Raw genomic sequence first — 215146 nt, forward strand, 5'->3', positions numbered from 1 at the left:
TTAAAAAGCTGTTCAAATTCCTGCTCACTGTCGGCCGACAGCGGTTTCATGGTGATGGTTGTATTCGGAATTGCCACTTTAATGCGTTGATAATCCGCTTCAAATATAAATGCTTCCAATAAAGTTTTAATAAAAGAGACAACTGAAAGTTATTGTACCCCTATGAATCTTTAAAGTTTTGTTATACCTGAAGGTAAAAATATATGTGTTAAAGATGGTATATGTCAATGGCGACCGTATTTTTTCATGCGTATTTGTGGAAAAAACAAGCGCCCAATGCTTGTTTTAACCTTTTTTTGGTATTATTATTGAACCCTGATTCGGTTGCTGTTTACGTTATTGCAGCAAATTAGATAATGAGCCTGATTTTTCATTTTCTATAATGCACTAAGCGATTGTACTAAATAACGCCATACCCCCACATACCGTAGTATACTTTATTAATCCAACCGTCCCTCTGAAACATCACATCGTTTCTGTTAGCTAAACGTGTACCTAAATTATTTTTTTATGTTGGGATTCTTGCTCGTTTCCATGTACGAGTTTAAACAATTTCTGCAAATAGTGCTGTGGATCGCTATTCCCGGAACTATCATTGCATTTATGGTAACCACCTTTTTTCATTACAAACGTAAAAAGCGGATTGCCGAAGGGGGCGAACCTGCTTATATGGAGAATGGTGGATTTCATACGGTTGTAGCCACCGAACCTAATGGTAATAATCAGGTGCAGGTGCCCGACTGGTTGGCAAGTGGCACCAACCCCGATAACCAGCCATTGATAAAGAAATATGAACAGGAAGTGCGCCGTTACCGTGAGAACTACGCTACGCTTGAGCAGGACTTTCGTGAGCTGGAAGGCAAATACTCCGATCTTCTTAATAAAGCATATAGTACCGAAAAACAAAACGATGACTCCAATAATCGCATACAATTGGAGATCAACGGTTATAAGCTGAAGATTTCTCAATTGCAACAGGCGTTGGATACGGCGCAGGCCAATGCCCGCGTAAGCCAGGGCGACCAGCAGGTGCCCGAAGCGCTGGCGCAGGCCCAGCTGCAGGTGCAAACCTTACAGGATTCAGTTTTGCAGTTGCAGGAAAAGCTTCGCACCCAACAGGAGCTAAAAGATAAAAATGCTGCAGAAATAACCCGCCTCGAGAATTTGCTGAAGAACATGGAATATTCGGCAAAATCGAACCAATCAGAATCAGAGGAATTGCAACGTGTTTTTGCCAAACAGGTTAATGAGCTGGGTTTGCAATACAAGAATGAAAAGAATGACCTTTCAACCCAATTGCAGCAGTTGCAGGGAACCTTGCAGCAGTTGAAAGAGGAGAATGCTGCATTGCAACAAAGGTTACAGGCCAATAGCGAACACAAACAGGGTAATTACGAACAACAAATAAAAGAAATGCAGTTATTGCTTAATAAAGCAGAAGAAGAAAAAACTGCATTGAAAAATAAGATCACAGACCAAACCTATCTGCAGGATGTATTGCAGGAAAAGAAACTGCAAATTGAGTTTCTGCAAAACCAGCTGGAACATCGTATTAAAACTTTCCGTGAAGTAGAGAAAGAAGCGGCCGACAAAACCATGCAGGTACAGCAAAGCCAAACGGAAAAAGAGAAGTTTGAGCGTGAAATACATGCGATGCGCGAAGAGTTACAGCAACAACGTGAAGAGGTGAGTGCCTGGCAGCAGGCCGTTGAGCGCAGCCGTGAAGAAATAAGACAGAGCCAGGACAACCTGCGTTCAAAAACCGGTCATATTGAGAATCTGGAGCGCAACCTGCATGAGGTACAGCAACAGCAGGCGGTATTGCAGCTGGTGCTTGATGACAAGCAAAATATGATCACCTCGCTGCAGGAATCATTGAACCGCGAACAACAAAAAACAAAAGACCTCGAAGGCAAACTGATCACCAATAATCAGTTACTGTCTAAAATATATGGCGATCTGTCAAAATCGCTGAGCAATCCGCCGGCGAACCCGCAACAGAATGGCACCAAATTGAATGGTTCAAACGGCCATACCGTTAATGGGAATGGGTTTAATTTGGCAGGGCAGCATTAAAAAGTTCCCAGTTCCCGGTTTCCAGGAAATGCAGGCGCCGGTGCTTTTTATTAGATTGTTTCAGGTTTCAAGATGCAGGTTACAGGGCTTTACATCGTGCCGCCTCATTAAAGGCATCAGGTAACCTGGCGTTATAGTTTTATGAATTTAATCTATCAGTACCAAAACTAACTGCTTTTACCCCCCAACTCCCCGAAGGGGGCGGTTCAGGCAGCACGGAGCTGTATTTTTGCCTTCCATTATCACATTATCTCATTAGCTAATTATCACATTAGCCATACTTATCCCCAATTTTTATTGTAATTAGCACATTATCACATTCGCAAATTAGCAAATTGACGGTTTTCGTACCTTGCGCCCATGGAGCAATATCTGTCACTTCTAAAGCATATAAAGGAAACCGGCGTTTATAAATCAGACCGTACCGGAACGGGCACTACCAGTTGTTTTGGCTATCAAATGCGTTTTGATCTGCAGCAGGGCTTTCCGCTGGTGACTACCAAGAAATTGCATCTTAAAAGCATCATTCACGAATTATTGTGGTTCCTGAAAGGGGAAACCAATATCAAATACCTGAAAGATAACAACGTTAGTATTTGGGACGAGTGGGCCAATGCGCAAGGCGAGTTGGGACCCGTTTATGGTAAACAATGGCGCAGCTGGACGGCAGGGGAGGGTAAAACCATTGATCAGATCACAGATGTGATCCGTCAAATAAAGACCAATCCCGATAGCCGCCGCATGATCGTAAGCGCCTGGAACGTGGCCGATTTGCCGGAAATGGCGCTAATGCCGTGCCATGTATTATTTCAATTCTATGTAACTCCCGCTGAGGAAGGCCGGAAACCAAGGTTGTCGTGCCAGCTATACCAGCGCTCGGCCGATGTGTTTTTGGGTGTTCCTTTTAACATTGCTTCATACGCTTTACTTACTATGATGATTGCCCAGGTGTGCGATATGGAACCAGGCGATTTCATTCATACGTTTGGCGACGTTCATATATACAGCAATCATATGGAACAGGTGAACCTGCAGCTCACCCGCACTCCGTTTCCGTTGCCTACCATGCAACTGAACCCGGCGGTAAAAAGCATCTTTGACTTTAAGTTCGAAGATTTCACTTTGTTGAATTATCAGTGTCATGCGGCTATAAAAGCTCCTGTAGCGGTGTAACCGCCAGATCAAATAATGTCGTTAGAAAATGAACTTCGACATTCATTATTCAACATTCAATATTCAATATTTTTTATGCTTTTATCTCAGGTGGTTGCCGCGGCCGATAACAATGCAATAGGAAAGAACAACCAGTTATTGTGGAGCCTGCCGAATGATATGAAGTTCTTCAAAAATACCACCTGGGGTATGCCTGTTATCATGGGCCGTAAAACCTATGAGTCGCTGGGCAAACCACTTGCAGGCAGAACAAATATTGTTATAACCCGTAAGAACGACTGGCAACCCGAAGGCATTCGGGTGGTGCACGATATAAAAGAAGCTATGGCAGTTGCAGCCGAAACCGATGCCAAAGAAGCCTTTATCATTGGTGGTGGTGAAATATACAGTCAAACCCTGCCTATTACCAATCGTGTTTACCTTACCCGTGTACACACAACAATAGATGCCGATACTTTCTTTCCCGAAATAAATGAAACCGATTGGCAGTTACTTTCACAACTCGATTTCAAAGCCGACGCAAAACATGCCTACGATTATAGCTTTCAGGTGTGGCAAAGAAGAATGTAGAATAATAAATGTAGAATGTTGAATGTCGAAGTTTTATTTCAAAATTCGATATTCGTCATTCGATATTCAATATTTTTGGCCCCATGTTCTCTCCCTGGCAACTTATAAAAAAATATTCCACTTATTACATCACTGCGCTGAATGGCAGAGGCCATGGCATTCATTCGCCATTCGTATATGAATTTGTGCGAAAAGTACTCATTGATAAGCGGCATTTTTATGCGTACAGTCAGGTAGAAGCATTACGTCACAAACTGCTGCGTGAAAGTGGCGTTATAGAAGTAGAAGATTTTGGCGCCGGTTCTGCCATAAGCAAAACCAATCAACGTTCCATTGCTTCTATTGCGCGCCATGCGGCCAAATCGAAGAAATGGGCGCAGTTATTATTTCGTATTGTAAATTATTATCAACCCGGCCACATTCTGGAATTGGGTACTTCACTGGGAATTTCTACTGCCTATATGGCAATGGCCAATCCAAAGGCGCAGGTGATTACCGCCGAAGGCAGTGCTGCCATAGCTGCCCAGGCAAAACGGAACTTTCAATCACTTCAACTTTCTTCTGTAAAACAGGTAACAGGCAATTTCGATGATACCTTGCCGGGTATTTTGGCAACCATGCCCCGGCTCGATCTGGCGTTTATCGATGGCAATCACCGCTACGAGCCTACGGTGCGGTACTTTAAGCAATTGTTACCTTATTTGAACGATGCCAGTGTGGTGATCTTTGACGACATTCACTGGAGCGCCGAAATGGAAAAGGCCTGGGAGGCCGTTAAGGCAGATCCGGCAGTAACGCTTTCTATCGATCTATTCTTTATCGGACTGGTATTCTTCAGCGATCAGTTTAAGGTAAAACAGCATTTTACCGTACGCTTCTAAAAAAGCTGCCCCTTCGTCATTAATTTTCGTTAAGAATGCAATAAAAAATACAATTCCAGCGTGCGGCATTCATAACTTAAATTTTTCTTACCTTGAATTACATAACTACTACCTGATTATGACGATTGGAGTTTTAAAAGAACCATCCGAAGAAACCCGCGTATCATTCTTGCCCGAAGTTGTAACTGCCCTCACCAAAAAAGGCATTACTGTACAAATTGAATCGGGCGCCGGTGAAAGAGCATTTCATAACGATGAGGATTATGTTAAAGCCGGCGCTACTATAAAAAGCAGGCAGGAAGTTGTTAATTCATCCGACATATTGGTAGCTATTCACCCATTTGCAGAAGTGGCGAACCTGAATTCAAAGATCGTGATAGGCGTGTACCAGCCATTGTTCAATGTGACGGTGATGCAACAATGGGCTAAACTGGGTATTACTACGTTTAGTTTAGATATGTTGCCGCGTACCACGCGTGCGCAAAGTATGGATGTGTTAAGCTCGCAGGCAAATATTGCAGGCTATAAAGCCGTATTGCTGGCTGCCAATACATACAGCAGATATTTCCCCATGTTTATGACGGCGGCCGGTAGTATAGCGCCGGCAAAAATATTAATACTGGGCGCCGGTGTGGCCGGTTTGCAGGCTATTGCAACCGCCCGTAGGTTAGGTGCAGTTGTTGAAGTATTTGATACAAGACCAGCGGTAAAAGAAGAGGTAATGAGTTTGGGCGCCAAATTTATTGAGGTGGAAGGCGCTGCCGATGCATCTAAAGCCGGTGGTTATGCAGTTGAACAATCGGCCGATTACCAACAGCGCCAGCAACAGCGTATTGCAGAAAGTATTGCCAAAGCCGATATTGTTATTACCACCGCGCAGATCCCGGGTAAAAAAGCACCCATACTTATTTCGGAAGAAATGTTGCAGGCAATGCGCAAAGGATCGGTGGTGATCGATCTGGCAGCAGCAACCGGCGGTAATACACCTGTTACAAAGAATAATCAAACCGTGTTATATAAAGGTGTGCATATAATTGGTAACAGCAATCTCGCTGCCACCATGCCGTCTGACGCCAGCAAATTATACGGCAAAAACCTGTTGAACTTTTTACAACTGATCATTGATAAAGAAGGCAACCTCAACCTTAACTGGAACGATGACCTGGTGAAAGGTTGTTGTATTACTTTCAATGGGGAGGTGGTGCATGATAGAGTGAAGAGCTAACTGTATTTGCTTGTAGCTTACGGCTTAAAGCTTACAGCTGTTTTTAATTTACAAACTTATTATATGGAAGCAATTCTTACCTGGATAGCTGATAATCAGCAAATGATCTACATCGTTATATTGATGATCTTCGTTGGTATTGAGGTCATAGGTCATGTACCCAGTGTGCTGCATACGCCGTTAATGAGTGGCGCCAATGCCATTCATGGTGTGGTTATCATTGGAGCCATTATTGTTATGGGCAAGGCCGAGCAACACAATTATGTGGCGCTTATACTTGGCTTTTTAGCCGTAGTGTTAGGTACACTCAATGTTGTTGGCGGGTTTGTAGTCACTGATAGAATGTTGGAAATGTTTAAAGGAAAGGCAAAAAATTCCAAATCACAAGACCCAAGAACCAAATAAAAATACCAAGAACCAAAAAACAAGAACCAAATAAAAAATACAAAAAAGCAAAATCCAAAAAATAAAGTACAAAATCCCAAACCCAAATAAAGACTAATACAAAGGCTCTGGTCCGGTAAATTCAAGTAATAAAAATTCGAATTTAAAGGGAACAGGGAAATGATAAAAAGCCATATGATTTAGAAGAAAGAACTGCTTTATATGCGGAGAGAATTAGGGATTTCTGTTTGAAACTTCCTAGAAATTTGGTTAATAGTGAATATATATCGCAATTATTATGATCTGGCAGTTCTCCTGGAGCAAATTATATAGAAGCGAATGAATGTATAGGTGATAAAGATTTCCCGCTTGTCGGCGGGAAATTCCAAAAACCAAGAACCAAGATCCAAATAAAAATCGATTCACAATCCTGACTTTTGTATTGTTTGGTTCTTGTTATTTTGTATTTCTTCTTGGTTCTTGCGATTTGGAGTTTGTGATTTCCTTTTTTGGGTTCTTGCAATTTGTATTTTGTGATTTTATTCTTTGGTTCTTGGAACTTGAGATTTGGAATTTAATAATAAATTATGGAATTAAGTATACTAACCCTGTGCTACCTCGTAGGTTCGGTTACGTTTATTATAGGATTGAAAATGTTATCGAACCCAAAAACTGCCCGTAATGGTAATCTGCTGGCGGCGGCAGGTATGGCCATCGCTATTGTGGGAACGATATTCCTGTATGAAGAAGATGGAAAAAAACTGGGCAACTATCCCTGGATCTTTGGCGGCATTCTCATCGGTGGCATTATTGGCACCCTGGCCGCAAAGAAAGTAAAAATGACGGCCATGCCCGAAATGGTGAGCATGTTCAACGGAATGGGCGGCGCCTGTGCAGCCCTTATCTCTGCCGTTGAATTCGATCACTTATATAAAAACTATAAAGGCGATGAATTGTTTGGACTGGCCGAATACGTAGCGGCTGGTCATTACCTTACCATTATTGCAGGGGCAATTATAGGTAGCGTATCTTTTGCCGGTAGCATGATAGCCTGGGGCAAGTTGAGCGGTAAAATTAAAGATATGTCGTTCCGCGGTCAGCATATAGTAAACTTGCTCATGCTGGCGCTTGTGTTAGTAGCGGCAGTAATGACCTACACATATCAAACGAATACGGCACTTATTCTTTTTTATGCAACTGTTGCTTTGTCGCTTGTATACGGGGTAATGTTTGTAATGCCCATTGGCGGGGCCGATATGCCCGTGGTTATTTCCCTGCTGAACTCTTTTACCGGTGTGGCGGCTGCCTGCGGTGGTTTCTTATACAACAACAAGGTGATGTTAACAGGTGGTATACTGGTAGGCGCTGCCGGTACCTTACTCACCATCCTGATGTGTAAGGCCATGAACCGTTCACTGAAAAACGTATTGATCGGTTCGTTTGGCGGCGGCGCTGCTGCCAGTGGCGCTAAAAAAGACCAGGGTGCTTACAAGGAAATTACCCTGAGCGATACGGCGGTGGTAATGAGCTATGCGCATAAAGTAATGATAGTGCCCGGTTATGGTTTGGCGGTTGCCCAGGCGCAACATGCCTGTCATGAACTGGAAAAATTACTCGAGAGCAAAGGCGTGGAAGTAAAATATGCCATACATCCTGTAGCCGGTCGTATGCCCGGGCATATGAACGTGCTGCTGGCCGAAGCCGATGTGAGCTACGACAAGCTGCTTGAAATGGAACAGGCCAACGATGAGTTTTCGACTACTGATGTGGTTTTGATCTTAGGCGCCAACGACGTGGTGAACCCCGCTGCAAAAACCGATCCTTCTTCGCCCATTTATGGTATGCCTATTCTTGATGTGGAGCTGTCGAAAAATGTGATCGTAAACAAACGCAGTATGAAACCCGGTTATGCCGGCATCGAGAACGATCTGTTCTTTCAACCCAAAACCTCCATGCTTTTTGGCGATGCCAAAAAGGTATTGCAGGACCTGATAGGGGAGATCAAGAATTTATAATGCTACAGCCTAAATAGAATAATATTACTTTGTCCCGATATATATCGGGACATTTTTTTGCATGTATGTTTTAGAGTATGATTTTTTGTTAGATTTGAGATAGTCAAAACCCTTTGACCCACTGGTGAATAGATTGCCCCATTTTTAACTTCTGGTAAATTTTAAAAATCAGTACATGAGAAAAATCATTTTTTCTTTAGCAATCCTATTGTCATTATTCACTACTGCAAATGCCCAAAAGTTAATGGGCTTTGCCGATTCAACCGCCACTCAACAGCTTTCATGGGAAAAACAATTTGATGTGCAGCTTTCTGCTGCCAATATGGATACCTGGATGAAGTTCCTTACATCGCACCCGCATCATGTTGGCTCACCACACGATAAAGCAAATGCCGAATACATTGCCGCCCTGTTTAAACAATGGGGGTATAAAACGGAGATCGTAACCTACTATCCATTATTTCCTACGCCAAAGACCAGGGTGCTTGAGTTGTTAGGCAGTAAACCCTATAAGGCAAAATTGCAAGAGCCGTTTTTAAAAGAAGACCGCACATCGGGGCAGCGGGCTGAACAATTACCTACCTACAATGCTTATTCGGCCGATGGAAATGTTACGGCAGAGCTTGTATTTGTAAACCGGGGCATACCGGCCGATTATGAAGAACTGGAGCGTATGGGCGTTGATGTGAAAGGTAAAATAGTGATAGCCAAATATGGCGGTTCATGGCGGGGTATTAAACCAAAAGTTGCTGCAGAACATGGTGCTATAGGTTGTATCATTTACAGCGACCCCGAAGATGATGGTTATGCCCGGGGCGATGTATACCCGCAAGGCGCCTTCCGGCGCAGCGATGGCGTGCAGCGTGGATCGGTAATGGATATGCCTGTATATCCCGGCGACCCGCTTACCCCTGGTATAGGTGCCACCAAAGATGCAAAAAGACTTGAGCAGAAAGATGCCACTACCATAATGAAAATACCGGTGCTGCCCATTTCTTATGAAGATGCATTGCCGCTGTTGCAATCATTGGGCGGGCCCGTTGCGCCGGCCGGTTGGCGGGGTGCATTACCCATTACATATCATGCCGGTCCCAGTAAAGAAAAAGTGCATTTGCAGCTGTCGTTTAGTTGGGACCTAAAGCCTTTGTATAATGTAATTGCCACGCTGCCTGGTTCTCAATTCCCCGATGAATGGGTTATAAGAGGCAATCATCACGATGGCTGGGTAAATGGCGCTGCCGATCCTATTAGCGGCCTCGTTGCTGAAATGGAAGAAGCCCGCGCTATTGGTGAACTGGTAAAAAAAGGATACCGTAACAAACGTACACTGGTGTATTGTGCATGGGATGGCGAAGAGCCCGCCTTACTGGGCTCTACCGAATGGGTTGAAGACCATGCCAGCGAATTGCAACAAAAAGCAGTGGCATACATCAATTCAGATGGGAATAGCCGTGGTTTTATTAATGCAGGTGGTTCACATGCATTGGAGCCGTTCTTCAATGAAGTGGTACGCGATGTTATTGATCCGCAAACCGGCGTGGCCATAAATGAACGCCTGTATGCAAGAACCATTACCGAAACGCCGGAAGCGAACCGCGCAAAAATAATCGGCAACAAAAATGTAAAGCTGAGTGCCCTGGGGTCGGGGTCAGATTACACGCCCTTTTTACAACATCTTGGTATTTCTTCACTCAACCTTGGTTTTGGCGGTGAAGGCAGTGGTGGTGAGTATCACTCTGTTTACGATTCCTATGATCTGTTCTCCCGCTTTAAAGATCCCGGTTTTCATTATGGCGTTGCGCTGTCAAAAACAGCCGGCCGGGTAACTTTGCGGCTGGCCAATGCCGAGGTATTGCCAGTAGATTTCAATAGTTTTTATAAAACCGTGGCCGATTATGCCGCCGACATCAAAACGCTGGCCGATAATATGCGTTCACAAACTGAGATCCAGAATCGCCTGATAAAAGAAAAATTATATGACCTTGCCAGGGATCAAACTAAAACATACCGTGCACCGGAAGTTAAAGAGGCAGTGCCCTTTTTGAATTTCAGTGAACTCGACAATACGCTGGCACAATTAAAAACAAGTGTAGAGGAGTTTCAAAGATTATATATTTCCGCCACCCGGTTACCGGTGGAGAAACAACAACAACTGAATACTATTTTGTATCAGTCGGAAAGGTCATTGTTGCATGAAAAAGGGTTGCCCCGCCGTTCGTGGTACCGGCACCAGGTATATGCACCCGGTTATTATACCGGCTATGGCGTAAAAACGCTGCCGGGCATAAGGGAAGGGGTAGAAGAGCGTAACTGGCAGGAAGCAAGGGAAAGTATTGAAACGGCCACGCGAACCCTGCAGTTGTATAATAAACAGGTGAACGCAGCTATCGCATTATTGAAATAACGTATTCGTTGGGTATTACACTAAATAAGCCCCCTGTGCCGTTATTAGAACTGCACAGGGGGCGTTTGATTGGCGGGAAGGTGTGCAATTAGTTCAGTTGCCTGTAAAAGAACGTGTTACAGCATTGCAGGCGCAAAAAATCTCCATTATCTTAGCAGAAAATCTAGTTAATCGTACTATATGATCACAAAAAGTGCTTCACTCGTAGCTATTGTCCTTTTAATTTCCGGCCAGTTTGCCAAAGCGCAGGACGATGGAAATACATTTTCGAAGGTTGACGACTCTGCTGTAGCTAAACCAAAAAGTAACCTCACTTATGAGTACCAATACCTGAACGACGATCATACCGAGGGTATTGAAAAATCATTCATCTTCGGCAAACTGAAAACTGAGATCCATTTTAAAGAAAAAGGCAAGTTCCAGGCTGCCAAATCATACGATACTAAAACCGGCCGGTTGATAAAAACCGATACTATTGTTGATTTTAAAAAGCTGGTAGGCACCACCACTACCTATTATGCCAATGGGAAACCCAAGGAAATGGAACATCGCGATACCAGTGGGGCCGTTGACCGCTACATGGCAAATTTTGAAAGTGGTAACAGAAGGATCATCATTAGCTACAAAGACGGTAAACGTAATGGTGTAACAACCGAGTATAACCCGAATGGTACTGTGAAAGAGACCGGAAACTACGTAAACGACAAACGCGAGGGTACCTTCAAGTTCTACGATATTCGCGGCCAGTTGATCACTTCAAGAAAATTCAAGGCCGATAAAGTTGTAAAATAGTCACTGTAACGAAAATGCTCTATAGCGAAAGGTCCCCTTCCCAATTAATCGGGAGGGGGATTTCGCATTAATGACATTCTAATACACCTCCCGGGCCCATTAAAACTTCATTAACGCATTATTTCATAGTTTTGCAGGGTGCAGCTTCCTCATCAATTACTTGATTCTTTAACCGGTATCGCGGGCTTCAATAAAGAAGCGTTCGTACAGATACATGAAAGCGGTGAACAGATTACTTCCATTCGGCTGAATCCGGCCAAGGTGCCAATAGGCAATAGGTCCCGCCTTGAAGCGGGAGCAATTGGCAATGGCATCCCTCCGCAATTGCAGGAAAACCTTCTGTCGGCAGCCTCACCAATTCCCTGGTCAACATACGGATACTATTTACCCCAGCGACCGGCGTTTATTTTTGATCCTCTCATACATGCGGGTGCGTATTATGTACAGGAGGCATCGAGTATGTTCCTGGAGCAGGCGCTTACCCAAACAACAGATACCAGCCAGCCATTGCGGGTGCTTGACCTTTGTGCGGCGCCGGGGGGTAAATCGACCCTATTGCAATCGCTCATTGGGCCTGAAAGCCTGCTGGTAAGCAACGAGGTCATTAAATCAAGGGCAGCCATACTGGAAGAAAATAGTATAAAATGGGGCGGCGCCAATGTGATCGTTACCAATGCCGACCCTGCTGCGTTTGCCAAACTGGAGAATTTCTTTGATGTTATCGTTATCGATGCACCCTGCTCGGGTTCGGGCCTGTTCCGGCGTGAACCGGAAGCCATAGGCGAGTGGAGCGAACACAATGTACAGCTGTGTTATCAACGCCAGCAACGCATTCTGGCCGACGTTTTTCCTGCTTTAAAAGAAGGCGGTGTGCTTATTTATTCAACCTGCTCCTATTCGAAGGAAGAGGATGAAAATATGGGCGACTGGCTTATGGATACGTTTTCAGTTAATAGTCTGCCTTTGACCATCGATACCGCATGGGGTATTGTTGAAACACAATCAGACAAACATAAAACGTTTGGTTATCGTTTCTTTCCCAATAAAGTAAAAGGTGAAGGCTTTTTTATTAGCTGTTTTCGCAAAACGGAAGGGGAGGGCAATACTGTACGGCCGCCAAAACGGTCATTACTGCAAAAAGCGTCGAAAAACGAACAGGCCATTATACAACCCTGGTTACAGCAAGGCAATTCAATACAGCTGTGGAAGCAAAAGGAAGACCTGTTTGCATTTCCGCAGCAGCTGGAAAAAGAATTGCTTACTGTTGTAGATAATGTGTATGTGCGCCGGGCGGGTACTGCTATTGGAAAAATAGCTGGTAATGACCTGGTGCCCGATCATGCACTGGCAGTGAGTACCCTGGTGAACGATTCAATTGTTGCAGTATCGTTAAAAAAGGAAGAGGCCATCCAATACCTGCGAAAAGACGAGCTTTCTGTTACTGCTGCGCATAAAGGCTGGACTTTGGTACGGTTTGAGCAGTATAATCTTGGCTGGATAAAGGTTTTACCCAATAGAATAAACAATTATTATCCCCAGGGATGGCGGATATTGAAAAGGATCTCCGATAATACCTATGAACAACCGTAACTGGCGGTGGATAGTTATCCCCGTTGGCGCTAATTAAATAATATTTTACATCTTTGCACGAATACGAAATGCATAACCTATGCTGAAGTTCAAAGGAGTTTTAATCATCGCGTTTCTGTTGTTTACCCAGTTTGTGTGGTCACAATCTGACCTGTCGGTACAGGGTACCTCTCCTGACCTTTATCTGTTGCATACGGTTCAACCTAAGGAAACCTGGTATTCAATTGGCCGTATATACAATGCTTCTGCAAAAGAAATATCCACTCTTAGTGGTGTTACCATGGATAAGTTGAACATTGGCCAGCAATTGAAAGTGCCCCTTTCGGGCCATAATTTTTCACAGGATGGAAAAAAGGGCGCCGATGAGGTTTTTGTTCCCGTTTACCATATTGTAGGTGAGAAAGAATGGATGTACCGCATTAGTCAGAACCATAATAAGATCCCCGTTGAAACGCTTGAAAAATGGAATGGGGTTACCAATGATCATTTGCAGGCCGGAATGAAGCTTATAGTGGGATACCTGAAGGTGAAAACTACACAATCGTCGCTGGCGGCCAGTGGCGTAAAGAAAATAATTACGCCGGTTGCTACTACTGGTGGCACTGCTACCAAACCTGCTACCGAGCAGCCTGTTGTTAAAACAGAAAAGCCGGCCGAAACCAAACCTGCTGAAACAAAGCCAGCAGAAACCAAACCTGCCGAAACAAAAGCACCGGATGTTAAAAAGGAAGAACTGAAGAAAGAAGAGCCTAAAAAAGAAGACAACAAAATAGGTACACCGCCACCGGTTGTAGATGAAAAACCAGAGGGTAGCTATACCGGTTATAAAGGTGGTTACTTTCGTTCGGGCTATAACGGCAGTGGTAAATCAACTGCAGGTAATGCCGGTATTTTCAGAAGCACCAGTGGCTGGAAAGATGGTAAATACTATGCCCTTATGAATAATGTAGCTGTAGGTACTATTGTTAAGATCACCTATACTTCTACCAATAAATCGGTTTTTGCCAAAGTATTGGGTCAATTGCCCGATATGCGTGAAAGCGTTGGATTAACCGTTCGCCTGAGTGATGCAGCGGCTGCTGAGCTGGGTGCAGAAATGGGTAAGTTCTATGTTGATGTAGCTTATTGAGTTTAACGTTCTTAGTACTGTGGGTGGCATTTTGGGGTTAAGTTGCAAATGTGATAATGTGATAATTTGCTAATGTGATAATGAATACAACTTTTTTATAGGCGCTGCGCGCCAACGACAAAGGGGTGTATCGCGTAACGATGCACCCCTTTGTTTTACCCGGAAACTGGTAACCGGTACCCGGCACCTGAAACCTGAAACCTGTTACGGTATCTAAGATCAAGTTGTTCCAATTACAAACGATAGCCTCTAAGGAACTCTTCCACCGTCATCTTCTTCTTTCCTTCCAACTGCAATTCCAAAACATGAATATACCCGTCGGCGGCGGCGAATTTTAAATAGGTTTTGTTATCGGTTTCTATGCTGCCCGGGCTTTTGGGCGAGGCATGCGGCTCTTTCTTTGCCTTATATATTTTCAGGCTTTTGTCGTTTAAAGAGGTGAATGCAGCAGGGTAGGGCGATAATCCCCTGATGAGGTTATGGATAGCTGCAACAGGTTGGTGCCAGTTTATCTTACAAGTTTCGGTAAATAGCTTGGGTGCGTGTTTAAGTTCTGATGTTGGGTTTTCATTGCCGATTGCGGATTGCCGATTGCCGATTGATTGCGGTCTTTCTTCCAGTATACCTTTGGTTAAACCATCAACGGTTTTTACCAGCAGTTGTGCACCTATTTCTTTCATTCTATCGTGCACTTCACCGGCGGTTTCATCATCGCCAATAGGAAAGCTGTCCTGCAACAAAATATCACCGGTATCAATTTCATGTTGCAGCCTAAAGGTGGTAACACCTGTTTCTTTTTCACCATTGATAACGGCCCAGTTAATAGGCGCTGCGCCGCGATATTGTGGCAGCAGGGAACCATGCAGGTTAATTGTGCCCATTGGCGGCATGTTCCAAACCAGTTCGGGCAACATCCGAAAAGCCACTACTATTTGCAGGTCGGCCCGTAAAGCCTTTAATGCTTCCAGAAATTCCGGGTCCTTTAGTTTTACGGGTTGCAGTACCGGCAATTGCTTTTCAACAGCATATTTCTTAACCGCGCTTTCTGTAAGCTTCATGCCCCTGCCGGCGGGTTTATCGGGCGCTGTAATAACTGCTATGATATTGCACCCCGCCTGTACCAGCGCATCGAGCGATGCCACGGCAAATTCAGGCGTTCCCATGAATATGATACGAGGTTTATTATTGATGGTGTTTGTCATGTATGTGGTTGTCCTTTAATGAATTTTGAGACAAATTTCACTAAAAAACTTTTATTGGCTGCCCCAAATTATTCCTGTTACTTTGCTGGCAGGGAATTGGGCTTTTATTTCTTCTCACTTCTGTCAATTTTTTTGACTACTTGAATAGGGTATGTGGGACGGGAGCGTTGATTTTCCTGAAATTATAAAAACACTAAAAAGATAGTAGTATGCAACAAGCAAAAAGCGGCGATACCGTAAAGGTTCATTATCATGGCCGTTTAACAGATGGAACAACTTTCGACTCATCTGCCGGCCGTGAACCCCTGGAGTTTCAGGTTGGAAGCGGAATGGTAATTCCCGGTTTCGATAATGGCGTTGAGGGTATGAAAGTTGGTGAAAAAAAGACCATCCAAATCCCCGTTGCAGAGGCTTATGGCCCCAAAAATCCTGACATGATCGTTGCATTTCCTGTCAGCGAATTTCCTGAAGATATGGAGCTGGAAGTTGGTATGCGTTTAAACATGACCAATTCAGAAGGCGCTGTGATCCCTGTTGTTGTTACTGAAATTGGCGAAGAAAACATAATGCTCGATGCCAACCATCCTTTGGCTGGTGAAGACCTCGTTTTCGATATTGAATTGGTTGAAATTGGTGCTGCACCCAGCCGCATCATTATGCCGTAAATACATGACGTAGGAAGTAAGAAGTATGACGTAAGAAGAGCTTGAATTTTTTTGCCTCATACTTTTTATTTCCTCACTCTAACTCCTACCACTATCTCTTTTCTTTTTCCTTCGTACTTCCTACCTCATACTTCTTACTTCACATACCTATAATCTCACAATTTACCTGGTAACAAGGGGTTCCTTACAGCCCTTCATTTCGTAGTTTTCCCATCTTGACCTACCCAGCTTTTTTTTCTATTTTGGCTGCTTAATTTATACCCTATGATACAAACCACGAAACGCATAGTTACGTGTGCACTATTTGTCTGTTTATCTGGTATGGTTTACGCCCAGGACCAAATCGCCTCTACCACAACTGATCAATCGTTACCTGAATCTGACACAGCCATTGCTACCCGCCATGCACTACGCTTTGCCGATAGTTTGGTGAAAGCTGACTTTTATGTTGACTGGAACACCTACATTAATTTGAGTTGTCCCAGCGCTTATAAGTTCTATGGCGGAAAAGATGGCTTTAAAGAGAACGCTGTTACCATTCACTTTCGCGACGAACCCAAGACCGAAGAAAAGGTGCCTAAGGTGCAAATGCTGCGCATAATGAACGACGGTGTTGAAAAATGGCAATGTGTTATTGAGAAAGTAAGGGAAAAATGGGACGAAAGCCGGGGAAAGGTAAAAATTTATACCTACCTGGTTGGTGAATCAAACGACAATGGCCTTAATTGGGCGTTTGTTGATGTAAGTCATAATTCGATCCAGAACCTTATTTACATTCTGCCTACCATCTTTACCAGCATGGAGATCCCCGAAGGCAAAACTGTATATGTAGACGAAGTTGCTACGCAACAAGCTGCTTTGGAAGCCCAGGCTGCTCAGGCTAAACAACAGGCGGCAAAAAAGAAACCGGTGGTAAAAAAGGCTACGAAATAAGTTAACGAGTTGACGAGTTATAAGTGAATAAGGCGGGTTCCCCTTTAAGGGGAGCTCGCCTTAATAATTATGCGGATTTCTTCTTCCCATACAACCAGCCCAGCCAAATGCCTATCAATCCCCAGCCAACAATGCAATCGGCAAAATAGCCCATCAGGTCAAAGTCCTGGTACCAAATGTGATGCGTATAAGGTACATTGAAGAAAACGATCATGCCAACGAAGAGTGCAGAAATAAGTATGGCAATAAAATTAAGTGAATTCATACGGCTGATGATGGCGCAGAAAAACGCAACGATCAACATATCTACTATCAATCCTCGAACCATATTGGAGCCCATATTCATTTTAAACGACTGGTGATATTGAATGATCGCCCAGGGTTTACCATCCATGGATTTCAGCAGCGCCTCGTGTTGTTCGCTGCTTGCGCCGGCAGGTAGTGCGGGTAAATGTAACTGTTGGTCTTTATTAAGTTGGGAATTTAAAAAGTTCATGATGGTATCCTGTTTGTCGGTATACTGGTAGGCGCTGCCGTGCCAGTCAAGTACCGTCCAGGAAAGGAACTGACACATAAAGAGTATAATGCCGCCAACGATGGCGCCAATGAGGAGTTTTTTCATAATAGCAAGCTTTAGTTTATAAAAAGATAGAAAGATTTGTTCGATTTTACAAATATGTTATTAGCTGGCTTTTATCGTTTTGTCGGCATTCTTTTCGTAGATGAAATAAAGAAAGAGCAAGGTAAGTGCCAGCAGACAGGTAATGATAAACGAACCTTCCAACCCAAACGAACCGCCAGTGACCCACCAGGGGCCTTTAAGGTCGGGCTGTAAGATGCCCTGAAGTGGAAGCCCGCTTACGGTATAGCCCAAAACCGGCCCCTGTATAAAGTTCCAGCTGAAATGAAAGAAAACGGCAAACCAAATATTGCGGGTATAGATGTAGTTGATGCCAAGCAACGCGCCTGCTAACAATAAATTGGCAACGGCCACAGTTGAAATGCCCGGGTTACTGGCATGAGCCAGGGTAAACATGGCCGCCGATACGCCCAGGGCTACCCATTTTTGCAGTGATTGTAACAGGTTGTTCAGAATGTATGCCCTGAAAACTATCTCTTCTATTAAGGCTATCAGGGCCATTAGGATAAACCCTTTTAAAAGATCGCTTGCATTTAGATGTGCTGCTGACCATACAAGATTACCGGTTGCGTGTAACAGCAGGGTGGCCGTTCCCAGCAAGGTAATGCCCAAATTGAACCCGGTAAATGCATCGGCCTGAAAGGGCGACCAGTGAAACCCCATACTTTTCACAGACCGGCGATCGATAAAGCGGCGAAATATGACCGTTAGGGCAATGACCATGATGGCGACAATGCCAACTGTCAGGATGATTGAGCCCAGTTTTTGTTCGGCCAAACCCTTGCCTTCCACAATTGTCAATGAGCCTGTAATTATCAGGTTGCTTACCATTCCTGCCAGTATAGCGCACGAAAAAAAGGCGAACAGGAAAAGTAGCGCGCGCATCCAGCCATGTTTTAGTACTGGCAGTGGGTTGTTAGGGTGCATGAAGGATTTAAGTTGATCGATATTTAGTTATATTGCCAAAAATACAGCTTACATGTTTACTAATTATAGTTTTACGGTGATGGAAAGGTTTTTGCGTTATGTGCAAATTGATACTCAAAGCGATCCGCAGTCAACTTCCTGCCCCTCTACTGAAAAGCAAAAAGACCTGAGCCGGGTGCTGGTACAGGAACTACAGCAAATGGGTTATTCAGATGCGCATCTCGACGATCATGGTTATGTGTATGCTACTATTCCCGGTAATACTAAAAAACAGGTGCCGGTAATTTGTTATTGTTCGCATGTTGATACCGCACCCGATTGCACCGGGGCCGGCGTAAAACCAATAGTGCATATGAACTATGATGGTGGCAATATTGTATTGCCCGATGATCCTTCACAGGTTATTTCGCCTGTTGACCATCCATATTTGTTAAAAAAGAAAGGGGAGAATATTATTACGGCCTCAGGCACTACATTGCTGGGGGCAGATGATAAGGCCGGGGTTGCCGTGATAATGGATATGGCGCATTTTTTTATACAGAACCCCAACGTTCCGCATGGCGATATAAAAATACTGTTTACGCCCGATGAAGAAATTGGCCGTGGGGTTGATAAAGTAGATTTGAAAAAGCTGGGTGCCCAGTTTGGTTATACGCTCGATGCCGGTGAGCGTGGAGCTTATGAAGATGAAACGTTTTCTGCCGATGGCGTTACCATTACCTTTCATGGAGTAAGCGCCCACCCGGGTTATGCAAAAGATAAACTGGTAAACGCCATGAAAGTGGCAGGTGCTTTTTTAGAGTCGCTGCCACAAGATACGTTGTCGCCCGAGACTACCGAAAAACGGGCTGGCTTTGTGCACCCGGTGCGCATCAATGGCATTGCAGAAAAAGTGACACTTGAGTTTATCATCCGCGATTTTATTACCGCAAAGCTGGCTGAATATGAAAACCTGTTAAAAGAAAAACTGGCGGCCACCTTACAACGTTATCCCGGGGCAAAAGCCGATTTTGAAGTGAAAGAGCAATATCGCAATATGAAAGAGGTGCTTGATAAATATCCGCATGTATCCGCATATGCCAAAGAAGCGATTGCGAGGGCAGGGGTACCGTTGATTGAAATGAGCGCCCGTGGCGGTACCGACGGGTCGCGTTTGTCGTTTATGGGTTTGCCATGTCCTAATTTGTTTACCGGCGAAATGGCCTTTCATGGCAAACATGAATATGTAAGTGTGCAGGATATGGAGAAGAGTGTGCAGACGATCGTTCATTTGGCAACTATCTGGGAAGAAAAAAGTTAATTCAATAAGAGACCAGAAGGCAGTAGGAAAGAAGCTTCAGGTTACAGGTTCAAGTTTCAAGGAACGCCCTGTAACCTGCAACTTGTAACCTGTAACCATCTTATATGAAAGTTCCCCTTGTTTTCTGTTTTATCTTTCTTGGCATTCAGGCTTGGTGCCAAAACCTTATTCCCAACGGTGGCTTTGAAGATGAGAATATTTGCACAGAGTATGTCAGGAACTGTGCGCCTGAGGCCTGGATAGCCACTTCGTTACATGCCAATTATTATTTCGATGCTGCCATTATGGAGCACACCGTTGCTGCCCATGGCGGCACCCATTATTTGGGCATCACTGCCGGCAGCCTGGGAATGGTAGGTATTCGTAATTTTGTTCGCTCCCGCCTGTTGTGTGGTTTGCAGGAAGGCCACCAGTATAAACTGGTAATGTTTGTGTATGCCCAAACGCCTGTACTCGATAGTATCGGTGTTTATTTTTCGGAACAGGATTACTTATGCGAGAAAAGATACTTCAGGCATATTGTACCGCAGTTATGGTCAATAGATGGCATGAAGAGGTCGGCAGAGGATACGCGTAACTGGAAAAAGGTAGAGTGGTTGTATACGGCCAATGGTACCGAAGGGTTCATCACTATTGGCAATTACAAACGGATCGATTATAAAGGCATTAATAAAACCGATACGCGTTCTGAATATTACTTCTATGTAGATGATGTGTCGTTGACCCCGGTTGATAGTACCGAACAATTATGCCCACAGGCTGATAGTATAAAGAGCGCCATTTACCTGGAAAACGAACGCCACAGTATTCTTGACCGCAAAATATATGCATTACGGCGCCAGCCGCCACCCATAATACCATTGCCTAAGACCGCTGAGAAGAAATTCAAAATTCAGAAGATCGATACCCTGGTCATTCCCGATATCTTTTTTGCTACAGCCAGTTATGAACTAAGCCCCGTTAGCTTTCATTTACTCGACAGTTTCGCTAATAAAATAACCACTTACCAGGTAGATTCAATGATCGTTGAAGGGCATACCGATAGTATTGGTAAGCTGGCGTATAATGAAAACTTATCGAAGAACCGGGCCATGTCGGTTAAGAATTACCTGGTTAATAAAGTAGCTGATCTAAATGAAAAGAGTGTTACCCGCGGCTTTGCTTATCTGCGGCCGGTAGCAAGTAATAGTACGCCGAAGGGCAGGCAGATGAACAGGCGGGTGGAGATTATTTTGTATAGGGAGGAGTGAGTAGAAAAGTTGACAGGTTAACAAGTTGACGAGTTGACGCGGGAGTTGAAAAGTTGATAGAGGTGATGGAGTTGATACAGGAAATACAGTTCTTAGTTTTCAGATCTTAGTTCAATTATTCGGGGCTACCATTAAAAGCAGACCTCAAATTTCATGAAATCTGTATTCGCTTTAGGCTTTAGGCCTTCAGCTGTATTCCGTATTTGCTTATCGCTTACAGCTTGCAGCTTATAGCTGTATTTTGTATTTGCCTTACGCTTTAGGCTTTCAGCTTTCAGCTGTATCTATAAAGCAAAAAGCCATCCCGGTAACCGGAATGGCTTTTTTATAATCACACTATTGACGGACTATTGCTTCAATACTGTTTTGCTAAATATATCTGAACCATTCTTGTAAACCACATGATAAAGACCGTTTGTAAGACCACTCATATCTACATTTGATATTACTGCATTCGCCGACAAACGAATATCTCTTATAAGTTGACCGGCAGCGCCGAGGATCTGTATGTGAGTGTTAGTGCCTGCTTTAGGATGCTGAATCATCACTGAAGTTTTAACCGGGTTGGGCGACAACGAAATGCTGGAGATCAGTTTGGCCTTTACACTAACAATATAGCTGTATTTATAAGTACCGTTTATATCAACCATTTTCAGTCTGTAATAACTGTTGTCTGAAGATTGCGCATCAATAAAGCTGTAGGCTTTCAGGTTAGCAGCTTTTACTGTGCCTATAGCAGTGAAGTTTTTGCCATCGGTGCTTTTCTCGATCACATAACTTGCAACGCCATTTTCGTCGGCTGTATTCCAAGCCAGTTTGGTGCTAAGGCCTTCTTCGCTGGCGTTAAAGCTGGTGAGTTGAACGGGCAGTGGAGCACCCTGAGGAGCAAGCGCTACCCAGGCAGCGGCTGAATTATCGCCGGAGCTTACACGAAAACCATCAAAAGCAGCGGCTGCGGACCCGGTACCACTTTGCCAGATGCGCAAAGCATTCAATTCGTCGCCATAGGCAACTTCGCCTACGTTCAATTGTCGTGCGCCTGTTGTACCATCAGCTGCAATAGCTGGTGATGGCTCTGCAGCCGGAGAAGGGTTTACAAATAAATAAGCATCGTCGTTTCCTGCTCCGGCCTGAACATCATAACGTATAACTATGAAGTAGGTAGTATTGTACTGAAAGTCGAAGTTGGTGTACTCAGGTGCGGTGCTTCCGGTAGCTATGCCAAACGCAATACTAGCTCCGTTACCTTGTTGTTCTTCTATATAAAACTTTAATGGATAGTTTGTGTTTGCGGTATTTTCAAGCGATATTGCCTGAACGGGGTTTTGGTTGCCTTCGGGTGCACTGCTTACCCGTACTAAAAAGCTAACATAAATAACTTTATTCGTAGTTGCAGTTGTAGCAATAGATAAAGAAAATGCTTTGCGTGGGTCGGTACCATCAACTCTGGCAATGGTTGCATATTGAGTGCCGGCGGTATAAACAGGATACATTAATGGAGTTGCATTAGCTACTTGAACGTCCTGGCCGGTGCCGAGTTGTACCCATCCTCCCTGACTCGGGTTGCTAAGGTTACCGTTTGTATAACCGGTAAAGTTTTCATTAATAACCAACTGCGCATGTACAGTAAGGGCAAGAATTGACAGGGTAACAAAAGAGTAGATCTTCTTCATTTAATTTTGATTTAGGCATGAATAATTTGGGTTGTGGCCCCAGAGGAATTGGAGGAAATGCTTTTCTGTTACACGTAGCAGTAAAAGCTATAATCAGAGGTCTTCAAAAGGAAGGATGGAATGAAAAAGTTTGACTACGGAAGTTGTGATTTCTACTGTGGAGTTTCGAAGGATTGACTTAGATGTAAGCTGGGGTAAAAGTATAACCAATTTTTTCTATATGCAAGTAAATGGTTGTTTTCTTGATATAAATCAAATTTGAACTAATAAGTAGGTGAAAAGCTGACGGCGGTCATAAAAATCGGTGACGGCGGTAATGGAAATGAAGATGGCGACCATGAAAACAAAGCTGCCCGTCATTAATTTCAGGGTTCCCAAAAATGAGATCATGGTGGCGATAATGAAAACCTTTGTAGCCACAATGGTTTCAAAATTTCAAATAATAAATTCATTATGGCGACAATTGAAAGCATTATAGCTATAATGAAAACAAAGATGGCTATCATGAAAACACTTGTAGCTATAATGAATTCAAAATTTCAAAAAATGAATTCATTATGGCTATAATTGAAACAAAAATGGCAATAATGAAAACAAAGATGGTTATCATGAAAACACTTGCAGCTATAATGAATTCAAAATTTCAAAAAATGAATTCATTATGGCTATAATTGAAACAAAAATGGCAATAATGAAAACAAAGATGTTTATCATGAAGACACTTGTAGCTATAATGAATTCAAAATTTCAAATAATGAATTCATTATGACCATCATTGAAACAATTACAGCTATAATGAATTCAAAAAAAGGTGTTATTGAAACACTTTAGGCGGCCCTGAAAAGGAAGGTCTGAGGAATGTTTTTACTTCTAACTCCATTAAAATCAATGTAAAAGAAAACCAGCGTTCCCGCACCGGTTTTTTAACTAATTTAGAAGTATCCCATTGTCAACCTATCTATGAAGCTAATTAGTCAATTCGTTCCCTCCTTTTCCATGGCGTTATTTACCATGTATGCCAGCTATTCCCAAAACCTGGTAGCCAATGGAAGTTTTGAAGATGCCAACCTTTGTACCGAGTTCCATAAATACTGTGCACCCGAAGCCTGGGTGGCTACCTCGGGCCAGGCCAATTATTATTTTGGCGATATGTCCATTGCCTACGATGGTTTTCACTATGTTGGTTTAGCAGCTGGCTGCGTAAACAAACGGGGTGTTCGCAATTTTGTACGCACACAATTGTTATGTGGTTTGCGCAAGGGCAAACAATACATGCTTGAGTTTTATGTAAGCGCCACCAATAAAGTGCTGGATAGTATTGGCGTGTATTTTTCGCCCGAAGATTATTTGTACGAAAAAAGAAGCTTTCGCGATATACAACCTGCATTCTGGTATGTGCGCAGCGGCGCCGCTTTAACCCAGTCACCTGCTAAATGGCAAAAAGTGGTTACTGTTTATACGGCCACCGGTAATGAAGCTTATATGACCATCGGTATGTTTAAAAGGGCTGATTATACCGGCTCCATAAAACCCGATTTTCAGGATGAATATCTGTTTCTGCTCGATAAAGTTTCGTTAACGCCGGTTGATGTCAATGAAAGAATTTGTACCAATGCCGATCTTGAAAAACTACGTATCTATAAAGACGACGACCGGCACGACCGGCTTGAAAAAAGGATCGACAATTATTTAAAGAACCCGCCGGTTCCGCGGCCAAAATTGAACCTCACCCGTATACCCACAGTACAGCATGTTGACACACTTATTATACCGGATATTTATTTTGTAAGTGCCAGCTATGAGCTTTCAAAAAAAAGCAATGAATTGCTCGATAGCTTTGCCCGCAAACTAACCGGCTTGCTCGATTCGGTTGTGGTAACCGGCCATACAGATAGCGTTGGCAATTTGGAATACAACAAGGAATTATCGCAAAACCGTGCTGTTGCAGTAAAGCAATACCTGATGACCAAAGTGCCATCGCTGGGTGTAAGCTTTGTTGCAAGAGGATATGCTTATCTAATGCCTGTTGCCAGTAACAGATCCCAGTCGGGAAGAAAGAGGAACAGGCGGGTAGAGATCTTTGTTTATAGAAGGGATTAAGGAAATAGTTTTTTCTTTATCGATTGCATTATAAGAATGGCATGTTCCCTGCTATTCTCAATAAACCAAACATGGGTGTTCATACCACCGCATACAACGCCGGCCAGGTAAATATTGGGTAAATTGGTTTCCATGGTCTCGGGGTTATAGGTAGGTTGCAGCACTTCATCCTGCGACAACTGTACGCCCACCTGTTGTAAGAAATCACAATGCGGCTGGTAGCCCGTCATGGCAATTACATAATCATTTTCTATTGTTATTAATCCATTGGGCGTTTGAATATCCACTTCTTTTTCGCGAATAGCCACCAGCGAAGAATTTGTATACGCTGTAATGCTTCCTTCTTTAATGCGGTTCTCAATATCGGGCTTTACCCAATACTTTACCCGTTTGCCAATACCTTCATGGCGAATGACCATAGTTACCTCAGCTCCTTTACGCCAGGTTTCCAATGCTGCATCAACTGCCGAGTTATTGGCCCCCACTACCAGTACTTTTTGCATGGCATAAAAATGCGGGTCTTTATAGTAATGCACTACTTTGGACAGGTCTTCGCCGGGTATGTTCATCATTACCGGAATATCGTAAAAACCGGTAGCTATTACCACAAAGGTGGCGGTGTAGGTTTGTTTATTGCTAACCACCTGGTACTTGCTGTTGTGGGCTGCAATGGCGGTTACTTCTTCCTGTAAATGTATATTGAGTTTATGGCTGGTGGCCACCCGGCGGTAATATTCCAGGGCCTCGGGCCGGGTAGGTTTTATATTATTGCTTACAAAGGGAATGCCGCCAATCTCCAGTTTTTCTGAAGTAGAAAAAAAGGTCATGTTGATCGGATAATTATATAAGGAATTTGTAAGACAGCCTTTTTCGAGAATGCAATACTGTAAACCTGCTTTTTGAGCTTCCAGGGCACAGGCAAGGCCAATAGGTCCACCGCCAACGATTATGATGTCGAATTGATTGGTTGAGTTCATTTTTTCAAAGATAACCCTTAGTTATTTTAGTTCATTTGTTATTAGTTTTAACACCGTGTTTCATAGGTTTGAGTTACAGGTTTCAGGGTACAGGTTACATGGAATAAAAAATATATGCCGCAATCTCTACTCTGGAGAGGCCGTACCTCGCAAAGCGAGGCAAGCCCTGCAACTTTGTAACATGCAACCTGCAACAGGCCTCTTTTAATGTTACAAACATTCCCATTTGCATATTTGCTTATTTTCCCGTTACTTTCATTAAAATTTAATTCTTATGGAATTTTTAGCGTCCTATTGGTGGGTCATTGTTATAGTACTCATCTTGTTTGCCGGTTTAAAAACTATTAACCAGGGTTTCATAGGAGTTGTTACCCGGTTTGGGAAATACCAACGCGTTTTGAACCCTGGCCTGAATTTAATAGTACCTTTTCTGGACCAGATCAGCCGTAAGGTAAGTGTTCAGAACCGTTCGGTAGAAATGGAGTTCCAGGCGGTAACAGCCGATCAGGCCAATGTGTATTTTAAAAGCATGTTGTTGTATGCGGTTCAGAATGCAAATGAAGAAACTATTAAGAAGGTAGCGTTTAAGTTCCTGAGCGAGCGCGATCTTATGCAGGCGCTTACGCGAACCATTGAAGGCACCATTCGTTCATTTGTGGCCACCAAACGCCAGGCCGAGATCCTGGGGTTACGTAAAGAAATAGTAGAATATGTGAAAGAACAAATAGACCACCTGCTGGAAGAATGGGGGTATCACCTGCTCGATCTGCAGATAAATGATATTACGTTCGATAAACAAATTATGGACAGTATGAGCAAGGTGGTTGCCAGTAATAACCTGAAGGCCGCCGCGGAGAACGAAGGCCAGGCCCTGCTGATCACTAAAACAAAAGCAGCAGAAGCAGAAGGTAATTCTATTAAAATTGCGGCTGAGGCTGAACGTGTTGCTGCCCAATTGCGCGGTCAGGGTGTGGCGTTGTTCCGTGAAGAAGTTGCCCGTGGTATGAGTCAGGCTGCTGAGCAAATGAAACAGGCCAACCTCGATACAAACGTGATCCTGTTCAGTATGTGGACGGAAGCCATTAAGAACTTTGCCGAAGTAGGTAAGGGGAACGTCATTTTCCTTGATGGCAGCAGTGAAAGCATGCAGCGCAATATGCAGCAAATTATGGCCATGATGCAAATGAAAGGGGAGAACAACCAGAGCAGGAATTAACGTTTAGTTGGCTATACGATTTTGACTATCAGGTAATTCAATTAGCAAACTTTTAAGAAATATTAAATCGTTCGATTCGTTTTAGGCACACTATTGCCTACATTTACACCACTAAAACACTTGATGGATGAATTGGTTTTTTTTACAAGTTACCAATCCTGCTACCCCCGCCGCCGACTCAGTACATGCAGCCGCCACAACGGCTGCACAGGGCGAACAAACAATGAATGTGATGGACCTGCTTTCACATGGCGGTCCGCTCATGATACCCCTGGGATTGCTGTTCGTGCTGGCAGTATTCTTCTTTTTTGAAAGGCTTATTGCCATTAAAAAGGCAAGCCGTATTGACCCTAACTTCATGTATATAATACGTGATAACGTGATCAGCGGTAATTTAACTGCTGCCCGGTCAATGGCCAAGAATACACAAAACCCGGTAGCCCGTATTATTGATAAAGGCCTGCAACGGGTTGGTAAAAGAATAGAGGAAATAGAAAAGAGCATGGAGAATGTAGGTAAGATAGAGGTGTATAAAATGGAACGAAACCTGTCGGTATTGTCGCTGGTATATGGAATAGCGCCCATGTTTGGGTTTTTGGGTACCATCTTTGGTATGTTGCAGTTGTTCTATAATATCAATGCATCGGGCGAATTTACCCCGGCGCAAATTGCAGGTGGTATTTATACCAAAATGATCACTTCTGCCGCAGGTTTGATCATTGGCTTGCTGGCCTATGTAGGTTATAACTTCCTGAATGCGCAGATCGACAAGACTGTGAACCGTATGGAAGTGGCCACGGCCGAGTTCCTCGATATTTTACAGGAACCTACGAGATAATTAACCTGATATTTAAACATTCTACAAATGAATCTAAGAAGAAGAGGAAAAGGTCACCAGGAACTGCATGCAGGAGCGTTGAACGACATCCTGTTCATCCTGTTGTTCTTCTTTCTTATAGTTTCTACGCTGGCCAATCCGAATGTGATCAAATTATCGCAGCCAAAAGCCAAAAGCGACACCAAGGCCAAACAAACGGTGATTGTTAATATTAAACCCAGCGGTGAATATATCATCAATGGTAAACAGATCACTATTGAAGAAATGAAGGCGTTTATGGAGCCCTATGTGCAGAAAGATTCAACCCAGGCAACGATAGCCATCAATGCCGATAAAACGGTGCCGCTGGAGAATGTAGTGGCTGTTATGCGGGTTGCAAGAGATTTAGGCGCACGATCAACCTTGTTAGTAGATACGAAACTGAAGTAACAGCCCCACTCCCAATTGTTGGAGAACGTTATTATAGCCCACAGTAACTTACTGGTTGCTGTGGGTTTTTTATTTATCTTCCTTCCCTTAAAGCCCTTTCCAAATAATCCTGTATTTCATTAGCACATTAGCTAATTATCACATCAGCTAATTCTGCTTTCACCATCCTGTCCTTCCCCTGCAAATCCTTCTTTACTACTGCAACAAAACCATTCGATTCAAATAACGCCTTTGTTTGCTCGCCCAGATCTTCATGAATTTCAACAAAGATGCTGCCACCGGGGCGTAGCTTTTCTTTTGCAAACCGGGCAATGGCGTCATAAAATACCAGTGGATCTTCATTAGGTACAAACAAGGCCAGGTGCGGTTCATAAGCCAGCACGTTCTGCAACATGGTGCTTGAGTTATGGTGTGGTATATAGGGTGGGTTGCTTACTATTATATCAACTGTTGGCAGTGTAGGCCAGCTGGCTGTATGTAAAAAATCGGCCTGTAGAAATTGAACCGGCGTTTGCTGGGTGGCCGCGTTTTTCGCAGCTACTGCCAGCGCCTGTTCGCTCACATCGCAGGCGTATACTTCTGCCTGTGGGAGCTTCTTTTTAAGAGAGATTGGAATACAGCCGCTGCCTGTGCCTATGTCGAGAATGCTGAAGTAGGAGGTAGGAGGTAAGATGTAAGAAGAGTCCTCTTTTTTCTGACTTCCGACTTGTTCCAAAACCCATTCAACCAACTCTTCGGTCTCGGGCCTTGGAATAAGCACATTCTCATCGACATAAAGCGCCATTCCGTAAAACCAGGCTTCGTGCAAAACGTACTGTACGGGTTTGTGGTTCAGCAGTTCCTGCGTATATTGTTGTATTTGGGTTAACTGATGGGGCGGCAACGGCGACTGTTTATGCACAATACGGTCGATCTTTCGCATACCGGTAACATGTTCAATAACCCAGTCGGCAATATTGGCTGCCTCGCGGTTATCGTACAGGTTGTACAAAGATATGGTCAGTTGCTGTTGCGCCTCATGTAGGGTCATAGCGGCAAAGATGGCGGATTTTGGACTATATTTGCGGCTTTATTTCAGTTTCCGGTATTAGTTGCCAGGTTTTGATTTGAAGCTTTATGATTCTAATAATGTGTTGCAGGTTCCAGGTTCCAAGGTGCAGGGAAATACAGGATGCTGAAAATACTTTTGAACTCAGCAATAAAAGCCCTGTAACATGCACCCTGAAACATGTAACAGTTAAATAAATGGAAGGTTTTTATACATTCATCAAAGACTGTTGGCAATTGACCATTCACCATTGACTACTCACCAAACATACATGCAACGGTGTATTCAGCTGGCCGAATCGGCTGCGGGGTACGTAGCGCCCAATCCCATGGTGGGGGCGGTGCTGGTGCATGAAAACCGTATCATAGGCGAGGGGTATCATCAACAGTATGGCGGTCCGCATGCCGAAGTGCATTGTATAAATTCGGTAAAAGAGGCCGACCGGCACCTGATACCGCAATCAACCATTTATGTGTCACTGGAGCCCTGCGCTCATTTTGGCAAAACACCGCCCTGTGCCGATCTCATCATTGAAAAAAAGATCCCGCACGTGGTAATCGGTTGCCGCGACCCCTTTAAACAGGTTGATGGTAAAGGAGTTGAGAAATTGCAGGCGGCCGGTATTCAGGTAACCATGAATGTGCTGGAGCAGGAATGTAAAACCCTTAATAAGCGGTTTATTACTTTTCATACAGAACACCGTCCGTACATTGTTTTAAAATGGGCGCAAACGGCCAATGCCAAAATAGCCGGTGAGGCCGGTGGCGAACGGTTGCTTATCAGCAATGAGTTCACCAACCGGCTGGTACATAAATGGCGTGGCGAAGAAGCGGCCATTCTGGTGGGTACTAATACGGCATTATTCGATGATCCGTCATTGACGACCCGATTATGGAAAGGCGCCAACCCAATGAGGTTGGTGGTTGATATGAACCTGCGTTTGCCATCGTCCCTGCAGTTATTTAATAAACAGGTAAAAACCATTGTGTTCAACGGCCTGAAGCATGATGAGCAGGAAAATCTTTTGCATTACCAGGTTACGCAGGATGTAAAACTGGTGCACCAGATAGCAAATGCTTTATACCAGTTAAAGGTGCAAAGCGTGCTGGTTGAAGGCGGCGCGCAATTGCTGCAATCGTTCATTGATGAAGGCCTGTGGGATGAAACAAGAGTGATCACCAATAACGAACAGATTGTTGCAAACGGATTGCCCGCCCCACGTATGCAAAGCGGCCGTTTGTTAAAACAGGAATCGTTGTTTTCAGATACCCTCCAATATTTTGTGAACCCGCAAACCCTGGTACAGTGAGTAGTTTATTCTTTCTCATTGCCAGTATTATACTTACTGCCTGGCTTACTATTGCTTTTAAGATCGTTGGCCGGTTAGGTATCAATAACCTGCAGGCTATTGTATTTAACTATACGGTTTGTGTTATCACCGGCACCTTTGTAAACGGAAGTTTTCCGGTAAACAGTTCGCTGGTAAAAGAGCCCTGGTTGCCATGGGCGTTGGTAATGGGTTGTGGGTTTATTTCCCTCTTCAACCTGGCTGCCTATACCGTTCAAAAAATAGGTGTGGCGGCAGCAACGGTGGCGTATAAACTATCAATGGTTATTCCATTTGTATTTTCAATATACCTGTATAACGAAGATGCTACCATTTTGAAAATAGCCGGTGTGGCTGTTGCATTACTGGCGGTATGGCTAACAACAAGGCCTGCTGAAAAAAATAAGAATGAACATAAGGTGTCGTGGATGGTATGGGCTATGCCCTTGTTGCTGTTTGTAGGCAGCGGTTTGCTCGATGCTATGATAAAATATGTTGAACAGGCTTTTATAAACCCTGGTAACCAGGATGCGTACCTGATCACCGCTTTTTGTGTGGCTGCTACAGTAGGTTGGCTTATTCTGTTCTACCTGTTTAGTACGGGCAAACAAAAGCTTTCTGCAAAGGCGTTGGTGGCTGGCATATGCATAGGTGTACCAAACTATTTTTCTATCTGGTGCCTGCTGGGTGCTTTAAAAGGATATTCAGGCAACAGCTCGGCCATTATACCCATCAATAACATGGGTATTGTATTGTTTACCGCTTTAGTGGCCTGGTTAATTTTTAAAGAAAAGCTATCGGCTGTCAATTGGCTGGGTATTGCATTATCATTAGGTGCAATTGCATTGATAGCTTATGGTTGAAATACCCAACCCTTAATTAATTTGAATTATGAGCGACCCCGAATTTTTTTATACGATCGATAAAACCGTAACCGCAGAATATAAAGACCGTGGCAGTAAGTTTATTGCCTATACGTATCCCATTCAATCGGTTGATGATTTTAAGAAGAGCATGGAGGCTATCAAAAAAGAACACCCTAAAGCCACCCATCATTGTTTTGCCTATCGTATAGGGCTTGATAATAATACGTACCGGGTAAGCGACGATGGCGAACCATCGGGCACGGCCGGCAAACCTATACTGGGGCAAATAGATAGTAAAAAACTAACCAACGTTCTGGTGGTGGTAGTGCGTTATTTCGGTGGTACGCTGTTAGGCGTGCCGGGGCTTATCGAAGCATATAAATCAGCCGCCTCGATGGCACTGCAGGTAACGCCTATTATACAAAAACCAATACAGGTTAACTATAGAGTGCAGTTCGACTATACCCAAATGAATGAGATCATGATGCTGGTAAAGGCGCTCAATTGCACGGTGCTGGAAAAAGATATGAACCTCTTTTGTCACATAGTGATCGGAATTCCAAAGGGTAGGCTCGAAGAAGCGATCTATAAGTTTAAAGAGATCAGAAATGTAGAGATAACGAAAAGTAATTTGTAGTATCTTTCGCTATATAGGTCTGATAGCGTATGATACGGTTTATTACAATGATCCTGTCCCTCGTATTACTCGCGGCCTGTAAATCGGGTAATAGTCCGTGGGGTAAGAATAAGTCGAAAGATACATTATCGGTGCATTCCGTTCCTTATGAAAGGTTATTAGATAAGGCAATGGACAGCGCCGAGCAAATGTCGTTTTTCAAAGATTACTGCATCAGGCATCTCGATAGTCATAAACGTGAGAACCGCTTTAATACCACAGCCGTTTTTGACGGCGATACCACCAGGATACAATTTTACAAGGGAAACATTTGCACCGATAAAAAGCAACATGCTGTTGTTGGTTTCGAGAACAAGAACCTTTTCTTCTTTTTCATGAAAGAGAATAGCTGGAAGCTGCGCCAGGTTATGAATGGCTTTGGCGTTATTAAAGACAGCGCCGTTCAGTTCTGCGATATAAATTTTGATGGGTTTAAAGACCTCTCCATCATTTGGAATTATACAGCAGGCACCTGCAGCTGCACAATGCCCGGTTGCCGCGACATTTATCTTTACAATTACGAATCTGATAACTTCGACCATTTACCCCAAATAAGGTCATTCTTCGATTTCGGCATTTCCACTGAGGAAAAATCAGTTTACCTGGGCGAACATTGCACTGGCTTTTATGGAAAGTATATGTGGCAGAATGGCCAGTTGCAAATACAGGAAGAATATGCTTCTAACCAATGGAATGAAAAGGATTCAACGCGCTGGCGCCTTGAGCATTTTATTTATAACAATGGGGAACGCATGCCTGCTTATACCGTGCCAAATTTACCGCTGCCGGAGAAGTGGCAGAAGCAATTTGGGTGGAGTCAATAGTTATTGAGTTCATCAGGTAACTAATGAACTCAATAACTGAACAACTAATTGAACCTATCACTCACAACCAGTTCCTTACTTCCCGCAGTATATTTATAAAACCCTTCACCGGCTTTCACACCAAGGTATCCCGCAGTAACCATATTAGTCAACAACGGGCAGGGTGCATACTTGGGATTTCCGAATCCTTCGTGCAATACGTTCAGAATGGAGTGGCAGGTATCGAGCCCAATAAAATCGGCTAATTGTAATGGACCCATAGGATGGGCCATACCCAACTTCATGATGGTATCAATTTCATTTACACCGGCAATGCCTTCGTACAAACTGTAAATGGCTTCATTGATCATTGGCATAAGAATGCGGTTGGCAATAAAACCAGGATAATCGTTCACTACGCAAGGCACTTTACCCAGTTGTTTGCTTAATGCAACAATGGTATCGGTAACTGTTTGCGAAGTTGCATAACCGTTAATGATCTCAACCAGTTTCATTACTGGTACCGGGTTCATAAAGTGCATGCCTATTACCTGGCTGGCGCGTTTGGTAACTGCAGCAATACGGGTTATTGAAATGGAAGAGGTATTTGTAGCCAGCAATGCATTGGCGGGGGCCAGGCTATCAAGCTGTTTAAAGATATTTAATTTAAGTTCGATGTTTTCGGTGGCGGCTTCAACAACAAGTTCGGTACCATCAACACCTTTGGCCATATCGGTAAAAGTAGTGAGGTTGGCCAGGGCACTGCTCTTTTGTTCTTCTGTTGCGGTGCCTTTGGCTATCTGCCGGTCGAAGTTCTTTTGAATGGTTTGAATGGCTTTTTCAAGCTGGGCGGCATTTACATCAATGAGGTTAACTTTAAAACCGTTCTGAGCAAAAACATGTGCAATTCCATTACCCATGGTTCCCGCACCAATTACAGCAACGTTAAGCATAATGTGATAATTTGATAATGTGCTAATATGCTAATGATGAAAGCGGTTGCTAAGATAATGTACTTACTTGATAACTAACAAGTGTTTGTGTTGGCGAATGTAAAAAACGCCATAGAAGTTTTGCTGCAAATTCATGAGGTGTCGGAAGCAAGGTATGCTCGAATATAGGATACCTTGTCAACATGTTAACTTGTTAACCCGTCAACTAATTCTGGTTTTTAAAGTCGCCTCTTTTCCAGGCTTTAATAAATTCAGCCCATGCAGCGGGATTGAAGATGTTTTGAGGAGGGGCCTGTCCATTGGAATAATACCGCTGTGCATTATTACGCAGAAACATACCTGAGCTTTCGCTACCATCGCGGGGGAGGGTGCGGGCCAGTACTCTGCGTTTTGATTCGTCGGTATTCTTGCGGGCAATTTCTAAATCATCATCGGGGATAGCTACATTCACAAAATCACGCTCAAACTGTTCTTTGGTTGGTCGGGGCCGAATGATGGTTGCAGGCAGGTAAACCGTGTCGGTAACCATCAGTTGCAATAAACTATATTGATTTCCTTCGAGTTCGCGGGGAATATTGGCCAGTTTTGGTTTATAACCAACCGAGGTAAATTCAACGATATCACCTTTCATCACAACAATACTAAAAACGCCCTGTTCGTTGGTTATGGTACCACGGTTCTGACCCTTTATCATTACAGTCACTGAGGGGATGGCCTTCAGGCTGTCGGCAGTCATTACAACACCGTATAACTGCACTACGGAGTCTTTCAGTTTCTCAAACTGAGCATTAGAAGCAAAGGGGATGGCAATCGCCAGTATGATCAGAAAAAGTAAACGTCTTTTCATGCCCGTCAAATATATACATAATGCCCAAAATACTTAAACAAAATACACCCCCCAATAGTTAATTTTGTGGCAAATAAATCTTTTTAACAAAACTATTAGATGAATGACCCCTGAGAAAGTTTTAGATGCATTGAGGAACGTTCAGGAACCTGACTTGGGAAAGGATATTGTTACATTGAATATGGTAAAAGACATTGAGATCAATGGAAATGCGGTGTCTTTCACATTGGTGCTTACCACACCGGCCTGCCCCATGAAAGATATGATGGGAAGGGCCAGCGAAAATGCGATCAAATCACTGGTTAATAAAGAGGCAGTTGTAAAGGTGAATTTTACTTCCAACACCAGTACCAACCGTACTGATCCCGGATCTGTGCTGCCAAAAGTGAAAAATATTATTGCTGTAATTAGCGGTAAGGGTGGCGTGGGAAAAAGCACCGTATCGGCCAATCTGGCACTGGCTTTGGCCCAAAGTGGTGCAAAAGTGGGCCTTATGGATGCAGATATTTATGGTCCCAGCGTACCTATCATGTTTGGGGTGCGGGGCGAAAGACCCATGATGAAAAGCATGGGGGAGGGCCAAAAAGGAATGATTGTGCCACTGGAGCGGTTTGGAATAAAACTGATGAGCATCGGGCTGTTGGTTGATGAAAAAAGTGCGGTTATCTGGCGTGGGCCAATGGCCAGCAGCGCCATTCGCCAGTTTGTGACCGATGTGTTGTGGGAAGAGCTTGATTACCTGGTAATAGATATGCCGCCCGGTACCGGCGATATTCATTTAACCCTGGTGCAAACCGTACCCGTTACCGGAGCGGTAATTGTTACCACACCGCAGGATGTGGCCCTGGCCGATGCTAAAAAAGCCATCGGTATGTTTAGCCAGGCCCAGATCAAAGTTCCGGTGATAGGGCTTGTTGAGAATATGAGTTATTTTGTTCCCGCCGAACTACCTGATAATAAGTATTATATCTTTGGCAAAGAAGGAGGCAAACGCCTGGCCGAAGAGTATGATCTTCCCTTCCTGGGTCAAATACCCCTGGTACAAAGCATCCGCGAGGGTGGCGATATAGGGATACCAATTATGATGAGTGACGATATGATCACCCGTCAGGCTTTTGAAGAATTTGCAGCCAATGCCACACGTAGTATTGCCATGCGCAATGCCAATATGAATGCGGCAAAGGTTGCTGAAGTAATAGATTAGTTTCCGGTTACCAGTTGCCGGTTACCAGGGCCCGGAAACGGGTAAACTGGTAACCGGTAACCAAAATATACACACCAGCCATTAGTCAACATTAATAAGATTGCTCCTCCAATATCCCTGAAATCATAACTGTAAAAAACTAATATGATCAAATTTAGGGAAGTAACAGAGCTACTATTACTTGTGGCGTTAATTTTCGCATGTCATGCATCAAAAAAAGTCTCCAACCAGGTGTTACCTGCATTTGATATAGAAGGCCATCGCGGCTGCAGGGGGTTAATGCCCGAAAATACCATTCCGGCCATGATGAAGGCGCTGGAGCTGGGTGTTACCACACTTGAAATGGATGCAGTGATCACCAAAGACAAACAGGTGATACTTTCACACGAACCATTTTTCAACCACGATATTACTACCGGCCCCGATGGTAAATATGTAACTGAACAGGATGAACGCAACCTGAACATTTACAAAATGACCTATGCGCAAACGCAAACCTATGATGTGGGCTTAAAACCGCATCCGCGTTTTCCTAACCAAAAGCGGTTGAAAGCAACCAAACCATTACTGAAGGAAGTAATTGAGAATGTAGAAGCATATCATAAACTGAACGGCGGACGAACTGTGTTCTATAATATTGAAACAAAAACACAGCCAATAACGGATGGTATCTATCACCCTTCACCCAGCGAATTTATAAATACGCTTATGAATGTTATCAACGGCGCCAATATCAGTGACCGGGTAATTATTCAGTCGTTCGATTTTCGTACGCTGCAGATCCTGCATAAGCGATACCCGGCTGTTAAAACGGCTGCACTGATTGAAGATTTTGATAAACGTTCGTTCGAAGAGCAGATGAAAGCGTTAAGCTTTAAGCCAACCATCTATAGCCCTCATTACAGCCTGGTAAATAAAGAACTTATCAATAAATGCCATGATCAGCAGATAAAAGTAATTCCCTGGACGGTGAATGATAAAGCGAAGATCGATGAGTTAAAAGCTTTGGGAGTTGATGGAATAATTACCGATTATCCGGATCTGTTGAAATGAGAAAATGAAAAAGGGAAATACAAAATATCGAATTACGAATTTTGGATTTTGAATGTCGAAGTGAAGAAACTTAGAACTTAAAACCAAGAACATGCATTTATCTCTGGAAGGAAAGAACGCCGTCATTTGCGGAAGCTCGCAGGGAATTGGGTTGGCCATTGCAGAAGAGCTGGCATTGTTAGGCGCCAACTGTACATTGCTCGCCCGCAATGAAGAGTCGTTACATACGGCGGTAAAGACCCTGGATGTTTCTCTGCGGCAACAGCACAGTTACCTGGTGGCTAATTTTAGTAAGCCCGAACAGGTAAAGTATGTTATTGAGCAGCATGTACAGCAACATCCGGTGCATATTCTTGTAAACAATACCGGCGGGCCGCCGCCGGGGTCGGTACTCGATGCCACTGAAGAGGCATTTTTACAGGCATTCAACCAGCACCTGATCGTAAACCAGCTGCTGGCGCAAGCTGTTATTCCTTCCATGAAACAGGCGGGGTATGGCCGCATTATCAATGTGATCTCTACCTCAATACGAATTCCCATAACCAATTTGGCGGTATCGGGTACAGTACGCGGTGCCGTAGCCATATGGTCTAAGATCCTGGCCAATGAAGTAGGGCAGTTCAATATAACCGTTAATAATATTTTGCCGGGGTTAACTAAAACACAACGGCTCGATAGCCTTATACAGAATAACGCACAAAAACGAAGTGTTTCAACCGACGTAATAGAACAGGAAATGAAGCAGGAAATACCCATGAAGCGGTTTGGTGAAGCGGCCGAACTGGCTGCCGTAGCCGCCTTTCTGGCCTCACCCGCAGCTTCATATGTGAATGGTGTAAGTATACCTGTTGATGGTGGAAAGACGGGAAGTTTGTAAGTTTACCGCCGATTAACAAAAACTACATGCAATTTCAAAACACGCAGGCATTTGCTCAAATGCTTGATCAACAGGATGAACTACGCTCATTCCGCAATGAGTTCATTATGCCCGTTATCGATGGAAAACAACAGATCTATTTCCTGGGCAACTCATGCGGTTTACAACCTAAACGAACCTCCGCTTACCTGCAACAGGTATTGAACAAATGGGCCAACTATGGCGTGGAAGGTTTTTTTATGGGCGAACAACCCTGGTTACAATACCACGATCAGCTGATAACACCGCTTTCAACCATTGTAGGGGCATTGCCACACGAAGTGGTGGCTATGAACCAGCTTACAGTGAATTTGCATTTGCTGCTGGTGAGCTTTTACCAGCCAACTCAAAAACGCAATAAGATCATTTGCGAGGCCAAAGCCTTCCCCAGCGATCAGTATATGCTTGAAACACATGTACGCTATTGCGGTTTCAATCCAAATGAGGTGATCATTGAAGTGGCGCCGCGGGCTGGTGAGCCTACTATACGTGAGGAAGATATTTTACAGGCAATAGAACAACATAATAACGAGCTGGCGCTGGTGTTGTGGGGTGGTTTGAATTACTATACCGGTCAGGTGTTTGATATGGCTGCCATTACAAAAGCTGCACAGGCTGTAGGGGCAAAAGTAGGTTTCGATCTGGCGCATGCTGCCGGTAACATTCCCTTGCAATTACACAACTGGAATGTAGATTTTGCTGCCTGGTGCAGTTATAAATACATGAACTCGGGGCCCGGCGGTATTGGCGGCGCTTATATACATGAGCGTTATCACAATGATGAAAGCTTACCCCGTTTTGCCGGTTGGTGGGGATATGATAAAGCCACCCGTTTTTTAATGCAGAAAGGGTTTAACCCAACGCGCTCGGCAGAAGGCTGGCAGTTAAGCACGCCATCACCGCTATTATATGCCGCGCACCGGGCCGCGCTCGAAATATTTATGGAAGCCGGTTTCGACAGGCTGCAAAAGAAAAGAAAACTATTGAATAACTGGCTATGGTTCCTCCTCGATGAATTGAACGGCCGGCAAACTGAACCTGTTATTGAATTTATAACACCCCGCGGGGAAGAGGAAAAAGGCAGCCAGGTTTCTATGTTAATGTTACAACAGGGTAGGCAGGTGTTTGACGAACTGGCCCGGGCCGGTGTTATTGTCGACTGGCGCGAACCCAATGTAATTAGGCTGGCACCGGTACCATTATACAATACTTTTGAGGAAGTATGGCAATTCACTAATATCTTGCGACAAATTTTACAACTCCAACACGCATGACACGGCAGCAACTGGTTGAACAAATACGCAGCAAACAAAACTACCTCATTGTAGGGCTCGATACCGATATTACAAAGATCCCCAGGCATTTGTTATCAACGGCCGACCCGGTCTTTGAATTCAATAAACAGATCATCGATGCCACAAAGGACCATTGCGTGGGATATAAGATCAATACGGCGTTTTATGAAGCGCTGGGCATACCCGGCTGGGAGGCTATGGAGAAAACGGCTGCTTACATTCCCTCAACCCACTTTAAAATTGCCGATGCAAAACGTGGCGATATAGGTAATACCTCATCGCAATATGCAAAAGCATTTTTTGAGACCCTGCAGTTTGATGCTATAACCGTGGCGCCCTATATGGGGGCCGACAGCGTGTTGCCGTTCCTAGAGTACAAAGACAAATGGACCATTGTATTAGGATTGACCTCTAATTCGGGCGCCCGTGATTTTGAACTGCAAAAAGCAGGGGATGAGCTGTTGTATGAAAAAGTACTACGTACCGCTGCCCAATGGGGAACCGCCGATCAGTTGATGTTTGTTGTAGGCGCCACACAGGCATCGGAGTTTACAAATATTCGTGCTATAACGCCCAACCATTTTTACCTGGTACCGGGGGTAGGGGCGCAGGGCGGTAGTTTAAAAGATATTTCCGAAAAGGCAATGAATAAAGAAGTGGGGTTACTGGTTAACGCCAGCCGCGCCGTTATTTATGCTTCGGGTGGTGAAGACTTTGCTGTTAAAGCAAAGCAGGTTGCACTGGAATACCAACAGGAAATGGCTGGCTATTTATAACCTTCATCCTTACAATTTTTCCGCTAAATAAAAACTTCATAAGAGATTTAATTTCACACACTTCGACTTGCGAAATGTGAATTATTTTTTCATCATCAGATAGGGGTGCACACAATTGCAGGCCCTAAAAAGCGTTCTTAAGTACTTAAAGACGTAAAGATACCAAAAGCCTTTTTCGTAACTGATATAGGTGAAATGAGTTGAAGTGCGAAGAAGTACTAAGTGCTCTTTCGTATTACTACCAGGTTCCAGCGAAAATGCAATAAGTATTTAAACGTCGAAACCCTAAAGTATTCACGTAACCGTAGACCCTTGTTAGAATGTATCATTCTTACATGGGATATGTTGTTGCATTATGGGTACCATTAACCAACGAACGTTACCTTACTGGTAATTGGTTTTAAGTTTTGCAACGTATTAATATTTTAAGAGGTCCGATATCCTATTGAAATTTAAAATCCAATCATCGGCTATGCGAAAAATTTTACGCGGGCACTTATTTAATAAGAATATCCTGTTTACCCTTTGCCTGGGATTATGTTTCCTGGGCGAGGCTCATGCACAGGTGTCCGGTACATTTACAATTAATTCTACCTTACCTGCTTCCGGATCTAATTTCCAAACTTTTTCAGCTGCAGTTGCCTTTGTGTCTTCAGGAGGCATAAACGGACCTGTAACCTTTAATGTTACAGGAGGCAGTACCTATAACGAACAGGTGATAATTAATGCCATTTCAGGTACTTCAGCTACCAATACCATAACTTTCAATTGTAATGGTGTAACGCTGAGTTTTCTGTCAACTGATTATAACCAGCGGGCAGGCGTTAAATTGAACGGCGCCGATTATATAACATTCGATAATCTTAATATTACTCCAGAGGCTGATGACTTCGGAGAATATGGGTATGGCTTTCATTTAATAAATGATGCTGACCATAATACCATCAAAAATTGCCACATCACCAATGTTGTAGACTGGAGCAATACCGATAATCATGAAGGTATTGTGATCAATGGTAACGATGGCGCTTCCTGGGATTTTGGTGAAAGCTTTTGCGACGATAACCTGATCCAAAACAATACCATCACCGGAGGAACAGTTGGCATTACCCTTAATTCATTACCCTCATCCTGGCTATCTGCTCCTGGAAATTTTATGTCGGGTAATAAAATTGTAGGCAATACCTTTTCAAATTTTATTTATTATGCCATCCAAATGTATTACACATCCGGTACAGTGATCGATGGCAATGATATTACCGGCGGGCCCGATGCTACAAGTACTTTGTACGGTATGTGGTTTGATACCTATAATTATGGTTTTTCCATTGTGAAAAATAAAATTCACGGGTTTCATCTCACTGCCGGCAGCGACGTATACGGTATATGGGTAGGTTCAATGAGTGCTCCGGGGCAAACATGCCTGATTGCCAATAATCTTATGTACGATTTTAGGACCAATGGTAAAATATTTGGCATCTATGCCGGCAAAAACTCTTCACTCCCATATGCCACTTCTTACCTTAATGTTTACAATAACACCATATCGATAGACGATCAGGTTACTTTGGGTTCTGAGGCTTATGGAATGAATTTTGAACAAACTACCTATGTGCAGGTGATGAATAATGTTATAACTGTTACCAGAAGAAGCTTTGACTTTAACTATGGTCTCAGATTCGCATTTACACCTAACAACTTTGCCAGTCAGCGAAATGTGATATATGTGCCTGATGGTCCGGCAGGTATTGATGCCGTAGGGAGAGTGATCAGTAATGATTATGTTACCATGGCTTCATGGAAGGCGGGAACCGGATATGATTATTACTCAACCGATGTTAATCCCGGCTACACCAGCCTTGCAACTTTCAATTTCAGGCCAACAACACAGTCCATCGATAATATGGCGGCTAACCTGAACGTGCTAACTGATATAGACGGTGTAGCCCGTAATACTGCAAACCCCGATGCAGGTTGTTATGAATTTATTTCAACAGCCTGTGCGTCATCCATTACAGGCGGTACAATTAATGTGCTACCCGATTCAGTTTTATGTTCCGGGCCTCAAATATCCCTGGGCCTCATAGGTAATTCGGCCGGGGGTGGGCAAACGTATACCTGGCAATCGAGCACTTCGCCAACAAGTGGCTTTACTGATATGGCCAGCCCGTTGGGTTTTCCATATTTAGAAACAACACCAACCAGTACCCGCTATTACCGTGTTGCGCTTACCTGTGGTGGAAACACTGCTTATTCAAAGATCCAACGCATAGTGGTTAACACTACGCTTAACGCAGGAACGTATACGATCAATTCCACACAACCCACAGGTGGGGTTAATTTCCAATCTTTTTCCGATGTTGCGAAGGCATTACAGTGCGGTTTCAATGGTTCGCTTGTGTTTAATGTTGCCAGCGGCAGCGGCCCTTATAATGAGCAGTTTTTACTCACAGATATACCATCTTCAGCTACAAACACCGTCACGTTTAATTGTAATGGTGCCACTATTACTTATGCGCCAACAGCTATAGAAAACAGTGCCGTGGTAAAATTGAAAAATTCTGACTATATCACAATTGATAGCCTGAACGTTGAGGTACAGGGAAGTTCTACGTATGGAGTTGGTATCCAGTTATTGGAAGATGCCGACAATAATACTATAAAACGCTGTAAAATAAATCTGAGTACAACTACTACCGAACCCTTCTATGCTGGTATTTCAATAACGTCGAAAGACGACGACCCAAAAGATGCCTCTTATCCGACTTATTGCGATAACAATCTTTTTGCCAATAACACGATCACTGGTGGTACATACGGCATTGCACTTGCTTCCGTGTCAGTTACAGTGAACTCATCATTCTGTGTAGGCAATATTGTAAGAAATAATAAAATATTGGATAACTACCTGTGCGGTATCTATATGCAGGGCCTTGGTAACACGCTCATCGATAGCAATGAGATCAGTCAGCCTACCCGTACTGTGCTCCCCCTGGAATATAGGGGTATGTATTTGTTTGAATATAATTATGGTGTTACAATAACAAGGAACAGGATCCATCACCTGGGCGATAAAGTACCATCAACTATTACCGAATATCTGGGTATAAAATGCGAAAATGTCAATTTAGCCCATATAGCTAATGAGCCTGTTGTTATCTCCAATAACCTGGTGTATACTTTCAGGGGAAGAGGACAACAATATGGATTCAATAACGTATCCTCCAGATACATCCTGTATTACCATAATACCATTTCACTCGATGACAGTACTTCTGTTAATCCGGGTGTTGTAAGATGCTTTGGTTCATTTGGCGCCATTGCCGATAAGGTGGAAGTAAAAGACAATATTTTCTTTATTCGCCGTGCTGGAACAAACGATAAGTTTGGCATATATATCGATCTTGCTGATAATAGCCTGGTAGCTAATAATAATAACTATTTTATTTCATCTACCGGAAGTAACGTATACATGGGTTTTTTAAATAAGGTCAACTACGCTACACTGGCCAATTGGCAGGCAGCTACCGGTAAAGATGCTGCTTCCGTTTCCATACATCCGGTATTTGAGGATATGGCTAAAGGTGATTACACGCCTACAAAGATCCTGTTGGAAAACAGGGGCGCAAATGTGGGTATTGCCAACGACTTCCTGAATAATAGCAGAAATTCCACAACCCCCGATATAGGCGCCATCGAATATACTATTTGCCGCCAGCTTGCCAATCCTGCACTTACCCTGGCAGAAGCAAGCGTAAATACGATCAAGTACAGCTGGACATCCGTTAAAGGTACCAGCGGATACCGTGTATCACGTGATGGTATCAACTGGTCGATCCCTTCCTCCGGCGATTTTGGTACCACCCATACCATTGTTGGTTTGAACCCAACAGATTCTGTTAAACTGATAGTAAAGGCATTGGGGTCACGAGCCGATTGCCCTGAGTATGTATCGCAATGGGTAGGAGCCCAGGCGCAATCTGACAAGGTGTTTATCCCCAATATGTTTTCGCCCAATAACAACCAGGTAGATGACTATTTCAAAGTATACAGCACTGTAATGAAAACAATGCACCTGATGGTGTTCAACCAATGGGGTGTAAAAGTTTTTGAAACAAACGATCCGCAAGGTCAGTGGGATGGAACCTATAAAGGCAAACCCCAACCCATTGGAGTGTATGTATACGTGGTAACAGGCGCATTGTTCGATGGTACCAAAGTAAATCAAAAAGGAACGTTCAATTTAATCCGGTAATCAATAACCCTTTAAAAACAGATTGTGATGCGATATCTTATAAAAACCGGCTTGTTGTTGTTGATGCTGGCATCGGCAATTGCAGGTAAATCACAAACAGATCCTCACTTTTCGCAATACTATGCTTACCCGGTATGGCTTAACCCGGCATTAACGGGAGCCATTGATGGAAACTACCGTGTTACAGCTATGTATCGTAGCCAGTGGGGCGGCATTAGTAATGCTTTTGCCACACCCGGTGTATCGGCAGATTTTGTAACAAATAAGAATGTAAGTTTTGGTGTGAATGTAATGAACCAGCGGGCCGGCACCATTGGTTACAGCTCTTTAACGGGCTATGGTACCATGTCATATAACGGTGTACGGTTTGGTTATCACCAAATTTCAATGGGTATGGCGTTGGGTGTGCTCAATCGCCGGTTCGACCCCTCTAAATTTACTGCGGGTAGCCAGTGGAGCTCAACTATGGGACCACCACTTCCAGGAGTTACAACCGGTGAAAATTTCACCAAAACATCGGCCATGACTTTTGATGCCGGTATTGGCGCTGTATATTTTGATGGCACGCCAGGTAAAAAAGCTAACTTCTTTGGTGGTATTTCGGCATACCATTTAACACAACCGCAGGATCCCTTTTTTGCCGGTGAAGAAAATGAAAAAATGCCCATGCGGTTAACAGCCCATGCCGGTATAAAATATAGCCTGAACGAAGATGTAAGCATAACCCCCAACGTATTGTATATGCGCCAGGGTAATGTTGATGAAAAAATGCTGGGCGCTTATGCCCAAATGAAGGTGAACGAAACAACCGACTTCTTACTGGGTGCTAACTACCGCCTGAACGACGCTGTTTCACCTTATGCAGGTGTTTATTATAAGAACTATATGATCAGTGTGAGCTACGATGTGAACATGAGCGACCTGGGTAAAGTTGCAGGCAATGCCAATAACTTCGAGATCTCCCTCACGCTCATAGGACGCAAATCGGTTAAGCAGGATGCGGTGCCATTTGTTTGTCCGAGGTTGTAAGATTCACAATTAAAGTTGATGGATTTCATTAGCACATTATCTCATTAGCAAATTAGCACATTATGTTTAAGCATATATTAATGATCGCCGGTTTAGGAATGGCTGCTGCCGCTGCAAATGCGCAGGCAACCAATTTTAAACGGGTGGCTGAGCAGTTCTATGCCAAAGGCGATTATTATTCAGCAGCGCACTATTACGAAAAGTACTTAAGTGGTAAAACACCGTCCCATGCAGGCTATAACGCCTATGTAGTACAAAAACAGGGCGCAGCTCTCATCAATACCAACGACCTGGGGGGCCTTAACAGTACCATGTTATATCAAATGGGCGACTGTTATTTCAACCTCAACGATTATATACATGCCGAACAGTGGTATAAAATATTGCTGAAAAAAGATTCGAGCACGTTCCCGCTTGCCCGCTACTACTATGGCATTTGTTTGCGCGCCAATGGTAACTATCCCATTGCGCAACAGGAGCTCAGTAAATTTATGCAGGAAAACAATGTTGGCGACCAGTACTCCAAAACGGCCCAGCAGGAGATCGATAACTGTGTATTTATTCAGCAACAACTGGCGAACGGTCCCACTGGCATAAAGATCGAAAGGCTTAATAGCAATATCAATAAGGAAGGCGCCAATTATGCCGCCAGCTGGATCAACAGCAATACCCTGGCATTTACCTCAACCCGGGCCGAAGGGTTTAATAATGCCCTGTACAGCGCTTCTTATAACGAGGGTGGGTTTGGCAAAGTAGAAAAGATAAACGTGGCTGCGCCCCGCAATACCCACCTGGGTACCCCGGCCTTTACACCCGATGGCTCAAAAATGTTCTTCACCAGCTGGATGGTGAAAAATGGCCGCAAACTGTCGGCTATTTACATGAGCGAACGCAATGGCGACAAATGGAGCGAGCCGGTGGTCATTGACGGCAAACTAAGCGAACAATCATTCAATTCACGCCAGCCCCAGGTAACGCCCGATGGAAAATACCTGCTATTTTCCAGTGACCGTTCAGACGGGATAGGCGGTTTTGATATCTGGTATGCTCCGCTCGACGGCAGCGGAAAGCCTGGTCAAATAACCAATATGGGTCCGGCTGTAAATACCACAGGCGATGAAGAAGCCCCATTTTATCATGGCGGCAGCCAATCACTTGTTTTTGCCTCTAATGGCCGAACAGGTATGGGCGGTTTCGACCTGTATTCTTCTGCCGGCAATTTTAGCGGTTCATGGACGGTAGCGCTTAACCTGGGTTACCCGGTAAACTCTGAAAAAGACGATATCTACTTCGTAGGGCGGGGGAAAGGCCTGCTCGAAGATGCCCTTATAAGCAGCGACCGTTTCTCTTTGTGTTGCCTTGAACTGTTTTCGGTTACCAAAAACTATCACCAGGTATTTACCGGGGTGGTGCTCGATTGTGAAAGCAAACAACCAATTGAGGGTGCTATTGTAACCGCCAAAGACCCACGTGGTAATGAGGTGGCCACCATTAAAACCCAGGCCGGCGGTAGATATACCATTCAAACCGATGCCGGCATAGCCCTGCAGATCAGCGGCCGCCAGGACGATTATCAGAATGGCCTGCTAACGGCTTACCCGTCGAAAGGTGATACCGTGTATGCCCAGGAGTTATGTTTGACAAAAAAGCCCGATCCGTTTAAAAATAAGACTGAAGTTACCTACCAGATCGTGTTTGAGTTAAAGACCGAGATCGCGAAGGAGTCTTATCCTTATCTTGATCTGATATCTGCCTATCTGAAAGCGAACCCCACCGTGGTGCTGGAAATAGATGTGCATACAGACGGTTTGGGCTCGGTTAAATCGAATGAGTTCCTGTCAAAAGGCCGGGCCAATGCCTGTGCTGAGTACCTGATAAATGCCGGCGTATCGCCCAGACAGCTCTCGCCAAAAGGATTTGGTGAGTGTTGCCCAATTGAGAAAGAGACCACACCAGATGGCAAGGATATTCCTGAAGCCCGTGAGAAGAACAGACGTGTGGTGTTCAAGATGATCAATGATGGAAGCCCTGTTAACAATGGTAACCCGATCATAAACGGTACCCAAACCACCAACTAAAATAGACAAACGTAAATCGGTGATCGGCTACACACACAGTTTCACCGATGAACAGGCAGAAGAACAGGTGGGTATACCCCCAGATATTACTGCCCTATTTTGAATTTTGACTGGCAGAAAAGTACTAAAATTAAAAGCCCCCGGATTTCGGCATAGCCGAATCATCCGGGGGCCTTATTTTTACGCCTGAAATCCCGGTTTTTCCCGTTAAATTTATTACGGCCATTTTGTGTAAGAACGGGTTGGTTGCCCAAAAGCAGCCGGCCGGGAAGGAAACCGTTGTTATCGGATAACCATGCATCGAGGTTATTCATTAAATCCGTACAGATTAAAAATCCTTAAATTGCATTAAGACCCAGCCTTTAAGAGAATTTTAACGTATAGGTTTAGTGATCATCTACATAATCAAAATTTACAATTTATGAAACAAATCTTCTCGGTCCTTTCTGTTACGTGTGTAGCGTTTTTCACTCTTTTTCTTTCTACGACCAATGTAAGCTGTAAAAAAGGTGACGATGGTGCAAAAGGCGATACCGGAACTGCTAATGTTATGTTCTCCGGTTGGCAGGATGTTCTATTTAACCCTGTGAAAAACACTGCTGGTGATACAATTGCATTTACGGCAGAAGTTGCAGCTTCGAAAATAAATAAGGCTATCTTGGATTCAGGTACTGTCAAAGTATACCTCAATGTAGGCTCTCCAACTACGCCTTCTGTTTTCGCTTTACCAATTACAGACTATTATGCGCTTGCAGGTGTTGAAAACATAAACCTTTATTTTTCTATAGGAAAAATTAACCTGTATGCAACTGGTGATGCCAGCTCTTTCACCGACGCTGGCGTTAAATATTGGCAATACCGTTATGTAATTATTCCTGGCGGAGTAAGAGTACCAAATGGTAGATCCGCTTTAAACTGGAATGATTATAATGCTGTTAAGCAATTCTACAATATTCCAGACTAAGCGTAACATGCGTAACAGAAAGAGTGATCAGTAAACTGGTCCCTAAGAAACCATTCTTTACCGGGAAAACCGGTTGAAAAGATTTACCGTATTTATTTCCTATAAGAGGACTTATTAATAACCCGTCGGGTCTATGCATACCAATGCATCGGCCCGGCTGGTTATAGTTACATGAGCATTTGTAACAGGAACCGCAGAACACGTTAACCTATTACTTCAGTAATCAAAATCTAATTGCTATGCGTTTTAAACAAAACGCTTCTGAGGCAAAAGCTGTTCAATCAACCTGCAAAAGACTGTTGTTGTTGTTATTTGTAGCAGGTTGTTTGCCCATCACTACCTACGCTTTTAATTCTCCATTTCATATAAAGGATACCAGATTTTTCCAGGACACCTCACTTGTGAGAGGTAAGGTAAGTGGTTCAGAAGAAGGCAGCATATTGCCCCAGGTGTCGGTACAGAACCTGGTGAGTGGCAGAGGTACCTTTACCAATACTTCGGGTGAATTTGCTATTTCAGCCAAAAGAGGCGATAGTCTCCGCTTTTCCTACACGGGCAAAGCACCCCAAACCATCATTTACCGGGGCGAAAGGTTTTTAGATGTACATCTGTCTGAAGGTGGCAAAGCCCTGTCGGAGGTGATCGTTACCGGTTTCCAAACCATCGAAAAAAAGAAATTTGCCGGTGCGGCAGCCACTGTTAAAATGGATGACGCCAAGCTGAACGGCCAAACTGATGTTAGCCGCATGCTTGAAGGCCGCGCTGCCGGGGTATCGGTACAAAACGTATCGGGCACCTTTGGTACAGCCCCTAAAGTGCGGGTGCGCGGCGCTACTTCTATTAACGGTGATAACAAACCTTTATGGGTGGTAGACGGTGTGGTGCTTGAAGATATCGTAAACATTTCGAATGATCAGCTATCGAGCGGCGACCCCACAACTTTGTTGGGTTCTGCTGTGGCCGGTTTAAATGCCAACGATATTGAAAGCTTCGATATCCTGAAAGATGCATCTGCCGCCGCGCTGTATGGCGCCAGGGCTATGAACGGCGTAGTAGTTATCACTACCAAAAAAGGCCGGGCCGGAAAACCCAATGTGAATTATATCGGCAACTTCAGTACCTATCTGAAGCCAAATTATAGAGACTTTAATATCATGAACTCGGCCCAGCAAATGTCGGTGCTGGCTGAACTGGAGCGAAAAGGAAGCCTCAACCCAAACATCCTCGACCGTGCTGATAACGGCGTGTATGGCAAAATGTATGAGTTGCTTAACCAACAAAACCCCGACGGTTCCTTTGTACTGAGAAATCTTACCGAGGACAAAAAGAACTGGCTGATCAGGTATGGCAAGGCCAATACCGATTGGTTCGACCTGCTTTTCCGTAATAACTTCCTGCAGGAACATTCATTAAGTATTTCAGCTGGTACCGATCGTTCCCAATCGTATTTCTCTACCAGCTACTTTGGCGATAACGGCTGGACCGTTGCCGATAAAGTAAGCCGTTATACCCTCAACTTCCGAAATAACTATAAGTTCAACGATAAGCTGAGTGCCGACTTTACTACTGTAGGTTCAGTACGTCAGCAAAAAGCGCCCGGCGCCCTGTCGCGCAACAGCAACCCGGTTGATGGAAGCTATGATCGCGATTTCGACATCAACCCATTCAGCTATGCCCTTAATTCAAGCCGCACTTTAACGGCTTTTGATGAAAAAGGCAACCGCGAATATTTCCGTCGCAACTTTGCTCCGTTCAACATTCTTACCGAACTGGAGAACAATTACATGGATCTGAAAGTGATTGACCTTCGTTTACAGGGTAGCCTTAACTACAAGATCACGCCCGACCTGCGGTATGAATTTGTAGGCGCCCTGCGTTTTGTGAAATCGAGCCGCGAGCATCAGATCACCGAACAATCGAACATGGCCAACGCTTACCGTTCTGCAGCAACGTCGACCATTAGAAAGAATAACAAGTTCCTGTATACCGATCCTGAAAATCCCGATGCAGAACCTGTTGTAGTGTTGCCGTATGGTGGTTTTTATAACCGCACAGAAGATGAACTGATGAGCTACGATTTCAGAAATACCCTTAACTATACTAAAACAATCAACGATCTTCACACCATCAGTGTGTTGGGTGGTATGCAGGTAAAATATGCCGATCGCCAGAATTTCTCCAATACCGGTTACGGATACCAGTATGAAAATGGTGGTACGCCTTTTATCGATTACCGCATTTTAAAGCAAACCATCGAGCTTAATTTCCCGTACTATGGCATGGCAAAAGATTATGATCGTTTTGTTGCCTTTTACGGGTCAGGTACATACACCTATAATTCAAGATATAACTTAACGGCTACTGCCCGCTACGATGGTTCAAACAGACTGGGTAAGTCAAACAACGCCCGCTGGTTGCCCACCTGGAGTGTGGCCGGTTCATGGAACGTAGAGCAGGAAGGATTTATGACCGATGTAACCTGGGTTGATGCCCTTACCTTACGCGGCAGCTATGGTTTAACGGCCAGTATGGGACCTGCAACCAACTCAAGCATTGTGTTGAAGAACATTACCACAAACAGAACTTACCTTACCGAAAGAGAGTCGGTGATCCAACTCGCTAACCTCGAAAACTCAGAGCTTACCTGGGAAAAACTGTATACAGCCAACGTAGGTATAGATGCTACGCTGTTGAACAAACGGCTTAATTTCAGCATCGATGCTTATCATCGGAACAGCTTCGACCTCATAAGCACTATTAAAACTTCAGGTGTTGGTGGTGAGCCCTACAAAGCAGCCAACTATGCCGATATGGAATCGCAGGGTTTGGAATTGCTGGTAGGGTATGTACTGGTAAATAACAAAACCTTTAAATGGCGTACCAATGTAACCGCAGGTTATAACACCAATAAGATCACCAACGCCCGCAACGAGCCCCTCATTTGGGACCTGGTAGCTGCAGAAGGTGGTAACAAACAGGGTTATCCCGTACGAAGCCTGTTCTCTATTAACTATAAAGGACTGGAGGATTTTACCGGCACACCGCAGTTTGTTGATGAAACCGGTAAGTTAGCCAATAACGTATACCTGCAAGACCAAAACACCAGCTACCTGGTATATGAGGGTCCTGTTGATCCCAAACTTACTGGTGGCTTATTGAACAGCTTTAGCTACAAAGACTTTACTCTGAGCGTTTTCCTTACTTATCAGGCCGGAAATAAGATCAGGTTATACCCTGCATTCAAGAACAGTTACTCTGATCTTGACGCTATGCCCAAAGAGTTCTACGATCGCTGGACAATGCCTGGCGATGAAAAGTACACCAACGTACCTTCTATTCTGGGTGCATTCGAACAGTCGAAGCTGAGCGGTTCAACACCTTATAACAATTATAACTATAGCACTGCACGTGTAGCCAGTGGTGATATGATACGTTTAAAAAACGTTTCGTTTACCTGGCAGGTACCAGCCAGAATAATTAAAAAAATAGGCATGAACAACCTCGCGTTGCAGGCCGTTTCGAACAATACCTGGCTTCTTTATTCAGATAAAAAGTTAAAAGGACAGGACCCTGAGTTCTTCAATACCGGTGGTGTTGCTTCACCCGTTCAAAAACAGTTTACGTTCTCACTGAAAGTAGGACTGTAAACAAAGGGAACAGGCAATTGCCGAACACATTGAAAACCGAAAAGTGTAACTCGAAACAAAAGCGAACATGCAAAAAATATTATTATATACCACCTGCGCACTGCTGTTTACCACGGTAGGATGTAAAAAGTTCCTGGAAAAGAATCCTGATAACCGGGCATCGGTTACCACGCCCGAGCAGGTGTCGCAGTTGCTGGGTACGGCTTACCCACAGGGTAATTATATGGCCTTTACCGAATCTATTTCAGATAACGTAACCGATAAGGGAACGGGCACGCAGGAAAAAACAAATATCGACCCTTACTTCTTTCGTGATGTAACAGATAACCAGCAGGATTCACCTGAGAATTACTGGAATGCCTGTTATACAGCCATCGCTGCTGCCAACCAGGCGCTGGAAGCCATCAGGAACGCACCTGATAGCACTTTGTACGCTGCACAAAGAGGAGAGGCATTGGTATGCCGCGCTTATGCTCACTTTATGCTTGTAACTTTCTTTTCAAAAGTGTATGATCCCAGTACTGCCGGTAGCGACCTGGGCATACCTTATGTAACTACTCCCGAAAAGGTGGTGTTTCAAAAATACGATCGCAAAACGGTAGAGTATGTTTATAATATGATCGAGAAGGATCTTACAACAGGTTTGCCTCTTATTGACGATACCAAATACACTATACCACGTTATCATTTTACAAAAGCAGCAGCCAACGCATTCGCCAGCCGCTTTTATTTGTTCAAGGGTGATTATAAAAGTGTGCTTGCCTATTCCAATGCGGTTTTAGGAACAGGTGATGTTACGCCTATGCTGCGTCCCTGGAATACCACTTACCGCACCATGACACCACAGGAATTATTTGCTGTTTACCAGAAAGCCACCGAACCGGCTAACCTGCTGTTAGTTGAAACAGTTTCTAATTGGGGCCGCGATTACTACCGGGTTCGCTACGGCCTGAGTGCAGATTTACGGGATGAAATACTGGCGGTAGAAGGACTAATGACTATAGGAACAAATGATGACTCTGCCGAGCTGGCTTTCAGGTATCAAACATATACAGCTGGTACCAATAATATCGTATTACCAAAGATCAATGAGTATTTCGTTCGTTCTTCGGTAAATGCCAACATTGGGCTGCCCTATGTTATGGTGCCTTTGTTCACTGCTGAAGAAGTACTGTTCAATCGCATAGAGGCGAATATCTATTTGAATGCTTCGAATGCAAATGCGGCCATTGCTGACCTCAACGCCTATGCAAGTACCCGTTTTGTTGATTATAATATTGCCGATTATACGATAACCCCTGCCAAGTTACAGGACTATTATGCAACAGGGAATGTTCGGTTAAACACCTTGTATGCATTGCTCGATTTTAAACGTGCTGAATATATGCAGGAGGGAATGCGTTGGTTCGATATCATTCGATATGGCATTGGTATAACGCACACCACCACCACAGGCGAAACCATGTCGCTGCCAGATGGTGATTTAAAGCGGGTGTTCCAGTTGCCCGAATCGGTAAAACAATCGGGTATGCCATTAAACCCCCGATAAACAACCGATCGATGCAAAACAACAAACGATAATCGATAAATATAAATGAGCATGTTCAAACATAAAATATACCTTCTCATATTGGCGCTGGCTGTATTTGCGTCGTGTAAAAAAGAAGACGACCTGGGCGATGTGAGTTCGATACCCGGATTGGGTGGTGATACCTGGGCGGCTACTGATATTGATACGTATATCAAAGACACCTTTACCATCCCGTTCAATGTAACTGCCAAATATAAATACGATCAGGGTGAACTGGATTTTGATAAAACCCTTACGCCACCCCGTGAAGAAAAGATCAAACCAGTACTGAGTACTATTAAAAAAGTGTGGATTGATAACTACGTGGCTGAAGCGGGAAAAGCCTTTATGCAGAAGTATATACCGAAATTCTTTGTATTGGTAGGCAGCGCCAACTGGAATACCGACGGTACCATTACGCTGGGAACTGCTGAAGGTGGCCGCCGTATTGTGTTATACGTGCTTAATGATTTCAGGGTTAAAGGTATGCAGGGGTATGTGCCTTCCGATTCGGTGAATATAAAAATGATGTTCCATACCATTGAACACGAGTTCGCACACATCATGCACCAGACAATATTGTATCCCCAGGATTTTAAACGCATTTCAGTAGGCGACTATACCTCAAACTGGAACAATATTGAAGATTCAACAGCCAATGAAAAAGGCTTTATTTCGGCATATGCTCAAAGTGCGCCGGATGAAGACTTTGTTGAAATGGTATCTATAATGCTTACTGAAGGCAAAGCCCGCTATGAAGCATTTATAAACAGTATTAAAAGTGCAGAAGCCAGATCCAAATTGCGTCAGAAAGAAACCATAGTGGTTAACTATTTCAAGGATGTATGGGGTATTAACTTCGCCAGTTTGCAAACCCGTACCCGTAACTCTATCAACGCATTGATCAATTAAGTACCAGTAATACGCTTAAGTATGAACAAGAACATATTATATCTTTTACTCGCTATAACCCTGGTTGCTTCGTGCCGCAAAGACGATGACAATGCGTTTGACAAATCGCCCGATGAGCGGTTGAATGAAACGCTGGCACAATACCAGGCTGTATTAACTTCTTCAACCACTGGCTGGAACGCCAACCTGGTTACCGGCGACGGCGGCAATTACCGGTTTTATTTTAGCTTTAACGATAAGAACCGGGTGCAAATGTACAGCGACTTCGACACCGCTACCGCTGGCAACTTAAGGGAAAGCAGCTACCGGTTAAAAGCATTACAACAACCTAGTCTTATTTTTGATACCTACAGCTATATTCATATTCTAAGTGATCCCGATGGATCGGTGAATGGTGGGAACTATGGCCAGGGATTGAAATCTGATTTTGAATTTGCTATTGATACCGCAACGGCCGACAGCGTTCTTTTAACCGGCCGTTATAATGGCACTAAGCTTAAGCTAAGTAAAGCTTCCGCGGGTGACCAGGCTGTTTGGGCAAATAAACAGGTAACCAACGGTGTGCTGAATTTTCGCAATTTCTGGAAGATCGATCTTTACTGGAAAAGACTTACCTATGGCGGTACCCAATATGAACTGCAGGTTGATACAACAATTAAAAGTGTAACGGTTTCATGGGGCACCGGCAGTACAAGACAATCGGTAACCAGGAAGTATTACTTCTGGGCCAATGGCGTAAATTTCGTTGACCCTGTGGTGAATGGGTCCGTTTCCATTCCTGGCTTTAGCATCACTGGTTTCAATGCAGGCACACAGGTAATGAGCGTAACAGTAAACGGCACTGCTGCCACTATCGCCGGCGTGCCCCCCGCTACAACACCACTCACCCTTAATCCCGATGTAACTACTGCCGCAGAACGTTGGTGGCAGCAAAGCGCCACCAGCGGCAACTACTACCTATCTATTGATGGGTGGCATTCAAATGGTGTAGACGATGCTTATAATATCAAAGCACTCAAGAATGATACGGCTAAATTTTACGCCCTTTTGTATGCAGCTTATCCCGATGGTCAGGACGTACTCGTAAATTTTTACCTCGATTCGGCCGATAATGAACTTGTAAATATGAACGGTTCAGTGGTAAAAAAGAATAAGGTGGGAAACTCCGGCCTGAATAACTTCACGGAGCTCAGGCTTCATCCTAAATCTAAGGAACCCTGGCCCGCCACCGGAGCCGCGGCACTTACACGTAGCCAGATGTTCAATACTTCAGGCTATTACTTTGTGCAAAGCAGTTCATATACCTACGATCAGGTTAGTATCGCCGATCCCAAAACATGGATAACGTGGTATTGGTTGTTCTGATGAGAATATTTTAACCGTGGCACGGTTTCCAATAACGAAAGTAGGCCTTCCGATTCAACCGGAAGGCCCACTTTCGTTATGTTCAAAAACGGGGTCCTGATGTTGATCAGGAGGTCCCGTTTGTAGAGAGTCTCGACTCTGCTGACTGCAAGTTTGAATAGGAGGTAAGAAGTAAGAGGTAAGAAATAAGAAGTTCTCGAAATTCAGGAGGTCTGAGCAAATTCGTGAATTTAGAAATTGCATTTCCTACTTCTTAATTCCTACTTCCTACTTCTTACATCGGTATCTTACAGCCTGTATTTATACTTCATGGCTTACTTACTTTTTTTCTAAAACAAAACATCAGATCCGCACCGTTCCTTTCTTCTCTTTGTTTTTATCTTTATCCCTGTCTCTGTCTCTATCTCTATCCCTGTCACGATCTCTGTCCCTGTTATCGTCTTTATTGATGTTAATGTTTAAGTTATGGCCAAGGGTTACATCGCCATAATTGGCCTTTATTTTCATTTCGGTACTTCCATTGCCCGATTTACCTGAATACTTTCGGGAGAACCGTGGGCCATGCCTGTTATCATCATCAGATATGTTCTCTTTGATGTCTATATTGGTTTTATTACGCAGGCTGCCGTAATTGGTATTGATATCGAAATTGGCCGAGATGTTGGTGTTAAGATCGAGATACAGGTTCGAATAGTTGTTGTTTACCGTAAGCGTTTTGGTATTGTTGTCTATCCGCATTCTGGCTACATCGCAATATTCAAACACCGCCTTTACTGCACCATCGAGGTTGTCGAAAGTTGCTTTGGAATATTGAATTGTCAGGTCGCCATTGTTGATACTACCAATGGTTGCTTTGGAATATTGAATCACCAGGTTGCCATTGTTGATACTGCCAATATCTCCTTTACCATATTGTATCAAAACTTTTTTCACATTGCTTAGTTTACCGGTGGTAAGGCTGCCGTACTGGCTGGTTAGTGTTGTCTCGCCCTGATAATCTCCAATGATCATGGGACCGAAGCTGTTTTGAGCAACTAAAGGATTACGGGCCGGAACGTATACTTCGTAGTCAATATGGAATCCTTGTTTTTCACCACGGCTCCAGTTGTCTTTTTCTTTGGCAAATTTTGTTTTGAAATAAACTCCATCATTTGATTTGCCATCTTCAATACTAATGCGGTCAAGAATGGCCTGGGCCTTTTCATCGGTGCTGGCCTCTGCGGTAATGGTTATGGTAGCTTTCACTTCATTTTTATCCCAGGTATTTATTTTTAATTCGCCAAACTGGTTAGTGAAAGATATTTTGTCGTTGCTGCTTACGTTATAGGATTTGGTGTAAGTTTTTTTCTTCTCCACCTTCGGGTCTTCGGCTACAACCTGCGCCGATATTAGCAGGCAGGCAATAAATAAGGGTAACCTATATTTTTTTAAAGTTAGTGTCATGTTGAGCGCTTTTTGATGCTTTTATTTGATTGATAATGCTTAATTGTTGATTGAGGATCTCAGTCTGCAGCCGAAGGTTCTCAATCATGGCTTCAAGCAGTTGTTCGCGGTTAGGATTCTCCGGTAGTTCTTTTTTCAACGCGTTGTAGGAGCTGTCCAGTTTATTGATATCCGCAACAAACATTTTATACAGGTTTGGATTTTCCTTTTCTATTTCTTTTAATTCGTTCTGTTTGTCTTCAATAAGTTGAGTGAACTGCACCACTTCCTGTGCATAATTGGGGTTTATTTCTTTCAACAACCGCTCGTTTACTGTAGGTGTTTCCTTTTCGGGTTGGTTGTTGGCATAATCGGGACTATTAAAGCCTCGTTTGTTCAGCAATGAGAATATGCCTATGCCTGCCAATATTAAAATGGCGGCCGCAGCACTCCACCGCAATACTTTCAATACGCTAAGAATTTTGCCATTTCCGGCTTGTTTTGATTCTTTGTTGTCTTTGGCAGCAAGTTGGTGTTCCAGGTTTTTCCATACATGTTCACCAGGTACATCTGTGTCAAACTCCTCGCGGTGGTCACGCATAAATTGTTCTAAACCTTTACTCATATTCAAACTCCTTGTTTTATTAAAGTCAGCAGTTTTTGTTTGGCGCGTACATACTGGGTACGTACGGTGTTATGAGAAATATTCAATATCTGTGATATTTCCTCATGGTCGTAGCCTTCTAACAGGTACAGGCTCAAAACGGTGCGGTAGCCATCGGGCAGCCGGGTGATCATTTTTTTAACCTCTTCTACCCGGTAGTGCACCTCTTCTTCATTCACAGTATCCTCTTCAGTAACCGCCTGCAGCTCGGTGCTTTCCATATCAACCAGGTCATTTCGCCGTTTACGCAAAATGTTGATCGATTTATTGATTACGATCTTCTTCAGCCAGGCCCCGAAAGTGCTGCGGTAATGGAAATCGTGAAGGGAGCGAAAAGCGTCCAGGAACGATTCCTGCAACACATCCTCAGCGTCGGCTGTATTGTTTACGATACGTAAACTGGTGTTATACATAGCTTTGGAATATTTCTGGTATAAAAGCTGAAAACAATGGGCATCGCCCCGTTTACAGCCCTCTACCAGTTCATCCCGGATGATGTTTGCAGTCAGCTCCAAAATGATCTGTTTAGATTGTTTTATAAAGAGACATAGGTTTTACCAGCATGTTGCATGGAATGGTTTTTTAGTAAGTGTACTGTGTTAAATGGTTAATTATGCTGATAAAAGGACTTCTGGCACAGACATTTTGAACCCCGCCGTGATTTTTAATTAGCACATTTGCAAATCAGCACATTAGCAAATTAGTTTTCCTTACTTTAGCTTAATATAGAAAATCAGTTTAGTCATGGGTACCAGAACCGATTTATATACCAGCCCGGATTACTTCTTACTGGATGAATTATTGACCGATGAACAGAAACTAGTCAGGGAATCTGTTCGTAATTACGTTAAAAAAGAGATATCCCCCATCATTGAAGAATACGCACAAAAAGCCGAGTTCCCCGAACAAATAGTTCAACAAATGGGGGAGTTGGGATGTTTTGGTCCTACTATACCGGTTGAATACGGTGGTGGCGGGCTCGATTACATCAGCTACGGTTTAATGATGCAGGAACTTGAGCGTGGCGATAGTGGCGTTCGGTCAACCGCTTCTGTACAGGGGTCGTTGGTAATGTTCCCCATTTACGAGTATGGCAGTGAAGACCAGCGTCGTAAATACCTGCCCAAGCTGGCCAATGGCGAATGGCTGGGTTGTTTTGGGTTAACCGAACCCGATCATGGTTCAGACCCCGGCAGCATGACCACCCATTTTACCGATGCGGGCGATCATGTGGTCCTGAACGGCGCCAAAATGTGGATCAGTAATGCACCTTACGCTAAAGTGGCCATTGTTTGGGCCAAGGATGAGGAAGGCGAAGTGCGCGGTCTTATTTTGGAACGGGGCATGAGAGGCTTCACGGCGCCGCTTACCCATAACAAATGGAGTTTGCGCGCTTCTGCAACCGGCGAACTGGTTTTTGATAATGTAAAAGTGCCAAAAGAGAATATTCTACCTAATGTAAAAGGCCTGAAGGGACCGCTCAGTTGTCTTACCAAGGCCCGCTATGGTATTGCATGGGGAGTAACCGGGGCGGCCATGGATTGTTATGATACCGCTTTGCGTTATTCGAAAGAACGCTTACAGTTCGACAGGCCTATTGGCGGTTTTCAACTACAGCAAAAAAAGCTGGCCGAAATGATCACCGAGATCACCAAGGCCCAATTGCTGAATTGGCGCCTGGGTGTACTGATGAACGAAGAAAAAGCCACACCGCAACAGGTAAGCATGGCTAAACGCAATGGCTGTGAAATTGCTGCCAACATTGCCCGCGATGCAAGACAAATAATGGGTGGGGCTGGTATTACCGGTGAATATTCCATTATGCGGCATATGATGAATATTGAAAGCGTTATTACCTACGAAGGCACACATGACATACATTTGCTGATTACTGGTATGGATGTTACCGGTTTCAATGCTTTTAAATAACTTGCGAATTAATGAGGATCTTCTTGATCGGTTTTATGGGTTCCGGAAAAACCCATTGGGGCAAACAGGTAGCACAAAAGCTGAGTTTACCGTTCTACGACCTGGATGAAGTAATTGTACAGGAAGAAAAACGAAGCATTACCGAGATCTTTGGCGAATCGGGCGAAGAATACTTTCGCATCAGGGAAAAAGAGGTGCTGGAGAAAATTGTTGATGAAAATACCAATATGGTTTTAAGCTGCGGTGGCGGCACCCCTTGCTTTTTCAACAATATCGAATTCATGAAGAAATATGGTACGGTGGTATGGCTCAATACCCAGGTCGATGTATTACTGCATCGACTGATGAAAGAGCGTATGCAACGGCCATTATTGAAAGATCTGGACGACGAAGACCTTAAACATTACATCATTCGTAAATTGAACGAGCGCCGTATGTACTATGAGCAGGCCGATGTAATTATCAATAAGGAAGATGCCATATCTATGAACGACTTTATACAAACCGTTTTACATGCATAAAGGTTTTTTGCAAACGGCCGCCCTGCTGGGTGCACTGGCCGTAGCGCTTGGCGCTTTTGGCGCACATGGATTAAAGAAAATTGTTCCCCCCGAAACCGTTACTACCTTTGAAACCGGGGTGCGCTATCAGTTCTACCACGTATTTGCATTATTAGCTGTAGCTATATTGTTTGGAAGTTTCCCCGGCAGGAATTTGCAATACGCAGGTATCTGCTTTATTGTTGGTATAATACTCTTCTCTGGTTCATTATACATATTGACCGCATTACAGGCTACCAAAACAGTTGGCTTACGCGGCATTGGAGCTATTACTCCTATTGGTGGAGTATTCTTTATTGTAGGTTGGATCTTTCTCTTTTTGAGTATTTTGAAAAGGGCATAAGCTGTTAGAGTTTCAAGTTTAAGTATTGGCAACCTGAAAAAACTGTATTGGTTTTCCCTGCAACCTGAAACATGCAACCTGTAACAGATAGTAGCGAGGTATGAACTGGTAACCGGTAACCGGCGTCTGGTAACTAAATAGGCGCTTCAAAAGTAAGAACACAGTTCTTACCAGAATCTATCTTAAAAGAACCATCTATACTTTCCATTCTTCGGCGCATATTGCTGAGTCCGTTGCCAAAGCGGCGCAGTTTATCGGCATCGATGCCTACTCCGTTATCGCATATTTTGATCATTAACCATTTGTCGCTGGTTGAAATAATGATCTGTATTTGCGAAGCCTGAGAATGTTTCATGGCATTGTTCAGCGCTTCTTTTATACTCAGAAAGATATTTCTTCTTTTTTCGCCACTAACTTCAGCCTGTGGTATCAGCACCGGCAGCTGTACCTGGCATTCAATGGGGGTGCTGTCGAAGTATTCTATTGCATGCGCTCTAATGTAAGCAATCAAACTTTCAAGGGTGTCGTTACTGCTTTTCATGGTCCAAATGATGGTGTTCATTTTGCCAAGCAGTTCATTTGCCGAGTTGGAGATCTTTTCAAGCTCAGGCACCACATCGCCTTTCAGGCGGCTCTTCATAATTTCACTCATAAGCCTTATAGCGGTTACACCCGAACCTAATTCGTCGTGCATGTCGGCCGAAATACGATTGCGCTCTTCCTGTTTGGCTGCCATCACCGCCATTTGTTTATCAAATTCCTTACGTTCGTTTTCCAGCTTCAGGCGTTCCCGTTCTTTTACCCTTTCAATAATATCGCGCCGGTTTTTATAAGCCAAACCCGATAGAAAAAATCCTAACTCAAGCACCAGCCCAATTTCATAGTAGAATAAGGCGCGGTTAAAGATGGAACCGATATTATTTTCAACGATCTTCCAGCCGGTAATGATGATGATGTAGGAGATAACAGCCAAAACCACCAGGGCTGCATTGCCTGCTGCCAGGTAGTTGAGCAGTGGATTCTTCTTCTTTACACTATATACAATAAAGAATGCCCCTGTTAAGAAGAAAAACTGTTTAATAATGTTTTCCATGATGTTCAGCATAATGTACTTGTCGGTAAGAAAGTACACAAGCGAGAACACGATGCTGGCGCCAACCAGCAGCAGGTTGAAGAAACGTAGTAATTTATCGAGCAGCGGGTATTGTTCTTTACTGTTAATGAACTTACGCATGAAGATCTGGTACAGTACAACGCTGCCCGTCATGATCATAAAATCGAGGTACTCTTCATAAAAATAGTTGAAGGCGGTGGCGCTTATGTTGAGGTACGATTTTAAGAACAAAAGCGAACAGGTAAGAAAGGTGTAACCTGCATAATAAAGGAATTCCTTATTACGGCTTTGAATATATACTGCCAGTGAGTAAAAGATCATGAATAACAATACGCCCGATACGGTATAAGTGAACACATCGAGCATACTATCCCTGTCGCGTTGTATCATGGCCCATTGATCGAGGTAATCGTACCTGATTATGCGGGGTATAAGGGAGTTTACATTCGTGCGTACAAAGTTGAATTTGCAGAAATAAGTAGCTACCTCATGCGGTTGCAGGGTGATCTGTTTTACGCCGGCATACCGTTCATCGGTAGTAAGGCTGTCGGGCATGCGGGTAAGGGTTCCGGCAATATTATTGAGGTCGGCTTTAAAAAGAGTCACCGTTCGACAAAACGAACCGGGTATATAGCACACAGTGATGGCCGTGTCATGGCTGTTCTTCAACACAAATTGCAGAAAGCAATCCTGTTCAATTAACCGGCCCGGCAGGGTATGGGGCAAAAAGTTACCCGGATTCTGTTTAAATGGCAAGGTGTAAATATCGGCATCGGGTATTTGATGTTTGGGTTGCGAAGTAAACAGAGATTGTTTACCAATGTTTTTTTGGTAACGGATGGCGGCAATGTCCACTATATTCGAATCGGGCCATTGTGCAAAACTATTGCTGCTCAAACCTAAAAGCAGGATACAAAAAAATGTATGTTTGATGACCTTGTAAAAAGGATGGCGACAAGTAGCGTTAGCGGATACAAATCGAGGATGGCTTATGCTGGTCATATATTACCCCCGGTCTTGTACCGGGGAGAGTTAGTTTCTAAAGCTGGAAATTACGACAAATAAGGCAAACCGTTTCAAGTTGCAGGTTGCAAGTTTCAGGGAAAGCCAGGTACCGGTTACCAGATACCGGTTAACAGGAAATACAAGTTACAAAAATACATGTTCGAACAGGGTGCTGCCTGGACCGATTGCTGATAAAATGGTTCTGAGGCTCGACGTTCGGCCTTTCACGTTTCATCCGCCAGCTGGCGGACCGTTTCACGACCATAAAAGTTAACATTTTGCAATCGATGACGCGGCAGTTAAACCTTCTCCCTTATACCCTAAACTACTTATCTTTGCGCTCATGGCCAACCGCTTAAAAGCAGACAAAGCAGAAAAGAAAAAGCCAGCAAATCCGGAAAAGTTCAAACCTGAAAAGGAAGCTCAGGTTACGGTAAAACAATTGGTTAAGGACGAACGTACCCATAAAATTGCTGGTGCCTTCGCCTTATTGTTCAGTCTTTTTTTATTTATCGCCTTCGCCTCTTACCTGTTCACCTGGAAAGAAGACCAGGATAAAGTGTTTAGAGGTGCCGCTATTTTATTACCTGGGGAGGATGTGAAAACCACCAACCTGTTGGGCAACCTTGGCGCATATATTTCACATTTATTTTTTTATAAAGGGTTTGGGTTAGCCTCCTTTATGTTTTGCAGCCTGTTCTTTGTAATAGGTGTAAATGCATTACTAGCTGCCAAAGTATTTAAGATCTGGCGTAACGTGCGTTACGTAATAGTGAGCCTCGTTTTCTTTAGTATAGTATGCTCCTATCTTGGCCGTGGCAGCACATTTGCCTGGGGTGGTGCAGTAGGGGACATGTGCAGCGAATGGTTTGTGCGAATGATAGGCAGCGTTGGTACTGCATTTTTATTGCTGGTAGCCGGTTTGGCGTATATCATTTGGCGGTTCAACCCCAAGTTTAAAATGCCTGCTGCCAAACCCAAAACAGCTGAACCTGCATTGAAGGACGTGGCCACTTTAACAATTGCCAAAGATGCAGAAAAGCCCGAAGTGGTTAAAGACACCCGTAATAAATTAAAAGATGGCATGGGTGTTTTGAAGAAAGATCCTAAGCTGCCAGTTGAGGAAGAAGATCCGGAGTTGCAACTGGTTGAAAAAGGTGAACCGGTAGAAGAAGAGCTGGAGGAAGAAGAAGTAGAGGAAGAGGAAGAGGTAGAAGAAGAACCTGAAGTGCCATTAACTCCGGTAACCGGGAAGAATAACAAGAACAACAAAACATCGCCCAACCTGGAGCTGGAAATAAAATCGTATCCCGAAGTTGACCAGCCTGAAATACCGTTTGAAGAAAAAGAGGCAGAAGAGAAAACGGTACAAACCGTTTTATCACAGGAGCCTTACGATCCCTCAGCTGAGTTACGTGGGTATAAATTCCCGGGGCTCGAGCTGCTTGAGTTGCATGGCAGCGAGCGCATTGTTCAGGACCCTGCTGAACTGGAGACCAACAAGAACCAGATCATCAACACCCTGAAGAACTACGATATCGATATTCAAAAGATAAGCGCTACCGTTGGGCCAACCGTAACACTATACGAAATAGTACCGGCTGCCGGGGTACGTATTTCACGTATCAAAAACCTCGAAGACGACATTGCCCTTAGTTTGGCGGCTTTGGGTATACGTATCATTGCCCCTATACCTGGTAAGGGTACGGTGGGTATTGAAGTGCCCAACGTGAAAAAGACCGTTGTGAGTATGCGTAGCATGTTGTCGTCGGAGAAATTCCAGAACAACAATTTCAGCCTTCCCGTAGCAATTGGTAAAAAGATAGATAACGAAAACTTTATCGTAGACCTTACCACCATGCCGCACCTGCTGATGGCCGGTGCTACCGGTCAGGGTAAATCAGTAGGTTTGAACGCCATCCTGGTATCGCTGTTGTATAAAAAGCATCCATCCCAACTAAAACTTGTTCTGGTTGACCCCAAGAAAGTGGAGTTGAGCCTGTACCGCCATATTGAAAACCACTTCCTGGCCAAATTACCAGGTGAAGACGAGGCCATTATTACCGATACCAAAAAGGTGATACATACACTAAACGCCCTGTGTATTGAAATGGACAACCGGTACGACCTGCTGAAGGAAGCCGGCGCCCGTAATATTCGCGAATACAACGAGAAGTTTATAAAACGAAAACTGAACCCGCAAAAGGGGCACCAGTTTTTACCGTTTATTGTACTGGTAGTGGATGAGTTTGCCGACCTTATTATGACGGCTGGTAAAGAAGTGGAAATGCCAATTGCACGGTTGGCGCAGCTGGCCCGTGCGGTAGGTATACACCTCATCATTGCCACCCAGCGTCCTTCGGTGAATATCATCACCGGTACCATTAAAGCCAACTTCCCGGTACGTATTGCTTTTAAAGTATCTTCAAAGATCGACTCCCGTACCATTCTCGATGCCGGCGGCGCCGAGCAGCTGATTGGTAAAGGGGATATGTTGATAAGCTATAATGGGGAAATTACCCGTTTGCAATGTGCCTTTGTTGATACGCCCGAGGTAGACAGCATTTGTGAATGCATTGGCACCCAGGAAGGATATCCACAGGCATTCTTTTTGCCGGAATATGTGGACGAAAAGCAATTCGAGGGCAAAGAACTCGATCTCGACGACCGCGATACGCTGTTTGAAAGCGCCGCCCGCATGATCGTTAACAGCCAAATGGGCTCAACCTCGTTGTTGCAGCGGAGAATGAAACTGGGTTATAACCGTGCCGGCCGCCTTATGGACCAGCTGGAAGCCGCCGGAATCGTAGGCCCCAGCCAGGGCAGTAAGGCCCGCGATGTACTTATCAAAACGGAAGCTGACCTGGATAGCCTCCTGTCAGACATTATATAACAGATAGTTAGAGTTTTGTTAATGTGATTTTAATGCACAACCTCCATTAACATTTCGCGTCTTATTATTGCCGCTAAAGGTTTAACCAATATCTTTGCGGCCTTTACACAAAGCAGTCATATAATGAAAAGCCTAATTGCATTAATTTCTACACTCTTTATAAGTACTCTTGGTTTTTGTCAGCAAAGCGACCCCAATGCCAAAAAAGTATTGGATGCGGTAAGCGCTAAGTTTAAAACCTTCAAATCTGTACAGGCCAGCTTTACCCTCCGTAATGAAGACAGCAAAGGCGGCGTGCTTGGAACTAAAAAAGGTACCGCTTCAATGAAAGGTGCACGTTATCGCGTAAGTATTGCTGGAACTGGTCAGGAAGTTTTTTGTGATGGCGCCAACATTTGGACCTACGATAAATCGGCCAACGAAGTTACCATCACCAAACCCGATAACTCGGCCAACACCATCACTATGCAAAAGTTGTTTACCAACTTTTATGATAAAGATTTCCTGTATAAACTGAATGGCGATAAAAAAGTAGCTGGTAAAACCGTGCAGGAAATTGAAATGACGCCTGTTGATAAAACCAAGCCATTTCACAAAGTGTACCTGCTGGTTGATAAAAACGCAAAAACATTATACAGCACCCGCATTCTCGATAAATCGGGCAACGTAATGGTGTATACCGTTAACACTATGAACGGTACAGCCAACCTGGCCGATAACCTGTTTGTGTTTGATAAAGCCAAATATCCAGGAGTGGAAGTGATAGACTTAAGATAATTTCCTGTATACCTGATACTATATTACGTTTAAGATACAAGTTACAGGTTACAGGTTTCATGTTACAAGGTATAAAAACCCTGCAACCTGGAACTTGTAACCTGTAACTCTTTAATATAAGTTCTTATTCGCCTTTTTCATTACCCCATCTGTACGTAGTAATATCAAGCCCCGCCAGGTCAAGCACACGGTCGGTAACCGTGGCAACAGCTTCTTCAATGGTGGCCGGCCTGCTGTAAAAAGAAGGCGTGGCCGGACAAATAATACCGCCAGCCAGGGTTACCGTTTCCATATTACGAATATGCACCAGGTTGTAAGGGGTATCGCGTACCACACAAATAAGCTTACGGCGTTCCTTCAATACAACATCAGCAGCACGGGAAATAAGGTCGCTTGAGACTCCGCTGGCAATACGACCGAGGGTGCCCATTGAGCAGGGGGCAATTATCATACTATTGTAGCGGCCCGAGCCACTGGCAAAAGGGGCTGTAAAATCTTTAGTAGAATAGAATTTTACGGGGTATTGGGTGTAGTCGTTATTGCCCAGTTCGGTTTCCCACACCTGTTTGGCGTTGTCGGTCATTACCACGCCAACATCCTGCCACTGTTGTTTAATGGTCAGCAATTTTTCAATCAATAACTTGGCATAAATACTGCCACTGGCGCCCGTAACGGCCAACACAATTTTGTGCATGGAAATCACTTAATTTTAGGTTATCAAACAAAATTACAGATGCAAACATTGAAATTGTCGCTTTTGTTTTGCTGGATTGTTGTTTTTTCATGTGCTGAAAAGCCAGCTGTAAAAGCTGGTAACCTTATTCAGCAGGAGGGAAGCGCAACCGCAGAAAAAATGAAGTGGCTGAGCGTTGATGAGGCAGCAGCCGGATTGCAAAAGGAAAAGCGCCCGGTGCTGATTGATCTGTATACCGATTGGTGTGGCTGGTGTAAAGTGATGGATAAGAAAACCTATGGTAATAAAGACGTAGCCGGTTATGTGCAACAGAAGTTTTATCCGGTTAAGTTTGATGCCGAAGGCCGTAAAACCATTACCTGGGGTGGTAAAACCTATGATTTCAATGCCAGCCAAAAGACCCACGATTTTGCTATTTATCTTACCAATGGTCAATTGAGTTATCCTACTACCGTCTTTATTCCGGTAAATGGCGAGCCACAGGCCATTCCCGGTTATCTTTCTCCCAGTGAGTTTGAATTACTGGTCAAATACTTTGGCGAAGGCAAATTTGGCAAAGTACCATTCGATGACTATCAGAAAAGTTTTAAATCGAGTTGGTAGGGAATAATAAACACTTTACAGGTATTCTATATAGTTATATTTCACAATGAATAAGGCGAAATAAATAATCTTCGCTTGAAAAAAGTAAAAAATATAACTAAATTATATGTTAGTAATAACAGCTGCAGAGATTATTCAGATAATAAAAAGCACATTATATTTGACTTATATTCGCATTGACTTTAGTCAATTAAATGATGTTATAACAAAAAACGCAAATCATACGCCCTATACTTTGAGATATTCACACTATATTTGAATTTTCATAGGATAAGGTTTAATGGTTAATGGTATTTGATTAGTGCAGCCTCCCCTCCGGGAGGCTATTTTTTTGCATTTATCTGCAAATTCTTTTCCTTCAAATCCTACCTGAATGATTTGATATTGGTAATAGCAAGATTAGTGAAGTCAATTTCAATAGCTGGTAAAAAGGTGTTTGGCACAAACTCATCTGATGGACCTAGTTTATACCTGAGATCGTTGCTGTGCCTTTTGCTGATGAACATTTGGTCATTAAATACATCGCTGTAAAAACCCATGCAGTAGATGCTGATGTAGTAGCGACCTTCAGGCACACCTGAAATGGTGAATTGATTATCCTTGGGGTAATAAATACTTTTTATAACACCGGCACCGGTATGATCATAGCGGTCGAAGATCACCAATACAGAATCAACCCGCGGATTACTGGCTTTCCGTGGATGCAAACGTATTTGAACGTTTACGCTGTCGGGGAGTCTTTTTCTTTGTGCGTTTGCCCTGTTAGCTGTAAACAGCAAAACAAGGAAGGTCAGCACACAGACCGCTTTCATAGATATTGATATTAGAGTACCGGAATAAAATTCAGTTCATGCTATAGTGTTTTTTCTACGTCAAATTCCTATGCGAAACTATTGAGCTCTAATAGGTAATAACGCTTATCGACAAAATTTGTTATTTCAGGGATCGCCTGTTTGGGCATTTTTTATCAAAAAAAAATCCCGTCCGAGGGTTTAACCCCGGACGGGATGTTGTGAGTCAATATCTTGATTGATATTATTTTATAATTAAGCCTGTACCTCAGCCATATCAGGAATTGCAGATACTTTGTAAGCGCCTGCATCCAGTTTTTGCTTGGTCTCAGAAAAGGCAGTGAGGGTTGCCTGAATATCCTCGTCAGTATGAACAGCTGTAGGTATTAAACGGTAAATAATGTGTCCTTTTGGAATTACCGGGTAAACTACTATTGAGCAGAAGATGCCGTAGTTCTCACGCAGGTCCATCACCATGGCTGTGGCTTCTTCAACGCCACCTTTCATATAAATTGGGGTAACTACTGAATCGGTTTTACCAATGTCGAAACCTCTTTCCTTAAGGCCTTTTTGCAATTTGGTAGCCACATCCCATAATTTAGCTTTTAATTCAGGACGGCTCATCAGCAGTTCAAGACGCTTCAGGTTACCAATAACCAATGGCATAGGTAAGCTTTTAGCGAAGATCTGGCTGCGGATGTTGTAACGAATATAATCGATGATGGCTTTGGGGCCTGCTATAAACGCGCCAATAGAAGCCATTGATTTAGCGAAAGTAGAGAAATACACATCAATCTCGTCCTGAACACCTTGTTCTTCGCCGGCGCCGGCACCTGTTTTACCTAATGTGCCAAAACCATGTGCATCATCAACCAGCAAACGGAATTCGTATTTCTTTTTAAGCGCAGCTATTTCTTTCAGTTTACCCTGATCGCCAGCCATGCCAAACACCCCTTCGGTAATAACCAAAATACCACCGGCTTTTTGTTTTTCGATCAGTGCAGTTGCTCTTTGTAACTGCTTTTCAAGGTCTTCGAGGTCGTTGTGTTTGAAAACATACCGGTGACCGGGATGTAAACGAACGCCATCTATAATACAAGCGTGACTTTCAGCATCATATACGATAATGTCGTGGCGGCTGCACAACACATCAATAAGGCTAACCATACCCTGGTAGCCAAAATTCAATAATATAGAATCTTCTTTTGATACAAAAGCAGCCAGCTTTTTTTCCAGCAACTCATGGTTATTTGAGTTTCCACTCATCATACGAGCGCCCATGGGCAATGCCAAACCGTATTGTGCGGCTCCGTCTGTGTCGGCTTTACGTACTTCAGGATGGTTGGCTAACCCTAGATAATTGTTCAAACTCCAAACGATCATGTCCTTTCCTCTGAACTTCATTCTGCTTCCTATTTCGCCTTCCAATTTAGGAAATGCAAAATAACCATGCGCTCTTTCACGATGTTGACCAATTGGACCTTGATTCTTTAGTAATCTTTCAAAAATATCTGCCATAATATGGATTTTATTAATAGGGTTATTACTGTTTTGGGCGAATGGCGCAAAGGTAGCGTTTTTAACGGTTTCATAACCTTGCGTTGGATGGTTAAATGCCCGCCCCACTGAACAAAAGTGTTCGGGCGGGGTTGCCACGTTTAACGGAAAATGGCTGCTAATATTGAAACGGAGGCTCTAAATGTTTGCAAAAACCGGCACTTCAAACAAATTAACAATCAAACTATTAAGCAAACGTTTGTGTACGTTATTTTATGAAATTTTAATGTAGCGGGTTCGGTAGCCGGTTATCTTTGCCAAAACTTTTTTTAATGCGCCTTCTATTAGCAACGATTTGTTTTCTGGTGTTTTGTTTTACAGCACCCGCTCAAACCAAAACCAAGGCCAGCACACCGCCTGCTCCCACAACCGTTAGCCGCCCCAAATTAGTGGTTGGTATTGTAATAGATCAAATGCGTTGGGATTACCTGTATCGCTTTTATGATCGTTATGCTGCCGATGGTGGATTTAAACGTTTCCTGAATCAGGGCTTTAGTTGCGAAAACACCCTCATTCCATACGTGCCCACCATCACTGCCTGTGGCCATACCTGTATTTATACAGGTAGCGTTCCTGCTATTCATGGCATTGTAGGTAATGGCTGGTACGATCCTATAAAACAAAAAAATGTTTACTGTACCGAAGATTCAACTGTAGCAACTGTTGGCGCCGCTGCCGGTGCCCCCGGTTCTATGAGCCCTTTTAATATGAAAGTAACCACCATTGGTGATGAACTGAACCTGGCTACCAACTTCAGAAGTAAAGTAATTGGTATTGCCGTTAAAGACAGAGGTGGTATTTTGCCTGCCGGTCACTCAGCCAATGCCGCATACTGGTACGATTCACGCAATGGTAACTGGATCACTTCTACCTACTACATGAAGGAATTGCCCAAATGGGTACAGGACTTCAACAATCAAAAGTTAGTTGACAAATATTATGGCCTGGGTTGGAATACTTTATATCCCATTAACACCTATGTGCAAAGTACAGAAGACGATAAGCCTTATGAAGGTAAACCCCTGGGAGCCGAGCAAAAGGCTTTCCCTTATGATCTTAAAAAATTTGCCGGTACCAATTACGGTGCAATTTGCAGTACACCATATGGTAATACCATGACGGTTGAAATGGCAAAGGCTGCCGTAACCAATGAGCAACTGGGGGCAGATAATATCACTGATATGCTCACCATCAGTTTTTCTTCGCCCGATTATATCGGTCATGCATGGGGACCTAACTCTATTGAGCAGGAAGACGATTACCTGCGTCTCGATAAAGAGATCGGTGGATTCTTCGCCTTCCTCGATGCCAAAGTTGGTAAAGGACAATGGATGGTATTCTTATCGGCCGACCATGCCGTAGCACATGTACCCGGCTTTAGTAAAGAGCACAAATTGCCCGGTGGAATAGCGCCTGCCGGCCGCTGGCTGCAAGACCTGTCTAAGATCCTGGGCGAAAAGTATGGCAATGGCAAATTGATCACAGGAAACTATAATCATCAATTGTACCTCAACCATCCGTTGATCGATTCACTGAAGCTCGATGAAGAAGCAGTTACAAAAACTATTGTACAGTACCTGCGCCGTCAACCGGAGGTAGGACAGGTATTCCCTTTAAATGAATTGATGGAAGTACCCCTAACCGCCAAACAGCGCGATATGGTAGCCAATGGATATAATCAACAACTGAGTGGCGATATTGAAGTAATGCTGAAATCGGGTTATATGGAAGGTAGCGCTACAGGTACTACCCACAGCGCCTGGAACCCCTACGATTCGCATATCCCATTATTGTTTTATGGCTGGAAGGTGCCTGTTGGTAAAACAAATCGTGAAACTTACATGACCGATATTGCCGCCACCCTGGCCGCCATGCTGCATGTTCAAATGCCTAGCGGTTGTGTAGGGAAGGTGATTGAAGAGGTTGCTAAATAGTAGGTAATAAGTTTCAAGTATATAGGGCGGGTCTCCTTCCAAAGGGGCTCGCCCTTTTTGTTACCTGTTGCCGGCTACCAGTTTCCGGGAATACAGGATTTGCAGAGTGCTGAACATACACAGCGTTTTGTAATGGCAGGCCCGGCAACCGGGACCCTGTAACTGGTAACTGCAACTTTTTTACTAACGGCCGTTCTACATAAGCCCTTCCCCAATACATTTGTAAACCAAAAAATACCTAACATGATGTACTCTTTGCATGCTCATACCCGGTGGCTATTGCTGCTGATGGGCATATTTGTTTTACAGCATGCTGCTGCACAGTTAAATACCGAAGGCAAATTACCCGTCGATGCCAAAGTGAAGATCGGGAAATTGCCAAACGGGCTTACCTATTACATTCGCCAGAATAAAAAGCCAGAGCAAAAAGTGGAATTGCGGCTGGTGCTGAACGCAGGTTCTATTCAGGAAGATGACGACCAGCAGGGGCTGGCCCATATGGCCGAACATATGGCCTTCAACGGTACAACGCATTATAAAAAGAATGAGATCGTTAGCTTTTTACAGAACATTGGCGTTGGGTTTGGGAACGACCTGAATGCCTATACCAGTTTTGATGAAACGGTATATATTCTACCCATACCAACCGATAAACCTGGTAACCTGGAGAAAGGCTTTCAGATACTGGAAGACTGGGCACATAATGTAACCTATCTCGATGATGACATCAATGGCGAACGCGCCATCATTTTGGAAGAAAGCCGTATGGGCAAAGGCGCCAATGATCGCATCTTTAGAAAGATCTATCCCCACTTATTCGAGGGTTCAAAATATGCCAAACGGTTACCTATAGGCATTGACAGTATTATTAAGAATTTTCCGATTGATAACATCCGTCGTTTTTATAAAGAATGGTACCGGCCTGATCTGATGGCTGTGATCGTTGTAGGCGATATTGATCCGTTAAAGGCCGAAGCCATGGTAAAGAAACATTTTACCGGGCTTACCAACCCTGGAACCGGGCGTAAGAGAGAATATGCCGATGTGCCACCTTACACTTCTTCACAGGCTATGGTTGTTACCGATAAAGAAGCAACCAATTATCGCGTGGCAATAAATTACCCTGCCACTAAAAAAGAGGCTGCTGTAACGGTTGGCGATTACCGCAAAGACCTGATTGAGCAAATGTTTGTATCGATGCTGAATGAACGCCTGCAGGAGCTTTCGCAAAAAGAGAACCCACCATTTTTGTATGCAGGGGCCGATTTTGATTCATATGCCCGCGGCTATCAATCGTTTAATGCCATGGCAGCGGCTGGCACCGGCGATGTGCAGCGGGCCACAAATGTGCTGGCCGAAGAAATTGAACGGGTGAAACGGTTTGGGTTTACTGCTGCCGAGCTGGAACGTGCCAAAAAGAGCACCCTGGCGCAATATGAACGAACCTATAATAACCGCACTAAAACAGAGTCGGCCGATCTGGTAGAAGAATATATGAACCACTTTTTGGTAAACGAACCAATACCAGGTATAGAGAAGGAGTTTGAATACGTAAAGCTCATGCTGCCCGCTATAAAGCTCGATGAGGTGAATGCGGTCTCAAAACAGATACAGGGACAACAGAACCTGTTTGTGTACATGAGTGGGCCCGAACAAAAAGAAACTGATAAGCTGCCTGCTGAAAGCGAGTTACTGGCGATCATCGATGCAAAAGCAAAGGCCGATATTAAACCTTATGAAGAAAAGGCCGTTGCGTCAACGCTGCTTAGCAAAGAACCAACAGCGGGAAAAGTAGTTAAGATCACAAAGAATGTTTTACTGGGTACAACTGATTATGAATTAAGCAATGGGGTTACTGTAACGTTGAAACCCACCGATTTTAAAAGCGACCAGATACTGATGGGCGCTACCCGCCCCGGTGGTAAAAACAATTATGCGTTGGCCGATAAGTTCAACGCCGAGTACATGGTGCCGGCCACGGTATCTATGGGGGTTGGACAGTTTTCGCCTACCGATCTTGGTAAGGCGCTGGCTGGTAAAACGGTAAGTGTTGATCCTGTGTTTACAGCTATCTCTGAAGGCTTCAGGGGCAGCAGCAGTGTGAAAGACCTTAAAAGCCTGTTTCAGTTAACTTACCTGCAATGTACAGCGCCACGGGGCGACACTGCTTTGTTTAACGGGTTTGTACAAAAGAATATTTCGCAGTTTGCTAAAATAAGCGCCAATCCCCGGGCTTCGTTTGTTGATACGTTATATAAGGTAATGTTTAACAACAACCCACTGGCGCCGGTAGCTGTGCCTAACAGCACTTATTTTGAAAAGATCAATTACAAACGGGTGTTGGAAATTCGCAACGAACGGTTCGGCGATGTTAGCGGCATGCACTTTGTGTTTGCCGGTAGTTTTAAAGAGGCAGAAATAAAACCGCTGATTGAAAAATACATTGCCAGTTTACCTGCTACCGGTAAAAAGTTCAGTTTTACCGATAATAAAGTGCGTCCTGTAGATGGTAAAAGAACGCTTAACGTAAATAAGGGGAAAGAGGAGCAAAGCCTTATTTTGGCCTTTTATACCGGCGAAACGCCCTATAATGAAGATATAGAACTGAAAACGCATGCATTGAGTGAAGTGCTGAATATTCGTATCATTGAAGAGCTGCGCGAAAAGATACAGGGTATTTATGGTGGCGGCACGTATGCCGAATTGGAAAAGTACCCTTACAACAATTACAGCTTTGTAGTACAATTGCCTTGCGGTCCGCAAAAAGTTGATACCCTGTTAAAAGCAATAAAGAACGAGATGAGTGGTATGGTGGCAAAAGGGCCCGATACATCGTATATAAATAAAGTAAAGAAACAATGGCTTGAACAACACAAGCTAAACATGAAAGAGAACGGCGTTTGGGTTGAGAAGTTATTGCAATACAAGCTACAGGGCGGCGATCCCGACCGGTTTGTTCATTATGAAAAGTATGTAAACAAACTAACGCCAAAGGATGTACAGGATGCTGCCAAACTGGTGCTCGATGGAAATGAGTTTTGGGCTATACAAATGCCAGAGAACAGTAAAAGCGGAACAGCTGAAGAGCCAAAGAAAGGTTTTTAGCAGCTAAACGACTATAATACAATAAGCCAAAGCCCTCCGATGCATCGGGGGGCTTTGCTATAAAGACTATTAATGTTAGATAACACATTCTGCCTGCTATATTTAGCGTTGAGCGTTCTGCGTTTTATGTGTATTTTATTGAAATGCAATGCCCTTGAGCGAGCCCGTAATAGTGCTTAAAAATGCACCTGGTGAATTCGCGCAAATGCTGATGCTGCAAGCAGTTCACGTGAATTTTTGCTCACACGTTTTATTATTATTTTCCCCTAAAAAAATTTGTTTATTATATCCTAAACACTAACTTGCAGGAACAAACGGATATAGCAGAACTCCTCCCTATTATTGTGATTGCACTCTGGATTTGAAAGCTTGGATATTATGCAAGCTAGGCCCTTCATGAATACTATTGTAAAGGAAAAATACATTGTTAGAACTGTACGACTTGCAAGCGTAATGCATTGCATGTGATATAAATAATTGAAAATTATTGTAAAGATATCCCGGAGGTGAGAGGTGTCTTTAGTACCGGCTTTAATTAGTAGCGGGTGAAGCTTTGTTCATACATAGCATCGTTAAGTTGCTCTGAAAAATCATCCGTTTAATGATTTCGCTGGTTTAGGGGTTGCTAGATCACGACAGTCGGCCGCATGGCTGGCTGTCTTTTTTTTACCCCCGGCCCCCTAAAGGGGTATGAAAGTGTATTAGTTACGTAGTTGAACAACCGAATAAAAATAGTGTTGCGTTTGTTCTGCAGGGTTATAATGTTCAACATAAAACAATTGCTAAGGGTAGATGCACTTTGGGCTTTGCGTTACGCCGCGCCCTTGTAACCTGAAACCTGAACTATTGCGATGTAAACCATTTATTGCGAGCTCCGAAATGAAATAACTAAGAACTATAAACTGAAAACTAAGAACTTACAAAGGCATACATTTTGATTAAATACCATTGAACTCTTAAAACATATGGTATGAAACGGTTTAAAGGTATTTGGTTAATAGCTTCATTTCTTCTTTTATCAATAGTTGGTGCCAGGGCGCAGGTGAATGTAAGCGTCAATATAGGATCACAACCTTTATGGGGACCTTCCGGTTACGATGTAGTGGAATATTATTATCTGCCCGATCTGCAGATGTATTATTATGTGCCATCGCATCAGTTTGTTTACCTTAATGGCAATAACTGGGTCTTTGTAAGAAATTTGCCGGCGCGGTATCGGGGATACGATCTCTATTCCGGTTATAAGGTAGTGATCAATGAACCCAAACCCTACCTTCATTTTAATGAACATAAAGTAAAATACGCCACCTACAAAGGTGCCAAAGGAAAACAGGTTGTCATCCGCGACAGTAAAGACCCTAAATACTTTGTTGTGAAAGGGCATCCGGGAAATGCAAAGGGGCACTACAAAGCTGAGAAAGGTAATAAAGGTGGTAAAGGTAATAGTGGCAATAAGGGGAAGGGAAATAAGAAGGGTTAGTAAGTTATTCAGTTGTTCAGTTCGTGAGTCGGCAAACGTGAAACGTGAAACGGCAAACACCCAAATTCGAGATTAGCGTTCGATCGGCGATTGGCAATAAATTTGGAGAGGCGCAGGATCAACTATTAACTTCAAAGCGCGGCAGCCTGTATTTCCTTTATCAACTCTATTACCTCTATCAACCTTTCAACTATTATTCCGTCTGCCGCACAGAAGCCCTTGTCAACTCGTCAACTTGTTAACCCGTCAACTTCCTAACAAACTCTTAAATCAATAACCCCCCACTCATTTTTATCTTGCTATTAACAGATAACCAGCTGAAACACAGTTCTTATGCAAAAGTTTGTTAATTGATCAGTTGTCCACATTTACTATTAAACCGGGTATGTAATTTGGTTTCTCAACAGTAACTAAAATCGATGATTTATGAAACGGGTTCTACAGATTCTGCCAATTCTTGCCATCTTAACAACAGCTTCAGCTTACTCCTCAAAAGCACAGGTAAGTGTTAGTGTAAATATCGGTGCACAACCCAACTGGGGACCGGCCGGTTATGCGTCAGTAGATTACTATTACCTGCCTGATATTGAATGTTACTATTATGTGCCTCGCCAACAATTCGTTTACCTGAGTGGTCCGGAATGGGTGTTCTCAGCCTCGCTTCCAGCACGCTACCGTGGGTACGATCTGTATGGTGGTTATAAAGTGGTTTGCGAAGGCCCAAGGCCTTATATGCACTACAGAGAGCATCGGGTAACTTATGCCCGTTACAGGGACTACAGAGGCCACCAAACCTGCATACGTGATTACAATGGCGGCGGCCATGGCGGATATTACGAGCGTGGCCCACGGGGTGGTGGTTATTACGGACGGGGTGAAGGACATGGGCATCATGGGCATGGCCGTGGTCATGGACGTGGACATGATCGTTGGTAATCTGAAATGAAGTAGGAGGTAAGAAGTAGGAAGTAAGAAGAGTAATATACCTCAGACTCATAACTAAATTCAACCTCATAAAATAATGCGAGCACACCATTTGTAGTGAGCTCGCATTTTTATTAGCTTCTTACTTCTTATTTCCTACTTCTTACTTCGTATTCCTAAGCAACAGTAATATCCTTATCCAGATAAACATCCTGTGTAGCCTGCAACAACTCCACACCCTCTTTGAACGGACGTTGGAATGCCTTACGGCCAAGGATCAATCCCATACCACCGGCTCTTTTATTGATAACAGCAGTGTATACTGAATCGGCCAAATCGCTGGCGCCTTTACTTTCGCCACCACTGTTTATTAAACCAACACGGCCACTATAGCAATTCAGTACCTGGTAACGGCACAGGTCAATAGGGTGATCAGTTGTGAGTTTGTCATATACCAGGTTACTTGTTTTACCATGTTTGGTTGCCAGGTAACCGCCATTATTGGTAGGCAATTTTTGTTTAATGATGTCGGCCTGCAGCGTAACGCCCAGGTGGTTGGCCTGCCCTGTAAAGTCTGCCGCAGTATGATAGTCTACACCATCTACTTTAAAACCATTGTTACGGGTATAACACCATAAAATAGTTGCCATGCCCAGCTCATGCGCCAGTTCAAACGCTTCGGCCACTTCTTTCAATTGGCGGGCACTTTCGTTACTACCCCAATAAATAGTAGCACCAACAGCTACAGCTCCCATGTTCCAGGCACTTTTAACAGTACCGAACATGGTTTGATCGTATTTGTTGGGCAGGCTTAAAAATTCGTTATGGTTGATCTTTACAACAAATGGAATGCGATGTGCATATTTACGGCTCATAATACCCAGCACGCCATATGTACTGGCTACGGCATTACAACCACCTTCAATAGCCAGCTTAATAATGTTCTCAGGATCGAAGTAAATAGGGTTGGGTGAGAATGCCGAACCGCCGCTGTGCTCAATACCCTGGTCAACCGGGAAGATGCTACAGAAACCGGTATTGGCCAAACGCCCATTACCCAGTAATGCCTGCAGGCTCCGTAATACCTGGTTGTTCCTGTTGCTGTTCAACCATATTTCTTCAATGTGGTTGGGAGAGGGAAGCGTGATTGTTGATTTGTCGATAGCGGTACTCTTGTGATCTAAAAGATAAGAGGCTTTGTCACCTAGAAGATCGATAATTTTTTTTGACGGCATACTTATGTTTTAATTTAACATGAATAGTCAATCGTGAATGCAATTCATATTCCAGGAAAAATCACAAATCTCAAATCACAAGTTCCAAAGAAAGAAATCACAAATGCCAAAACTCAATGCAAAGCCCCGATTGTGTATTGGGATCATTTGGTTCTTGGTGCTTGGATTTTGGAATTTCCGCCGGCAGGCGGTTTTATTTGGTTCTTGGATTTTGGAATTTGAAATTTCCGCGCCAGCCGCAGGTTGGCGCGGGCAAAGATATGCTGTACAAATATCCTATACAACGAAGCCCCGACGGTAACGTCGGGGCTGATATCATAATAATTTAACCCAATAAAGGTTTATGAAACTAAATTCTAATTATTAAGCGTTTCTGTTGATGCAATTCAAATCATTGAACGCAATTTCTAAACGTTTAATAAATGTTTCTTCGCCTTTGCGTAACCATACGCGCGGATCGTAATATTTTTTGTTTGGTTTATCTGGTCCTTCAGGGTTACCCAGCTGATCTTGCAAATAACCTTCGCTCTTTTTGTAATAGCCCAGAACACCTTCCCAAAATGCCCATTGCAGATCGGTATCGATATTCATTTTGATAGCGCCATAGCTAATGGCTTCGCGAATTTGGTGTTGAGGCGAACCGCTGCCACCATGGAATACAAAGTATACGGGCTTCTCGCCGGTTTTGAATTCTTTTTTAATATGGTCCTGGCTGTTTTTCAGGATCTCAGGACGCAGTTCAACATTACCCGGGCTATAAACACCATGCACATTACCAAAAGCAGCCGCTACTGTGAACAGGCGACCAACTTTACCTAACTGCTCGTATGCATAAGCCACGTGTTGAGGCTGTGTATATAATTTATCGTTCTCTACGCCGCTGTTGTCAACGCCATCTTCTTCACCGCCGGTTACGCCCAGCTCAATTTCAATACCCATGCCCAGGGGCTGCATACGTTTGAAGAACTCAACAGATGTATGTATGTTCTCTTCTAATGGCTCCTCGCTCAGGTCGAGCATGTGAGAGCTGAACAAAGGTTGTTTTTTCTCTTTGAAATATTGTTCGCCGGCATCAATTAAACCACTGATCCATGGTAGCCATTTTTTAGCGGCATGGTCAGTGTGCAGCACCACCGGAACACCGTAATATTTAGCTACGTTATGTATATGCAGCGCACCTGAAATAGCGCCTGAAATATTGCCCTGTAACTGATCGTTAGGCATTCCTTTACCTGCAATGAACTGTGCACCACCGTTAGAGAATTGAATGATAACGGGAGAGTTTACTTTTGCGGCTGTCTCAAGGGTAGCGTTGATCGTATTAGTGCCAATTGTGTTAACAGCTGGCAAAGCGAACTGGTTTTCTTTAGCATCCTTATACAAGGCTTCCAATTCTTCACCAAAGAGTACTCCTGGTTTGTATTTTTTCATCATTTTCAGTGTTAAAGCGTGTTGTTAGTTAAAATGATTTCAAAAGCGTTGGAAAATATTTAATGAATTATCTCTTTTTTTAATAAGCGGCGAAGATAGTCAATTTAGCAATGATAGTTGGCGTATTTGTTACATGACACGCGTCAGGTAATCGTAACCCATTGATTTAATGGGTGAAAGGCGAGGCCCTTTCTCAGGGATGCTCGCCTTATGATTAAATATAATTTAATGATTAACGGGCCGGGCTTTCAAAATATCATTGGTCGCCTCGCCCGGCAAAACCCTGTACACGGGAATATTAACGGCGTACCGGTTACAGAGCTCGCGAATACGGCGGTCGATCTGGTCGGCAGAATACCGTGCCGAAAAATGCCCCAGGATCAGTTGCTCCACCTTCGACCGGCTTACCATTTCCAGCACTTCTTCGAGGTAGCTGTGTTTATTGCCATGGGCAAATATCTGGTTATCGTCCTCATGCATAAAAGTAGCTTCATGTATCAGCACTTTTGTATTTTCCCAGCGGGTAAGGTCCTCTACGGGCGTGTCGCCCGAGTAGCCCAATAAAGTATTTTGGATCTCTATATGTGTATTGGCCTTGCCCTGTTCTTCAATTATACGTTTGATCTCTTCGCCGGGCAGGGTCGTTAATTCGGGTTTTAATTTCAGTTTCGATTGAATGACCTTATAACTAAGACTTTTAACGCCTGGTTTGTTTATTACATGGCCATTGGCGATGGCCTTTATAATGAGGTCTTCCTTTATGCGCAAATTGCTTTCTGGTGTAATGGCATTCCACACTGCACTTGCTACATGTGGGTCGAATTTTTCGGTAAAGTCTTTTATTGCTGGAAAAGAACCGGCGTCTTTTGGATAGTAAATAACAGGATAACCCGGCCGGGCATTCAGTTGATTGAATTGAAACAGGCCGCCAAGGTGATCGCGGTCGGCATGAGAGATGAACACATGTTCTATCCGTCGGCTTTTTTGTAGCAGATGGGCGCTTACGCCATCGCCGGCATCGAATAATATTCTAAACTCATCAATAAAATACCAGGTTGAAAACAGGGCGGTTGAGTAACCGGTAATTGTAAGTTGCATGATCGGGAATCTCTTGGTTGTCTAATCTTCAAACTTGCCCAGGTTCTTCTGGATCAGTTTTAAATTCTTTTGCAGGGTTTGCTTCAACTGGCGTTTAACCAGCTGACCCATTGAATTGCATTTATAAAATTGTTGGTTGTGAAAATAATCGCCCAGCTCGGCACGCAACTGATGTAACTTGGCGGGAACCGATATCTGGTCCTTTGCCATTATGTTTAACAGTTCCATCAGCCTGAAACGCGATGAGGCTACACGAAAGGCCATCATAGTGCGTTCTTCGGTTTGATACTGATGTATACTTTCTTTATTCAGCAGTTTCGAGCACAGGTCTACATACGCATAATTCTCTTTAAAGAATTGCGGGAAGTACAAATTCTTTCGCCCTTCATATGATTGCTGATCGAAGTCGATGGCGCGAATGCGATATTGATAATCCTCAATATCAGGGGTAATATCTACCACAAAATTGTACGAACGCATATCGCCCAGTAACCGCACAAAACAACGCTCATTGAATTTCACAAACTCCTTGGCCAGCCTGATCTTATTAGTATGCGGGTCGTTAAGGTGATTGGTAATGAACAGGTCGCCGGGGATACCAGGTATATGTTCTTCTACCAGTGTGTTCTGATTGGTAAGGTAGGTAATACGGTTGGGCGACAGAATGTGTTCCAGTTCCAAACCATAAATACGCGAGGCATCGGCGATCTTTATATAATAGTGATCGTAGTTGTCGTTGTACTTGTTTACAATGCGAATACGAAATGGGTTCGAATTACCAAAACTGCAATAATCTATTCGCGCTACATCGAGGTGACTGGTAAAAGTAAGGTCGCCTTCTGTTTTTAAGATGGCGTACATCTGAACCAGTCCGTCCCTGATAAATTCCCAATCGCGCATATCATACATCACGGTTTCCCAGTAGGTATCGTTCCCGTTTTTATCTTTTAGGGGGAATGAATAAGTAATTCGCAGCAGATCGTTATACGATACGGGCAATTTTACTTCGCGGCCATGATTTTTCAGGTACCCACGCAGGCGGTCATGCACCGGGAACATGGGCTTTTTGCGCGATGGTTTAATTGGCTCGTTGTGGTCTATGCTAGAATTCATATTGTTGAAGGGTAGTAAATGGTAAATAGCAAATTTGCTGAAATATTACACTGTTACAGGTTGCAGGTTACAAGTTTCAGGGCATTTCCTTGCAACCTGTACCCGGTAACCTGCAACGGCTCCTAAGAAACGTTTGGTCGCAATTTTAATGCTTACGCTTCTTAAAATTAATAGCTTACAAATTTAAGCTATGCTTTGCAATAAAGTATTGAAGTAAGCAGGGGCATTTAGCAGCCGGCTGCCATACCAGCTGAACATTTCACCGTCAACCAGCACTATTTTAGTGTTCGGCAAATGTGGTTGCAGTTCATTAATGTGTTTTTGTTGAAAGGGAAATGGCTCCGATGAAAGTAAAAGCAGGTCGCATTGTTTTAGTTGCCAGGTATCGATGGTGGGGTAGCGGGTGCTATTGGCAAAACTGTTTGTTAACCCGCAGCGTAAAAGCATATCATGAATAAAAGTATCGTTGCCGATGGTCATATAAGGATTGCGCCAAATTAAATAACCGGCCTTTTGTTTTGTGGCCATGGGTTTTAGTGAGGCAAATGCAGTGTTTATTTGGCTAAGCAGGTGCAGGGCGTTGTTAAGCCTGTTGGTAATCCTTCCAATTTGTTCAATCATCTCTAATGCATCTTCCAGGCCATTTACATCAGTCATCCATACCGGGTAATGTTTGGCCAACTCTTCAACCTGTTCCTTTACATTTTCTTCTTTATTGGCAATTATAAGATCGGGTTGAAGTGCGTGAATAGCTTCTATCTTAATGTTCTTAGTGCCACCCACTCTTGTTTTTTGCCTGAACCAGCTTTCAGGATGAACACAGAATTTGGTAATGCCGGTTACCTCATTATCGAGTTGTAGTGTATACAGCAGTTCAGTTATTGAAGGTACCAGCGAAACAATGCTGCGTGGTGAGGCTGGCACAGTAACCCATCGGCCCAACTGATCGGTGTAAACTGGCATGGCTAATGTGATAATTCGATGATGTGATAATGTGATAATGGAATATTGGGCGAAGGTAGGGGAAACTAATAAGCTAATTTGTTAATGAGATTATGTGCTGCTTAAAATGCAGGCTTAAAGCCGAAAGCTGAAAGCCTAAAGCAAATACAACAGAGGTCAAAAGCTGCCATGGGCTTTAAGCTTTAGCCTTTTCGCTTTTGGCGTTTTCTTGTAAAAAAAGGTGTAAATGAAAAGTGGCGAAAGTAGAAAGAAGAAAGGCGTGTTTATTGTGGAGGACCGCTGCTCCTCCTGCTAAAAGATTTTTACGGTTTTAGCAGGAGGGGTTATTGGAGTTAAGCAGACGGTTTTTAACACACAGGAATTGGAACTACCTCGGTCTTGGTCGGACGTTGGATTTTAATAATTGGTTTTATCAAAGGATATACTTGGTCTTTCAAGGATATTCGTTTGTCACGGATATTGGATCTGGATAGTGGATTTTATGAATGATATTGGACTTTCCTTGATTTTCTATTGGATATTGAACGCTGTTGGTTTTCCCGGAAGAGTGATCAGTAAACCGATCAACTTCTTTAACAAAGGTAATACAGAATAAAATGTTAACAAGAGCAGAAACTCTCGATTTAAATCGTTCAGTATTTACTGCAATAATAGTAGCTATCACCTACTTATATGCGTAGTATTGCTTTTTTGGTAGAGTAGTATTACGAAAATGTAAAATATACAATTTTATTTGCATTGATCCTGATCAAATATTTTATAAAAGTATATGCTTGAAACCCACATCCAGTAAGGGTTTCAGCCATTATGTATGGCTTAATCCGGAAATTATACACATTAAACGGGCAAGGATAGCCATTGGTCGAATAAAGTTCAACCGCGGCAAAAACCGATGCATCTTTGCTGTATCAAAACGCTGTTGACGTACCCTTTAACAAGTACAATACCGAACAATTACGAACAACCTTAAGTCCTGAAACAGTAGAAGAGCCCCTAAACCCTAATTACCGTAGAAATAAAAGTTTTTTTGATCCGTACCCCGCATCCAATATCGTGATAAACCGGAAATCTCAGTCAGCAAACCAGTCCTTAGTAAAACCGTCCAAAGTACCTGAACAAGATTTCACAAAAGCGCTCTGTTAATCCAGGGCGCTTTGTTTGTTAATTAGCTAATGTGATAATGTGCTAATAAGCTAATGTAAAATCCACGGCTTTGCCGTGGATTTTTATTGCATTTCAATTATCACATTAGCAAATTATCGCATTAGCACATTAGTTCCCTAGTGCCTGTATCACATCATACTTGGTAACAATATGGTAATTACCTAACTCATCCTTACTAAGCACCGCTCCATTGTCTTTATTTATAAGCGTACGCAGTTTTTCAATAGGCGTGTTTATATCAACTATAGGGAAGGCGGGTTCCATTACCGATTCTATTGCCGCGTTCTTGATATCGGGGTTGCTGAATATTTTTTGAAACAAACCGCTTTCACTTATAGCGCCAACAGGTCCGCTTCCATTGATCACGGGAATGTGCTCGATGTCGTATTTGCGCATAAGCTCAACCGCGTCACTTACAGTGCGGGTAGGCTCAATAGTAACCAGCTTTTGCTTACCGGTGCGGCCGTTGATGATATCTTTGCAGGTTTTGGCATCCATAAACCCACGTTCCATCATCCATTGATCATTGTATATTTTGGCTACGTAGCGGCTTCCATGGTCGTGGAAAATGCAAACTACCAGGTCGTCTTTTTTCAACGGTTGCGTGGCCGCAACCTGCATAAGACCCTGTATACAACTGCCGGCGCTGTAACCACAAAAAATGCCTTCATCTTTTGCCAGGCGGCGGGCCATAATGGCGCCATCTTTATCGGTAACCTGTTCAAAATGGTCAATGACGCTCATGTCGTAATTTTCGGGTACAAAGTCTTCCCCAAAACCTTCAGAAATATAGGGGTGTACTTCATTCATATCTACTTCGCCCGTACGAAAATATTTGGTGAGCAGCGAACCATATACGTCAATGGCCCATATTTTAATATTGGGGTTCTTTTCTTTCAGGTACATGGCAGTACCGGTTACTGTTCCGCCCGTACCTGCTGTACAAACCAGGTGGGTTATTTTGCCATCGGTTTGTTTCCATATTTCGGGGCCGGTGGTTTCATAATGCGCCAACCGGTTGGCCAGGTTATCGTATTGATTGCAATGGAATGAATTAGGGATCTCTTTTGCCAGGCGGCGGGCTACCGAATAATAGCTGCGCGGGTCTTCGGGTTCAACATTTGTAGGGCAAACAATAACTTCGGCACCAACTGCTTTTAAGATATCAACCTTTTCTTTTGATTGTTTGTCGGTGGTAGTAAAGATGCATTTGTACCCTTTAACGCAGGCTGCCAGGGCAAGGCCCATACCGGTATTACCACTGGTGCATTCAATGATGGTGCCGCCGGGTTTTAGTTTTCCTTCTTTTTCAGCAACCTCTATCATTTTAATGGCCATGCGGTCTTTAATAGAGTTGCCCGGATTAAAATAATCTACTTTGGCAACAACGGTTGCCGCAAGGTGTTTGGTGATTTTGTTGAGCTTGATAAGTGGCGTATTTCCAATCGTTTCGAGAATATTATTTTTAATATCCATTTCATGTAGTTTGTTGGCCCCAAAGGTACGTTTTTTGAGCAGGCCGATACTTTGATGATTTTTTAACTTCAAACCCATAATATGGGAAGTAAATTTGCATAGGGGACCCTATTATGAAAGTGTATTTTATTAGTGGGCTGGCAGCCGACAAACGGGTATTTAAATATATATCGTTGCCACCTGGTTGCGAAGCCGTACATCTCGACTGGATAACACCGCAAAAAGATGACACCCTTGCTTCATATGCATTACGTCTGGCCGATGCAATAAACCGCGATGAACCATTTGCCCTGGTTGGCTTATCGTTCGGCGGTATGCTGGCTACGGAAATTGCCAAACAATACAAACCTGTTGTAACTATTCTTATCTCAAGTGTGCCGGTGGCCAAACAATTACCCGGTTATTTTAGAATGGCTGGCAAAATGGGCTTACATAAATTTGTGCCGGTATCATTATTAAAATCTTCCGCTGCTACCAAACGGTTCTTCACAAGGGAAAGCAATGCCGATAAAAAATTATTGTGGGAAATAATCAATGAAAGCGATGCCGGTTTAATTCGCTGGAGCATTGACGCCATTTTGAACTGGGAAAATGATACCATTCCGCAACACATATGGCATATTCATGGCACCAGGGATGAAATATTACCTATAAAATTTACAAAACCTACACTTACGATTCCCAAACACGGGCACATGCTGGTAATGACAAATCCGCAAGCTGTTAATGAATTTCTGGCAAAAGCGCTTACCGAAGGAGCGCTTGCTCAGATATAATACATGCTGTAACTATTATTGAAGGTTCTCTTTGCAACCTCATTGGCACCTCTTTGGTACCTATATTGAACCTCTACGGCCGAGGTGGCAATGAGGACGTATTGAGGAGGCATCGAGGAGGTAATGAGGAGGCATCGGGGAGGTATATCGCTATAAGGTCGCTATAACATCGCTATAATGTCGCTGTAATGTCGCTATAAAGTGGTGGAAAGAGGTGGCGTTTAAAATACGCCATTTAAGGGAGAAAGAAGATGATGAAAATTACGAATTTTTTTACTTATAAACAAAGCCGGGTTCAAACCATATAAGTTTTAATTTTGACTTCGCCTGCTAAAAATTTGGTACGTTTTTTAGAAAAAAATGTTGTTGGTAAAAACAAGTTTTTTGTTTGTTTCGATGCATTACATTTGCGACCCCTTTAAAGGGGAGCAGGTTTGAACCGATATTAAAAAAACTGCAAATTCTAATAGATGGAAGTAAAGTACATTCAGAAGATCGCTGAAAAATTATCATTCAGCATTAAGCAGGTCACGAATATTCATGACTTGCAAAGCGAAGGAGCAACCATTCCATTTATGGCCCGCTACCGTAAGGAAGCGACCGGCAATATGGATGAGGTGGGTATAACCAACGTGGTTGAGCAGATCGCTTATTTTTCTGAACTGGATAAACGCAAAGAAACGGTTGTTAAAACAATTGAAGGTTTGGGCAAATTAACGCCCGAATTAAAAGATCGTATTGAGAACTGTTACGATGCTACCGAACTGGAAGATATTTATCTTCCCTACAAACCCAAACGCAAAACCAGAGCCACCCAGGCCATTGAAAAAGGACTGGAGCCATTGGCGAAACTTATTTTTGAACAGGGTGATGTAAATCTCGACGAAGTAGTTGCCCAATTCATAAACGAACAGGTAAAAGATGTAAAGGAAGCCATGCAGGGCGCCCGCGATATCATTGCCGAGTGGGTGAGTGAAAACGAGCAGGCGCGTAATAAGGTGCGCCAGGAGTTTACCGAAACAGCCAAGCTGAGCTCAAAAGTTCTCTCCAGCAAAAAAGAAGAAGAAGAAGCACAGAAGTACCGCGACTATTTTGAATTCAATGAAAATCTGGCCGATAGCCCTTCTCACCGCATTTTGGCAATACGCCGTGCCGAAAAAGAAGGCTACCTGGTTATGGATATCAATATCGACAAACAAACTGCTGTTGATGACCTCAACAGAACGTTTGTAAAAAGCAATACGCCATTAGCCAATGAAGTGAAAAAGGCGATTGACGATTCGTTCGACCGCCTGCTGAAACCTTCTATTGAAAATGAGTTTCGCCTGGCGAGCAAGAATAAAGCCGATGAAGAAGCTATTAACGTATTCGCAGAGAACCTGCGTCAGTTATTACTGGCTTCGCCATTAGGTTCAAAAAAAGTACTGGCGCTTGACCCCGGTTTTCGTACCGGTTGTAAACTGGTTTGTTTAGATGCACAGGGCAACCTGGTATTCAATACTGCCATTTACCCACACCCGCCACAAAACGAATGGCAGAAGAGTGTGGCTGAATTGAAATTCCTGGTTGATAAATATGATATCGATGCTATTGGTATTGGTAATGGTACTGCCGGTCGCGAAACCGAGCAACTGGTACGCAGCATCGACTTTGGCAAACAGGTAAGCGTATTTCAGGTAAATGAAAGCGGCGCTTCTATTTATTCAGCTTCAGAAGTTGCCCGTGAAGAATTCCCCGATCAGGATGTTACCGTACGTGGCGCTGTGAGCATTGGTCGCCGTTTGCTCGATCCGCTAAGCGAACTGGTTAAGATCGATCCTAAATCAATTGGCGTTGGCCAGTATCAGCACGATGTAAACCAAACCCGTCTAAAAGAAGCATTGGACAGGGTAGTAGAGAGTGCGGTGAACTTCGTAGGGGTTGATGTGAACACGGCTTCAAAACACCTGTTGGTATACGTATCAGGTTTAAGTAATACACTCGCTAAAAATATTGTTGAATACCGCGCTAAGAACGGTCCTTTCAAAACCCGCGAAGAGTTGAAGAAGGTGCCAATGATGGGGCCCAAATCATTTGAACAGTGTGCTGGTTTCTTACGCATTCCTGGTGCTGAAAACCCATTAGATAACTCATCGGTTCACCCTGAAAGTTATCACGTGGTTGAAGCCATGGCAAAAGACCTGCAGGCTTCACTGGAAGACCTGATCAAAAAAGGCGAGCTGCGCAAGAAGATCAACAAAAAACAATACATCACTGAAAACATTGGTGAATACACTATCGATGATATCTTAAAAGAGTTGGAAAAACCTGGTCGTGACCCTCGTGCACAGATCGAGGAGTTCCGCTTCGATGATACCATTAAAGCTATTGAAGATGTAAAACCAGGTATGACGGTACCGGGCATCGTTACCAACATTACCAACTTTGGGGTGTTTGTTGATATTGGCGTTAAACAGGATGGACTTGTGCATATTTCTCAATTGAGCAATACGTATGTGAGTGATCCCAACGAGGTAGTGAAACTGCAGCAGAAGGTAATGGTTACTGTTTCTGAGGTTGATGTGCCCCGTAAAAGGATCTCGCTTACCATGAAAGACCAGGCCAAAGGTGGTGGTGGTGGTGAAAAACGCAGCAGCGGTGGTGGCGATCGCAAACAAGGTTCTGGCGGTGGCGCTAAAGGCCAGCCGAAAAAGCAGGAGCCGCTGAATCCGTTCCAGGCTAAGTTGGCTGAGTTGAAGAAGAAGTTTAATGATTAGTTGACTGGTTAATCCCGATGCAATCGGGAACGAGTTAACAAGGAGTTGAAAAGTTGATAGAGTTTATAGAGTTGATAGAGGTAATACAGAAAACAACAATGTTTTTGAATAGAAGATCCCACGCCGGTTCTCGGGGTGGGATCTTTTTTTAGGCTAGTGGTAAATGGTTAGTGACTAGTGGGCTTTTATTCGGAATTCGCTATTAAATGCATTTGCTTTCTATTTGTGACTTCTGGCTTCGCTACGCCCTGTATTTCCTTGTCAACATGTTAACTTGTGAACTTTTAATCGTACATTAAAGCAACCCTTTAAACCGGTTCTTTTATGAAGAAATTCAAACAATTCGTTCTAAAACACAGAAAAGGATGGGGCCTTGGTATTGCCATTTACCAACTGATAGGCTCCCTGGTTATTTTCCTGCTTATGTACCTTAACATTCCGGAGTTAAATGCAGGCATAGTGTTGGTGCTGATACCGCTGATAGGTATTACACTTACAGGTTTTATTGCATCTATAATCTATTTCATAAAAGGATATACGCTGCGGTTCTTTACCTTGTCGAAGCTGAATTTTTGCTTTCAAATGTTGCAGATATCGGTAAAAGGCTTTGCCTTTGCGTTTTATTATGGCCCTTACCTTGCCGTTGGGTTCGATAGCGAGATGTTCTTCAGAATAAAGTTTGAAATGCTGACTGCGAATTTCGGTTTACGGTTTGGCGAAACACAAGAACAATTTGTATTCATTAATTTAATTCCACTCATACCCATACTGGCCTTAAGATGGATAGAAAGAAACCCGGTAGAAGTTTCTGAATTTGAGAATTCATTTCTGGAAGAGCAACAAAGTTAGTTGACAAGTCAACTCTTCAACTAGTTAACTCTTCAACTAGTTAACTCATCAACTTGCCTCTTTATTCCTATATGCCTGTTTTTTACGATTAAGATACATATCGAGTACAACCAATCCCAACACTACATTTATCATCATAAATATAGTAGTATAGGTAGTATTGAAGAACCCGCTGAAGTTTACATTATTGAGTTTACTGAGATCAATTTGTGTGGAGCTTGTTGTTGCTGCCGACCAATTCACTTGTGCCATACCCGCAATAAGTAAACCGATAATACTGCATATAAAGAAACCGGCAATACCCCAAACGATCCTTTTATTGATGTACGATTTGGCGGCGGGTGCAATGTGATGTTTGCTAATGGCTTCCATTATGTTTTGGGTAAAGCGCATGGAAGGTTCATCGAGTTGCAGCTCGTGGCTCAACAGGTTCTGCAGTTCAAGCAGTTCCTGATATTTTGTTTTCCATTCCTGGTTGGTAGCAATCAGTTCATTAATAAACAAGCGATCTTCTGCACTGCATCTGCCATCGATATACTCCCACAAACGTTCTTCTATATTCTGTTGCTTGCTCATTGTTTTGTGTTTTAGTTTAATTTTTGACCAGGGCCTTTGGCCCTTATTGTTTAGGCCTCGGGCCTCCCCGGCCCCCTCCCCAACCCCTCCCCCGGTGGGGGAGGGGCTACCATGCTAAGGAATTAACTCGTCAACTTGTTAACTTGTCAACTCGTTAACTTGTTAACTCGTCAACTATTTCCGAATAATACCTCTCCATCTTCTCCTTTAACCTAACCCTTGCTCTATGCAATTTTACCTTTGCGGTATTGGGGTCTATGCCAATTATCCTGCCTATTTCTTCGAGGCTTTGTTCGGCCTGATAAAATAATGTAATAATACGGGCATCGTCAACACTCAATAATTTAATGGCTTCATTAATGGCCTTTGCTTTTGATTTCTGCTCTACCTGGTTTGCCTTGAACGCTGAGTTCTGATTATCTGCCGCTTCAAAGATATGTTCATTGTCGAGCGAGTGAATGGTCACTTTCTTTTTGCGTAAAAAGGTTATACAGGTAGTGGTAACAATGGTATACAGCCAGGTGCTGAACTTCGATTCGCCCCGGAAGTCGGCCAGGCTACGGTATGCTTTTACAAATACGTCCTGGGAAATTTCTTCGGCGTCTTCGCGGTTGGGCGTATAGCGCAGGGCAATGGTAAAAACGAAATTCTGGTATCGTTTTACCAAATGGGCGTACAGCGCCTGTTCGCCGCGCAGCACTCTGTCTATTATTTCATTATCACCCGGTCCGGTTTGCATTATTGAGAAGTATGACGATGTAAAAATTATTTAGGTTACAGCCAAAGGGCAGTAGTTGTGCCGGAAAATTGGGCCTTTGATTATCAGTAGTTTATTTAGGGTAAATAATTCAGAACTGTACGGTTTCGATACTTTCCCTGTTCATTTATGAAAAAAATGTTTCGGGAACTGTAACCACGGAAAAACTGCAGTAGTCATAGATGTATAGAATTTAAAAATTAAAAACTATGGATAAAGGAGTATTAGCAATCGTTTGGTTAATGGTTTCCTCTTTAGCATTGTTCATCCTCATCTTCGGTATCAGGTATTTAATGAGCCGCGAAAATCTTGCCATGCTAGAAAAAGGCCTGAACCCTAAAGAAAAGGTAAATCGCCCTGCACCATATACCAATTTAAAATGGGGTTTGCTTTTAATGGGCGCCGGTATTGGTTTGGCCCTGGCATATATTATTACACAGTACGTGCTGCATGATCGTGATAACCCGGCTTTGTGGTTTGCGTTTATTGCTATTGGTGGTGGTGCTGGTTTAATTGCTTCGTATAAGGTGGAGAAGAAAGAGTTGCTTGATAAGGAGGTGAGTTAACAAGTTGACGAGTTAACAAGTTAACAAGAAGTTGAAAAGGTGATAAAGCTGATGTAGTTGATAAAGGAAGAATACAAGTTGATGAGTTAACTGCCTCACTAGCCTTTAACCACTTACTATTAGCCCCAACTTACAAACTGAATAACCGAACAACTCAATAACTGAATACCAACCAACAAAAAAAGATCCCACTCATTTAACCGAGTGGGATCTTCTATGTAAAAACAATCTTGTATCAGCTTTTCAACTCCTCGTCAACTCGTCAACTTGTTAACTCGTCAACTCACTTCTTCATTTCAACAAGCGCCTTCGAAATAGCCGCATCATCTGCATTGCTCACTTCATAATAACCTTCCATTCGCCAAATCTGGCGGGCCAGCCAGGTTTTAATACGTTTCTCTATCTCCAGCTTATCGCGTTCGGGAACGGTTTGCACATTGATGCTGCTCTTGCCGGCATAAGTTACCAGGCTGTTCCAGGCGGTGCGGGTATCGTTATAACGACGGGCAAAATCGGCCGGGGTTTTAAACTGGTCAAAGTATGCTTTGTTTTGTTGGTAGTATGTATAAATGAATTTGCTGAACAGCTGGTTGTCGAACAGCACATATACATTGCTTGAGAAAGTAGCCGTATCAAATGGAATAAACACATCGGGGGTAATACCACCGCCGCCATATACAATATGACCGCTCCTGGTTTTGAATGCGGGGCCGGTATGTTTTGTTACCGTATCGCCATTTACCAGTTCGCCATTCTCAAAACGTTCGGCCAGCTCATCATTATAAGCATCTCGGCCTTTGTTGTATGGCTTTTGAATATTACGGCCAATAGGTGTATAGTAACGGGCAACGGTTAGGCGTAGGGCCGAACCATCGCTGAGGTCGTATTGTTCCTGTACAAGTCCTTTACCAAAAGTACGGCGGCCAATGATGGTAGCGCGGTCCCAGTCTTGCAGGGCGCCGGCCACTACTTCACTGGCTGAGGCTGAGCTTTCGTCAACCAGCAATACCAGTTTACCGGTTTCAAAAAGGCCGGGGCGTTTGCAACGGTATTCAATTTTGTCCTGTTTATTGCCTTGCGTATATACGATCAGTCGTTCGTCGTCGAGGAATTCATCGGCAATATCGGTGGCTTCGGTAAGTATACCGCCGCCATTGCCGCGCAGGTCGAAGATGAGTTTCTTCATGCCTTTCTTTTGAAGTTCTTCCATAGCCCTCATAAACTCCTCGTAGGTAGTGCCGGCGAACTTATTCAGGTGAATGTAACCGGTAGTGGTGTCAATCATGTAGGCCGCATCAACTGAATATAAGGGAATGGTGCCACGGGTAATGGCTGCACTTATTTGTTTGCCATTGCGCAGTACGGTTACGTTCACTTTGCTGCCGCCCACACCCCGTAAAAGGTTCTTTATTTTATCGCCGTTGATGTTTTTACCAGCTACGGCCGAGTCGCCTACTTTCAGGAATTTATCGCCCACCTGCAGGCCGGCCTTATCGCTGGGGCCGTCGCTCAGCACATTGGTAACATGTACGGTGTCGTCGATGATGAAAAATTCTACGCCAATACCTTCAAAGTTTCCTTGCAGATCTTCGTTTATTTCTTCCACGTTTGAAGCGGGTATAAACACCGAGTGGGGATCAAGGTGCGCCAGCATGGCCTGTATGGCTTCATCGGCCAGGGTATCGGTATTTACTTTATCAACATATTTCAAATTTACCAGGTCAACTACTTCCTGCAGAACCGAGCGTTTGCCTCTGTTAAAAATGCCGCGTGAGTTGGGAATATTATTCCTTAAAGCCGAACCAATCATCATACCCAGGACCAAAACCAAGGAGAATAACAGTGGCATCCATACTTGAAGTCTTTTCATCTGAAATTGTATAGTTTGTTTTAATAAGGCCGGTGGGGTAGACTGCCCCCCACGATATGTACCACAAATACCGCCTTTTTTATTTACAAATGCGTTAGTTTTTAAATAAAATACGTTTAAGCAACAATTTCACCTGCCTGGCGTACTTACAAGCGCGTATAAATATGTGTTAAAGCGACAATACGCCCGGCTGAAATTGATTTCCATCAACCTGGTACTGTCAGTGATTTTGCCGGAGTTGCAAAGAAACAGCATCGCAAGGGATAGAAATCTTTAAAATTTCGGCGAAGTTCATAATTAATTTGCAAGTAACGTTTTTTTGTTTTGAATGGTTACAGGCCGCATGATAGCGGCACTTCAAACAAATAAGAGGTAAGGGTAGCAGGCTGTAATTCAGGCTGTTTGCGTTTTTATGCAAGGTATATGCCTGGCTTTCAGCATGGTTGTTTCAGCTATGCGTCTTACCTTCGCACGATGGCTATGTGTATAAATGAGCCTGCAACAAGGGTTTGGAATTATACGATTAAACGGTTATAAATATGGCAATACTGCTGGCTGATAGTGGGGCAACCAAATGTGAATGGTTTCTGGCAGAATCAAAGGAACGTACTCAATCGGTTTTTACTCAGGGAATAAGTCCGTATTTTTTTAATACGGAAAAAACGGTGGCTTTATTACAGCAGGAATTATTGCCACAACTGCCGGCTTCAACAGTAATTGACGAGATCCATTATTACGGAACCGGAATGCGTAACCCGGTCAATGTTGATATGGTGCGAACATCACTGGCAAGTGTTTTTAGCAAGGCCGAAATTGAAGTGAGTGATGATATGTTAGCTGCCGCCAGGGCCCTCAATGGCCGTAAAGCAGGGCTGGCATGCAACCTGGGAACAGGTTCTTTTGCGGTTTACTACGATGGCAACACTATAACCAAACAGGCGCCGGGCATTGGGTACATTTTGGGTGATGAAGGAAGTGGGGCCTACCTTGGTAAAAAAGTACTTCAATACTATTTGTACAATACGTTCGACGAAGAGCTGCGTTATAAATTCGAATCAAGATATAGTGCATCACCCGTTGATATATTGGAGAATGTTTACCGGAAGCCGCTGGCAAACAGGTACATGGCCTCTTTTTGCCTGTTTTTGTCGGAGAACAGAGGGCACTATATGATTGAAAATATCATAGAAGACGGTTTGAATGATTTCTTTTTTAACCATTTATGTAAGTTTTCCGAAAGCTGGAGCAGCCCCATACATTTTGTAGGCGGCGTGGCTTTTGCGTTTCATGACCTTATCAATGAGCTTTGTCATTCTTACGAGTTTGAACAGGGAAAGATCATGAAAGGTGCCATGGAAGGTTTGATCCAATACCATGTACATTAAAAAACCTTATTGTGAGTAATACGAATAAAACATTGAACAACAGAAATATGGCAGCAGATTTTAACAGGGTAACAGAGCAGTCGAGCGATTACAGGCATCTTGAGGATATGAGTATTCATGAATTGCTTACTAACATGAATAATGAAGATAAGAAGGTGCCGGTTGCTGTAGAGAAGGCTATACCCCAAATAGAAAAACTGGTGGCTGCCATTTCAGATAAAATGCTGGCTGGCGGTCGTTTGTTTTACATTGGCGCCGGTACCAGTGGCCGCCTGGGTATTCTCGATGCCAGCGAAATTCCCCCCACTTATGGGTTGCCCCAGGGCCTTGTAATTGGTATAATTGCCGGTGGCGATGTAGCTATTCAACGTCCCGTTGAACAAGCTGAAGACAGTTGGGAGCAAGGCTGGGCCGATCTTATGAAACATGCCATCGACGAAAAAGATGTAGTTATAGGCATTGCCGCCAGCGGCACCACGCCTTATGTTATAGGCGCCCTTACCGAGGCCCGCAAAAAAGGAATTATCACAGGATGCATAACCTGCAATGCCGGCTCCCCGCTGGCCAATGCAGCCGAATTTCCGGTTGAGGTAGTGGTAGGCCCCGAGTTTGTTACTGGCAGCACCCGTATGAAAAGCGGTACCGCCCAAAAACTGGTGCTGAACATGATCTCTACTGCCGTAATGATCCAAATAGGCAGGGTAGAAGATAACAAAATGGTAAACATGCAGCTTACCAATAGCAAACTGGTTGACCGCGGTACCAAAATGGTAATGGAAAAAACCGGTATCAGCAGCTACGATAAAGCCCGCGAATTGTTGCTACAATATGGTAGCGTTAAAAAAGCGGTTGATTCTTTAAAATAAATCTTCATACATATATCTTTGCCCGCTCAAAAAAATAACAAGATATCCGTACCCATTAGTTGCTGGATAAATTGCTGAGCAGGATCAGGTTTTTACCTGGAAATTGCATATGCTTATCATGTAATGTGTAATGTGAAAATCGTCAAACGTGAAACGTGAAACGGCAAACGCCCAATTTCGAGGTTTGCGTTTGATCGGCGATCAGCAATAAATTTGGGCGCCGCAAGGTCGTATACAATACTGAATAATCGCGAGCCCTTTCACGTTTCATCCGCCAGCTGGCGGACCGTTTCACGATTCACGATTTCCGTCAACTTCGATTGCAACCTGCGCAAAAAGCTGTAACTTTTAGGTACATATCATTAAACATTTACTATATGAGATACAGCTTTACACTCGCTTCTTGCCTGTTGTTGATCACGGCGCAGCTTTCTGCCCAGCAAAGACAACAAACCACTGCCTACGCTATTACAAGTTCTGAAAAAGGTAATTTTAACTGGACCGATGTTAAACAAATTGACTTTGCCACCGGTAATGTTACCCGTTCGGTATTTGAAGCCAAACAAACCAATTTAACGGTATTCAGTGCTCGAACCGGTAAAGAAATAAAATCGCTTGTTCAAAACGGCGTAACTACCAATGTAAATACACCTGTAGCTTCACTGGCTGCCGCCTGTGCATACGATCAACGGCATAACCGTTTGTATTATGCCCCTTTGTTCATGAACCAGCTGCGGTATATAGATCTTGATGATAAGGAGCCAAAGATGTATTATTTCGACAACGAAACATTTACGCCGGCTACTGATCTTAATAATGAAGCCAATCATATTACGCGTATGGTAATTGCCGCCGATGGCGATGGTTATGCGTTAAGCAACGATGCCAATCATCTTATGCGTTTTACAACAGGTCGCAAGGCCACTATTTCCGACCTGGGCGCATTAAAAGATGATGAAAGCAATGGCGATAAATCAATTCACACAAAGGCAACAAGCTGGGGTGGCGATATGATCGCCGATGCAGCCGGCAACCTGTATGTTATTACAGCATTTCGTCAGGTATTTAAAGTGAACATTCAAACTAAAGTGGCTACCTGGATCACCGAAATAAAAGGACTGCCTACTACTTTTACCACCAATGGCGCCGTTGTTGATAGCGAAGGCTTTTTGATCGTAAGCAGCGCCAATACTGCTGAAGGTTATTACAAAGTTGATATGCATACCTGGCAGGGTAACCGTATAGATATTCAGGGTACGGTATTCAATGCATCGGACCTTGCCAATGGCAACCTGGCCTTTTCAAATGATGTACCAACAGTACCATTGATAAACAGGGCTGTTATCCGTAACGAAAAATTTGCATTATATCCTAACCCGGTTGTAAGCAACCAGGTATATGTATCATTTAACATTAGGGAAACAGGCCGGTACACTATTCAGCTGCTCGACCTTACCGGTAAAGTTATTTCAGAAAAAATAGCGGTAATTGCCAATGGCGCCCAGGTGGTTCCGGTAAATGTGAAGTCCAATTTGGCCAAAGGACCTTATATGGTGAAAGTGTTAAGCAATAGTAAAAAAGCGGTATTCACCGATAAGCTGATAGTAGAATAATACAATAAAAAATATTTGGAAACCGCATTGCGAAGGCTGTAAATTGCTACAGCCTTTTTTTATTACTTATTGCCTTCGTGGCATAGTTTTTAAAGCCAATTGATTTAAGTTATGCATGAAATAGAACCATTTTATAATTGGCGTCACATTTATACAAGTGAGCAGGATGAGAAGTCACCATTCTTTGGAAGGGTGTATTCTGAGTTTACGTTTTCACAAACCGTTTACAATTACTACATCCATCCGCAGTGGGACGATTTCGGTTCCAAAACCATGTACCTGAAAACATTGATGGCCGATTATGAAGAGAAGTATGCCATCATTGAACTGATAGGGGAGTGGAACGATGCCATCGAAAACGACATCATGGAACTGAAGCGTGAAGTAATTGATGTGTTCTTCTATGAAGGCATTACCAAGTTCATCTTCATTGCTGAAAATGTACTTAACTTTCATAGCGGCGATAAAGATTACTACCAGGAGTGGTTTGAAGAAGTTACCGATGAAGAAGGTTGGATAGTGGTCCTGAACATGCCCGAACAAACGCAATACGATTTTAAACATGCCCGCCTCAACCGCTACATAGAACTGATGGAATTACCCAACTGGCGAACCTATAAGCCTTTCCACTTATTTAAGATGATTGATGAGCAAATGCGGAAAAGATTGGAATAGTCTAGTTGGATACCGGGTTTTTAAATCGCTGAAATGCAGTTCCCGTCTGTGTTTTGTGACTAAACAGGCAGGTTGGATACAGTAAATTAATTTGAAAAAAGTTTGCTCAATAGTAATTAGTTATTATTTTTGACCTAATGAACATCGCAAAAGCATACGGTTTCTTTTACTTTTATTTTTACTTCTACTTTAGTAGCAGGCCGGGAATGCTTTTGTTGACAACTAAATAGATAATAAAAAGATCAACATAAGAAGTCCCGGCCAAAAGCCGGGACTTTTTTTATGCCTTAACTAAATTCCCTCCCGATCGTAATCGGGAAACGGGAAGCATAAAGAAAGAAATTATGGTCGACCGAAAACAACAACAGGAGAGCGCCGACGCAACGCAAGGCACTGGTATTAAGGTTTCTATACAGGGTTATGAAGGAAGTTTTCACCAGGTGGCAGCCCGCCAGTTCTTCGGCAAAAATGTAGAAGTGATACCTTGCGCCACGTTTCGCGAAGTAATAAAAATAGCCACCAATAAAAAGGAAAGCAACGGTGGCGTTATGGCTATCGAAAACTCCATCGCCGGCAGCATATTACCCAACTACAACCTGTTGCAAAAAAGTACCCTTAAGATCGTTGGCGAAATTTACCTCCCTATAAAACAACAACTGTTAGTTAACCCAGGGGTACAACTTGAAGATATACGCGAAGTTCACTCTCACTACATGGCCATTCAACAGTGCCTCGAATACCTCGACAAATACAACTGGAAGCTTGTTGAAACAGAAGATACGGCCCTAAGCGCTAAACATATTCACCAGCATCGCAGCAAACACATCGCAGCTATTGCAAGTAAACTGGCGGCCGACCTGTTCGATCTTGAAGTTATAGCGCCCAACATTCACACCATGAAAAGCAACTATACCCGGTTCCTGGTGCTGCAACCCGAAGAAGTAGCGCAACCGGTAAATGATGCCGATAAAGCATCGGTAAGTTTTATTACCGATCACTCACGCGGCAGCCTGGCCAGGGTATTAACACGCATAGCTGATGGCGGTATCAACTTAAGCAAATTGCAAAGCTTCCCCATTCCAGGCAGCGACTGGAAATACAGTTTTCATGCTGATATGGAATTTGAAACTATGGACCAGTTTGATGATGTTGTTAAAAACATTAAACCCATAACCGAAGAGGTGAAAGTATATGGGGTTTATAAGAAAGGAAAGAATGCAGAGTAGTTGCCGGTTACCAGGTACAGGTTACCGGGAAATACAAATGCCAGAATACCCGGCAACTGGAAACCGGTAACTGGTAACAGCAAAATAAGTCAGTAACGATTCAATTATACAATTCAGGAAACATTATACAATGCAAACATCAAAACGGCTTGAAGGTATTGGCGAATATTATTTCTCGCAAAAACTGCGTGAGATAGATGAGTTGAACAAGCAGGGCAAGAACGTTATCAACCTGGGTATAGGCAGTCCCGATCTGCCGCCACATGCCGATGTGGTAAAGACATTACAGGAAGAAAGCGCCAAACCTAATGTACACGCTTATCAAAACTATAAAGGTTCGCCGGTGTTGCGTAAAGCCATCAGCGAGTGGTACAAAACATGGTATAATGTTGAACTGAATGCCGATACCGAAATAATGCCTTTGCTGGGAAGTAAGGAAGGCATCATGCACATATGCATGACCTACCTGAACGCTGGTGATAAAGTGCTGGTGCCAAACCCCGGTTACCCAACTTACAGAAGCGCGGTAAAACTGGCCGGTGGCGAGTGTGTAGATTACGATCTTACTGAAGAAAATAATTGGGAGCCCGACTTCGATGCTTTGGATAAATTAGTAGCAGCCGGTGGCACATACAAATTAATGTGGATCAACTATCCTCAAATGCCTACAGGCCAGTTGCCTTCGGCCACCCTGTTCGAAAAGATAGTGGCCTTTGGTAAAAAGCATAACATTCTTATTTGTCACGATAACCCTTACAGCTTTATTCTTAACGATACACCGGTAAGTATTTTTAAAGTACCGGGCGCTAAAGAAGTGGCTATTGAATTGAACTCGCTCAGCAAATCGCATAACATGGCCGGCTGGCGGGTAGGGGTTATGAGTGGGGCCAAGGAACGTATTGATGAAGTGTTGCGTTTCAAAAGCAATATGGACAGTGGTATGTTCCTGCCTGCACAATTAGCTGCTGCAAAAGCATTACAATTGCCCAAAAGCTGGTACGATGAAGTAAATGCTATTTACAGAAAGCGTCGCGAAAAAGTTTTTGAATTGCTCGATCTGTTGCAATGCGTATACGATAAAAAACAGGCCGGCATGTTTGTGTGGGCTAAGATCCCAGCAAGTTATAACACCGGTTACGAACTAAGCGATGAAGTGCTGTATGGTACGGGCGTGTTCATTACACCCGGCGGCATCTTTGGTAAAGCAGGCGATGGTTATATACGGGTAAGCCTTTGCAGTCCCGAAGAAAAGTTTGCCGAAAGCATTAAACGGATAAAAGAATTTAAACCAGCATTAAAAGTTAATTAAGCAATGTTCAATACTGTTACCATAGTAGGTGTAGGATTAATCAGCGGTTCTTTTAGCCTGGCTTTAAAGGAACGGGCGCTGGTTAAAAAAGTGATCGGTGTAAGCCGCACGGCGGCAAGTGCACAAAAGGCCATTGAACTGGGGTTGATAGATGAAGCGCTGCCCCTGGAAGAAGCCGTAAAACAAGCCGACCTCATTTATGTGGCCATTCCCGTTGACGCCACCATAGGTGTTATGCAACAGGTTATGGATATGGTAACCGATAAACAAATAGTGGCCGATGCGGGCAGTACCAAACATGCCTTGTGCGCAGCTATGAACAACCATCCCATGCGCAAGCGGTTTGTGGCCACCCATCCCATGTGGGGTACCGAGTACAGCGGTCCCGAGGCAGCCGTGCGTAATGCATTCGTTGGCCGTTCGTGCGTGATCTGTGAAAAAGAAAAAAGTGATGCGGCTGCGGTTGCAACCATTGAAGAAATTTATCGTCAATTGGGTATGCACCTGGCCTATATGGATGCCGACAGCCATGATATGCACACGGCCTACATAAGCCATATATCACACATTACCTCCTTTGCCCTGGCCAATACGGTACTGGAAAAGGAAAAAGAAGACGATACCATTTTTGAGCTGGCGGGTGGCGGTTTCGAAAGTACGGTACGGTTGGCAAAGAGTAATCCTGCCATGTGGGTGCCTATTTTCAAACAGAACCGCGAGCATGTGCTGGATGTATTGAATGAGCACATAAGCCAGCTGCGCAAGTTCAAAGCCTGCCTGGAGAAGGAAAATTATACCTATCTGCAGGAGCTTATTGAGAATGCGAACACGATAAGGAGGATTCTTAAGTAGGTTAGGTGGTTACTGAAAGTTCTTTGTTTTAAGAAACTATTGCCGGTTAACGGGTGCCAGTTGCCAGGGAATACAGGTTGCAGGTATCAGATTTCAGGTTGCAGGTTACAGGTTACAGGTTGCAGGCTACAGAGGCTGGCGAAGCGCGAAGTTGTATTCGCGTTCCGCGTTAAGCGTTCAGCTGTATTTGGCTTTTGGCCTTAGGCTTTAAGCCTTCAGCCTCCGGCTGTATTTAAAAAATCGTAAATCCCCCATATTCTGTTCAGCTAATATGCTAGAAGGAATAGCTAAACCCGCAAACCCTTGCTCCGGCTGGGTTTCGTAAAAAGAAGGGTAAAATAGACAAATTATACGAGGCGGTCGATAAGGCCCTAAGTATTCAGGATAACATTGAATTGCTCTTTGAACAGGATTTTGATTAGGTCAGCGGCCATAATAACAGTACCTTTGCGCCAAATTTTCTGACTATGATAACATTTGATGCATTGGGTTTGGATGAAAGGCTGATACAGGCTACCAATGCTTTAGGATATGTTAATCCCACGCCGATTCAGGAAAAGGCTATTCCTGTGTTACTGAGCGGAACCAAGGATTTGGTGGGATTGGCTCAAACGGGTACCGGTAAAACGGCTGCATTTGGGTTACCCTTATTGCATTTGGTGAATGAACAGGCGAAACATCCCCAGGCATTGGTGGTTTGTCCGACGAGAGAATTGTGCATGCAGATCGTGAATGAAGTGGAAGGCTTCAAGAAATTTATACCGGGTATGTTTGTGGCGCCAGTATATGGCGGCGCCCCGATAGGGCAACAGATCCGTGATTTGAGAAGAGGCGTGCAGATCGTTGTAGCCACACCGGGCCGTTTGATAGACCTGATAGAACGCAAGGCCATTGACCTGGAACAGATCCAGTACGTGATACTGGACGAAGCCGATGAAATGCTGAACATGGGCTTCCAGGAAGATATTGAGTTCATTTTGCAGAACACTCCTAAGCGTGAAGCCACCTGGTTGTTCAGTGCTACCATGCCCCCCGAAATTCGTCGTGTAAGCAAACGCTACATGAAAGACCCGGTTGAGGTAACTGTAGGTAAAGTGAATTCGGCCAACAAGAACATCGATCACCAGTACTACATCACCAGTGCCCAGCACAGGTATGAAGCGCTGAAACGCCTGATCGATTTCAACCCTGGCATTTACGGCATCATTTTTACCCGTACGAAGGCTGATGCCCAGGATATTGCCGAAAAATTAACACGCGAAGGATACGATATCGATGCATTGCATGGCGACCTTACCCAGCAACAGCGCGATAAAGTGATGGGTGACTTTAGGGACAAAACCCTGCAGCTCTTAATAGCAACGGATGTGGCCGCCCGCGGTATCGACGTTTCGGGCATCACCCACGTAATAAACTACGAACTGCCCGATGATGTGGAAGTATACACCCACAGAAGCGGTAGAACCGGCCGCGCCGGTAAAACCGGGGTTTGTATGTCGATAGTGCACGTGCGCGAGCTTGGAAAAATGAGGCAGATACAAACCATTGTACAGGCGCCTTTCCACAAGCTGGAGATCCCCACCGGCAAAGATGTTTGCCGCAAACAGTTCTACCATTTCATGGATAAACTGTTGTCGCTGGAGGTGAACCACGGTGATTACGAAACCTACGTGCCAATGCTCGAGGAAAAGTTTGCCGACATGAGCAAGGAAGATATCCTGAAGCGTGTAGCAGCACTGGAATTTGACCGCTTTTTGAAATATTATGAGAACGCCGAAGATCTGAACGTACGTGAACAACGCCGTGGTGAAAGAACAGCAGGTGAAAGATTAACGGTAGGAAAGCCTGGCGAAAGAAGACAATTTACCGATACCAGAGGTAAAAGGTTTGGCGCCGGCGGTGGTGATTATACCAAGTTATTTGTAAACCTGGGTACCAAAGACGGCTTTTATAAAGCCAGCTTCCTGCAGTTCATTTTAGATATGAGCGAGCTGCAAAAAGAGGTACTGGGTAGAATAGATATGAAGGAAATGAATAGCTGGATCGAGATTGACAAAAAAGCTGCCAGTCAGATGATCCGGGCTATTGACGGAAGAAATTACAAAGGAAGAAGAATAAGAATGAACGAGGCGGACAGCCGTAGATAAATTGGCTAATGAGCTAATTTGCTAATGTGCTGGTCTGCGAAATGAAAAGTTTATTATTTAACATTAGCATATTAGCACATTATCAAATTAGCAAATTAACATTCATATGCAACAGACATCAACAACCATGAAGGAGATCGTGCAACAGGTGTGGAAGAAGCGTCCTATGATCATTAGCGGACCTTGTAGCGCCGAAACTGAAGAGCAGGTGCTGGAAACAGCTACCCGTTTGGCTAAAACAGGAAAGGTAGACATACTTCGCGCCGGTATCTGGAAGCCACGTACACGTCCCGGAAGCTTTGAAGGAATTGGAACCAAGGGATTGCCCTGGATGCAACAGGCCAAGAAGATCACCGGTTTACCCGTAACTGTAGAAGTAGCAACCGCTAAACAGGTAGAAGATGCGCTTACATTCGATGTAGACGTTCTTTGGATTGGTGCACGTACAACAGTTAACCCTTTCAGCGTACAGGACGTAGCCGATGCGTTACGTGGTGTTGATGTACCCGTATTGATCAAAAACCCAATCAATCCCGATCTGGAACTGTGGACCGGCGCCGTTGAGCGTGTGGCCAAAGCAGGCATCAAACAAATTGGTTTGATCCATCGCGGATTCAGTTCTTACGGTAATACCGAATACCGGAATGCGCCTATGTGGCACCTGGCCATTGAAATGAAACGCCGCAATCCGGAATTATTGATGATCAACGATCCTTCACATATCAGCGGCCGCCGCGATATCCTGCTCGATGTTGCTCAAAAAGCCATTGACCTCGATATGGACGGTTTGATCATTGAAAGCCATATTGACCCCGACAAAGCATGGAGCGATGCCAAACAACAGATCACTCCTGAAAGACTGGGCGAAATGATTGGCCAAATCGTATGGCGTAAAGAAGATATTAACTCCGAAGAATATCATGCCGCGCTCGAAAAACTGCGCCAGCAGATCAACCACCTCGATGATGAACTGATGCAGATCTTAAGTCAGCGTATGAGCATTGCAGAAAAAATAGGTGAATACAAAAAGAACAACAGTATCACCATTCTGCAAACAAACCGCTGGAATGAGATCCTGGAAAGAGCATTTCAAAAAGGTGAAAAGTTGAACCTGAGCAAAGAGTTCATCACCAAATATTTTGATGCTGTTCACATGGAGAGCATTAACCATCAGAACAAGATCATGAATTCGTAAAACGGCAATCGGCAATCGTCAATCGGCAATGGTTTCCGACGGCGCAAGATTACTTATTGATCTCAAAGTTCGTGAGCCATTCACGATTCACGATTGACGATTCACGAAGGACGATTCACGAACGCGAGTTCGCAATAAAAGACTTCCGATATGACAAGCCAACCCAGCAGAGTGTATTTGTTCATTCATGTAATTGTCTGTGTAAAGAACAAAGAGCCCTTGTTGACGAAGCCTGTTCGTGCTGTGTTATTTGCATCCATCAAAAAGCAGGCAGCTGAAAATGGTATCAACGTGTTGTCGGTAAACGGCACCGATGACCATATGCATGCCGTGGTGCAAATGATGCCTACCCAAAACTTAGCCCAGATCATGAAAAGCATCCGTACACAATCGGCTGCCTGGATCAATGAAGGCAACTTCATTAAAAGCAATTTTGAGTGGGAAGAAGGCTTTGCTGCCTTAAGCATAAGCCCCAGCAGTGTAAAACAGGTGCTTGATTATATCGATAAGCAGGAAGAACATCATAAAACGAAGACGCTGGAAAGTGAGCTGGAAGTGTTTCAGAAAATTCAGATTTGATTAGTGGTATGCAAACAAAAAGTTACCGGTTTTCATCTGCCTCCGTGAATTATTATTTCGATGCCGATTTTTCCAAACTGGAAAAACTGATCGGAAAAGAACATGCAGTACTCATCACGGACGAACATATTTTCCAGGCCCATAAAAAAAAGCTGAAAGGGTGGAACTGCATCTCCCTGAAGCCGGGCGAAGAATACAAAGTACAGGCTACCGTTGATTCTATAATTGAACAACTGATAGAGTTTAAAGCCGACCGCAGCACCTGGCTTATTGGTATAGGTGGCGGGGTAGTAACCGATATTACCGGTTACGTGGCTGCTGTATATATGCGGGGAATAAGATGTGGTTTTGTTCCCACCAGTATACTGGCCATGGTAGATGCTTCTATTGGTGGAAAAAACGGGATCGATGTAGGTATTTACAAAAACCTGGTAGGTACCATAAGGCAACCTCAGTTTCTGTTATACGACTACAGCTTCCTGAAATCACTGCCTAAGCAGGAGTGGATAAATGGTTTCGCAGAGATCATTAAACACAGTTGCATAAAAGATCTTTCCCTGTTCAAAGAACTGGAGAAAAACAAACTCACTCACTATCAAAAGAACAAACCGGCATTAGCCAAACTCATTCGCCGCAATTCGGATATTAAATCAACCGTAGTGGTGGCCGATGAATTTGAAAAAGGCGAACGGCGTTTACTGAACTTTGGCCATACCCTGGGGCATGCTATTGAAAATATGTATGAGCTCAGCCACGGACAGGCCATTAGTATTGGCATGACGGCCGCCTGCCAGATCTCAGCTAAGCTGGTTGGCTTTAAGGATAGTGAGCGCGTGATAAATGTGCTTGACCAATATGGATTGCCCACGCTGGCCAACTTCGATAAGCAAAAAGCCTTTGAAGTGCTGAAAATGGATAAAAAGCGTGAGCAAAAAGAAATGAATTATGTGTTGCTTGAGAAGCTGGGGAAGGGGATAGTTAAACCTATACCAATGACGCAGCTTGAGAAGATCGTAAACGAACTTAGTTAACGTGTTAATGGGTTGATGAGTTAACTGGTTAACTCGTCAACTCGTTAACTAATCAACTTTACATGAAAGTTACTATACAGCCATCTGAAATAAAAGGTACTATACAGGCGCCTGCATCAAAAAGCTCTATGCAAAGAGGTTGCGCTGCTTCGTTATTGTACCTGGGAACTACCATCATTCGCAATCCCGGCCATTCAAACGACGATAAAGCAGCCCTGGGTGTAATAAAAGACCTGGGTGCTAAAGTAGAAACACTGGCCGACGGTTCTTTAAAAATTGCCGGTATAGGCGGTGTAAATCCCGAAAGCGGTGCCGTGAGTTGTGGTGAAAGTGGTTTGGGTATTCGCATGTTTACGCCCATTGTATCTATGAGCAACAAACAAATTACCATCAATGGCGAAGGCAGCCTGGTAACCCGCCCCATGGATTTCTTTGATACTGTATTACCCCAACTTGGTGTACAGATCGTTTCACGCGAAGGTAAACTGCCCCTGCAGGTGAAAGGTCCCCTGCAGCCCAAAAATATAACCATCGACGGATCGTTGAGCTCACAATTTCTCACCGGTTTGTTAATGGCCTACGCTGCTTCTAATGCAAAAGATGTAACCATAACGGTAGATAATCTCAAGAGCAAGCCCTACATCGATCTTACTTTAAATGTAATGAAACAGTTTGGCTGGCAGGTAGAGAACAGGAATTATGAAGCGTTCCATTGGAAAGCTGCTGATCCCAATGCACCGGCAGTATCAGCTGCGCCACCGCCCACCATCACCTATACGGTTGAAGGCGATTGGAGCGGTGCTGCCTTTTTACTGGTTACCGGCGCCATTGCCGGCAACATTACTGTTAAAGGTTTAGATGTACAATCAACCCAGGCCGACCGTGCCGTATTACAGGCATTGCAAAGTTGCGGTGCTAAGTTGAGCATACAGGCAGAACAAATAGAAGTAGGTCCGGCAGCATTGAAAGCGTTTCAGTTCGATGCTACTGAGTGCCCCGATCTGTTTCCGCCATTGGTTGCTTTGGCTTCTTATTGCAAAGGCACAACGGTAATACAAGGTGTAGGGCGCCTTGCACATAAGGAAAGTGATCGCGGTGTTACGTTGCAGGAAGAGTTTGGTAAAATGGGTGTTGAAATTGAACTGCAGGATGATCTGATGCTGATAAAGGGTGGTAATGGATTAAAAGGTGCAGCCGTGCATTCGCATCACGATCACCGTATAGCTATGGCCTGTGCCGTGGCTGCATTAAAAGCAACCGGTGAAACCGAAATAAGCGAAGCGCAAGCCATCAATAAATCGTATCCTGATTTTTATGAGCATATTCAGCAACTAGGAGCTGTAGTGAATAAGGCTTAGTTAACAAGTTAACAAGTAAGTTGAAAAGTTGAGAGGGGTGATAGAGTTGATAAAGGGTTTATGTGATGGGCCGCTAAAGAGAAAGTACATTTTTAGTAACGAGATCATTCAATAAAGAACAATGAACAGTTTCGGTCGCATATTCAAAGTAGCCATCTTTGGTGAATCGCATGGGGAAAGTGTGGGTGTGAATATTGATGGTATTCCTGCCGGTTTACCATTAACAGTAGAAGATTTCCTGACAGATATTGAACGCCGAAAAGGTGGCAACCAAAGAGGTACCACTCCACGTAAAGAAGATGATCTGCCAATTTTTAAAAGCGGATTATTCAACAACAAAACCACCGGAGCTCCGCTCACTATAATCTTTGAGAACAAGAATACCCGTTCGGGCGACTATGAAAAGTTGCGCGACTTTCCACGTCCCAGCCATGCCGATTTTGTAGCCCATCAAAAGTTTGGTGGCTTTGAAGACTTTCGCGGTGGTGGCCATTTCAGCGGCCGGTTAACCGTATGCCTGGTTGCTGTTGGTGTAATAGCCAAAAAGTTATTACAGCATGCACATGGTACCAAGGTTGCCGCCAGCATCCTTGAAATTGGTGGCGAAAAAGACCTGGAGAAAGGTTTACAAAAAGCCATCGATGCAAAAGATTCTATTGGTGGTATTGTTGAATGCCGCGTTGCAGGTTTACCAGCTGGCTTAGGCGAGCCCTTCTTTGATTCGGCTGAATCATTGATCAGTCATGCCGCGTTTTCAATACCTGCTGTTCGTGGTATTGAGTTTGGAACTGGTTTTGCCGCCGCCCGTATGTTTGGTGTTGAACACAACGACGCTATCATAGATACAAACGGTACAACGCGTACCAACCATGCCGGTGGTATTGTAGGTGGTATTACCAATGGGAATGAACTGGTATATCGCATTGCGATTAAACCAACGGCTAGTACTCCCAAAGATCAGGACACATTGAACTGGAATACCGGTGATGTGGAAACATTCTCTGTAAAAGGCCGCCATGATCTTTGCATTGCACTGCGTGTACCCGTGGTACTGGAAGCTGTTACTGCCATGGTACTGGCCGACCTGATGATGCTGGAGCAACGTGTTAAGCGATTGATATAACATGCCCGTCATTTATCATATAACTACCAAACCCGAATGGGATACGGCTTTAAAGGCAGGTTCATATACTGCGCCTTCGTTACAGGCTGAAGGTTTTATTCATTGCTGTACAAAGGAGCAGATAGCCGGGGTAATTGATCGTTATTTTAAAGGAAAAACCAGCCTGGTATATTTGACAATCGATACCGAAAAGCTACAAAGCAAGTTGGTTAATGAGTGGTCGCCGGCAGGGCAGGATACCTTCCCGCATATTTATGGCCCCATAAACACCGATGCCGTAATTAAGGTAGAATTTTAAAATCATGCATTCCTACATAATAAACGCCTCCATTCAAATTGTACCCATTGTACTTGACAAACATTCCTACGAGTGGGTTGATGATGCCATTGCCGTTATACAAAGATCGGGCATTAAACACGAGGTAACTCCCTTTGCCACCATACTCGAAGGCACTTACGATGAGGTAATGAAAGTGATCCATGAAGTAAATGAGTTCCTGTATGCAAAAGGATGTGCCGAATGGATCAGTAATTTACAGATACAGGTGCGTAGCGCAGGAAATATTACCGGGGAGGAGAAGACGGAGAAGTTTAGGTAGAAGTTGACGAGTTCACTAGTTAACTTGTTAACCAGTCAACTCGTTAACCTCTTAGTTAGTACGTCAATTTTTCAAATGGCAGATCAAGCACCTCATAACCTCTGTCATTCGTCCAAAAGAAATGCCACCACTCCGTTTCCAGCTTCTTAAAACCATGCTTTTCCATGGATGTTTTCAACAAATTCCTGTTGGCCAACACGCCAGATGATAACGCAGTAAAACTATGATGGGCTGTATCGGTGAAATTATCAAACCCGGTGCCCATGTCCAGCTCACGGCGGCTCTTCAGATCAATAATGGTTAAGTCAACCGCCAATCCACGATTATGCCCTGAACCATTTTTAGGGTTGGCTACATAGCGTTCATCTTTAACCAGTTCCCAAAAACTGATGGTAACGCCATAGGGGCGGTAGGCATCAAAGATCTTCAGCCCATATCCCTTGTTATTCAACTCCTTTTGCACCGCAGCCAGCGCCCGGGCGGCAGGCAGGCGTAAATAGGTATGGCGGGTGGCGGGAATATACATTTGCCTGTGCATAAAGTTGTTAATGGTAGCATACCGCAGGTCGTATACAATACCAGGCACAAGGGTTTGCAGCTCAACCATGGTTTTAACAGAATCTTTATGTACAGAAAGCTGATATTCAGTAAGTTTATTGATAACTGGCACCCCGTATTTACTAACGCTTGTTTCCTGTGCACGTAACTGGGTAACGTTGAAAAAAATAAGGACAGGCATTATGCAAATACAGCGGGTTAGCACTATTTTGTATATCATTGTAACCGGTTTAAAGGCAAAGGTTAATGAGTGAAAAGATACAACCTTTTATTCCGGATAACCAGGATCAATAGAAATGAAAAAATGTATTAATTCAGGCCTTCTTTGGTGTTTGTTTATAGTAGCGCTTCCTTTTGTGGCCTGTAACGGCCGTGCGAAAACAGCCGGCATACCCGAAAAACCCAAAGAAAAGGACATTGTAGAAAAACCCGAAGCGCTTAGCGTACGTGTTGTTCGCAATATTCAAACCTCACTTGAATTCATTCTTGCCAGCAACGGAACGCTCAACGATTCTATGGTGCTTGCAAAAGACAGCCTTGTAAACGAGATCTACCAAAAAAGGAACTTTGAACCGGTATGGAGCAACCAGGAAAAATGGTTGCCGCTCAGCGATTCGCTGTTTGAGTTTTTGGGCCATGCAAAAGAATATGGCCTGTTCCCCGCCGATTATCACTACCGTGTACTTGAAAATATTCGCACAAAGACCAGCACAGATACTTTAGCACAAAAAGATGCTGCTTTATGGACACGCGGCGAAATACTGCTCACCGATGCTTTTTTCAGAATGGTGTTCGACCTGCGCAAAGGCCGCCTGCCGGTTGACAGCGTTACGCTGCGCAAAGACAGCATGACCACGCAGCAATACCTGAGTTTATTCGATACGTTGTGGCAGAACAAAGATGTGGCGGGTTTAATGCATGCCCTTGAGCCCAAACATGGTGGCTACGACTCCTTAAAAGCCGGGTTGCAAACTTTTCTAAAATCAGCAGAACCACTTAAGAAATATACATATGTCCCTTATCCTGCCCTAAATTCGGCTGAATACTATAACATCCTGAAGCAAAGGCTGTTTGAAGAGGGGTTACTGAACTCTCCCTTTGATTATCTCGATACAACATCGATGAAACTGGTCATTGGGAAATACCAACGGGAAAAGGGACTTACCGAAACCGGCAAGCTCAATTCCAATACGGTGAACAGCCTGAACAATACGAGCTGGGAGAAATTTAAAAGAATTGCCATTACGCTCGACCGGTTTAAGTTGTTACCCGATTCAATGCCAACAACTTACATCTGGGTAAATATTCCGGCTTACCGCATGCGGGTGATAGATTCGGGTAATGTGGCCATGGAATCGAACGTTATAGTAGGGCAGCCAAGAACAAGAACGCCATTACTGACGTCGAATGTGTCGAATTTTATCACATATCCGCAATGGACGGTGCCATATAGTATCGTTTTCGGGGAAATGCTGTCGCGAATTAAGGCCAACCCCGATTATTTGAGAAAGCAGAACCTGATGGTGGTTGATAAGAACGACAGTGTAATGAACGTTGATAGCCTGAACTGGAAGAAATTTAACAAAAACTATTTTCCTTACCAGATCAAACAACGGCAGGGTGACGATAATTCGCTGGGGGTATTGAAATTCAATTTCGCCAACAAATATTCGGTGTATTTGCACGATACAAATGCCCGCTGGTTATTTTCAAAAGAGAACCGGGCCCTGAGCCATGGCTGCGTTAGGGTGAAGGAATTTATGAAATTGGCCGACTTTTTGGTAAGGTACGATTCCATTCGGTTTCCGCCCGATACGTTGCGAAGCTGGATAACCCGGCAGGAAAAGCATGTGGTATCAGGATTTCCGAGAGTGCCCATTTTTATCAGGTATTTCACCTGTGAGGGAAAGAATGGTGATATAAAATTTTATAATGATGTGTATGGGGAAGACCGGGTATTAAGTCAACGGTACTTTGATAACAAAACCCTGTGATCTTAAACTCTAAACTATGAAAAGTGTATTGGTTATATTAGCCCTGATGTGTTCTTTTATTGCGTCAAAAGCGCAGGAAAAAGACAGTGTAGCATTGAACAGAAAGCGTAATGTTCCTGTAACTCAATACGGTGTGGCCAGTTTTTATGCCGATAAGTTTGAAGGTCAACGTACCTGCACCGATGAGGTGTTCACGCAAAAGAAATTGACTGCGGCCTGTAATACCCTCCCGCTCAATGTTTGGATAAGAGTTACCAACCTCCGCAATAAGAAAAGTGTGCTGGTTCGCATCAACGACCGCATGCATCCTGCCAATCCCCGCCTCATTGATATGAGCAAGGCCGCTGCTGTAGCATTGGGTTACACCGGTCATGGGTTAACGAAAGTGAAGATCACCTACCTGGGTAAAAACAAACCCGAAGAAGAGGACATGGCTACCCGGTAATATTTATTTCGATAGTTTATGGCTTGCGGCTATTTTTGTTTAGACGGGTTTATGCAAACCATAACTACCGGATATGAAAAAAAACGTAGGATTACTGCTGGCCATACTGCCATTTCTGGCGCCTGCTTTTTGCCAGAACGGGTATATACAGCGTCCTACGTTGGGTATTTATTTCTTCTTTAATGATTTTAAAGCCGATAACATTCAGTTCAATAAGCTGAGCGATATGGTGCCCGGACTGGCATTGAACTATATGAACGGATTTACCCCGCACTTCGATTGGAGCACCACATTAACCGGTAGTTTTATTGATTATTATAAACGCGATGGCGCTTCGCTGGGGCAGGATAATCTTTTGCTCGAAGGCGATGTGTCGGTAAAAGGCAAGCTGTTTACAAACAGGTATTGGGTGAGCCCGTATGTACAGGTAGGTGCCGGTATTTCAAAATACAGGGCTTACTGGGGTGCCTTTGTTCCTGCCGGATTGGGCATGCAGGTAAATCTCTTTGATGAAGCTTTTTTTATTTTCAATGCACAGTATCGCGTGGGGGTTACCAATACCGTTAGCAATCATTTGTTTTATAGCGTTGGTATTGCGGGGAATATTGGGGGGAAAAGGAAAGAAGAGAAATCTGTGTTGCCGGAGAATTAGGTTTATTTAGTTGAAAAGTTGATATAGTTGATGAAGTTGATAGAGGTAATACAGGAATACAAGTTGACGGGTTAACTGGTTGACTGGTTAACGAGTTGGGACAATAATAAGTAACTTTAAATAACAAAGCCTCCCGTTTATCGGAAGGCTTTGTTATTTAAAACCTTTATCAACTATATCAACTTTATCACCTTTTCAACTTATAGTACTCCTTTGGTAGAAGGCAGATAGTTTGAAAGAGGGTCTCTCTTCACCGCCATTCTGATCGCCTTCGCAAATGCCTTAAATATCGCTTCTATTTTATGATGCTCATTATCGCCATGGCATTCAATATTCAAATTACAACGGGCGGCATCGGAAAACGATTTAAAGAAATGGAAGAACATTTCTGTTGGCATTTCACCAATGCGTTCTCTTTTGAATTCTGTATTCCAAACGATCCAGTTACGACCGCCGAAATCTATCAATACCTTGGCATCGGCTTCATCCATAGGTAAGGCAAAACCATAACGCTCCATACCGCGTTTATCGGCCAACGCCTGGGCAAATGCTTCACCTAATGCAATACCTGTATCTTCAATAGTGTGGTGTTCGTCAATGTGCAGATCACCGTTAGCCCTGATGGTAAGGTCCATTTTACCGTGGCGGGCAATTTGATCGAGCATATGATCAAAAAAGCCAAGTCCGGTATAGATAGCGCCCTTGCCGCTGCCATCAACGTTCAGGTCTATCTTTATTTGTGTTTCATTGGTATTACGTTCATGTACAACTCTGCGTAATCCCAGTTTCAGGAATTCATAAATAACACTCCAGTGGGTTGTTTCCAACGCAATCACCGGACGCAATTCATCAACCTTGTCTTTTATTTCCCCTGCGCCGAGGCTCGAGTCGAGGTTCAGCCAAATGGCTTTACAACCCAGGTTCTTGGCCAATTGCACATCGGTAATGCGATCGCCGATCACAAACGAGTTGGCAATATCATAAGCCGGGTTGTTCAGGTATTGCTTTAACATGCCCGTGGCCGGTTTACGGGTGGGGGCATTGTCGTGGGAAAATGTTCTGTCAATATGCACCGCGCTGAACTTGATGCCTTCGCCTTCCAGGCTTTTCATTACCAGGTTGTGCAGCGGCCAAAAGGTATCTTCGGGAAAGCTGGCAGTGCCCAGTCCATCCTGGTTGGTAACCATTACCAGTTCATAATCAAACTCGCGGGCTATGCGGCCCATGTATTCGAACATGTGCGGATAGAAGGTGAGTTTGTCAAATGAATCTAACTGGTAAGTTGGCGGCGCTTCATTGATGAGTGTACCGTCGCGGTCGATGAATAGAATGCGTTTCAAAATATAAGTTTATAGTTTCAATTTATTTCAGCTTTGCACGCAGTGCTTTTACCTCTGCTACTGTTACCAGGCTGGCTTTATTGCCAAAGCTGTTGCGAACATACGTCAATACATCGGCAATTTCCTGATCGCTCAAAACCGATTCAAGTGGTGGCATGGGGTTGTGGAACTTATCGCCATCGATATCAATTTCACCACCCTGTAATCCTTTCAATACGATCTTGGCCAGGGCCTTTTTATCGCCCAGTACCCATTTGGTTTTTACCAATGGTGGGTTCATGTTCGGAACGCCGCTGCCATCGGGTTGGTGACAGGCCAGGCAGGTATTTTCATAAACTGTTTTACCCCGGGCAATAGCAGCTTTTAAACCTGTTGCCGGTTGTTGAATAGCAAATGCAGTGGCGAAAATAAACACTATTACTGCGAGAAATAGTTTTTTCATATGATTTACTGTGTTGTGTGATGTGGTATCTAGATGCTGGTTACCGGTTACCAGTTGCCTGTTACCAGTCCAAAAATTTATGCAGCCTGATTATTATCGGGCTATCCAAAATGCAAGCCCTGGCAACCGGAAACCGGAACCTGGTAACCGGCTTAATTGGCAGTATAAGTTACTTTCCAGATCATGCCCTTGTTGTCATCAGAAATGTACAGGGCGCCATCGGGGCCCTGGGCCAGCCCGCAAGGGCGGTATTGGGCTTTACCGGTTGAAGCACCAGCTTTGAAGCCAGAAAAGCCATCGGCAAACACTTCCCATTTGCCGGCAGGCATGCCATCTTTAAACGGTACAAACACTACAAAGAAACCGGCTTGTGGTTCGGGTGCGCGGTTCCATGAACCATGAAAGGCGATAAAAGCGCCATTCCTGTATTTAGGAGGAAAGTTATTTCCGGTATAAAATAACAGCGCATTGGGCGCCAGGTGACCAGGGAACTGCATTATTGACTTTGTCTTATCTGCACAACGATCATCCTTTTTGCGATCGCCGCCATACTCGGGACAGTTCAACTTTTGTTGCTTGTCATTATCGTAGTAGCAATAGGGCCAGCCGCAATCTGCCCCCTTGGTTATCTTAAACAATTCTTCGGCCGGGTTTTCTGCACCTTCTTTTTGCGTGAACATTTCGGGCCAGAACTGGAATAACATATCGCGGCCATGTTGCATGGCGTACAATTCGTTTACCTGGTTGTTCCAGTCGAGCCCCATTACATTACGGATACCGGTTGCATAACGAACGCCTTCTGCGTACGACTGGTTGGTTTTGTCGGCTTTGAATTGCCAAATGCCGCCGGCTTTTTCCAAAATGGGGCAGGGGTCCTGACCGGGCGAACCTTTTAAGCGGTCCTGAACCTGGCAGCAGTTACTGGGGGCGCCAATGTTAACATAGATATTGCCATCGTTATCAAGTGCCAGTGATTTGGTTTGGTGTTGGTTGGCGGCAACCAAACCGGTAACTATCTTTTGTTCAGAGGCGGTATCAACCTTTCCATCTTTTTCATTGATCTTATACCTGAAAACTTCTTTATCAGAAGATGCATACAGGTATCCGTTCTTAATGATAATGCCGGTGCCGGTATAATTGCCAAAGCCGCTGATCTCATCGGCCTTGCCATCGTTATTGGTGTCGTGCAGCCTGATGATGCCTTTGCCATCTTTCAGCCTTTCGAGTTTTACAAATACATCGCCGTTGGCAGCCACCGTTAAATGGCGGGCTTTGCCCAGGCCGGTGGTTACAACAGTTGAGTTAAAACCCGAAGGGAGTGTAATGGCTGGCGCTTCTTCTTTTAAAGCCTGTCTTTTTGAAGAAGGATTAAGCCTGGTGGTGTCATTGCCAAATGCAGTAACAGCAATTACTGTACATGCAAGCAGAAGAATATTTTTCATTGTGCAATATTTAAAACGCTTTTTCAAAAGCGGGGCTTAAAAATACTGAATTAGCAAAGCAGTTGGCAAACACAAAATGGCAAACGTGTAAGCCCTATATGCTGCCCTTCCAGTTTTTAATGGCATTAACTACGGCAACGTTTTCCGATGGCGTACCTACGGTTATTCGTAAACAACCGGCGCACAGTTCTACACTGCTGCGGTCGCGCACTACAATGCCTTTTTCGAGCAAATACTTATACAGTGGCTTGGGCTCCGTTACCTGCACCAGTAAAAAGTTAGCGTCGGAAGGATAGATCTTCAGCACAATGGGAATGGTTAACAGGTCTTTTGCCAGCAGATCGCGTTGTGATACTATTTCCTTGATCATATCATTTACCTGCCCAACTTCTTCCAATGCCTGCAAGGTTAGCTCCTGCGAAGCCTGGTTTATATTGTATGGAGGTTTGATCTTATTCATTACATGAATGATCTCCTGCGAAGCAAATGCCATACCCACACGTAATGCTGCCAGTCCCCAGGCTTTTGACAGGGTTTGCAGTATCACCAGGTTGGGATAATCGGCCAGTTCCTGGGTAAATGAACGGAAGCGTGAGAAGTTGATATACGCCTCATCGATCACCACAATGCCGTGGTAATTATTCAGAATCACTTCTATATCGTCGCGCTCCAGTGAGTTACCCGTAGGGTTATTGGGTGAACATAAAAAGATGATCTTGGTATTGTCATCTATCGCTTCTTCTATAGCCGGCATGTTAAGTTGAAAGGCGGGTGTAAGCGATACTTTCTTTATGTTAACATCATTGATGTGTGCGCTTACTTCATACATGCCGTAGGTGGGCGGACAAATCAATATATTATCTTTCCCGGGCTCGCAAAAAGCGCGCATCAGTACATCTATACATTCGTCGCTGCCATTGCCTAAAAAGATATTCTCTACGGGAACGCCTTTTATGGATGATAACTTCTCCTTTACTTTTATTTGTAAGGGATCGGGGTACCGGTTATACCATTTGGTAAGCGGTGAACCGAAACTGTTTTCATTGGCATCGAGAAAGGTGTTGGCTTCCCCTTTAAATTCATCCCGTGCAGAAGAATAGGGTACTAGTTTTTTTATATTTTCTCTTAATAGATTATTTAGATCGAAAGTCATGTTTATTATCTTAAATCGTGAACGTGAATCGGCAATCGGCAATCGTGAATCGGCAATAAAACCCGAAACTTTTGGCCTCCCTAATCGTAAAACGGAAAACGTGAAACGTGAAAGGGCTCGCTCAGGCCTAACCCTCCGCGATTCCGCAACCTTAACACAAAATGCGGCTGTTGTCAATAAATTTTAGACGAACCGCAACCATAAACTACAAACAACACCTGAACAGTAGCGAGGCTCGCAAAAGCCGTTGAGTCTTGAATAAAAGAACTATGAACTATGAACTATGAACTGTGAACTCAGAACTAAGAACTGAACAACTGAATAACTCAATAACTGAGTTAGCAAGTTAAGTTCACAATCTTACTTTCACCGCATTAGCATGAGCTTGTAACCCTTCCGCTTCAGCCATGGCAATAACAGTTTTGCTAATGTTCTTCAATCCTTCCTGCGTTAATTGTTGAAAGGTGATTTTTTTTACAAAGCTGTCGACACTAACACCACTGTATGCTTTGGCATAGCCGTTGGTTGGCAGGGTATGGTTGGTGCCGCTGGCATAATCGCCTACACTTTCGGGCGAATAGTGGCCCAGGAATACAGAACCGGCATTGATGATTTGCTCAGCTATTTGCTCAGGGTTATTGCAGCTTAAGATCAGGTGCTCAGGGGCGTACTCATTCAACAGATCAATTGCTTCTGCTTCATTGTTCACCAGAATGAGTTTGCTGTTTGTCAATGCTTTTAATGCAATGTCTTTTCTTGGCAGTTCGGCTACCTGTTTATTGATCTCCTGTTCTATGCTGTTCACTACAGCCTGTGTGCAGCTTACAAGCACAACCTGACTATCGCTTCCATGTTCTGCCTGGCTTAACAGGTCGGCAGCTACAAACGCGGCGTTGGCGCTTTCATCGGCATATACAGCCACTTCGCTTGGGCCGGCAGGCATATCGATAGCGAGGCCATCCTGCTGTACCAGCTGCTTGGCGCAGGTTACATATTGGTTACCGGGGCCGAATATTTTTGAAACGGCCGGAATGGTTTCTGTACCATATGCCATGGCGCCAATAGCCTGTACACCTCCCACTTTAAACACCTGGGTAATGCCTACTGCTTTCGCGGCAAACAAAATGGCCGGATTTAATTGTCCGTTTGCATCAGGCGGTGAACAAAGAATGATCTCTTTACAGCCTGCAAGCTTTGCAGGAATGCCCAACATAAGTATGGTAGAAAAGAGGGGCGCAGTGCCGCCCGGAATATACAAACCTACTTTTTCAATGCCTACACTCTTACGCCAGCATTGAACACCGGGCATGGTTTCAATAACCTCCGGGGTGGTAAGCTGCGTTTTATGAAAGGTTTCAATATTTACTTTGGCCGAAAGGATCGCTGCTTTTAATGGGGCATCGAGCAACTGCTGGGCGGCAATGAATTCTTCTTCTGCTACAACCAGGTTGCTGATAGTAGCTTTATCAAACTGCTGTGTGAACTTTTTCACAGCAGCATCGCCCTGTTGTTTTACTTCCTGCAGAATGTTCTTTACCGAACTTTCCAGCGCTTCGTTATTCATTACAGGCCGTTGCAGCAATGCCTTCCATTCGCTTCTGTTGGGATACTGATATACTTGCATTATAAATCTCTTAAAGTTGATACTTAACTTTTCGTATTTATGCTTGAACAATTTGCAATTGGCAATAGACGATTGGCAAGGGAGGCTGAGCTGTAAGCTTTGCCTATTGCTCATTGTCAATTGCCTATTGATTAAATGATCATTTTTTCGATAGGCACTACCAGTATACCCTGTGCGCCGGCGGCTTTCAATTGCTCTATGATGTCCCAGAAGGTATCTTCGCTCAGTACGCTGTGTACGCTGCTCCAGCCGGCTTCGGCCAATGGCAGCACGGTAGGGCTTTTCATACCAGGTAACAGCGAAATGATCTCCTGCACTTTGTCATTGGGGGCGTTTAATAAAATGTATTTGTTGTTGTTGGCTTTCTTTACCGAGCGAATGCGGAATACCAGTTTATCGAGTAGCTTTTGTTGTTCAGCATCGAGGTTGTTATTGCGAACAAGCACGGCTTGTGATTGCAGCAACACTTCAACTTCTTTTAGTCCGTTCATTAACAGGGTAGAACCGCTGCTTACCAGGTCGGCCACTACATCGGCAAGGCCAATGCCGGGTGCAATTTCAACCGATCCGCTGATCTCGTGGATCTCGGCCTGTACATTATTTTTAGCGAGGAATTCATTAACGAGGAAGGGATAGCTGGTGGCAATGCGTTTGCCTTCTAAAGATCGAATGCCTTCGTATTGCTGGCTGCGGGGAATGGCTACAGAGAGGCGGCATTTACCAAAGCCCAGTTTTTCAACAATGGCGGCCTTTTTGTTTTTTTCGTACAACACGTTCTCGCCAACAATGCCAATATCGGCCACACCATCTTCAACGTATTGCGGAATATCATCATCGCGCAGAAAGAAGACTTCCAGGGGAAAATTATCAGCTTCTGTTTTCAACCGGTCTTTTACATTGCGTAAGGCGATACCGCATTCTTTCAGAAGTTGAACGGAATCTTCATACAGGCGGCCCGATTTCTGAATAGCAATCCGAAGTTTCATTGGAATCTCTTTTGTTTTTTTTAGTCCATTAATAAAATAATAAGGGCTTACCGTTTGGTAAGCCCTTATGAATATCTGGCACTACATAAAGCACCATCGGCCTACCTGCTGAGGTAAGTATGATGATGGTGTGTATGAGTGATTATTGTCATATTGAGCCGCAAAAATACTACTTACCGGGTTACTGCAAAATTTTTTTTATGTTATGGGTGTTTTTGCACACCCCTGCAAATAAATTTGGTCACATCCATTTAATAATGTGTAACTTAGGGATACGCGAACCTTTCTTAATCCTTATAACATGCCAAACCGATCTCGCGCCCAACGATTCGTTATTGTGCTATTGCTGCTATTTATGGCCTGGTTTACCAGGTGTGCCCCATCAGCTTCAGTGAAAAAGACAGTTACACCACCAGCCCAATTTCATTTGCAATAGTCGTAACTTGCTTTAATGAAAGCGCACCATTACAAAGTCAATATTACCTGGACGGGCAACCGGGGAAATGGCACCTCATCCTACACTGCATACGACCGCAATCATACCATACAGGCAGGTAGTAAACCTTTGCTCCCAGGTTCTTCAGATCCTTCCTTTCGCGGCGATCCTACACGCTATAATCCCGAAGAATTATTAGTGGCCTCTTTATCTTCCTGTCATATGTTATGGTATTTACATTTGTGCGCTGCCGCCGGCGTAATAGTTGTAGAATATACCGATGTCGCTGCCGGGGTTATGGAAGAAACAGCCAATGGTGGCGGACGTTTTACCGAAGTGACTTTATTTCCCGTTATTACCCTAACCAGCCAGGAAATGGTTGAAACAGCCGACGCCCTTCATGAAAAGGCCAATGAATTATGCTTTATTGCCAACTCATGTAATTTTCCTGTGCATCATAAGCCTATTTATAAGATTGTTGAACAGGTTTAATTTGATTTGTAGCTCGTTAACAAATCTGAATATTCGCGAGGCCACTCACCACTCACCACTCACCACTCACTATTAAGGTAGCGGCCCTTTGTTAACATTATAGGAAATATACCGCAGTATTTGTTTCTTGAAAACATACTTGAAAATAAGATATAACAGGTGTGCGATGAAGATGGTCCATACCAGGAAGTCAAAGATGCGGCCTAACATTTTTTCAGTACCGGTAGGTAATACGGTATCTCTGTCGAGGCCTTTTGTTACAAACAACTCATCGAGGTAAACATACGTACAGCTCAGCAGTAACAATAAAAATATCTCCTGCATTATGAAAGTGTATAATGCAAATGGTTTCTTCAATTGTTTTTTGATGCTGTAATAAAAGAATACTGTTACTATATTGTAAGGCACCAAACAAAGAAAGGCGTTGGTATTGTTGAAGTAAATAAAATTCAAAGTAATACAGCTTAGCAAAATACTTACTTCCATTCCGGGGCTGTTAGCCAGGCTGGCATTGATAAATACAAGATAAACACCGCTGAAAAGAAGGATCAAAAAGGATGTACCAATGATGGTATTTTTCGTCGTTTCGGGGCAGTCGTTTGTCATGCATACTGCTTCAGCTATATTATAGTGATACAGAATGTATTGCCCTAACCAGGCCATTATAAATGAAATAACCACAATCAGGGTAATGGACCTTATCACATTACGGAGGGGCATGAGGATCTCTTATTACCTTATAAAAATAATAAAATTATTCAGTGTCCCTAGTGCCGGCAGGCGTTCTTGTCGTTTTTGTGTGGCAGCCTTCATGCTTTCGGTTGAGAACCAGTATTGTTTATACTACGTTACATGCTAATATGTGGCTTATTTATTGCGGATTAGCTGTAATTTTCACATTACTTGTTAACTTTCGATATGTTACAAACAATTTCAATAACTGTAAGCGGTCTTGTGCAGGGTGTATATTTCCGGCAAAGCACAAAAGAAAAGGCATTGGAGCTGGGGATCTCGGGCATAGTGAAAAACCTGCCCGATGGCAGTGTGCATATACTGGCTACTGGTTCAGATGATCGGCTTGATCAATTGGTAGCGTGGTGTAAGGTGGGGCCGGCCAGGGCAAAAGTAACTTCTGTAAATGTAGCGCCCGTTAGCAAGCAGGAGTTCTTAGGGTTTGTTATTCAGCGGGGTGAATAGTTAACGAGTTAACAAGGAGTTGATAGACTTGAAACAGTCAAAAAAGATCGAGCTAGAATGAATCCCCTCCCCCCACCGGGGGAGGGGTTAGGGGAGGGGGCCAGTTTGCTTTATTCACAAATGTTCTCTTTTCACTAACTTTCCACTTTACAACACAAAACAATCAACCAATGCAGCAACGATTTCTGTTAGCCTTCCTCCTTCTAACATGTGTATACGCGGTACAGGCACAAAAGACATTAAGACAAGGTGATCCTAAGTTGACCGAAGTATGGGAACCAGAACCAAAAGTGATAACACCCGGTAAAACCAGTGTTGATCCACCATCAGATGCTATTGTTCTTTTTGGTGGTAATGATGCCAACGCCTGGGCGGCAAAAGATAACGGTGCTGTAAAATGGAAAGTAGAAGGCGGCGTTTTAACAGTTGCTGCGGGCACCGGTGAAATTCATACCAAAGAAGGTTTTGGCGATTGCCAGCTGCATGTTGAATGGAGAACGCCTGCCGAAGTAAAAGGTGATGGGCAGGGACGCGGCAACAGCGGCATTTTCTTAATGGGCCGCTATGAATTGCAGGTGCTCGACTCTTACAAAAACAGGACCTATAGCAACGGCCAGGCCGGAAGCATCTATAAACAATTGCCGCCATTGGTAAATGCCAGTCGTGGCCCCGGTGAATGGCAAACCTATGATGTTATATTTATTGCCCCCCGTTTTAATGAAGATGGTTCGGTAAAATCACAGGCACGTATAACTGTATTGCATAACGGTGTGCTGGTGCAAAACAACTCCAGCATCATGGGCGGCACCCAATACATTGGTATTGCTACCTACGAAAAGCATGGCGATAAAGAACCATTGGTATTACAGGACCATGGCAATCCTACAAGTTTTAGAAATATTTGGATAAGACCATTGTAATCGAAAACAGTTATTCAGTTATTGAGTTATTCAGTTAGTAAGTTAAACTCAATAACTGAACAACCCAATAACCAGCGGGTGTAACTTAAGAACTACTTAAGCAACTCAGCAACGATATTGTTGAATTCTTTCTTAAAAGCTTCATAGTGAATTCCCGTAGCCGGCCCATTAAAGCCGGTATGTGTTTTTTTCAGTTTCCCATCACGGCCAACAAACAGTGTGGTGGGAAACATTTTTATCCTTGTTATCTCTGGTAATGTTTTCTCTGTACGTAAGGTATCGCCAACCCGCACACCTGTTATAAGCATGGGATAGGTAATATTGAAATGCTGCTGAAACTTGCGCAGGCTTTTTTGCGAGCGGCTAAAATCGGTACTATACTCATAAGCAAGGGCCACCATTTCAATACCACGTTGTTTATTATCCTCATAATACTTGCTCAAAAAAGCTGTTTCATCCATACAGTTCGGGCACCAGGAGCCCATTATTTGAATGATCACTACTTTATTGCGAAAGCGGGCATCGCTTATTGAGACCATATTGCTATCGATATCGGGGAAGCGAAAATGTAAACTGTCTTCACCCCGTTTCAGGTAAACTGCCGCCAGGGTATCGGGAAGGGCCGCTGTAGCATTTTTTTGGGCCGTCCAGTTTTCGAAATTAGTGGCGCCTGAATAAAAGAATCCATCGGCTATAGACGAGTCGTTGTGAATGGTGCCCCTGAAATAATAGGCATGGCTGCCATCGAACGTGCTGAGTTTAACCGTGTCGTTGTGCACAGCGCCTTCGAGGTAACGGTAATCGCCGGTAGGTGTTAATACGGTGCCTGTTAATGCAGTGCCGGTTTGTTTAAATTCTATTACGGCCTGCATGGGTTTGGTATTATCTACAAAGGTGGCGCCCCAGCGGCCACTTACTTTGCGTTTGGTTTGTTTTGCCAGCGGGTACCGTTGCTGTTCACCGGGTGTAAATACTACAGGCATTACCTGGGTACTGGTGGATGTGTTTTTAATCCATACTCCTTGTAGGGTATTATTGGTGAACTGTAGCCTGAATTCCGATTCAAACAGCGGCATCTGTACCAGAATAGAATCCTGCTTTTGTTCAATGGCCGTAACGGCAATTTTTTCCGATGCATTGCGAATGTACCAAATGGGTTTTCCATTTTTATATTGCATAGATACGTTGAAGTCAATGGTATTGCCGTCTTTGCGGAGTAAAGAAGCACGCCACCAGCCGGTAGGCATTGGCAGGTTGGCAAAACTGGTTGTAGCAAAAGCTGTTATTAAACAAATGAGCCAGGGAATCTTTTTCATACTTCTAATAAACAAATTTAACCGGTGCAAGTTTACAGTATTAATGTCTGAAAAAAAGTTAGGGCTGCTTCATTTTTTTTGAAACAGCCCCGGTGACAACACATAGCACTAATGCTAAAGAGATCTGTGAACTATTGTAAGATATTTTAACAAAAGGTTATAAATAGCCAGTGATTACAACGTATGGTTGTAATGTATGATCAGATCTATTGCTATAGAGAGTTTTTACGACAGTGTACCCGGAATACCAGGTTTGCGGAGTGATTACACACGAAATATAGTATACAATTCCAGTAATTCCAAATTATATGGTACAAACGGTATCTATACACTCATGTATAAACGCCCATTATTTACGTAAGTTCTCCAGCATATCTTTTGTCATTCTTTCCAGATCGTATTCATGCTTCCAACCCCAGTCGTTACGGGCTACAGAATCATCGATGCTTTGCGGCCAGCTATCAGCGATGGATTGGCGATAGTCAGGTTCATAAGCCATGGTAAATTCAGGAATGTAATTTTTAATAGCGGCCCCAATTTCTTTTGGTGAGAAACTCATGGAAGATAAGTTATATGAAGTGCGGATAGATATGTTTGCCGCCGGCGCTTCCATTAGTTCGATGGTTGCTCTAATGGCATCGGGCATATACATCATGGGCAAGTAAGTATCTTCTTTCAAAAAACAGGTGTATTGCTTTTCTTCCAGTGCTTCGTGATATATTTCCACGGCATAATCGGTAGTGCCGCCACCGGGTGCCGATTTATAGGAGATCAACCCAGGATAGCGAAGGCTGCGTACATCAACCTGGTAACGCTGATAATAATAATTGCACCAGAACTCACCGGCGTATTTACTAATACCATACACGGTGGTAGGTTCAATAATGGTTTGTTGCGGGCAGTTTTGTTTAGGTGAGGTAGGACCAAATACCGCAATGCTGCTTGGCCAGTACACTTTGTAGATCTTTTCTTCGCGGGCAATATCCAATACGTTCAATAAACTCTGCATATTCAAATGCCAGGCGAGGTTGGGATTTTTTTCACCCGTGGCAGAAAGGATAGCTGCCAGCAGGTAGATTTGCGTAATGTTTTGCCTTATCACCTGTACGTGCAGCATTTCTTTGTTCATTACATCGAGGCTTACGTAGGGGCCGGTGCCTTTCAGCAGCTCGTTCTCTTCACGCAGGTCAGATGCAACCACATTATTGTTGCCATACATTTTGCGCAGGGCCAATGTTAATTCTACTCCAATTTGGCCCGAAGCGCCGATAACAAGTATTCTTTCTCTGATCATGTATTAACGAAGGTTAGTTTTTGTATTAGCCGCAAAAGAAACAACAAAACGCGAAATAGGCAAATTTGAGTAAGGGTGTTGATATCGATTGCGTTAACCGGGTACACTGTACGCAATAGGAGTAATGGAACCGGTTTCTTTAAGGTTTGCTTCGTGCCTTCTTATTAGCTTTATCGGATAAAATACAGACAAAACCCACACCAAACGCAGACCAAACCCAGACCAAGCCCAGGCAAATGCTGTGTTTTATGTGTATTTTATATGCATTAAGTATGTGATTTATATGTAATTGAGTACAGCAAGGGTATAAGAAATCCCAACGCAGGCAGCATTGGGAGTACAAGCACCCGGGCCTGCTGCCAATTTTCGCGAGGCCTTTCTATTAGCACATTAGCACATTGTCTAATTAGCACATTAGTTTTATACCTTTGCGCCATGAAAAAAATGCTTACTGATCTTTTTGCCGGACAGCAATACGACGCCTCGAACTTTTTTTTGATTGCTGGTCCCTGTGTAGTGGAAAGTGAAGAATTGTTGCTGGAAGTGGGAGACAAGGTATCCACTATTTGCCGCAACCTGGGCATTCCTTATATTTTTAAAGCCAGTTACCGTAAGGCAAACCGCACCAGCGCTTCTTCCTTTACCGGCCTTGGTGATGATACCGGGTTGCAGTTGTTACAAAAAACGGGCGCTAAATACAAAGTACCGGTTACTACCGATATTCATGCACACGACGAAGCTGCAATGGCTGCCCAATATGCCGATATTTTGCAAATACCCGCCTTCCTTTGCCGCCAAACCGATCTGCTTATTGCAGCAGCCGAAACCGGTAAGATAGTGAACGTAAAAAAAGGACAATTCGTAAGCGGACCTTCCATGAAGTTCGCAGTAGAAAAAATATTAAAGGCCGGTAATGAGAATATCATGCTCACCGAGCGTGGTAATACCTTCGGTTACCAGGACCTGGTGGTTGACTATCGCAATATTACCTGGATGAAAGAGCATGGTGTTCCCGTGGTTATGGATTGCACACATAGTTTGCAACAGCCAAACCAAACAACAGGCGTTACCGGCGGTAACCCACAATTGATTGGTACCATTGCCAGCGCTGCCATAGCTACCGGTGCCGATGGATTGTTTATAGAAACACACCCCAACCCTGCAGTGGCTAAAAGCGACGGCGCCAATATGCTAAGATTAGATTTACTCGAAGGGTTATTACAGAAGTTAGTGAAGATTCGTAAGGCAGTAGTTTAATGGCGAGTGGTAAATAGTAAATAGCTAGTGGGGTTCCTCTTTTGAGTTTCATTATTAATTAGAACCTCGCGTTAATGCAATAGAAAAAGCCCTTATAGCGAATTTCGCTATAAGGGCTTTTGTATTTGGAATTAGTGAAGCTAGAAAACAGTAGCGAGACTTAAAATTAGGTCCCACTAGCCACTTCCCACTTGCTACTAGCTATTTCTGCAACGTCACAGTTTCAACAGTTGTAACATTACCGGTAGTAACGTTAATGCCTGTTTTCTCCTGCGATTTGTAAGTTAGATCTTTAGGCCAGAATTGTACTTTATAAGTAGCTGGCGGAACACCTTTGATCAGGTAAGCGCCGGTTGCATCAGTAAAGGTGGTCATGGTATCGGTACCATTGATTGCATATACAGCAGTAAGTACTGAGCTGGGTGCAACCACACCTTTAATACTTCCACCAACTGCATTCAATACAGTGCGGATAACGGGTTTCAAAATGAACTTGCCACTGCCGCTGGTTACAACTGATCTGCCTGCATCGAAATCAAGCAAAATAGTGTACAGAATGCCACCGGTAACGTTTTGCTGAACATTCAGCTTTAAACCACTTTGCTCTGCGCTGGGCGTTTCAAGCTGATAAGTAACACCATTTGAAACAATAGAGTTGTTGGTACCCAATACCAGGCGGATCTGGTGCAGTTTGCCAGAAGGAATGTCGGCTTTGCACAACAGGGTGTCTTTGTCATTCACCAGGTCGAGCAGGTTGATAATGCCTTTTTGAACATTGGCTACTGACTGCCAGCCTTTGTCGTCATCGCCGGTTACATTGATCTGAACATCCTTAATGTCGATATAAACAGCTTCGTAAGCCGCCGGATCGTCTGTTAAACGGATTTCCAGTTTAGCCTTTTCGTCGGAATCTTTGTTTGAGCAGGAACTCAAAGAAACGGTAAACAGTGAACACACGAATAGGAACAGTAGAAATTTGGATTTCATAGAGTGAATAAAATTTATGTGTGCGCTAAACAACATAAATTATACCATACAAAAAAGTCTTATATGAAAAAAGCTCCCGAAGGGAGCCATAAAAGATTGTTTATCAAAGGAATTAAGATGTAAAAAAATATTTATTAACATTTTTCAACATCTAAAATTGGATTTAAAAACGGGGAGGTGAAATATTTTGTGTATCTGTAGTTATACGGAAAACTGTACCGGAGTTTTACTATCTGGTAACTAATATAGGCATAACCGTAGCCGCAAAAAGTAAACTTCGTGTTGTTACATCGAATTTAACATTTTGTTAGGAAGTAGGAGTAGGATGTAAGAAGTAGGAGGTAGGATGTAAGAAGTAGGAGAACTAATAAGAAGGTAAGCACCCTATAAAGTGCGAAGCAATGAGTTGCGAAGCTATGAGTCCTGAAGTATAGTTCTCTTCATACTTCATACTTCATACTTCGTACTTCTTATTTCGGCAACCTAATATCAGATTGTTTTCTTCTGAGCAAGCAACTGACTCGGTAGTATCCCAAACTCTTTTTTAAACGCAATAGTGAAGTTGCTAAGGTTACTATATCCCAGCTCCATTGCCACTTCTTTTACAGAGAATTTACCGGTAAGTAATTTGTCCTGCGCGGCATGCATGCGCGCTTTTTGAAAGTATTCATAAATAGGAAAGCTGTACATGGTTTTAAAATCCTTTTTCAGCTTCGATTCGCTAACGGCGGCAATTTTAGCGAGCTGCTGAATGGAGGGCGGAGTTTGCAGTACATTTCTGGTAAGCAAACGTTCAATATGCATTACCCGGGCAATGTCCTCATGTGTAAGCGGCAGCCGGTAGGCAGGGTTGCTCATTTTTTCGAACAGGCTGCTGAAGAACCGTTCTATCAACAGCATCATGCGGTTTTGCAATATGGTAAGCCGTAATGGATTGGTATCCTCAACATGGCCGATGGTCTTCATCCACCGGCGATAGCGCGCATCTAACGGTACTATATTTATGCTTTCGGCCTTTAATGAAATATAAGACGACAACACTTCCTCTACCCGTTCAATTTCAAAGTACTGGGCCAGCCATCGTTTACTGAAAACAATATGTAAGCCTTTGTAGGCGCAATCGGCTGTGCCTTCGTACGACCAGTTGTAAAGCGAACTGGTAAGGTAAGCCAGTGCCTTATTGGTATTCTTTCCCCTTATTTTTTCATCGGCAACCGAAATGGTAAGTGATTGCGGAATGGTGAGTTCATCGAAGCGTAAGGTATAGTACTCTTCATTCGATTTGTTGGTATGAATATGCCAGTCCTTATGGAAAGTGCAATCCATAATATAGGCATGCAGGCCATTGGGCACGTGAAGGTGCCGCAGACTGCCGGTAGCAATGGCTTCGGGAAAGAACAATTGATCGTTATGGACCGTTACCCTTAAGGTTGCGGCCATCTCGTGCACCAATTGCTCGAAATTGGTATCGGTATAATCAAATTCAAACACAGAGCCTATATTTAACATGCTCACAAAAAAAATTCATACCCGCCCTGTTCAATAGTGGCAGGTTATCTATCAGGAGGCAAAGGTTCTATTGATATTTCAGGGGGTTACGGCGTAATGACAGGATGTACCGTTTAATATTCATCCAAAACGCCAGAATGAAATAAATAATAAGCGGAGAACCCATAGTTAGAAAGGATACATATATAAACCAGGTACGAATGCGGGACGTGGCAATGCCAAGTCGTTCACCAATAGCGGAACATACGCCAAAAGCTTGCCATTCTATAAAATATCTGAACCGGTTCATGGCTCTAAATTAAAACATTAAACAAAAATCTGCAAGCATACAATTTCCTCCAATCCAATTTTAGGTAACTTTGGAACACTTTTTTTATACGTTTGATCACTTCTTAAACGAAAAATCATGGTTTTTGATCTGGACTTAATCAAAAAGGTTTACGCTGCAATGCCCGAGAAGGTCGCTGAGGCACGTAAACTGGTAGGACGGCCTCTCACATTAGCAGAAAAAATATTATATGCCCACCTGTTCGTTCCGGCAGAAAGAGCCTATGATCGTGGGGTTGATTATGTAGATTTTACCCCAGACCGTGTAGCAATGCAGGACGCAACAGCGCAAATGGCACTTTTGCAGTTCATGACCTGTGGCCGGGCTAAAGTGGCTGTACCTTCAACTGTGCATTGTGATCACCTTATTCAGGCTAAAACCGGAGCTAAGGAAGACCTTAAAACGGCAAACGAAGTAAATAAAGAAGTATACGAGTTCCTCGCCTCTATTTCCAATAAATATGGCATCGGTTTCTGGAAACCCGGCGCTGGTATCATTCACCAGGTTGTGCTGGAAAACTACGCATTCCCCGGCGGTATGATGATCGGTACCGATTCTCACACCCCCAATGCCGGCGGTTTGGGTATGATTGCCATTGGTGTAGGTGGCGCCGACGCGGTTGACGTGATGGCCGGTTTACCCTGGGAGCTTAAAATGCCCAAACTCATTGGGGTTAAATTAACCGGTAAAATGAGTGGTTGGACGGCAGCTAAAGACGTGATCCTTAAAGTGGCTGGTATTTTAACCGTAAAAGGTGGCACCGGTGCTATTGTTGAATATTTTGGCGAAGGCGCCGACAGCCTGAGCGCTACCGGTAAAGCTACCATTTGTAATATGGGTGCCGAAATTGGTGCAACCTGCTCACTGTTTGCATACGACGAAAAAATGGCCTCTTATCTCACTGCTACCGGTCGCGAAGATGTAGCTTACCTGGCTACACAGATCAAAGAACACCTGCGCCCCGACGAAGATGTGTACGCAGATCCGGCTAAATACTACGATCAGTTAATTGAGATCAACCTCAATGAACTGGAACCATATGTGAACGGTCCGTTCACTCCCGACCTGGCATGGCCTATTTCTAAATTTGCAGAAGCGGTTAAAGCTAACAACTGGCCCCAAAGACTGGAAGTTGCGCTTATAGGTTCTTGTACCAACTCTTCATACGAAGATATCAGCCGTTCTGCCTCGCTGGCAAAACAGGCTGTTGATAAAAATCTGAAAGCACGGTCTGAATTCACTATTACCCCCGGATCTGAAGTTGTACGTTACACCATTGAAAAAGATGGTTTCCTTGATACATTCGCCAGTATAGGTGGTGTGGTGCTGGCAAATGCCTGCGGACCCTGTATTGGTCAATGGGCCCGTCATATCGATGATCCTAACCGTAAGAACTCGATCATTACTTCGTTTAACCGCAACTTTGCAAAACGTAACGATGGTTTGGCGTCTACCCACGCATTTGTGGCCTCTCCTGAGATCGTAACAGCATTCGCTATTGCGGGTGACCTTACCTTCAACCCGTTAAAAGATAAATTAAAGAACGAAGACGGTAAAGAAGTAATGCTCGATGAGCCTACAGGTTATGAATTACCACCTAAAGGTTTTTCTGTAGAAGATGCCGGTTATGATGCACCTGCAGCCGATGGCAGCGGTGTGGTGGTAAAAGTATCGCCCGAATCGCAACGTTTGCAATTGTTAGAACCGTTTGCTGCCTGGGAAGGAACCGACCTGAAAGGTTTGAAACTTCTTATTAAAGCAAAAGGTAAATGTACTACTGACCATATCTCAATGGCGGGCCCATGGTTGAAATTCCGTGGCCACCTCGATAATATCAGTAACAACATGCTTATTGGTGCTGTAAACTTCTTTAACGAAGAAACCGATAAAGTTAAAAACCAGCTTACCAGCGAATATGGCCCGGTACCTGCTACACAACGTGCTTATAAAGCAGCAGGCATTGGCTCAATAGTAGTAGGTGATGAGAACTATGGTGAAGGGTCAAGCCGCGAGCACGCAGCTATGGAACCACGTCACCTGGGCGTTCGTGCAATTGTGGTAAGAAGCTTTGCCCGTATTCACGAAACCAACCTGAAAAAACAAGGTATGCTGGCATTGACGTTTGCTAATAAAGAAGATTACGATAAAATTCAGGAAGACGATAGCTTCGATATCGTTGGACTGGGATCTTTTGAGCCTGGCAAACCATTGAGTATGGTATTGAACCATAAAGATGGCAGCAAGGATACCATAACATTGAACCACACCTATAATAAACAACAAATTGAGTGGTTTAAAGCAGGTGGTGCATTGAATGTTATTCGTTCACAGTTTGCGAAAGGATAATCCTTAGAGGTTATCACTTATATATTATTAAGGGAGGTTCTTCTCAAAGAAGAGCTTCCCTTTTTTAGTTATAGGTTACAGGTTTCATGTTACAGGGATCCGGTTCGTAACTTATCACAACCCGCGGCCTCGCGAACGACTGTATTCCCTGCACCCTGCACCCTGCAACATGTAACCTGTAACAGTCCCTCTTTACATACTTCGTGTATAAACATACTAAATAGCCCAACTTCCACGCATAAGGGTTAGTGTTTAATCTTCCAAATACAAGCCTCCTTCCAATATTAGGATCTGTTAGGAACCACGACTTTTACATGAGTTATCCATTAGCCATTTATCATCAATCCAATGAAGAACCAGTTAATAATATTTGTGCTTGCCCTCGCCGGTGTGACCGTATTTGCAACTCGGTCGAATGCCCAAGTGAAAGCTTCTTTTTCAGCCAATAATGTATCAGGCTGTTCTCCCCTGGTAGTGCAGTTTAAAGATGAGTCAACCGGTAACCCCACCAGTTGGCGATGGGACCTTGGTAACGGTACCATCTCATTATTTCAAAACCCTTCTTCTGTTTATTTTGCCCCAGGTACCTATACTGTTAAGCAAGTGGTGAAAACTGCCAATGGCGCCGATTCTGTTATAAAGCAACAGTACATAACCGTATTTGATAACCCGGTGGCCGGTTTTGAAACATCTGATTCAGTGGGTTGCTTTCCCTTTCATGTAACTTTTACCGATAAAAGCTTTGTCAGCGATGGCGCTATCACAAGCTGGAGTTGGGATTTTGGTGATGGTAATACTTCTACAGAGAAAAGCCCTTCACATACGTATACTGGTACCGGTAACTATACCGTAACGTTAAAAGTTACCAGTGCCAACGGCTGCACCAAAAGCTTTAGTAAACCACAACATATTAAAATAGCATCGGGTGTACTGGCCGGCTTTGATTTTACACCCGTACAAAACAGTTGTAATGCACCGCTCGATATTGATTTTAATAATAAGTCGGTAGAATCGGGTGCTGTGAGTTATACATGGGATTTTGGCGACGGACAAACATCTACCGATAAAAATCCGCGTCATAAATATATGTCGAATGGCGCTTATACCGTAACGCTTATTGCTATTACCAATAGCGGTTGTGCCGATACCGTTATAAAAAAGAATTTAATTGTATTGGGCAATACGCAAACCCAGTTCACTATGCCGGGCAGCATATGTGCCAATGAACCGTTTTATCCTGTTAACACTTCTTCACCTGTGCCGGGCGGTGTACGTTGGGATTTTGGCGATGGTAATAATTCAACCGAAGCCAGTCCGCAAAAGAGTTATCCCAGTGCCGGAACCTATACTGTAAAGTTGGTCAATTACTTTGCAGCCTGTCCCGATTCCATAAGCAAAACAATCACTGTATTGCCACGGCTGGCTACTTCATTCACCAGTGATAAAACGTATGCATGTAGCATTCCTGCAACTTTTCAATTTAACAATACAACAAGTGGCAGTGTAAGCCAGCGTTGGGATTTTGGCGATGGCGCTACCAGCACCGATGCCAATCCAAAACATATATACAAAGCGTTTGGTAACTATACTGTACAGCTGATACTAACAGGTAGCAATGGTTGTTCGGATACGCTCATTAAACAAAATGTAATTCAGGTGGCCCGTCCGCAGGTACAGATCAATAACCTGCCGGTAAAAGGTTGTTTGCCCTTTACCGTGCCTTTTAGCCCTTTGGTAAATGTTGCTGATAATATAGTTTCTTATCATTGGGATTTTGGTGATGGTACAACTTCCACGCAACAGTCGCCTGTAAAGACCTATACAACTGAAGGAAGTTATACGGTGAAGCTGGTTATTACTACTGCCAGTGGTTGTACCGATAGCGCCGTAGTGCCTAATGGGGTAGAAACAGCGCCGCGTCCAAAGGCCGAATTTTATGCAACACAACGCGATGTATGCCGCAGCCAGGGAATTCAGTTTGTAAATCAAAGTACCCCGGCTGGTGATCAGTGGTTATGGCAATTTGGCGATGGCGGTTATTCAACACTCGTTGATCCCATTTATCAATACAGCGATACCGGTTACTATCATGTAAAGCTTATTGTATCGAATAAAGGCTGTTCTGATACAGCTTACAAACCTGGTTATATTCATATTAACCCACCAGTGGCCCGTTTTATAACCAATATGGATTGTGCCGATAAATATCAGCGCTCCTTTACTGATAACTCAATTGCTGCACAAACCTGGCAATGGGACCTGGGCGATGGTACTACAAGCACCGGCAAAAATGTTGTTCATCGTTATACCAATAAGGGCACTTACAAGGTGCGGCTCATTGTCACCAACAGCGGTTGTATAGATAGCATGTGGCAACAGGTTATTGTTGCCGATGAGCATCCTGATTTTACTGCCGATAAAAAAGAATTATGTGCAAGAGATGAAGTTGTTTTCACTGCCAGTAACTATAACCCCGCCAACATCATTAATATGGTATGGCAGTTTGGTGATGGTACAACCGAAACCGGCAGCAAGGCTACCCATAGTTACAGCCGCTCGGGCAATTATAAAGTAGTGCTGGTGTTTACCGATATCAATAGTTGCGTTGACTCTGTGGTAAAACAACAATATATTCGCGTGAATGGACCAGCTGCTGCCTTTGAAGCAGTAAACCAAAAGATCTGTATAGATAATACAGCCTCGTTCCGCGACCTGAGTACCACTGATGGTACACACCCCATTGTACAATATACATGGGTGTATGGCGATGGAAAAGAAGAAACGGTTCAGGGGGCGCCTTTTATTCATAAATACGATAACGGCGGTTCTTATAATGTTTCTTTAAGAATAACCGATAGCAAGGGCTGTACCGATAACTTTACGGGCAACGGCGCTATCAGTATTTCAAACCCCAAAGCTTCTTTTTCTACTGCCGATACCAGCTCATGCCCCGGCAAACCAATAAATTTCAACAATACCTCAACGGGCGAAAACCTGCAATACAGCTGGAGCTTTGGTGATGGCAGTACAGGTGATCAACAAAATCCTGTGCATCATTACACGCACGATGGTGCCTATACAATTAACCTGTTGATCGCAGATCCTATTGGCTGCCGTGATAGCCTTAAACGCACTGACTATATAAAGATCGTAACGCCAATAGCAGGTTTCAAAATGTCAGATTCAATTGGAAACTGTCCGCCGCTAGAAGTGAAGTTTACCAGCGAAGCAAAGAACTATGTATCACTTAGCTGGGACTTTGGCGATGGTTCTACTTCAACCCTCGAAAACCCTGTTCACTTTTATAACATCCCGGGTGAATATATGGCAACTCAAACCGTAGTGGCCCCCGGTGGTTGTATTGCTACCATGTGGAAAAAAGTGATTGTAAAAGGCCCTACAGGTACGTTTACTTATACGCCAACAACAGGTTGTATGCCGCTGAAAGTTGAGTTCGCCGGTTCTGGTAATAACATTCAATCATACATCTGGGATTATAACGATGGTAACACCAGTGCCTCAACCGTTGCTACCTCATCATACACATATGAGCTGGCCGGCAAGTTTGTGCCCCGCATGATATTGATAGACAGTGATGGTTGCCAGGTACCCGTTGTAGGAAAAGATACCATCAATGTAATTGGCGTTACCGCAAATGAAAATATGGATACTTATCGCCTTTGTAACGGCGGTTTTATTCAGTTCACTGATAGATCGGTAGCTAATGATTATATAACCGGTCACCAGTGGGATTTTGGCGATGGAACTTTTAGCACCCTTGCCAATCCAAAACATCAATACGGTACCGCTGCGGCTATTTATACCATTAAGCATAGTGTAACAACCGCCAATGGTTGTAAAGATGTTGCCACCCTTACAGATACCATTAAAGTATACCAAACGCCCAAAATTTCTATTACCGGCGATAAAGAAGCTTGTATGCCCGGCGGATTGCATTTCAATGCTGTTGTTACCGGTGATGCCGCCCAGCTTAAAAAACACTGGAGCTTTGGTAACGGGCAATCGGCTAACGATGTAAATACTGTTACCCATACATACAATGCGGCTGGTAACTACCAGGTGCAACTGCAAACCGTTTATCAGGATTATTGCTACGATACGGCCCGTCAAACTGTAAACATCTGGCCTTTACCAAACACCAATGCCGGCAGCGATGCGGTGGTATGTCTTGGCTCGCCAATGATGTTAAAACCTTCTGGTGCTGTGCAGTATACCTGGCAAAGTGCACCCGATATTTCATGTACACAATGCGCTACGCCAATGATAAACCCGGCTGATAATACAATTTATGTAGTAACGGGTGTGTCGGAAAAAGGATGTGTAAAGAACGATACCATCAATGTACGGGTACGTAAATCCTTTAACGTACAGGTTCAGCCTGGCGATACGCTTTGCGCAGGCGGGCAAATGAAACTGAATGTTGCCGGCGCCGATCAATATCAATGGACGCCATCGATCGGTTTGGACAATGCATACAGTGCTTCACCCAAAGCCTCACCCAATACTACAACCGTATATACTGTAATAGGAAAGGATAATGATAATTGTTTTACCGATACCGGCCATGTAACCGTAAAGGTTTACCCTATACCCACCATCTTTGCCGGTAACGATACTACAGTAAATACCGGTAACACGGTACAGTTATCGCCCACCTGGTCAAAGGATGTTACATCATTCAACTGGGCGCCATCGGGCGGACTGAGCTGTACAAACTGCTCATCGCCAATGGCCGATGTAAAGGGAAGCGCAACCTATAAGGTTACTGCAACCAACCCCGGCGGCTGTGTGGCCTCAGATGAAATTACTATTAACTCGGTTTGTAATGGCGATAACTGGTTTATTCCGAATACTTTTTCACCCAATGGCGATGGTATGAACGATGTATTTTATGTGCGGGGTAAGGGTTTGCACACCATTCATTCATTACGGGTATTTAACCGTTGGGGGCAGCTGGTGTTTGAAAAAAGGAATTTTATGGCCAATGATCAAACCGCAGGCTGGGATGGAAAGATAAATGGCAAGGTAGCCGATATGGATGTTTATGTATATATCGTAGATATAATCTGTGATAATTCGAATATAGTTCCCTATAAAGGCAATGTGGCCCTGGTACGTTAGTTAAATTTGGGTACCATTAATCAATCCAATATCATGAAGAACCTATTAAGAAAAGCCGTAACCGCCTTTGCATTGGCGGCCTCAATGTCAACACAGGCCCAGGACCTGCACTTCTCGCAGTTTTTTGAAGCGCCTTTATTACGCAACCCGTCACTGGCAGGTATTTTTACCGGCGACATTCGTGTACAGGGTGTTTACCGCGATCAGTGGAACAGTGTTACTAAAGCTTATCGTACCGGTTCATTGAATGCTGAATATAAAATGCCTGTTGGCAACACCAATGATTTTATAACAGCAGGTATACAAACATTATTTGATAAAGCGGGCACAGTTGGGTTAACAACTACGCAGGTGTTACCGGCGTTGAATTATCATAAATCATTAAGCAATGATAAAGTAGAATTTTTATCGCTTGGCTTTATGGGCGGGTTAATACATAAAAGCATCGATGTAACCAAAATGACCACCAATAACCAATACCAGGGCGGTTATTCATCAACTGCTTCAACCGGTGAAACATTTGCTATGCCGAATTTTAATGACTGGGATGCTTCGGTGGGCATGAGCTATAATACAACGTTTGGCATGGATGGAATGAACAGCCTGTTTATTGGCGCTGCATTACACCACCTTACTAAACCAAAGAATTCATTTTACCGCGATGCTACTACCGAGTTAAATAAGAAGATGGTTTTTTCAGCAGGTGTAAAATGGCGGGTGAACGATTATTCTTATTTCACCTTGCAGGCCGATCACTCAAAACAGGGTAATGTAAAAGAGACCATAGCAGGTGGATTGTATTCACTGAATACGGGCAGCTTTGTTGATGATGCACCTTACGTGTTGCACTTTGGTGGATTTTATCGTTTGAACGATGCATTCATTCCGGTAGTAAAAATTGATATGCGATCTATATCACTGGCGCTAAGTTACGATGTAAACGTTTCACAGCTAAAAACTGCCAGCCAGGGTAGGGGTGGCTTTGAATTGTCATTGTCATATATCGGATTTTTTGATCGTAACGATGCCTCGCGCGACCAGGTGATGTGCCCGAGATTTTAGCAATCGTAAAACGTGAAACGTGAAACGGCAAACGAACGCTCAATTTCGAGGCTCGCGTTTTGTCGATGATCAGCTTGAATTTCGGGTGGTACAAGATTGTGAGCGAAGCTGGGAAATTAGCGAACCCTTTCACGTTTCACGTCTGCCGTTTCACGATTTCAAGAGGCCATTCACCATTGACGATTGACCATTCACCATTGTGGTAATCATCGATTGTGTTAAGTGCTGTACATTACATTTTTCGAATGTAAGGCACTATTAAATAACAAACACACATCGAATGACCCGAATTGCTTTAAACACGTTGTTCCTGCTTGCTTTTGCTTTAAACGTATTTTCACAAAACCAGGCAAAGAAGCCTGCCAATAAACAATCACTGGCCGTTATAGCCTATTATGCCGGACAAGCGGCACAGGTTGATAGCTTTGCTGCTGAAAAACTAACCCATATTATTTTCAGCTTTTGCCATTTAAAAGGAAATAAACTGGCTATCGACAATGCCCGCGATACCGCTACCATTCAACAGCTGGTAGGTTTAAAGAAAAGAAATCCCGATCTAAAAGTGCAGTTATCGCTTGGTGGCTGGACGGGCTGCGAAACCTGCTCCGATGTATTTTCTACTGAGGCTGGCCGCTCGGAGTTTGCCCAATCGGTTAAAGAACTTCTCGATTATACCAATACCGATGGGCTCGATCTTGATTGGGAATATCCTGCCATTCAGGGCCCGCCCGATCATAAATTCACTCCCGAAGACAAGCCTAATTTTACGAAGTTATTAGTGCAGCTGCGCAAAGCTATAGGCCCAAAGAAGGAGATCAGTTTTGCGGCCGGCGGTTTTACCACTTTCCTTGAACAATCTATAGAATGGAAAAAAGTAATGCCCCTGATCGATCGCGTAAATTTAATGACCTACGATCTGGTGCATGGTTATAGTAAAGTTACCGGTCATCATACCCCCATATATTCTACTCCGCAACAAAGAGAATCGGCCGACAATGCTATCCGCTTCTTTGATTCAATAGGCATTCACCATAACAAACTGGTGATAGGTGCCGCTTTTTATGCACGCATTTTTGAGAACGTCGATAGCGTAAATAACGGCTTGTACCGCCCGGGCAATTTCAAACGGGGAGTGCCATTCAAAGGATATCCCAATGTACTTTCAAAAGACAGTGGTTTTGTATATCATTGGGACCCGGTTGCCAAAGCGCCCTGGATGTATAATGCCCAGCAAAAGCTGTTTGTGACTTATGATGATACTACCTCTATGCGGCTTAAAACTGCCTATGCTAAAGAGAAAAAGCTCAATGGTATTATGTTTTGGCAGCTTGGCGAGGATACTTTTTCTGGAGGGTTACTGGATGTTATATACGATGAAAAAGTAAAGAAGACAAAGTAATGAGAAATGAAAAATGAAATACGGGTCGGGTTTATGTGCCCGGAACCTGGCAATTGGTAACCGGTAACCTGTAACCTGCAACGGCTACTTAAGATCCGGGGGATTCAACCAGCTGTACGTCCTCCTAACTCTATCACCTCACAATCCTTCATATTACTTCCATCAATAACAAAGCGGATCAGGGTGCGCACTTTGTGCCACCCCTGATTGCCTGCTGCGCCGGGGTTCATATGCAGGCATTGCAGCTTATCATCGAACATTACTTTTAAAATGTGTGAGTGCCCGCAGATAAACAGCTGGGGTGGGTTGGCTGTAAGTTCTTTCTTTACTACCGCATTGTATTTGGGCGGATAACCGCCAATGTGTGTCATATAAACCTGAACACCCTCACAGTTCCAGCGAAGGTTTTCGGGGTACACACTTCGGATATCCTGCCCGTCGATATTGCCATAAACGCCCTTTAATGGTTTAAAGGCGGCCAGTTTATTGGCAAGGGCTATATTTCCGAAATCACCGGCATGCCATATTTCATCACAGTTTTCAAAATGTTTGAATACTGCGTCATCGAGGAAACCGTGTGTGTCGGAAATTAGCCCGATACGTGTCATACGAAGAGTATTGTTATTATGGTCGATTCATGAGTAACCATGAAGTTTCACCTTCAGCCAGTTTCTTTATGGTATCAAGCGTTTCGTTCCAGTTTCTTTCTGCATGCGCATACAACATTTGTGAAGCAAAATTGCTTTGTGTCAATTGCAGCAAAAGGCCATTATCCTGTGGTACTATATTGAATGTGATATCTGAATAGTTCTCAGGAACATCTTCTGTGGCCGAAAATACACTCCAGTAATTATAGGAGAGCTTTTGGTTTGGCTCAAAATGCAACAGGGTACCCTTGTCTTTCACTTCTTTATCCTTATACACAAATGTAAATGCGATCTCACTGTCTACCTGCCAGTTGGTGATCATTTCCACACCCAACCATTGAACAATGTATTGGTTGTCGGTCAATACGGCCCATACTTTATCCGGGGTAGTGTCAATATGTCTTTCTTTGGTAAGGATTAAGTTCTTTTTCATCTGTAGTTTTTTATTATTTATTGCCTGGAGGTTCTAAAAACGGGCTGCAAGATAAGACGCATGTACAAATGGCGATTGGTAAAACGCCATAAAATTTCAACATTTAGGTTCTCTTTGCCGATTTCTGCCTATTTGTTAACTTTATCTGTCATTTGCTTTTATGTTTTGCCTAGTAGCGAGAACGCCATTTGTCGGGCGCTTTAAAGTTCAAGCATTATCACATTAGCAAATTAGCACATTATCACATTAGCTGTTGCCATGCCATTCTTTCGCAATTTCACATATTGGATAGATAAGCGGAGCTGGAAATATGTATTTCTGCTCAAGACCCTTGAATTGTCTCTGTAATTCCTTCCGTTATTTCTACATTTTAACTGCTTTTGTGTTTTGCATAGTAGGGAGAACGCCATTTGTCGGGCGCTTCAAAGCTTAAGCATTATCACATTAGCAAATTATCTCATTATCAAATTAACCTTGCTATGCCTTACTATTATAGATTAGGTAACATACCACATAAACGGCACACCCAGTTTCGCAAACCCGATGGGTCGTTGTATGCAGAACAATTGTTCTCAACCGAAGGGTTTTCGAACGATTACTCATTATTATATCATGCGCATCCGCCAACTGATATTATAAAAACAGAACCTTCGTACGATGTATCGCCCAAAGTGGCCGAAGAGAAGATGCTCAAACATCGTAGTTTGGAAGGGTTTAAAATAAAACCGGCTATTGATTATTTGCAAAGCCGTACACCAGTGCTGGTGAATAACGATTGCCATATCGTACTGGCTGCACCACAGGCAGGAATGCACGATTATTATTTCAAAAATGCCGATGCCGACGAAATGATCTTTGTACATGAGGGTGAGGGCGTGTTACGCACCATGTATGGTGAGCTGCCATTTGCCTATGGCGATTACCTGGTTATACCGCGCGGTACCATTTACCAAATAGAATTTAGAAATAAGGATAACCGGTTGTTCATTGTTGAATCGTTCAGTCCCATTCGCTTTCCCAAAAAGTATTTAAGCAAATACGGGCAACTGCTCGAGCATTCGCCTTATTGTGAGCGCGACATCAGGCCGCCGCAAAACCTGCCTACATTCGATTCAAAAGGCGATTTCCTCATTCGCACAAAAAAGCGTGGCATGATGTACAATTTGCACTACGGTCATCATCCTTTTGATGTGATAGGGTGGGATGGTTATTGTTATCCATTCGCTTTTAGTATTCATGATTTTGAACCTATCACCGGCCGGGTGCATCAGCCACCGCCAGTGCATCAAACATTTGAAGCTAATAATTTTGTGGTGTGTTCATTCTGCCCCCGCTTGTTCGATTATCATCCGCAATCGGTACCGGCGCCCTATAATCATAGTAATATAGATAGTGATGAAGTGTTGTATTATGTAGATGGTGATTTTATGAGCCGTAAAGCAGTAACCCGCGGAATGATCACCCTGCATCCTGCAGGTATTCCGCATGGGCCGCACCCCGGTGCAGTAGAAAAAAGTATTGGCGCAAAGGAAACTAAGGAGCTGGCCGTAATGGTAGATACCTTTCATCCATTACAGTTAACAAAAGAAGCGTTGGAAATTGAGAATGCTGGTTATACAATGAGTTGGGCGGAATAGCTGGAATGTTTTAAAACAATAAGATCCCGCACCATGTGCGGGATCTTGTTGTTTTATGTGGTTTCGTTAATTGCGTCTTAACTTCAGGAATGGTGGTAGAACGTAACCCATTCCTATGCCTTTTACCTGAATGGCCAGTGTTATCTTCTTATCAGGAATTGAACTTGCCAGGTTGTTTGTATGAACTTCCTTTGATTCAGTCCTATTGTTCGTAGATGCTGAAAGCGTTGAATTGGCGATCTCTACATTATCGGTTACATTGAAAAGCCGAACATACACAGTGTCAGTAAGCGCATCAGTCAGCAAAGACGCGTTTAGCGTTATAGAATCCATTTTAGGATAATCCTTTTTATCGAAATCGATAAAATGAGTAGCGGAAGGCAGCGTTACAAAATTGGGGTTATCGGTCCATCTGGCTCCCGAATACTGAAATTGTAATCTAACTTCATAGATCGGCTCTACGATCGTTTTAGTACAAGAACAAAAAAGAATGGTAGCCAGAGATGCGAAATAAAATTTCTTCATAAAAATTAATGTGATAAAGATTGTTTTGGTTAAACAGGCGTAAATATAGCATCGATAAGAGCAATTTGCAATACACTGTCGCTCAATTTATTTCACAATAGGTTACTTTTTATTTGTACTCCCGTCTATTATTTTTCAGGAAAAACTTGCAGGTATCAATTTTTCAATATTACCTTTGTGTTTAACCAAATGGTTAAACTACATGGCTAAAGAGGTAAAAGACGACAAAAGCGCAGAGCAAAAGATACTGGATGCTGCCAAGCAGATCTTTATGGAAAATGGGCTCGATGGCGCCCGCATGCAGGATATTGCCGATAAAGCAGGTATCAATAAAGCCTTGTTACACTATTATTTCCGCAGCAAAGACAAGCTGTTTGAACGCATATTTATAGAGGAGGCGCAAAAGTTCATGCCCAAGGTAACGCACATTATGTTGTCGGATCTTACGCTGTTTGAAAAGATAGAAAAGTTTGTAGGTGAATACATCGATACACTTATACAGAATCCAATGCTGGCCAATTTCATTTTAAATGAAGTACACCGCAACCCTAAAGAATTGATGACAAAGATCTGGGGCAATCAGCGGCCGCCGGTTGACAAAGTAGAGGAACATGTAGCAAAACTGGTAAAGAAAGGTGAAATAAGGCCTATTAAAGGCTATGAATTAATGGTGAATATGGTTTCCCTGTGCATATTTCCTTTCCTGGCAAAACCAATGGTGCAATGGGTTACAAAGACCAATGATGCAGAGTTTATGAAGATGATGCAACAGCGTAAAAAGACCGTGGTACAATTTGTAATAGACTCAATAAAGAAATAAAAATTTTTATCATGCTATTAACTAAATGGTTAAACCTTATGATTAAATTTTGCTTGCCTATAGCGGTGTTGCTATTTGCTGTTGGCGCACACGCGCAGAACGACAAGCTTACCCTGCAACAGGCGTATGACCTGGCCCGGCAGCATTACCCGGTTATAAGGCAAAAAGACCTGGTACGCCAAACAGCCAACTTAACCATTGAGAACCTGGGTAAGGGGTATCTTCCTCAATTGAATATCAGCGGTCAGGCTACCTATCAGTCAGATGTAACCAGTGTGCCGGTTAGTATTCCGGGCATCAAGATAGATCCACCCGGTAAAGATCAATACAAGATCCAGGCCGAGCTAACGCAGCTGGTATATGACGGCGGTAGTACAAGCGCGCAAAAGAATGTGCAGAATGCCAATGCACAGGTGGAAGAACAGAAAGCCGAAGTGGAACTGTATAAAGTGAAAGAGCGTATTAACCAGGTATATTTAGGTATTTTACTGGTTGATGCACAATTGGAGCAGGTAAGCTATGTGAAAAAAGATATAGAAATAGGTATTAAACGTGTAGAAGCGATGGTGAAGAACGGAACGGCTTTTCGTTCGAACCAGTTAACGCTGGAAGCTGAATTAATGAAGAACGACCAGCGGGTAATTGAACTCAATGCCAATCGCAAAGGTTTGGTTGATGTGTTAGGCCTGTTCATTAACCGCGATTTACCTGCCGATGTAAAACTGGAACAACCCACCATTCCCATGACGCTTGTAAAGGAATCGGTTGCCCGACCCGAGTTGAAGTATTACAGCTACCAGAACGAGTTATTCAAAGTACAGAATCAAATGATCAGCGTAAAGAACCGGCCTAAAGTGAACTTGTTTGTGCAGGGTGGTTATGGACGTCCGGGCTTGAATATGTTGAACAATGAATTCGATCTGTTTTATATAGCCGGTGCAAGGCTGAACTGGGGACTTGGAAATTTATATACTACCAAAAAGGAACGTGAGATCCTGCAGGTTAATCAACGCATGGTTGATGTGCAGAAAGACCTGTTCATACTCAATACAAATACCTCGCTTAAACAACAGGAAGCGGAAGTGAGTAAGCTATCACAATTGATACAAAGTGACGAACAGATCATTGGTGTACGCGGCCAGGTAAAAGAAGCGGCGCTGGCGCAACTTACCAATGGGGTTATTACCACCAACGACTACCTGAAAGAAGTAAATGCCGAAGACCAGGCCAAACAGTCACTGCTTACCCATCAGGTACAGCTGTTACAGGCACAGATCAATTACCGCACTATCTCCGGTAATCAATAATTACAGTTATTCTTCTATTAAATAAAAGCTCATGAACAAACTTATTGTAACCCTTATAGCTTCAGCTGCAGTGTTCACTGCGTGCAACCGCAACGGTCAGAAATTTGATGCATCGGGAACTTTTGAGGTGGATGAAGTGATCGTTTCTGCCGAACAAACCGGAAAATTATTATCGTTTAATATACAGGAAGGCCAGGCCATTCCCCGCGAACAGGTGGTAGGAATTATCGATGCAGAAAACCTGTCGTTACAAAAAGAACAAATACAGGCAAGCATCGCTGCTTTGCAGGACAGGACCTCCGATGTAAAACCTCAGATAAAATTATTGCAGGAGCAACTGGCTGTTCAGGAATCACAGCTGAAGAATATGCAACAGGAGCGTACCCGTATTGAGAACCTGTTAAAACAGGATGCCGCTACCCACAAACAGCTCGATGATATGAACTCGAATATTGAAGTATTGCAACGCCAAATGGATGTTACACGCCAGCAGATCAATGTACAAAAAAGCAATACCAGCACACAGAACCGGTCGGTGCTGAGTGAACAAAAACCACTCGAAAAAAGAGTGGCGCAGCTTAGCGAGCAAATAGGCAAGGCGCAGATCATAAACCCTGTTGGTGGAACTGTTATTACCAAATATGCGGAAGCCGGTGAGGTAACTGCTGCCGGAAAAGCACTGTATAAGATCGCCAACCTCGATACGCTTACTTTACGCGCATACATTACCGGTAACCAGTTGCCGCAAATAAAACTTAACCAACAGGTAAAGGTATTGATAGATAGCGGCGCTAAAGCCTACCGGGAATATCCGGGTACCATTACCTGGGTGGCCGATAAAGCGGAGTTTACGCCAAAGACCATTCAAACAAGAGATGAGCGGGCCAATTTGGTGTATGCGATTAAGGTTCGGGTAAAGAATGATGGTTATTTGAAGATAGGGATGTATGGTGAGGTTTTGTTTAAGTAATTGATGGGTCAGCAAGTTAGCATAGTAGCCCCTCCCCCTTCCGGGGGAGGGGTTGGGGAGGGGGCCTTTTACAAGTTATCAAATAGCAACTATGAACGCAGTAATAGTAAACAACATCAGCAAGCAATACGGCAAAAAGAAGGATCTGATTCAGGCCCTGAAAGGCATTTTCTTCGAAGTGAAGCAGGGCGAGCTCTTCGGTATCATTGGTCCCGACGGGGCCGGTAAAACATCTTTGTTTCGCATTCTTACTACCCTGTTGTTACCCGACGGCGGCTCTGCTTCTGTTGACGGACTGGATGTGGTAAAAGATTTTAAAGCCATTCGCCACCGTGTGGGATATATGCCGGGCCGCTTTTCGTTGTACCAGGACCTTACTATTGAAGAGAACCTTGAATTCTTTGCCACCATCTTCAATACTACCGTAAAAGAGAATTACGATCTAATTAAAGATATCTATTCACAAATAGAACCTTTTAAAAACAGAAGGGCAGGCAAGTTATCGGGTGGTATGAAACAGAAGCTGGCGTTGAGTTGTGCACTCATACACAAACCATCGGTCTTGTTCCTCGATGAGCCTACAACGGGGGTTGATGCAGTTTCGAGAAAAGAGTTCTGGGAAATGTTGCGCAGTTTGAAAGAACAAGGGATCACCATATTGGTTTCAACACCATATATGGATGAAGCCAGCCTGTGCGACAGGGTAGCGCTGATACAGAGCGGAGAAATATTATCTGTTGATAGTCCCGAAGGTGTGATCAATGCATTTAAACATCCGCTGGTAGCGGTGAAGGATAACAACATGCTGCAATTGCTAAACGATCTGCAGCGGTTTGAAGGGGTACAGGATGCCTATCCGTTTGGGGAGTATCATCATGTGGTGTTGAAGGATGGGTTTACGGCCAATGCCGTGTCAACTTATTTGCAGCAGCATAATTATCATCAGCCAGATGTGCAAACGATAAGAGCGGATATAGAAGACTGTTTTATTGCGTTGATGAAGACAGGGGAGTAACCGTAAAAAATAAACTAATGACCAATACAGCCATACACGCAGAAGGGCTTACCAAACGGTTTGGTGATTTTACGGCCGTTGATGCCATTTCCTTTGAAGTAAAGAAAGGCGAAATATTTGGTTTTCTCGGCGCCAATGGAGCAGGCAAAACAACGGCCATGCGTATGTTATGCGGTTTGTCGATTCCTACTGCTGGAAAAGCATCTGTGGCCGGTTTCGATGTATATAAGCAAACCGAACAAATAAAACGAAGCATTGGCTATATGAGCCAGAAGTTCTCGCTGTATGAAGACCTTACAGTAAGAGAGAACATTCGGTTTTATGCTGGTATATATGGCAAAAGCGATGCATTCATAAAAGAGAAAACGGCCTTTTTGTTAAAGGAACTGCACCTGGAGGCAGAGGCCAACAAACTGGTGAGGTCGTTACCGCTGGGGTGGAAACAAAAGCTGGCTTTCTCTGTAGCTATATTTCATGAACCGGAGATCGTTTTCCTCGATGAACCAACCGGTGGTGTAGACCCGGTAACGCGCCGTGAATTCTGGAATATGATCTATAAGGCTGCTGAGCGCGGCATTACCATTTTTGTTACTACACACTATATGGATGAGGCGGAATATTGTAACCGGGTATCCATCATGGTTGACGGCCGTATTGATGCCCTCGATACGCCTACGCAGTTGAAGAAAACGTTTGAGGTGAGGTCGATGGATGAAGTGTTTTTGAAGCTGGCGCGGAGGGCGAAGCGTTCCGGTGATTAAGAGTTTGTAAGTTGTTCAGTTATTGAGTTAGTCAGTTAAAAAACTAATAAACTCAATAACTAACGAACTGAACAACTGAATAACTGAATAACTCAGAAAAATATTCATATGAAGCAATTCATTTCCTTCGTAAAAAAAGAGTTCCACCATATAGCAAGAGACAAACGCACACTCTTTATTTTATTAGGTATGCCTATTATGCAGATCCTCATTTTTGGGTTTGCGCTAACCAATGAAGTAAAGAACTCGAAGATAGCTATCCTCGATCAGTCGAACGACCCTTCTACCCAGGCATTGCGCAGCGAGTTGGATGCCAGCCGTTATTTTGATATTACGCAGGACCTGCATTCTTACCAGGAAATAGAAGCTGCTTTTAAAAAAGGAAAGATCAAAATGGCGGTCATCTTCCCGGCCCGCTTAGCCAACGATCTCGATCATTTCAATACGGCTCAGGTACAACTGGTAGCCGATGCCTCGGACCCCAACGTGGCCAATACGCTCACAAATTATGCAACGGCCATCATTCTCGATTACCAGGACCGTATTACCAATAACCGCCGATTGCCTTATACCATCAAAACAGAGATGCGCATGTTGTACAACCCGCAGCTGAAAGGCGCCTATAGTTTTGTACCGGGTGTAATGGCCATGGTGCTGATGCTGGTATGTACGCTAATGACTGCCATTACCATTGTGCGGGAAAAAGAGCTGGGTACTATGGAAATTATGCTGGTATCGCCCATGCAGCCCTTTAAGATCGTAGTGGCCAAAGCTGTACCATATTTGTTGCTGAGTATTGTAAATATTTCAAGTATCCTGTTGCTAAGTGTGTTTGTGCTCGATGTGCCTGTTAATGGTAGTTTGTTGCTGCTCATCTTTGAGAGCATTCTGTTCACGCTAACCTGTTTGGCTTTTGGGCTGCTCATTTCTACCAAAACCGATTCGCAGCAAACAGCCATGTTCATTGCATTAACAGGTATGTTTCTGCCAACTATTATGCTTAGTGGTTTTATGTTCCCTATTGAAAATATGCCGCTACCGTTACGCATTCTTTCAAATATAGTTCCGGCCAAATGGTTTTATTATATAGTAAAAGAGGTGATGATAAAAGGGCTGGGCATAACAGCCGTTTGGAAAGAAACATTGATACTTACCGGCATGTTGTTGTTCCTGCTGGTATTGAGCATCAGGAATTTCAAAATACGACTCGCTTAAACTAATTATATGAGAACATTACGTTTTCTGTTACAAAAGGAGTTCAGGCAAATATTCCGTGATCCGTCTATCATTCGCATCATTTTTATGATGCCATCGATACAATTGCTGATACTGCCCTGGGCAGCCGATTATGAAGTTAAGAATATTCAGCTAAGTGTGGTTGATCATGATCATTCGCAGTATTCACAACAAATGGTGAATAAGATCACTTCATCTGGTTATTTTATATTACAGGATTACTCTGGCTCATATGGTAATGCCATGGAGCAAATAGAGCACGATAAAGCTGATCTGTTGCTTGAGATACCGGCTGGTTTTGAAAAGAAACTGATCAAAGAAAATGAATCCACACTGTTTATGGCCATCAATGCCATCAATGGCGTAAAGGCCAATTTAGGTGGCGCCTATTTGCGCAGCATAATACAGGATTACAATCACGAGGTGCGGTTAAAATGGGTGCAGTTGCCAAGGTTCAGTCCGGAGATGCAGATAGAAGTAACATCTTCCAACTGGTTTAACCCATTAATGAATTACAAAATATTTATGGTGCCGGGTATTCTGGTAGTACTGGTAACCATGGTAGGGGCCTTTTTGGCGTCGTTGAATATAGTAAGGGAAAAAGAGATCGGTACTATAGAACAGATCAATGTAACGCCTGTAAAGAAGTATCACTTTATATTGGGTAAGCTTATTCCATTTTGGGTACTGGGGCTATTGATCCTTACTATTGGGTTAACCATTGCGCGGGTAGCGTATGGTATTATACCGGTGGGTAGTTTGTTTACCATCTATGTGTTTGCTGCAGTATACCTGCTGGCAGTGCTGGGCCTGGGTTTATTACTTTCAACGTACACCAGTAACCAGCAGCAGGCAATGTTGTTATCGTTCTTTATGATGATGGTGTTTATTTTGTTAAGTGGTTTATACACTTCTGTTGACAGTATGCCGGGCTGGGCCCAGGCCATTACCAAAGTGAACCCGGTAACTTATTTTATTGAAGTAATGCGCATGGTAGTGCTAAAGGGGAGTGGGTTGAACGACATTAGCAGCCATTTGTTCACGGTGCTTGGGTTTGCCGTGGTGCTGAATATCTGGGCGGTGATCAATTATAAGAAACGTTCTTAAGAGAAGGCATAAAAAAATCCCGACACCAAGGTGTCGGGATTAATATTTTATTAAAGCTAGTGTTTTAGCTAATCGTATGCGAACGGATGACCTGCATATATCAGGGATACCGCATTGTTTTGCTTGCTAAAGTTCACGCCAATATACAGATCGGCTTTTTGTGTAAAGCTTTCTGTTTTCACCACAGTATTGTTCACGATAACTTTTATGGTATGGTTACCTTCAGTATTAGCCGTTGAAATACTGGTGGCCAGCGATAGGGTATGATTAGTGGTCACCTCGGTGTTCAGCAGTGGTTGGTTATCGATAAAGACCTGCACTTTATCATTCTCGAAACTTGACTGTATGTCTACCCCCAGGTCGAACACCGTAGGGTTGTTTGATTTGCGGCATCCTGCCATCAGCAGCAGTACCAGCGGGATAGACAAAATTGTTTTTTTCATAATATTTTTGCGTTCATGGCTTGATCTGCAATACGACAACCGGAAAATGGGTTTCGTTGCATGGTATTGATCTCTTAATAAATTAGACGTGCAAAGTTACAGTAACTTGCATTATTCTGAATGATCGTAAGTAAATAAATAGTCACAATCAACTAATTAGGTATGGAATACAGACAACTGGGCAGTTCTCCGGTAAAAGCATCGGTAATTACGTTTGGCGCATGGGCCATTGGGGGGTGGATGTGGGGTGGATCGGACCGTAAGGAAGCCGTTGATGCCATCAAAGCTTCTTATGATGCAGGCGTTACATCTATCGATACAGCGCCGGCATATGGACAGGGATTAAGCGAAGAAATTGTAGCTGAGGCCATACAGTATATTCCACGCGATAAGGTTCAAATACTTACCAAGTTCGGTTTGCGCTGGGATGTACAGCAGGGTGAGTTTTTCTTCAAAAGCAAAGACAACGATGGCCGCGATATAGACATGCATAAATACGCATCCAGGGAAAGTGTAATAAAAGAGTGTGAAGATTGTTTGCGCCGTTTGCAAACCGATTATATCGATCTGTTTCAGATACACTGGCCCGATAGTACTACTCCTGTTGCTGAGACCATGGAGGCATTGTTGCGCTTACAGGAACAAGGGAAGATACTCGCAGCCGGCGTATGTAACTATTCGGCCACATTGATGAAGGAAGCTGAAAGAACGATCAGCCTGGCCTCGAACCAGGTGCCCTACAGCATGGTGTTGCGCGATATTGAAAAGGAACTGGTGCCATACTGTATTGATAACAACAAATCCATTATTGCATACAGTCCGTTACAACGGGGGTTGCTTACCGGTAAAATAAAGCCCGGGCATACTTTTGGGGAAGGCGATACCCGCGAAGGCAATCGTTTTTATACAACCGAAAACATAACCAGCATCAATAGCATGCTCGATAGCCTGCGTACGCTTGCAGCTGAAAAGAATGCCACCCTGGCCCAACTGGTCCTCCGCTGGACGGTTGACCAGCCCGGTATTACCATTGCGCTTGCCGGCGCCCGTAATGCACAGCAGGCCGTACAAAATGCAAAAGCGGCTGATGTGAAGTTGACAAAAGAGGATGTTGATTTTATAAATGATAAACTGGGAAAACTGGAGCTTGTGATGCCGTGAAAAGTTGACGAGTTAACAAGTTAACAAGGCTTATGCGCGGCTTCAATATTTCTACGCGCAGCGTGTTACGGTTACGCAACCGTGCATGCCTATTTTTATGTCCGCTATGCATCTTATAGTATAGAATTATTTCTAAATTGAAATAGAACTCCCACCATTGGCCGAAAAATGGATTTTTGATGCAAAATTCTTCGAAACTGCTTAGTGAATGCTATGGGTCTTGTTCGCAAATTTGCAAACAACTTGCAAAGCATTTGCGAAGAAGGGTAAGCTATGCCTGCACCCAGTCCCGAAGAAGGTTGGCGGAAGTTTAAGGATCTTTTGGGTCGGCCTTCACATTAAACTAAAAAATATTGTTATCGACCTATTGTAAGTGAATGAACGTTCACTTATCTTTGTCTTACAATGCGTACAAGGGATGTAAATAAAGAAAGTGCAATTCAGGAAAAAGCGATCGAAATGATCGTGAAACAGGGCCTGGATGGCTTTAGCATGCAAAAGCTGGCCAAGGCCGCCAATGTTTCGCCTGCCACCCTGTACATATATTATAAAGATCGCGATGATCTCATTTCCCAGATCGCAAGCCAAATAAGCGTTCGGCTAATGGAAACAAGCCTCAAAGGCCTGCACCCCAAGATGTCGTTTGCCGATGGGCTTGAGTTGCAGTGGAAGAACCGGATGGAATTTTATTTGACACATCCTCTTGATGTGGAGTTCATAGAACAGATCCGTTATACACCCACCTATGCTTCAATAAAGGATATCGTACGGCAGAAATTTGGCGATGTACTGGGCAAATTCGTGCACAATGCCATTAACAGGGGCGAGTTGCAACCCCTGCCATTTGAGGTGTACTGGTCCATAGCTTTTGCCCCTTTGTACCAGCTGATAAAATTCCATACACAGGGCTACAGTCCAACCAATGACTGTTTTCGCATTTCAGACGAAATGCTTAATCAAACCCTGAATCTGGTGCTTAAAGCCCTGAAGCCATAGATCATATATTTTTTTGCTTTCATAACTAAATGAATGTTCATTTTTATGAATAACATTAAACCGCCTACATTTTCTAAACAAAGCATACAGGTACTGGTTTTTAAGACCAACCTGTTGTCGGCAAAAGACATTTGGCATATTTCACCCATTATGGGCGATACACCAGGCATTATAAAGTGGAACGTTGATGAGCACGACATAGACAATGTTCTACGAATTGAAACTGCCTGGTTATTGCCGCAGGATATCATTCGCCTGGTGAACGCTGCCGGCTACATTTGTGAAGAACTGCCCGATTAACAACTATTCAAACCCAAAGGAACGTTCATACCGGGTTGACCGCCGGAATGGACCCTTATTTCCGCCCTATCGACCACCGGGCGGGCATCTGTGAAAAAACAAATAACATTTTAAATGAACCAAACCAATCCAACGAAATCAACTAAACCTGCATTCACGGGCTACGAGGTGTTTGTGATCGCTATCCTGGCTTTTTTGCAGTTTACCGTTATCCTCGACTTTATGGTTATGTCGCCCCTGGGCGCTATTATACGACCACAATTGAATATTTCCCCAGCCGAGTTCGGCATGGCGGTATCGGCTTATGCCTTTAGCGCCGGTGCATCGGGACTACTGGCTGCAGGTTTTGCCGATAAGTTCGACCGTAAAAAATTGCTTCTGTTCTTTTATACCGGTTTTTTAATTGGCACTGCGTTATGCGCCATGGCTACCAGTTATGAGTTTTTGCTGGGCGCACGTATTGTTACAGGTATTTTCGGGGGTGTAATTGGTTCTGTGGGTATGGCCATAATTACCGATCTGTTCAGCCTGCAGGTACGTGGCCGGGTAATGGGCTTTGTTCAAATGGCCTTTGCCGCCAGCCAGGTGCTTGGTTTACCCATTGGGCTTTACCTGGCCAACAAATTCGCCTGGCATGCCCCGTTCTGGATGATCGTGATCGTAGGTATTCTGCCTGGTATCATCATCGCCCTGAAAATGAAACCGGTGAATGCGCATTTAGCCATGCAGCACGATCGTAACGCTTTTGAACATATGGGCAAAACGGTTTCAAACAAAGGCTATCTGTTGGCTTTTTTAACCACCACTTTACTGGCTACCGGCGGCTTTATGCTTATGCCTTTTGGCAGCGATTTTAGCATCAGGAACCTGGGTATAAAACAAGACGACCTGCCAATATTATATGGCATTTCAGGGATATTCTCCTTTGTTTTTGGTCCGCTCACCGGTTACCTGGGCGATAAACTGGGCAAATACAATGTATTTATAGGCGGAAGCATACTGACCATGATCATGGTGGCTATTTATACCAACCTGGGCGTTACGCCGCTGGCAACTGTTATTACCATCAATGTGCTCATGTTTGCCGGGGTGCTGGCCCGTATGGCCACTTCCACAGCGCTTATAAGCGCTATTCCGCAGCCGCAGGATAGGGGCGCGTTTATGAGCATCAACTCATCGGTTCAGCAGTTTGCCGGCGGTTTGGCGGCTTTTGCGGCCGGGCATGTGATAAGCCAGGGGGCAGATGGTAAATTACAGCATTACAGCACGTTGGGTATCATTGTAATGAGCTCCATGCTGGTGGTTATCGTAATGATGTATTTCATAAACAAACAAAGTGTACGTAAAGCGGCGGCGGCAAATACGCCTAAACCCGCCAGGGAAGTGGAGGAGGAAGTGTTTATGATTGAATAGGTTACATGTTACAGGTTACAAGTTGCAGGGAAAACAGTAATACAGGCCCTGTAACCTGTATCCTGTAACCAGAAACTGTTTCTTTTAATCGGTAACCACATAATAACAACTAAATTATTGCCATATGGCCAGCCTTTTGTAAATTAGGAAATAACAAAAAATGCTGTCATATGATCAAAATTTCAAATCTTAAATTCGGAGATATTGTTCTGGCAGAATTTGAAGGCCAGCAACGGGAAGGAATGGTTAAAGACGTTGATAGGGCAGAAGGGAAGGCGTGTGTTGATGACAACGTACAGGAGTTTTGGTATGGGCCAAACGAACTGTACCCGATACCCCTTGATGACGTGCAAATGCGCAGGCTTGGTTTTACAAAAGTGGAGAACGGGAACGGGTCGGCTAAGTACATGCGTGACTCTTTTCGGGTACTTTTGCCGCAAAATGGCAATTTTTCGAACATGGAAATCTGGTGGCGTGAAGATCACCGGTATTTGAACCAGCCGATCAATGTACATGAGCTGCAAAACCATTATTACCAAATGACCAAGGTAGAGTTACTGCCGGTAAGCGTGCATTAGTTAGCTTATTATCAGACATTTATAAATGAACAAGGGGTGTTGGACCGAGGTGGTTGAAAGGGCTTCGGATAACAGCATTCCTTGTTTCTTTTTTGTATGTTTGCAACGAATTATAGGTATTATTTCTGCGTTTTTCCAGTTTATTTATAATTCTTTCTTATTTTTTTCCTTTTTCATTTCAATAATCATATCTTTGCGCTCCTTAAAATTATATGGGTAAACAACCGCTGATTAAACAGGATGGAGTTATTTTAGAAGCTTTATCGAACGCCATGTTTAGGGTAAAACTTGAGAACGGGCACGAAATATTAGCTACAATTTCGGGTAAAATGCGGATGAACTACATCAGGATTTTACCAGGGGATAAAGTGGGGGTGGAGATGAGTCCGTATGATTTGACCAGGGGAAGAATCATCTTCCGTTACAAATAAGTAAGCACTAGTAAATAAATAAATGTTATGAAAGTTCGTGCATCTATTAAAAAGCGTAGCGCAGATTGTAAAATTGTGCGTAGAAAGGGCCGGTTATATGTAATTAACAAAAAGAACCCTCGCTTCAAGCAAAGACAAGGTTAATTAGTAATGGTTGTGTTCGTTTGGTACGGATTGCAATCTCTATCGTAAATCAATAAATTTAAATCGAAATATGGCTCGTATTGCCGGTGTAGACTTACCCAAGAATAAAAGAGGTGAAATTGGTCTTACCTACATTTTTGGGATCGGCCGTTCAACTGCCCAGTATATACTTGAAAAAGCAGGTATTTCCCTGGACAAGAAAGTACATCAATGGAATGATGACGAACTGAACGCAATCCGTAACATTATTACCAACGAATTCAAGGTAGAAGGTCAATTACGTTCTGAAGTGCAAATGAGTATCAAGCGCTTACTCGATATCGCTTGTTACCGTGGTTTACGTCATCGTAAAGGCTTACCTGTTCGTGGTCAACGTACAAAAACCAACAGCCGTACCCGTAAAGGAAAACGGAAAACTGTTGCCGGTAAAAAGAAAGCACCTAAGAAATAATATTAGCTCCAAGCTAGAGGCCTTAAGCTACAAGCCGTTTTTAATAATGACTTGTAGCTTCAAGCTTATAGCTTGAAGCTTTTTGTATATGCACCAATTATGTAACAGATCAGCTACAGATACCGGGTGCAGGCGGAGTGCTGATTTGGCTCCCACACAAATGGGATTATTTTAAAACTTTAAGATTACCTAACAACAATTATGGCAAAAGCACAACAGCCCAGCGCAAAAGCCGCTGCGAAGAAAAGGATTGTGAAGGTTGACGCTTATGGCGACGTTCACATTTCAGCCAGCTTCAACAACATTATCATCAGCATTACCAACAAGAACGGCCAGGTTATTTCCTGGAGCAGTGCCGGTAAAATGGGTTTCAAAGGTTCTAAAAAGAACACTCCATATGCAGCCCAAATGGCTTCTGCAGATGCTGCTAAAACTGCATTCGATGCAGGTGTGAAGAAAGTTGATGTATATGTAAAAGGCCCTGGTGCTGGTCGCGAAAGTTCAATCCGCGGTCTGGCTCAGAACGGCATCGAAGTAGTAATGATCAAGGACGTAACTCCACTGCCACACAACGGCTGTCGTCCTCCCAAAAAACGTAGAGTATAGTAATTATCTGATTAAGTGATTTGGGTGATCCAAATCACTTAATCTCTTATATATCAAAAGGATACGCGATTGATTTTTAAGATTTTTAGGATCGTGTATCGTCACCAAAAAATCTAATTATAATAACAACATGGCACGTTACACTGGTCCAAAAACAAGAATCTGCCGTATTTTCGGCGAGCCTATCTTAGGCAATGGTAAATATCTGTCAAAGAACAGCAACCCTCCTGGTCAGCATGGTCCTTCTAAAAAGCGTAAAGCTCCGGGTGAGTATGCATTGCAGTTAAAAGAAAAGCAAAAAGCTAAATATACTTACGGCGTTCTTGAAAAACAATTCCGCAAAACCTTTGAAGAAGCTGCACGTATTAAAGGTGTTACTGGTGAAAACCTGATCAAATTGCTGGAAGCCCGTTTAGATAACGCTGTTTACCGCCTGGGTCTTTCTCCTTCACGTCCTGGTGCCCGTCAGTTGGTTTCTCACAAACACATTACCGTTAACGGTTTTGTTGTGAACATTCCTTCTTACCAACTGCAACCTGGTGATATCATCGGTATCAAAGAAAAGGACAAAGGAAATACCGCTATTACCAGCGTATTCCGTGGTAAAAATGCTAAGTTCAGCTGGCTCGACTGGAACGAAACTGAGATGAGCGGTACTTTCGTTGCTTATCCAGAGCGTGAAAGCGTTCCTGAGAACATTAAGGAGCAATTGATTGTTGAGTTGTATAGCAAGTAATCCTAAGTGAGCCTTGCTCACAACCCAAGTCACAGCTACCTTTTTTAAAGACGTAAAAAATCGAAATTTTAAAATATGGCCATTTTAAATTTCCAGAAACCTGACAAAATCGTATTACAAAAAGCAACGGAATTTGAAGCTCAGTTTGAGTTTCGCCCGTTAGAACCTGGTTACGGCGTAACCATTGGTAATGCTTTGCGCAGAGTATTGTTGAGTTCATTGGAAGGGTTTGCAATAGTAGGTATTCGCATTGAAGGCGTAGACCATGAGTTTGCTACCATCAAAGGAATCACCGAAGATGTGCTGGAGATCATTCTGAACCTGAAACAGGTTCGGTTCAAAAAGAAGGTAGATCATGAAGTGAGCCAGGAAAAGATCACGTTGAGCATTAAAAATAAATCAGAGTTCACAGCCGGTATGATCGGAGAAGCTACTCAAAACTTCGACATCATGAACCCCGATCTGTTGATCTGTATTTTGGATTCATCAGCCAAGCTTGACATCGAGCTGACCGTTTCAAAAGGTCGCGGTTATGTTCCTGCTGAAGATAACAAAGTGAAAGATGCGCCATTCGGCTACATCCCAACTGATGCTATCTTCACACCCATCAAGAACGTAAAGTACGCTATTGAAAACACCCGTGTTGAACAGCGCACTGACTACGAAAAACTGATCATGGATGTTTCTACAGATGGTACCATTCACCCTGAAGAAGCGGTGAAACAAGCCAGCCGCATCCTGATTCAGCACCTGATGATCATCACCGACGAAAACATCACTTTCGATAACAAAGAAGATAAGAAAGAAGATGTGGTTGATGAGCAAATGCTGCAACTGCGCAAAATACTGAAAACCCCGCTCGAAGACCTCGATCTGTCTGTGCGCGCTTTCAACTGTTTGAAAGCTGCCAAGATCAACAGCTTGAGCGAACTGGTTCAGTACGAGCAGGAAGACCTTATGAAGTTCAGAAACTTCGGACAAAAATCACTTGCTGAAATTGAGCAGGTGCTGGCTGAAAGAGGTTTGCACTTCGGTATGGACCTTTCTAAATTAGGTTTAGATAAAGAAGAACTTTAGTCAATTAGCTAATACGATAATATGCTAATGTGCCAGCATATTAGCATATTATCAAATTAGCACATTAATAAAAGGGTTACAATTCCTGACACGGTGTAACCTATAAAACAAATCGTCATGCGTCACGGAGACAAAATCAACAATCTGGGCAGAACGGCTTCACACCGGAAGGCGTTACTGAAGAACCTGGCCAGCCAGTTAATTACCCACAAACGTATCACTACTACTTTAGCTAAAGCAAAAGCGCTGCGCAAGTTCATTGAGCCGCTGATCACTAAAGCTAAAGACAACACCACTCACCAACGTCGTATAGTGTTCAGCTACCTGCAAGATAAGGAAGCTGTAACCGAACTGTTCGGACCTATTGCTGAGAAAGTAGGTGGTCGTCCTGGTGGTTATACCCGCATCATTAAGCTGGGTATCCGCGTGGGTGATAACGCTGAAACTGCAATGATCGAGCTGGTTGATTACAACGAGATTTACGGTAAAGGAAAAGGCGAAGTTAAAGAAGCTGCGAAAAGAACACGTCGTAGCGGAAGCAGCAAGAAAAAAGCTGATGATACTTCTGCCGCCGCTCCTGCTGAAGAAAAAGCATCGGAAGAAAAGCCAGCTAAAAAAGCAGCAAAGTAAGAATGATCAAATTGATTTCTATAAAGGAGCAAGACTTTTAAAGGTCTTGCTTTTTTTTGCCCCTTAATATTCCTGTGAAAAATAAATTGAACTGATTCGCTAATTATTGTGTTATTTTTGCAAAATTTTTTATTAGAACAATGTCGAATACGCTTCAAAAACCCGCTATATTACTATTGGCCGATGGTACCGTACATTACGGAAAAGCTTTTGGCAAAATAGGTACTACAGCCGGTGAAATTTGTTTTAACACCGGTATGACCGGCTACCAGGAAGTTTTTACCGATCCCAGCTATTATGGGCAGATCGTTATTATGAACACTGTGCACGTTGGTAATTATGGCACCAGAGATACTGATGTTGAGAGTGACGGCGTGAAGATCAAAGGAATGATCGGTCGCAACCTGGAAGAACAATACAGCCGTAAACTGGCTAATGAATCGCTCGATCAGTATCTGATCAAAAATAATATCGTTTGTATTGAGGGAGTTGATACCCGTGCACTGGTTGCACATGTTCGTACCCAGGGCGCTATGAACTGTATCATTTCTTCTGAAATACTCGATGTTGACCAACTGAAGAAAGAACTGGCAAAAGTGCCCAGCATGGATGGGCTTGAACTGGCCAGTATAGTGAGCACCGACAAACCTTACACCCTGGGTGATCCTAATTCACCTGTTAGGGTAGCTGTACTCGATTTCGGTACCAAACAGCACATTCTGCACTGCATGGTTGAGCGTGGCGCGTATGTAAAAGTATTCCCCGCTAAAACACCTGTAAGCGAGCTGAAGGAATTTGCACCTAATGGTTACTTTATCTCGAACGGTCCTGGCGACCCTGCAGCTATGGATTATGCCATCGTTACCGTAAAAGAAGTGCTGAAAGAGAAAAAGCCAACCTTTGGTATTTGCCTGGGTCACCAGCTGATAGCACTGGCCAACGATATTTCTACTTTCAAAATGCACCACGGCCACCGCGGTTTGAACCACCCCGTAAAGAACCTGATAACAGGTAAATGCGAGGTAACTACCCAAAACCACGGCTTTGGTGTTGACCCTGAAAGTGTGAAAAAGGCCAAACACGTAGAAATTACCCACGTGAACCTGAATGATAATTCCATTGAAGGTATCAGGTTGAAAGAGCAGCCTGCTTTCTCGGTTCAATACCACCCCGAAAGCACACCCGGCCCGCACGATAGCCGCTACCTGTTCGATGACTTTATCAAAATGATCAAAGATTATATGAACTAATAATAGGGTGGGTCATTCTAAAAGGGTGACCCATTCTTTCTTATACGCACTATGAAAATAGCTATCATCAACGGTCCCAACCTCAACCTGCTTGGTAAACGCGAGCCTGGTATTTATGGCAGCATGTCATTCGATGATTACCTGGTAACATTGAAAGATAAATACCCAAAGGTTGACATTCATTATTATCAGAGCAACGTAGAAGGTGAACTGATAAATGAACTACAACGGGTTGGTTTCGAGTATGATGGTATTATTATGAACCCCGGCGGTTACACCCACACTTCAGTAGCCATTGGCGACGCCATTGCCAGCATACAAACCCCGGTGGTAGAAGTACATATCTCCAATGTACATGCCCGTGAAGAGTTTCGCAAACTAAGCCATGTATCGGCAAAAGCGGCCGGCAGCATTATTGGGCTGGGGCTAAAGGGGTACGAACTGGCGCTTAAGTACCTACTTGAGACTAAGTGGTTTTAAGGAAGGTAATTACGTATACTACATTCATTATCAAACTAAAAGGCTGAAATTCGAAGTAAGATGTAAGAAGTAGGAGGCTCGCGATTTTTCGGGCGTCTGTAAAATTTATGCTCTTCTTACTTCATACGTCCTACTTCTTACTACCCACTAATCGGGGAACAATGATTAAATTTAACAGAATGCCTCTTTGTATACTTACAATGCAGCTGGCGAGACTGGCGTTATTATTGTGAGGGTCAGGCTGTTTTATTACCATTACAACAAACCTGTATAAGATGCGATCGATACTATTTGTGTTCCTGTTGTTTTCCGTAAGCGGTTTTGCGCAATGGAAAGAATATAAACTCACTTCAAACGGTGATACCCTGAACCGCGTTGATAAAATTGGCCGTAAATGGGGGCCCTGGAAACTACATTACGATAGTAACCGTGGCGAACCCGGCTATGAAGAAGAAGGCTGGTTCGAAAAGAACCGAAAAGAAGGGGAGTGGCGTTTATTTAGCCTTATGGGCGACCTGGTAGGTATAGAGTACTATAAATGGGGTTTAAAGGATAGCATTTGCCGTTATTTTACCAGGGATGGTGCATTAAGGCTTGAACAAAGCTGGCGGGCTATTAACCCCGATAAAGAATATGACACCCTTGAAATAGAAGACCCCGATAAATTCGATACTTACCGGACCGTGATCGTAAAGAACGAGGGCGCGGCCATCAAACACGGTGTTTGGAAGTATTATGATCCTGAAACAGGCCGGGTAGTTCGCTCAGAACTTTACACGTTAGGTAAACTTGAACAAGAAGCAAAAGTGCCGGTAACAACTGAAAAAAAGGCGGTAGCTAAACCAAAAGAAGTGGTAGAGTTTGAAAAGAAGAATTCGGGTAAGAAGAAAGTGAGGTATAGGGATGGGAGCACCGGTGGTTAATGGGCTAATATGCTAATGTGATAATGTGCTAATTGAAATACAATTACTGAAAAAGGCCCCTTTGGGGCCTTTTTCAGTAGCATATTAGCACATTAGCTAATTATCACATTAGTTTACTGTTTTGTGAACCGGCTAACAGAAGTAGTCTTATTAGCACCAGTTGCTTTAATAACATATACACCTTTAACCAGATTACTTACGTCGAGCGTTGTGTTCAACGCACTGCCATCGCTGGCAAGATTGCTCCTTCTTATTATCCGGCCATTCATATCTATGATCTGTAAGCCAATATTACCTTTCATGCCATCGGGTAACTGAACCTGTAAAATGTCTTTTACAACGCTTGGGTTCACCTTCATCTCTGTAGTTAACTGACCATCGAATTTGACGATAAGCATTTTGCTGTATTTGAAATTACCATCAGCATCCTGCATCAACAGGCGATAGTAGTTGTTGAGGCCCATGTAAGGCGAAGCATCGGCAAAGGAATACTTTTGTGTTAATGTACTATTGCCGGTAGCAGCTACAGAGCCAATGGCCTTATATGTTTTGCCATCGCTGCTGCGCTCAATAACAAATTGTTTTACTCCTTCTTCGCTGCTGGTAGTCCATTGCAATACTACTTTGTTGGTTTGCTTTTGTGCATAGAACTGCGATAATACCAATGGAAGCGGTGAGCCATCGTTCTCCACCGCCGCCAATAATGTTTCTCTATTAGCGCTAACCGTTGAACCTGTAATGTAAATGCGGTTGTTATATAACGTAATGGCATTGCCCAGTTCGTTTCCGCTGGTAATTTCATAAGCGATTATGCCATTTCCGTTACTGCAGCCATCAAAAGTATTATCGAGCGTACCATCGGAATTGTAACGCACCAGTAAAAAGGCATAAGATGGGGTAGAACCTTCTGAGTCGCCGCCAACTATGATCTTTCCATTGCTTTGCAAAGCTACTGAGCGGGCGGCGTCGTTGGTATTTGTAGTAGCATGATTATTGACGAGAGCGATACCGGCTGCGGTAAAACTGCTGGCGCGGCCAACAATGGCCCCCGTTGGGTTGAAGTTGGCATCGAGCGCGCCGCTGGTGGTTAATCGTATAGTAGCCACATCATTGTTTGCAGCAGACACGGCTTTGCTGCTGCCGGTCATAACTATTTTGCCGTCTGCCTGCAGGGCTAAGGAATAACCTTCGTCTGTAGAGCCGGCGCCGCCATTGGCTAAATCAAGATCTACTATGCCGCCGGCGCCAAAACTACCGGGGCTGGCATCGAGCGTTCCATCGGTATTATAGCGAACTATTACAAAGTTTGAGCCGGTGACATCATAATTGCTGGTACCGCCAACAACTATTTTTCCATCGGGTTGTATGGCTACGCTTAAACCCCTGTCATCGGCATTAATATGCGTGGTAACTTTACCGGTACCACCGCCAAATGCGCCAATACCGGTTTCAAGTATGCCATTTGATGAATAACGCGCTACCGCAATGTCATTGCTATTGGCGCCCATATTACCATAGCCTGCCAATACAATTTTTCCATCGGCTTGTACAGCAAGGCTTTGGGCCTGATCATATGAGGAACCAACAGGTGTAAGTACCCAGCCGTTTCCGTTAGGGCCAAAGGTAGTTATGGGATCACCGCTTTCATCCAGTTTCAGCAATGCCATGTCGTAGCTCGATGTGGCCCGGCTCCAACTGTTGCCGGCTACCAGTATAGTATTATCGCTCAGGATCTTTATTGCGTATGGAGAGGCATTATCACGTGAGTCATATCTTAATTGGGCTATGCCATTGTTACCAAAGTTAAGGTCGAGTGTACCATCAGTTAAATAGCGTACTAATGTAAACCATTCGTCGTTTTTTTTATAAGCTGCAACTAATACCCGTCCATCGCTATGAACAGCTGTTGCTGTGCCCCAATCATCTTCACCGGAGTTTAGTGAGTTTATAATGTATCCGGTGGGGTTATTGAACCCATCGTCCAGCGTTCCCACCTGTGCCGATAGATACAGGCATAGGAGTAATAAGGTAAACGTAGAGGTAACCTTCTTCATAAATATATGTGCTTTAAAGTTTTCCTGAAATTCAGCGCATAGAAATTGGAGGTACTATTTCAAAGGAAGTTGGGGTGGTACAAAATAAAAAAGGAAGGAGCATCAGAGCCTGCCAAAAAACGCCTACATCTTATTCCAAGGGTTAATGATATGGTATGGGAATTCAAAGGATGGTGGAGCTATATATAGCTGTCTAAACTTTAATAAGCCAAAAATAATGTATAAATGTTCAATATGCGAAATGCAAGTTGTTAACATAAGGGTTTACACGGACGGTTGTTTTAATATGAAAACAAAAGGCTTTCTGTTGTTGAACAGAAAGCCTTTTATTATAAGATGTATACTGTTATATACTAAGCCGGTTATTTTTTGATGAACCTGCTGGTGAGGCTGGTGCTGCCACTTTGTGCTTTTAAGATATAAAGACCGTTTGGCAGGCCGTTTACATCAATTGAGGTTGACAAAGCATTGCCATCTGATGAAAGGTTTTGTGTTTTCACTATGCGGCCATTGAGGTCAAACACCTGTAAGTTGATAATACCTTTTAACCCATCGGGCAGTTGAACCTGTAAGTTGCCGCTGGTTGGGTTGGGCGATACCTGCATATTGGCGCTTAGTTCGCTGCTGAATTTAACCGTGAGTATTTTGCTGTATTTAGAACCGCCATCGGCATCCTGCATCAACAAACGATAGAAGTTGGTTGATGGCATAAACGGACTGTTATCAACAAAGTTGTATGATTGCTTTGTACTGCTGTTACCAACAGCTGCTACCTGGCCAATAGCCTTGTATGTTTTGCCATCGGTGCTGCGCTCTATCACAAAGCGTTTTACATTCTCTTCTGAAGATGTTTGCCATTTCAGATTTACTGCAGTGGTCAATTTTTGGGCAACAAAATCAGACAATACTATTGGTAATGTAGTGAAGTCGTTTACAAAAGCGGCCACGAAAAAGTCCATTGTGCTGGTACCGCTGTAATCTGTTGAACCGGTTATGTAAATGCGCTGGCCCGATAAAGCAGAAGCCACCGTAAAATCGCTGGTTAAGCTTGTACTAATACCAGTAGTCGCTTTTCCATCTGTATCGAAATTTGTATCGGGGCTGCCATCGGTATTTAAACGTACCAACAGCAGATCGTAATGCGATGGACTGCTTGTAGCATCGGTATAACCGGTAATTATTATTTTACCATTAGCTTGCACCATAACAGTGCGACCTTCTTCATTACTGATGCCGCTGGCATAATTTATTGAAAGTTCAGCACCGCCATTGAAATCTGGGTCAAAAGATCCGTCCTGTAAAATTCTTGCTACATAAATATTTTTACTTGATGAGGGCGCAGGCATTAAACCGGTTATAACTATTTTATTATCGCTTTGCACTGCAACGCCGTGCGCTTCGTAATTCCCTGCACTGCCTGTACCGAGTCTACGAATATTGCCGCCGTTAAATCCTGGATCAAGAGTACCGGCAGAAGTATACTGCGCAAGGGTTATATCCTTATCTGTACCATTATCGTTTGTATTACCAACCACTACAATTTTGCCGGTGCTGGTAACGGCCAGGCCGGTAACAACATCATCATTATTGACATCGAGCACAATTTTGCCATTGACACCGAAGCCTGTTACCAGTGCGCCATCGGCATCATATTTTGCAATGGCCATATCTTTATCCTGGGTATTGTGGGCAAAACCGGCTGCTATAATACTGTTGTCGGGAAGCACTACGAGTTTGCGGATCTGATCATTGCCATCAGCTGTTGTAACGCCTTTCATATTGGTATACACCCAGCCATTTGTTCCAAATGATCCGTCTACAGAACCATCTGTATTCAGCCGAACAAGAGCGAAGTCATTATTAACGGCAGACCAGGTATAACCACCTACGATGATCTTGCCATTGCTTTGCAGGGCTACTGCATATGACTGTGCGGTGCTGGTTGCGCCCTGGCGAATAGTTACAACGCCACCGGTGCCAAAGCCGCCATCCAGTGAACCATCTAACTTATATCGGAGTACTTTAAAATATTGTTCGGGAACAACAACGGCTACCAGAATTTTACCGTCGTTTTGAACGATCATCGAGTTGCCGTAATCGTCACCAGCTGACTGGGGGTTAATAACAAACCCATCGGGGTTTTTAAATGAAGGGTCCAGGCCGCCAACCTGGGCATTTGTATACATAAACAGTAATAGTGAGGCCAACATTGCGGTAAGCTGCTTCATAGCTTGTGGTATTTATTTCAATTATTAAATAACAGAACAGGGGGTAGTCATAGAAGCTGGAAGCCAGGGTATTCAAAGGAATGTTGGCGCAATTATCAGATTGCGAAAAATAACAAGTGGATAATTCAAATTAGTGGAAAATTGGAGGCGTAACCAGTATGGGTTTCAAAGGTATGGGGGAGGTGATACTTTCCTTGGGTTGTAATCGGGCGTAAATGTATAGAATATATGTTCAACTTGCAATAGTAATTTCACGCCTGATCATATATGTTGTTATGTTATATGTTGTATTATATGCACAAAAAAAATCGTCCCGGCATAGCCAGGGACGATTCAAAACCAAGTTATTATTTATTATAATTAAAATCCTTTCTTCTTCTCCTGTGCCTTTTGCATAGGCGTTATACCACTTGATTGGCCGCGGGCCTGTTGTTTTTGTTTGAAGATGGCAAACTTTGAAGGCGCCGGCATGGTGCCCCAGGTATTATTGGTTTCATCGATGTCGGCGGTTTCACGAAGTGGATCAAGTTTTAATGAAGCCACTTCTTTGTCTTTCATAAATACCTTGGATACACTCTTTTCATTGTGACGCCATATTTGCACCGGAACACGATCTATCTGTTTGCTGCCATCTTTAAATGTCCATTCTACAATGATAGGCATAACCAGTCCGCCCTTGTTGCTAAAGCTAACTTCATAGAAGTATTTGCCATTTACTTTTTCTTTCGTGGCTTCATCTACCCTTTCGGTAGTGGCTGGCACAGGAACGCTATAGGTTGTGGTATCAACAGGTTCAAGACCACGGGCATATCTGTAGTAAAAATCCTGCAGGGCAGTATCTGCATCGGCCAGGAACTTTATCTTTTCTTCACGGTTGCGTTGTTTTGAGATATCGTCAAATGCAGGGACCATGGGCTTGTCTACTTTTTTGAAAACAACGGTGTCGCCCTGTAATGGTGCATTGGCATCGGCTTTGAAGTATTTTACACTGTCAATGGCCATATCGCAGGCATCGGTGCCAAAGAACCAGCCGCGCCAGAACCAGTCGAGATCTTCGCCACTTGCATCTTCCATAGTTCGGAAGAAGTCGGCCGGTTCGGGATGTTTGAAAGCCCAGCGGCGTGCATATTCTTTAAAGGCATAATCGAACAGCTCGCGGCCGATAATGGTTTCGCGCAACATATTGAGGCCCGTTGCCGGTTTGGCATATGCGTTGGGACCGAACTGAATAATGTTCTCTGAGTTTGACATAATTGGTTCCAGCTGATCTTTTGGCAACTTCATATATTCGGTAATTGCAAAAGCCGGCCCTCTTCGAACAGGGAATTTATTATCGTACAGTTCTTCTGAAAGATATTCCACAAAGGTGTTCAGGCCTTCATCCATCCAGCTCCATTGACGCTCATCGCTGTTGATGATCATGGGAAAGAAGTTATGGCCTACTTCGTGAATGATAACCCCCAGCATACCGTATTTGGTAGCCTCGCTATAGGTACCATCTTTTTCGGTACGGCCATAGTTGAAGCAGATCATTGGGTATTCCATACCATTTGATGCTTCAATACTTTGCGCTACCGGGTAAGGGTAGGGGATAGTGAATTTAGAATAGCTTTTAATTGTATGCGCTACAGCTTTTGTTGAGTATTTGCTGTACAGGCCATACGCCTCTTTGCCATAAAAGCTCATACACATTACCTTCTTGCTTTCAACATAAGCCGGCATGGCATCCCAAATAAATTTGCGGCTGCTCGTCCAGGCAAAGTCACGCACATTATCGGCCTTGAAGATCCAGGTCTTCTTTGTTTTGCTTTTATTGCCTTCTGCTTTTTTAGCTTCGTCGAGGGTTACTATTTGAACCGGTTCTTTAGCGGTTTGCGCTTTTGCCCAGCGGCTTTGTTGTGCTGGTGTTAATACCTGGGCATAATTCAAACATTCGCCGGTGCTGCCCACCATGTGATCGGCCGGCACGGTCATTTGCACTTTGAAGTTGCCAAAGGTTAAAGCAAATTCGCCACGACCGGTAAACTGGTGGTTCTGCCAGCCCTGGAAATCGCTGTATACGCAAAGGCGTGGGTACCACTGGGCCATAGTGAACAGGTAATTACCTTCCTCGGGAAAATATTCATAACCACCGCGGCCGCCATATTTAAAGCGGTCGGAGATCTTATAGTTCCAGTTGATGTTGAATGCGAATTTTTGTCCGGGTTTCAACGGTGTGGGCAATTCAACCCGCATCATGGTTTTGTTGATGGTATATTTCAACGCCTTACCCAATGCATCGGTGAGTTTTTCAATTTTGAACCCGTACCCGTTGTCGGAACCGGATTCCTCCAGTTTGTCAACGTTGCTCGCATTCATCGTTTTTGGCATTGAGTTGCTGCTTTGATAGTTGGCGTTATTTACGGTGCTGTGCTGGTTTTCGTCCATCTGCAACCATAAATAGGTAAGTGTATTGGGCGAGTTGTTGAAATAGCTGATGGTTTCACTGCCGGTTAATTTTAAATTGGCTTCATCGAGCTCGCATTTAATATCGTAATCGCAACGTTGCTGCCAGTACTTAGGGCCCGGGGCACCGCTGGCGGTACGATATTCGTTGGGGGTTGGCAGTATGGTTCCCAACTGCTCGAATTTATTTCCGTGGTTGGAGCCTGGATTGTTCTGTATATTCTGGGCCTGCGCACCAGTAAACACAGCTGCTACAGCCATCACCAGAAACAAGAACTGTTTTTTCTGATTCATCATTGTAGTTTTATAAAAAATATGGGAATCTTTGATACGCCCAAAAGAGTGAAACGATCAAAATTAAGGCAGAAGCGCCCCGCAACCATACCATTCGTGATAATTTTAATTGTTGTATTGCTAAATATGATATTAGCAATATAACCAGCACTATTAGTAGTTGCGCTACTTCAATACCCAGGTTAAAAGCCAGTAAATGTGCTACCAGCCCTTCCTTACCTTCCATACTCAGGAGCGTGCCGGCAAAGGCCAGTCCGTGTATAAGGCCAAAGAAAAGGGCTAAAATATAAATGAGCGATACCTGCTTTTTTTGTTCGGTATTCTTTTGAAAAATATTGGTAATACAAGTGGCGGCAATGGTGAGCGGAATTAGAAATTCAATAAAACCCGCATTTACCTTTATTAAGCCAAGTGCGCTCAATGCCAGCGTTAATGAATGGCCAATGGTAAAGGCGGTAATCAGTACTACTACTTTTCGCCAATCCTGCCACAAATAGCGAAGGCATAAAGCCGCAACGAACAGGATGTGGTCAATTGCATCCCATGTAAGAATGTGGTCTGTTCCCAGTTTAAAATAAAATGTAAAATCCTGCATATTGCCGTAATGGTGTTAAAATAAATAAGAGATTTGTAACCTTAAAATTTTCATGTTTAATGGTAATACTTCTGTATAAATGGTTGTTGCTGGCATCAATGGTGTTTGGCGCCGGTGAACCTGCTGTTGTTAAGACTGTGAACGCCCGCCATCCGTTGTATATAAGTGTTACTGAAATGAATTACAACGCTACCGATAAAAACCTAGAAATAAGCTGTAAGATCTTTACCGACGATTTTGAGAAAACACTTGCGAATAACTATAAAACAAAAGTTGATCTTACTACACCTGCCGATAAAAATGAGGCCAACAGGGTGGTAAGGGAATACATAAGAAGCCATTTGCTGTTGAAGGTTGACAATAAACCGGTGGCGCTTGAGTTTGTAGGGTTTGAAAAAGAGAATGAAGCGGTATGGAGTTATTTTGAGGTAAAGAATATTACTGTAGCGCCGAAAAAGATAGATGTTGTTAATTCTATTTTATACGAGGCTTATGATAATGAGATTAATTTAATGCATGTGTCTGTTGGGGGAAACAGAAAAAGTACTCGTTTGAATTATCCTGATAAAGAGGCGAGTTTTTCTTTCTAATTTGTAAGTTCACGGTTCATAGTTCACTGTTTCGAATAAAAGCTTTTGGCCCCCTCCCCAAACCCCTCCCCCGGTGGGGGGAGGGGCTTTTATTATAGGTCAGTTTTCGTTATCAACTTTATCAACTTCTCGTTAACTTGTTAACTCGTGAACCTGCCTTTTCATTATCACATTAGCAAATTATCACATTATCACATTAGCTTTCATCTTCTTCATTATCCTCCATATCTTCCTTAATATCGTCGGAGGCAGTTACAAGAACTTTATCTATCCGTTGCGCATCCATATCAATGATCTCGAACTGGAAGCCTTTCCATTCCATGGTATCGCCAATATGTGGTATGCGTTCGAGCTGGTGCAGAATAAAGCCGGCCAGGGTATCGAACTCCTGTTCCACTTCATTCATCCATTCTGCTTTATAGAAATAGCTTAAGAAATTGTAAAAAGGTATTTGTGCATCTACGAGGAAGGTGCCGTCTTTGCGTTTAACAATTTCGTAGTAATCGTCGTCGGGTTGTGGCATTTCACCAACAATGGCCTGTAGAATGTCGTTCAGGGTGATCATACCTTGCAGGCTACCGTATTCATCAACGATAAAACAGCTTGTTACCCGTTGCTGTTTAAAGCGTTCGAGCAGGCGATAGGCGGTAATGTTCTCGGGAACGAACACCGCTGGTTTCATGATCGATTTAAAAGCGGTAAAGTCGTTGGTTACGTACAGGTCTTTCAATGTTACGTTACCCTTGATATTATCGAGGTCTTTATCGCAAATGGGGTATACCGAATGTGGTTCTTTAATGATCTTATCGCGAATAGAATCTTCGGTATCGTTGAGATCGAACCAAATGATATCGCTGCGGTGTGTCATCAGTGAAGTAATATTACGATCGCTGAGGTGAAATACCCGCTCAATGATCTCCTGCTCCACTTCTTCAATGGCGCCCTGTTCGGTGCCTTCACTGATGATGGCCTTTATCTCTTCTTCCGTAACATTATTATCAGCTGTTGATTTTACGTTCAGGAGCTTCAGTATAATGTTGCTGGTTTTGTTCAGCAGCCATACGAAGGGGTGGGTGGCCCTGGAAAAATACAATACCGGTAATGCTACTACGCGGGCTATTTTTTCGGCTTTTATTAACCCAATACGTTTGGGAATGAGTTCGCCAAATACAATAGACAGAAATGTAACGATTATGATAATGATGGTAGTAGAAATGGTTTGTGCATACTTGGCAACGGGCTCAATTTGCTCAATATAAGGTTGCAGGTATTTACCAAAACGTTCGCCAGAGTACACACCCGTAAGGATGGCAATTAGGGTAATACCTATTTGCGCAGCCGATAAAAAAAGTTCCGGGTTGTTGGCCAGGTCAAGCGCCTTGCGCGATTTATCATCACCTTTGTTGGCCAGGTTCTCTAACCTGGATTTGCGGGCCGATACCAAGGCTATTTCAGACATTACAAATAAACCATTCAAAAAGATCAACGCCAATAATATAAAAACTTCCATTAGCCGATTGGTTTGGTTAAACTAAGATACTGTAAGCATTCCTATTCGCTTATGAAATAGTTTGCTTAACAAAAGCCCTATTCCGATTCCCAGGAGCGCTCCGCAAAATACATCAAAAGGATAATGCACGCCTACATAAACCTGGGTATAGGCGATAATAAACGCCCAAACCAGAAAAAGATTGGCCCAACGCCCCATAACTGGCCGTAAAGTGCTGAAAAAGAAGGTGGCCTGGGCAAAATGGCTGAACGTATGCGACGAAGTAAAACTGGAGCTGCCGGGGCAATAATTTATAAAGAACCGTAATTGCGGCCCCATTATTTCATCGCGGCAGGGCCGGGTACGCCAAATGGTCTTTTTGATCACCTGGCTGCTTATAAGGTCGCTGAGGGCGGCGCACAGCACAACACCCATTACCCACCACCAGCCTTTGATGCCAAAGTTACTGGTAACAAAAAGTAACAGGAACAGGTACAGGGGCACCCAAAAAAGGGTTTCCCGCATGTATGGTAAAACCGTATCTAAAAAACTATTGCTCCAGTCCTGGTTTATATGGGTAATAAGCCAGGAGTCGAAGGGTTGAATACGGTCCCAAAACGTTATTAAGCAAAAGGGTAGGTCAACAATCATAAAAGCAAAAATAAATACTATAATTTTAGGTCTTATTTCTTTATTTAAGTATGGCGAAAATTCCTAAACTGATCCGGTGGATAATTTGGACGGGCTTGATTTTCCTGGTTTTATTTACGATCATGCGGCTGGCGTTATTTATTATGAGCGACCAGCAAAGTTATGGACTTAGCAAGTTGGGTGGTGCTTTTTTCCTTGGCCTACGATATGATCTTCGTATGATCTCCTGGTTGTTGATCCTTGTGCTTATTTTGGGCAGTATACCCGCCCTGCATCCCTTTTTAAGTAAACGCGGCAAAAAGTTATGGATGATGGTGCTGGGTGTTGCCGTGGTGTTTGTGATCTTCTTCTTTTCAATTGATTTTGCCCATTATGCCTACCTGGCACAGCGGCTGAACGCCAGCGTGCTGAATTACCTTGAAGATGCAGGCATTTCAATGAGCATGGTTTGGCAAAGCTATCCCGTTATTCGTATAGTGCTGGGGGTGTTATTGCTATCAGCTTTATTAATTTATATCATTTATCGCAATCACCGCTGGGTGAGCAAGCAAACTTATACGGGCACAAAACGAAGCCGCATTATTTCTTTTATTGTTTGCTTTTTAGCGTGTGGGTTTTTCATATTTGGCCAGTTTAGCCAATATCCGTTGCGCTGGAGCGATGCTTTTGCACTGGGCAGCGATTACAAAGCCGGCCTGGCCCTGAACCCGTTCGAGAGCTTTTTCAGCACCCTGAAGTTCAGGCACAGCAGCTATGATGCAAAGAAAGTGAAAGAGCTGAGCCCAATAATTGGCAGTCATTTTAATTTTCAACCATCTGTTAATCCTTTGAGTTTTGTAAGGGTAGAAGAGCCTAAGCCGGGTGCGCTTACATCGAACCCCAATGTGGTGCTGGTGATTTGCGAAAGTTTCAGCGCATACAAAAGCTCAATGTTTGGCAACCCGTTGAATACCACGCCTTTCTTTGATAGTATGTGCCGCCAGGGCATTTTCTTCGATCGTTGTTTTACCCCAACGTATGGTACGGCGCGGGGCGTATGGGCAACCATTACCGGTACACCCGATGTGGAACCAACAAAAACTGCCAGCCGTAACCCTGCAGCTGTTGATCAGCATAGCATCATCAATAATTTTACCGGCTACGAGAAATTTTATTTCCTGGGTGGCAGCACCAGCTGGGCAAACATCAGAGGGGTGCTTACCAATAACATCGATAACCTGCATTTATACGAACAGGAAGATTACAAAGCACCCAAAATTGATGTGTGGGGTATAAGTGATAAGAACCTGTTTTTAGAAGCCAATAAAGTGCTTGCACAACAGCAAAAGCCTTTTTTCGCTATTATTCAAACCGCAGATAATCATCGGCCATATACTATTCCCGACGAAGACCTGAAAGAATTTAACCGGGTAAGCGCGCCTTTAGATTCATTGCGTAAATATGGGTTTGAATCAGATGCCGAAATGAACGCTTTCAGATATACCGATTTTGGCTACAAGAAATTTATGGAGGCGGCGCGCCAGGAAAAATATTTCAACAACACGGTATTTGTGTTTATTGGCGACCATGGTATTCCCGGCGAAGCCAGTGCCTTATTCCCTCATAGCTGGACGGCCCAACGCCTTACCACCATGCACGTTCCCCTGTTGATATATTCACCAGGTTTACTAGCGCCCAAAAGGGTACATACCATCAGTTCGCAAACCGATGTGTTGCCAACCATAGCCGGTTTATGTGATATCAAATACACCAACAGCACGTTGGGTAAAGACCTGCTGGATAGCGCCACCAAAGGCTTTGCCTTTGTTTATGACCCCGACAATAGCATGGTGGGCGTTGTAAAAGGTGATTATTTATTCCGCAAACAATTGCGTGCGAAGAAGGAAGAACTGGTGAGCATTGTAAATAACGACCCCGTGCCTAATGATGCCGAACACGCCGCTATACAGCATGAGATGTCAGTTTTGACAGATGCGTTGTTTGAGACGGCGAAGTATATGCTGCTGAATAATAAAAAAGCTGGAAAATAGAGTCTGTCAGTGGTGAGTTGTGAGTGGATTCACGAATTTTTTAGGTTGCTGAGCAATAGCGAGGTTCGCGAACTGCAAATGGTGAGTTGTGAGTGGGTTATCGAATTTTATAGGTTGCTGAGCAATAGCGAGGTTCGCGAACTGTAAAAACTCCTGAACTTTAGCGAGCCTCCACTCACCACTGACCACTCACCACTCACTAGTTCTTCTTAGCGATCAGTATCATCCTCGGCGATTGCTTAACATCATAAGCACTTAAATTATAATCCCCATACACTTCTTTCAACTGCAGGTGATAATAAGCGAACATATCGTTGAAATCGCCCACAGAGAATTTAGCTACTTTCTCAATGAACTCCAGTGGCGCATCAAGCGCTTCATCCTCAATTTCAATCTTTTTGTAAAAATGGGTTTCATCGAACCATTTCGTTAAGTAGTAGGTAACATCGTCAATTACTTTTTCCTGTTTGTGTACCAGGTGATCTTCGGCATAATGCACATTCAGGTAGTCGATCACCAGCGTACCGCCGGGTTTTAATGCATTGGCAACCGTGCGAATAACGTTATAGTGTTCACGTTCTGTTCTAAAATACCCAAAGCTGGTAAAAAAGTTAAAGGCATAATCGAAGTAATTGATCCAGAAGGGGAGCCGCATATCGTGTTCAAAAAAATGCAAATGACCATTTTCCTGTGCTTTGGCAATATGGATGCTTGCGGGGGCAAGATCTATGCCTGTAACATCGAATCCTTTTGAGGCCAGCAGTTTGGAATGACGGCCACGGCCGCAGGCAACATCAAGCAGTTTGGAGTGTTCGGCTGGGTGCAGTTTGTTAAGCAAACGATTGATAAAGGCAGATGCTTCCTGTTCATCGTGCTCAAAGTACAATTTATGATAGTAGGGCGAGTTGAACCAATCCCTGAACCAGTTGCTGCTGTTGAACATGCTGCCTCAAATTTGAAGCAAAAGTAGGGCAGTATTTGCAAACGTTTGCGATAAGACTATGCAGATATGTGCATAAGAGATTTTTCTATAACAATAATTATTTAACCCATAATTAATTGATTCGCTTTTTTTTATTCATTGTTTTCCACATGTTGGCCCCCACATTTAAAAACTCATAATTTTTCACTTAACTTCACTTTTCTGATTCCCCATCCTGTAAAATACCCTAATCTGGTAGCCCCTGCTAACGACCAAACCATTATTTTTGTAATTATTACTGTTAAACCCTGTTATTGTGGCATTGATAAAAAGTATATCAGGTATTCGTGGAACGATCGGAGGTAAAACCGGAGAAAATCTCACCCCCCTTGATGTGGTTAAATTTTCTGCCGCCTTTGGTAGTTGGTTGCTTGAAAAAAAATCGGGCAATAAAATAGTTATCGGTCGCGATGGTCGTATCAGCGGCGCTATGGTTCAGCAATTGGTGGTGAATACACTTATTGCACTGGGCCTCGATGTGGTTGATATTGGGCTTAGTACCACACCTACCGTTGAAATGGCGGTAGTATGGGAAAATGCTGCCGGTGGTATTATCATTACCGCCAGCCATAACCCCAAGGAGTGGAATGCGTTGAAACTGCTTAATGAAAAAGGCGAATTCATCAGCGGCGCCGATGGAGCTGCCGTACTGGAAAAAGCCCGTACTGAAGATTTCAATTTCGTTTCGGTAGATAAATTGGGAACTTATGAAGTGAACGACACTTACCTGCAGAAACATATAGATACAATTGCCAGCTACCCAATGGTTGATGTAGAAGGCATTCGCCAAAAGAATTATACCGTGGTAGTTGATGTGGTGAACTCAACCGGTGCATTGGCTATTCCACCATTGCTTAAAGCATTGGGTGTTGAGAACGTGATCGTGTTGAATGAAGAGATCACCGGCAAATTTGCACACAATCCCGAGCCGTTGCCCGAAAATCTTACCGGTTTAAGTGCAGCAGTTCGTAAACACAAAGCCGACCTGGGTATAGCTGTTGACCCCGATGTTGACCGCCTTTGCTTTGTTTGTGAAGATGGCAGCATGTTTGGTGAAGAATATACACTGGTGGCCGTTGCTGATTATGTGCTTAGCAAAAAAGTTGGGAACACCGTAAGTAATATGAGCAGCACCAAAGCGCTGAAGGAGATCACCATTAAACATGGCGGCGAATATTATCCTTCTGCCGTAGGTGAGGTGAATGTGGTTGATAAAATGAAAGCCATGAATGCGGTAATTGGTGGTGAAGGTAATGGCGGTATCATAGTACCCGACCTGCATTATGGTCGCGATGCACTTATTGGTATTGGCCTGTTCCTTAGCTCACTGGCTACACATAAGAATGGCATTCGTTCATTTAGAACACGCTACCCCGATTATTTTATTTCGAAGAATAAAATTGAGCTGCAGAACGGCATCGATGTAAAAGAGATCTTCGAGAAAATAAAAGTAAAATACAAGAACCAGCCAATAAATACAGAAGATGGTTTAAAGATAGAATTCGATAGCGATTGGGTACACCTGCGTACGTCGAATACTGAGCCCATTATTCGTATTTATGCCGAAAGCAGTTTTGAAACCACCGCCAATAATATTGCATTGCGTTTGATGCACGATATTAAGGAGTTTATATAAATACAAAATCACAAGCTCCAAGACCCAAGCTCCAAAAAATAGCTGCAAAAATTCAAAACCCAAAGTTCCAATAGCCTGGCAGTTGAGATTTAGGATTTGGAATTTACTTGGATCTTGAGATTTGGAATTTGGTTTTTCTTTATTTGGATCTTAGGGATTTGAGATTTGGATTTTTATTATAAACTGCTTTATTTCTTAAAAAATATTTGGCGTACCGGTCAAATTCTTAAACAATTAGCTGCCGGTTGGTGTTTTTGATGGTGAGCTTGTAATTCACTGGTATTAAAATTTCTTTTCAAATATTTTATTGAATTTTGCTCCGCTGAAAAGCGGAGCATTTTTATTTAAAGAATATGTCAAAGCAGGTAACCCGTATTTATTTTGATAATGCAGCTACAACGCCCCTGGACCCCCTGGTGCTGGAGGCCATGATGCCTTATTTTACAGATAAGTTTGGTAATCCTTCTTCTATTTACTCCTATGGCCGTGAAAGCCGCCTGGCCATTGAAAATGCCCGTAAATCGGTTGCCAAAATACTGAATGCGCATCCGGCAGAGATCTTCTTTACTTCGGGCGGAACGGAAAGCTCCAATACCGCCATCAATGCAAGTATTCACGACCTGGGCTGCCGCCATATTATTACCTCGCCCATTGAGCATCATGCTACCTCGCATACGGTAGAATATATAGCCGGCCTGCCGGGGATTACATTAAGCATGGTGAAACTGTTAGATAATGGCCATGTTGATTTGAACGACCTGGAACAATTGCTGGCCAACAGCGATGATAAATGCCTGGTTACCCTTATGCATGCCAATAATGAAATAGGCAATATGATCGATTTGCATGCAGTAGGTAATGTGTGTAAGAAGTATGGCGCTATTTTTCATAGTGATACGGTGCAAACCGTTGGGCATTTCCCGTTCGATTTGCGTAGTACGCCGGTGCATTTCATTACCGGCAGCGGTCATAAATTTCATGGTCCCAAGGGTGTGGGCATTTTATACATTAACGAGAATGTTAGAATAAAGCCTTATATCCATGGCGGTGCACAGGAGCGCAATATGCGCGCCGGTACCGAGAACCTGTATGGGATTGTAGGTTTTGCCAAAGCGCTGGAGCTGGCAACGGAAGAATATGAAGCGCAAAGCAACTATATAAATGGGCTGAAATTATATATGATGGAAAAGGTAAAGAATGTAGTGCCGGGCATCACCTTCAATGGCGATCCGCTGGGCCGCAGCCTGTACACCGTGCTGAGTGTTTCTTTCCCTAAGACCGAGAAATCGGAGATGATACTGTTTGCCCTTGATATGAATAATATTTGCGTAAGCGGCGGTAGTGCCTGCACCAGCGGGGCCGACCAGGGTTCGCATGTTATTCGCGCCATCAATAACGATCCAAACCAGGTAACGGTACGTTTTTCGTTCAGTAAACATAATACCAAAGAAGAAATTGATTTTGTAGTAGAAAAATTGAAGGAGATGATATAAGCGTCTTCTGCACTTTGTTTTTGCTAAATAAGAATTGGTCCCGATCCTGGTCGGGATCTTTTTTTGTAAATTACTGCTCCTTAAAAGCTCGGATCATTCCATGGAACAGCAGGTAATCATCGGCGTAGATATTGGCACCTCAGGCACCAAGGCCATTGCTTTAACTCACCAGGGCGAGGTGGTTGGTAATACATATGTAGCGTACAACCCGTTGCCGGGCAAACCCGGCTATCATGAGCTTGACCCCGAAGTGTTGTACCAGGCTGTTATTACCTGTATTGAAGGAACAGGGGAGCAGGTGCGTAAATTGGGCGCTACGCTAACCGCTGTTTCATTTAGTACGGCCATGCATAGCTTAATAGCGGTTGATGAAAACGGCAAGCCGCTTACCCATGTAATTACCTGGGCCGATGGGCGGAGTGTTGCGTTTGCCGAAGCATTAAAAGGCACGCCTGCGGGGCATGAGATCTACCTGCAAACGGGTACGCCCATTCATCCTATGTCGCCCCTGTGCAAGCTGATGTGGCTGCGCGATCACCAACCCGACTTGTTTGCCGCAACGCATAAGTTCATTGGTATTAAAGAGTTTATTTTTTACCGGTTCTTTGGCGAATACCTCATCGATTTTTCCATAGCATCGGCAACCGGTTTGTTTGATATTCATAACAAAACCTGGTACCAACCGGCATTGAAAGCAGCGGGTATTACCAGCGAACGCCTGGCGAGCCCGGTGCCCACTACCTACACTATACGAAAATTTATAAAGCCTTTCCCGCAGCAGTTGGCGGGGGTTGCAGAAGTGCCGTTTGTTATTGGCGCCAGCGATGGTTGTTTGGCCAACCTGGGCAGCTTTGCAACAGAACCAGGCGATTTAAGTGTAACCATTGGCACCAGTGGTGCTGTTCGTATGATAACCACCAGGCCCGCGGCCGATGCGCGCGAACGCATCTTCAACTATATACTAACCGATAACATATATGTATCGGGTGGGGCCATTAATAATGGCGTGGTGTTGTTGAAATGGTATACCGAACATTTTTTACAAAAGCAATTAACAGGTGCTAACGATCTTAACTGGTTTGTGCAACAGGCGGCACAGGCACCTGCCGGTGCAGATGGGTTGATCTTTCTTCCCTATATCTTAGGCGAAAGGGCGCCGGTATGGGATGCCGATGCAAAGGGCGTTTTTATTGGTGTACATGCCGGTCATACCCAGGCGCATTTTATGCGGGCCATTATTGAAGGAATAAATTATGCGCTGTACCAGGTGGCTGCATCGGTACAGGAAACAATTGGTACTATTCAGAATATATATGGCAGCGGTGGTTTTATAAATGCGCCGTTGTGGTTGCAGTGGCTAACCGATCTGTTTGGGCAGGAAATAAAAGTGATAAGTAGTGATGATGCATCGGCAGTAGGGGCGGCCATGCTGGGTTTACGGGCTACCAATATGTTGCCAATAAACGAATCGGCGCCTGTTTTCCTCAATAAGCAGCAATATATGCCCGATATGGAAATGCATAAACGTTATAAGCGCTATTACACTGTATATGCAGGATTGTACGATAAATTAAAAGCTGATTTTCAAACGCTAAGTGATATACGCGCCACCCTTTAACATTTTCTTTTATTTATACGGGAACAACTGGCATATTTTTTAAGTTATATATAGTGAAAGGTTGCACAACTCTGCCTTTCAATCGCTGTGGTTAAGTTAAAACAAGTCGTTCCCCGCTGGGGGATGATGCAGTCCTCCCGATACATCGGGAGGGCTTTTTTTATGTGCTTACCACATATCCCAAATCATAGGCTGTTAAAGGGATTATTTGTAAATTGTAATAAGTGAATCTCTTAATAAAGCCAGCATGAACCAACTAACTGAACTTACCGCTGTAAAAAAGCGGGTACAATCTATTGACATATTGCGCGGCGTTGTAATGATCATTATGGCCCTCGATCATGTGCGCGATTTCTTTCATGTTGATGCTTTTCAGGGCGATCCGCTGAACCCTGCTACAACAACCCCCATCTTATACTTTACCCGCTGGATCACGCACTTCTGTGCACCCACCTTTGTGTTCCTGGCCGGAACATCGGCCTACCTGGTTGGTTTGCGAAAATCAAAAGCCGACCTAAGCAGCTTTCTTATAAAGCGCGGACTGTGGTTGATAATGATAGAAGTACTTGTTATTACCCTGGCTTTAACTTTTAACCCATTGTACAATGCCATTATACTACAGGTAATATGGGCCATTGGCATTAGTATGGTGTTTCTTGGACTGGCAGTGCGGTTGCCCTATAAAGTTATTTTTGCTATTGGTGCATTAGTAGTGCTGGGACATAATTTACTCGATTACCCCGAGGCGGCCCGTAACCAGGACGTGCCTTTTATTTGGGACCTGTTACACAATGGCCGGTTTGATACATATACTTATGCGCCTAACCGGGTGCTTATAATTGCCTATTCCTTTATTCCCTGGATGGGTATTATGTTTATGGGTTATTGCGCCGGTAAATTGTTTGAAGCCACCGTTGACAGTCACAAAAGGAAGATGACATTGTTATTCCTTGGCGCCGGCCTTTTTACTTTGTTTGTGGCGCTGCGATTGTTAAATGAGTATGGTAATCCTTTTCCCTGGACGCCGCAACATACTACGCTGGCCAGTTTCTTTTCATTCATGAACGTGCAAAAATATCCGCCTTCACTTATGTATGCTTGCGCTACACTGGGGCCGGCGCTTATGGTATTGGCTTTAATTGAACATGTACGCAACCGCTTCACCGACTTTGCCAAAGTGTTTGGACGCGTGCCGTTCTTCTATTATGTAATTCATTTTTACGTCATTCACCTGCTTACCGTTATTGCATTTTATATAGAAGGCTATGGTACAAAGGACATAGTAGGACAAACGCCTTTCTTATTCAGACCGCTGCAGTTTGGTTACCCCCTGTGGGTGGTGTATATAATTTGGGCGGCGCTCATTATTGGTTTGTATCCTTTGTGTAAGTGGTATAATAAGTACAAAGCCACGCACTCACAGTGGTGGCTTAGTTACTTGTAACAGAATTTATAGAATGTTTATTGTTTACGGCTTCCGTAGAAAACGGCTTAAAGCTGTAAGCCAAAAGCTAAAAGCAAATACAAAAACAGTTAAAGCAATAGTAGAAAGCGAAAAGCCTAAAGCAACGGCAGAAATAGATCTGTATTTGCTTTCGGCTTTAGGCTGTATTATTGAACCACGATCTTCTGATTTAGTAATATACCCGCCATATTCTTCAACGAAATCATATAAACACCTTTAACAAGGTTGTTCTTTAATTCAACGGTTGTTTGGTTATTCAATTCCGGCATGTGTTGTTGCATAATGGAGCGGCCTATAATATCAGTTATGGTAAGGGTTACGTTCTCCAGCTGTTTATTCGTTTCAAGCACCAATTTATTGCTGCCCTGTAATATGGTTGGGTATAACCGTACACCATCGGTTGTATTGTTCTTAATGGTGATCACTTCAGAGTACGTAATAACCCCGTTTTTATCGGTCATTTTTAACCGGTAAAACTGGTTGCCCGTAAACGAAACAGGGTCGGTAAAGGCATACTGAACGCCTGTAGCAGTGCTTATACCAGCAGTTGCCTTCAACTGGCCTGCTGTGGTATAGGTGCGGCCATTGGTGCTTTTCTCTATAGTAAAGTTTTCGGTATTACTATTAAGCGTGGTGGCCCAGTATAAATGTGTTTGATTGTTTTGTTGGTTGCCCTTAAAGTGTAACAACTCAATGGGCAGTACAATAGCGTTCATGTCGAATGTAACACGGTTAGCGCCATTGGCTTCGTAATACTCCAGCACCATATCGTAAGTGCCGTTGAGGGTGGCGGTATAGCTGTCGTTTATCCAGTTATGTTCTCCCCAGTTCTGTATTACCCAGCTGGCGCCGCCATTAAGACTAAAGCGGTAACCATCGTCGCCACCTACAAGAAAGGTAACCGTTTCGTTGTTGAATGGGCGCCTTAACCGGTACCGTACACTGAAGCCTTGAGAATACACGGGGCAGCTATTGGTATAAAAGGTAACATCGTCGCCACCAAAGTTTTGATCTATGCGGGAATTATTACCGGCAGTACCTTCAAACATGGTGCCTTTGAATACCGTAAAATCCTGCTCATCGTACACATAACCCCGCCATACGCCATTGGTGCCATATACAGTAGGATCATCGGTGGTACCGCAAATGCTAAAGCTAATTCTGTTGCCCTGGGTAAAATCGTTGTATTCTATAACCAGGTTGTAGGTGCCGTTCAAATGAAAGGTGCCGGTTCTGGTTGTATAACCATGGCCGCCCCAGTCTTGCAGTATCCAGTTATTACCGCCATCGATGCTTATGCGATAGCCATCATCGCCGCCAATGGTGATGGTATAATCGGTTTCAGTAAAGGTTTTCCTGAGTTTGTACCGGATACTGAAATTCTCAGTTCTTATGTTACAGCCATTAACAGCATAGGTAACATCGTCGCCGCCAAAGCTTTGATCGAAGTTCATATTGCCAGGCGATCCCTGGTTCACATAGCCAAAATAATTGGTGAAATTGTCGTTGTCGTATACATAGCCAATCCAAGTATCGTTGGTGCCATAAGTGACCTGGTCACCGGGGGCAGAAGCGCAAGTTTGCGCGTGTAGCCTGTTACAAATAAGCAACAGGCTGATAATAACTAATTTACCAGTTTTCAAGGGAGGGGTACTATTAAATAATTAAATCTATCTACGGGTTTACGCTTATTCAAACGTATTAGCAATATGCTTATTGCCGCTGCAAGATCATATTAATGTTAGCACTCTGGTATTAATTTCGACGACTAATCGAAAAAGCACGACCGAAAACAGGCGTGCCACGGTTTCAAACCGTGGCACGCTTATTAGCACATTAGCAAATTATCACATTAGCTAATTACTTAACCAGTCCTTTTATCTCATTCAGCTTCATCAATGCTTCAACAGGTGTTAACCGGTTAATGTCGATATCGTTCAGCATTTTTCTGATGTCGTCGAAGGTTTCGCTGTGCGCATCGAAAATAGAGAGCTGTACTTTTTGAGTAGAAATTTGTTTTACCTGTTCGGTGAGTTTATGTTCGGTGGTTCCCTCTGGCTGGTCTTCGTGTTTTTTCTCCAGCAGCTTCAATATTTCATTGGCCCGCTCAATGAGGGCAGGGGGCATACCGGCCATTTTGGCCACATGTATACCAAAGCTATGGGTGCTGCCACCGGGCGCCAGTTTGCGCAGGAAGATGATCTTATTGCCAACTTCTTTATTGGTGATGTGGTAGTTCTTTATACGGCTTAGTTTGTTCTCCAGCTCATTCAGTTCATGATAGTGGGTAGCGAACAACGTTTTGGGTGCGTGGGGGCTTTGGTGCAGGTATTCGGCAATGCTCCAGGCAATGGAAATACCATCGTAGGTGGAGGTACCGCGCCCAATTTCATCGAGCAGTATAAGGCTGCGCGATGAAATATTGTTGATGATGCTGGCCGTTTCATTCATCTCAACCATGAAGGTACTTTCGCCACCGCTTAAGTTATCATTGGCGCCTACACGGGTAAAGATCTTATCGGTTAGCGGAACACGGGCTACTGTGGCCGGCACAAAACTACCCATATGCGCCATAAGCGTAATAAGGGCGGTTTGTCGCAAGATGGCGCTTTTACCGCTCATGTTGGGGCCGGTAAGAATGATCACCTGTTGCGAAGTTGGTTCCAGTAATACATCGTTTGAAATATAGGGTTCGCCTATTGGTAAATTGCGTTCAATAACCGGGTGGCGGCTTTCTTTCAGATCGAGTACTCCATCCTCGTGCAGCTCTGGCTTTTTGTAATTAAAGTGCAGGGCGTTGTGCGCAAAACACAACAGGCAATCGAGAATGGCCAGCACATTACCGTTCACCTGCATGGGGGCAATGTAGTCCTGCAGTTCCAGTAACAGCTTTTCGTAAATGTCCAGCTCAATGGCCATTATCTTTTCTTCGGCGCCGGTGATCTTTTCTTCGTATTCCTTTAGCTCGGCGGTAATATATCGTTCGGCATTGGCAAGGGTTTGCTTACGCATCCATTCAGCCGGCACTTTGCTTTTATGCGAATTGGTTACTTCGAGGTAGTAACCGAATACGTTGTTGAAACCAATTTTTAAAGAAGAGATACCTGTTTTCTCCGATTCCTTTTGTTGCAACTGCACCAGGTATTCTTTACCATTGGTAGCAATATTGCGCAGGTCGTCGAGTTCGGCATGAATGCCGCTGGCAATGGAACCGCCTTTCGCTACTGCCACCGGTGGATTATCGATGATCTCTTTGGTTATTTTTTCTTCTATGTAGCGGCAACCATTCAACGAATCGCCCAGGCGTTTTAAATATCCGCTTTCACTGTGGCTGCATAGTTGTTTTACTTCTTCAATATGCCGCAGGCCGCGCGCTATTTGCAATACCTCGCGTGGGTTGATCTTCTTTAAGGGGATCTTACTCACCAGCCGCTCAATATCGCCGCATTGTTTTATATGCTGAATAAGCTTATTGCGCAGGTCAACTTCTTTTATAAAGAACTCAACCAGCTCAAGCCGTTCGTTAATACGATTAATATCCTTTAGTGGTAACAGTATCCAGCGTTTCAACAAACGTGCGCCCATAGGCGATACGGTATTGTCGAGCACTTTGTGCAGGTTGTTACCTTCGCCATTACCAGTGCTTATAAGTTCGAGGTTGCGAATGGTAAAGCGGTCCATCCACAGGTAATCATCGCGGTCGATGCGTTGGATAGAGGTAATATGTTGCAGGTTGGGGTGTTCGGTATCTTTCAGGTAATGCAGTACCGCGCCGGCGGCCACAGTACTCAGGCGCATTTCTTCTACCCCAAAACCTTTTAATGAATGGGTGTTGAAATGCTTGAGCAGGCTTTCGGTAGCATAGGCTTCATCGAAGATCCAGCTTTCCATAGTGTAGGTATAGAAGCGGGAGCCAAACACTTCTTTAAAGTGTTTTTGAAAACTGCGCTGAAAGATCACCTCAGCCGGTTTCAGCGTTTGCAGAAGTTTATCAATGTATTCTGCATTGCCTTCGGCAACAAAGAACTCACCAGTTGAAATATCGAGAAAAGCAATACCGGCATGGTCTTCGGTAAAATGAATACCTGCCAGAAAGTTATTGCTGTTATGCTCCAGCATTTTATCGTTGGTAGCCACACCGGGCGTAACCAGTTCGGTTACTCCGCGTTTTACAATGCCTTTCGCCTGTTTGGGATCTTCGAGCTGATCGCAAATGGCTACACGATAACCGGCCCGCACCAGTTTGTGCAGGTAAGTATCGAGGGAATGGTGCGGAAAACCAGCCAGTTCGCTACTGAAAGCCGCACCGTTGTTTCTTTTGGTAAGGGTAATGCCGAGCACCTGCGAAGCAATAACGGCATCCTGGCCAAAAGTTTCGTAAAAATCACCTACTCTGAATAATAATACAGCATCAGGATACCGTTGTTTAATGGCATTATGCTGTTGCATTAAAGGAGTTTCTGTAGTAGCTTTTGACATGGGGGGCAAATATAAAATGTTTACAAGGGGATAAAAAAAGCTTAAATGCGTATGTGGAGAAAATGGGGAATAGTTGATGATGAGTTGAAAAGTTGACAGAGGTGATAATGTTGATAAAGTAAGGTTATAAGTTATGGAACAAGTTAACGAGAGTTGGCCAGAAAGAAATTTCCCCTCCCCCTTCCGGGGGAGGGGCCAGGGGGAGGGGGCCGTTTCTCCAAATTTCGGCTGTTTTTCCTACTTCATACATCGTACTTCCTACTTCGGCCCCCTGAGGTCTGAAAAGCGCCCCCTCAGGAACGATAATCATTTTAAGCTACCTTTGCGCCATGCGTAAGCTGAGTATGGACGAACTGAACCGGAAATCGGTTCATGAATTTAAGGAAGCCGAAAAAATGCCCGTTGTAGTGGTGCTCGATAATATTCGCAGTATGCACAATGTTGGAAGTGTTTTCCGCACGGCCGATGCGTTTTTGTTACGCGGTATTTATTTGTGCGGCTATACCCCGCAACCGCCTCACCGCGATATTCATAAAACCGCCCTGGGCGCCACCGAAACCGTGGAATGGAAGTATGCCGAAACTACTGTAGAAGCGGTACAACGGTTAAAAGATGATGGTTATAAGGTATTTGCGGTTGAACAGGTAGAGAGCAGTATTGCCCTAAATAAGTTCGATATGAACCAACATCAACCGGTGGCTGTTGTATTTGGCAATGAAGTTAGCGGGGTTGAGCAGGAGGTGATAAAATTGTGCGATGGCTGCATTGAAATTCCCCAACTGGGTATGAAGCACTCGCTGAATATATCGGTAGCTGCCGGTATAGTACTTTGGGAATTGGTAAGAAGTAAAGTGTAATGGTATAAGGAAACAGGGCGAGTGAGAAGTAGCGAGTGGCGAGTAGGGAATACAGAAAATAATAGTGAGTTTCGAAATAAATCCTCACTTGCCATTTACCACTAGCTACTAGCCGGCCTTCCTACGAAACATAATTTTCAATAAAGCAATATTCAATATTCGAAATAACAATGAGCACCGTTAAGAAATACCTGAGCCTGATAAAATTTTCGCATACCATTTTCGCCATGCCGTTTGCATTGATCGGGTTTATGCTGGCTGCTGCGGAACCCTTTAAAATATGGATCACCGGTTTTTACCGCGATTATTTACCTTCTTCGTGGAGCACATATGGTGAAACCCGAAATCCACTTTGGTTAACATTCGTTCTGGTGATCCTCTGTATGATCTTCGCCCGTAGTGCCGCCATGGCATTCAACCGCTATCTCGATCGCAGCTTCGATGCACAAAACCCCCGCACCGCCATTCGTGAAATACCAGCCGGTATCTTAAAAGCAAATAGTGTACTGTGGTTCACCATCATTTGCAGTGTGCTGTTTGTGGTTTGTACCTGGTTCATCAATCGCATTTGTTTCTTCCTTTCGCCGGTAGCTTTGTTTGTAATATTATTTTATAGCTATACAAAACGGTTCACGCCCTTATGCCACCTGGTGCTGGGTTTAGGTTTATCACTGGCGCCCATTGGCGCTTACCTGGCCGTAACCGGCCAGTTTGCTTTATTACCCATTTTATTTTCATTCGCCGTGATCTTTTGGGTGAGCGGGTTCGACATCATTTATGCCCTGCAGGATGAAGAGTTCGACAAATCGAAACAATTAAATTCTATTCCTGCCTGGTTGGGAAAAGCCAAAGGCTTACGCGTGTCTGAATTATTGCACGTACTAAGCGCCGCCTGTGTTATAACTGCAGGTGTAATGGGGCATTTTCATTGGTTATACTGGATTGGAGTAGCTGTATTTGCAGGCATGTTAATATACCAGCATTCTATTGTAAAACCCACCGATCTGCGCCGCGTTAACCTGGCGTTTATGACCGCTAATGGTGTGGCAAGTGTAGTGTTTGCGGTGTTTGTTATTACTGATTTGTTGGTTGGGTGATTTTAACTGTTACAGGTTCCAGGTTACATGTTACAGGGATAACAAGGAAGTTTGAACTGTGGGTGGATTTGAAATTTGAAGGGCGGCAACACAGAGGCCCTGCAACCTGCAACTTGAAACCTGAAACCGCTAACCAGAAGTACTAAACTACAATTAACCGAATGGCTCGTATTTTATCTATCGACTACGGTAAAAAACGTACCGGTATTGCCGTTACCGATCCTTTGCAGATCATAGCAACAGGGTTAACCACCGTTGAAACGCCCCAATTGTTTAAGTACCTGAAAGAGTATTTTGCAAAGGAAACGGTGGAGCTGATCATTATGGGCGAACCAAAAAATATGGACGACTCCGATACCCATGCCACGCCACTGGTAAAACAGGCGGTAGCCAGGTTGAAAAAGGAGTTTCCCACCATACCCATAAAGATGGTTGATGAACGCTTTACCTCAAAAATGGCCTCCCAGGCTATGATTGACATGGGGTTAAAGAAAAAACAACGCCAGAACAAAGCCCTGGTTGATGAAATAGCCGCTACTATTATGTTACAGGAATATTTACGCAGTATTAGTTGATTATCAATAGATAGGATGAGCGGCTAGTAGCTAGTGGTAAATGGCTAGTGAGGTTCATTCTCGTAGCTCGCTAAATTCCGGGACACCCTGTATTTTGTATTTCCTACTAGCCACTCACTACTTACCACTTGCCTTTTTTCAAGTACCTTTGCCAATTGAAAAAAATAACTATCAAAGAATGATATTACCGATCGTTGCATATGGCGCCGAAATATTGAGGAGCAAGGGCAAAGAAATAACTCCCGACTATCCTAACCTGGCCAAATTGATTGAAGATATGTGGGAAACCATGTACGCCAGCAGTGGTGTAGGGTTGGCCGCGCCACAGATCAATAAAGATATTCGCTTGTTTATCGTAGACAGCTCGCAGATTTTTGAGAACCAGGAAGAGGATGAAAAAGGCAAATACCCCGATGAGCCTGGTATTAAACAGGTGTTCATCAATGCACAAATAAAAAGCCTCGATGGTGAAGAATGGCCTTATAACGAAGGTTGTTTAAGCATTCCCAAAATAAGAGAAGATGTAATGCGCAGCGAATCGGTGACGCTTACATATGTTGACGAAAATTTTAAACCGCACGAAAAAACTTTCAACGGTATTACCGCCCGTGTTATTCTGCATGAATATGACCATATAGAAGGAAAATTGTTTATCGATTACCTGAAGCCTTTAAAAAAGAAATTGCTGCAGGGCAAGCTTTCTGATATCTCAAAAGGCAAGGTACGGGCCGATTACAAAATGATCTTCCCTAAATAATGCCGGTTATGTTTTTGCGCTGCTGGTGCTTGGTTGCTTTTCTTATTGTTTCAACTATTTTGCATGCCCAGGATTCGCTGGTGAAAATGCAAAACAAAACCATTACGTTAAAAGAAGTGGTTGTACGCAACAATCTGAACGTGGCCGCTTTTATTGAACGTATAAAGAACGACACTACTTTTTACAAAGCATTTCGTAATCTGAAGGTGTTGGGGTATACTTCGCTCAACGACATCAGGATGCTGAGTAAAGATGAAAAAGTAACCGCTTCGCTATACAGCCGCACCAAACAGCATGTAAACAATGGCTGCCGTTATACCCAGGTAATGGAAGAACAAACCAACGGCGACATTTACGACAAAAAACATCATTTCAATTATTATACACCCGGCATGTATGCCGGGTTGTTTTTTGCTGCCGATACCATTTGCGGCGAAACCAATATTGTAGGCAGCGAAGCTTTTAGCACCTCAGGCAAAAGCGGATTGGAAAAACACAAAGAGCAATTGAAAATGTTGTTCTTTAACCCCGGTAAAAAAATACCCGGTATTCCATTTATTGGTAATAAGGTGGCCATTTTTGATGATGAGGTGGCTACCCGGTACGATTTCACCATTGATATTGAAGCCTTCAAAGGCGAAATGTGTTATGTGTTCACCTGCAAACCACGTACTGATCTTACTGGTGGTGAAAAAGACAAGATCGTAGTAAACGACATGACCACCTGGTTTAAAATAGATACCTGGGAAATTGTTGCCCGTAATTATGACCTTAGCTACAATGCCGGTGTATACGATTTTGATGTACGTATGGAAGTGGAGTTAACCAAAATTGGCAACTACCTGGTGCCAAAAGTACTTCGTTACAATGGCGATTGGGATGTTGTAATGAAAAAACGGGAACGCTGTATTTTTACTGCTACATTGTTCGATTTTACCTTGTAAGAATAAGAAAGCCCTGTTTGCTGTCCTGCTGCCCTTCTTTATCGGTTAATGAAATGATCCACGCATACCCACCGTTAGGTTGATCAATACCCTTCCATTTTCCATCCCACCCTTTATACGGGTCGTGGCTTTCAAAAACCTTTTGGCCCCATCTGTTAAAAATAGCCATATGAAACTCCTTAATGAACCAGGGGTGTTTGATCCTGAAAATATCATTCAGTCCATCGTTATTGGGCGAAAATGCATTCGGCATTATCAGCAGGCACAAACCCTGTTTAATGTTTATTTTATCACTTCTTGTTCCGCATTCATTGGCTATTGTAACCTCATAAGTGCCCGGTTCGGTAACGTTGAAATAAGGAGCTGTGCTTCCGTTTTGCCACAGAAAGGTTGCCTGGCCATCAACCCTGGGTTGCAGGGTGAATGTTTGCCCTTTACATACCATTGTATCGTGCCCCAGGTCAAACACCGGTTTAAGTATATAAGAAACATTTACCGTATCGGCATTGGCGCATCCGTTCAATAATACCCGCACCCAATATTTGCCTGCGGAGCTTACTACAAAAGAAGGGTCTGTGTTATTGTTTTGCCAGGTATAAGTTGCATTGCTGATAGTACTGGTGTTTAATGTATAGCCGATGCCTTCGCATAAGGTGGTGTCGTTACCCAGGTTTACAGTCGGGGTGGGGTTGTACAATACAGAAACACTGTCGCGTTTAATACAACCCCGCTGGCTTACCTCAAGCCAGTAAATACCAGGTTGACTGATGACTTCCTGCGCCTGTGTATTTCCCGTGCTCCATGTATAGGCAGCTGCCGGCAAATTAAAGTTATAAGCCAGTTGTTGGCGGTCGCACAATGTGGTGTCGTTGCCAAGCGTGAAACCCGGTAACGGCTTATTATAAACGTTTATGGTATCTGCATTGCTGCAACCGTTTAAGCCGGTAGCCTTAACCCAATAGGTGCCCTGGGTATGTACAGGATAGGTGTCGGCGGTTGAATTGTCGTGCCATGTATAGCTGCTGATAAAACTGTTGCCTGCCTGTAATACCAGTGACGCATTAATGCAAATGGTGGTATCGTTCCCAATGAAAAGGGGCGGAATTGGTTTTGTGGTAATATTGAGGGTGTCGCGAAAACTGCAACCCTGTTGGGTTACCTGCGCCCAATACAGGCCGGCAGTGGTTGCTGTAAGCTGGTTGGCCTTACTTCCATTCTGCCATAAATAGGTGGCGTTTGAAATACCGGTTGTTAATGGCAGTTTGTCGTTGGCGCAAATGGTGGTGTCGTTACCCAGGGAGAAAAATGGGAGCGGGTTAAATGCCACATTGATAGTATCTGAAACGGTACAGTTGCTGTTATCAACCTTTACCCAGTATTGTCCGCCGTTTTTCACCATAAGCGTGGGGTCTGTAATTCCCGTACTCCATTCGTAAGTGGCATTTGCAATGTTTGCCCCCAGCTTTACCGAATCACCTGCACATAATGTAGTGTCGGCGCCTAAATAAACGGCCTGTGCATTTACGTAATTCACATAAATGGTATCTGAACGCATACAGCCGTTGTTTGCATATGCATACACCCAGTATTTACCGGCTGTTGTTACATTGAAACTGGTGTTGTTCGAACCATCCTGCCAGCGGATATAGCTGGCACCGGTAATACCGGGGTTCAGCAACAGGTTTTGATTGTTACAAAGTGTTGTGTCGTTGGGCAATTTGAATATAAGACCCTGCTGTTGCGTAATGTTTATGGTGTCTGAAACCGGGCAGCCATTATTATTATACTCGGCCCGCACCCAAAACTGGCCGCCGGTTTTTGTATAAATAACATCTGTAGTAGCGCCGGTGTTCCAAAGAAAATCGGCCCCCGGGGCATAAGCGGTTAAACGTAAGGAGTCGCCGGTGCAAACGTAGGTATCTGCCCCCAGTGTAAATTGGGGCGAAGGAAGTATCGTTACATTAATTGAATCCTGCATAATGCAGCCGTTACAATCGTTCTGCCTCATTTCAACCATATACTTGCCCGACGAGGTAATAGTAAAGCTGTCTGATAAAGCGCTGAATGTATAAGTGCCGTTTGCCGCTTTTTTATACCAGATAAATATGCCATTTATAACATCGAGCTTAAGCTTTAGTGATTTCCCCTGGCAAAAAATGGTGTCTTTAGGGTAATCAGAGAGTAATCTTTTGGTAGGGTCTTTTATTTCAACAAGTGTGTATACTTTTTCAATGAACCGGCCATCCGATGCATACAGATCGGCGGTAACGGTGTAATAACCGGGCGCAGAAAAAACATGATCTTCTTCTTTGTTTGCAGAGGTGTTGTTGCTGCCACTGGCCGGGTCGCCAAAGTTCCATTCCACATGGTTAATGGTGTCGTTGGTTATTTTAAAATGCCAGGGGGTAGGGTAACACCCGCCTGTATAAACGATATTATTGATCACTGCTTTTTGCGTATAGTGATGGTAAAAATCAGGCAGGCCCGGGCCGTTATCGGCTGCCGTTTGAGCGTTGATATTTAAACCACAGTGGGTGCCTATCACGTTGGGACTATCAATGGCAGATATCGTCAATGTGTTCGCATATTTCATGTAAATTTTCTTATCGGGCCCCAGTCGTGGTTTGCTCCAGTACGGGAAATTGCAGAACGTTAATTGTGTGCCTGCAAAATGAGCGAATTTCGTGAACTGCACCGAATCTTTGTAGCAAAGATTAAATTGATAAAGACTGGAGGCTGCAAACCCGCAGGGTTGTAATTGTCCCGAATTATAATTCCAAACAGCATACAAAAGCCTGTTATCGGGCGAAAATTCAATACTGCCCGGACCGTAATAAACATATGCATCCCGGGTTGACTTAACCCTGCTGGTTAGTAACCCGGTTTGAGCATCAACGTCAAAAACTTCAATGAAACGTAACCAGCTTGAATAAATTCCCGGAATAAAAGTATGGGTAATGCCGGCAATCATTTCTCCGTTGGGAGAAGTTCTCATATCGACGAAATTGTACTCTTTTATATTTGAGTTACTGCCTGCCTTGCTTATAACAGGTGTGGCGCTAATGCCGGCAGCTGTAACCAGCCGGCTGTAAAAGGTATCGGAGTATTGTTTGTGTGATACTATCCAGAAATCGTTGGACCCTTTTTTATTTACCAGCGTATAAGCATACGAAATAGAATCCTCTATTATATTATCGGCACTTGTTACACGGCCCAACCCGCCGTTTTGCGACATGTCTATTGTTGCATATCGCAAGGTGTACACGGCTGTACCGCCCGATACATAAAATAAATAGAACTGGTTATTGTTTGCGGGAGAAGCGGCCGTTAAAACAATATGAGCGGTGGCTACATTTTGAATAAGGTTATAGCCAGGCATGTTGTTGCGGTTGCGGTCAACTACTTTGCCGCCGTTGAAGGCAAATAAAAGATTGCCGGCGGCATCGCTATAGGTAGTGCTATAGGTATATGGCCCATTGTTAATTCCGGGAACAGTTTGAAAAGTGTTATTATTGAAATTGTTCCCGGAATTAAATCCGTAAAGCCAGTTATTGATTTCCTTTTGGGCAAATAACGGTTGAATGCACAGGGTAAGCAGAAGCAGGGTTAATAGGGATCTCATGTGAGTTCTAAAATATAACAAATTCGGTGTTTTTAATAGCCTGTCTGATCCACCGAAATTTTCCCCTTGCTTTCCCTGTTTAGCTTATATTTTTTGTTTTCGCATAACCGCGCCATTTTTCAAACAGCTTTTGCATATCCTCGGGCATTTCGCTGTTGAAAACCACTTCCTTACGTGAGCGTGGGTGTATAAATCCAATTGTTTTTGCGTGTAAGGCATGGCGTGGGCAAAGGGCGAAACAATTATCAACAAACTGTTTGTATTTGGTGAAAACGGTGCCTTTTACAATTCTGTCGCCCCCATATAATTCATCGTTAAACAATGGGTGGCCAATGCTTTTCATATGCACACGTATCTGGTGCGTGCGGCCGGTTTCCAGTTCGCATTGAATAATGGTAACATAACCCAGGCGTTCAATTACTTTGTAGTGAGTAACGGCGTCTTTGCCATAATCACCGTCGGGGTAGGCGTCGAAGATCTTACGAAAACGCTGATGGCGGCCAATATGCGCTCTTATGGTGCCTTCGTCTTCGGCCACATCGCCCCATACCATAGCTATATACTGGCGGTGAATGGTATGATCAAAGAATTCTTTGGCCAGGCTGGTGACCGCTTTTTCGGTTTTTGCCAGCACCATTAAACCACTGGTATTTTTATCAATACGATGCACCAGCCCAAAACGGGGCAGGTTATCGGCCGATATATTACTGTTCTGTTGTTGTAAATAATAAGCTACGCCATTGATAAGCGTGCCGCGGGGATTACCGCTGGCGGGGTGAACTACCAGGCCCACGGGTTTATTTATGATGAGGATGTCATCGTCCTCAAACACAATGTTCAACGGCATTTTTTCCGGAATGATCTCTTCCCCATGCATTTCCTTATCGGAATACACGATGATCTCTTCACCCGGTTTTATTTTATGATTGGCCTGTACGGTTTTACCGTTTACGGTTACCCGGCCGCTTTCGATACTTTGCTGTACTTTATTGCGTGAGGCATTTTCAATACGGGCTACCAGAAATTTATCGAGCCGCATGGGTTCCTGGCCTTTATCAACCACTAAACTAAATCGTTCATATAGCTCCTCCGCTCCTTCGGCACCGTCAATATTTTCATCCTGATCATTAAACGCATTGGCATCCTTTATTGTCATGTGGTGTCACAGTTTCGGCAAAGGTAAGCATCTAAGGGAGTTGTATAAAGTAGTACATTTGTTTCTATATGAAAACCAGTATAAAACAGGCCGTGCAGTTCCGCGACCTGGGCCAAATAGAATACCGGGACGCCTGGGAACTGCAGGAGAGGTTACTGCAGGAGAATGTTGCGGTTAAAACGGAATTGAGGAAAAGAATGGCGGCTTTGGAAGAAGAATTGGCAATAGACAATGGGCAATTGGCAATGAATACAGCTGATAATGAGGATGTTGCACCAACTACCAACCACTACCTGTTGTTTGTAGAGCATCCGCCGGTGTACACGCTGGGCAAAAGCGGCGCTATTGAAAATGTGCTAATTAGCGAGGAGGAGAGGGCTGCCAAAGGCATTAGTTTTTACAATACCAACCGGGGCGGCGATATTACTTTTCATGGAAAAGAGCAGCTGGTTGGCTATCCCATCTTAGACCTGGAGCGTTTTTACACCGATATTGGCAAATACCTGCGTAACCTCGAAGATGTGATCATTGCCACCATGGCCGATTATGGCCTCAAAGGGGAGCGTTCGCCCGGTGAAACGGGGGTGTGGATGGATGCCGACATTAAAGGCCGGGAAAGAAAGATCTGCGCTATGGGCATTCGTTGCAGCCGCTGGGTAACCATGCATGGCTTTGCCTTTAATGTAAATACCGACCTCACTTATTTCGATTATATTATTCCCTGTGGTATTCAGAATAAACAGGTTACTTCACTGGAGAAAGAATTGGGTAGAAAACTGGATATGGCAGAAGTAAAGGAACGGGTGAAGTTTCACTTTGAAAGAGTGTTTGATGTTGAGTTAATTTGATAATTCGATAATGTGATAATTCGATAATGAAAATACAGGTGTTGTATTTGTATTCATTATCACATTATCTAATTATCACATTATCACATTGACCTTAGTCTTTTGGAACAAAGAATTTATGCTTCTCCTTCAGCTTCCCATCTTCATATAATTCAAACTTATACCACCCCGATCGTAAGAAATTGACCTTGTCAATTAATACAACGGGTTCTTTTACTTCGGTTATATCGAACAGGAATTCGCTTTTTTCATCGAAGAACTTAATAGAGTAGTGATGCAGTGGTGCGCCGGGCACATTTACCCGTATGTTGCCATCTTTTTCGGTATAAACGAATTTTGATGGTTTATATATTTCTTTCGGCACAAATGGTTTAAGTAAAATGGTATCGCTGCCGGCAAAGGCAATGGTATCTTTTGTTTTGGTGATCACCGAGTCGCGGAACTTTTTAATTTCCCTGGCATTGATGGTGGCAACCAGGGTGTCGCGTTTTTTTATAAAGAAGAACTTTTCGGGTTCGGGTGCTTTTACCACAGGTTCGGGAACAGGCTGTAATTTTTCTTTTATTTCTTCGGCCTGTTTAGGTGTCACTTTCTCTGTGATGATCACCCGCGGAGCATTATCAGTACTTTGTTGTGGTTTGTTTACAACTACTTTGGCGGTATCGAGAATGGGCCGCTTCGATTTGCTGAATACAAATTTTCCGCTGTCCTGTACTATAAATAACCGGTAAAACTGTTTTTCGTCGGGTGCCTTGGCATCAACAATACCGTTCTGTTGTGCGGTTGGGTCGGCAACAGATAAAATAGAAGTAAATCCCCTGGTACTGTCTTTTGAGCGTTGAATGCTTATTTGCTTAACAACAGGGTAGTTGTTGGTCCAGCTAATGATAACCTTTTTATTTCCCTTGGTAACAACGGTAAAATTAGGCAGAACTTCCTGCGCCCGGCTGGTAGTAAATAAGGTACAAATAAGAAGTATAAGTAATGCTGCCAGTTTGCGCATGCCCATAGAATTAGTCGGTAAAGGATTTGGCGTCGCAAATATAACGGTTTTGCGATAGCGGTTCCATATTACAACTTACAGGAATGTTAATGTTCCGTTTGGCAACGACCGGTTGCCTTGTAATCCGCCGCTATGCACCATTAAAATGCGACTGCCGGGTTGAAAATGATCGTTTTGCACAAGATGCAAAATTCCGAATAACAGTTTGCCGGTATACACAAAATCGGTTGGCAGCTCATGTTTTTGATAAATAGTGTTCATAAAACTTATGAGTTCACCGGTTTTACGTGCATAGCCGCCAAAATGGTAATCATAGAATATGGTATATTTTTTATCAGGGTGGGGGGCCGGGGTCTCCTCCGCGTATGGTCTTACAAATTTATTCAGGCTGTTGTTTTCATCATCGGGCATTTTAAGGCTGCAAATGCCAATTACCTGCTGGTGTGGTAATGCAGCGTGCACCAAACCAGCAAGCATGGTGCCGGTACCGGTGGCGCAGCATATATGTGAATAACTTTCTATGGGTGCTAGTTTCAGGATCTCAGCAGCGCCTAAAACGCCGAGGTGGCTTTGGCCGCCCTGCGGAACAATAAAATAGTGGGGGTATTGCTTCTGTAATTCAGGTATAATGGCAGCTTCATCACTATAGGCTTCGCGCGAAATAAATTGTAATTCCATGCCGTACTCTTTTACTTCCTGTAAGGTAGCAGAGGGTTGAGCAGGTTCTTCACCACGAATAATTCCAATGCAGGCCAGGTTAGCCTGGCGGCAGGCAAGGGCGGTGGCCACCAGGTGATTGCTCCACGCGCCGCCAAAAGTAAGAATGCCTTTTTTGTTTTGCTGAATGGCTTCCTGAAGATGATATTTTAATTTGAACCATTTATTGCCCGAAATAACAGGATGAATGCGATCGAGCCGCAGTACATCTATTGGCACATTCTTTTCATAGAGCAGTTCATCATTAATCGGCTGCACCACTGCTTTCGTAAGGTCAATCGGTTGATTTAATACTTTGCTTGCCGGTAATAGATTTGACCGCATATTTTTATATTTTCGTGACTCAATTTTTAAAAATACAATAATGGAACCAACTCTTTTGATTTTGGCAGCAGGCATGGCTTCCCGCTACGGTAGTATGAAACAGATACAATCATTCGGACCCGGTGGCGAAACGATCATGGATTATTCAATTTATGATGCTATACGGGCCGGATTTAAAAAAGTGGTGTTTATTATCCGCAAGGAGTTTGCTGACGATTTTAAAGCCATAGTTGAACCCCCGTTAAAAGGAAAAGTAGAGATTGATTATGTGTACCAGGACCTGAAATCATTTACAGAAGGTTTCGATGTTCCTGCCGACCGTACCAAACCATGGGGTACTGCACATGCGGTACTGTGCGCAAAAAATGCCATCAATGAGCCTTTTGCGGTGATCAACGCCGACGATTTTTATGGCCGTGATGCATTTGAAAAAGCTTATTCTTTCCTTAAAAAGGATGTGAACGACAATACATATTCCATCATAGGTTATGAATTGCTGAAAACATTAAGCGAAAACGGCACCGTAAACAGAGGTGTGTGTGTGGCCAATGGCGGTGGAAACCTGGTTTCTATTGCAGAGCGCATCAATATCTCTAAAGTTGATGGAAAGATCCTTGCCGACGATAATCAACAACCAAAAGAATTACCCATCGATTCACAGGTTTCAATGAACTTCTGGTGTTTCTCACCTTCTATTTTCCCTTACTCTGAAAAATTGTTCAATCAATTTTTGAAAGATAATCTCAGCAATATCAAGTCTGAATTTTTCATTCCTATTGTTGGCGATAAATTCATCAATGAGGCTAAAGGCACTATTAAAGTAATTCCAACTTCATCACAATGGTTTGGTGTAACGTATAAAGAAGATGCGCCAGAGGTGAAGGCTAATTTAGAAGCGTTGGTTAATGCCGGGGAGTATCCGGCTAAGTTGTGGCCGTAAGTTGAATCAATTGGCAATTTGCAATTGGCAAGAAAGGCAGGCTCGCTATAAGGTTTGCACCTCACGAATTGCAAAATTGGCAAAAAATACAAAAGCCCCGAATCAATGTGATCCGGGGCTTTTCTTATGTATAAACTATTTGTATTAATTGCCTATTGCTTATTGTCAATTGCCTATTGGTTAGTAAGCCTTTACCATAAACACTGCTTCTTCAATTTTCTTGATCTGCGCAACTCTGTCCATGTTTCTGATAGAAGAGTTAAGCGTTAAGCGAATGTTTTGATAGGCTGTGTCTTTTCTGATCTCTTCAAGACTGCGGAAGATGTTTTTAGCGGTGATGGCAAATACAACACCTTCGGCTGCTTTTTGACGGGCAGTAATAATACCAATCACTTCGCCATTTTTATTAAATACCGGGCCGCCTGAGTTACCGGGGTTTGCCGATACGCCTATTTGAACCGACAGGGTATCGCCATTGTATCCGGTTTTGGCGCTCATGTAACCTTCGTTGTAAACAATTTCTTCGCGGGGGAAACCAAGGATGAACAGTTGTTCACCTAATTCAGATCCACCTTTGCGAATGCCATAGGGCAGTGGTCCCTGGCTTCTGAAATCAGCATCTTCTATTTTTAAGATCGCCAGGTCGGTTTTGTCGTTTGAGTATATAACCTTTGACCTGAACTCCTGTCCTTTGCTATTTTGTACTACCACGCTTGAAGCATTGAGTACTACGTGAGCGTCTGTAGCAATATATCCTTTACCATCAATAAGGAAACCGGTTCCGCCAAATTTAACTGGGGTGTTTTCGGGACCTTTGCTAAAACGGGCCTCTACTTTATTATCAAGTGCATTTACTTTATTATCTACTTCACGCTTAATGACCTTGCTAAGTCGTTCAAAATCCTGACCGGTTTTCTTTTGTGCGTAGTAGGTGGCCATGCTGGCAATAAGAAGGGTAGTGATACCAGCGATGGAGGCGGCAACTGCCATAACCCTTTTGTATTTTCTCCAGATCTGGATAACGGTGGCCTTGGGAGCTTCTTCTTTTATATCGCCCGATTCGAGCAGTTGAATATGTACGTCGTGAAGTGTTGATTTGAAGTTCTTCCAGTCGGCAAACTGGTCCATCTGTTGCAAAAACATGGTATGCTCCACAACTTTTTGGTCTACTTCGGGATTGCTTTTTCTCAGTTGCTCAAAAGAAGCTATTTCTTCGGTCGACATTTCGCCACGGAGAAATCGTTCAATAGCATCTAATAATTGTACATCTTGCATCACACGTCGTTGTTTTTAAATTCGGCAAAGAATAATTTGCGAAGCCTCATCAGACATTTGTATTTCTGATTTTTGGCGTTATCAGCATTTGTATATCCAAAATGGCCGGCAATGTCTGTCATGCTTTTTTTCTGCAGATAAAAGGCCTCAATCAAACTTCTGCAGGGTTCACCCAAATGCAACATGGCTTTTTCCATCATCTGAAACTCCGAATTAAGCTGGTTGTGGCTTTCCACTTCTTCCTCAACAGGTACGGTTTCGTCTAAACCGGCAATATTGGGAACGTATTTCTGCTGTTGTTGCAGTTTTTTTAGCCATAACCGGCGGCTTACTGAATAAACATAGGTTTTAAGCTGACAGTTTAATTCAAATGAGCCGCTTTTTGCTTTTTCGTACAGCACAATTACAGTTTCCTGGAATATATCCCGTGCGTCGTCCGCAGACCCGTTATTATTGAGGATCAACGATTGAACCATATTATAAAAGAGTTTATATATAGTTTCAACCGATTTGCGGTCGTTTACAGCCAGTCCTTTTAACAATGCTTTTTCGTCGGTAGAATCAGTTTTCACGCTTTGAACCATTAATTAATACTCAATTTAAACAGAAGTAACCCAACCGGGATAATAAAATCAGACCAAAAACAGGCAAAAAGGGTTAAAAATGCCTCCGGGCCCGTAAGGTTGGATTTTTTTTAAAAAAAATAAAAAATTTTAAGGTGACCGGGGTTACCTTTTCTTCTTTACTGTATTAACCTACAATAAATCATTTGTAAACAAACAAAAAACGGTACAATGAAAAAACTGTTGTTAGTATTAGCTATCGGTTCTTTATTCGCAGTAGCATGTAATGATGGCGGAAGCGCTGAGGCAGAAAAAACTGCTGCTGATTCAGCTGCAACTCAACCTACTGTTGATACTGCTGCTCAGCAACCTACAGTTGATACTACTGCTCATGCAGCTGATACAACTGCAAAAAAAGCTGATTCTACTATCAAGAAATAAGTTTTTTTTCATATGGCAAGCAATCGTTAGAGACCGTCCCGTTCCCGGGATGGTCCTTTTGACAAGCCATAAGAAGCTTAAACCCTTTCACCAACTGGCGAAAGGGTTTTCTTTTTGTGCCCCACTTAGTTCTCTGTTCATAGTTCATAGTCTCCGGTTCATTTCCCAACAGGCATAGGCTAATTGCCCGCTGGCAAAGGTTCATTGCCAAAAGGCAAAAGTTCATTGTCCCCAGGTAAAGATTCATTTCCTCCAGGCAAAGGTTCATTGTCAATTGCCAAGGATTCATTGTCCAAAGGCAGAGGTCTGTTGCCCGCGGACAAAGCATTTTTGCCCGAGGCAAATAGAAAATTGTCCGCGGACAAAGGTTCTCTGCCCCTGGGCAAAAACATAATTGCCCGGACAAAATATAATTGCCCCTGGCAATTATCCAATGGCCCAGGGCAAAAAAACAATTGCCACGGACAAACGGCCAATTGCCCCGGACAAAAACAAAATTGCCCCTGGCAATTACCTGTTTGCCCCGGGCAAAAATATAATTGCCCGGGGCAAAACATAATTGCCCGCGGGCAAAGGATCGTTGCCCGTGGGCAATTATAACTATTTCATTGATTTTCAATAGTACTTGATGCGCGGGGGCCTCCTGCGCTAAAGCTTAGGTGGTTGAAATAAAAAAAAGGCCTTCGCCCATGGCGAAAGCCTTTCATAATATCAGGGTTGAAAATAATTAGCGGTGACCGTAACCTATATATCCTTGAGTTCCTTTGCAGCCGCCCTTGGCGCCTCTTGAGGCAGCACATGAGGTAATAGTAGCACTAGCTATAACAATCATAGCCAGGATAACGAGTGTCCGTTTCATTTTTGTGATTATTTAAAAGTTTGACAATTTCCTGATGAAAAAACGGGCTTAACGATCATCAGGTTCATTCAAAGGTAAACGGACTTAAGGGAGAGGAAAATTCGGTAGGATTGGATAGTAAGATGAAGTAAAATAACAAAGAATATCCCGTACATGCAAGCCTCCTGCCAAAAAATATCAAAAGTGTATATAAAAAGTTTTTGGTAATCGTTTCACCTTAAATACATTTAGCCGCAAAATCAATTGGCAATTGACAATTTGCAATTGACAAGGTCCGCCGACAATCGGGATTTCCGTATTATTACATCTTTGCCTATTGCCTATTGCCCATTGTCTATTGTCCATTGCCCATTGTCTATTGCCTATTGGAATGGGGTTAATAACCAAATAATTATTCAATTTCAGATGAAAGTACACTTTATAGCTATTGGCGGAAGCGTGATGCATCAGCTGGCGCTTGCTTTGTCGAAAAAAGGTTACCAGGTAACAGGCAGCGATGATGAAATATTTGAACCTGCCCAGGGGAATCTGCAAAAAGAAGGACTGCTACCGGCCGCCTTTGGCTGGTTTCCTGAAAAAATTACTGCCAACCTCGATGCGGTGATCCTTGGTATGCATGCCAAACAAGATAATCCCGAACTGCAAAAAGCCAGGGAACTGGGTTTGAAGATCTATTCTTTCCCCGAATATATATACCAGGAAAGTCGCGAAAAAACACGTGTAGTGGTAGGTGGTAGTCATGGAAAAACCACTACAACATCTATGATCATGCACGCCTTGAAAAAGGCAGGCAAAGATTTCGATTATCTGGTAGGCGCCCGGCTCGAAGGGTTCGATCAAAGCGTTCAGGTTACTCATGCCCCCATTATTGTTTGTGAGGGCGATGAATATCCGGCCAGCGTTATTGAAAAAAGACCCAAGTTCCATTTCCTGTTCCCGCATATTGCCATTCTTACCGGCATTGCCTGGGACCATATAAACGTTTTTCCAACATTTGATTTCTACCTCGAGCAGTTCACCATTTTTATACAGAAGATTGAACCGGGTGGTATATTAATATATAACGAAACTGACCCGGTACTTAAAAAGCTGGTAATGCAAAACAAGCGTTCAGATATTCGCTATCAGCCTTACCAGGTGCCATTTCATACCATTTCAAACGGTAAAACAACACTTACCATTGACGACCAAACAGGCGTGTTGCAGGTATTTGGCAATCATAACCTGTTGAATTTGCACGCGGCCTGGTATGTATGTCGTGAACTGGGTATGAATGCAGCCACTTTTGTAAAGGCAATATCTTCCTTTACAGGTGCCGCAAAACGCCTTGAGTTGTTGGCAAGTAATGATACCACTATTGTTTACCGCGATTTTGCGCATGCGCCATCGAAAGTGAAAGCCACTATTGATGCGGTAAAACAACAGTTTCCCAATCGTACGCTGGTAGGGGTGTTGGAGCTGCATACGTATAGCAGCCTCAACGAGCAATTTATGAATGAGTATAAGGGCGCTATGGACAAAGCCGATAAAGCTGCCGTATTTTATTCGCGCCATGCGCTGGAGTTAAAGCGTATGCCCGACCTGCCTGCTGAAAAAGTTTTAGCTGGTTTTGGTAAACCGGGGCTTAAAGTAGTGAACGATAAAGAAGAGCTGCTGCAGTGGCTGCAACAATTGAATTTTAAAAATGCCTGTTTGTTGTTAATGAGTTCGGGTAACTATGATGGAGCAGATATGCTTACTTTTGCACAGCAGATAACAGGGAAGTAATAAATACATTATATTGTTTGTGATTTGATTTATTTATTCCCCGAATGGGAGAAAAGCGACCTTTTTTTATCTTTTTTGCAAAACGCCTAATTTATATAACCATTATCAATTATCATTGTTGAATGTTGCAGTTAAAGAAGCCGCTGGCAGTTATTGATCTTGAAACCACCGGGGTTAACCTGGGCTCGGATCGTATCGTTGAAATAGCCATAGTTAAAATTCAAACCGATGGCACCCGACAAATAAAACGAAAGCTCCTGAATCCTGAAATGCCGATCTCGCAGGTATCGCGCGATCTGCATGGCATAACAAATGAAATGGTGAAGGATGCCCCAACTTTTAAACAGGTTGCCAATGAAATAAAGCAATTTCTCGATAATTGCGACCTGGCAGGTTATAATTCGAACCGGTTCGATATTCCGCTGTTGGCCGAAGAGTTCCTGCGGGTTGGGCTTGAGTTTGATTTCAACAACCGCCGGCTGGTAGATGTACAAAAGATCTTCCATATGATGGAACAGCGTACCCTCAGCGCGGCATATAAATTTTATTGCAATAAGAACCTGGAGGGAGCCCATGGTGCTGAGGCTGATGCCGTAGCCACGTGGGAAATACTTGAGGCTCAATTAGAAAAATACCCCCAGCTGGGAACCAGTGTGGAAACCATTATCACCTGTATAGGGGATGATAGTATAGTTGATTTTGCCCGCCGCATGATCATGGAAAACGGGGTAGAAGTGTTTAATTTCGGCAAACACAAAGGCCGTTCGGTGGTTGAAGTGTTAAAAGCTGAGCCACAATACTATGACTGGATGATGAAAGGCGACTTTCCCATGCATACCAAGGCCAAGCTCACCGAAATTTTTAACAGAACGTTGTTGAAGAAGGGATTGTGATTTGAGTTCAATTTATTTACTTGCAAATGTGTAATTTATATAATTACACAAATTGAATAATTGTAATTTTGTACTCCAATATCAATTGAATTGTTTGGAAAACATTGTTATTATACCAACTTATAATGAAAGAGAAAATATCGGTCATTTGATTGATATAATCTTTGCGCAATATGATAACTTTCACATTCTTGTAATTGACGACGGCTCTCCCGATAAAACTGCCGATCTGGTAAAAGACCGCCAGTTAAAATACTCCGGTAAGTTATTCCTCGAGGAACGTAAAGGCAAACTGGGCCTTGGCACCGCTTACATACATGGGTTTAAATGGGCATTGAAAAAAGGTTACCGTTTCATTTTTGAAATGGACGCCGATTTTTCGCATAATCCCAAAGATCTGCAAAGGTTATACGAAGCCTGTGCTAATGGCGGCGCCGATGTGGCTGTAGGTTCCCGGTACGTAAAAGGAGGGGGAACCATCAACTGGCCGCGTAACCGCATTCTGCTTTCAAAAGGCGGATCGCTTTACACCCGGTTAATTACCTGGATGCCTGTACACGATACCACTGCCGGTTTCGTATGCTATTCACGGGAAGTACTTGAAACGCTGAATCTCGATCAGATCCAATTCCTGGGTTATGCATTCCAAATTGAAATGAAGTTTGCAGCCTGGAAGCTGGGCTTTAAAATAAAAGAAGTACCTATTATTTTTGAAGACCGCAAATTCGGTGTTTCAAAAATGCATAAAGGTATTGTGAAAGAAGGCATTTGGGGCGTACTGAAATTGCGTTGGCACAGCCTGTTCAAAGATTACCATAACCGGGTGAAAAATACCGGCACCGCCTCTTACGGCGAGGTATCGCAACCGGCCGATCAGGTGCTGGCAAAAACGAAGTAATATTTTTTAAAAGATATTAGGCGTGTCATGGTTTAAAACCGTGGCACGCCTCTTTTTTATATCTCGGTTACCCATGCGAAAAGCATTTTTACAATTACATACAGCTGTATTTCTGGCCGGGTTTACAGGTATCCTTGGCCGCCTTATTACCCTGAACGAAGCGCTGCTTGTATGGTACCGGCTACTGATCACTGTATTAACATTATGGACCTTGTATTTTTTTCAACGTAAACTGCATCGCATTTCATGGGCTGGTATTGCACGCATAACAGGTGTTGGTGTTATTGTGGCGTTGCATTGGGTAGCGTTTTATGCAAGCATTAAATATGCAAATGTTTCGGTTGCGCTGGTATGTCTTTCGGCTATGGGATTTTTTACGGCTATACTTGAACCGCTTATACGGCGTAAGAAATTCAATATTACCGAGCTGCTGCTGGGCTTGCTGGTGATAGCCGGTATTTCATTGATCTTTCATTTTGACCCGCAATACAAAACGGGAATCATTATTGGTGTTATTTCAGCATTACTTGCCTGTTTGTTTCCCATCTATAATAGTTTGCTGGTACAGCAATATAAACCCGAAACGGTAAGCTTATACCAGTTAAGCGGTGGCTTTTTATTTCTTACCATCCTGTTGCCCGTTTACCTGGCCTATGTACCTGCAAGTCATCTTATACCTACGTTATCAGACGCCGGCTGGCTATTGGTGTTAGGTTTGTTTTGTACGGTTTGGGCATTTAATCTTACCATGAATGCATTGAAAAAGATCTCGGCATTTACCGTAAACCTCACTTATAACCTGGAGCCCCTGTATGGTATAGCCCTTGCTTTTATTATTTACCGTGAAGACAAGCATTTATCGGGCTCATTTTATATAGGATTGTTTTTGATCGTATTATCAGTATTTCTGCATACCTGGCTGGTGTACAGGGCAGGAAGAAAAAATAAGGCAACTGTAAGCAACGGTGCATTACAATAATATGTCAAAGAGGAAAATACATTAGCACATGAAAATGGTATACAGTATCATGCTGGTAAGTTGTTTTGCACTTACCATAGTCGCCTGCAAAAAAAATAAAGACAATAATAATAACGACGTAGTTGGCATTTGGGAATTGTCGAAGACTACAGCCGCCATGGTGCCCAACGCCACAGAATATCCTTCGGGCAACGGGAATATACTGGAGTTTACAGCAACTACTTATAAACAATACAGTAACGGACAAGTGATAAAGAGTGGTACCTATACAATTGCTGATGATAATACGGTAAGTCAAAGCGTTTGCCTTCAAATTGATAATGGAAGGTATTCACATCGTATTGTTTTTGATGGCGATAATGCTGCTGACAAAACATTTTTTGAAATAAGTAATGGCGGCCTTGGTTTTATTTCGGGTTGTTATGCAGTTGATGCCGGCCATACTTCTGAATACCGTCGTATTTATGATATCGACGGTGATGGTACAGGAAAATAAATAAAGAGGAAAATTTGAATACGATTAAACCACCCGGCACCAGTTGGGGTGGTTTTTTTATGTGCGGTTTAACAACAGGATGATAGTAGCCGGAAAAATAAGGTTTGTATTAATTTTATTTTTTGAACCGATTACAAAACATGAGAAAATTCCTCAGCATTCCCGTTTTGCTGCTCGCATGTTTGCATGCAGCTGCACAAAAAAAGCCCATAACCCATTCAGTGTACGATGGCTGGCAAAGCATCAATGAACGCAACGTAAGCCGTAATGGAAAATGGACGGTGTTTACGGTAACACCCCAGGAAGGAGATGCCACCCTGTTTATTCAATCAACCGACAACGCTTACAAAAAAGAAATACCGCGTGGGTATTCGGCTACTATTACTGAAGACAGCCGTTTTGTAATATTCAAAATAAAACCCCTGTTCAGCGCTACCCGCGAGGCAAAGATCAAAAAGAAAAAGGCCGATGACATGCCCAAAGATAGTTTGGCTATTGTTGAACTGGGTAAGGACAGTGTGTTACGTATTCCACGCGTAAGATCGTTTAAAACGCCCGATGAAGGCACCGGCCAATGGCTTGCCTACCTGCACGAAAAAGCATTGCCCGTGCCACCGTCAGTGGCCAAACCCGATTCACTATCACAATTAAATGGTTTATTGCGAATGGCCGACAGCCTAAGCAGGCTGGCCGATAGTTTACGCAATAAAGCCAATGAAGCAAAAACAAAAGGCCTCGATGCATTGAAAGCCCCGAAGAAGGAAAGCAAACCAAAAACCGGCGATCCTGTTGAAGAAGGTACCGAACTGGTGCTGCGAAATTTATATACCGGGGAAGAAAAGAAATTCACCCTGGTAAGCGATTATTACTTCAGCAAACCAGGTAATGCATTCGTTATAGAAACTACCCGCAGTAATACCGATACCTTAAAAAAAGCGACCGTATTATGGTACAACCCGGCTTCTTCTAAAACCGATATCGTATTACAAGGATTTAATGAAGCAAAGAACTTTGTGCTCGATGATGCCGGTAGGCAATTAGCATTTATTGCCGAACGCGATAGCAGCACCAAAGCTTTACAGAAGTTCTATAAATTATATTACTACCGCACGGGTATGGATAGCGCCCGCCTTCGGGTTGACAGAAATACAACTGGTGTGGCAAAAGGATTGACCCTTAGCGAAACGCAAGCGCCGGAGTTTAGTGAGAACGGTAAGAAATTATACTTTGGGTTAATGGCCATTCGTAAACCCAAGGATACCACGCTGGTTGATTTTGAAACGGCGCGCCTCGATATTTGGCATTACAACGATGACTATTTACAACCACAGCAATTGGTACAACTGAATACCGAATTACAAAGAAGCTACAAAGCTGTTTTAAATGGCGATGAGGATAAAGTAATTGCATTAGGCGGCGCCGATGCCGAACAGGTGTACCTGGCCGATAAAGGCAACAGCGAATATGTAATGGCAGCCACTACCAAAGGCAACCGCGTTGAGGCCCAATGGGTAGGATATGCGAGATATAATGTTTACCTGGTTTCTACTATCGATGGCAGCCGTAAAACGGTAAAGGAAAAAATACGCGCACCTATCAATTATTCACCCAAAGGAAAATATGTTTTATGGTACGATCCCGTGCAGAAGAATTATTTCACATATTCCGTTGCAAGCGGAGCCATTACCAATATTACCAAAAGCATAAAAGTGCCTTTGTATGAAGAGGATGATGATCATCCCGATGATCCATCCGCGCACGGTATTATGAAATGGCATCAGGATGATAAGTATGTGTACGTGTACGATAAGTATGATATCTGGAAATGCGACCCTGATGGTAAAACGGCCCCAACAATGCTTACCAATGGATATGGCCGGCAGCACAAGATCACTTATCGTTATGAGCCCGTTGTTAAGGAAGAAAAAATTATCGCCGATACGCAAACCATCTTTTTGAAGACGTTGAATACCGTGACCAAATATGGTGGCTTTACATTGCATAATATGCAGTCTGCCCATTTTTCACACATTGGTATTGATGGCCCGTTCAACATTGGCTTTAAGCCGGTGAAAGCAATGAATAGCGACACGTATGTATATACGAAAGAAAGTTTTAGTATGTCGCCGGTAGTGAACGTGGCGCGGGTGCTTAGTGATTCTGTTGTTGAAACGCCTTTATACACTACCAACCCGCAGCAAAAAGATTACAACTGGTTAACCTGCGAACTGGTAAAATGGACCATGTTCGATGGCAAACAATCGGAGGGATTGTTATACAAACCCGAAGATTTTGATCCGAAGAAGAAGTATCCCGTCATCTTTTACTTCTACGAAAAATACAGCGACGAACTGTATACGTACCGGGCGCCTGCGCCAAGCGCTTCAACGGTTAACTTCCCTTATTTTGCAAGCAATGGCTATCTCATATTTGTTCCGGATATTACTTACAAAAAAGGTGAACCTGGTGAAAGTGCTTACAATGCCATTGTATCGGCAGCGAAGTTCTTTGCAAAGAAACCCTGGGTTGATAGTACCAAAATGGCCATACAGGGGCAAAGCTGGGGCGGTTACCAGGTAGCGTATTTGGTTACCCGCACCAATATGTTTGCGGCAGCCGAAGCCGGTGCACCAGTAGCCAATATGACCAGCGCCTATGGTGGTATTCGTTGGGGAACGGGTTTGAACCGCCAGTGGCAATATGAGCGTTCACAAAGCCGTATTGGTTATACGTTGTGGCAGCGCCCCGATCTGTATATGAAGAACTCACCCCTGTTCAGGGCCGATAAAGTAAATACGCCGTTGATGATAATGCATAATGATGCCGATGGGGCCGTACCCTGGTACCAGGGTATTGAGTACTTTACGGCATTACGCCGCCTGGGAAAAAAAGTATGGATGTTACAGTATAACGGCGAAGATCATAACCTGGTGGAAAGAAGGAACCGTAAAGACCTGAGTATTCGCCTGGGCCAGTTCTTCGATCACTTTTTAAAAGGCGCACCGGCACCACGCTGGCTGGCCGAAGGATTACCGGCTACATCCAAAGGCGTTGATTGGGGAATGGAGATAGAAGAGAAGAAGGCTTTTTAAGAGATGCTCTATTGGGTTGCTACTTATATAGTAATAGTCGTGAGAAGTAGGAGGTAAGAAGTAAGAAGTTGACGAGTTGACTAGGAGTTGAAAAGGTGATAAAGATGATAGAGTTGATATAGGATTTTTAAGAAAGACGTTATTTAAATAGATCGTTTACTGATAATAGAAGCGTGAAGTAAGAGGTAAGAGGTAAGAAAATACAAAAGCCCGGAGTAGTAAGTTTAGGTCACTGTGACCAACTTTCACTCCGGGCTTTCTTTTATTAAATGTATTTCCTTTATCAACTTTATCAACCCTGTCAACTTTTCAACTTCGTATTTCCTACTTCTTACATCATATACCTATGCCCATAAAACCATCCCTTCTGAATTAAGCTGCTTTAGAAATATACCTCACCAAACTCCGCTTCGCTACCGGTAACAAGGTTTCAGAAACCGGGAAGGTGAGCTCCGTTTCAATTGAATATACGGCCGGGTTAGGCAGGTCTTTTTTGTTGCGCAACAGTTCTGCTTTAATGTTTTCGTAGCTGTTCACAATGTTACGTTCCCACTCGTTTACATACTCGGTTCTGATAGCGCGGTACTTTTCATCATGCTTCTCAAAAAAGCTTAACCGGTATTGATACACCAGTGTTTGCCGGCCCGAGCCTTCACTTAAGAAAAAGTAGCCTTCATTGGTATCGAGCGGTATTAGCCCAATTGGGAAAATGTTCAGCTTATCCTCAACAAATTCGTAGATCTCGGTACCACTGCTGATGGCTGTTTTTAATTTGTCGGCCGAAAAGGTGATAATTTCTTCCAACTCCTGCATCAGCTCATCATCTTCAATGATCTGTTCGTACAGTAATTGTAGCTTTTCTATTTGAACACCCGTAAGTTTTTTGGGGAATTGTTCCTGTAAGAATTTTTTGTTCTCTTTTAATGCCTGCAAATTATTGTAATGGAAAATTACATCACTTAATTGCGGGTACAATTTAGATTCGTTAAAGTAGCTGGTAACCTGTTGCAGATAAGCGAGAAGCGTATATTTCTTTAATTCGAAATCAATATAGCCTTCGGCAAACCAGGTTTCTGAAAGCGTTTTCATTCGATTACGTTTTAGGTTTTAGAAATTAAGCCGGTGCTGTTTTACTTATTCAGGTTTGTCGTTAATAGTAATTTACAAAAAAAAGACCAGGTTAGGAAGTGATGGTTTAACTATTTTGAGTTAAATGGTATGTAAAAAATAAACCCCGCTACAGCGCAGCTGCAGCGGGGTTTATAACCGTGCCACGGTTAAGTCGTTTATAACGTTCTATCTACCGAAAAGTTCTCCAGCTCTTTGGCTACTGCATTCAGGAAGGTTGAACCCAGTGCACCATCAATGATGCGGTGATCGTAAGAAAGCGACAGGTACATCATATGGCGGATAGCTATAGAATCGCCCTGATCGGTTTCAATAACCACGGGTCTTTTCTTAATAGCGCCTGTTGCCAGAATGGCTACCTGTGGCTGGTTGATAATAGGCGTACCCATTAAACTGCCAAAAGTACCAACGTTGGTAAGGGTAAACGTACCGCCCTGTGTATCGTCGGGACGTAAGCGATTGTTACGGGCTGCGTTCGACAAACCATTTACCTGTTTGGTTAAACCTACCAGGTTCAACTGATCGGCATTACGAATTACCGGAACAATAAGGTTGCCTGAGGGCAGGGCAGTGGCCATGCCTATATTGATATCTTTCTTTACAATTAGTTTATCACCATCAACGCTGCTGTTAAGCCAGGGATACTTTTTAATACAGCGAATAATGGCTTCAATGAACAAAGGCGTAAAGGTGAGTTTTTCGCCTTCCTGTTTTTCGAATCCTTTTTTTACCTTATCGCGCCACAGCACCATGTTGGTAACATCGCACTCGGTAAAGCTGGTTACATGCGCGCTGATGTCTTTACTACGCACCATATGGTCGCTGATGAGTTTGCGCATGCGGTCCAGTTCAATGATCTCTACATTACCGCTATAGGTTTGAATATGGCGCTCAGGTTCCTGAACCTGCTGAACAGGTTGATGTACCTGGGGCAGAATGGTAGGCGTAGTTTCAGGCACTTTGTTTACAGGGGCAGTTGTTGTTGTAACAGGGCTGCCGCCGGTTTTGCCGGCCTTTTTATTGGCTACATATTGCAGAATATCTTTTTTGGTAACGCGGCCTTCGGTTCCGGTGCCGGCAAGGCTTTCCAGTTCGCTGAGGCTTACCCCTTCGCTGGTAGCAATATTCAGTACCAGTGGTGAATAAAACCTTGATCCATTTTGAGTAGCAGCAGGCTGGTTGAATGATTCGCTGGTAACCGGTTTATGGTTCATATCAGTGCCCATGGGGCGGTTCTCTGATACTTCAACGGCCGGACTGGTAACAACCGGTGTACTGGTTGTGGCTGGTTCTGCAGCGCCAGATCTAATGCGGGCTAATACTGTTCCAACAGGAACTACATCGTTCACATTGAAAAAGGTTTCTTCAATTACGCCTTCGGCGGTAGAAGGAACTTCACTATCCACCTTATCGGTAGCTATTTCAAGGACGGCTTCGTCCATCTTTACCGTTTCTCCGGGATGTTTAAACCACTTCAAAATGGTGGCTTCTGTAATACTTTCACCCATTTTAGGCATCACCAGGTCAACTAGAGCCATATGCAATTGCAGATTTTTAATCCCGATAACCTCGGGGGTTTATAGATAACAGGGCGCGAACTTATTAATTAATAAGCAGAACGCAACACATCTTTTCTCTTCATTGGTGGTCAAATGGCAATTCAGCCACCGTCGCGAAGATAGGGATTTACTAACAATCGTTTGCTTTATGAGTTCTCCACTATAAATTTCCGTAATAAATTCAATGCCTGGGTTGCGGTCATTTCAATATTTCGCTCCCGGTCGAACCGGAACTGGAATTTTTGTGTAACCAGTTTATTCCTGTCACCCGCTGCTACCCAAACAGTTCCTACCGGTTTTTCGGGCGAGCCGCCATCGGGGCCCATAATACCTGAAACCGCCAGGGTGTAATCGGTATTCAGGCTGGCCAGTGCGCCGGCCGCCATTTCCTTAACCACTTCCTCACTCACCGCGCCTGCCTTTTGCAGGATGGCAGGCGAAACCTGTAGCGACTTGATCTTTATCTCGTTATCGTAACTTATTATACTGCCTTTATATATGTTGCTGGCGCCAGGGTAAGCGGTAATAAGGTGTGCAATATACCCACCTGTACAGCTTTCGGCCGTTGACATTGTTTTGTTCTTCGAACGCAACAAATTACTCAATGCCAGTGGCAGCGCCTGATCTTCATCAGTAACAAGCCATTCCCGTACCAGTATTTTCAGTTTATCAAATTCTGTGTTCAGTTCTTTCTCCAGTTGTTCTTTATTGGTGCTCCACCCGGTAATGCGCAACCGTACCATACCGTAGTTGGGTAAGTAGGCCAGCTTTAAATGAGCGGGCAATTTTTCTTCCCAATCTTTTATCATTTCGGCCACATACGATTCGCCAACACCGGCAGTAAGCATGGTGCGGTGACTAATGAATGGCATGGTGAAGCTTTGTTGCAGGCGGGGCAATACTTCATTAATGATAAGTCCTTTCATTTCGTGCGGCACCCCCGGTAATGAAACATACACTTTGCCATCTTTTTTAAACCACATGCCGGGCGCTGTGCCGCGGGCGTTGGGTAGAACCGTACAAACATCGGGCACTTCGGCCTGTTTCAGGTTGCGCTCAATGAGCGGCCGGCGAAACACTTCTTCAAAAAGATATACCAGGTGTTTACGTACATCCTCATTCATTACCAGTTTGCCACCAAAATATTCGGCCAGCACCGGTTTGGTAATATCGTCGGCGGTAGGTCCCAGTCCGCCGGTCATTATAATGATATTGGTATCGCGGCTTTCTTCATTCAGTGCACGAACTATTTCTTCTTTACTATCGCCAACTGCCACTCTTCTTTTTACCCATACGCCAATTTTATTCAGTTCCTGCGAAATGAAGGCGCTGTTGGTATCTATCACCTGGCCTATCAGCAATTCATCGCCAATGGTTATTATTGAAGCTATTATTTTTTCCATACCGGTGTATTGGTGACAAAAGTATGTTAAAATATAGCTTGAAGTTCATGATGTTAATCGGCAATCGGCAATCGGCAATCGGCAATCGGCAATCGGCAATCGGCAATCGGCAATCGGCAATCGGCAATCGGCAATCGGCAATCGGCAATC

Annotated in this window: 179 protein-coding genes (1 of these 179 cut by a window edge); 119 read left to right on the forward strand and 60 right to left on the reverse strand. The window is 43.6% G+C overall.

Annotated features, from left to right (window positions below; translation table 11 throughout):
* On the reverse strand, positions 1–119 hold the 5' portion of the coding sequence (locus GGD38_RS27390; protein WP_375303074.1) for an RNA polymerase sigma-70 factor. The gene continues 505 nt to the left of window position 1, outside the view; only the first 119 of its 624 coding nucleotides appear in the window; it begins with the start codon at positions 117–119; its stop codon lies off the left edge, out of view.
* 391 nt (positions 120–510) lie between these two features.
* Here GGD38_RS27390 and GGD38_RS27395 point away from each other — a divergent pair, with 391 nt between their 5' ends.
* The 11 genes from GGD38_RS27395 (at position 511) to GGD38_RS27445 (ending at position 14239) form a co-directional block, all read left to right on the forward strand.
* Positions 511–2076: a hypothetical protein gene (locus tag GGD38_RS27395; protein ID WP_375303073.1), complete on the forward strand. Its 1566-nt coding sequence runs from the start codon at positions 511–513 to the stop codon at positions 2074–2076.
* Between the two features lie 360 nt (positions 2077–2436).
* On the forward strand, positions 2437–3249 hold the full coding sequence (locus GGD38_RS27400; RefSeq protein WP_375303072.1) for a thymidylate synthase: 813 nt from the start codon (positions 2437–2439) through the stop codon (positions 3247–3249).
* 75 nt (positions 3250–3324) lie between these two features.
* Positions 3325–3819, forward strand: coding sequence for a dihydrofolate reductase (locus GGD38_RS27405; protein ID WP_375303071.1), 495 nt, complete (start codon positions 3325–3327; stop codon positions 3817–3819).
* 83 nt (positions 3820–3902) lie between these two features.
* On the forward strand, positions 3903–4700 hold the full coding sequence (locus GGD38_RS27410; protein WP_375303070.1) for an O-methyltransferase: 798 nt from the start codon (positions 3903–3905) through the stop codon (positions 4698–4700).
* A 118-nt stretch (positions 4701–4818) separates the two neighbouring features.
* A complete protein-coding gene (locus GGD38_RS27415; RefSeq protein WP_375303069.1) occupies positions 4819–5925 on the forward strand; it encodes a Re/Si-specific NAD(P)(+) transhydrogenase subunit alpha in 1107 nt (368 codons plus the stop codon).
* Between the two features lie 63 nt (positions 5926–5988).
* The gene (locus GGD38_RS27420; RefSeq protein WP_375303068.1) at positions 5989–6330 is read left to right on the forward strand and encodes an NAD(P) transhydrogenase subunit alpha; all 342 of its coding nucleotides are present in this window, start codon (positions 5989–5991) and stop codon (positions 6328–6330) included.
* Positions 6331–6896: 566 nt separating this feature from the next.
* Positions 6897–8324 (forward strand): NAD(P)(+) transhydrogenase (Re/Si-specific) subunit beta, encoded by a 1428-nt coding sequence (locus tag GGD38_RS27425; RefSeq protein ID WP_375303067.1) that lies wholly within the window; start codon positions 6897–6899, stop codon positions 8322–8324.
* Between the two features lie 175 nt (positions 8325–8499).
* Positions 8500–10728 carry a transferrin receptor-like dimerization domain-containing protein gene (locus GGD38_RS27430; protein ID WP_375303066.1) on the forward strand — a complete coding sequence of 743 codons (2229 nt, stop codon included), beginning with the start codon at positions 8500–8502 and terminating at the stop codon, positions 10726–10728.
* Positions 10729–10908: 180 nt separating this feature from the next.
* Positions 10909–11520 (forward strand): toxin-antitoxin system YwqK family antitoxin, encoded by a 612-nt coding sequence (locus GGD38_RS27435; protein WP_375303065.1) that lies wholly within the window; start codon positions 10909–10911, stop codon positions 11518–11520.
* Between the two features lie 138 nt (positions 11521–11658).
* Entirely contained in the window at positions 11659–13110 is a 1452-nt protein-coding gene (locus GGD38_RS27440) for an RNA methyltransferase (protein WP_375303064.1), read from the forward strand.
* Between the two features lie 79 nt (positions 13111–13189).
* Positions 13190–14239 carry a LysM peptidoglycan-binding domain-containing protein gene (locus GGD38_RS27445; protein ID WP_375303063.1) on the forward strand — a complete coding sequence of 350 codons (1050 nt, stop codon included), beginning with the start codon at positions 13190–13192 and terminating at the stop codon, positions 14237–14239.
* A 233-nt stretch (positions 14240–14472) separates the two neighbouring features.
* On the opposite strand, the gene fmt is transcribed toward GGD38_RS27445, so the two are convergent.
* On the reverse strand, positions 14473–15441 hold the full coding sequence (gene fmt, locus GGD38_RS27450) for a methionyl-tRNA formyltransferase (protein WP_375303062.1): 969 nt from the start codon (positions 15439–15441) through the stop codon (positions 14473–14475).
* A gap of 209 nt (positions 15442–15650) precedes the next feature.
* Here fmt and GGD38_RS27455 point away from each other — a divergent pair, with 209 nt between their 5' ends.
* Together GGD38_RS27455 and GGD38_RS27460 are read left to right on the forward strand one after the other, a co-directional pair.
* A complete protein-coding gene (locus GGD38_RS27455) occupies positions 15651–16106 on the forward strand; it encodes a peptidylprolyl isomerase (RefSeq protein ID WP_375303061.1) in 456 nt (151 codons plus the stop codon).
* A gap of 264 nt (positions 16107–16370) precedes the next feature.
* The gene (locus GGD38_RS27460; protein WP_375303060.1) at positions 16371–17039 is read left to right on the forward strand and encodes a hypothetical protein; all 669 of its coding nucleotides are present in this window, start codon (positions 16371–16373) and stop codon (positions 17037–17039) included.
* A 67-nt stretch (positions 17040–17106) separates the two neighbouring features.
* Here the strand turns inward: GGD38_RS27460 and GGD38_RS27465 are convergent, their stop codons facing one another.
* Together GGD38_RS27465 and GGD38_RS27470 are read right to left on the reverse strand one after the other, a co-directional pair.
* On the reverse strand, positions 17107–17661 hold the full coding sequence (locus tag GGD38_RS27465) for a hypothetical protein (RefSeq protein WP_375303059.1): 555 nt from the start codon (positions 17659–17661) through the stop codon (positions 17107–17109).
* A 60-nt stretch (positions 17662–17721) separates the two neighbouring features.
* Complete coding sequence (locus GGD38_RS27470) at positions 17722–18564, reverse strand: lysostaphin resistance A-like protein (protein WP_375303058.1); 843 nt, start codon at positions 18562–18564, stop codon at positions 17722–17724.
* 94 nt (positions 18565–18658) lie between these two features.
* Here GGD38_RS27470 and pepT point away from each other — a divergent pair, with 94 nt between their 5' ends.
* Positions 18659–19906: a peptidase T gene (gene pepT / locus GGD38_RS27475; RefSeq protein ID WP_375303057.1), complete on the forward strand. Its 1248-nt coding sequence runs from the start codon at positions 18659–18661 to the stop codon at positions 19904–19906.
* 104 nt (positions 19907–20010) lie between these two features.
* Positions 20011–21156 carry an OmpA family protein gene (locus GGD38_RS27480; RefSeq protein ID WP_375303056.1) on the forward strand — a complete coding sequence of 382 codons (1146 nt, stop codon included), beginning with the start codon at positions 20011–20013 and terminating at the stop codon, positions 21154–21156.
* 347 nt (positions 21157–21503) lie between these two features.
* Here GGD38_RS27480 and GGD38_RS27485 read toward each other — a convergent pair whose 3' ends face one another.
* Positions 21504–22829: a T9SS type A sorting domain-containing protein gene (locus tag GGD38_RS27485; RefSeq protein ID WP_375303055.1), complete on the reverse strand. Its 1326-nt coding sequence runs from the start codon at positions 22827–22829 to the stop codon at positions 21504–21506.
* 960 nt (positions 22830–23789) lie between these two features.
* Between GGD38_RS27485 and GGD38_RS27490 the strand changes: the two genes are divergently transcribed.
* Positions 23790–24929 carry an OmpA family protein gene (locus GGD38_RS27490; RefSeq protein WP_375303053.1) on the forward strand — a complete coding sequence of 380 codons (1140 nt, stop codon included), beginning with the start codon at positions 23790–23792 and terminating at the stop codon, positions 24927–24929.
* Here the strand turns inward: GGD38_RS27490 and GGD38_RS27495 are convergent.
* Entirely contained in the window at positions 24926–25906 is a 981-nt protein-coding gene (locus tag GGD38_RS27495; protein ID WP_375303052.1) for a YpdA family putative bacillithiol disulfide reductase, read from the reverse strand. The genes GGD38_RS27490 and GGD38_RS27495 overlap by 4 nt on opposite strands.
* A gap of 274 nt (positions 25907–26180) precedes the next feature.
* Between GGD38_RS27495 and GGD38_RS27500 the strand changes: the two genes are divergently transcribed.
* The 3 genes from GGD38_RS27500 (at position 26181) to GGD38_RS27510 (ending at position 28389) form a co-directional block, all read left to right on the forward strand.
* Positions 26181–27122, forward strand: coding sequence for an SPFH domain-containing protein (locus GGD38_RS27500; protein ID WP_375303051.1), 942 nt, complete (start codon positions 26181–26183; stop codon positions 27120–27122).
* A gap of 127 nt (positions 27123–27249) precedes the next feature.
* A complete protein-coding gene (locus tag GGD38_RS27505; RefSeq protein WP_375303050.1) occupies positions 27250–27960 on the forward strand; it encodes a MotA/TolQ/ExbB proton channel family protein in 711 nt (236 codons plus the stop codon).
* A 27-nt stretch (positions 27961–27987) separates the two neighbouring features.
* Entirely contained in the window at positions 27988–28389 is a 402-nt protein-coding gene (locus GGD38_RS27510; protein ID WP_375303049.1) for an ExbD/TolR family protein, read from the forward strand.
* Between the two features lie 127 nt (positions 28390–28516).
* On the opposite strand, the gene prmC is transcribed toward GGD38_RS27510, so the two are convergent.
* Entirely contained in the window at positions 28517–29419 is a 903-nt protein-coding gene (prmC, locus tag GGD38_RS27515; RefSeq protein WP_375303048.1) for a peptide chain release factor N(5)-glutamine methyltransferase, read from the reverse strand.
* A gap of 268 nt (positions 29420–29687) precedes the next feature.
* Here prmC and ribD point away from each other — a divergent pair, with 268 nt between their 5' ends.
* The 4 genes from ribD to GGD38_RS27535 are packed head-to-tail and all read left to right on the forward strand — an operon-like array spanning position 29688 to position 33130.
* Positions 29688–30746, forward strand: coding sequence for a bifunctional diaminohydroxyphosphoribosylaminopyrimidine deaminase/5-amino-6-(5-phosphoribosylamino)uracil reductase RibD (gene ribD / locus GGD38_RS27520; RefSeq protein WP_375303909.1), 1059 nt, complete (start codon positions 29688–29690; stop codon positions 30744–30746).
* Positions 30743–31627: a hypothetical protein gene (locus GGD38_RS27525; RefSeq protein WP_375303046.1), complete on the forward strand. Its 885-nt coding sequence runs from the start codon at positions 30743–30745 to the stop codon at positions 31625–31627. Before ribD ends, GGD38_RS27525 begins: the two co-directional genes overlap by 4 nt.
* Positions 31628–31655: 28 nt before the next feature.
* Positions 31656–32267 carry a YigZ family protein gene (locus GGD38_RS27530; protein ID WP_375303045.1) on the forward strand — a complete coding sequence of 204 codons (612 nt, stop codon included), beginning with the start codon at positions 31656–31658 and terminating at the stop codon, positions 32265–32267.
* Positions 32268–32314: 47 nt separating this feature from the next.
* Positions 32315–33130 carry a hypothetical protein gene (locus GGD38_RS27535; RefSeq protein ID WP_375303044.1) on the forward strand — a complete coding sequence of 272 codons (816 nt, stop codon included), beginning with the start codon at positions 32315–32317 and terminating at the stop codon, positions 33128–33130.
* Between the two features lie 44 nt (positions 33131–33174).
* Here GGD38_RS27535 and GGD38_RS27540 read toward each other — a convergent pair whose 3' ends face one another.
* Both GGD38_RS27540 and GGD38_RS27545 read right to left on the reverse strand, forming a co-directional pair.
* A complete protein-coding gene (locus tag GGD38_RS27540; protein ID WP_375303043.1) occupies positions 33175–34062 on the reverse strand; it encodes a 3-hydroxyacyl-CoA dehydrogenase family protein in 888 nt (295 codons plus the stop codon).
* Between the two features lie 205 nt (positions 34063–34267).
* Positions 34268–34909: a carboxypeptidase-like regulatory domain-containing protein gene (locus GGD38_RS27545; protein ID WP_375303042.1), complete on the reverse strand. Its 642-nt coding sequence runs from the start codon at positions 34907–34909 to the stop codon at positions 34268–34270.
* A gap of 103 nt (positions 34910–35012) precedes the next feature.
* On the opposite strand from GGD38_RS27545, the gene GGD38_RS27550 reads away from it, so the two are divergent.
* From GGD38_RS27550 to GGD38_RS27610, 13 genes are all read left to right on the forward strand, one after another.
* Entirely contained in the window at positions 35013–36113 is a 1101-nt protein-coding gene (locus tag GGD38_RS27550) for an Mrp/NBP35 family ATP-binding protein (protein WP_375303041.1), read from the forward strand.
* A gap of 144 nt (positions 36114–36257) precedes the next feature.
* On the forward strand, positions 36258–37166 hold the full coding sequence (locus GGD38_RS27555) for a glycerophosphodiester phosphodiesterase (RefSeq protein ID WP_375303040.1): 909 nt from the start codon (positions 36258–36260) through the stop codon (positions 37164–37166).
* A 91-nt stretch (positions 37167–37257) separates the two neighbouring features.
* Positions 37258–38043, forward strand: a complete 786-nt coding sequence (locus tag GGD38_RS27560) for an SDR family oxidoreductase (protein WP_375303039.1) — start codon at positions 37258–37260, stop codon at positions 38041–38043.
* 26 nt (positions 38044–38069) lie between these two features.
* Positions 38070–39356, forward strand: a complete 1287-nt coding sequence (kynU, locus tag GGD38_RS27565) for a kynureninase (protein ID WP_375303038.1) — start codon at positions 38070–38072, stop codon at positions 39354–39356.
* A complete protein-coding gene (gene pyrF / locus GGD38_RS27570; protein ID WP_375303037.1) occupies positions 39353–40153 on the forward strand; it encodes an orotidine-5'-phosphate decarboxylase in 801 nt (266 codons plus the stop codon). The genes kynU and pyrF overlap by 4 nt, the downstream gene beginning before the upstream one ends.
* A gap of 472 nt (positions 40154–40625) precedes the next feature.
* Positions 40626–44408: a right-handed parallel beta-helix repeat-containing protein gene (locus tag GGD38_RS27575; RefSeq protein ID WP_375303036.1), complete on the forward strand. Its 3783-nt coding sequence runs from the start codon at positions 40626–40628 to the stop codon at positions 44406–44408.
* Positions 44409–44435: 27 nt separating this feature from the next.
* Positions 44436–45437: a PorP/SprF family type IX secretion system membrane protein gene (locus GGD38_RS27580; RefSeq protein WP_375303035.1), complete on the forward strand. Its 1002-nt coding sequence runs from the start codon at positions 44436–44438 to the stop codon at positions 45435–45437.
* 62 nt (positions 45438–45499) lie between these two features.
* Positions 45500–47515, forward strand: coding sequence for an OmpA family protein (locus tag GGD38_RS27585; protein WP_375303034.1), 2016 nt, complete (start codon positions 45500–45502; stop codon positions 47513–47515).
* Positions 47516–47936: 421 nt separating this feature from the next.
* Complete coding sequence (locus tag GGD38_RS27590; protein ID WP_375303033.1) at positions 47937–48479, forward strand: hypothetical protein; 543 nt, start codon at positions 47937–47939, stop codon at positions 48477–48479.
* Between the two features lie 239 nt (positions 48480–48718).
* A complete protein-coding gene (locus GGD38_RS27595; RefSeq protein WP_375303032.1) occupies positions 48719–52126 on the forward strand; it encodes a SusC/RagA family TonB-linked outer membrane protein in 3408 nt (1135 codons plus the stop codon).
* Positions 52127–52193: 67 nt separating this feature from the next.
* On the forward strand, positions 52194–53675 hold the full coding sequence (locus GGD38_RS27600) for a RagB/SusD family nutrient uptake outer membrane protein (protein ID WP_375303031.1): 1482 nt from the start codon (positions 52194–52196) through the stop codon (positions 53673–53675).
* A 51-nt stretch (positions 53676–53726) separates the two neighbouring features.
* A complete protein-coding gene (locus GGD38_RS27605; protein ID WP_375303030.1) occupies positions 53727–54608 on the forward strand; it encodes a putative zinc-binding metallopeptidase in 882 nt (293 codons plus the stop codon).
* 21 nt (positions 54609–54629) lie between these two features.
* Positions 54630–55973, forward strand: coding sequence for a DUF4302 domain-containing protein (locus GGD38_RS27610; protein ID WP_375303029.1), 1344 nt, complete (start codon positions 54630–54632; stop codon positions 55971–55973).
* A 342-nt stretch (positions 55974–56315) separates the two neighbouring features.
* Here the strand turns inward: GGD38_RS27610 and GGD38_RS27615 are convergent, their stop codons facing one another.
* Genes GGD38_RS27615 through GGD38_RS27625 form a run of 3 tightly spaced genes read right to left on the reverse strand, consistent with a single transcriptional unit; the run spans position 56316 to position 58574 of the window.
* Entirely contained in the window at positions 56316–57416 is a 1101-nt protein-coding gene (locus GGD38_RS27615) for a hypothetical protein (RefSeq protein ID WP_375303028.1), read from the reverse strand.
* Positions 57391–58020, reverse strand: a complete 630-nt coding sequence (locus GGD38_RS27620; protein ID WP_375303027.1) for a hypothetical protein — start codon at positions 58018–58020, stop codon at positions 57391–57393. The genes GGD38_RS27615 and GGD38_RS27620 overlap by 26 nt, the downstream gene beginning before the upstream one ends.
* A gap of 2 nt (positions 58021–58022) precedes the next feature.
* The gene (locus GGD38_RS27625; RefSeq protein WP_375303026.1) at positions 58023–58574 is read right to left on the reverse strand and encodes an RNA polymerase sigma factor; all 552 of its coding nucleotides are present in this window, start codon (positions 58572–58574) and stop codon (positions 58023–58025) included.
* Positions 58575–58803: 229 nt separating this feature from the next.
* On the opposite strand from GGD38_RS27625, the gene GGD38_RS27630 reads away from it, so the two are divergent.
* The 3 genes from GGD38_RS27630 to GGD38_RS27640 are packed head-to-tail and all read left to right on the forward strand — an operon-like array spanning position 58804 to position 60891.
* Positions 58804–59988: an acyl-CoA dehydrogenase family protein gene (locus GGD38_RS27630; protein WP_375303025.1), complete on the forward strand. Its 1185-nt coding sequence runs from the start codon at positions 58804–58806 to the stop codon at positions 59986–59988.
* 11 nt (positions 59989–59999) lie between these two features.
* Positions 60000–60509: a shikimate kinase gene (locus tag GGD38_RS27635; RefSeq protein WP_375303024.1), complete on the forward strand. Its 510-nt coding sequence runs from the start codon at positions 60000–60002 to the stop codon at positions 60507–60509.
* The gene (locus GGD38_RS27640; protein ID WP_375303023.1) at positions 60502–60891 is read left to right on the forward strand and encodes a DUF423 domain-containing protein; all 390 of its coding nucleotides are present in this window, start codon (positions 60502–60504) and stop codon (positions 60889–60891) included. The genes GGD38_RS27635 and GGD38_RS27640 overlap by 8 nt, the downstream gene beginning before the upstream one ends.
* 133 nt (positions 60892–61024) lie before the next feature.
* Here the strand turns inward: GGD38_RS27640 and GGD38_RS27645 are convergent, their stop codons facing one another.
* Positions 61025–62902: a 7TM diverse intracellular signaling domain-containing protein gene (locus GGD38_RS27645; RefSeq protein ID WP_375303022.1), complete on the reverse strand. Its 1878-nt coding sequence runs from the start codon at positions 62900–62902 to the stop codon at positions 61025–61027.
* Between the two features lie 451 nt (positions 62903–63353).
* Here GGD38_RS27645 and GGD38_RS27650 point away from each other — a divergent pair, with 451 nt between their 5' ends.
* Positions 63354–65903 (forward strand): DNA translocase FtsK 4TM domain-containing protein, encoded by a 2550-nt coding sequence (locus tag GGD38_RS27650; protein WP_375303021.1) that lies wholly within the window; start codon positions 63354–63356, stop codon positions 65901–65903.
* Positions 65904–66026: 123 nt separating this feature from the next.
* On the forward strand, positions 66027–66680 hold the full coding sequence (locus tag GGD38_RS27655) for an outer membrane lipoprotein carrier protein LolA (RefSeq protein WP_375303020.1): 654 nt from the start codon (positions 66027–66029) through the stop codon (positions 66678–66680).
* A gap of 124 nt (positions 66681–66804) precedes the next feature.
* Here GGD38_RS27655 and GGD38_RS27660 read toward each other — a convergent pair whose 3' ends face one another.
* Positions 66805–67374 carry a UbiX family flavin prenyltransferase gene (locus tag GGD38_RS27660; RefSeq protein ID WP_375303019.1) on the reverse strand — a complete coding sequence of 190 codons (570 nt, stop codon included), beginning with the start codon at positions 67372–67374 and terminating at the stop codon, positions 66805–66807.
* A gap of 39 nt (positions 67375–67413) precedes the next feature.
* Between GGD38_RS27660 and GGD38_RS27665 the strand changes: the two genes are divergently transcribed.
* Positions 67414–67977, forward strand: coding sequence for a thioredoxin family protein (locus GGD38_RS27665; RefSeq protein ID WP_375303018.1), 564 nt, complete (start codon positions 67414–67416; stop codon positions 67975–67977).
* A 365-nt stretch (positions 67978–68342) separates the two neighbouring features.
* Here GGD38_RS27665 and GGD38_RS27670 read toward each other — a convergent pair whose 3' ends face one another.
* Both GGD38_RS27670 and GGD38_RS27675 read right to left on the reverse strand, forming a co-directional pair.
* Entirely contained in the window at positions 68343–68789 is a 447-nt protein-coding gene (locus GGD38_RS27670; protein ID WP_375303910.1) for a hypothetical protein, read from the reverse strand.
* Positions 68790–69023: 234 nt separating this feature from the next.
* Complete coding sequence (locus GGD38_RS27675; protein ID WP_375303016.1) at positions 69024–70286, reverse strand: aminotransferase class I/II-fold pyridoxal phosphate-dependent enzyme; 1263 nt, start codon at positions 70284–70286, stop codon at positions 69024–69026.
* A gap of 311 nt (positions 70287–70597) precedes the next feature.
* Between GGD38_RS27675 and pafA the strand changes: the two genes are divergently transcribed.
* The 4 genes from pafA to GGD38_RS27695 all read left to right on the forward strand — a co-directional run bounded on the left by pafA (position 70598) and on the right by GGD38_RS27695 (position 77780).
* Complete coding sequence (pafA, locus tag GGD38_RS27680) at positions 70598–72259, forward strand: alkaline phosphatase PafA (RefSeq protein ID WP_375303015.1); 1662 nt, start codon at positions 70598–70600, stop codon at positions 72257–72259.
* A gap of 243 nt (positions 72260–72502) precedes the next feature.
* Positions 72503–75364: a M16 family metallopeptidase gene (locus GGD38_RS27685; RefSeq protein ID WP_375303014.1), complete on the forward strand. Its 2862-nt coding sequence runs from the start codon at positions 72503–72505 to the stop codon at positions 75362–75364.
* 970 nt (positions 75365–76334) lie between these two features.
* Positions 76335–76844, forward strand: coding sequence for a hypothetical protein (locus GGD38_RS27690; RefSeq protein WP_375303013.1), 510 nt, complete (start codon positions 76335–76337; stop codon positions 76842–76844).
* Between the two features lie 426 nt (positions 76845–77270).
* Positions 77271–77780 (forward strand): hypothetical protein, encoded by a 510-nt coding sequence (locus GGD38_RS27695; RefSeq protein ID WP_375303012.1) that lies wholly within the window; start codon positions 77271–77273, stop codon positions 77778–77780.
* A gap of 164 nt (positions 77781–77944) precedes the next feature.
* Here GGD38_RS27695 and GGD38_RS27700 read toward each other — a convergent pair whose 3' ends face one another.
* The 6 genes from GGD38_RS27700 to GGD38_RS27725 all read right to left on the reverse strand — a co-directional run bounded on the left by GGD38_RS27700 (position 77945) and on the right by GGD38_RS27725 (position 86248).
* Positions 77945–79003: a class I fructose-bisphosphate aldolase gene (locus GGD38_RS27700; protein ID WP_375303011.1), complete on the reverse strand. Its 1059-nt coding sequence runs from the start codon at positions 79001–79003 to the stop codon at positions 77945–77947.
* Positions 79004–79366: 363 nt separating this feature from the next.
* On the reverse strand, positions 79367–80437 hold the full coding sequence (gene fbaA / locus GGD38_RS27705; RefSeq protein WP_375303010.1) for a class II fructose-bisphosphate aldolase: 1071 nt from the start codon (positions 80435–80437) through the stop codon (positions 79367–79369).
* A 222-nt stretch (positions 80438–80659) separates the two neighbouring features.
* Positions 80660–81532: an MBL fold metallo-hydrolase gene (locus GGD38_RS27710; RefSeq protein WP_375303009.1), complete on the reverse strand. Its 873-nt coding sequence runs from the start codon at positions 81530–81532 to the stop codon at positions 80660–80662.
* A gap of 21 nt (positions 81533–81553) precedes the next feature.
* Entirely contained in the window at positions 81554–82645 is a 1092-nt protein-coding gene (locus GGD38_RS27715; protein ID WP_375303008.1) for a hypothetical protein, read from the reverse strand.
* 183 nt (positions 82646–82828) lie between these two features.
* A complete protein-coding gene (locus GGD38_RS27720; RefSeq protein ID WP_375303007.1) occupies positions 82829–83608 on the reverse strand; it encodes a helical backbone metal receptor in 780 nt (259 codons plus the stop codon).
* A 1272-nt stretch (positions 83609–84880) separates the two neighbouring features.
* Positions 84881–86248, reverse strand: coding sequence for a pyridoxal-phosphate dependent enzyme (locus tag GGD38_RS27725; protein ID WP_375303006.1), 1368 nt, complete (start codon positions 86246–86248; stop codon positions 84881–84883).
* 113 nt (positions 86249–86361) lie between these two features.
* On the opposite strand from GGD38_RS27725, the gene GGD38_RS27730 reads away from it, so the two are divergent.
* From GGD38_RS27730 to GGD38_RS27740, 3 genes are all read left to right on the forward strand, one after another.
* Entirely contained in the window at positions 86362–87024 is a 663-nt protein-coding gene (locus GGD38_RS27730; protein ID WP_375303005.1) for an alpha/beta fold hydrolase, read from the forward strand.
* Between the two features lie 470 nt (positions 87025–87494).
* A complete protein-coding gene (locus GGD38_RS27735) occupies positions 87495–89780 on the forward strand; it encodes a Tex family protein (protein WP_375303004.1) in 2286 nt (761 codons plus the stop codon).
* Between the two features lie 324 nt (positions 89781–90104).
* Positions 90105–90629, forward strand: a complete 525-nt coding sequence (locus tag GGD38_RS27740; protein WP_375303003.1) for a hypothetical protein — start codon at positions 90105–90107, stop codon at positions 90627–90629.
* A 48-nt stretch (positions 90630–90677) separates the two neighbouring features.
* Here the strand turns inward: GGD38_RS27740 and GGD38_RS27745 are convergent, their stop codons facing one another.
* Positions 90678–91205 (reverse strand): hypothetical protein, encoded by a 528-nt coding sequence (locus GGD38_RS27745; RefSeq protein ID WP_375303002.1) that lies wholly within the window; start codon positions 91203–91205, stop codon positions 90678–90680.
* 154 nt (positions 91206–91359) lie between these two features.
* Positions 91360–91944 carry an RNA polymerase sigma factor gene (locus GGD38_RS27750; RefSeq protein WP_375303001.1) on the reverse strand — a complete coding sequence of 195 codons (585 nt, stop codon included), beginning with the start codon at positions 91942–91944 and terminating at the stop codon, positions 91360–91362.
* Between the two features lie 227 nt (positions 91945–92171).
* Here GGD38_RS27750 and GGD38_RS27755 point away from each other — a divergent pair, with 227 nt between their 5' ends.
* Positions 92172–92528 (forward strand): DUF6249 domain-containing protein, encoded by a 357-nt coding sequence (locus GGD38_RS27755; RefSeq protein ID WP_375303000.1) that lies wholly within the window; start codon positions 92172–92174, stop codon positions 92526–92528.
* Between the two features lie 283 nt (positions 92529–92811).
* Here GGD38_RS27755 and GGD38_RS27760 read toward each other — a convergent pair whose 3' ends face one another.
* Positions 92812–94398 carry a S41 family peptidase gene (locus GGD38_RS27760; protein ID WP_375302999.1) on the reverse strand — a complete coding sequence of 529 codons (1587 nt, stop codon included), beginning with the start codon at positions 94396–94398 and terminating at the stop codon, positions 92812–92814.
* A 539-nt stretch (positions 94399–94937) separates the two neighbouring features.
* On the opposite strand from GGD38_RS27760, the gene GGD38_RS27765 reads away from it, so the two are divergent.
* The 15 genes from GGD38_RS27765 (at position 94938) to GGD38_RS27835 (ending at position 110356) form a co-directional block, all read left to right on the forward strand.
* The gene (locus tag GGD38_RS27765; RefSeq protein WP_375302998.1) at positions 94938–95783 is read left to right on the forward strand and encodes an N-acetylglucosamine kinase; all 846 of its coding nucleotides are present in this window, start codon (positions 94938–94940) and stop codon (positions 95781–95783) included.
* An 11-nt stretch (positions 95784–95794) separates the two neighbouring features.
* Positions 95795–96649: an N-acetylmuramic acid 6-phosphate etherase gene (gene murQ, locus GGD38_RS27770; protein WP_375302997.1), complete on the forward strand. Its 855-nt coding sequence runs from the start codon at positions 95795–95797 to the stop codon at positions 96647–96649.
* A gap of 377 nt (positions 96650–97026) precedes the next feature.
* Positions 97027–98262 (forward strand): T9SS type A sorting domain-containing protein, encoded by a 1236-nt coding sequence (locus tag GGD38_RS27775; protein WP_375302996.1) that lies wholly within the window; start codon positions 97027–97029, stop codon positions 98260–98262.
* A gap of 111 nt (positions 98263–98373) precedes the next feature.
* A complete protein-coding gene (locus GGD38_RS27780) occupies positions 98374–98937 on the forward strand; it encodes a hypothetical protein (RefSeq protein ID WP_375302995.1) in 564 nt (187 codons plus the stop codon).
* Positions 98938–99281: 344 nt separating this feature from the next.
* Positions 99282–100163, forward strand: coding sequence for a prephenate dehydratase (locus tag GGD38_RS27785; protein WP_375302994.1), 882 nt, complete (start codon positions 99282–99284; stop codon positions 100161–100163).
* 130 nt (positions 100164–100293) lie between these two features.
* Positions 100294–101472, forward strand: coding sequence for a pyridoxal phosphate-dependent aminotransferase (locus GGD38_RS27790; protein ID WP_375302993.1), 1179 nt, complete (start codon positions 100294–100296; stop codon positions 101470–101472).
* Positions 101473–101475: 3 nt separating this feature from the next.
* Complete coding sequence (locus GGD38_RS27795) at positions 101476–102324, forward strand: prephenate dehydrogenase (RefSeq protein ID WP_375302992.1); 849 nt, start codon at positions 101476–101478, stop codon at positions 102322–102324.
* A gap of 467 nt (positions 102325–102791) precedes the next feature.
* Positions 102792–104471: a DEAD/DEAH box helicase gene (locus tag GGD38_RS27800; RefSeq protein WP_375302991.1), complete on the forward strand. Its 1680-nt coding sequence runs from the start codon at positions 102792–102794 to the stop codon at positions 104469–104471.
* Between the two features lie 106 nt (positions 104472–104577).
* Positions 104578–105666, forward strand: a complete 1089-nt coding sequence (locus GGD38_RS27805; RefSeq protein WP_375302990.1) for a chorismate mutase — start codon at positions 104578–104580, stop codon at positions 105664–105666.
* 150 nt (positions 105667–105816) lie between these two features.
* The gene (gene tnpA, locus GGD38_RS27810; protein WP_375302989.1) at positions 105817–106245 is read left to right on the forward strand and encodes an IS200/IS605 family transposase; all 429 of its coding nucleotides are present in this window, start codon (positions 105817–105819) and stop codon (positions 106243–106245) included.
* Between the two features lie 8 nt (positions 106246–106253).
* On the forward strand, positions 106254–107276 hold the full coding sequence (aroB, locus tag GGD38_RS27815) for a 3-dehydroquinate synthase (protein WP_375303911.1): 1023 nt from the start codon (positions 106254–106256) through the stop codon (positions 107274–107276).
* 62 nt (positions 107277–107338) lie between these two features.
* Complete coding sequence (gene aroA, locus GGD38_RS27820) at positions 107339–108634, forward strand: 3-phosphoshikimate 1-carboxyvinyltransferase (RefSeq protein WP_375302987.1); 1296 nt, start codon at positions 107339–107341, stop codon at positions 108632–108634.
* A 121-nt stretch (positions 108635–108755) separates the two neighbouring features.
* Entirely contained in the window at positions 108756–109757 is a 1002-nt protein-coding gene (locus tag GGD38_RS27825) for a chorismate synthase (protein WP_375302986.1), read from the forward strand.
* Position 109758: 1 nt separating this feature from the next.
* The gene (locus GGD38_RS27830; protein WP_375302985.1) at positions 109759–110055 is read left to right on the forward strand and encodes a DUF952 domain-containing protein; all 297 of its coding nucleotides are present in this window, start codon (positions 109759–109761) and stop codon (positions 110053–110055) included.
* A gap of 4 nt (positions 110056–110059) precedes the next feature.
* The gene (locus tag GGD38_RS27835) at positions 110060–110356 is read left to right on the forward strand and encodes an MTH1187 family thiamine-binding protein (RefSeq protein WP_375302984.1); all 297 of its coding nucleotides are present in this window, start codon (positions 110060–110062) and stop codon (positions 110354–110356) included.
* A 55-nt stretch (positions 110357–110411) separates the two neighbouring features.
* Here GGD38_RS27835 and GGD38_RS27840 read toward each other — a convergent pair whose 3' ends face one another.
* Complete coding sequence (locus tag GGD38_RS27840; RefSeq protein WP_375302983.1) at positions 110412–111095, reverse strand: M15 family metallopeptidase; 684 nt, start codon at positions 111093–111095, stop codon at positions 110412–110414.
* A 115-nt stretch (positions 111096–111210) separates the two neighbouring features.
* On the opposite strand from GGD38_RS27840, the gene GGD38_RS27845 reads away from it, so the two are divergent.
* The 3 genes from GGD38_RS27845 (at position 111211) to GGD38_RS27855 (ending at position 114005) form a co-directional block, all read left to right on the forward strand.
* Positions 111211–112908, forward strand: a complete 1698-nt coding sequence (locus GGD38_RS27845) for a murein L,D-transpeptidase (RefSeq protein ID WP_375303912.1) — start codon at positions 111211–111213, stop codon at positions 112906–112908.
* A gap of 16 nt (positions 112909–112924) precedes the next feature.
* Positions 112925–113353, forward strand: coding sequence for a septal ring lytic transglycosylase RlpA family protein (locus tag GGD38_RS27850; RefSeq protein WP_375302981.1), 429 nt, complete (start codon positions 112925–112927; stop codon positions 113351–113353).
* 73 nt (positions 113354–113426) lie between these two features.
* Positions 113427–114005, forward strand: coding sequence for a hypothetical protein (locus GGD38_RS27855; protein WP_375302980.1), 579 nt, complete (start codon positions 113427–113429; stop codon positions 114003–114005).
* A gap of 200 nt (positions 114006–114205) precedes the next feature.
* On the opposite strand, the gene hisB is transcribed toward GGD38_RS27855, so the two are convergent.
* From hisB to hisG, 6 genes are all read right to left on the reverse strand, one after another.
* Positions 114206–115345 (reverse strand): bifunctional histidinol-phosphatase/imidazoleglycerol-phosphate dehydratase HisB, encoded by a 1140-nt coding sequence (gene hisB / locus GGD38_RS27860; protein ID WP_375302979.1) that lies wholly within the window; start codon positions 115343–115345, stop codon positions 114206–114208.
* Positions 115346–115367: 22 nt separating this feature from the next.
* Entirely contained in the window at positions 115368–115787 is a 420-nt protein-coding gene (locus GGD38_RS27865) for a c-type cytochrome (protein WP_375302978.1), read from the reverse strand.
* 152 nt (positions 115788–115939) lie between these two features.
* Complete coding sequence (locus GGD38_RS27870; protein WP_375302977.1) at positions 115940–117229, reverse strand: PQQ-dependent sugar dehydrogenase; 1290 nt, start codon at positions 117227–117229, stop codon at positions 115940–115942.
* A gap of 94 nt (positions 117230–117323) precedes the next feature.
* Positions 117324–118382 carry a histidinol-phosphate transaminase gene (hisC, locus tag GGD38_RS27875; RefSeq protein ID WP_375302976.1) on the reverse strand — a complete coding sequence of 353 codons (1059 nt, stop codon included), beginning with the start codon at positions 118380–118382 and terminating at the stop codon, positions 117324–117326.
* A gap of 352 nt (positions 118383–118734) precedes the next feature.
* Positions 118735–120006 (reverse strand): histidinol dehydrogenase, encoded by a 1272-nt coding sequence (hisD, locus tag GGD38_RS27880; protein ID WP_375302975.1) that lies wholly within the window; start codon positions 120004–120006, stop codon positions 118735–118737.
* Between the two features lie 131 nt (positions 120007–120137).
* Positions 120138–120992: an ATP phosphoribosyltransferase gene (hisG, locus tag GGD38_RS27885; protein ID WP_375302974.1), complete on the reverse strand. Its 855-nt coding sequence runs from the start codon at positions 120990–120992 to the stop codon at positions 120138–120140.
* A 451-nt stretch (positions 120993–121443) separates the two neighbouring features.
* Between hisG and GGD38_RS27890 the strand changes: the two genes are divergently transcribed.
* Positions 121444–121920 (forward strand): OsmC family protein, encoded by a 477-nt coding sequence (locus GGD38_RS27890; protein ID WP_375302973.1) that lies wholly within the window; start codon positions 121444–121446, stop codon positions 121918–121920.
* A 72-nt stretch (positions 121921–121992) separates the two neighbouring features.
* On the opposite strand, the gene GGD38_RS27895 is transcribed toward GGD38_RS27890, so the two are convergent.
* Positions 121993–122640, reverse strand: coding sequence for a hypothetical protein (locus tag GGD38_RS27895; protein ID WP_375302972.1), 648 nt, complete (start codon positions 122638–122640; stop codon positions 121993–121995).
* A gap of 198 nt (positions 122641–122838) precedes the next feature.
* Here GGD38_RS27895 and GGD38_RS27900 point away from each other — a divergent pair, with 198 nt between their 5' ends.
* The gene (locus GGD38_RS27900; protein WP_375302971.1) at positions 122839–123117 is read left to right on the forward strand and encodes an acylphosphatase; all 279 of its coding nucleotides are present in this window, start codon (positions 122839–122841) and stop codon (positions 123115–123117) included.
* 170 nt (positions 123118–123287) lie between these two features.
* Complete coding sequence (locus tag GGD38_RS27905; RefSeq protein ID WP_375302970.1) at positions 123288–124037, forward strand: DUF1080 domain-containing protein; 750 nt, start codon at positions 123288–123290, stop codon at positions 124035–124037.
* Between the two features lie 92 nt (positions 124038–124129).
* Here the strand turns inward: GGD38_RS27905 and GGD38_RS27910 are convergent, their stop codons facing one another.
* Both GGD38_RS27910 and GGD38_RS27915 read right to left on the reverse strand, forming a co-directional pair.
* Positions 124130–125353: a peroxiredoxin family protein gene (locus tag GGD38_RS27910; RefSeq protein ID WP_375302969.1), complete on the reverse strand. Its 1224-nt coding sequence runs from the start codon at positions 125351–125353 to the stop codon at positions 124130–124132.
* A 349-nt stretch (positions 125354–125702) separates the two neighbouring features.
* Positions 125703–126647, reverse strand: coding sequence for an NAD-dependent epimerase/dehydratase family protein (locus tag GGD38_RS27915; RefSeq protein ID WP_375302968.1), 945 nt, complete (start codon positions 126645–126647; stop codon positions 125703–125705).
* Between the two features lie 435 nt (positions 126648–127082).
* Between GGD38_RS27915 and kdsA the strand changes: the two genes are divergently transcribed.
* Positions 127083–127904, forward strand: a complete 822-nt coding sequence (kdsA, locus tag GGD38_RS27920; protein WP_375302967.1) for a 3-deoxy-8-phosphooctulonate synthase — start codon at positions 127083–127085, stop codon at positions 127902–127904.
* 201 nt (positions 127905–128105) lie between these two features.
* Here kdsA and GGD38_RS27925 read toward each other — a convergent pair whose 3' ends face one another.
* From GGD38_RS27925 to GGD38_RS27935, 3 genes are all read right to left on the reverse strand, one after another.
* A complete protein-coding gene (locus GGD38_RS27925; protein ID WP_375302966.1) occupies positions 128106–128891 on the reverse strand; it encodes a DUF4382 domain-containing protein in 786 nt (261 codons plus the stop codon).
* A gap of 489 nt (positions 128892–129380) precedes the next feature.
* Positions 129381–130400: a helix-turn-helix domain-containing protein gene (locus GGD38_RS27930; RefSeq protein ID WP_375303747.1), complete on the reverse strand. Its 1020-nt coding sequence runs from the start codon at positions 130398–130400 to the stop codon at positions 129381–129383.
* Positions 130401–130467: 67 nt separating this feature from the next.
* Positions 130468–130689, reverse strand: a complete 222-nt coding sequence (locus GGD38_RS27935; RefSeq protein WP_081170161.1) for a PspC domain-containing protein — start codon at positions 130687–130689, stop codon at positions 130468–130470.
* A gap of 159 nt (positions 130690–130848) precedes the next feature.
* Between GGD38_RS27935 and GGD38_RS27940 the strand changes: the two genes are divergently transcribed.
* The 4 genes from GGD38_RS27940 to GGD38_RS27955 all read left to right on the forward strand — a co-directional run bounded on the left by GGD38_RS27940 (position 130849) and on the right by GGD38_RS27955 (position 140677).
* Positions 130849–133074 carry an aconitate hydratase gene (locus tag GGD38_RS27940; protein WP_375302965.1) on the forward strand — a complete coding sequence of 742 codons (2226 nt, stop codon included), beginning with the start codon at positions 130849–130851 and terminating at the stop codon, positions 133072–133074.
* 348 nt (positions 133075–133422) lie between these two features.
* Complete coding sequence (locus GGD38_RS27945; protein WP_375302964.1) at positions 133423–138216, forward strand: PKD domain-containing protein; 4794 nt, start codon at positions 133423–133425, stop codon at positions 138214–138216.
* A 33-nt stretch (positions 138217–138249) separates the two neighbouring features.
* Positions 138250–139278: a PorP/SprF family type IX secretion system membrane protein gene (locus GGD38_RS27950; protein WP_375302963.1), complete on the forward strand. Its 1029-nt coding sequence runs from the start codon at positions 138250–138252 to the stop codon at positions 139276–139278.
* A gap of 280 nt (positions 139279–139558) precedes the next feature.
* Positions 139559–140677, forward strand: a complete 1119-nt coding sequence (locus tag GGD38_RS27955; RefSeq protein WP_375302962.1) for a glycoside hydrolase family 18 protein — start codon at positions 139559–139561, stop codon at positions 140675–140677.
* A 104-nt stretch (positions 140678–140781) separates the two neighbouring features.
* On the opposite strand, the gene GGD38_RS27960 is transcribed toward GGD38_RS27955, so the two are convergent.
* Both GGD38_RS27960 and GGD38_RS27965 read right to left on the reverse strand, forming a co-directional pair.
* Complete coding sequence (locus GGD38_RS27960) at positions 140782–141285, reverse strand: metallophosphoesterase family protein (RefSeq protein ID WP_375302961.1); 504 nt, start codon at positions 141283–141285, stop codon at positions 140782–140784.
* A 16-nt stretch (positions 141286–141301) separates the two neighbouring features.
* Positions 141302–141757 carry an SRPBCC domain-containing protein gene (locus tag GGD38_RS27965; protein ID WP_375302960.1) on the reverse strand — a complete coding sequence of 152 codons (456 nt, stop codon included), beginning with the start codon at positions 141755–141757 and terminating at the stop codon, positions 141302–141304.
* Between the two features lie 479 nt (positions 141758–142236).
* Here GGD38_RS27965 and GGD38_RS27970 point away from each other — a divergent pair, with 479 nt between their 5' ends.
* A complete protein-coding gene (locus tag GGD38_RS27970) occupies positions 142237–143394 on the forward strand; it encodes a homogentisate 1,2-dioxygenase (protein ID WP_375302959.1) in 1158 nt (385 codons plus the stop codon).
* Positions 143395–143460: 66 nt separating this feature from the next.
* On the opposite strand, the gene GGD38_RS27975 is transcribed toward GGD38_RS27970, so the two are convergent.
* Positions 143461–143919 carry a hypothetical protein gene (locus tag GGD38_RS27975; RefSeq protein WP_375302958.1) on the reverse strand — a complete coding sequence of 153 codons (459 nt, stop codon included), beginning with the start codon at positions 143917–143919 and terminating at the stop codon, positions 143461–143463.
* Positions 143920–144121: 202 nt separating this feature from the next.
* Between GGD38_RS27975 and GGD38_RS27980 the strand changes: the two genes are divergently transcribed.
* The 7 genes from GGD38_RS27980 (at position 144122) to GGD38_RS28010 (ending at position 151135) form a co-directional block, all read left to right on the forward strand.
* Positions 144122–144739 carry a TetR/AcrR family transcriptional regulator gene (locus GGD38_RS27980; protein ID WP_375302957.1) on the forward strand — a complete coding sequence of 206 codons (618 nt, stop codon included), beginning with the start codon at positions 144122–144124 and terminating at the stop codon, positions 144737–144739.
* Between the two features lie 38 nt (positions 144740–144777).
* A complete protein-coding gene (locus GGD38_RS27985) occupies positions 144778–146046 on the forward strand; it encodes a TolC family protein (protein WP_375302956.1) in 1269 nt (422 codons plus the stop codon).
* Positions 146047–146077: 31 nt separating this feature from the next.
* Positions 146078–147016: an HlyD family secretion protein gene (locus GGD38_RS27990; protein ID WP_375302955.1), complete on the forward strand. Its 939-nt coding sequence runs from the start codon at positions 146078–146080 to the stop codon at positions 147014–147016.
* Positions 147017–147107: 91 nt separating this feature from the next.
* Positions 147108–148031, forward strand: a complete 924-nt coding sequence (locus GGD38_RS27995) for an ABC transporter ATP-binding protein (RefSeq protein ID WP_375302954.1) — start codon at positions 147108–147110, stop codon at positions 148029–148031.
* Between the two features lie 17 nt (positions 148032–148048).
* Positions 148049–148792: an ABC transporter ATP-binding protein gene (locus GGD38_RS28000; RefSeq protein WP_375302953.1), complete on the forward strand. Its 744-nt coding sequence runs from the start codon at positions 148049–148051 to the stop codon at positions 148790–148792.
* Between the two features lie 108 nt (positions 148793–148900).
* Complete coding sequence (locus tag GGD38_RS28005; protein WP_375302952.1) at positions 148901–150007, forward strand: ABC transporter permease; 1107 nt, start codon at positions 148901–148903, stop codon at positions 150005–150007.
* Positions 150008–150016: 9 nt separating this feature from the next.
* Positions 150017–151135 (forward strand): ABC transporter permease, encoded by a 1119-nt coding sequence (locus GGD38_RS28010; RefSeq protein WP_375302951.1) that lies wholly within the window; start codon positions 150017–150019, stop codon positions 151133–151135.
* A gap of 68 nt (positions 151136–151203) precedes the next feature.
* On the opposite strand, the gene GGD38_RS28015 is transcribed toward GGD38_RS28010, so the two are convergent.
* Complete coding sequence (locus GGD38_RS28015; protein WP_375302950.1) at positions 151204–151578, reverse strand: hypothetical protein; 375 nt, start codon at positions 151576–151578, stop codon at positions 151204–151206.
* A 162-nt stretch (positions 151579–151740) separates the two neighbouring features.
* Here GGD38_RS28015 and GGD38_RS28020 point away from each other — a divergent pair, with 162 nt between their 5' ends.
* From GGD38_RS28020 to GGD38_RS28090, 15 genes are all read left to right on the forward strand, one after another.
* Entirely contained in the window at positions 151741–152739 is a 999-nt protein-coding gene (locus GGD38_RS28020; protein WP_375302949.1) for an aldo/keto reductase, read from the forward strand.
* 405 nt (positions 152740–153144) lie between these two features.
* The gene (locus tag GGD38_RS28025) at positions 153145–153735 is read left to right on the forward strand and encodes a TetR/AcrR family transcriptional regulator (RefSeq protein ID WP_375302948.1); all 591 of its coding nucleotides are present in this window, start codon (positions 153145–153147) and stop codon (positions 153733–153735) included.
* 45 nt (positions 153736–153780) lie between these two features.
* A complete protein-coding gene (locus GGD38_RS28030) occupies positions 153781–154035 on the forward strand; it encodes a hypothetical protein (protein ID WP_375302947.1) in 255 nt (84 codons plus the stop codon).
* A gap of 114 nt (positions 154036–154149) precedes the next feature.
* On the forward strand, positions 154150–155448 hold the full coding sequence (locus tag GGD38_RS28035) for an MFS transporter (RefSeq protein WP_375302946.1): 1299 nt from the start codon (positions 154150–154152) through the stop codon (positions 155446–155448).
* Between the two features lie 170 nt (positions 155449–155618).
* Positions 155619–156026, forward strand: a complete 408-nt coding sequence (locus GGD38_RS28040; protein WP_375302945.1) for a hypothetical protein — start codon at positions 155619–155621, stop codon at positions 156024–156026.
* Positions 156027–156238: 212 nt separating this feature from the next.
* A complete protein-coding gene (gene infA, locus GGD38_RS28045) occupies positions 156239–156457 on the forward strand; it encodes a translation initiation factor IF-1 (RefSeq protein ID WP_132557118.1) in 219 nt (72 codons plus the stop codon).
* 27 nt (positions 156458–156484) lie between these two features.
* On the forward strand, positions 156485–156601 hold the full coding sequence (gene ykgO / locus GGD38_RS28050) for a type B 50S ribosomal protein L36 (protein ID WP_010519235.1): 117 nt from the start codon (positions 156485–156487) through the stop codon (positions 156599–156601).
* Between the two features lie 70 nt (positions 156602–156671).
* On the forward strand, positions 156672–157052 hold the full coding sequence (rpsM, locus tag GGD38_RS28055; RefSeq protein WP_375302944.1) for a 30S ribosomal protein S13: 381 nt from the start codon (positions 156672–156674) through the stop codon (positions 157050–157052).
* 201 nt (positions 157053–157253) lie between these two features.
* Positions 157254–157658: a 30S ribosomal protein S11 gene (gene rpsK / locus GGD38_RS28060; protein WP_375302943.1), complete on the forward strand. Its 405-nt coding sequence runs from the start codon at positions 157254–157256 to the stop codon at positions 157656–157658.
* 130 nt (positions 157659–157788) lie between these two features.
* Positions 157789–158394 (forward strand): 30S ribosomal protein S4, encoded by a 606-nt coding sequence (gene rpsD / locus GGD38_RS28065; RefSeq protein ID WP_375302942.1) that lies wholly within the window; start codon positions 157789–157791, stop codon positions 158392–158394.
* 75 nt (positions 158395–158469) lie between these two features.
* Entirely contained in the window at positions 158470–159471 is a 1002-nt protein-coding gene (locus GGD38_RS28070) for a DNA-directed RNA polymerase subunit alpha (RefSeq protein ID WP_375302941.1), read from the forward strand.
* A 117-nt stretch (positions 159472–159588) separates the two neighbouring features.
* Positions 159589–160101, forward strand: coding sequence for a 50S ribosomal protein L17 (gene rplQ / locus GGD38_RS28075; RefSeq protein ID WP_375302940.1), 513 nt, complete (start codon positions 159589–159591; stop codon positions 160099–160101).
* A gap of 140 nt (positions 160102–160241) precedes the next feature.
* Entirely contained in the window at positions 160242–161351 is a 1110-nt protein-coding gene (gene carA / locus GGD38_RS28080; protein WP_375302939.1) for a glutamine-hydrolyzing carbamoyl-phosphate synthase small subunit, read from the forward strand.
* Between the two features lie 51 nt (positions 161352–161402).
* Positions 161403–161831 (forward strand): type II 3-dehydroquinate dehydratase, encoded by a 429-nt coding sequence (gene aroQ / locus GGD38_RS28085; RefSeq protein ID WP_375302938.1) that lies wholly within the window; start codon positions 161403–161405, stop codon positions 161829–161831.
* 275 nt (positions 161832–162106) lie between these two features.
* Entirely contained in the window at positions 162107–162754 is a 648-nt protein-coding gene (locus tag GGD38_RS28090) for a hypothetical protein (protein WP_375302937.1), read from the forward strand.
* A gap of 113 nt (positions 162755–162867) precedes the next feature.
* Here the strand turns inward: GGD38_RS28090 and GGD38_RS28095 are convergent, their stop codons facing one another.
* From GGD38_RS28095 to GGD38_RS28110, 4 genes are all read right to left on the reverse strand, one after another.
* Positions 162868–164808 carry a T9SS type A sorting domain-containing protein gene (locus GGD38_RS28095; RefSeq protein ID WP_375302936.1) on the reverse strand — a complete coding sequence of 647 codons (1941 nt, stop codon included), beginning with the start codon at positions 164806–164808 and terminating at the stop codon, positions 162868–162870.
* A gap of 362 nt (positions 164809–165170) precedes the next feature.
* On the reverse strand, positions 165171–167036 hold the full coding sequence (locus tag GGD38_RS28100; RefSeq protein ID WP_375302935.1) for a T9SS type A sorting domain-containing protein: 1866 nt from the start codon (positions 167034–167036) through the stop codon (positions 165171–165173).
* Between the two features lie 360 nt (positions 167037–167396).
* On the reverse strand, positions 167397–169778 hold the full coding sequence (locus GGD38_RS28105) for a M1 family metallopeptidase (protein ID WP_375302934.1): 2382 nt from the start codon (positions 169776–169778) through the stop codon (positions 167397–167399).
* A 7-nt stretch (positions 169779–169785) separates the two neighbouring features.
* Positions 169786–170370, reverse strand: a complete 585-nt coding sequence (locus tag GGD38_RS28110; protein WP_375302933.1) for a HupE/UreJ family protein — start codon at positions 170368–170370, stop codon at positions 169786–169788.
* A 59-nt stretch (positions 170371–170429) separates the two neighbouring features.
* Here GGD38_RS28110 and GGD38_RS28115 point away from each other — a divergent pair, with 59 nt between their 5' ends.
* Positions 170430–170960 (forward strand): DUF6702 family protein, encoded by a 531-nt coding sequence (locus tag GGD38_RS28115; RefSeq protein ID WP_375302932.1) that lies wholly within the window; start codon positions 170430–170432, stop codon positions 170958–170960.
* 196 nt (positions 170961–171156) lie between these two features.
* On the opposite strand, the gene GGD38_RS28120 is transcribed toward GGD38_RS28115, so the two are convergent.
* Together GGD38_RS28120 and GGD38_RS28125 are read right to left on the reverse strand one after the other, a co-directional pair.
* Positions 171157–172470, reverse strand: coding sequence for a hemolysin family protein (locus GGD38_RS28120; RefSeq protein WP_375302931.1), 1314 nt, complete (start codon positions 172468–172470; stop codon positions 171157–171159).
* A gap of 21 nt (positions 172471–172491) precedes the next feature.
* Complete coding sequence (locus GGD38_RS28125) at positions 172492–173100, reverse strand: phosphatase PAP2 family protein (RefSeq protein WP_375302930.1); 609 nt, start codon at positions 173098–173100, stop codon at positions 172492–172494.
* 50 nt (positions 173101–173150) lie between these two features.
* On the opposite strand from GGD38_RS28125, the gene GGD38_RS28130 reads away from it, so the two are divergent.
* A complete protein-coding gene (locus tag GGD38_RS28130) occupies positions 173151–175130 on the forward strand; it encodes an LTA synthase family protein (protein WP_375302929.1) in 1980 nt (659 codons plus the stop codon).
* 199 nt (positions 175131–175329) lie between these two features.
* Here the strand turns inward: GGD38_RS28130 and GGD38_RS28135 are convergent, their stop codons facing one another.
* Entirely contained in the window at positions 175330–176073 is a 744-nt protein-coding gene (locus tag GGD38_RS28135; RefSeq protein ID WP_375302928.1) for a class I SAM-dependent methyltransferase, read from the reverse strand.
* A 295-nt stretch (positions 176074–176368) separates the two neighbouring features.
* Between GGD38_RS28135 and glmM the strand changes: the two genes are divergently transcribed.
* The 4 genes from glmM (at position 176369) to GGD38_RS28155 (ending at position 182303) form a co-directional block, all read left to right on the forward strand.
* The gene (gene glmM / locus GGD38_RS28140) at positions 176369–177748 is read left to right on the forward strand and encodes a phosphoglucosamine mutase (RefSeq protein WP_375302927.1); all 1380 of its coding nucleotides are present in this window, start codon (positions 176369–176371) and stop codon (positions 177746–177748) included.
* A 353-nt stretch (positions 177749–178101) separates the two neighbouring features.
* On the forward strand, positions 178102–179241 hold the full coding sequence (locus GGD38_RS28145) for a cysteine desulfurase family protein (RefSeq protein ID WP_375302926.1): 1140 nt from the start codon (positions 178102–178104) through the stop codon (positions 179239–179241).
* 100 nt (positions 179242–179341) lie between these two features.
* Complete coding sequence (locus tag GGD38_RS28150; RefSeq protein ID WP_375302925.1) at positions 179342–180859, forward strand: gluconokinase; 1518 nt, start codon at positions 179342–179344, stop codon at positions 180857–180859.
* A gap of 247 nt (positions 180860–181106) precedes the next feature.
* Positions 181107–182303 carry a DUF1624 domain-containing protein gene (locus GGD38_RS28155; RefSeq protein WP_375302924.1) on the forward strand — a complete coding sequence of 399 codons (1197 nt, stop codon included), beginning with the start codon at positions 181107–181109 and terminating at the stop codon, positions 182301–182303.
* A 167-nt stretch (positions 182304–182470) separates the two neighbouring features.
* Here GGD38_RS28155 and GGD38_RS28160 read toward each other — a convergent pair whose 3' ends face one another.
* Together GGD38_RS28160 and mutS are read right to left on the reverse strand one after the other, a co-directional pair.
* A complete protein-coding gene (locus tag GGD38_RS28160; protein WP_375302923.1) occupies positions 182471–183967 on the reverse strand; it encodes a hypothetical protein in 1497 nt (498 codons plus the stop codon).
* Positions 183968–184184: 217 nt separating this feature from the next.
* Positions 184185–186803 carry a DNA mismatch repair protein MutS gene (gene mutS, locus GGD38_RS28165; RefSeq protein WP_375302922.1) on the reverse strand — a complete coding sequence of 873 codons (2619 nt, stop codon included), beginning with the start codon at positions 186801–186803 and terminating at the stop codon, positions 184185–184187.
* A 329-nt stretch (positions 186804–187132) separates the two neighbouring features.
* On the opposite strand from mutS, the gene GGD38_RS28170 reads away from it, so the two are divergent.
* The 5 genes from GGD38_RS28170 (at position 187133) to GGD38_RS28190 (ending at position 191033) form a co-directional block, all read left to right on the forward strand.
* Positions 187133–187660 carry an RNA methyltransferase gene (locus GGD38_RS28170; RefSeq protein ID WP_375302921.1) on the forward strand — a complete coding sequence of 176 codons (528 nt, stop codon included), beginning with the start codon at positions 187133–187135 and terminating at the stop codon, positions 187658–187660.
* 170 nt (positions 187661–187830) lie between these two features.
* Positions 187831–188757: a UbiA-like polyprenyltransferase gene (locus tag GGD38_RS28175; RefSeq protein ID WP_375302920.1), complete on the forward strand. Its 927-nt coding sequence runs from the start codon at positions 187831–187833 to the stop codon at positions 188755–188757.
* 161 nt (positions 188758–188918) lie between these two features.
* A complete protein-coding gene (ruvX, locus tag GGD38_RS28180) occupies positions 188919–189332 on the forward strand; it encodes a Holliday junction resolvase RuvX (RefSeq protein ID WP_375302919.1) in 414 nt (137 codons plus the stop codon).
* Positions 189333–189510: 178 nt separating this feature from the next.
* Positions 189511–190089 (forward strand): peptide deformylase, encoded by a 579-nt coding sequence (gene def, locus GGD38_RS28185; protein ID WP_375302918.1) that lies wholly within the window; start codon positions 189511–189513, stop codon positions 190087–190089.
* Positions 190090–190097: 8 nt separating this feature from the next.
* Positions 190098–191033 carry a hypothetical protein gene (locus GGD38_RS28190; RefSeq protein WP_375302917.1) on the forward strand — a complete coding sequence of 312 codons (936 nt, stop codon included), beginning with the start codon at positions 190098–190100 and terminating at the stop codon, positions 191031–191033.
* On the opposite strand, the gene GGD38_RS28195 is transcribed toward GGD38_RS28190, so the two are convergent.
* Both GGD38_RS28195 and GGD38_RS28200 read right to left on the reverse strand, forming a co-directional pair.
* Complete coding sequence (locus GGD38_RS28195) at positions 191023–194655, reverse strand: gliding motility-associated C-terminal domain-containing protein (protein ID WP_375302916.1); 3633 nt, start codon at positions 194653–194655, stop codon at positions 191023–191025. The two genes, GGD38_RS28190 and GGD38_RS28195, sit on opposite strands and share 11 nt — an antisense overlap.
* 79 nt (positions 194656–194734) lie before the next feature.
* Positions 194735–195811 (reverse strand): RluA family pseudouridine synthase, encoded by a 1077-nt coding sequence (locus GGD38_RS28200; RefSeq protein ID WP_375302915.1) that lies wholly within the window; start codon positions 195809–195811, stop codon positions 194735–194737.
* Positions 195812–195879: 68 nt separating this feature from the next.
* Here GGD38_RS28200 and lipB point away from each other — a divergent pair, with 68 nt between their 5' ends.
* The gene (lipB, locus tag GGD38_RS28205; RefSeq protein WP_375302914.1) at positions 195880–196659 is read left to right on the forward strand and encodes a lipoyl(octanoyl) transferase LipB; all 780 of its coding nucleotides are present in this window, start codon (positions 195880–195882) and stop codon (positions 196657–196659) included.
* Positions 196660–196753: 94 nt separating this feature from the next.
* On the opposite strand, the gene GGD38_RS28210 is transcribed toward lipB, so the two are convergent.
* Positions 196754–197662: a hypothetical protein gene (locus GGD38_RS28210; protein WP_375302913.1), complete on the reverse strand. Its 909-nt coding sequence runs from the start codon at positions 197660–197662 to the stop codon at positions 196754–196756.
* Between the two features lie 75 nt (positions 197663–197737).
* A complete protein-coding gene (locus GGD38_RS28215) occupies positions 197738–198703 on the reverse strand; it encodes a 1-aminocyclopropane-1-carboxylate deaminase/D-cysteine desulfhydrase (protein WP_375302912.1) in 966 nt (321 codons plus the stop codon).
* 40 nt (positions 198704–198743) lie between these two features.
* On the opposite strand from GGD38_RS28215, the gene GGD38_RS28220 reads away from it, so the two are divergent.
* Entirely contained in the window at positions 198744–199643 is a 900-nt protein-coding gene (locus tag GGD38_RS28220; RefSeq protein WP_375302911.1) for an NDP-sugar synthase, read from the forward strand.
* Positions 199644–199823: 180 nt separating this feature from the next.
* Here GGD38_RS28220 and GGD38_RS28225 read toward each other — a convergent pair whose 3' ends face one another.
* Positions 199824–200918 (reverse strand): S1C family serine protease, encoded by a 1095-nt coding sequence (locus tag GGD38_RS28225; RefSeq protein ID WP_375303746.1) that lies wholly within the window; start codon positions 200916–200918, stop codon positions 199824–199826.
* Positions 200918–201502, reverse strand: a complete 585-nt coding sequence (locus tag GGD38_RS28230) for an RNA polymerase sigma factor (RefSeq protein ID WP_375303913.1) — start codon at positions 201500–201502, stop codon at positions 200918–200920. The genes GGD38_RS28225 and GGD38_RS28230 overlap by 1 nt, the downstream gene beginning before the upstream one ends.
* A 210-nt stretch (positions 201503–201712) precedes the next feature.
* On the opposite strand from GGD38_RS28230, the gene GGD38_RS28235 reads away from it, so the two are divergent.
* The 7 genes from GGD38_RS28235 to GGD38_RS28265 all read left to right on the forward strand — a co-directional run bounded on the left by GGD38_RS28235 (position 201713) and on the right by GGD38_RS28265 (position 210906).
* Entirely contained in the window at positions 201713–201922 is a 210-nt protein-coding gene (locus GGD38_RS28235) for a hypothetical protein (RefSeq protein WP_375302909.1), read from the forward strand.
* Positions 201923–203186: 1264 nt separating this feature from the next.
* Positions 203187–204548, forward strand: coding sequence for a UDP-N-acetylmuramate--L-alanine ligase (gene murC / locus GGD38_RS28240; RefSeq protein WP_375302908.1), 1362 nt, complete (start codon positions 203187–203189; stop codon positions 204546–204548).
* A gap of 122 nt (positions 204549–204670) precedes the next feature.
* Positions 204671–205441, forward strand: coding sequence for an exonuclease domain-containing protein (locus GGD38_RS28245; protein WP_375302907.1), 771 nt, complete (start codon positions 204671–204673; stop codon positions 205439–205441).
* Positions 205442–205535: 94 nt separating this feature from the next.
* Positions 205536–206339 (forward strand): polyprenol monophosphomannose synthase, encoded by an 804-nt coding sequence (locus tag GGD38_RS28250; protein ID WP_375302906.1) that lies wholly within the window; start codon positions 205536–205538, stop codon positions 206337–206339.
* A 73-nt stretch (positions 206340–206412) separates the two neighbouring features.
* Complete coding sequence (locus GGD38_RS28255; RefSeq protein WP_375302905.1) at positions 206413–207318, forward strand: DMT family transporter; 906 nt, start codon at positions 206413–206415, stop codon at positions 207316–207318.
* Between the two features lie 28 nt (positions 207319–207346).
* Positions 207347–207814, forward strand: coding sequence for a hypothetical protein (locus GGD38_RS28260; RefSeq protein WP_375302904.1), 468 nt, complete (start codon positions 207347–207349; stop codon positions 207812–207814).
* Positions 207815–207954: 140 nt separating this feature from the next.
* Complete coding sequence (locus GGD38_RS28265; RefSeq protein ID WP_375302903.1) at positions 207955–210906, forward strand: alpha/beta hydrolase family protein; 2952 nt, start codon at positions 207955–207957, stop codon at positions 210904–210906.
* A gap of 372 nt (positions 210907–211278) precedes the next feature.
* Here the strand turns inward: GGD38_RS28265 and GGD38_RS28270 are convergent, their stop codons facing one another.
* From GGD38_RS28270 to GGD38_RS28280, 3 genes are all read right to left on the reverse strand, one after another.
* Entirely contained in the window at positions 211279–211995 is a 717-nt protein-coding gene (locus tag GGD38_RS28270; RefSeq protein WP_375302902.1) for a hypothetical protein, read from the reverse strand.
* Positions 211996–212192: 197 nt separating this feature from the next.
* Positions 212193–213572 (reverse strand): dihydrolipoamide acetyltransferase family protein, encoded by a 1380-nt coding sequence (locus tag GGD38_RS28275; RefSeq protein WP_375302901.1) that lies wholly within the window; start codon positions 213570–213572, stop codon positions 212193–212195.
* Positions 213573–213739: 167 nt separating this feature from the next.
* On the reverse strand, positions 213740–214996 hold the full coding sequence (locus GGD38_RS28280) for a CinA family nicotinamide mononucleotide deamidase-related protein (protein ID WP_375302900.1): 1257 nt from the start codon (positions 214994–214996) through the stop codon (positions 213740–213742).
* Positions 214997–215146: the final 150 nt, after the last annotated feature.

It is taken from the genome of Niastella sp. OAS944, assembly GCA_024809215.1.
Classification (GTDB): domain Bacteria; phylum Bacteroidota; class Bacteroidia; order Chitinophagales; family Chitinophagaceae; genus Niastella.

What these genes read in the sequence shown, in the direction of transcription:
- GGD38_RS27395 (WP_375303073.1), top strand. Translation starts at nt 511, where the DNA reads ATGTTGGGATTCTTGCTCGTTTCCATGTACGAGTTTAAACAATTTCTG.
- GGD38_RS27400 (WP_375303072.1), top strand. Translation starts at nt 2,437, where the DNA reads ATGGAGCAATATCTGTCACTTCTAAAGCATATAAAGGAAACCGGCGTT.
- GGD38_RS27405 (WP_375303071.1), top strand. Translation starts at nt 3,325, where the DNA reads ATGCTTTTATCTCAGGTGGTTGCCGCGGCCGATAACAATGCAATAGGA.
- GGD38_RS27410 (WP_375303070.1), top strand. Translation starts at nt 3,903, where the DNA reads ATGTTCTCTCCCTGGCAACTTATAAAAAAATATTCCACTTATTACATC.
- GGD38_RS27415 (WP_375303069.1), top strand. Translation starts at nt 4,819, where the DNA reads ATGACGATTGGAGTTTTAAAAGAACCATCCGAAGAAACCCGCGTATCA.
- GGD38_RS27420 (WP_375303068.1), top strand. Translation starts at nt 5,989, where the DNA reads ATGGAAGCAATTCTTACCTGGATAGCTGATAATCAGCAAATGATCTAC.
- GGD38_RS27425 (WP_375303067.1), top strand. Translation starts at nt 6,897, where the DNA reads ATGGAATTAAGTATACTAACCCTGTGCTACCTCGTAGGTTCGGTTACG.
- GGD38_RS27430 (WP_375303066.1), top strand. Translation starts at nt 8,500, where the DNA reads ATGAGAAAAATCATTTTTTCTTTAGCAATCCTATTGTCATTATTCACT.
- GGD38_RS27435 (WP_375303065.1), top strand. Translation starts at nt 10,909, where the DNA reads ATGATCACAAAAAGTGCTTCACTCGTAGCTATTGTCCTTTTAATTTCC.
- GGD38_RS27445 (WP_375303063.1), top strand. Translation starts at nt 13,190, where the DNA reads ATGCTGAAGTTCAAAGGAGTTTTAATCATCGCGTTTCTGTTGTTTACC.
- fmt (WP_375303062.1), bottom strand. Translation starts at nt 15,441, where the DNA reads ATGACAAACACCATCAATAATAAACCTCGTATCATATTCATGGGAACG.
- GGD38_RS27455 (WP_375303061.1), top strand. Translation starts at nt 15,651, where the DNA reads ATGCAACAAGCAAAAAGCGGCGATACCGTAAAGGTTCATTATCATGGC.
- GGD38_RS27460 (WP_375303060.1), top strand. Translation starts at nt 16,371, where the DNA reads ATGATACAAACCACGAAACGCATAGTTACGTGTGCACTATTTGTCTGT.
- GGD38_RS27465 (WP_375303059.1), bottom strand. Translation starts at nt 17,661, where the DNA reads ATGAAAAAACTCCTCATTGGCGCCATCGTTGGCGGCATTATACTCTTT.
- GGD38_RS27470 (WP_375303058.1), bottom strand. Translation starts at nt 18,564, where the DNA reads ATGCGCGCGCTACTTTTCCTGTTCGCCTTTTTTTCGTGCGCTATACTG.
- pepT (WP_375303057.1), top strand. Translation starts at nt 18,659, where the DNA reads ATGTTTACTAATTATAGTTTTACGGTGATGGAAAGGTTTTTGCGTTAT.
- GGD38_RS27480 (WP_375303056.1), top strand. Translation starts at nt 20,011, where the DNA reads ATGAAAGTTCCCCTTGTTTTCTGTTTTATCTTTCTTGGCATTCAGGCT.
- GGD38_RS27485 (WP_375303055.1), bottom strand. Translation starts at nt 22,829, where the DNA reads ATGAAGAAGATCTACTCTTTTGTTACCCTGTCAATTCTTGCCCTTACT.
- GGD38_RS27490 (WP_375303053.1), top strand. Translation starts at nt 23,790, where the DNA reads ATGAAGCTAATTAGTCAATTCGTTCCCTCCTTTTCCATGGCGTTATTT.
- GGD38_RS27495 (WP_375303052.1), bottom strand. Translation starts at nt 25,906, where the DNA reads ATGAACTCAACCAATCAATTCGACATCATAATCGTTGGCGGTGGACCT.
- GGD38_RS27500 (WP_375303051.1), top strand. Translation starts at nt 26,181, where the DNA reads ATGGAATTTTTAGCGTCCTATTGGTGGGTCATTGTTATAGTACTCATC.
- GGD38_RS27505 (WP_375303050.1), top strand. Translation starts at nt 27,250, where the DNA reads ATGAATTGGTTTTTTTTACAAGTTACCAATCCTGCTACCCCCGCCGCC.
- GGD38_RS27510 (WP_375303049.1), top strand. Translation starts at nt 27,988, where the DNA reads ATGAATCTAAGAAGAAGAGGAAAAGGTCACCAGGAACTGCATGCAGGA.
- prmC (WP_375303048.1), bottom strand. Translation starts at nt 29,419, where the DNA reads ATGACCCTACATGAGGCGCAACAGCAACTGACCATATCTTTGTACAAC.
- GGD38_RS27530 (WP_375303045.1), top strand. Translation starts at nt 31,656, where the DNA reads ATGAGCGACCCCGAATTTTTTTATACGATCGATAAAACCGTAACCGCA.
- GGD38_RS27535 (WP_375303044.1), top strand. Translation starts at nt 32,315, where the DNA reads ATGATCCTGTCCCTCGTATTACTCGCGGCCTGTAAATCGGGTAATAGT.
- GGD38_RS27540 (WP_375303043.1), bottom strand. Translation starts at nt 34,062, where the DNA reads ATGCTTAACGTTGCTGTAATTGGTGCGGGAACCATGGGTAATGGAATT.
- GGD38_RS27545 (WP_375303042.1), bottom strand. Translation starts at nt 34,909, where the DNA reads ATGAAAAGACGTTTACTTTTTCTGATCATACTGGCGATTGCCATCCCC.
- GGD38_RS27550 (WP_375303041.1), top strand. Translation starts at nt 35,013, where the DNA reads ATGACCCCTGAGAAAGTTTTAGATGCATTGAGGAACGTTCAGGAACCT.
- GGD38_RS27555 (WP_375303040.1), top strand. Translation starts at nt 36,258, where the DNA reads ATGATCAAATTTAGGGAAGTAACAGAGCTACTATTACTTGTGGCGTTA.
- GGD38_RS27560 (WP_375303039.1), top strand. Translation starts at nt 37,258, where the DNA reads ATGCATTTATCTCTGGAAGGAAAGAACGCCGTCATTTGCGGAAGCTCG.
- kynU (WP_375303038.1), top strand. Translation starts at nt 38,070, where the DNA reads ATGCAATTTCAAAACACGCAGGCATTTGCTCAAATGCTTGATCAACAG.
- pyrF (WP_375303037.1), top strand. Translation starts at nt 39,353, where the DNA reads ATGACACGGCAGCAACTGGTTGAACAAATACGCAGCAAACAAAACTAC.
- GGD38_RS27575 (WP_375303036.1), top strand. Translation starts at nt 40,626, where the DNA reads ATGCGAAAAATTTTACGCGGGCACTTATTTAATAAGAATATCCTGTTT.
- GGD38_RS27580 (WP_375303035.1), top strand. Translation starts at nt 44,436, where the DNA reads ATGCGATATCTTATAAAAACCGGCTTGTTGTTGTTGATGCTGGCATCG.
- GGD38_RS27585 (WP_375303034.1), top strand. Translation starts at nt 45,500, where the DNA reads ATGTTTAAGCATATATTAATGATCGCCGGTTTAGGAATGGCTGCTGCC.
- GGD38_RS27590 (WP_375303033.1), top strand. Translation starts at nt 47,937, where the DNA reads ATGAAACAAATCTTCTCGGTCCTTTCTGTTACGTGTGTAGCGTTTTTC.
- GGD38_RS27595 (WP_375303032.1), top strand. Translation starts at nt 48,719, where the DNA reads ATGCGTTTTAAACAAAACGCTTCTGAGGCAAAAGCTGTTCAATCAACC.
- GGD38_RS27600 (WP_375303031.1), top strand. Translation starts at nt 52,194, where the DNA reads ATGCAAAAAATATTATTATATACCACCTGCGCACTGCTGTTTACCACG.
- GGD38_RS27605 (WP_375303030.1), top strand. Translation starts at nt 53,727, where the DNA reads ATGTTCAAACATAAAATATACCTTCTCATATTGGCGCTGGCTGTATTT.
- GGD38_RS27610 (WP_375303029.1), top strand. Translation starts at nt 54,630, where the DNA reads ATGAACAAGAACATATTATATCTTTTACTCGCTATAACCCTGGTTGCT.
- GGD38_RS27615 (WP_375303028.1), bottom strand. Translation starts at nt 57,416, where the DNA reads ATGACACTAACTTTAAAAAAATATAGGTTACCCTTATTTATTGCCTGC.
- GGD38_RS27620 (WP_375303027.1), bottom strand. Translation starts at nt 58,020, where the DNA reads ATGAGTAAAGGTTTAGAACAATTTATGCGTGACCACCGCGAGGAGTTT.
- GGD38_RS27630 (WP_375303025.1), top strand. Translation starts at nt 58,804, where the DNA reads ATGGGTACCAGAACCGATTTATATACCAGCCCGGATTACTTCTTACTG.
- GGD38_RS27635 (WP_375303024.1), top strand. Translation starts at nt 60,000, where the DNA reads ATGAGGATCTTCTTGATCGGTTTTATGGGTTCCGGAAAAACCCATTGG.
- GGD38_RS27640 (WP_375303023.1), top strand. Translation starts at nt 60,502, where the DNA reads ATGCATAAAGGTTTTTTGCAAACGGCCGCCCTGCTGGGTGCACTGGCC.
- GGD38_RS27650 (WP_375303021.1), top strand. Translation starts at nt 63,354, where the DNA reads ATGGCCAACCGCTTAAAAGCAGACAAAGCAGAAAAGAAAAAGCCAGCA.
- GGD38_RS27655 (WP_375303020.1), top strand. Translation starts at nt 66,027, where the DNA reads ATGAAAAGCCTAATTGCATTAATTTCTACACTCTTTATAAGTACTCTT.
- GGD38_RS27660 (WP_375303019.1), bottom strand. Translation starts at nt 67,374, where the DNA reads ATGCACAAAATTGTGTTGGCCGTTACGGGCGCCAGTGGCAGTATTTAT.
- GGD38_RS27665 (WP_375303018.1), top strand. Translation starts at nt 67,414, where the DNA reads ATGCAAACATTGAAATTGTCGCTTTTGTTTTGCTGGATTGTTGTTTTT.
- GGD38_RS27670 (WP_375303910.1), bottom strand. Translation starts at nt 68,789, where the DNA reads ATGAAAGCGGTCTGTGTGCTGACCTTCCTTGTTTTGCTGTTTACAGCT.
- GGD38_RS27675 (WP_375303016.1), bottom strand. Translation starts at nt 70,286, where the DNA reads ATGGCAGATATTTTTGAAAGATTACTAAAGAATCAAGGTCCAATTGGT.
- pafA (WP_375303015.1), top strand. Translation starts at nt 70,598, where the DNA reads ATGCGCCTTCTATTAGCAACGATTTGTTTTCTGGTGTTTTGTTTTACA.
- GGD38_RS27685 (WP_375303014.1), top strand. Translation starts at nt 72,503, where the DNA reads ATGATGTACTCTTTGCATGCTCATACCCGGTGGCTATTGCTGCTGATG.
- GGD38_RS27690 (WP_375303013.1), top strand. Translation starts at nt 76,335, where the DNA reads ATGAAACGGTTTAAAGGTATTTGGTTAATAGCTTCATTTCTTCTTTTA.
- GGD38_RS27695 (WP_375303012.1), top strand. Translation starts at nt 77,271, where the DNA reads ATGAAACGGGTTCTACAGATTCTGCCAATTCTTGCCATCTTAACAACA.
- GGD38_RS27700 (WP_375303011.1), bottom strand. Translation starts at nt 79,003, where the DNA reads ATGCCGTCAAAAAAAATTATCGATCTTCTAGGTGACAAAGCCTCTTAT.
- fbaA (WP_375303010.1), bottom strand. Translation starts at nt 80,437, where the DNA reads ATGATGAAAAAATACAAACCAGGAGTACTCTTTGGTGAAGAATTGGAA.
- GGD38_RS27710 (WP_375303009.1), bottom strand. Translation starts at nt 81,532, where the DNA reads ATGCAACTTACAATTACCGGTTACTCAACCGCCCTGTTTTCAACCTGG.
- GGD38_RS27715 (WP_375303008.1), bottom strand. Translation starts at nt 82,645, where the DNA reads ATGAATTCTAGCATAGACCACAACGAGCCAATTAAACCATCGCGCAAA.
- GGD38_RS27720 (WP_375303007.1), bottom strand. Translation starts at nt 83,608, where the DNA reads ATGCCAGTTTACACCGATCAGTTGGGCCGATGGGTTACTGTGCCAGCC.
- GGD38_RS27725 (WP_375303006.1), bottom strand. Translation starts at nt 86,248, where the DNA reads ATGGATATTAAAAATAATATTCTCGAAACGATTGGAAATACGCCACTT.
- GGD38_RS27730 (WP_375303005.1), top strand. Translation starts at nt 86,362, where the DNA reads ATGAAAGTGTATTTTATTAGTGGGCTGGCAGCCGACAAACGGGTATTT.
- GGD38_RS27735 (WP_375303004.1), top strand. Translation starts at nt 87,495, where the DNA reads ATGGAAGTAAAGTACATTCAGAAGATCGCTGAAAAATTATCATTCAGC.
- GGD38_RS27740 (WP_375303003.1), top strand. Translation starts at nt 90,105, where the DNA reads ATGAAGAAATTCAAACAATTCGTTCTAAAACACAGAAAAGGATGGGGC.
- GGD38_RS27745 (WP_375303002.1), bottom strand. Translation starts at nt 91,205, where the DNA reads ATGAGCAAGCAACAGAATATAGAAGAACGTTTGTGGGAGTATATCGAT.
- GGD38_RS27750 (WP_375303001.1), bottom strand. Translation starts at nt 91,944, where the DNA reads ATGCAAACCGGACCGGGTGATAATGAAATAATAGACAGAGTGCTGCGC.
- GGD38_RS27755 (WP_375303000.1), top strand. Translation starts at nt 92,172, where the DNA reads ATGGATAAAGGAGTATTAGCAATCGTTTGGTTAATGGTTTCCTCTTTA.
- GGD38_RS27760 (WP_375302999.1), bottom strand. Translation starts at nt 94,398, where the DNA reads ATGAAAAGACTTCAAGTATGGATGCCACTGTTATTCTCCTTGGTTTTG.
- GGD38_RS27765 (WP_375302998.1), top strand. Translation starts at nt 94,938, where the DNA reads ATGGCAATACTGCTGGCTGATAGTGGGGCAACCAAATGTGAATGGTTT.
- GGD38_RS27775 (WP_375302996.1), top strand. Translation starts at nt 97,027, where the DNA reads ATGAGATACAGCTTTACACTCGCTTCTTGCCTGTTGTTGATCACGGCG.
- GGD38_RS27780 (WP_375302995.1), top strand. Translation starts at nt 98,374, where the DNA reads ATGCATGAAATAGAACCATTTTATAATTGGCGTCACATTTATACAAGT.
- GGD38_RS27785 (WP_375302994.1), top strand. Translation starts at nt 99,282, where the DNA reads ATGGTCGACCGAAAACAACAACAGGAGAGCGCCGACGCAACGCAAGGC.
- GGD38_RS27790 (WP_375302993.1), top strand. Translation starts at nt 100,294, where the DNA reads ATGCAAACATCAAAACGGCTTGAAGGTATTGGCGAATATTATTTCTCG.
- GGD38_RS27795 (WP_375302992.1), top strand. Translation starts at nt 101,476, where the DNA reads ATGTTCAATACTGTTACCATAGTAGGTGTAGGATTAATCAGCGGTTCT.
- GGD38_RS27800 (WP_375302991.1), top strand. Translation starts at nt 102,792, where the DNA reads ATGATAACATTTGATGCATTGGGTTTGGATGAAAGGCTGATACAGGCT.
- GGD38_RS27805 (WP_375302990.1), top strand. Translation starts at nt 104,578, where the DNA reads ATGCAACAGACATCAACAACCATGAAGGAGATCGTGCAACAGGTGTGG.
- tnpA (WP_375302989.1), top strand. Translation starts at nt 105,817, where the DNA reads ATGACAAGCCAACCCAGCAGAGTGTATTTGTTCATTCATGTAATTGTC.
- aroB (WP_375303911.1), top strand. Translation starts at nt 106,254, where the DNA reads ATGCAAACAAAAAGTTACCGGTTTTCATCTGCCTCCGTGAATTATTAT.
- aroA (WP_375302987.1), top strand. Translation starts at nt 107,339, where the DNA reads ATGAAAGTTACTATACAGCCATCTGAAATAAAAGGTACTATACAGGCG.
- GGD38_RS27825 (WP_375302986.1), top strand. Translation starts at nt 108,756, where the DNA reads ATGAACAGTTTCGGTCGCATATTCAAAGTAGCCATCTTTGGTGAATCG.
- GGD38_RS27830 (WP_375302985.1), top strand. Translation starts at nt 109,759, where the DNA reads ATGCCCGTCATTTATCATATAACTACCAAACCCGAATGGGATACGGCT.
- GGD38_RS27835 (WP_375302984.1), top strand. Translation starts at nt 110,060, where the DNA reads ATGCATTCCTACATAATAAACGCCTCCATTCAAATTGTACCCATTGTA.
- GGD38_RS27840 (WP_375302983.1), bottom strand. Translation starts at nt 111,095, where the DNA reads ATGCCTGTCCTTATTTTTTTCAACGTTACCCAGTTACGTGCACAGGAA.
- GGD38_RS27845 (WP_375303912.1), top strand. Translation starts at nt 111,211, where the DNA reads ATGAAAAAATGTATTAATTCAGGCCTTCTTTGGTGTTTGTTTATAGTA.
- GGD38_RS27850 (WP_375302981.1), top strand. Translation starts at nt 112,925, where the DNA reads ATGAAAAGTGTATTGGTTATATTAGCCCTGATGTGTTCTTTTATTGCG.
- GGD38_RS27855 (WP_375302980.1), top strand. Translation starts at nt 113,427, where the DNA reads ATGAAAAAAAACGTAGGATTACTGCTGGCCATACTGCCATTTCTGGCG.
- GGD38_RS27865 (WP_375302978.1), bottom strand. Translation starts at nt 115,787, where the DNA reads ATGAAAAAACTATTTCTCGCAGTAATAGTGTTTATTTTCGCCACTGCA.
- GGD38_RS27870 (WP_375302977.1), bottom strand. Translation starts at nt 117,229, where the DNA reads ATGAAAAATATTCTTCTGCTTGCATGTACAGTAATTGCTGTTACTGCA.
- hisC (WP_375302976.1), bottom strand. Translation starts at nt 118,382, where the DNA reads ATGACTTTCGATCTAAATAATCTATTAAGAGAAAATATAAAAAAACTA.
- hisD (WP_375302975.1), bottom strand. Translation starts at nt 120,006, where the DNA reads ATGCAAGTATATCAGTATCCCAACAGAAGCGAATGGAAGGCATTGCTG.
- hisG (WP_375302974.1), bottom strand. Translation starts at nt 120,992, where the DNA reads ATGAAACTTCGGATTGCTATTCAGAAATCGGGCCGCCTGTATGAAGAT.
- GGD38_RS27890 (WP_375302973.1), top strand. Translation starts at nt 121,444, where the DNA reads ATGAAAGCGCACCATTACAAAGTCAATATTACCTGGACGGGCAACCGG.
- GGD38_RS27895 (WP_375302972.1), bottom strand. Translation starts at nt 122,640, where the DNA reads ATGCCCCTCCGTAATGTGATAAGGTCCATTACCCTGATTGTGGTTATT.
- GGD38_RS27900 (WP_375302971.1), top strand. Translation starts at nt 122,839, where the DNA reads ATGTTACAAACAATTTCAATAACTGTAAGCGGTCTTGTGCAGGGTGTA.
- GGD38_RS27905 (WP_375302970.1), top strand. Translation starts at nt 123,288, where the DNA reads ATGCAGCAACGATTTCTGTTAGCCTTCCTCCTTCTAACATGTGTATAC.
- GGD38_RS27910 (WP_375302969.1), bottom strand. Translation starts at nt 125,353, where the DNA reads ATGAAAAAGATTCCCTGGCTCATTTGTTTAATAACAGCTTTTGCTACA.
- GGD38_RS27915 (WP_375302968.1), bottom strand. Translation starts at nt 126,647, where the DNA reads ATGATCAGAGAAAGAATACTTGTTATCGGCGCTTCGGGCCAAATTGGA.
- kdsA (WP_375302967.1), top strand. Translation starts at nt 127,083, where the DNA reads ATGAAAAAAATGCTTACTGATCTTTTTGCCGGACAGCAATACGACGCC.
- GGD38_RS27925 (WP_375302966.1), bottom strand. Translation starts at nt 128,891, where the DNA reads ATGAAATCCAAATTTCTACTGTTCCTATTCGTGTGTTCACTGTTTACC.
- GGD38_RS27930 (WP_375303747.1), bottom strand. Translation starts at nt 130,400, where the DNA reads ATGTTAAATATAGGCTCTGTGTTTGAATTTGATTATACCGATACCAAT.
- GGD38_RS27935 (WP_081170161.1), bottom strand. Translation starts at nt 130,689, where the DNA reads ATGAACCGGTTCAGATATTTTATAGAATGGCAAGCTTTTGGCGTATGT.
- GGD38_RS27940 (WP_375302965.1), top strand. Translation starts at nt 130,849, where the DNA reads ATGCCCGAGAAGGTCGCTGAGGCACGTAAACTGGTAGGACGGCCTCTC.
- GGD38_RS27945 (WP_375302964.1), top strand. Translation starts at nt 133,423, where the DNA reads ATGAAGAACCAGTTAATAATATTTGTGCTTGCCCTCGCCGGTGTGACC.
- GGD38_RS27950 (WP_375302963.1), top strand. Translation starts at nt 138,250, where the DNA reads ATGAAGAACCTATTAAGAAAAGCCGTAACCGCCTTTGCATTGGCGGCC.
- GGD38_RS27955 (WP_375302962.1), top strand. Translation starts at nt 139,559, where the DNA reads ATGACCCGAATTGCTTTAAACACGTTGTTCCTGCTTGCTTTTGCTTTA.
- GGD38_RS27960 (WP_375302961.1), bottom strand. Translation starts at nt 141,285, where the DNA reads ATGACACGTATCGGGCTAATTTCCGACACACACGGTTTCCTCGATGAC.
- GGD38_RS27965 (WP_375302960.1), bottom strand. Translation starts at nt 141,757, where the DNA reads ATGAAAAAGAACTTAATCCTTACCAAAGAAAGACATATTGACACTACC.
- GGD38_RS27970 (WP_375302959.1), top strand. Translation starts at nt 142,237, where the DNA reads ATGCCTTACTATTATAGATTAGGTAACATACCACATAAACGGCACACC.
- GGD38_RS27975 (WP_375302958.1), bottom strand. Translation starts at nt 143,919, where the DNA reads ATGAAGAAATTTTATTTCGCATCTCTGGCTACCATTCTTTTTTGTTCT.
- GGD38_RS27980 (WP_375302957.1), top strand. Translation starts at nt 144,122, where the DNA reads ATGGCTAAAGAGGTAAAAGACGACAAAAGCGCAGAGCAAAAGATACTG.
- GGD38_RS27985 (WP_375302956.1), top strand. Translation starts at nt 144,778, where the DNA reads ATGATTAAATTTTGCTTGCCTATAGCGGTGTTGCTATTTGCTGTTGGC.
- GGD38_RS27990 (WP_375302955.1), top strand. Translation starts at nt 146,078, where the DNA reads ATGAACAAACTTATTGTAACCCTTATAGCTTCAGCTGCAGTGTTCACT.
- GGD38_RS27995 (WP_375302954.1), top strand. Translation starts at nt 147,108, where the DNA reads ATGAACGCAGTAATAGTAAACAACATCAGCAAGCAATACGGCAAAAAG.
- GGD38_RS28000 (WP_375302953.1), top strand. Translation starts at nt 148,049, where the DNA reads ATGACCAATACAGCCATACACGCAGAAGGGCTTACCAAACGGTTTGGT.
- GGD38_RS28005 (WP_375302952.1), top strand. Translation starts at nt 148,901, where the DNA reads ATGAAGCAATTCATTTCCTTCGTAAAAAAAGAGTTCCACCATATAGCA.
- GGD38_RS28010 (WP_375302951.1), top strand. Translation starts at nt 150,017, where the DNA reads ATGAGAACATTACGTTTTCTGTTACAAAAGGAGTTCAGGCAAATATTC.
- GGD38_RS28015 (WP_375302950.1), bottom strand. Translation starts at nt 151,578, where the DNA reads ATGAAAAAAACAATTTTGTCTATCCCGCTGGTACTGCTGCTGATGGCA.
- GGD38_RS28020 (WP_375302949.1), top strand. Translation starts at nt 151,741, where the DNA reads ATGGAATACAGACAACTGGGCAGTTCTCCGGTAAAAGCATCGGTAATT.
- GGD38_RS28025 (WP_375302948.1), top strand. Translation starts at nt 153,145, where the DNA reads ATGCGTACAAGGGATGTAAATAAAGAAAGTGCAATTCAGGAAAAAGCG.
- GGD38_RS28030 (WP_375302947.1), top strand. Translation starts at nt 153,781, where the DNA reads ATGAATAACATTAAACCGCCTACATTTTCTAAACAAAGCATACAGGTA.
- GGD38_RS28035 (WP_375302946.1), top strand. Translation starts at nt 154,150, where the DNA reads ATGAACCAAACCAATCCAACGAAATCAACTAAACCTGCATTCACGGGC.
- GGD38_RS28040 (WP_375302945.1), top strand. Translation starts at nt 155,619, where the DNA reads ATGATCAAAATTTCAAATCTTAAATTCGGAGATATTGTTCTGGCAGAA.
- infA (WP_132557118.1), top strand. Translation starts at nt 156,239, where the DNA reads ATGGGTAAACAACCGCTGATTAAACAGGATGGAGTTATTTTAGAAGCT.
- ykgO (WP_010519235.1), top strand. Translation starts at nt 156,485, where the DNA reads ATGAAAGTTCGTGCATCTATTAAAAAGCGTAGCGCAGATTGTAAAATT.
- rpsM (WP_375302944.1), top strand. Translation starts at nt 156,672, where the DNA reads ATGGCTCGTATTGCCGGTGTAGACTTACCCAAGAATAAAAGAGGTGAA.
- rpsK (WP_375302943.1), top strand. Translation starts at nt 157,254, where the DNA reads ATGGCAAAAGCACAACAGCCCAGCGCAAAAGCCGCTGCGAAGAAAAGG.
- rpsD (WP_375302942.1), top strand. Translation starts at nt 157,789, where the DNA reads ATGGCACGTTACACTGGTCCAAAAACAAGAATCTGCCGTATTTTCGGC.
- GGD38_RS28070 (WP_375302941.1), top strand. Translation starts at nt 158,470, where the DNA reads ATGGCCATTTTAAATTTCCAGAAACCTGACAAAATCGTATTACAAAAA.
- rplQ (WP_375302940.1), top strand. Translation starts at nt 159,589, where the DNA reads ATGCGTCACGGAGACAAAATCAACAATCTGGGCAGAACGGCTTCACAC.
- carA (WP_375302939.1), top strand. Translation starts at nt 160,242, where the DNA reads ATGTCGAATACGCTTCAAAAACCCGCTATATTACTATTGGCCGATGGT.
- aroQ (WP_375302938.1), top strand. Translation starts at nt 161,403, where the DNA reads ATGAAAATAGCTATCATCAACGGTCCCAACCTCAACCTGCTTGGTAAA.
- GGD38_RS28090 (WP_375302937.1), top strand. Translation starts at nt 162,107, where the DNA reads ATGCGATCGATACTATTTGTGTTCCTGTTGTTTTCCGTAAGCGGTTTT.
- GGD38_RS28095 (WP_375302936.1), bottom strand. Translation starts at nt 164,808, where the DNA reads ATGAAGAAGGTTACCTCTACGTTTACCTTATTACTCCTATGCCTGTAT.
- GGD38_RS28100 (WP_375302935.1), bottom strand. Translation starts at nt 167,036, where the DNA reads ATGAAGCAGCTTACCGCAATGTTGGCCTCACTATTACTGTTTATGTAT.
- GGD38_RS28105 (WP_375302934.1), bottom strand. Translation starts at nt 169,778, where the DNA reads ATGATGAATCAGAAAAAACAGTTCTTGTTTCTGGTGATGGCTGTAGCA.
- GGD38_RS28110 (WP_375302933.1), bottom strand. Translation starts at nt 170,370, where the DNA reads ATGCAGGATTTTACATTTTATTTTAAACTGGGAACAGACCACATTCTT.
- GGD38_RS28115 (WP_375302932.1), top strand. Translation starts at nt 170,430, where the DNA reads ATGGTAATACTTCTGTATAAATGGTTGTTGCTGGCATCAATGGTGTTT.
- GGD38_RS28120 (WP_375302931.1), bottom strand. Translation starts at nt 172,470, where the DNA reads ATGGAAGTTTTTATATTATTGGCGTTGATCTTTTTGAATGGTTTATTT.
- GGD38_RS28125 (WP_375302930.1), bottom strand. Translation starts at nt 173,100, where the DNA reads ATGATTGTTGACCTACCCTTTTGCTTAATAACGTTTTGGGACCGTATT.
- GGD38_RS28130 (WP_375302929.1), top strand. Translation starts at nt 173,151, where the DNA reads ATGGCGAAAATTCCTAAACTGATCCGGTGGATAATTTGGACGGGCTTG.
- GGD38_RS28135 (WP_375302928.1), bottom strand. Translation starts at nt 176,073, where the DNA reads ATGTTCAACAGCAGCAACTGGTTCAGGGATTGGTTCAACTCGCCCTAC.
- GGD38_RS28145 (WP_375302926.1), top strand. Translation starts at nt 178,102, where the DNA reads ATGTCAAAGCAGGTAACCCGTATTTATTTTGATAATGCAGCTACAACG.
- GGD38_RS28150 (WP_375302925.1), top strand. Translation starts at nt 179,342, where the DNA reads ATGGAACAGCAGGTAATCATCGGCGTAGATATTGGCACCTCAGGCACC.
- GGD38_RS28155 (WP_375302924.1), top strand. Translation starts at nt 181,107, where the DNA reads ATGAACCAACTAACTGAACTTACCGCTGTAAAAAAGCGGGTACAATCT.
- mutS (WP_375302922.1), bottom strand. Translation starts at nt 186,803, where the DNA reads ATGTCAAAAGCTACTACAGAAACTCCTTTAATGCAACAGCATAATGCC.
- GGD38_RS28170 (WP_375302921.1), top strand. Translation starts at nt 187,133, where the DNA reads ATGCGTAAGCTGAGTATGGACGAACTGAACCGGAAATCGGTTCATGAA.
- GGD38_RS28175 (WP_375302920.1), top strand. Translation starts at nt 187,831, where the DNA reads ATGAGCACCGTTAAGAAATACCTGAGCCTGATAAAATTTTCGCATACC.
- ruvX (WP_375302919.1), top strand. Translation starts at nt 188,919, where the DNA reads ATGGCTCGTATTTTATCTATCGACTACGGTAAAAAACGTACCGGTATT.
- def (WP_375302918.1), top strand. Translation starts at nt 189,511, where the DNA reads ATGATATTACCGATCGTTGCATATGGCGCCGAAATATTGAGGAGCAAG.
- GGD38_RS28190 (WP_375302917.1), top strand. Translation starts at nt 190,098, where the DNA reads ATGTTTTTGCGCTGCTGGTGCTTGGTTGCTTTTCTTATTGTTTCAACT.
- GGD38_RS28195 (WP_375302916.1), bottom strand. Translation starts at nt 194,655, where the DNA reads ATGAGATCCCTATTAACCCTGCTTCTGCTTACCCTGTGCATTCAACCG.
- GGD38_RS28200 (WP_375302915.1), bottom strand. Translation starts at nt 195,811, where the DNA reads ATGACAATAAAGGATGCCAATGCGTTTAATGATCAGGATGAAAATATT.
- lipB (WP_375302914.1), top strand. Translation starts at nt 195,880, where the DNA reads ATGAAAACCAGTATAAAACAGGCCGTGCAGTTCCGCGACCTGGGCCAA.
- GGD38_RS28210 (WP_375302913.1), bottom strand. Translation starts at nt 197,662, where the DNA reads ATGCGCAAACTGGCAGCATTACTTATACTTCTTATTTGTACCTTATTT.
- GGD38_RS28215 (WP_375302912.1), bottom strand. Translation starts at nt 198,703, where the DNA reads ATGCGGTCAAATCTATTACCGGCAAGCAAAGTATTAAATCAACCGATT.
- GGD38_RS28220 (WP_375302911.1), top strand. Translation starts at nt 198,744, where the DNA reads ATGGAACCAACTCTTTTGATTTTGGCAGCAGGCATGGCTTCCCGCTAC.
- GGD38_RS28225 (WP_375303746.1), bottom strand. Translation starts at nt 200,918, where the DNA reads ATGCAAGATGTACAATTATTAGATGCTATTGAACGATTTCTCCGTGGC.
- GGD38_RS28230 (WP_375303913.1), bottom strand. Translation starts at nt 201,502, where the DNA reads ATGGTTCAAAGCGTGAAAACTGATTCTACCGACGAAAAAGCATTGTTA.
- GGD38_RS28235 (WP_375302909.1), top strand. Translation starts at nt 201,713, where the DNA reads ATGAAAAAACTGTTGTTAGTATTAGCTATCGGTTCTTTATTCGCAGTA.
- murC (WP_375302908.1), top strand. Translation starts at nt 203,187, where the DNA reads ATGAAAGTACACTTTATAGCTATTGGCGGAAGCGTGATGCATCAGCTG.
- GGD38_RS28245 (WP_375302907.1), top strand. Translation starts at nt 204,671, where the DNA reads ATGTTGCAGTTAAAGAAGCCGCTGGCAGTTATTGATCTTGAAACCACC.
- GGD38_RS28255 (WP_375302905.1), top strand. Translation starts at nt 206,413, where the DNA reads ATGCGAAAAGCATTTTTACAATTACATACAGCTGTATTTCTGGCCGGG.
- GGD38_RS28260 (WP_375302904.1), top strand. Translation starts at nt 207,347, where the DNA reads ATGAAAATGGTATACAGTATCATGCTGGTAAGTTGTTTTGCACTTACC.
- GGD38_RS28265 (WP_375302903.1), top strand. Translation starts at nt 207,955, where the DNA reads ATGAGAAAATTCCTCAGCATTCCCGTTTTGCTGCTCGCATGTTTGCAT.
- GGD38_RS28270 (WP_375302902.1), bottom strand. Translation starts at nt 211,995, where the DNA reads ATGAAAACGCTTTCAGAAACCTGGTTTGCCGAAGGCTATATTGATTTC.
- GGD38_RS28275 (WP_375302901.1), bottom strand. Translation starts at nt 213,572, where the DNA reads ATGGCTCTAGTTGACCTGGTGATGCCTAAAATGGGTGAAAGTATTACA.
- GGD38_RS28280 (WP_375302900.1), bottom strand. Translation starts at nt 214,996, where the DNA reads ATGGAAAAAATAATAGCTTCAATAATAACCATTGGCGATGAATTGCTG.